This window comes from Haloterrigena gelatinilytica (assembly GCF_013342145.1).
GTDB lineage: Archaea > Halobacteriota > Halobacteria > Halobacteriales > Natrialbaceae > Haloterrigena > Haloterrigena gelatinilytica.
This window is the reverse complement of the sequence record NZ_JABUQZ010000001.1, coordinates 1,778,243-1,996,807: the sequence shown is the minus strand read 5'-3', so window position 1 is coordinate 1,996,807 and position 218,565 is coordinate 1,778,243. Positions and strand designations below refer to the sequence as shown.

233 protein-coding genes, 1 tRNA gene, 1 other RNA gene and 6 pseudogenes (1 of these 241 running past the window's edge) are annotated in these 218,565 nt (G+C 64.0%); 107 read left to right on the top strand and 134 right to left on the bottom strand.

Translation table 11 applies throughout. From position 1 onward, the window contains the following. The 7 genes and pseudogenes from sppA to HTZ84_RS10130 form a co-directional block, all read left to right on the top strand. On the top strand, positions 1 to 181 hold the final stretch of the coding sequence (gene sppA / locus HTZ84_RS10155) for a signal peptide peptidase SppA (protein ID WP_174680567.1). It extends 815 nt beyond the left edge of the window; the window shows 181 of its 996 coding nt (coding positions 816-996); the start codon falls outside the window, past its left edge; the stop codon is at positions 179 to 181. A 96-nt stretch (positions 182 to 277) separates the two neighbouring features. Then, entirely contained in the window at positions 278 to 1,615 is a 1,338-nt protein-coding gene (locus tag HTZ84_RS10150; RefSeq protein WP_174680566.1) for a DUF373 family protein, read from the top strand. 55 nt (positions 1,616 to 1,670) lie between these two features. Beyond that, entirely contained in the window at positions 1,671 to 2,396 is a 726-nt protein-coding gene (locus HTZ84_RS10145; RefSeq protein ID WP_174680565.1) for a diphthine--ammonia ligase, read from the top strand. Positions 2,397 to 2,556: 160 nt separating this feature from the next. Further along, positions 2,557 to 2,679 (top strand): annotated as a pseudogene (locus HTZ84_RS22830) (diphthine--ammonia ligase); the annotation flags it as partial. Between the two features lie 42 nt (positions 2,680 to 2,721). After that, the gene (locus HTZ84_RS10140) at positions 2,722 to 4,359 is read left to right on the top strand and encodes an FGGY-family carbohydrate kinase (RefSeq protein WP_309138866.1); all 1,638 of its coding nucleotides are present in this window, start codon (positions 2,722 to 2,724) and stop codon (positions 4,357 to 4,359) included. Then, positions 4,356 to 4,820: a YciE/YciF ferroxidase family protein gene (locus HTZ84_RS10135; protein WP_174680564.1), complete on the top strand. Its 465-nt coding sequence runs from the start codon at positions 4,356 to 4,358 to the stop codon at positions 4,818 to 4,820. Before HTZ84_RS10140 ends, HTZ84_RS10135 begins: the two co-directional genes overlap by 4 nt. Before the next feature lie 217 nt (positions 4,821 to 5,037). Beyond that, positions 5,038 to 5,955 (top strand): hypothetical protein, encoded by a 918-nt coding sequence (locus HTZ84_RS10130; protein WP_217468212.1) that lies wholly within the window; start codon positions 5,038 to 5,040, stop codon positions 5,953 to 5,955. A gap of 143 nt (positions 5,956 to 6,098) precedes the next feature. Here HTZ84_RS10130 and HTZ84_RS10125 read toward each other — a convergent pair whose 3' ends face one another. Beyond that, positions 6,099 to 6,824: a hypothetical protein gene (locus tag HTZ84_RS10125; RefSeq protein ID WP_174680563.1), complete on the bottom strand. Its 726-nt coding sequence runs from the start codon at positions 6,822 to 6,824 to the stop codon at positions 6,099 to 6,101. Between the two features lie 130 nt (positions 6,825 to 6,954). After that, complete coding sequence (locus HTZ84_RS10120) at positions 6,955 to 7,929, bottom strand: sugar phosphate nucleotidyltransferase (RefSeq protein WP_174680562.1); 975 nt, start codon at positions 7,927 to 7,929, stop codon at positions 6,955 to 6,957. Between the two features lie 142 nt (positions 7,930 to 8,071). Between HTZ84_RS10120 and HTZ84_RS10115 the strand changes: the two genes are divergently transcribed. Together HTZ84_RS10115 and HTZ84_RS10110 are read left to right on the top strand one after the other, a co-directional pair. Next, positions 8,072 to 8,368 (top strand): transcriptional regulator, encoded by a 297-nt coding sequence (locus tag HTZ84_RS10115; protein ID WP_174680561.1) that lies wholly within the window; start codon positions 8,072 to 8,074, stop codon positions 8,366 to 8,368. Positions 8,369 to 8,571: 203 nt separating this feature from the next. Further along, entirely contained in the window at positions 8,572 to 8,934 is a 363-nt protein-coding gene (locus HTZ84_RS10110; RefSeq protein ID WP_008896608.1) for a DUF7344 domain-containing protein, read from the top strand. A gap of 42 nt (positions 8,935 to 8,976) precedes the next feature. Here HTZ84_RS10110 and HTZ84_RS10105 read toward each other — a convergent pair whose 3' ends face one another. Then, positions 8,977 to 9,426 carry a Rieske (2Fe-2S) protein gene (locus tag HTZ84_RS10105; protein WP_174680560.1) on the bottom strand — a complete coding sequence of 150 codons (450 nt, stop codon included), beginning with the start codon at positions 9,424 to 9,426 and terminating at the stop codon, positions 8,977 to 8,979. A gap of 91 nt (positions 9,427 to 9,517) precedes the next feature. Here HTZ84_RS10105 and HTZ84_RS10100 point away from each other — a divergent pair, with 91 nt between their 5' ends. Then, a complete protein-coding gene (locus tag HTZ84_RS10100; protein ID WP_174680559.1) occupies positions 9,518 to 10,648 on the top strand; it encodes a saccharopine dehydrogenase family protein in 1,131 nt (376 codons plus the stop codon). 28 nt (positions 10,649 to 10,676) lie between these two features. Here the strand turns inward: HTZ84_RS10100 and HTZ84_RS10095 are convergent, their stop codons facing one another. Further along, on the bottom strand, positions 10,677 to 11,990 hold the full coding sequence (locus HTZ84_RS10095; RefSeq protein WP_217468336.1) for an MATE family efflux transporter: 1,314 nt from the start codon (positions 11,988 to 11,990) through the stop codon (positions 10,677 to 10,679). 215 nt (positions 11,991 to 12,205) lie between these two features. Here HTZ84_RS10095 and HTZ84_RS10090 point away from each other — a divergent pair, with 215 nt between their 5' ends. Continuing rightward, positions 12,206 to 12,394 (top strand): hypothetical protein, encoded by a 189-nt coding sequence (locus HTZ84_RS10090; protein ID WP_254611731.1) that lies wholly within the window; start codon positions 12,206 to 12,208, stop codon positions 12,392 to 12,394. 24 nt (positions 12,395 to 12,418) lie between these two features. On the opposite strand, the gene HTZ84_RS10085 is transcribed toward HTZ84_RS10090, so the two are convergent. The 5 genes and pseudogenes from HTZ84_RS10085 to HTZ84_RS10065 all read right to left on the bottom strand — a co-directional run bounded on the left by HTZ84_RS10085 (position 12,419) and on the right by HTZ84_RS10065 (position 17,416). Continuing rightward, the gene (locus tag HTZ84_RS10085; protein ID WP_174680558.1) at positions 12,419 to 13,318 is read right to left on the bottom strand and encodes an aminotransferase class IV; all 900 of its coding nucleotides are present in this window, start codon (positions 13,316 to 13,318) and stop codon (positions 12,419 to 12,421) included. Further along, complete coding sequence (locus tag HTZ84_RS10080; protein WP_345776210.1) at positions 13,311 to 14,015, bottom strand: anthranilate synthase component II; 705 nt, start codon at positions 14,013 to 14,015, stop codon at positions 13,311 to 13,313. The genes HTZ84_RS10085 and HTZ84_RS10080 overlap by 8 nt, the downstream gene beginning before the upstream one ends. Beyond that, positions 14,008 to 15,603 carry an aminodeoxychorismate synthase, component I gene (pabB, locus tag HTZ84_RS10075; RefSeq protein ID WP_174680557.1) on the bottom strand — a complete coding sequence of 532 codons (1,596 nt, stop codon included), beginning with the start codon at positions 15,601 to 15,603 and terminating at the stop codon, positions 14,008 to 14,010. The genes HTZ84_RS10080 and pabB overlap by 8 nt, the downstream gene beginning before the upstream one ends. Positions 15,604 to 15,732: 129 nt before the next feature. Further along, positions 15,733 to 16,527 (bottom strand): helix-hairpin-helix domain-containing protein, encoded by a 795-nt coding sequence (locus HTZ84_RS10070; RefSeq protein WP_174680556.1) that lies wholly within the window; start codon positions 16,525 to 16,527, stop codon positions 15,733 to 15,735. A gap of 80 nt (positions 16,528 to 16,607) precedes the next feature. After that, a pseudogene (locus HTZ84_RS10065) lies at positions 16,608 to 17,416 on the bottom strand (shikimate dehydrogenase). A 164-nt stretch (positions 17,417 to 17,580) separates the two neighbouring features. Between HTZ84_RS10065 and HTZ84_RS10060 the strand changes: the two are divergent. After that, positions 17,581 to 18,528: a calcium/sodium antiporter gene (locus tag HTZ84_RS10060; protein ID WP_174680555.1), complete on the top strand. Its 948-nt coding sequence runs from the start codon at positions 17,581 to 17,583 to the stop codon at positions 18,526 to 18,528. 41 nt (positions 18,529 to 18,569) lie between these two features. On the opposite strand, the gene HTZ84_RS10055 is transcribed toward HTZ84_RS10060, so the two are convergent. Both HTZ84_RS10055 and HTZ84_RS10050 read right to left on the bottom strand, forming a co-directional pair. After that, positions 18,570 to 19,829: a DUF7344 domain-containing protein gene (locus tag HTZ84_RS10055; RefSeq protein ID WP_174680554.1), complete on the bottom strand. Its 1,260-nt coding sequence runs from the start codon at positions 19,827 to 19,829 to the stop codon at positions 18,570 to 18,572. A gap of 82 nt (positions 19,830 to 19,911) precedes the next feature. Further along, complete coding sequence (locus HTZ84_RS10050) at positions 19,912 to 22,401, bottom strand: PAS domain S-box protein (RefSeq protein WP_174680553.1); 2,490 nt, start codon at positions 22,399 to 22,401, stop codon at positions 19,912 to 19,914. A 376-nt stretch (positions 22,402 to 22,777) separates the two neighbouring features. Between HTZ84_RS10050 and HTZ84_RS10045 the strand changes: the two genes are divergently transcribed. Then, positions 22,778 to 24,106 carry a D-aminoacyl-tRNA deacylase gene (locus HTZ84_RS10045; protein ID WP_174680552.1) on the top strand — a complete coding sequence of 443 codons (1,329 nt, stop codon included), beginning with the start codon at positions 22,778 to 22,780 and terminating at the stop codon, positions 24,104 to 24,106. Positions 24,107 to 24,263: 157 nt separating this feature from the next. Further along, a complete protein-coding gene (gene ftsZ / locus HTZ84_RS10040) occupies positions 24,264 to 25,439 on the top strand; it encodes a cell division protein FtsZ (RefSeq protein WP_174680551.1) in 1,176 nt (391 codons plus the stop codon). A 170-nt stretch (positions 25,440 to 25,609) separates the two neighbouring features. Here the strand turns inward: ftsZ and HTZ84_RS10035 are convergent, their stop codons facing one another. Continuing rightward, positions 25,610 to 26,242 carry a ferritin family protein gene (locus tag HTZ84_RS10035; protein WP_174680550.1) on the bottom strand — a complete coding sequence of 211 codons (633 nt, stop codon included), beginning with the start codon at positions 26,240 to 26,242 and terminating at the stop codon, positions 25,610 to 25,612. Between the two features lie 114 nt (positions 26,243 to 26,356). On the opposite strand from HTZ84_RS10035, the gene HTZ84_RS10030 reads away from it, so the two are divergent. Beyond that, entirely contained in the window at positions 26,357 to 27,535 is a 1,179-nt protein-coding gene (locus tag HTZ84_RS10030) for an MBL fold metallo-hydrolase (RefSeq protein WP_174680549.1), read from the top strand. A 55-nt stretch (positions 27,536 to 27,590) separates the two neighbouring features. Here the strand turns inward: HTZ84_RS10030 and HTZ84_RS10025 are convergent, their stop codons facing one another. Continuing rightward, positions 27,591 to 27,926: a 2Fe-2S iron-sulfur cluster-binding protein gene (locus tag HTZ84_RS10025; protein ID WP_174680548.1), complete on the bottom strand. Its 336-nt coding sequence runs from the start codon at positions 27,924 to 27,926 to the stop codon at positions 27,591 to 27,593. A gap of 216 nt (positions 27,927 to 28,142) precedes the next feature. Here HTZ84_RS10025 and HTZ84_RS10020 point away from each other — a divergent pair, with 216 nt between their 5' ends. Then, entirely contained in the window at positions 28,143 to 29,546 is a 1,404-nt protein-coding gene (locus HTZ84_RS10020) for a geranylgeranyl reductase family protein (protein ID WP_174680547.1), read from the top strand. A 361-nt stretch (positions 29,547 to 29,907) separates the two neighbouring features. Continuing rightward, positions 29,908 to 30,726 (top strand): DUF4397 domain-containing protein, encoded by an 819-nt coding sequence (locus tag HTZ84_RS10015; protein ID WP_174680546.1) that lies wholly within the window; start codon positions 29,908 to 29,910, stop codon positions 30,724 to 30,726. A gap of 78 nt (positions 30,727 to 30,804) precedes the next feature. Here the strand turns inward: HTZ84_RS10015 and HTZ84_RS10010 are convergent, their stop codons facing one another. The 3 genes from HTZ84_RS10010 to HTZ84_RS10000 form a co-directional block, all read right to left on the bottom strand. Beyond that, complete coding sequence (locus tag HTZ84_RS10010; protein WP_174680545.1) at positions 30,805 to 32,088, bottom strand: amidohydrolase; 1,284 nt, start codon at positions 32,086 to 32,088, stop codon at positions 30,805 to 30,807. 110 nt (positions 32,089 to 32,198) lie between these two features. Beyond that, positions 32,199 to 32,780 carry a DUF302 domain-containing protein gene (locus tag HTZ84_RS10005; RefSeq protein WP_174680544.1) on the bottom strand — a complete coding sequence of 194 codons (582 nt, stop codon included), beginning with the start codon at positions 32,778 to 32,780 and terminating at the stop codon, positions 32,199 to 32,201. 133 nt (positions 32,781 to 32,913) lie between these two features. Then, the gene (locus tag HTZ84_RS10000) at positions 32,914 to 33,249 is read right to left on the bottom strand and encodes an uS10/mL48 family ribosomal protein (RefSeq protein WP_174680543.1); all 336 of its coding nucleotides are present in this window, start codon (positions 33,247 to 33,249) and stop codon (positions 32,914 to 32,916) included. 227 nt (positions 33,250 to 33,476) lie between these two features. Here HTZ84_RS10000 and HTZ84_RS09995 point away from each other — a divergent pair, with 227 nt between their 5' ends. The 3 genes from HTZ84_RS09995 to HTZ84_RS09985 all read left to right on the top strand — a co-directional run bounded on the left by HTZ84_RS09995 (position 33,477) and on the right by HTZ84_RS09985 (position 35,620). Beyond that, a complete protein-coding gene (locus HTZ84_RS09995) occupies positions 33,477 to 33,911 on the top strand; it encodes a bis(5'-nucleosyl)-tetraphosphatase (protein ID WP_012942575.1) in 435 nt (144 codons plus the stop codon). 54 nt (positions 33,912 to 33,965) lie between these two features. Next, positions 33,966 to 35,024, top strand: a complete 1,059-nt coding sequence (locus tag HTZ84_RS09990; RefSeq protein ID WP_174680542.1) for a DUF5787 family protein — start codon at positions 33,966 to 33,968, stop codon at positions 35,022 to 35,024. A 125-nt stretch (positions 35,025 to 35,149) separates the two neighbouring features. After that, positions 35,150 to 35,620, top strand: a complete 471-nt coding sequence (locus HTZ84_RS09985) for a hypothetical protein (RefSeq protein WP_174680541.1) — start codon at positions 35,150 to 35,152, stop codon at positions 35,618 to 35,620. Between the two features lie 39 nt (positions 35,621 to 35,659). Here HTZ84_RS09985 and HTZ84_RS09980 read toward each other — a convergent pair whose 3' ends face one another. From HTZ84_RS09980 to HTZ84_RS09965, 4 genes are all read right to left on the bottom strand, one after another. Further along, complete coding sequence (locus HTZ84_RS09980; RefSeq protein ID WP_174680540.1) at positions 35,660 to 36,163, bottom strand: DUF5797 family protein; 504 nt, start codon at positions 36,161 to 36,163, stop codon at positions 35,660 to 35,662. A gap of 75 nt (positions 36,164 to 36,238) precedes the next feature. Beyond that, positions 36,239 to 37,528: an MFS transporter gene (locus HTZ84_RS09975; protein WP_174680539.1), complete on the bottom strand. Its 1,290-nt coding sequence runs from the start codon at positions 37,526 to 37,528 to the stop codon at positions 36,239 to 36,241. Between the two features lie 100 nt (positions 37,529 to 37,628). Beyond that, positions 37,629 to 38,660 carry a phosphate uptake regulator PhoU gene (locus tag HTZ84_RS09970; protein ID WP_174680538.1) on the bottom strand — a complete coding sequence of 344 codons (1,032 nt, stop codon included), beginning with the start codon at positions 38,658 to 38,660 and terminating at the stop codon, positions 37,629 to 37,631. Between the two features lie 119 nt (positions 38,661 to 38,779). Beyond that, on the bottom strand, positions 38,780 to 39,940 hold the full coding sequence (locus tag HTZ84_RS09965; RefSeq protein ID WP_174680537.1) for an ATP-NAD kinase family protein: 1,161 nt from the start codon (positions 39,938 to 39,940) through the stop codon (positions 38,780 to 38,782). A gap of 189 nt (positions 39,941 to 40,129) precedes the next feature. On the opposite strand from HTZ84_RS09965, the gene HTZ84_RS23035 reads away from it, so the two are divergent. After that, positions 40,130 to 40,255, top strand: a complete 126-nt coding sequence (locus HTZ84_RS23035; RefSeq protein ID WP_256402464.1) for a hypothetical protein — start codon at positions 40,130 to 40,132, stop codon at positions 40,253 to 40,255. Positions 40,256 to 40,289: 34 nt separating this feature from the next. Here the strand turns inward: HTZ84_RS23035 and HTZ84_RS09960 are convergent, their stop codons facing one another. Continuing rightward, on the bottom strand, positions 40,290 to 40,976 hold the full coding sequence (locus tag HTZ84_RS09960; protein ID WP_174680536.1) for a competence/damage-inducible protein A: 687 nt from the start codon (positions 40,974 to 40,976) through the stop codon (positions 40,290 to 40,292). A 168-nt stretch (positions 40,977 to 41,144) separates the two neighbouring features. Between HTZ84_RS09960 and HTZ84_RS09955 the strand changes: the two genes are divergently transcribed. From HTZ84_RS09955 to HTZ84_RS09930, 6 genes are all read left to right on the top strand, one after another. Further along, on the top strand, positions 41,145 to 41,501 hold the full coding sequence (locus HTZ84_RS09955) for a winged helix-turn-helix domain-containing protein (RefSeq protein WP_174680535.1): 357 nt from the start codon (positions 41,145 to 41,147) through the stop codon (positions 41,499 to 41,501). 188 nt (positions 41,502 to 41,689) lie between these two features. Continuing rightward, a complete protein-coding gene (locus tag HTZ84_RS09950; protein ID WP_174680534.1) occupies positions 41,690 to 42,208 on the top strand; it encodes a 6-pyruvoyl trahydropterin synthase family protein in 519 nt (172 codons plus the stop codon). A 1-nt stretch (position 42,209) separates the two neighbouring features. Beyond that, on the top strand, positions 42,210 to 43,034 hold the full coding sequence (locus HTZ84_RS09945; RefSeq protein ID WP_174680533.1) for a 7-carboxy-7-deazaguanine synthase QueE: 825 nt from the start codon (positions 42,210 to 42,212) through the stop codon (positions 43,032 to 43,034). Between the two features lie 32 nt (positions 43,035 to 43,066). Then, positions 43,067 to 43,798, top strand: coding sequence for a 7-cyano-7-deazaguanine synthase QueC (queC, locus tag HTZ84_RS09940; RefSeq protein ID WP_174680532.1), 732 nt, complete (start codon positions 43,067 to 43,069; stop codon positions 43,796 to 43,798). 86 nt (positions 43,799 to 43,884) lie between these two features. Next, positions 43,885 to 46,251 carry an MEDS domain-containing protein gene (locus tag HTZ84_RS09935; RefSeq protein ID WP_174680531.1) on the top strand — a complete coding sequence of 789 codons (2,367 nt, stop codon included), beginning with the start codon at positions 43,885 to 43,887 and terminating at the stop codon, positions 46,249 to 46,251. A gap of 104 nt (positions 46,252 to 46,355) precedes the next feature. Further along, positions 46,356 to 46,868: a hypothetical protein gene (locus HTZ84_RS09930; protein WP_174680530.1), complete on the top strand. Its 513-nt coding sequence runs from the start codon at positions 46,356 to 46,358 to the stop codon at positions 46,866 to 46,868. Between the two features lie 44 nt (positions 46,869 to 46,912). On the opposite strand, the gene HTZ84_RS09925 is transcribed toward HTZ84_RS09930, so the two are convergent. Further along, complete coding sequence (locus HTZ84_RS09925; protein ID WP_174680529.1) at positions 46,913 to 48,142, bottom strand: iron-containing alcohol dehydrogenase family protein; 1,230 nt, start codon at positions 48,140 to 48,142, stop codon at positions 46,913 to 46,915. A 233-nt stretch (positions 48,143 to 48,375) separates the two neighbouring features. On the opposite strand from HTZ84_RS09925, the gene HTZ84_RS09920 reads away from it, so the two are divergent. Then, positions 48,376 to 49,464 carry a TrmB family transcriptional regulator gene (locus HTZ84_RS09920; RefSeq protein WP_174680528.1) on the top strand — a complete coding sequence of 363 codons (1,089 nt, stop codon included), beginning with the start codon at positions 48,376 to 48,378 and terminating at the stop codon, positions 49,462 to 49,464. Here the strand turns inward: HTZ84_RS09920 and HTZ84_RS09915 are convergent. The 6 genes from HTZ84_RS09915 to HTZ84_RS09890 all read right to left on the bottom strand — a co-directional run bounded on the left by HTZ84_RS09915 (position 49,461) and on the right by HTZ84_RS09890 (position 56,062). Then, entirely contained in the window at positions 49,461 to 50,672 is a 1,212-nt protein-coding gene (locus HTZ84_RS09915; protein WP_174680527.1) for an MFS transporter, read from the bottom strand. The genes HTZ84_RS09920 and HTZ84_RS09915 overlap by 4 nt on opposite strands. Before the next feature lie 511 nt (positions 50,673 to 51,183). Then, positions 51,184 to 51,822, bottom strand: coding sequence for a 30S ribosomal protein S3ae (locus HTZ84_RS09910; RefSeq protein ID WP_008896649.1), 639 nt, complete (start codon positions 51,820 to 51,822; stop codon positions 51,184 to 51,186). Next, on the bottom strand, positions 51,819 to 52,139 hold the full coding sequence (locus HTZ84_RS09905; RefSeq protein WP_174680526.1) for a KEOPS complex subunit Pcc1: 321 nt from the start codon (positions 52,137 to 52,139) through the stop codon (positions 51,819 to 51,821). Before HTZ84_RS09905 ends, HTZ84_RS09910 begins: the two co-directional genes overlap by 4 nt. Continuing rightward, the gene (locus HTZ84_RS09900; RefSeq protein ID WP_174680525.1) at positions 52,136 to 53,329 is read right to left on the bottom strand and encodes a serine/threonine-protein kinase; all 1,194 of its coding nucleotides are present in this window, start codon (positions 53,327 to 53,329) and stop codon (positions 52,136 to 52,138) included. The genes HTZ84_RS09905 and HTZ84_RS09900 overlap by 4 nt, the downstream gene beginning before the upstream one ends. A 15-nt stretch (positions 53,330 to 53,344) precedes the next feature. Continuing rightward, positions 53,345 to 53,815 carry a 30S ribosomal protein S15 gene (locus HTZ84_RS09895; RefSeq protein WP_174680524.1) on the bottom strand — a complete coding sequence of 157 codons (471 nt, stop codon included), beginning with the start codon at positions 53,813 to 53,815 and terminating at the stop codon, positions 53,345 to 53,347. A 606-nt stretch (positions 53,816 to 54,421) separates the two neighbouring features. Next, positions 54,422 to 56,062 carry a long-chain-fatty-acid--CoA ligase gene (locus HTZ84_RS09890; protein WP_174680523.1) on the bottom strand — a complete coding sequence of 547 codons (1,641 nt, stop codon included), beginning with the start codon at positions 56,060 to 56,062 and terminating at the stop codon, positions 54,422 to 54,424. A 151-nt stretch (positions 56,063 to 56,213) separates the two neighbouring features. On the opposite strand from HTZ84_RS09890, the gene HTZ84_RS09885 reads away from it, so the two are divergent. Continuing rightward, positions 56,214 to 56,285: transfer RNA gene (locus tag HTZ84_RS09885), tRNA-Ala, on the top strand. Positions 56,286 to 56,553: 268 nt separating this feature from the next. Here the strand turns inward: HTZ84_RS09885 and HTZ84_RS09880 are convergent. The 3 genes from HTZ84_RS09880 to HTZ84_RS09870 form a co-directional block, all read right to left on the bottom strand. After that, entirely contained in the window at positions 56,554 to 56,793 is a 240-nt protein-coding gene (locus HTZ84_RS09880) for a hypothetical protein (protein ID WP_174680522.1), read from the bottom strand. A gap of 84 nt (positions 56,794 to 56,877) precedes the next feature. Beyond that, positions 56,878 to 57,168, bottom strand: a complete 291-nt coding sequence (locus HTZ84_RS09875) for a HalOD1 output domain-containing protein (RefSeq protein ID WP_174680521.1) — start codon at positions 57,166 to 57,168, stop codon at positions 56,878 to 56,880. A gap of 125 nt (positions 57,169 to 57,293) precedes the next feature. Further along, the gene (locus HTZ84_RS09870) at positions 57,294 to 57,944 is read right to left on the bottom strand and encodes a helix-turn-helix domain-containing protein (RefSeq protein WP_174680520.1); all 651 of its coding nucleotides are present in this window, start codon (positions 57,942 to 57,944) and stop codon (positions 57,294 to 57,296) included. 86 nt (positions 57,945 to 58,030) lie between these two features. Here HTZ84_RS09870 and HTZ84_RS09865 point away from each other — a divergent pair, with 86 nt between their 5' ends. Next, positions 58,031 to 58,519: an Lrp/AsnC family transcriptional regulator gene (locus HTZ84_RS09865; RefSeq protein WP_174680519.1), complete on the top strand. Its 489-nt coding sequence runs from the start codon at positions 58,031 to 58,033 to the stop codon at positions 58,517 to 58,519. Positions 58,520 to 58,658: 139 nt separating this feature from the next. Then, positions 58,659 to 59,036, top strand: a complete 378-nt coding sequence (locus HTZ84_RS09860; RefSeq protein ID WP_217468211.1) for a helix-turn-helix domain-containing protein — start codon at positions 58,659 to 58,661, stop codon at positions 59,034 to 59,036. 44 nt (positions 59,037 to 59,080) lie between these two features. Here HTZ84_RS09860 and HTZ84_RS09855 read toward each other — a convergent pair whose 3' ends face one another. From HTZ84_RS09855 to HTZ84_RS09750, 22 genes are all read right to left on the bottom strand, one after another. Then, complete coding sequence (locus HTZ84_RS09855) at positions 59,081 to 59,272, bottom strand: hypothetical protein (RefSeq protein ID WP_174680518.1); 192 nt, start codon at positions 59,270 to 59,272, stop codon at positions 59,081 to 59,083. 124 nt (positions 59,273 to 59,396) lie between these two features. Beyond that, positions 59,397 to 60,179 (bottom strand): hypothetical protein, encoded by a 783-nt coding sequence (locus tag HTZ84_RS09850; protein ID WP_217468210.1) that lies wholly within the window; start codon positions 60,177 to 60,179, stop codon positions 59,397 to 59,399. A 10-nt stretch (positions 60,180 to 60,189) separates the two neighbouring features. After that, positions 60,190 to 61,044: a DUF6610 family protein gene (locus HTZ84_RS09845; RefSeq protein ID WP_174680517.1), complete on the bottom strand. Its 855-nt coding sequence runs from the start codon at positions 61,042 to 61,044 to the stop codon at positions 60,190 to 60,192. Between the two features lie 91 nt (positions 61,045 to 61,135). Beyond that, positions 61,136 to 61,366 (bottom strand): hypothetical protein, encoded by a 231-nt coding sequence (locus HTZ84_RS09840; RefSeq protein ID WP_174680516.1) that lies wholly within the window; start codon positions 61,364 to 61,366, stop codon positions 61,136 to 61,138. Beyond that, complete coding sequence (locus tag HTZ84_RS09835) at positions 61,366 to 63,849, bottom strand: DNA-directed DNA polymerase (RefSeq protein ID WP_174680515.1); 2,484 nt, start codon at positions 63,847 to 63,849, stop codon at positions 61,366 to 61,368. Before HTZ84_RS09835 ends, HTZ84_RS09840 begins: the two co-directional genes overlap by 1 nt. Before the next feature lie 18 nt (positions 63,850 to 63,867). After that, positions 63,868 to 64,302, bottom strand: coding sequence for a hypothetical protein (locus HTZ84_RS09830; RefSeq protein WP_174680514.1), 435 nt, complete (start codon positions 64,300 to 64,302; stop codon positions 63,868 to 63,870). Between the two features lie 73 nt (positions 64,303 to 64,375). Further along, positions 64,376 to 65,344, bottom strand: a complete 969-nt coding sequence (locus tag HTZ84_RS09825; RefSeq protein WP_174680513.1) for a RecB family exonuclease — start codon at positions 65,342 to 65,344, stop codon at positions 64,376 to 64,378. Continuing rightward, complete coding sequence (locus HTZ84_RS09820; RefSeq protein WP_174680512.1) at positions 65,328 to 65,582, bottom strand: hypothetical protein; 255 nt, start codon at positions 65,580 to 65,582, stop codon at positions 65,328 to 65,330. Before HTZ84_RS09820 ends, HTZ84_RS09825 begins: the two co-directional genes overlap by 17 nt. A gap of 1 nt (position 65,583) precedes the next feature. Continuing rightward, positions 65,584 to 65,733 carry a hypothetical protein gene (locus HTZ84_RS09815; RefSeq protein ID WP_174680511.1) on the bottom strand — a complete coding sequence of 50 codons (150 nt, stop codon included), beginning with the start codon at positions 65,731 to 65,733 and terminating at the stop codon, positions 65,584 to 65,586. After that, positions 65,730 to 66,089, bottom strand: coding sequence for a DUF6378 domain-containing protein (locus tag HTZ84_RS09810; protein WP_174680510.1), 360 nt, complete (start codon positions 66,087 to 66,089; stop codon positions 65,730 to 65,732). Before HTZ84_RS09810 ends, HTZ84_RS09815 begins: the two co-directional genes overlap by 4 nt. 11 nt (positions 66,090 to 66,100) lie before the next feature. Beyond that, positions 66,101 to 66,430 (bottom strand): hypothetical protein, encoded by a 330-nt coding sequence (locus HTZ84_RS09805; RefSeq protein ID WP_174680509.1) that lies wholly within the window; start codon positions 66,428 to 66,430, stop codon positions 66,101 to 66,103. Continuing rightward, positions 66,396 to 66,800 (bottom strand): capsular biosynthesis protein, encoded by a 405-nt coding sequence (locus HTZ84_RS09800; protein WP_174680508.1) that lies wholly within the window; start codon positions 66,798 to 66,800, stop codon positions 66,396 to 66,398. The genes HTZ84_RS09805 and HTZ84_RS09800 overlap by 35 nt, the downstream gene beginning before the upstream one ends. Beyond that, the gene (locus HTZ84_RS09795) at positions 66,797 to 66,979 is read right to left on the bottom strand and encodes a XapX domain-containing protein (protein ID WP_174680507.1); all 183 of its coding nucleotides are present in this window, start codon (positions 66,977 to 66,979) and stop codon (positions 66,797 to 66,799) included. The genes HTZ84_RS09800 and HTZ84_RS09795 overlap by 4 nt, the downstream gene beginning before the upstream one ends. Before the next feature lies 1 nt (position 66,980). Continuing rightward, positions 66,981 to 67,193 (bottom strand): hypothetical protein, encoded by a 213-nt coding sequence (locus tag HTZ84_RS09790; protein ID WP_174680506.1) that lies wholly within the window; start codon positions 67,191 to 67,193, stop codon positions 66,981 to 66,983. A gap of 354 nt (positions 67,194 to 67,547) precedes the next feature. Continuing rightward, positions 67,548 to 67,760, bottom strand: coding sequence for a hypothetical protein (locus HTZ84_RS09785; protein ID WP_174680505.1), 213 nt, complete (start codon positions 67,758 to 67,760; stop codon positions 67,548 to 67,550). Positions 67,761 to 67,865: 105 nt separating this feature from the next. Then, positions 67,866 to 68,207 (bottom strand): hypothetical protein, encoded by a 342-nt coding sequence (locus HTZ84_RS09780; RefSeq protein WP_174680504.1) that lies wholly within the window; start codon positions 68,205 to 68,207, stop codon positions 67,866 to 67,868. A gap of 298 nt (positions 68,208 to 68,505) precedes the next feature. Further along, a complete protein-coding gene (locus HTZ84_RS09775; protein WP_174680503.1) occupies positions 68,506 to 69,714 on the bottom strand; it encodes a hypothetical protein in 1,209 nt (402 codons plus the stop codon). Between the two features lie 226 nt (positions 69,715 to 69,940). Further along, the gene (locus HTZ84_RS09770; RefSeq protein WP_174680502.1) at positions 69,941 to 71,212 is read right to left on the bottom strand and encodes a hypothetical protein; all 1,272 of its coding nucleotides are present in this window, start codon (positions 71,210 to 71,212) and stop codon (positions 69,941 to 69,943) included. A gap of 7 nt (positions 71,213 to 71,219) precedes the next feature. Then, a complete protein-coding gene (locus tag HTZ84_RS09765; RefSeq protein WP_174680501.1) occupies positions 71,220 to 72,776 on the bottom strand; it encodes a hypothetical protein in 1,557 nt (518 codons plus the stop codon). A gap of 99 nt (positions 72,777 to 72,875) precedes the next feature. Further along, the gene (locus HTZ84_RS09760) at positions 72,876 to 73,088 is read right to left on the bottom strand and encodes a hypothetical protein (RefSeq protein WP_174680500.1); all 213 of its coding nucleotides are present in this window, start codon (positions 73,086 to 73,088) and stop codon (positions 72,876 to 72,878) included. A gap of 57 nt (positions 73,089 to 73,145) precedes the next feature. Beyond that, a complete protein-coding gene (locus HTZ84_RS09755; protein WP_174680499.1) occupies positions 73,146 to 74,144 on the bottom strand; it encodes a hypothetical protein in 999 nt (332 codons plus the stop codon). An 811-nt stretch (positions 74,145 to 74,955) separates the two neighbouring features. Next, positions 74,956 to 75,453, bottom strand: coding sequence for a hypothetical protein (locus HTZ84_RS09750; RefSeq protein ID WP_174680498.1), 498 nt, complete (start codon positions 75,451 to 75,453; stop codon positions 74,956 to 74,958). Positions 75,454 to 75,805: 352 nt separating this feature from the next. Here HTZ84_RS09750 and HTZ84_RS09745 point away from each other — a divergent pair, with 352 nt between their 5' ends. From HTZ84_RS09745 to HTZ84_RS09735, 3 genes are all read left to right on the top strand, one after another. Continuing rightward, on the top strand, positions 75,806 to 76,327 hold the full coding sequence (locus HTZ84_RS09745) for a hypothetical protein (RefSeq protein WP_174680497.1): 522 nt from the start codon (positions 75,806 to 75,808) through the stop codon (positions 76,325 to 76,327). Between the two features lies 1 nt (position 76,328). After that, a complete protein-coding gene (locus HTZ84_RS09740) occupies positions 76,329 to 76,802 on the top strand; it encodes an ERCC4 domain-containing protein (RefSeq protein WP_174680496.1) in 474 nt (157 codons plus the stop codon). 103 nt (positions 76,803 to 76,905) lie between these two features. Next, complete coding sequence (locus HTZ84_RS09735; RefSeq protein ID WP_174680495.1) at positions 76,906 to 77,679, top strand: NAD(P)-binding domain-containing protein; 774 nt, start codon at positions 76,906 to 76,908, stop codon at positions 77,677 to 77,679. Between the two features lie 353 nt (positions 77,680 to 78,032). On the opposite strand, the gene HTZ84_RS09730 is transcribed toward HTZ84_RS09735, so the two are convergent. The 8 genes from HTZ84_RS09730 to HTZ84_RS09695 form a co-directional block, all read right to left on the bottom strand. Beyond that, a complete protein-coding gene (locus HTZ84_RS09730; RefSeq protein WP_174680494.1) occupies positions 78,033 to 79,367 on the bottom strand; it encodes a hypothetical protein in 1,335 nt (444 codons plus the stop codon). Between the two features lie 3 nt (positions 79,368 to 79,370). Continuing rightward, positions 79,371 to 79,712, bottom strand: coding sequence for a hypothetical protein (locus HTZ84_RS09725; RefSeq protein ID WP_174680493.1), 342 nt, complete (start codon positions 79,710 to 79,712; stop codon positions 79,371 to 79,373). A gap of 336 nt (positions 79,713 to 80,048) precedes the next feature. Next, positions 80,049 to 81,569, bottom strand: coding sequence for a sensor histidine kinase (locus HTZ84_RS09720; protein WP_174680492.1), 1,521 nt, complete (start codon positions 81,567 to 81,569; stop codon positions 80,049 to 80,051). Positions 81,570 to 81,880: 311 nt separating this feature from the next. Continuing rightward, a complete protein-coding gene (locus HTZ84_RS09715) occupies positions 81,881 to 82,246 on the bottom strand; it encodes a hypothetical protein (protein ID WP_174680491.1) in 366 nt (121 codons plus the stop codon). 178 nt (positions 82,247 to 82,424) lie between these two features. Then, positions 82,425 to 82,742 carry a hypothetical protein gene (locus tag HTZ84_RS09710; RefSeq protein WP_174680490.1) on the bottom strand — a complete coding sequence of 106 codons (318 nt, stop codon included), beginning with the start codon at positions 82,740 to 82,742 and terminating at the stop codon, positions 82,425 to 82,427. Continuing rightward, complete coding sequence (locus HTZ84_RS09705) at positions 82,742 to 82,981, bottom strand: hypothetical protein (protein ID WP_174680489.1); 240 nt, start codon at positions 82,979 to 82,981, stop codon at positions 82,742 to 82,744. The genes HTZ84_RS09710 and HTZ84_RS09705 overlap by 1 nt, the downstream gene beginning before the upstream one ends. 115 nt (positions 82,982 to 83,096) lie before the next feature. After that, complete coding sequence (locus tag HTZ84_RS09700; protein ID WP_174680488.1) at positions 83,097 to 83,279, bottom strand: hypothetical protein; 183 nt, start codon at positions 83,277 to 83,279, stop codon at positions 83,097 to 83,099. After that, entirely contained in the window at positions 83,279 to 83,452 is a 174-nt protein-coding gene (locus HTZ84_RS09695) for a hypothetical protein (protein ID WP_174680487.1), read from the bottom strand. The genes HTZ84_RS09700 and HTZ84_RS09695 overlap by 1 nt, the downstream gene beginning before the upstream one ends. Between HTZ84_RS09695 and HTZ84_RS09690 the strand changes: the two genes are divergently transcribed. Continuing rightward, a complete protein-coding gene (locus HTZ84_RS09690; protein ID WP_174680486.1) occupies positions 83,441 to 83,731 on the top strand; it encodes a hypothetical protein in 291 nt (96 codons plus the stop codon). The genes HTZ84_RS09695 and HTZ84_RS09690 overlap by 12 nt on opposite strands. A gap of 8 nt (positions 83,732 to 83,739) precedes the next feature. Here the strand turns inward: HTZ84_RS09690 and HTZ84_RS09685 are convergent, their stop codons facing one another. The 18 genes from HTZ84_RS09685 to HTZ84_RS09605 all read right to left on the bottom strand — a co-directional run bounded on the left by HTZ84_RS09685 (position 83,740) and on the right by HTZ84_RS09605 (position 91,868). Further along, positions 83,740 to 84,060, bottom strand: coding sequence for a hypothetical protein (locus HTZ84_RS09685; protein WP_174680485.1), 321 nt, complete (start codon positions 84,058 to 84,060; stop codon positions 83,740 to 83,742). Positions 84,061 to 84,189: 129 nt separating this feature from the next. Continuing rightward, a complete protein-coding gene (locus HTZ84_RS09680; RefSeq protein WP_174680484.1) occupies positions 84,190 to 84,354 on the bottom strand; it encodes a hypothetical protein in 165 nt (54 codons plus the stop codon). 100 nt (positions 84,355 to 84,454) lie between these two features. Further along, on the bottom strand, positions 84,455 to 84,811 hold the full coding sequence (locus HTZ84_RS09675; RefSeq protein WP_174680483.1) for a hypothetical protein: 357 nt from the start codon (positions 84,809 to 84,811) through the stop codon (positions 84,455 to 84,457). Between the two features lie 20 nt (positions 84,812 to 84,831). Beyond that, on the bottom strand, positions 84,832 to 85,167 hold the full coding sequence (locus HTZ84_RS09670; protein WP_174680482.1) for a hypothetical protein: 336 nt from the start codon (positions 85,165 to 85,167) through the stop codon (positions 84,832 to 84,834). After that, positions 85,164 to 85,706 (bottom strand): SprT-like domain-containing protein, encoded by a 543-nt coding sequence (locus tag HTZ84_RS09665; protein ID WP_174680481.1) that lies wholly within the window; start codon positions 85,704 to 85,706, stop codon positions 85,164 to 85,166. Before HTZ84_RS09665 ends, HTZ84_RS09670 begins: the two co-directional genes overlap by 4 nt. 22 nt (positions 85,707 to 85,728) lie before the next feature. Next, positions 85,729 to 85,794, bottom strand: an RNA gene (locus tag HTZ84_RS09660) — hammerhead ribozyme type II. Further along, positions 85,795 to 85,926, bottom strand: coding sequence for a hypothetical protein (locus HTZ84_RS23030; protein ID WP_256402452.1), 132 nt, complete (start codon positions 85,924 to 85,926; stop codon positions 85,795 to 85,797). After that, positions 85,919 to 86,068, bottom strand: coding sequence for a hypothetical protein (locus HTZ84_RS09655; RefSeq protein ID WP_174680480.1), 150 nt, complete (start codon positions 86,066 to 86,068; stop codon positions 85,919 to 85,921). The genes HTZ84_RS23030 and HTZ84_RS09655 overlap by 8 nt, the downstream gene beginning before the upstream one ends. Before the next feature lie 146 nt (positions 86,069 to 86,214). Further along, entirely contained in the window at positions 86,215 to 86,808 is a 594-nt protein-coding gene (locus HTZ84_RS09650; protein WP_174680479.1) for a hypothetical protein, read from the bottom strand. 126 nt (positions 86,809 to 86,934) lie between these two features. Further along, complete coding sequence (locus HTZ84_RS09645) at positions 86,935 to 87,084, bottom strand: hypothetical protein (protein ID WP_174680478.1); 150 nt, start codon at positions 87,082 to 87,084, stop codon at positions 86,935 to 86,937. A 184-nt stretch (positions 87,085 to 87,268) separates the two neighbouring features. Continuing rightward, on the bottom strand, positions 87,269 to 87,412 hold the full coding sequence (locus HTZ84_RS09640) for a hypothetical protein (RefSeq protein ID WP_174680477.1): 144 nt from the start codon (positions 87,410 to 87,412) through the stop codon (positions 87,269 to 87,271). A 394-nt stretch (positions 87,413 to 87,806) separates the two neighbouring features. Beyond that, a complete protein-coding gene (locus HTZ84_RS09635; protein WP_174680476.1) occupies positions 87,807 to 87,953 on the bottom strand; it encodes a hypothetical protein in 147 nt (48 codons plus the stop codon). A gap of 7 nt (positions 87,954 to 87,960) precedes the next feature. Further along, the gene (locus HTZ84_RS09630) at positions 87,961 to 88,176 is read right to left on the bottom strand and encodes a hypothetical protein (RefSeq protein WP_174680475.1); all 216 of its coding nucleotides are present in this window, start codon (positions 88,174 to 88,176) and stop codon (positions 87,961 to 87,963) included. 4 nt (positions 88,177 to 88,180) lie between these two features. Continuing rightward, positions 88,181 to 88,351 (bottom strand): hypothetical protein, encoded by a 171-nt coding sequence (locus HTZ84_RS09625; RefSeq protein WP_174680474.1) that lies wholly within the window; start codon positions 88,349 to 88,351, stop codon positions 88,181 to 88,183. A gap of 120 nt (positions 88,352 to 88,471) precedes the next feature. Next, positions 88,472 to 88,621 (bottom strand): hypothetical protein, encoded by a 150-nt coding sequence (locus HTZ84_RS09620; protein ID WP_174680473.1) that lies wholly within the window; start codon positions 88,619 to 88,621, stop codon positions 88,472 to 88,474. Between the two features lie 45 nt (positions 88,622 to 88,666). Beyond that, positions 88,667 to 89,284, bottom strand: coding sequence for a hypothetical protein (locus tag HTZ84_RS09615; RefSeq protein ID WP_174678790.1), 618 nt, complete (start codon positions 89,282 to 89,284; stop codon positions 88,667 to 88,669). A gap of 1,722 nt (positions 89,285 to 91,006) precedes the next feature. Continuing rightward, positions 91,007 to 91,339 (bottom strand): DUF7344 domain-containing protein, encoded by a 333-nt coding sequence (locus tag HTZ84_RS09610; RefSeq protein WP_174680472.1) that lies wholly within the window; start codon positions 91,337 to 91,339, stop codon positions 91,007 to 91,009. 277 nt (positions 91,340 to 91,616) lie between these two features. Continuing rightward, on the bottom strand, positions 91,617 to 91,868 hold the full coding sequence (locus tag HTZ84_RS09605) for a HalOD1 output domain-containing protein (RefSeq protein ID WP_174680471.1): 252 nt from the start codon (positions 91,866 to 91,868) through the stop codon (positions 91,617 to 91,619). A 306-nt stretch (positions 91,869 to 92,174) separates the two neighbouring features. Here HTZ84_RS09605 and HTZ84_RS09600 point away from each other — a divergent pair, with 306 nt between their 5' ends. The 32 genes from HTZ84_RS09600 to HTZ84_RS09445 all read left to right on the top strand — a co-directional run bounded on the left by HTZ84_RS09600 (position 92,175) and on the right by HTZ84_RS09445 (position 118,344). Further along, entirely contained in the window at positions 92,175 to 92,465 is a 291-nt protein-coding gene (locus HTZ84_RS09600) for a hypothetical protein (protein ID WP_174680470.1), read from the top strand. Between the two features lie 489 nt (positions 92,466 to 92,954). Beyond that, positions 92,955 to 93,719 (top strand): hypothetical protein, encoded by a 765-nt coding sequence (locus HTZ84_RS09595; RefSeq protein WP_174680469.1) that lies wholly within the window; start codon positions 92,955 to 92,957, stop codon positions 93,717 to 93,719. Then, positions 93,716 to 94,009 carry a hypothetical protein gene (locus HTZ84_RS09590; RefSeq protein WP_174680468.1) on the top strand — a complete coding sequence of 98 codons (294 nt, stop codon included), beginning with the start codon at positions 93,716 to 93,718 and terminating at the stop codon, positions 94,007 to 94,009. The genes HTZ84_RS09595 and HTZ84_RS09590 overlap by 4 nt, the downstream gene beginning before the upstream one ends. Before the next feature lie 76 nt (positions 94,010 to 94,085). Then, positions 94,086 to 94,274 carry a hypothetical protein gene (locus tag HTZ84_RS09585; protein WP_174680467.1) on the top strand — a complete coding sequence of 63 codons (189 nt, stop codon included), beginning with the start codon at positions 94,086 to 94,088 and terminating at the stop codon, positions 94,272 to 94,274. Between the two features lie 3 nt (positions 94,275 to 94,277). Beyond that, positions 94,278 to 95,969 carry a terminase large subunit domain-containing protein gene (locus HTZ84_RS09580; RefSeq protein ID WP_174680466.1) on the top strand — a complete coding sequence of 564 codons (1,692 nt, stop codon included), beginning with the start codon at positions 94,278 to 94,280 and terminating at the stop codon, positions 95,967 to 95,969. Positions 95,970 to 95,984: 15 nt separating this feature from the next. Then, a complete protein-coding gene (locus HTZ84_RS09575) occupies positions 95,985 to 97,436 on the top strand; it encodes a phage portal protein (RefSeq protein WP_217468209.1) in 1,452 nt (483 codons plus the stop codon). Positions 97,437 to 97,442: 6 nt separating this feature from the next. Beyond that, positions 97,443 to 97,676 carry a hypothetical protein gene (locus tag HTZ84_RS09570; protein WP_174680465.1) on the top strand — a complete coding sequence of 78 codons (234 nt, stop codon included), beginning with the start codon at positions 97,443 to 97,445 and terminating at the stop codon, positions 97,674 to 97,676. Then, positions 97,673 to 98,329, top strand: coding sequence for a hypothetical protein (locus HTZ84_RS09565; RefSeq protein ID WP_174680464.1), 657 nt, complete (start codon positions 97,673 to 97,675; stop codon positions 98,327 to 98,329). The genes HTZ84_RS09570 and HTZ84_RS09565 overlap by 4 nt, the downstream gene beginning before the upstream one ends. Before the next feature lie 16 nt (positions 98,330 to 98,345). Beyond that, positions 98,346 to 98,801, top strand: coding sequence for a hypothetical protein (locus HTZ84_RS09560; RefSeq protein WP_174680463.1), 456 nt, complete (start codon positions 98,346 to 98,348; stop codon positions 98,799 to 98,801). Between the two features lie 30 nt (positions 98,802 to 98,831). Further along, on the top strand, positions 98,832 to 99,308 hold the full coding sequence (locus HTZ84_RS09555; protein ID WP_174680462.1) for a hypothetical protein: 477 nt from the start codon (positions 98,832 to 98,834) through the stop codon (positions 99,306 to 99,308). Between the two features lie 44 nt (positions 99,309 to 99,352). Continuing rightward, positions 99,353 to 100,321 carry a hypothetical protein gene (locus HTZ84_RS09550; protein ID WP_174680461.1) on the top strand — a complete coding sequence of 323 codons (969 nt, stop codon included), beginning with the start codon at positions 99,353 to 99,355 and terminating at the stop codon, positions 100,319 to 100,321. Between the two features lie 12 nt (positions 100,322 to 100,333). Continuing rightward, on the top strand, positions 100,334 to 100,735 hold the full coding sequence (locus HTZ84_RS09545) for a hypothetical protein (RefSeq protein ID WP_174680460.1): 402 nt from the start codon (positions 100,334 to 100,336) through the stop codon (positions 100,733 to 100,735). Further along, the gene (locus HTZ84_RS09540; protein ID WP_174680459.1) at positions 100,735 to 101,097 is read left to right on the top strand and encodes a hypothetical protein; all 363 of its coding nucleotides are present in this window, start codon (positions 100,735 to 100,737) and stop codon (positions 101,095 to 101,097) included. Before HTZ84_RS09545 ends, HTZ84_RS09540 begins: the two co-directional genes overlap by 1 nt. Before the next feature lie 15 nt (positions 101,098 to 101,112). Continuing rightward, positions 101,113 to 103,269 (top strand): hypothetical protein, encoded by a 2,157-nt coding sequence (locus HTZ84_RS09535; protein ID WP_174680458.1) that lies wholly within the window; start codon positions 101,113 to 101,115, stop codon positions 103,267 to 103,269. Beyond that, positions 103,266 to 103,577, top strand: coding sequence for a hypothetical protein (locus tag HTZ84_RS09530; protein WP_174680457.1), 312 nt, complete (start codon positions 103,266 to 103,268; stop codon positions 103,575 to 103,577). The genes HTZ84_RS09535 and HTZ84_RS09530 overlap by 4 nt, the downstream gene beginning before the upstream one ends. 19 nt (positions 103,578 to 103,596) lie before the next feature. After that, on the top strand, positions 103,597 to 103,776 hold the full coding sequence (locus HTZ84_RS09525) for a hypothetical protein (RefSeq protein ID WP_174680456.1): 180 nt from the start codon (positions 103,597 to 103,599) through the stop codon (positions 103,774 to 103,776). After that, positions 103,773 to 104,282: a hypothetical protein gene (locus HTZ84_RS09520; protein ID WP_174680455.1), complete on the top strand. Its 510-nt coding sequence runs from the start codon at positions 103,773 to 103,775 to the stop codon at positions 104,280 to 104,282. Before HTZ84_RS09525 ends, HTZ84_RS09520 begins: the two co-directional genes overlap by 4 nt. A 271-nt stretch (positions 104,283 to 104,553) precedes the next feature. Then, a complete protein-coding gene (locus tag HTZ84_RS09515) occupies positions 104,554 to 105,609 on the top strand; it encodes a hypothetical protein (protein ID WP_174680454.1) in 1,056 nt (351 codons plus the stop codon). 47 nt (positions 105,610 to 105,656) lie between these two features. Further along, entirely contained in the window at positions 105,657 to 106,109 is a 453-nt protein-coding gene (locus HTZ84_RS09510) for a hypothetical protein (protein ID WP_174680453.1), read from the top strand. Between the two features lie 41 nt (positions 106,110 to 106,150). Continuing rightward, complete coding sequence (locus HTZ84_RS09505; RefSeq protein WP_174680452.1) at positions 106,151 to 106,654, top strand: hypothetical protein; 504 nt, start codon at positions 106,151 to 106,153, stop codon at positions 106,652 to 106,654. A gap of 223 nt (positions 106,655 to 106,877) precedes the next feature. Continuing rightward, positions 106,878 to 108,836 carry a hypothetical protein gene (locus HTZ84_RS09500; RefSeq protein WP_174680451.1) on the top strand — a complete coding sequence of 653 codons (1,959 nt, stop codon included), beginning with the start codon at positions 106,878 to 106,880 and terminating at the stop codon, positions 108,834 to 108,836. Next, positions 108,833 to 109,258, top strand: a complete 426-nt coding sequence (locus HTZ84_RS09495) for a hypothetical protein (RefSeq protein ID WP_174680450.1) — start codon at positions 108,833 to 108,835, stop codon at positions 109,256 to 109,258. Before HTZ84_RS09500 ends, HTZ84_RS09495 begins: the two co-directional genes overlap by 4 nt. Next, entirely contained in the window at positions 109,258 to 110,607 is a 1,350-nt protein-coding gene (locus tag HTZ84_RS09490) for a hypothetical protein (RefSeq protein ID WP_174680449.1), read from the top strand. Before HTZ84_RS09495 ends, HTZ84_RS09490 begins: the two co-directional genes overlap by 1 nt. A 3-nt stretch (positions 110,608 to 110,610) precedes the next feature. Then, complete coding sequence (locus HTZ84_RS09485) at positions 110,611 to 111,201, top strand: hypothetical protein (protein WP_174680448.1); 591 nt, start codon at positions 110,611 to 110,613, stop codon at positions 111,199 to 111,201. 214 nt (positions 111,202 to 111,415) lie between these two features. After that, the gene (locus HTZ84_RS09480; protein WP_174680447.1) at positions 111,416 to 111,736 is read left to right on the top strand and encodes a hypothetical protein; all 321 of its coding nucleotides are present in this window, start codon (positions 111,416 to 111,418) and stop codon (positions 111,734 to 111,736) included. Continuing rightward, positions 111,736 to 112,965: a baseplate J/gp47 family protein gene (locus HTZ84_RS09475; RefSeq protein WP_174680446.1), complete on the top strand. Its 1,230-nt coding sequence runs from the start codon at positions 111,736 to 111,738 to the stop codon at positions 112,963 to 112,965. The genes HTZ84_RS09480 and HTZ84_RS09475 overlap by 1 nt, the downstream gene beginning before the upstream one ends. Positions 112,966 to 112,968: 3 nt before the next feature. Then, a complete protein-coding gene (locus HTZ84_RS09470; protein WP_174680445.1) occupies positions 112,969 to 113,625 on the top strand; it encodes a hypothetical protein in 657 nt (218 codons plus the stop codon). Next, the gene (locus HTZ84_RS09465) at positions 113,626 to 115,218 is read left to right on the top strand and encodes a hypothetical protein (protein WP_174680444.1); all 1,593 of its coding nucleotides are present in this window, start codon (positions 113,626 to 113,628) and stop codon (positions 115,216 to 115,218) included. It begins immediately after the preceding gene. Between the two features lie 3 nt (positions 115,219 to 115,221). Then, a complete protein-coding gene (locus HTZ84_RS09460) occupies positions 115,222 to 116,304 on the top strand; it encodes a hypothetical protein (RefSeq protein ID WP_174680443.1) in 1,083 nt (360 codons plus the stop codon). After that, complete coding sequence (locus HTZ84_RS09455) at positions 116,304 to 116,648, top strand: hypothetical protein (RefSeq protein ID WP_174680442.1); 345 nt, start codon at positions 116,304 to 116,306, stop codon at positions 116,646 to 116,648. Before HTZ84_RS09460 ends, HTZ84_RS09455 begins: the two co-directional genes overlap by 1 nt. A 20-nt stretch (positions 116,649 to 116,668) precedes the next feature. After that, the gene (locus HTZ84_RS09450; protein ID WP_174680441.1) at positions 116,669 to 117,163 is read left to right on the top strand and encodes a hypothetical protein; all 495 of its coding nucleotides are present in this window, start codon (positions 116,669 to 116,671) and stop codon (positions 117,161 to 117,163) included. A 308-nt stretch (positions 117,164 to 117,471) separates the two neighbouring features. Further along, complete coding sequence (locus tag HTZ84_RS09445) at positions 117,472 to 118,344, top strand: hypothetical protein (RefSeq protein ID WP_174680440.1); 873 nt, start codon at positions 117,472 to 117,474, stop codon at positions 118,342 to 118,344. A 4-nt stretch (positions 118,345 to 118,348) separates the two neighbouring features. On the opposite strand, the gene HTZ84_RS09440 is transcribed toward HTZ84_RS09445, so the two are convergent. Continuing rightward, the gene (locus tag HTZ84_RS09440) at positions 118,349 to 118,501 is read right to left on the bottom strand and encodes a hypothetical protein (RefSeq protein WP_174680439.1); all 153 of its coding nucleotides are present in this window, start codon (positions 118,499 to 118,501) and stop codon (positions 118,349 to 118,351) included. Positions 118,502 to 118,566: 65 nt separating this feature from the next. Next, the gene (locus tag HTZ84_RS09435; protein WP_174680438.1) at positions 118,567 to 119,592 is read right to left on the bottom strand and encodes a tyrosine-type recombinase/integrase; all 1,026 of its coding nucleotides are present in this window, start codon (positions 119,590 to 119,592) and stop codon (positions 118,567 to 118,569) included. 450 nt (positions 119,593 to 120,042) lie between these two features. Here HTZ84_RS09435 and HTZ84_RS09430 point away from each other — a divergent pair, with 450 nt between their 5' ends. The 5 genes from HTZ84_RS09430 (at position 120,043) to HTZ84_RS09410 (ending at position 122,756) form a co-directional block, all read left to right on the top strand. Further along, positions 120,043 to 120,354, top strand: coding sequence for a hypothetical protein (locus tag HTZ84_RS09430; protein WP_174680437.1), 312 nt, complete (start codon positions 120,043 to 120,045; stop codon positions 120,352 to 120,354). A gap of 118 nt (positions 120,355 to 120,472) precedes the next feature. Further along, a complete protein-coding gene (locus HTZ84_RS09425; protein ID WP_174680436.1) occupies positions 120,473 to 121,054 on the top strand; it encodes a hypothetical protein in 582 nt (193 codons plus the stop codon). A gap of 2 nt (positions 121,055 to 121,056) precedes the next feature. Beyond that, positions 121,057 to 121,467: a hypothetical protein gene (locus tag HTZ84_RS09420; protein ID WP_174680435.1), complete on the top strand. Its 411-nt coding sequence runs from the start codon at positions 121,057 to 121,059 to the stop codon at positions 121,465 to 121,467. A gap of 171 nt (positions 121,468 to 121,638) precedes the next feature. Further along, positions 121,639 to 122,307, top strand: a complete 669-nt coding sequence (locus HTZ84_RS09415) for a helix-turn-helix domain-containing protein (protein WP_174680434.1) — start codon at positions 121,639 to 121,641, stop codon at positions 122,305 to 122,307. 89 nt (positions 122,308 to 122,396) lie between these two features. Then, on the top strand, positions 122,397 to 122,756 hold the full coding sequence (locus HTZ84_RS09410) for a DUF7344 domain-containing protein (protein WP_174680433.1): 360 nt from the start codon (positions 122,397 to 122,399) through the stop codon (positions 122,754 to 122,756). 230 nt (positions 122,757 to 122,986) lie between these two features. Here the strand turns inward: HTZ84_RS09410 and HTZ84_RS09405 are convergent, their stop codons facing one another. From HTZ84_RS09405 to HTZ84_RS09390, 4 genes are all read right to left on the bottom strand, one after another. Then, positions 122,987 to 123,469 (bottom strand): hypothetical protein, encoded by a 483-nt coding sequence (locus tag HTZ84_RS09405; RefSeq protein WP_174680432.1) that lies wholly within the window; start codon positions 123,467 to 123,469, stop codon positions 122,987 to 122,989. 1,179 nt (positions 123,470 to 124,648) lie between these two features. Further along, a complete protein-coding gene (locus tag HTZ84_RS09400) occupies positions 124,649 to 124,933 on the bottom strand; it encodes a hypothetical protein (protein WP_174680431.1) in 285 nt (94 codons plus the stop codon). 245 nt (positions 124,934 to 125,178) lie between these two features. After that, complete coding sequence (locus HTZ84_RS09395; RefSeq protein ID WP_174680430.1) at positions 125,179 to 125,331, bottom strand: hypothetical protein; 153 nt, start codon at positions 125,329 to 125,331, stop codon at positions 125,179 to 125,181. Positions 125,332 to 125,398: 67 nt separating this feature from the next. Beyond that, the gene (locus HTZ84_RS09390; protein ID WP_174680429.1) at positions 125,399 to 126,415 is read right to left on the bottom strand and encodes a tyrosine-type recombinase/integrase; all 1,017 of its coding nucleotides are present in this window, start codon (positions 126,413 to 126,415) and stop codon (positions 125,399 to 125,401) included. A gap of 1,139 nt (positions 126,416 to 127,554) precedes the next feature. Between HTZ84_RS09390 and HTZ84_RS09385 the strand changes: the two genes are divergently transcribed. Further along, positions 127,555 to 128,193 (top strand): hypothetical protein, encoded by a 639-nt coding sequence (locus HTZ84_RS09385; RefSeq protein ID WP_174680428.1) that lies wholly within the window; start codon positions 127,555 to 127,557, stop codon positions 128,191 to 128,193. On the opposite strand, the gene HTZ84_RS09380 is transcribed toward HTZ84_RS09385, so the two are convergent. After that, entirely contained in the window at positions 128,190 to 129,092 is a 903-nt protein-coding gene (locus HTZ84_RS09380) for a hypothetical protein (protein ID WP_174680427.1), read from the bottom strand. The two genes, HTZ84_RS09385 and HTZ84_RS09380, sit on opposite strands and share 4 nt — an antisense overlap. Positions 129,093 to 129,392: 300 nt before the next feature. Here HTZ84_RS09380 and HTZ84_RS09375 point away from each other — a divergent pair, with 300 nt between their 5' ends. Further along, on the top strand, positions 129,393 to 129,746 hold the full coding sequence (locus tag HTZ84_RS09375; protein ID WP_174680426.1) for a hypothetical protein: 354 nt from the start codon (positions 129,393 to 129,395) through the stop codon (positions 129,744 to 129,746). Here the strand turns inward: HTZ84_RS09375 and HTZ84_RS09370 are convergent. Beyond that, the gene (locus HTZ84_RS09370; protein ID WP_174680425.1) at positions 129,743 to 130,426 is read right to left on the bottom strand and encodes a hypothetical protein; all 684 of its coding nucleotides are present in this window, start codon (positions 130,424 to 130,426) and stop codon (positions 129,743 to 129,745) included. The two genes, HTZ84_RS09375 and HTZ84_RS09370, sit on opposite strands and share 4 nt — an antisense overlap. 317 nt (positions 130,427 to 130,743) lie before the next feature. Next, entirely contained in the window at positions 130,744 to 130,968 is a 225-nt protein-coding gene (locus tag HTZ84_RS22825) for a hypothetical protein (RefSeq protein ID WP_254611729.1), read from the bottom strand. 319 nt (positions 130,969 to 131,287) lie between these two features. Here HTZ84_RS22825 and HTZ84_RS09360 point away from each other — a divergent pair, with 319 nt between their 5' ends. The 3 genes from HTZ84_RS09360 (at position 131,288) to HTZ84_RS09350 (ending at position 133,565) form a co-directional block, all read left to right on the top strand. Further along, positions 131,288 to 131,968 carry a curlin gene (locus HTZ84_RS09360; protein WP_174680424.1) on the top strand — a complete coding sequence of 227 codons (681 nt, stop codon included), beginning with the start codon at positions 131,288 to 131,290 and terminating at the stop codon, positions 131,966 to 131,968. Positions 131,969 to 132,136: 168 nt separating this feature from the next. Next, positions 132,137 to 132,841, top strand: coding sequence for a hypothetical protein (locus HTZ84_RS09355; protein WP_254611728.1), 705 nt, complete (start codon positions 132,137 to 132,139; stop codon positions 132,839 to 132,841). A 184-nt stretch (positions 132,842 to 133,025) separates the two neighbouring features. Next, positions 133,026 to 133,565, top strand: coding sequence for a hypothetical protein (locus HTZ84_RS09350; protein ID WP_174680422.1), 540 nt, complete (start codon positions 133,026 to 133,028; stop codon positions 133,563 to 133,565). A 99-nt stretch (positions 133,566 to 133,664) separates the two neighbouring features. On the opposite strand, the gene HTZ84_RS09345 is transcribed toward HTZ84_RS09350, so the two are convergent. Continuing rightward, positions 133,665 to 135,557, bottom strand: coding sequence for an ABC transporter substrate-binding protein (locus HTZ84_RS09345; protein WP_174680421.1), 1,893 nt, complete (start codon positions 135,555 to 135,557; stop codon positions 133,665 to 133,667). A gap of 35 nt (positions 135,558 to 135,592) precedes the next feature. Continuing rightward, positions 135,593 to 137,317 carry a sensor histidine kinase gene (locus HTZ84_RS09340; protein ID WP_174680420.1) on the bottom strand — a complete coding sequence of 575 codons (1,725 nt, stop codon included), beginning with the start codon at positions 137,315 to 137,317 and terminating at the stop codon, positions 135,593 to 135,595. 141 nt (positions 137,318 to 137,458) lie between these two features. On the opposite strand from HTZ84_RS09340, the gene HTZ84_RS09335 reads away from it, so the two are divergent. Continuing rightward, positions 137,459 to 138,031, top strand: a complete 573-nt coding sequence (locus HTZ84_RS09335; protein ID WP_174680419.1) for a response regulator — start codon at positions 137,459 to 137,461, stop codon at positions 138,029 to 138,031. A 16-nt stretch (positions 138,032 to 138,047) separates the two neighbouring features. On the opposite strand, the gene HTZ84_RS09330 is transcribed toward HTZ84_RS09335, so the two are convergent. The 3 genes from HTZ84_RS09330 to HTZ84_RS09320 form a co-directional block, all read right to left on the bottom strand. Continuing rightward, complete coding sequence (locus HTZ84_RS09330) at positions 138,048 to 139,226, bottom strand: sensor histidine kinase (RefSeq protein ID WP_174680418.1); 1,179 nt, start codon at positions 139,224 to 139,226, stop codon at positions 138,048 to 138,050. Then, positions 139,223 to 140,824, bottom strand: coding sequence for a bacterio-opsin activator domain-containing protein (locus HTZ84_RS09325; RefSeq protein ID WP_174680417.1), 1,602 nt, complete (start codon positions 140,822 to 140,824; stop codon positions 139,223 to 139,225). The genes HTZ84_RS09330 and HTZ84_RS09325 overlap by 4 nt, the downstream gene beginning before the upstream one ends. A gap of 219 nt (positions 140,825 to 141,043) precedes the next feature. Further along, a complete protein-coding gene (locus HTZ84_RS09320; protein WP_174680416.1) occupies positions 141,044 to 141,304 on the bottom strand; it encodes a DUF7123 family protein in 261 nt (86 codons plus the stop codon). Between the two features lie 196 nt (positions 141,305 to 141,500). Between HTZ84_RS09320 and HTZ84_RS09315 the strand changes: the two genes are divergently transcribed. Continuing rightward, positions 141,501 to 141,665, top strand: a complete 165-nt coding sequence (locus tag HTZ84_RS09315) for a DUF7331 family protein (protein WP_174680415.1) — start codon at positions 141,501 to 141,503, stop codon at positions 141,663 to 141,665. Positions 141,666 to 141,917: 252 nt separating this feature from the next. Here HTZ84_RS09315 and HTZ84_RS09310 read toward each other — a convergent pair whose 3' ends face one another. Continuing rightward, positions 141,918 to 142,094: a DUF7331 family protein gene (locus HTZ84_RS09310; RefSeq protein ID WP_174680414.1), complete on the bottom strand. Its 177-nt coding sequence runs from the start codon at positions 142,092 to 142,094 to the stop codon at positions 141,918 to 141,920. Between the two features lie 356 nt (positions 142,095 to 142,450). On the opposite strand from HTZ84_RS09310, the gene HTZ84_RS09305 reads away from it, so the two are divergent. Then, positions 142,451 to 144,085 (top strand): choice-of-anchor D domain-containing protein, encoded by a 1,635-nt coding sequence (locus HTZ84_RS09305; protein ID WP_174680413.1) that lies wholly within the window; start codon positions 142,451 to 142,453, stop codon positions 144,083 to 144,085. A 211-nt stretch (positions 144,086 to 144,296) separates the two neighbouring features. On the opposite strand, the gene HTZ84_RS09300 is transcribed toward HTZ84_RS09305, so the two are convergent. The 12 genes from HTZ84_RS09300 to HTZ84_RS09245 all read right to left on the bottom strand — a co-directional run bounded on the left by HTZ84_RS09300 (position 144,297) and on the right by HTZ84_RS09245 (position 158,102). After that, positions 144,297 to 144,530, bottom strand: coding sequence for a hypothetical protein (locus HTZ84_RS09300; protein ID WP_174680412.1), 234 nt, complete (start codon positions 144,528 to 144,530; stop codon positions 144,297 to 144,299). A 468-nt stretch (positions 144,531 to 144,998) separates the two neighbouring features. Then, a complete protein-coding gene (locus HTZ84_RS09295) occupies positions 144,999 to 145,784 on the bottom strand; it encodes a lamin tail domain-containing protein (RefSeq protein WP_174680411.1) in 786 nt (261 codons plus the stop codon). Positions 145,785 to 146,495: 711 nt separating this feature from the next. Continuing rightward, positions 146,496 to 147,044 carry a hypothetical protein gene (locus HTZ84_RS09290; protein WP_174680410.1) on the bottom strand — a complete coding sequence of 183 codons (549 nt, stop codon included), beginning with the start codon at positions 147,042 to 147,044 and terminating at the stop codon, positions 146,496 to 146,498. A gap of 270 nt (positions 147,045 to 147,314) precedes the next feature. Further along, the gene (locus tag HTZ84_RS09285; RefSeq protein ID WP_174680409.1) at positions 147,315 to 148,685 is read right to left on the bottom strand and encodes a hemolysin family protein; all 1,371 of its coding nucleotides are present in this window, start codon (positions 148,683 to 148,685) and stop codon (positions 147,315 to 147,317) included. Between the two features lie 5 nt (positions 148,686 to 148,690). Further along, positions 148,691 to 150,796 carry a dipeptide ABC transporter ATP-binding protein gene (locus tag HTZ84_RS09280; RefSeq protein WP_174680408.1) on the bottom strand — a complete coding sequence of 702 codons (2,106 nt, stop codon included), beginning with the start codon at positions 150,794 to 150,796 and terminating at the stop codon, positions 148,691 to 148,693. Beyond that, positions 150,793 to 151,713, bottom strand: coding sequence for an ABC transporter permease (locus tag HTZ84_RS09275; protein WP_174680407.1), 921 nt, complete (start codon positions 151,711 to 151,713; stop codon positions 150,793 to 150,795). The genes HTZ84_RS09280 and HTZ84_RS09275 overlap by 4 nt, the downstream gene beginning before the upstream one ends. Further along, a complete protein-coding gene (locus tag HTZ84_RS09270; RefSeq protein WP_174680406.1) occupies positions 151,710 to 152,705 on the bottom strand; it encodes an ABC transporter permease in 996 nt (331 codons plus the stop codon). Before HTZ84_RS09270 ends, HTZ84_RS09275 begins: the two co-directional genes overlap by 4 nt. 187 nt (positions 152,706 to 152,892) lie before the next feature. Next, positions 152,893 to 154,800, bottom strand: a complete 1,908-nt coding sequence (locus HTZ84_RS09265) for an ABC transporter substrate-binding protein (RefSeq protein WP_174680405.1) — start codon at positions 154,798 to 154,800, stop codon at positions 152,893 to 152,895. A 124-nt stretch (positions 154,801 to 154,924) separates the two neighbouring features. Continuing rightward, complete coding sequence (locus HTZ84_RS09260) at positions 154,925 to 155,575, bottom strand: helix-turn-helix domain-containing protein (protein WP_174680404.1); 651 nt, start codon at positions 155,573 to 155,575, stop codon at positions 154,925 to 154,927. Between the two features lie 107 nt (positions 155,576 to 155,682). Next, positions 155,683 to 157,146 carry an SLC13 family permease gene (locus HTZ84_RS09255; protein WP_174680403.1) on the bottom strand — a complete coding sequence of 488 codons (1,464 nt, stop codon included), beginning with the start codon at positions 157,144 to 157,146 and terminating at the stop codon, positions 155,683 to 155,685. Positions 157,147 to 157,306: 160 nt separating this feature from the next. Next, the gene (locus HTZ84_RS09250; protein ID WP_174680402.1) at positions 157,307 to 157,699 is read right to left on the bottom strand and encodes a hypothetical protein; all 393 of its coding nucleotides are present in this window, start codon (positions 157,697 to 157,699) and stop codon (positions 157,307 to 157,309) included. Positions 157,700 to 157,910: 211 nt separating this feature from the next. Further along, a complete protein-coding gene (locus tag HTZ84_RS09245; protein ID WP_174680401.1) occupies positions 157,911 to 158,102 on the bottom strand; it encodes a hypothetical protein in 192 nt (63 codons plus the stop codon). A gap of 645 nt (positions 158,103 to 158,747) precedes the next feature. Between HTZ84_RS09245 and HTZ84_RS09240 the strand changes: the two genes are divergently transcribed. Further along, positions 158,748 to 159,068 (top strand): HalOD1 output domain-containing protein, encoded by a 321-nt coding sequence (locus HTZ84_RS09240; RefSeq protein WP_174680400.1) that lies wholly within the window; start codon positions 158,748 to 158,750, stop codon positions 159,066 to 159,068. Positions 159,069 to 159,131: 63 nt separating this feature from the next. Here HTZ84_RS09240 and HTZ84_RS09235 read toward each other — a convergent pair whose 3' ends face one another. From HTZ84_RS09235 to surE, 3 genes are all read right to left on the bottom strand, one after another. Next, a complete protein-coding gene (locus tag HTZ84_RS09235) occupies positions 159,132 to 159,278 on the bottom strand; it encodes a DUF1328 family protein (protein WP_174680399.1) in 147 nt (48 codons plus the stop codon). Between the two features lie 311 nt (positions 159,279 to 159,589). Then, positions 159,590 to 159,976 (bottom strand): helix-turn-helix transcriptional regulator, encoded by a 387-nt coding sequence (locus tag HTZ84_RS09230; protein WP_174680398.1) that lies wholly within the window; start codon positions 159,974 to 159,976, stop codon positions 159,590 to 159,592. A 403-nt stretch (positions 159,977 to 160,379) separates the two neighbouring features. Beyond that, entirely contained in the window at positions 160,380 to 161,186 is an 807-nt protein-coding gene (surE, locus tag HTZ84_RS09225; RefSeq protein ID WP_174680397.1) for a 5'/3'-nucleotidase SurE, read from the bottom strand. A 269-nt stretch (positions 161,187 to 161,455) separates the two neighbouring features. On the opposite strand from surE, the gene HTZ84_RS09220 reads away from it, so the two are divergent. Next, positions 161,456 to 162,610, top strand: a complete 1,155-nt coding sequence (locus tag HTZ84_RS09220) for an ABC transporter substrate-binding protein (protein ID WP_174680396.1) — start codon at positions 161,456 to 161,458, stop codon at positions 162,608 to 162,610. 68 nt (positions 162,611 to 162,678) lie between these two features. On the opposite strand, the gene HTZ84_RS23255 is transcribed toward HTZ84_RS09220, so the two are convergent. From HTZ84_RS23255 to HTZ84_RS09210, 3 genes are all read right to left on the bottom strand, one after another. Further along, positions 162,679 to 162,852, bottom strand: a complete 174-nt coding sequence (locus HTZ84_RS23255; protein ID WP_455429267.1) for a hypothetical protein — start codon at positions 162,850 to 162,852, stop codon at positions 162,679 to 162,681. 212 nt (positions 162,853 to 163,064) lie between these two features. Next, positions 163,065 to 164,657 carry a small ribosomal subunit Rsm22 family protein gene (locus HTZ84_RS09215; protein WP_174680395.1) on the bottom strand — a complete coding sequence of 531 codons (1,593 nt, stop codon included), beginning with the start codon at positions 164,655 to 164,657 and terminating at the stop codon, positions 163,065 to 163,067. Further along, a complete protein-coding gene (locus HTZ84_RS09210) occupies positions 164,654 to 165,490 on the bottom strand; it encodes a prephenate dehydrogenase/arogenate dehydrogenase family protein (RefSeq protein ID WP_174680394.1) in 837 nt (278 codons plus the stop codon). The genes HTZ84_RS09215 and HTZ84_RS09210 overlap by 4 nt, the downstream gene beginning before the upstream one ends. Positions 165,491 to 165,695: 205 nt before the next feature. On the opposite strand from HTZ84_RS09210, the gene HTZ84_RS09205 reads away from it, so the two are divergent. From HTZ84_RS09205 to HTZ84_RS09195, 3 genes are all read left to right on the top strand, one after another. Further along, positions 165,696 to 166,427 carry a GNAT family N-acetyltransferase gene (locus HTZ84_RS09205; RefSeq protein WP_174680393.1) on the top strand — a complete coding sequence of 244 codons (732 nt, stop codon included), beginning with the start codon at positions 165,696 to 165,698 and terminating at the stop codon, positions 166,425 to 166,427. 251 nt (positions 166,428 to 166,678) lie between these two features. Next, positions 166,679 to 168,613 (top strand): rhomboid family intramembrane serine protease, encoded by a 1,935-nt coding sequence (locus HTZ84_RS09200; protein ID WP_174680392.1) that lies wholly within the window; start codon positions 166,679 to 166,681, stop codon positions 168,611 to 168,613. Between the two features lie 122 nt (positions 168,614 to 168,735). Further along, positions 168,736 to 169,809: an NAD(P)/FAD-dependent oxidoreductase gene (locus HTZ84_RS09195; protein WP_174680391.1), complete on the top strand. Its 1,074-nt coding sequence runs from the start codon at positions 168,736 to 168,738 to the stop codon at positions 169,807 to 169,809. 382 nt (positions 169,810 to 170,191) lie between these two features. Here HTZ84_RS09195 and HTZ84_RS09190 read toward each other — a convergent pair whose 3' ends face one another. Continuing rightward, the gene (locus HTZ84_RS09190; protein ID WP_174680390.1) at positions 170,192 to 171,379 is read right to left on the bottom strand and encodes a M24 family metallopeptidase; all 1,188 of its coding nucleotides are present in this window, start codon (positions 171,377 to 171,379) and stop codon (positions 170,192 to 170,194) included. A gap of 133 nt (positions 171,380 to 171,512) precedes the next feature. On the opposite strand from HTZ84_RS09190, the gene HTZ84_RS09185 reads away from it, so the two are divergent. After that, positions 171,513 to 172,661 carry a LolA family protein gene (locus HTZ84_RS09185; RefSeq protein ID WP_174680389.1) on the top strand — a complete coding sequence of 383 codons (1,149 nt, stop codon included), beginning with the start codon at positions 171,513 to 171,515 and terminating at the stop codon, positions 172,659 to 172,661. A 10-nt stretch (positions 172,662 to 172,671) separates the two neighbouring features. Here HTZ84_RS09185 and HTZ84_RS09180 read toward each other — a convergent pair whose 3' ends face one another. Beyond that, a complete protein-coding gene (locus tag HTZ84_RS09180) occupies positions 172,672 to 173,652 on the bottom strand; it encodes a calcium/sodium antiporter (RefSeq protein WP_174680388.1) in 981 nt (326 codons plus the stop codon). A 159-nt stretch (positions 173,653 to 173,811) separates the two neighbouring features. Here HTZ84_RS09180 and aroA point away from each other — a divergent pair, with 159 nt between their 5' ends. Together aroA and HTZ84_RS09170 are read left to right on the top strand one after the other, a co-directional pair. Beyond that, complete coding sequence (gene aroA, locus HTZ84_RS09175; protein ID WP_174680387.1) at positions 173,812 to 175,116, top strand: 3-phosphoshikimate 1-carboxyvinyltransferase; 1,305 nt, start codon at positions 173,812 to 173,814, stop codon at positions 175,114 to 175,116. A gap of 320 nt (positions 175,117 to 175,436) precedes the next feature. Next, positions 175,437 to 176,579 carry a thiolase family protein gene (locus HTZ84_RS09170; RefSeq protein WP_174680386.1) on the top strand — a complete coding sequence of 381 codons (1,143 nt, stop codon included), beginning with the start codon at positions 175,437 to 175,439 and terminating at the stop codon, positions 176,577 to 176,579. A 408-nt stretch (positions 176,580 to 176,987) separates the two neighbouring features. On the opposite strand, the gene HTZ84_RS09165 is transcribed toward HTZ84_RS09170, so the two are convergent. The 3 genes from HTZ84_RS09165 to HTZ84_RS09155 all read right to left on the bottom strand — a co-directional run bounded on the left by HTZ84_RS09165 (position 176,988) and on the right by HTZ84_RS09155 (position 179,473). After that, complete coding sequence (locus tag HTZ84_RS09165; protein ID WP_174680385.1) at positions 176,988 to 177,563, bottom strand: DoxX family membrane protein; 576 nt, start codon at positions 177,561 to 177,563, stop codon at positions 176,988 to 176,990. A 185-nt stretch (positions 177,564 to 177,748) separates the two neighbouring features. Further along, positions 177,749 to 178,921 (bottom strand): MFS transporter, encoded by a 1,173-nt coding sequence (locus HTZ84_RS09160; protein WP_174680384.1) that lies wholly within the window; start codon positions 178,919 to 178,921, stop codon positions 177,749 to 177,751. Between the two features lie 84 nt (positions 178,922 to 179,005). Beyond that, positions 179,006 to 179,473 (bottom strand): hypothetical protein, encoded by a 468-nt coding sequence (locus HTZ84_RS09155; RefSeq protein ID WP_174680383.1) that lies wholly within the window; start codon positions 179,471 to 179,473, stop codon positions 179,006 to 179,008. 231 nt (positions 179,474 to 179,704) lie between these two features. Here HTZ84_RS09155 and aroC point away from each other — a divergent pair, with 231 nt between their 5' ends. Together aroC and HTZ84_RS09145 are read left to right on the top strand one after the other, a co-directional pair. Then, positions 179,705 to 180,856, top strand: a complete 1,152-nt coding sequence (gene aroC / locus HTZ84_RS09150; protein WP_174680382.1) for a chorismate synthase — start codon at positions 179,705 to 179,707, stop codon at positions 180,854 to 180,856. Positions 180,857 to 180,946: 90 nt separating this feature from the next. After that, positions 180,947 to 181,456 (top strand): VOC family protein, encoded by a 510-nt coding sequence (locus HTZ84_RS09145; RefSeq protein ID WP_174680381.1) that lies wholly within the window; start codon positions 180,947 to 180,949, stop codon positions 181,454 to 181,456. A gap of 45 nt (positions 181,457 to 181,501) precedes the next feature. Here the strand turns inward: HTZ84_RS09145 and HTZ84_RS09140 are convergent, their stop codons facing one another. Next, positions 181,502 to 181,906, bottom strand: a complete 405-nt coding sequence (locus HTZ84_RS09140; RefSeq protein WP_174680380.1) for an OsmC family protein — start codon at positions 181,904 to 181,906, stop codon at positions 181,502 to 181,504. Next, entirely contained in the window at positions 181,903 to 182,031 is a 129-nt protein-coding gene (locus tag HTZ84_RS23025) for a hypothetical protein (RefSeq protein WP_256402415.1), read from the bottom strand. Before HTZ84_RS23025 ends, HTZ84_RS09140 begins: the two co-directional genes overlap by 4 nt. Positions 182,032 to 182,132: 101 nt before the next feature. On the opposite strand from HTZ84_RS23025, the gene HTZ84_RS09135 reads away from it, so the two are divergent. Genes HTZ84_RS09135 through HTZ84_RS09125 form a run of 3 tightly spaced genes read left to right on the top strand, consistent with a single transcriptional unit; the run spans position 182,133 to position 185,231 of the window. Continuing rightward, positions 182,133 to 183,179: a thiamine pyrophosphate-dependent dehydrogenase E1 component subunit alpha gene (locus tag HTZ84_RS09135; RefSeq protein WP_174680379.1), complete on the top strand. Its 1,047-nt coding sequence runs from the start codon at positions 182,133 to 182,135 to the stop codon at positions 183,177 to 183,179. Next, positions 183,176 to 184,183, top strand: coding sequence for an alpha-ketoacid dehydrogenase subunit beta (locus HTZ84_RS09130; RefSeq protein ID WP_174680378.1), 1,008 nt, complete (start codon positions 183,176 to 183,178; stop codon positions 184,181 to 184,183). The genes HTZ84_RS09135 and HTZ84_RS09130 overlap by 4 nt, the downstream gene beginning before the upstream one ends. A 28-nt stretch (positions 184,184 to 184,211) precedes the next feature. Beyond that, positions 184,212 to 185,231 carry an NAD(+)/NADH kinase gene (locus HTZ84_RS09125; RefSeq protein WP_174680377.1) on the top strand — a complete coding sequence of 340 codons (1,020 nt, stop codon included), beginning with the start codon at positions 184,212 to 184,214 and terminating at the stop codon, positions 185,229 to 185,231. A 12-nt stretch (positions 185,232 to 185,243) separates the two neighbouring features. Here the strand turns inward: HTZ84_RS09125 and HTZ84_RS09120 are convergent, their stop codons facing one another. The 3 genes from HTZ84_RS09120 to HTZ84_RS09115 all read right to left on the bottom strand — a co-directional run bounded on the left by HTZ84_RS09120 (position 185,244) and on the right by HTZ84_RS09115 (position 187,749). After that, positions 185,244 to 186,236, bottom strand: coding sequence for an E3 binding domain-containing protein (locus HTZ84_RS09120; protein WP_309138865.1), 993 nt, complete (start codon positions 186,234 to 186,236; stop codon positions 185,244 to 185,246). After that, entirely contained in the window at positions 186,227 to 186,733 is a 507-nt protein-coding gene (locus HTZ84_RS22820) for a biotin/lipoyl-containing protein (RefSeq protein ID WP_254611726.1), read from the bottom strand. Before HTZ84_RS22820 ends, HTZ84_RS09120 begins: the two co-directional genes overlap by 10 nt. A gap of 77 nt (positions 186,734 to 186,810) precedes the next feature. After that, positions 186,811 to 187,749 (bottom strand): alpha/beta hydrolase, encoded by a 939-nt coding sequence (locus HTZ84_RS09115; RefSeq protein ID WP_174680376.1) that lies wholly within the window; start codon positions 187,747 to 187,749, stop codon positions 186,811 to 186,813. 299 nt (positions 187,750 to 188,048) lie between these two features. Between HTZ84_RS09115 and HTZ84_RS09110 the strand changes: the two are divergent. The 4 genes and pseudogenes from HTZ84_RS09110 (at position 188,049) to HTZ84_RS09095 (ending at position 191,099) form a co-directional block, all read left to right on the top strand. After that, positions 188,049 to 189,811, top strand: a pseudogene (locus HTZ84_RS09110) (2-oxoacid:acceptor oxidoreductase subunit alpha). Between the two features lie 3 nt (positions 189,812 to 189,814). Next, a complete protein-coding gene (locus tag HTZ84_RS09105) occupies positions 189,815 to 190,003 on the top strand; it encodes a hypothetical protein (RefSeq protein ID WP_394353263.1) in 189 nt (62 codons plus the stop codon). Next, a pseudogene (locus HTZ84_RS23250) lies at positions 189,979 to 190,164 on the top strand (hypothetical protein); the annotation flags it as partial. The gene HTZ84_RS09105 and the pseudogene HTZ84_RS23250, both read left to right, overlap by 25 nt. Positions 190,165 to 190,181: 17 nt before the next feature. After that, the gene (locus HTZ84_RS09095) at positions 190,182 to 191,099 is read left to right on the top strand and encodes a thiamine pyrophosphate-dependent enzyme (RefSeq protein ID WP_174682558.1); all 918 of its coding nucleotides are present in this window, start codon (positions 190,182 to 190,184) and stop codon (positions 191,097 to 191,099) included. Positions 191,100 to 191,178: 79 nt separating this feature from the next. On the opposite strand, the gene HTZ84_RS09090 is transcribed toward HTZ84_RS09095, so the two are convergent. Then, a complete protein-coding gene (locus HTZ84_RS09090; protein WP_174680375.1) occupies positions 191,179 to 192,339 on the bottom strand; it encodes a LolA family protein in 1,161 nt (386 codons plus the stop codon). A gap of 78 nt (positions 192,340 to 192,417) precedes the next feature. After that, positions 192,418 to 192,738, bottom strand: a complete 321-nt coding sequence (locus HTZ84_RS09085; RefSeq protein ID WP_174680374.1) for a hypothetical protein — start codon at positions 192,736 to 192,738, stop codon at positions 192,418 to 192,420. Positions 192,739 to 192,890: 152 nt separating this feature from the next. On the opposite strand from HTZ84_RS09085, the gene lrpA1 reads away from it, so the two are divergent. From lrpA1 to HTZ84_RS09070, 3 genes are all read left to right on the top strand, one after another. Next, the gene (gene lrpA1 / locus HTZ84_RS09080; RefSeq protein WP_174680373.1) at positions 192,891 to 193,319 is read left to right on the top strand and encodes an HTH-type transcriptional regulator LrpA1; all 429 of its coding nucleotides are present in this window, start codon (positions 192,891 to 192,893) and stop codon (positions 193,317 to 193,319) included. Between the two features lie 120 nt (positions 193,320 to 193,439). Further along, positions 193,440 to 193,937 (top strand): SRPBCC family protein, encoded by a 498-nt coding sequence (locus tag HTZ84_RS09075; protein ID WP_174680372.1) that lies wholly within the window; start codon positions 193,440 to 193,442, stop codon positions 193,935 to 193,937. Between the two features lie 160 nt (positions 193,938 to 194,097). Continuing rightward, the gene (locus HTZ84_RS09070) at positions 194,098 to 194,685 is read left to right on the top strand and encodes a nitrous oxide reductase accessory protein NosL (protein WP_174680371.1); all 588 of its coding nucleotides are present in this window, start codon (positions 194,098 to 194,100) and stop codon (positions 194,683 to 194,685) included. A gap of 24 nt (positions 194,686 to 194,709) precedes the next feature. Here the strand turns inward: HTZ84_RS09070 and HTZ84_RS09065 are convergent, their stop codons facing one another. Continuing rightward, positions 194,710 to 195,579, bottom strand: coding sequence for a DMT family transporter (locus tag HTZ84_RS09065; RefSeq protein WP_174680370.1), 870 nt, complete (start codon positions 195,577 to 195,579; stop codon positions 194,710 to 194,712). Positions 195,580 to 195,699: 120 nt separating this feature from the next. Here HTZ84_RS09065 and HTZ84_RS09060 point away from each other — a divergent pair, with 120 nt between their 5' ends. Continuing rightward, complete coding sequence (locus HTZ84_RS09060; RefSeq protein ID WP_174680369.1) at positions 195,700 to 196,608, top strand: DMT family transporter; 909 nt, start codon at positions 195,700 to 195,702, stop codon at positions 196,606 to 196,608. Between the two features lie 17 nt (positions 196,609 to 196,625). Here the strand turns inward: HTZ84_RS09060 and HTZ84_RS09055 are convergent, their stop codons facing one another. Continuing rightward, the gene (locus tag HTZ84_RS09055) at positions 196,626 to 196,841 is read right to left on the bottom strand and encodes a helix-turn-helix domain-containing protein (RefSeq protein ID WP_174680368.1); all 216 of its coding nucleotides are present in this window, start codon (positions 196,839 to 196,841) and stop codon (positions 196,626 to 196,628) included. A gap of 494 nt (positions 196,842 to 197,335) precedes the next feature. On the opposite strand from HTZ84_RS09055, the gene HTZ84_RS09050 reads away from it, so the two are divergent. Then, positions 197,336 to 198,433, top strand: coding sequence for a methyl-accepting chemotaxis protein (locus tag HTZ84_RS09050; RefSeq protein WP_174680367.1), 1,098 nt, complete (start codon positions 197,336 to 197,338; stop codon positions 198,431 to 198,433). 66 nt (positions 198,434 to 198,499) lie between these two features. Here HTZ84_RS09050 and HTZ84_RS09045 read toward each other — a convergent pair whose 3' ends face one another. Further along, on the bottom strand, positions 198,500 to 199,108 hold the full coding sequence (locus HTZ84_RS09045; protein WP_174680366.1) for a class I SAM-dependent methyltransferase: 609 nt from the start codon (positions 199,106 to 199,108) through the stop codon (positions 198,500 to 198,502). A 126-nt stretch (positions 199,109 to 199,234) separates the two neighbouring features. Here HTZ84_RS09045 and HTZ84_RS09040 point away from each other — a divergent pair, with 126 nt between their 5' ends. Next, entirely contained in the window at positions 199,235 to 199,870 is a 636-nt protein-coding gene (locus HTZ84_RS09040) for a TlpA family protein disulfide reductase (protein WP_174680365.1), read from the top strand. Between the two features lie 107 nt (positions 199,871 to 199,977). Then, positions 199,978 to 201,348, top strand: coding sequence for a Trk system potassium transporter TrkA (trkA, locus tag HTZ84_RS09035; RefSeq protein ID WP_309138886.1), 1,371 nt, complete (start codon positions 199,978 to 199,980; stop codon positions 201,346 to 201,348). An 85-nt stretch (positions 201,349 to 201,433) separates the two neighbouring features. On the opposite strand, the gene HTZ84_RS22815 is transcribed toward trkA, so the two are convergent. The 4 genes and pseudogenes from HTZ84_RS22815 to HTZ84_RS23195 all read right to left on the bottom strand — a co-directional run. Further along, positions 201,434 to 202,489: an outer membrane protein assembly factor BamB family protein gene (locus tag HTZ84_RS22815; RefSeq protein WP_254611725.1), complete on the bottom strand. Its 1,056-nt coding sequence runs from the start codon at positions 202,487 to 202,489 to the stop codon at positions 201,434 to 201,436. Continuing rightward, positions 202,486 to 204,264, bottom strand: a complete 1,779-nt coding sequence (locus HTZ84_RS22810; RefSeq protein ID WP_309138864.1) for a HEAT repeat domain-containing protein — start codon at positions 204,262 to 204,264, stop codon at positions 202,486 to 202,488. Before HTZ84_RS22810 ends, HTZ84_RS22815 begins: the two co-directional genes overlap by 4 nt. Beyond that, positions 204,180 to 204,668: a sister chromatid cohesion protein PDS5 gene (locus HTZ84_RS23200; protein ID WP_309138885.1), complete on the bottom strand. Its 489-nt coding sequence runs from the start codon at positions 204,666 to 204,668 to the stop codon at positions 204,180 to 204,182. Before HTZ84_RS23200 ends, HTZ84_RS22810 begins: the two co-directional genes overlap by 85 nt. 881 nt (positions 204,669 to 205,549) lie before the next feature. Next, positions 205,550 to 205,792: pseudogene (locus HTZ84_RS23195) on the bottom strand (hypothetical protein); the annotation flags it as partial. Positions 205,793 to 206,033: 241 nt separating this feature from the next. On the opposite strand from HTZ84_RS23195, the gene HTZ84_RS09025 reads away from it, so the two are divergent. After that, on the top strand, positions 206,034 to 207,629 hold the full coding sequence (locus HTZ84_RS09025; RefSeq protein ID WP_217468206.1) for an ABC transporter substrate-binding protein: 1,596 nt from the start codon (positions 206,034 to 206,036) through the stop codon (positions 207,627 to 207,629). Next, a complete protein-coding gene (locus HTZ84_RS09020) occupies positions 207,626 to 208,972 on the top strand; it encodes an APC family permease (protein ID WP_174680363.1) in 1,347 nt (448 codons plus the stop codon). The genes HTZ84_RS09025 and HTZ84_RS09020 overlap by 4 nt, the downstream gene beginning before the upstream one ends. Positions 208,973 to 208,974: 2 nt before the next feature. Here HTZ84_RS09020 and HTZ84_RS09015 read toward each other — a convergent pair whose 3' ends face one another. The 3 genes from HTZ84_RS09015 to HTZ84_RS09005 all read right to left on the bottom strand — a co-directional run bounded on the left by HTZ84_RS09015 (position 208,975) and on the right by HTZ84_RS09005 (position 216,602). Next, on the bottom strand, positions 208,975 to 211,458 hold the full coding sequence (locus HTZ84_RS09015) for a DNA topoisomerase I (RefSeq protein ID WP_174680362.1): 2,484 nt from the start codon (positions 211,456 to 211,458) through the stop codon (positions 208,975 to 208,977). A 198-nt stretch (positions 211,459 to 211,656) separates the two neighbouring features. After that, entirely contained in the window at positions 211,657 to 212,562 is a 906-nt protein-coding gene (locus HTZ84_RS09010) for an FkbM family methyltransferase (RefSeq protein WP_174680361.1), read from the bottom strand. Between the two features lie 218 nt (positions 212,563 to 212,780). After that, the gene (locus tag HTZ84_RS09005; RefSeq protein WP_174680360.1) at positions 212,781 to 216,602 is read right to left on the bottom strand and encodes a glycoside hydrolase family 97 catalytic domain-containing protein; all 3,822 of its coding nucleotides are present in this window, start codon (positions 216,600 to 216,602) and stop codon (positions 212,781 to 212,783) included. Positions 216,603 to 216,837: 235 nt separating this feature from the next. On the opposite strand from HTZ84_RS09005, the pseudogene HTZ84_RS09000 reads away from it, so the two are divergent. Next, a pseudogene (locus HTZ84_RS09000) lies at positions 216,838 to 218,288 on the top strand (MATE family efflux transporter). Positions 218,289 to 218,565 lie beyond the last annotated feature (277 nt).

Below are 218,565 nucleotides of genomic sequence, written 5' to 3'. Positions count from 1 at the left end.
CCGGGAGATCGAGGACGAACTGGCCGACCGCCTCGAGCGCGACGAGATCAGCGTCGAGGAGTTCGAACCCGAACGGCCGCTGATGGCCCGCATCGGCACCGGCGCACAGCGAGTAGCCTACGCCTTCGGGGCCGGTATCTCGGGTCTCGCCGAGGACCGGGAGTTCCGCCTGCGGACCTGATCGAACGCGCGCGGGCCGTTCTCGTCGATCGCTCGGCGCCTCGATCGCGTCGAACGAGTAAGTGGTTTTATCGTCACACGGAATGCATCGCCTACCGTGACAACGCTGGTCGTCTGTCTCGACCGGACCGACGACGTCGGTCGCAAGACCGGACTGCGCTCTCCAGTCGTGGGCTGGGAGGCGGTCCGCGCGCTCGTGACCGACGTCGGACTGGCGGATCCGGAGGATTCGGGGGTCAACTCCCTGCTCGAGACGTTGCGCGTCGCCCAGAACCTCCGCGACGAGAACGAGGAGGTCGTCGTCGCGGTCGTCTCGGGCGACCGGGAGTCGATGGTCTCGGCGGACAGAGCCGTCGCGACGCAACTGGACGAGCTCGTCGCCGAGTACGATCCCGACTCCGCGGTCGTCGTCATCGACAGCGCGGAGGACGAGCGACTGGTGCCGATCGTCGAGAGCCGCGTCCGGGTCGATTCGGTCGACCGCGTCGTCGTCCGTCAGGCCCGAGACATCGAGTCGACCTACTACCTGCTCAAGCAGTTCCTCGCCGACGAGGAACTGCGCCAGACCGTCCTCGTGCCGATCGGGCTGACGCTGCTGGTCTTCCCGATGCTCGCGAGTTTCGTCGGTCCCGCGGAGGGCGCCGCCGCGATCACGACCGTCATCGGCGTCTTCCTGCTCTACAAGGGATTCAATATCGACGAGCGGGTGACGAGAGTCGCCCACCAGGTGCGCGAATCGCTGTACTCCGGCCAGGTCTCGGTCGTCACCTACGTCGTCGCCGCGGGGCTGACCCTCGTGGGCGTCTTCGCCGGCGCGTTAGGCGTCTCGACGCTCGAGGACACCCCCGGCGTCGTGGTGCCGGCGATGCAGTTCGCCTTCGACAGCGTCCCCTGGCTCGCGATGGCCGCGCTGACGGCGAGCGCCGGCCGCCTGCTCGACGAGGCCATCGGTGACGGGCCGATCCGCAGTTCGTACCTCAACCTGCCCTTTATCGTTATCGCGGTCGGGCTGGTCGTCCGGGGGTTCTCGGCGTACTTCCTCGAGCAACAGCGCGTGATCGATCCGTTCGTGGTACCGGCCTACGAGTTCGGCGTCATCTCGAACGAACAGTTCGCGGTGTCGGCCGGCGAACGGCTCGCGCTGTTCGTCGTGAGCGGGATCGTGGTCAGTCTCGTCGGCGCGCACCTCGCGTCGTACTTCAGCACCAGTCGAGAGGAAGGCGAACTCGCCGACGGCGGCCCCGAGGCCCTACCGACGGGCGAGACGGTGTCGGAGCCGTCCGCGAGCGCCGAATCGACGTCCGAACGCACCGACGGCGGGCCGCCGACGTCCCCGACGGACGCCGCCGACACCGATCGTGGTGCGGCGCCCCGATCGGGATCGGAGTCGGCGTCCGATTCGACCTCGAGTACCGACGCCGATTCGGCCGAGTGAGCCGTCGGCGGCCGGACTCGTCACCCATATACTCCTCTGGCGCAACGGGTCTCCCATGAGCGACGCAGACGGGACGTGGGTGAGCCTCTTCTCGGGTGGCAAGGACTCCTCGTGGGCGCTGTACCGGGCCCTCGAGACGGGACGCGACGTCTCCCACCTCGTGACGGTCCACCCGACGGGCGACTCGTACATGTATCACGTGCCCGCGACCGAACTGGCGGCCCTGGCCGCCGAGAGCATCGGCATTCCGCTGGTCGACGTCGAACCCGACGACTTCGAGGCCGCCGCCGCCGCGGACTCCGGCGCGCAGGGTGACGACGAGCTCGAGCCGCTCGAGGCCGCCGTGACCGACCTCGACGCGGACCTCGAGGGCGGCATCGCCGGCGTCACCGCGGGCGCCGTCGAGAGCGAGTACCAGACCAGCCGCATTCAGGGGATGTGCGACCGGCTGGGCTGTGAGCTGTTCGCCCCGCTCTGGCAGGAAGACCCCCGGGAGCTCGCCGACGCGATGCTCGAGGCCGGCTTCGAGATCGCGATCATCCAGGTCGCCGCCCACGGGCTCGACGAGTCGTGGCTCGGCCGGACGCTCGATTATGCGGCGCTCGAGGAACTCGAGGCGCTCAACGAGGAGTACGGCGTCCACGTCCTCGGGGAGGGCGGCGAGTTCGAGACGCTGGTCGTCGATGGACCGCACATGGATCGGCGGATCGACCTCGAGTACGAGAAAGAGTGGGAGGGAACGCGCGGACGGCTGCGGATTACGGATGCAGAGCTAGCGTAAGTACCGCGAGCGATGCGCGGTTCGGTGGTCGACGGCCGAGAACCGCGAGAACGCGAACGGGCGTGTAGCGCCCGTGAGCGAGCGAAGCGAGTGAGCGGCTTTTTGGTCCAGATTTTTTCGCGAGCGGTGAGGAGCGAAGCGACGAACCCGAGCGAAAAAAGGTGGTTCTGAGACGCTGGTCGTCGATGGACCACACATGGATCGGCGGATCGACCTCGAGTACGAGAACGAGTGGGACGGGACTCGCGGGCGATTGCGGATTACGGACGCCCGACTCGAGTAGCGACCCGTCGTGAGCGGCGGCGTTCGAGGGGAGGTTTCAAGAGTGTCTGACCGACTGGTTCCACCGATGAACGTCTTCCTCGGTATCGACGCGGGCACGCGGAACGTCAAGGTCGTCGCGTACGACCGCGAGGGGAATGCGGTAGCGACGGCGTCGGCGTCCCAGTCGGTCGTCACTCCGGAACCCGGCCGGGCCGAACAGGAGATGGACGCGGTGTGGTCGGTGACGGCCGAGACGATCCGGACGGCGGTGGACGAACTCGAGGCCCGCGAGGACGACGCGGAGATCGAGGCCGTCGGCCTCACGGGGCAGGGCGACGGCTGCTGGCTGATCGACGCCGACGGCGAGCCCGTCCGGAACGCCGTCCTCTGGTCGGACAGCCGCGCGGCCCCGATCGTCGAGGACTGGGCGCGCGACGGCACCCTCGAGACGCTGGCCGAGACCTGCGGCTCGCGGCCGTATCCGGGCATGAGTCTGCCGCTGTTGCGGTGGCTGGCCGACGAGGAGCCCGCGGCCCTCGAGCGGGCGACGACGGCGTTTTCCTGTACGGACTGGCTCGCGTACTCGCTGACCGGCGAGCGCGGCACCGACACCACCGAGGCGACGGTGCCGTTGCTCGACCGCGAGACGACCGCGTTCGAGCCGGCCGTCTTCGAGGCCGTCGGGCTCCCGGAACGGGCGTCGCTGCTCCCGGAGCTCCGCGCGCTGACGGACGTCGTCGGGACGGTCACGGAGACGGCCGCCGACGAAACCGGACTGCCCGCCGGGACGCCGGTCGTCGCCGGGGCTATCGACGTCGCCGCGTCGGCGGTCGGCAGCGGCGCCGTCCGGCCGGGCGACGGCGCCGCCTCGATCGGCACCTCGCTGTTCACGCAGGTGATCGGCGACGGCCCCGGCGCGGAGCCGACGGCCATCGGGATGGCGCTGGGAATCGACGACCGGTGGACCACCGCGATCGGCTCGAACGCCGGCACGCGGACCCTCGAGTGGGTCCGATCGGAGATCGCCGACGGCGCGTCGTTCGACGACCTCGAGGAGCTGGCTCGATCGGCCCCGGCGGGCAGCGACGGGCTGCTCTACCTGCCGTATCTGAGCGAGACCGGCGAGCGCGGACCGTTCACCGATCCCGACGCCCGGGCGGGGTTCCTCGGCCTCTCGCCGGCTCACGGGACCGCCCACCTCGTTCGGAGCGCCTACGAGGGGTTAGCGCTGGCCCTGCGGGACTGCGTGGACCACCTCCCCGCCGACCCCGACCGGATCGCCCTGAGCGGGGGCGGCACTCGATCGTCGCTGCTCTGCCAGCTCGTCGCCGACTGCACGGGGACCGAAATCGTCGTCCCGACGAACGACGAACCGGGGGCGACGGGCGCCGCGGCGTTCGCCGCCGTCGGCGTGGGCGCGTACCCGGACCTCGAGGCCGCGACCGACGCGCTCGCGGGCGATCGAACCCGGTACGCGCCGCGCTCGTCGACCGTCGGGACGTACGACGAGCTGTATGTCGCCTACCGCGACGCACGCACGGACATGGCGCCGATCTGGGACTCCCAGGCCGCCTTTCGGCTTCCGCGGGCGCGGCGGGGACGGAACCGACGGCCGACCCGGACGCGGAGTGAGTCCCACGGGTTTCACCTGACGGGCGAATTTCTTTGCGTCTCGTCGGTGACGTCGCTGACGGCATGATCGAATCCCAGCGCGACCTGTTCGTCCGCGAACTGCGCGAACTGTACCAGATCGAACGGGAACTCGAGGACCTCCAGTCGGAGCTGGCCGAGGCGGCGACCGACGAGGACCTCGAGGAGTACTACATGGCCCACAGCGAGACCACGTCCGAGCAGATCGGGCGGCTCGAAACGCTGTTCGACGCCGTACAGGAAGAGCCCGGCGCGCTCGAGAGCTCCTCGCTGGCGGGGCTGCGCGAGGACCGCGAGGAGATCGTTCGGGACGTCGAAGACCCGCACCTCGGCGATCTCGTCGAGACGGAACTCGGCCGCGGGATCGAGCGCCTCGAGATCACGAAACTCGAGACGCTGCTGACGCTGGCCGATCGGATGGATCTGCCCGACGAGGTCGTCGCCCCGCTCGAGCAGACGAAAGCCGAGGCCGAGAACGGGCTCGAGAACGTCCGGACGTTGACGGCCTGAGTCGCCGCCACGGACTCACCTGGGGACTGGCCGCCCGTCGGAGAGGATGCATCGGCACGGCAGAGAAGTGCGGAGACGGCACTGCCGTCAGATATCCTAGCACTTTTCGTGTAGCTAAACCGCCGCTCCAACCACGAGGACGGCGATACGGGCGTCTGGTCACGCGGTAGCTCACTGCCAGAACAATTTTATAGTTTTACTGACTTTCACGAATAGAATGCAATCGAGACGAGCGGTGCTTCGAGCGACGGCCGGGGGGACGAGCGTCGGGCTGCTGGCTGCGCTCGCCGGCTGTAGCGACGAAACCAGTACGGACGGAGAGAACGGGGACGAAGACGACGAAGCGGAAACCGACGGTGAGACCGAGACCGAGACCGACGTCCTCGAGTACACCGATTGGACCTACGATCCCAGCGAATTGTCCCGGGACTCGATCGTCGCCGTGGAGATGGATCTCAACGCGCTCCTCGAGGCGGAGCCGTCGTACGCGGAGGAGTTCCGTTCGGACCTGACGGAGCGCTACGACGAGAGCCTCGAAGCCGAGAATATCGACGCCGTCGTCAACGCGGGTAACGCCGAGATTCTCACCGGATCGTTCGATCCCGGGGCGATCATCGACGAAATGTCGGTGTCCGAGGCGGAGGGCTACGCGGGATTCGACCTCTACGACGAGGAGGAGTCGTCCGTCACCGTCGCGACCGACGGGGAGTATCTCATCAGATCGGAGCCGAGCGCTTACCAGTCGTTCGACGCCCGCGAGGAGATCGAACTCTTGATCGATACCAACGCCGGGGACGCGGCTCGACTCGCCGACGAGAGCGATCTCTTCGCGCAGCTCTCCGACGGGGACGCCGACGGCGACATGGAGTTCGTCCACGTACAGAGCGAGTCGTTCGCCGAAAGCGCGTCCGACGACGCGGTCGTCGCGAGACGCGAGACGGCAACGGTCGAGAGCACGGGGACGACCATCGAGCAACGCGATCTGTACAAGAGCGAAGCCGGGGTCGACCTCGACGAAATCGAATCGCAGTATCAGTCGGCGGACGTCGAGCTGGACGACATCTCTCGGGACGGTCGACTCGTGACGATCGTGTTTGAGATGTCGACCGACGAGTATCTGAACACCGGCAGCTAACGCGCTCGGTCCGATCCAGTCCGAACTCGAGGGGAGGAATTCTCTGTGTGAATCGTCGCGATACCGTTCTATTCCTATTCCGATTCCTATTCGCCCGGTAGTGTTCGTCCGGTCCGAGACGGTTAGCCGTCGCTCGAGCCCGTCTATTCGCAGTCGGTCACAGCGATGGCCGGCGAGCCGTGGACCTCGAGGACGGCCGCGCGCTCGTCGGCGTCCGTAGCCGTCCACCACGCGATTCGGTCGATCTCGAGCGCGGAGTACGACGACTCGAGGGCCAGCCACTCGCCGGACGCGATCGTCCGGAGATCGCTCGCGGTGTCCAGCGGCGACGACTCGAGGTCGTCGGCGACGGCGTCGATCAACCGGACGACGGTCGGATCCGCCCGGATCGTCTCGACGCCCGCGAGCTGGCGCAGGTACTGGAAGGTTGCGGGACCGACGCCGGCGATCGAACCGATCGGGTCCTCGTCGTAGCGGTAGTGGTCCGCCGTTTCCGCCCAGCCGATCAACGCCGAGCGATCGTCGGCCGCCGGCCGAGTCGCGAGCGCGGCCGCGGCTTCGAGCAGAACGCGTCGCTTGCGCTGGGCACCGACGGCCGCGACGAGGGCGTCGTCCTCGGGATCGACGGCGGCGAGGTCGGCCAGCGACTCGATTCGGCCGGTCGCGACGAACGCCTCGCGGAACCGCTCGACGGTCGGTTTGACGCCGGCGAGAAAGCGCTGGCCGGTCGTCGACGCGGCCGCCTCCGCGAGCAATAGCCGCGGATCGTCGCCGGTCCAGCGGCGGCGCTCGCGGAAGGCGGCTGCGAGTCGCTCGTCGGGAACGCCCTCGGCGTACCGGTCGAGAACCGACTGAACCGTCCGTGACATACGCTTCGTCGACACACGTCACACGGGAGACTGATAGCTGTATCGACCAGTTCACTCCGAAAACGAGGTGCGGTCGTCCGGGACCACCTATCCGGCGACCGGTTCGCCGTTCGGGCGGTCGGCGCGTCGGTTACTCTCCGGGGTGGTTCGTAATCGTCGTGTGGGCGCCGATGAGCGCGCCCGCGAGATCCAAGTCCTCGAGGTGGGTACCCTCGTCGATGATCGAGCGACGGATGTCGGCGTCCCGGACCGTCGCGTCGGGGAAGATCACGGCGTGGTCGAGATCGGTGTTCTCGAGGGTGACGTCGCCCATGACGTGGACGTTGTCACCGATCGAGGCGTCCTCGAGGGTCGCCGAGTCGGCGACAAGCGAGTCGCCGTCGAGGTGCCAGCCGACGGCGTCGAGGTAGCTCTCTGGGGTGCCGATGTCGAACCAGGCGCCGTCGAAGGTGTAGGCGTAGGTCGCCTCCCGGTTCTGGAGCCACTGGATGAACCAGCCCGGCTCGTCGGGGTTGTTCCCCTCCTCGAGGTACGTGGGAAACAGGGACAGCGAGTCCTGCGGGAACGCGTAACAGGCGATCGAGACGAGCGTGCTGTTGGGATCGTCGGGTTTCTCCTGGAAGTCGACGACGCGCTCGTCCTCGAGTTCGACCAGGCCGTAGGATTTGGCCTTCTCGCGAGAGCCGACGTCGTAGGCGGCCAGCGTCGGCGCACTGTGGTCCTCGAAGTAGTCCACGAAGTCCGCGACGTCGAAGCTGATCAGGTTGTCGCCGGCGATGACCAGCAGATCGTCGTCGACGTTCTCGCGGTCGATCAGCTGCGCGAGCGCGCCGACGACGCCGAACTTGTCGTCTTCCTCGGTCGTGTCCTCGACCGACAGCCGCGGCTTCTCGAACTCGCTGTCGGCGAGATGGGCTTCGAAATCGGGGGCGAACCGCTCGTTGGTGCTGACGAAGACCTCGTCGATCCGGTCGTCAGCCTCGAGTTCGGCGAAGATGCGATCGATGACAGTGGAGTCACCGATCGGGAGGAACATCTTGGGTCGATGTTTCGTGATCGGCCACATTCGAGTCGCGTACCCGCCGGCGAGGACCACGGCTTTCATGGCTCGTCATTCATCTGCCTGTGATAAGTGATTTGCCCTTTCAGCGATCGCCTCGCCGTCGTCGGATTCCGGCGTCGAACGCGGCCGTCGTTCGTGGTCGGCGACCGACAGGCTAACGGTCGGACGGCCGTTTTTCGGACGTATGCGCGAGGCCGACGAAACGACGCGACAGCGACTCGCCGACGCTCTCCGAGACGATCCCGCAACGCCCAGCGAACTCGCGGTCCGGCTCGATCTGACGCCGGAATCGGTGGTTCGCCACGCCGAACACGTCTCCCGATCGATCGGCGGGAACGACGCGGACGAACAGCTACTCGTCGCACCGCCGACGTGTCGGGACTGCGGCTTCGACGACTTCGACGACCTCCTGAACCTCCCCTCGCGGTGTCCCGGCTGCAAGAGCGAATCGGTCACCGAACCGACCCTGACGATCGAGTGATCGAGACAGTCTCGAGGCGGCGAGAGTCATCCCAGACGGGGCGTCTAGATCGGATTCGATACTAATATTTACTGTGCTCCCGAGAAATCGGTACACACCCTCGAGCGAACGGACGGTCGATCCGCTGTCCATCGGCGCCTGCGACCGTTCTCGTCTCTCCGATGCAGGCGTCCGTCCGTTTCGAGAGGCCATGGAGGCTACGAATGACTGCCACACCCAACTCCGAGTCCGACTGTGTCGACTTCGTGCTGGCAGTCCTCGACGAACTCGAGGGCTGTGACGCGTCAGCCGAGACGGTCGACGACGCGTTCGGACTACTGGCCGCCCAGCGCCGCCGACTGCTGCTGTCGGTGATGCGCACCTACGGCGAGTCGCTGACGCTGCCCGACGCCGCCGAGGAGGTCGCCGTCCGGGAAACCGGCTGCCAGGTTCCGAACATCTCCGCCGAGCGCGTCCACGAGATTTATCTCTCGCTGTATCACGACCACCTGCCGCGACTGGTCGACGCCGGCCTGCTCGAGTACGACCAGGAGCGCGACCTCGTCGTCCCGATCGGCCTCGAGTAGCCGCCGCTGTACCCGAGGATCCCCGGAGAGAGACGAGCAATCCTATATTTTGACGTTAGAACTCGAGGAGAGATCGTCGTCGTCGTCGACCGGTCCCGCGCCGACGTACTCGTAGTCGTCGTCGGTCAGGTAGACGTCGCCGTCGTCGACCGTCACCTCGAGATCGGTGAGGTAAGCGCCCTCGCAGGGGCCGTACGTACACACCCCGGAGTCGGCGTCGAAGTAGGCGCCGTGGTTGGCACAGACGAGTTCCCCGTTTCGCATCGGGGCGCCCGACCCCTTGTCGATCTTGATGTGGGTGAGATGCTGGCAGTAGTTCAGCCAGCAGGCGAGTCGGTCTTCCTCGGACTCGCCGTCGGTTCCGTCGTCGCCGTTCTCGGTGGCCACGAGAATCGCCTCCCGCTCGCCGTCGGAGCCGTCGGTCACCCGGAAGAGCACCGTCGAATCCGTCGGCACGTCCTCGAGCGCAGTGATCCGTTGGGACGCGTCCATCGCCCGCTCGGTTACGGGTCCGCCGTCGTGAACGTTTCGATCGCGCGAACGTCTGACGCAGATTTAACATCCCGAGTGCCAAACGACGGCTATGGACTCCCTTCTCATCTACGGCTCCTACGGCTACACCGGCCGACTGATCGCCCGCGAAGCCGTCTCTCGAGGAGGGTCCCCGGTCGTCGCCGGCCGCAACGGTCGCGCCGTCTCTCGGCAGGCGGACGAACTCGGCGTCGAAGGGCGAACCTTCGACCTGAGCGACGCCGCGGACGTCGCCGCCCACCTCCGGTCGTTCGACGCCGTGTTGAACTGCGCCGGACCGTTCGTGAACACGGTCGATCCCCTCGTCGACGCCTGTCTCGAGACCGACACCCACTATCTCGACATCAGCGGCGAGTTCCAGGCGTTCGAACGGCTCCGTCGCCGAGACGAGGCGGCCCGGGCGGCGGGAATCACGATCCTACCCGGCGTCGGCTTCGACGTCGTTCCCACCGACTGCTTGGCGTCGTTTCTCCACGCACAGCTGCCGGAGGCGACCGCCCTCTCGCTGGGGATCAAGGGCGGCGGCGGGCTCTCTCGTGGCACAGTCCGGACGCTCGTCGAACACCTCGGCGACGACGGCGTCGTCCGGCGCAACGGCCGACTCATCAAGGTCCCGATCGCCTACCGGAGCCGCGAGATCGACTTCGGCGACGGCCCCGAACACGCCGTCACGATTCCGTGGGGCGACGTCGTCACCGCCGCCCACAGTACGGGCATCGACTCGATCGAAGTCTACGCGGCCGCGCCGTCGTGGGCGACCCGCGCGCTCTCGGCCGTCGATTCGCTGGGCTGGCTGCTCGAGCGCCGGCCGGTCGAAGCCGCGCTCGAGCGCCTCGTCGACGCTCGAATCGACGGTCCGGACGCCGCGGCCCGCTCGGCCGGCGCCGCGACCGTCTGGGGCGAGGCCGTCGACGAGACGACCGGGCGTCGCGCCCGCGCCAGGCTCCGGACCCCGAACCCCTACGCGCTGACGGCCGAGGCCGCGGTGAGCGCCGCCGAACGCGTCATCGACGGGAGCGAGCGGGGCCGGAGCGGCCGCGGTCGCCTGCCGGCCGGCTTTCAGACGCCCTCCTCGGCGTTCGATTCCGAGTTCGTTCTCGAACTCTCCGGAACCGAGCGCGAACTCCTCGAGGCGCCGGCCGAGTCGGCCGAGCCCGAACGGTCCGCCCTCGAGTCCGACTGACGGGTTCCCCTCGAGTCCGCCGACTGGGTCAGTCCTCGCTCGGCGCGCTGCCGCGCTCGTTCATCATCGTTTGCGTTCGTTCGACCCAGCCGCCCCGATAGTAGCCGACGGCGACGTAGCCCATCGCCCAGACGTAGAAGACGACGATGGAGGCGTACACCGCCGACATCCCGTAGTCCAGATAGATCCCGCCGACGGCCGAGACGCCGAGCATGCCGACGGCCATTCCCGAGACGCGGGCGATAAAGGGCGTCCGCGTGTCGCTGCCGCTGGTGAGTGCCCCCGAGAGCACGACGTAGAGGACGGTGGCCGGCGCCGCGAGGGCGTACGCGCGAGCGAAGCCGGCCGCGTAGCCGATCGTCGACGGATCGTCGGTAAAGACGCCGACGATCCGTTCGGCGCCGACGAAAATCGCGCCGCCGAGCGAGCCGACGGTCAGGAGGCCGAGCGCGGCCGCGGCCCACCCGTTGTACCGCGCGCCCGCCGGATCTCCGTCGCCGAGGGTCTGCCCGACGACGATGCTCGTGCCGGTCCGATACCCCCGCGAGAGCGGACTGGTCAGTTGCTGATAGACCCGCCGGCCGATCTGGTAGGCCGCGTTGACGTCCGTCCCGAAGACCAGCAGGATCGAGTTGAACGGGAACTCGAGGACGGTCGTCACCAGCCCCTCCGCGATCCGCGGCGCGCTGATCGAGAGCAGTTGCTTCGTGACCGTCCACTGGCGGGGGCGGACGAAGTTCGCCGGCGTCCACGGCCCGCGGATCGCGGCGGCGAGCGCGAGCGCGGAGAAGACGTTGCCGAAGGCGGTCGCGACGCCGACGCCGAGGATGTGGAGCCGCGGTGCGGGCCCCAGTCCCAACCCGAGGACGAGCGTGCCGACGATGTTGAGGCCGTTCGAGACGACGTTGAGGTACATCGGCGTCCGCGTGTCGCCGGCCCCCTGAATCGACCGCGCGGCGACCAGCGCCACGTGGCGGGCGGGGCTGGTCGCGAAGATGATCGCGAGGTAGAGCCCGCCCATGCGGGCCACTTCGGGCTCGGCGCCCAGCACGGCGATCGCCCGCTCGCCGAAGAGAACGCCGAACAGCACGAACGGGAGCCCGGCGACCGCGCCGAGCAGTATCGCCTGCGTGATCGCCTCGTCCCGGTTACCCGTCGCGCCGCTGCCCGTGTCCTGACTCGAGAGAGCGATAACGCCGCTTCCCAGGCCCAGCCCGATCCGTAGCGGCAGGCGCGCGTAGAGGTCCGCCAGCCCGACGGCCGCGACCGCCGCGGGCGAGAACAGCCCGGTGACGACGACGTCGGTCGTCCGCATCATCGTCCGGAGGAACTGCTCGATCATCACCGGCCACGAGAGATCGAACACGCGCCGCCAGACGTCGAACAGACGCCGTCGTCCTCCGGAGAGCACGATCTGAATTCGGGGCGTCCGAGGCTTGAACTTGTTGCAATCGGAACTCGAGAGAACGTCCGCCCGCTCGAGACGGCGCGACGACGAGGCGGTTCGCGACACGCTTATCAGCTTGGTATCCGAAGTGATAGCCGAAAAATGAGCGAGTGGATCGTCCGGAACGTCGCGCTCTCGTTCGCGTTCTGAACGATCTCGCCTTCCTTCTCTTCGGCGGCCTCGAGGTCCTCGTCTTCGGTCGGTTCGAACTCCTCGGGTACGTCGGTCTCATGATCGGATCCGGAATCGGGTTGACGGTCGCTATTCCGCCGCTTCCGTTGCGGACCGCCGATGCGTGAGGCAGCCGCGATCGCCTCGCAGAGTTAGCTCGAGAAGTAACAGGATCGTTCGACGCGCTCGTCGTACAGCCGCGAGAGCCGCTCCGTAACGGGGCCGCCGCCGATCTCTCTGTCGTCTAACGTCGCGATCGGCCGGAGCTCCCAGGTCCGGTTCGTCAGAAACGCCTCGTCGGCCTCGAGCACGTCCGCGAGATCGTATTCGCCTTCTCGAGTCGGAATGCCCTCCTCGGCCGCCAGTTCGAGGACGATCTTACGAGTGATCCCGGGCAGCACGTCCCCCTCGGTCGTCGGCGTGTGGAGGATGCCGTCGCGGACGAAAAACAGGTTGCTCGTCGCGCCCTCCGCGACCGCTCCCTCGAGGTCGCACACGAGCGCTTCGTCCGCCTCAACTGACCCGTCGGCGTCCCGGAGTTCCGCGCGCGCGAGGATTCCGTTCAGGTAGTTGTGCGTCTTCGCCCCGGTCGGGATCGCCTCGTCGGGCACTCGGCGCGTCTCGACGGTCCGCGCGGTCGCGGGCTCGTCCCAGACCGAATCGCCCTCGAGCCCCCCGCGGGGCAACGGTTTCGCGTAGACGACCACCGTCGGATCGACCTCGGGTCGGGGCGTCAGCTTCCCCGGCTGGACGCCGCGCGTGATCGAGAGCCGGACGTAGGCGTCGGCGAGGTCGTTCGCGGCGAGGGTCTCGTCGATCCGCTCGCGGAGGTCGGCCCCGGTCAACCCGTGTGCGAGCGAGAGGGCGTCGCAAGTGGACTCGAGTCGCTCGACGTGGCGGTCCCACGCAAGGACCGTCCCGCCGTAGGCCCGCATGGTCTCGAAGGCGGCGTCGCCGTACCGGAAGCCCCGGTCGTCGACGCTGACGGTCGCCTCGCTCGCGGGGACGATCTCGCCGTCGACGTGGTAGTAGCGGTCGTCTTCGTCAGTCATCCCGCGTCTCCTCCGCTCCCGTCGCCGTCGCTTCCGCGGCGAACCGACAGAAGTTCGCGACCATGCGCTTCCCGACCCGCAGCGAGATGCCGTCGCCGTCGGCCGCGTCGTCGTGGCCCCGCGTCAGGATGCTCTCGGGGTGGAACTGGACGCCCACGTGGGGCTTCTCCCGGTGGCGGACCGCCATCAGCACGCCGCGCTCGTCGGTCGTCCGCGCCGTCTCGAGTAGGGTGTCGGGAAGGTCCGCGCGGTCGACCGCCAGCGAGTGATATCGGCCGACTTGAAAGGTCTCGGGCAGGCCGTCGAAGATTCCGTCCCCGTCGTGTTCGACCGTCGAGGGCTTGCCGTGGACGACGTGGGGCGCATGGACGACCGGTGCCCCGTTGGCCGCACAGAGGGCCTGGTGGCCGAGACAGACCCCCAGAATCGGGTAGTCAGTCTCGGCGAACAGCGGGATCGAGATGCCGGCCTCCTCCGGCGTTCCCGGCCCCGGTGAGACGACGATTCCGGTGGGATCGATCGACTCGAGATCGGCGAGATCGATCTCGTCGTTGCGCCGGACCACGACCTCGTCGGCGACCTCGCCGACGTACTGGACGAGGTTGTACGCGAACGAATCGTAGTTGTCGATCACCAGCAACCGTTTGCTGCGCTCGCTCGTGTCCGCTCGCTCCCGACTACCGCGTCCGTCACTCACGCTGCTCACCTCCGCGTTCGGCCTCGAGCGCCATCCCGGCCCGCTCGCCCAGCGCCTCGTCGACGGCCGCGATCAGCGCGCGGGCCTTGTCGAGGGTCTCGTCGTACTCGCGGTAGGGATCGGAGTCGTGGACGGTCCCGGCGCCGACCCGGAGGTGGTACTCCGCGGCGTGGCGGACGAGCGTCCGGATGACGATGTTCAGCGTCGCCCGCCCGTCGAAGCCGAAGATGCCGACGCTGCCCGTGTAGGGGCCCCGACGGGTCGCCTCGAGTTCGTCGATGATCTCCATCGTCCGCGGTTTCGGCGCGCCGGTGATCGTGCCGCCCGGGAAGACCGCCGCGATAGCGTCGGCCAGCGACTCGTCGTCGCGCAGTCGTCCGGTCACGTTCGAGACGAGGTGCATCACCTCCGAGTAGCGGTCGATCCGGCGGTACTCGTCGACCGCCACGGAGCCGTACTCGCAGACCTTCCCGAGGTCGTTGCGCTCTAAATCGACCAGCATCGCGTGTTCGGCCCGCTCCTTCTCGTCGCTCAGGAGGTCGTCCTCGAGTTCCCGATCGTCCGCCGCCGTCTCGCCGCGCGGACGCGTGCCCGCGATGGGCTCCGTCCGGACGAAGTCGCCGTCGCGCTCGAGCAGGAGTTCGGGACTCGCGCTCACCAGATCGGCCGCGCGGCCCTCGAGGAGCCCCGAGTACGGCGCGGGGTTGACCCGCCGGAGGGCGTCGTAGGCCGCCACGGGGTGGACCGCCGCGGGAGCGACCAGCCGCTGGGAGACGTTCGTCTGAAAGGTGTCGCCGTCCCGGACGTACTCCTTGACCCGGCGGACGCGCTCGGCGAACGCCTCGCGACCGCAGTCGCTCTCGAACGTCGCTTCGGACGTCGCCACCGGCGGCTCGTCGACCCCCGGATCGCCCTCGAGGGCGGCCCGCGCGAGTTCGAGCGCCCGGTCGCGACCGCGTTCGTAGGCCGCCTCGAGCGCCTCGTCGGAGCCGTCGTCGCCGGCGAGTCGCGGACAGGCCGTCACCCGCAGCGTCACCGCACCGTCGTCGGTCGGCGCTTCCCAGGCCGCCAGTCGGTCGTAGACGCCGACCTCGAGGCGCGGCAGTCCCCGGTCGTCGACGGCCGACTCGGGAAGGGACTCGAGTTCGCGGGCGACGTCGTAGGAGAGCCAGCCGATCGCCCCGCAGGGGTAGGGGACCGAACAGTCGCCGCGAACCAACCGGTCTCGCTCGAGGAGCCCCTCGAGGGCGGCCAGCGTCGGAGACTCCCCGTCGTCCGTTCGCGCGACCGCGTCCGGCCCGACCGTCAGCCGGTCGACGGGGTCGACGCCGAAGTAGCCCCAGCCGGGCTGGCCGCCGGTCGTCTCGAGGAAGGCGCCGCCCGCGTCGGAATCGCGCGCCCGCCGATAGGCGAGAAACGGATCGTCGACGGCGACGCGGACTTCGATCGGAATTCGAACGCCGGGCGCCCGTGGCGTCGCGTCGTCGGGTGGCGCGTCATCGGTCGGCGTGGCGTCGCCACCCTCGAGCCGTTCGCCGGCAGCGGCTCGAAACGACGCGAGCGAGGTGACGACGCGCGGATCGCTCATACCTCTCGGAAGGGGGCGAGAGCCTAATCCTCTTGCGGTTTCGAGAGCGGCGAAAAACGAGAGTGCCGAGAGCGGCCGTCGGGAGAGCGGGGTTTCGAACGGGCGAGTGCGGGGACGAGGGCTCGTCGACTAGCGGACGTCCGCTCTGTCGATCCAGCCCTGAATGCGCTTTTCGGAGATGTCGGTCTGCTCGGACAGGTCGGCGGCGTCGGCGGCGGCGAGGTCGCCGACCGTTTCGACGCCGGCGGCGGCGAGGCGGTCCGCGTAGGCCGGGCCAATTCCCTTGATCGAGTCGACCGGCTCCTGGTTGGTTTCGTCGTCGGCGTCGTCGGCCGCCTCCGTCGGTTCGGACGCCGCCTCAGCGTCCGTTTCCGCGGGTTCGTCGGCCGTCTCCGGTTCGGCGGGTTCCTCCTCGGGTTCCGCGGCGGCCGCCGGTTCCGGCTCCGCTTCCGGTTCGGTCGTCGCATCCGCGTCGGTCGATTCCTCGTCCGCCGCGTCGGTCGAGTCGTCCGGTTCCGCCTCCTTGATGGCGGCGTCCGCGGCGCTGTCGGGGAGATCCTCGACGTCCGCCGTTTCGTCTTCCGCGTCGGAGGCGGTCGCCTCTTCCACTCCGGAGTCGTCGGCCGACTCGGCGGCTGTCGATTCCTCGACGTCGACGGACGGTTCGTCGGACTCGACGGCCGGCTCCTCGGTTCCGGCGGCCGTTTCGTCCGCGCCGCTCGTCGAACTCGAGGGCGCCGGCGTTTCCGTTGCCGGTGCCGTCTCCGTTTCCGGTTCCGGTTCGGTCTCGGTCGGTTCGGCGTCGGCCTCGTCCTCCCGCGACCCTTCCCGTTCGACCGTTACCCCGACCTCTCGACCGCGTCCTCGCTCCGGGTCCGAATCGCCGAACCCGAGCAGCGACTTCAGCTTTTGGAGGATTGCCATTATGGCGATATAGTCGGCTCCCTCACTTAAATTCGCCTGATACTCGGATCTCGGAAGCCAATTCCGGCCGCGGACCCGGCTCAGAGCCGATCGCGAAGCGCCGCGTTCATCGCGTCGACCGGCGCCCCCCGTCCGGTCCAGCGCTCGAACGCTTCGACGCCCTGGTAGAGCAGCATCCACGCGCCGTCGACGGTCGTCGCCCCGACGGCGGCCGCGTCCCGCAGGAGTCGCGTCTCGAGCGGCCGGTACACCGCGTCCAGCACGGCCAGATCACCGTGGAGCGTGTCGGCCGGCACCGGCGTCTCGTCTTCCTCCATGCCGACGCTGGTGGCGTTGACGAGCACGTCGGCGTCGGCAAGCAGGTCGGCGAGCGCGTCGGCCTCGAGACCGTGGCCCGTCGCGCCCGGCACCTCGTCGGCGAGGTCGCGGGCCTTCGACGCGGTCCGGTTGGCGATCTCGACCGTCGCGCCCGCGTCCGCGAGACCGAAGGCGACGGCCCGGCCGCGCCGCCGGCGCCGACGACGACGGCGCGTGCGCCGTCGACCGTCACGCCGTGATCCCGCAGGGCGCGCAGGGCGCCGACCGCGTCGGTGTTGTGGCCCGTCGGCGCGCCCTCGCCGGTGAAATCGATCGTGTTGACGGCGCCGATCCGGGTCGCCAGATCGTCCGCCTCGACGCAGTCGAGGACGTCCTGCTTGAAGGGGATCGTCACGTTCAGCCCCGCGATACCCAGCGCTTCGGCGCCGTCGATCGCGTCCTCGATCTCCGAGGGCTCGGGCTCGAAGGTGACGTAGCGAGCCTCGAGGCCGAGTTCCTCGTACGCGGCGTCGTGCATCGGCGGCGACAGCGAGTGTCCGACCGGGTTGCCGAGCAACCCGAAGACGTCCATAGCCATACTCCACAGTCGCGCGGAGGGGACTATAATCGGTGCGACTTCGCCGCCTCGAGTCCGCCGCTCGGATCGGGTGCCGCCGTTCGCGCGGCGATCGGTCACCGCCCCACGCGCCGCTCGCTTCCGGATCGTTTTTGAACGGGTCGCGAGTAGCCGCCGCTATGCTTTCCGGAATCCCGCTCTATCTCGCGCTCCTCGCGGCCGGTGTCGTCGCGCTCTACGGCGGCGCGGAACTGCTCGTCGCGGGCGCCGGCCGACTCGCGCTCGGAATCGGCCTCCGGGCGGCGACCGTCGGCGTGACGGTGGTCGCCTTCGCGACGACCGCGCCGGAACTGTTCGTCTCGACGATCGGCGCGCTGAACGTCTCGACTGACATCGGTCTCGGCGCGGTCATCGGCTCGAACATCGCCAACATCGGGCTGGTGCTCGGTATCTCCGCGCTCATCAAACCCCTGCAGGTCAGTTCGATCGTCATGCGCCGGCACGTCCCGTTCATGGTGTTCGCGGCGATACTGCTGGTCGCCCTCGGCGCCAACGGGACGATCGGCCGCCTCGAGGGCGCGGTCTTCCTGCTGGTGCTGGCCGGCTTCACCGGCTATCTGCTCTACTACGTCAACGCCGATCCGGCGCCAATGATGGACGATCCGGACGCCGGAGACGGGATCTCGCCCCGTGACGTCGCGCTCGTCGCCGGCGGACTGATCGCGCTCGTCGCCGGATCGCGGTGGCTGGTCTCCGGCGGCACCGGGCTGCTGTCGGCGCTCGGCTTCTCGGACCTCTTCATCGGCCTGACGGTGCTCGCGCTCGGCACCTCGCTGCCGGAACTGGCGGCGTCGGTCGTCAGCGCCGTCCGCGGCGAGACCGCGTTCTCCATCGGCAACGTCGTCGGCTCGAACATCTACAACATCCTCGCGGTGCTGGGGATCGTCGCCCTGATCACGCCGATCGAGATCGCCTCGAGCACGCTCCGGCTCGAGCTCCCGTTCCTGATCGTCTTCACGGTCCTGCTGGTCGCGATGATGGGATACGGGCGGCGGCTCACGCGACTCGACGGCGCCGCGCTCGTCGTCGGATACGGCGCGTTCATCTACCTGCTCTTTCCGTCGTAGACGAACGCGTTACGGGAGAACGGTGAGGGTTGGAAGCGGCGTTAGAGCGGGAGCGGCGTCGACTCCGGCCCCCCGGCGTCGGCATACTGGGATTGCAATCGGTCCAGCCGCGGCCCGACGTGTTCGCGGACGAGCCGTACCAGCGCGTTCTCCGAACCGTCGCCGGTGATGGCGGCCGTCCCCGCCGGCGCCGACGGCTCGTCGGCGCGTGTGACGAGCAGCACGCGCTCGCGGTCGGCGAAGACGACGTGTCCGTGGTTGATCCGTCCGGCGGGGAAGTTCAGCCAGTCGCACTGGGGCTCGCAGATGGTCGCCCCGGGAACGGCCGACCTGACGGTGTCTCGAACGCGGGGCGACCGCGAGCCGACGTAGACGTCGACCCCGCGGTCGGCGGCGGCCCGCCAGCGCTCGAGACAGCGCCGCCCGAGCAGCCCCGCGTCGGGCACCGTCACGACCAGTTCCTCCTCGGCGCTGTCCGCGAGCTCGCAGCTCTTGGCGACGACGGTTTCGGTCCCCTCGAGCGTCCGGCAGGCGCCCTCGCTCGGCGAACCGTCGGCAGGTTCGCTCTCCCCGTCGCCGCCGTCTCTCTCCGACCGGTCCCCGCACAGGAGGGAGCACACGTCCGCGAGCGGCCCCGCGGCCAGCCACTCGGCTCGCCACTGAGCCGCGTCGGTCTCGATCGAGGCGGTTCCGTCCGCCCGATCGTACGCGACGAGACCGGCGTTCTCGAGCGCGGGTAGATCGTCGTGAGCGAGTCGCGTCTCGACCGGCGCCCGCGCGGATTCGTCGACGTCGACGAGCCGCGTCTCCTCGCTGCGCGCCGCGAGGATCGCGGCGAGGTCCGCGACGGCGAGCCCGTCGGGCTGTCTCGCGAGGACGCGACAGACCTCGCGGCGGCGGACGGGACCCAGCGTCTCGAGCGTTCGGTTCACCTGCTGTTCGTCCCAGTCCGGACCCCCGGTCGGGTTCTCGAGCAGGAACGCCACCCAGTCGGCGTCGAACAGCGACCGCTCGGCGAGGGCGATCCGGCGCGTTCCGTCGGTGGCCGGTTCCTCGACCAGCAACTCGGCCTCGAGCAGTCGGGGGACGTGGTTGTGAACGAGTTCGATGTGCGCGGTCCGGACCTGCTCGTCGGTGACGATCGGCGAAGCGTGTTCGCGGACGGCCACTTCCGTCGCGAGCGTTTCCAGCGACGTGGGCTCCTGCCGGTCGTAGAGGACCGAAAGGAGATACCGCCGTCGGGGGGCGGAGAGACCATCGAACGCGGCGGTTGTTCCTTCGAGAGCAGCGCGGGTATTCATTGAACGATAAAGACAGTCGACGCTGGAAAGGACTGTACCAGCGTGCTCTGGTATGACCGAGAGATACCGCGACGGAATCCGCTCACTCTCCCCGTAGAGGGCCGTTCCCGCCCTCGAAGTACGCCGTGAGTAACTTCGCCTGAGCGACCCGGAGGTGCTGGTGGAACGTCTGGCGGGCGATCCCGAGTCGATCGGCGATCTCGCCGGCGTCGCTGCTTCGCGTCGGCCACTCGAAGTAGCCGCCGTAGAAGGCCACTTCGAGGGCCGTCCGCTGTTTCTCGGTCAACTCCTCGGCGACCCGCCGGCGGAAGTCACCGCCGGTCTCGACGGGCCGCTCGACGGTCCGTTTCGACACGAACTCCGTCTCGGGGTAGGCCGCGGTGACGGCGTCGACGAGGTCGCGGATCTCGACGTCGGGACTGGTCTGGACGACGGTCGTCGAGACGCCGCGGTCGGCGACTCTCGAGCGCACTCGAGCCCCGTAATCCGCGAGCAAGCCGGTGATCGTCGGTCCGGCGACGACGACCTCCCAGTGGCTTTCGTCCCCGTCGGTATCCACCGACCGGAGTTCCTCGACCGCGTCGTAGTCGGTCACGACCGACCGGATCCTGTCGGGAGCGGCGCCGGCGACGGTCACGTAGTGGACGAACTGCTCGTCGGTCAGCGGCAACACGTGATCGATCGAGAGCCGGCAGTCGAGGCGGGCCGAGCAGTCGACGTAGACGTCCCGCCGGTCGGTGGACTCGAACTCGAGTTCGACGACGGTGTCCTGATAGAGGAGTCGCCGGACCGCCATCGCGTTGATCGCGTGGCCGATCGTGCCGCCGAACTCCTGGAGGACCTTCCGTTCGCGGTCGGTAAACGCCGCGGACTCGGCGGCGCCGACGACGAGCAGTCCGTAGGTGCGACCGCTCGCGGTGATCGGGACGACCGCGACCGCGCCGTAGTCGCGCTCGCGAGCGTCGCGGCGCCAGTCGTCGACGTCGCTCTCGCGGAGGCCGTGATAACACCGCACGGACTCCGTCTCGAGCGCCGATTCGCGCGACTCGCCCGAGGGCTCGACGAACGACGGAAGGACGGTCTCGACCGCGCTCGCGTCGATCCCGTCCCACGTCTGGGGCTCCCAGAGCTGCCGGTCGCTCGTCGCGACCCGATCGACGCGACCGATGGCGGCGAAGCGGTAGGCCGCCGCGTCGGCGAACGTCTCGACGATCGCGGATTCGATCTCGTCGCGGGTCTCGGCGGTGACCATCGCCTCGTCGATCGCCCTGATCGTCGCGTTGAGCCGCTCCAACCGCTCGAGTTCCCGTTCGCGGGCCTTGCGGCCGGTGATGTCGCGGCCGACGCCGGTAAAGCCCAGGACGGAGCCGGTGTCGTCGGTGATCCGTGCGCTGTTGAACTCGTAGGGAACGATCTCGCCGTCGTTCGTCAGTATCCCTCCCTCTGCCGTGACGCGGTCGCCGTCCTCGAGGATTCGCTCGATGGCGTCGGCGATGTGGTCGCGGTCGGACGGGGCGATGAACTCGAGCGGGTGCATGCCCTCGAGTTCGCTGGGGTCGTAGCCCGTCGCCTGTTCGAACCGATCGTTCCAGTGGATCAGGTTCTGCTCGGTGTCGTAGGCGTAGAGCATGTCCGGCTGCGCCTCGAAGATGCTCTCGGTGAGCGCCTTCTCCTCGCGGAGTTCCCGCTCGCGGGCCTCGCGTTCGCTGACGTCGCGGCCGACGCCGGTAAAGCCCAGGACGGAGCCGGTGTCGTCGGTGATTCGGGACGTGTTGAACTCGTAGGGGATCCGACGGCCGTCTTTCGTGAGGAGATCCGCCTCGACGGAGACGTACGCCGCTTCCTCGAGGATCCGCTGGATCGACTCCGCGATCCGCTCGCGGTGTTCCGGCACGACGAACTCGAGGGGGTCCATCTCGGCCAGTTCCGACTCCGCGTATCCCGTCACCTCCGGAACGCGGTCGTTCCACTCGAGGAAGTTCCCCTCCGCGTCGAAGGCGTAGACGACGTCCGGCTGGGCCTCGAAGATGCTCTCCGCGAACGCCTTCTCCTCGCGGAGGGTCCGTTCGCGTTCGTACTCGTCGGTCCGGTCCTGAAGGAAGCTCGCGTAGGCCACGACGTCGCCGGCCGACTCGTCCGCGCCGCGCGAGGTCACGTCGGGGTCGAACGTCCCCGAGTCGGCGATCTCGTTCTCGCGGACCGGTACGATCACCTCGCGAGCCCGAAACCGGCTGCCGTCGCTCCGGCAGCGCCAGCCCTCGTCTTCGACGCGCCCCTCGGCGCGTGCGCGCTCGAGTATCTGTGCCGGCCGACCGGTCGTGCGCTCTTCGGGCGGGAAGAAGATCCGGTAGTGTCGACCCGCGACCTCGGCTTCCTCGTATCCCGTGAGCGCTCGGACGCTCTCGTTCCACGTGGCGACGCGACCGTCCGCGTCGAGTATCGAAACGGCGTAGTCGGGGAGACGCGTCGCCAGCCGGCGAACGTCGAGGGTGAACTCGGGACAGTCGTCGTCGTTTGGTCCGGTCGTCGTTCCGTTCGCCTCGCCGTCGCATTCCGGAGGTGAGTCTGTCATTGGTTGGCTGGTGTGTTCAGAACACGTTCGGTCCGGCCGTGTTCGGCCCAGTGGTTCCCGTTACCAGTTACCATTCGGAACGCGGAAAAACCGACGGGGACCTGTGCCACGTGTTTATATTTATTTTTGATTATGGTTGTGGGGGCCGGTATCGGAACGAGAATCGGCGACGGTACCGGGTCGCGGCCGGTCGACCGAGTGAGCTCCCGTCGGCTCCGGTATTCGCCGAACCGGTCGCACGCCCAGACGAACCGTCCGGCCAGAAACGACGACTCGCACCTCGAGTGGGGAAAACGCTCTCAGAATCGACGACCGGACCCCGCGGATCCGCTTCGAAAACGCAGGCTATTCCTCCGCTCGGTACCGACGCTCTCGCGTGATCGCTATCGTCGAGAGCCGGGCCGACCGCGCGTCGGTCCACGTCTGCGACCAGCTCCGCGACCTCGCCGATTGGGAGGCCCTCGAGGACGGCTCCCGACCCGACGCCGACGGCGGCGGAACCTACTACCGACTCGAGGGCGCCGAACTCCGGTCGTTCGAGGACTTCCACCTCGAACTCGAGTCGCCCGTCGACGCCTTCGACTGCGACCCCGACCTGCTGGTCTTCGCCTCGCGCCACTCCGGCGACACGGGACCGCTGTTGACGGGCCACTTCACGGGGAACTTCGGTCCCGCGGAGTTCGGCGGCGAGCCCGACGCCGTCGCCGACGCGTGTCCGAACGCGCTGGCGCACCTGCTCGAGGCCTTCGACGAGCACGCCCCCGAGGGGTACGACGTGGGCATGGAGTGTACTCACCACGGCCCGACGGCGGTCGGCTGCCCGTCGCTGTTCGCGGAACTGGGCAGCGGCGACGAGCAGTGGGACGACCCCGCGGGCGCCGAGGCGGTCGCCCGCGCGATTCTCGACCTTCGAGGCGTCGACCCCCACCGCCATAGGCAGATCGTCGGCTTCGGCGGCAACCACTACGCGCCGCGGTTCGAGCGCGTCGTCCGCGAAACCGAGTGGGCGGTCGGCCACGTCGCGGCCGACTGGGCCCTCGAGGCGATGGACCACCCGACGACCCACCGCGACGTGCTCGACGCCGCGTTCGCGGCCAGCGAGACGGAGGTAGCCCTCGTCGACGGCGAGTGGCCGGTCCTCGAAGAGACGCTCGAGGATCTGGGCTACCGGCTCGTCAGCGAGACCTGGCTCCGCGAGGTGGACGATCGCCCGCTCGAGTTGGTCGACGCCGTCGAGGCGGATCTCGGGCGCATCGACGACGGGATCCGGTTCGGCGACCGACGCGCGGACGCGTTCGACGTCGTCGACCTGCCGGCCGAACTGGTCGCCGCCGCACAGGGGATCGATCCCGACCGCGTGCGAGAGATCGTCGCATCGAACGCCGTCGCCTTCGCGACCGAGAACGGGGGCAGTCGCGTCGGGTCGCGCGCCGCGGTTCCGACCGCGGACGAGGCGGCCGCCCGCGAGACGATCGTCGCGGCGCTCGCGACCGTCCTCGAGGAGAAGTACGACGACGTGACCGTCGCGGACGACGCGGTCGTCGCCGAGCGGACGGCGTTCGATCCCGAACTCGCGCGCGAGATCGGCGTTCCCGAGGGGCCGAAGTTCGGCGCGCTCGCCGACGGCGAGCCCGTCACCGTCGACGGTGAAACGATCAGTCCGCAGAGGGTTCGACGTCAGCAAACCGATCGGTTCCCGAAGTAACCGGACAGAACGAACGCAGTAAGCGCCGGTTACTGCATCCGGGGGCGGGATTCGTGGAATCGGGTAGGTGATAGATACTCTCCCCGGATTGTGTCAGACATGCGTCTGACGTGTAGGGGAAAGGTAATTATGCTCCATCTTCTAGACAGTGCCAAGAATGGACTCCATCATCGACGATGCGATCGACGAGGCCGAAACCGGGGAGCAGTCCGAGGTCCCCGACGACGCTCCGCCCCGGGACGACCAGTCCGCGGGCGACGCGTCGGACGGCCACCGGACAGGGACGATGACCGACGACGAACTCGAGGACGTTCTCCAGGATCTCCAGACCGATATCACCGTCGTCGGCTGCGGCGGCGCCGGCGGGAACACGGTCAACCGCATGCACGAGGAGGGCATCCACGGCGCGAAACTCGTCGCCGCCAACACCGACGTCCAGCACCTCGTAGAGATCGAGGCCGACACCAAGATCCTCATGGGCGAGGAGAAGACCGGCGGCCGCGGCGCCGGCTCGCTCCCGCAGGTCGGCGAGGAGGCCGCACTCGAGAGCCAGCAGGACATCTACGACGCCATCGACGGCTCCGACATGGTCTTCGTCACGGCGGGACTGGGCGGCGGGACCGGGACCGGTTCCGCGCCCGTCGTCGCCAAGGCCGCCCGCGAGGCCGGCGCCCTGACGATTTCGATCGTCACGACGCCGTTTACCGCGGAAGGCGAGGTCCGACGGACGAACGCCGAAGCGGGCCTCGAGCGCCTGCGCGACGTCTCGGACACCGTCATCGTCGTCCCCAACGACCGCCTGCTCGACTCGGTCGGCAAACTGCCCGTCCGCCAGGCGTTCAAGGTCTCTGACGAGGTGCTGATGCGTTCGGTCAAGGGCATCACGGAACTGATCACCAAGCCCGGCCTCGTCAACCTGGACTTCGCCGACGTTCGCACCGTCATGGAACGCGGCGGCGTCGCCATGATCGGTCTCGGGGAATCCGACTCCGAGGCGAAAGCCGAGGACTCGGTCAAGACCGCGCTGCGCTCCCCGCTGCTGGACGTCGACATCTCCGGCGCGAGCTCCGCGCTGGTCAACGTTACCGGCGGCAACGACATGGCCATCGAGGAGGCAGAGGGCGTCGTCGAGGAGATCTACGACCGGATCGACCCCGACGCGCGCATCATCTGGGGGACCTCGATCGACGAGAGCCTCGAGGGCAGCATGCGGACGATGATCGTCGTCACCGGCGTCGAATCGCCCCAGATCTACGGCCGGCCCGACGAGGAGACCGTCCAGCCGGAGATGACCGGCCAGGCGGGCGGCGACGACATCGACTTCGTCGACTGACCGCGATCGCGAGCCGTTCGACCGCAGAGAGGATCGGGAGGGAGTCCATCTTCACCACTTCTAGCCGTTTGGACTCGCGGTTCGGGACCGTGGGCTGTGAGTGAGAACTGTGACAACTCCGTCCGAACGGAGCACGTCGTCGGACTCGAGGAACACTCGCCGCGCTCGCCTCAGCAGATCGGTTTCGGGTCGATTCCCATCTCGTCCAGCGAGCCCGCGTACGCGTCGTACGCGATCTCGATAACCTCCTCGGTCGCGTCTCGAGCGCGGTCCCAGTCTCCGTCCTCGTCGCAGACGTCCTCGAGTAGCTCGAGCGCCCGGTCGCCCTGCGCCGCCGTCTCGCTTCGCAGCTCCCGGAACTGCTCGGCTCGGCGTTCGTCGCCCTCGTTGACGAAGAAGCTCACGACCTGCAGGTGCGTCCGCTCGCCGACCATCGATCGTCCGACGAGTCCGCCGAGGCGGGCGGTCGCGTCCTCGAGCGATCGGAGGGCCTCGTGCATCGGTCCGCCGGTCGCGTCGGCGTCGCCCTCGCCCTCGAGCAGGTCAGCGACCCGTTCGTAGTGCTCGCGCTCCTGCTCGCGGAACTCGGCGAACAGTTCTTGTGCATCTTCGTGGCCCTCGTCGTCGGCCCAGCCCTCGAAGGTCTCCATCGCGGCGCGTTCGCCGTCGGCGACCGTCCGGAGGACCGTTTCGGCCGTCAGATCGGCGTCGGTGAGCGCGACGAGCAGTTTGGACGACCCGAGTCGCTCGAGTTCGCTGTCCATCGAGTCCTCGACCGCGTCCCGGAATCCGTCGGCGTCCATACCCCTTCGACACCGCGGATCGTGTTGAACGTTGGTGACGGCTCGGCGGGCTGACGGGACGGGCGACCCCACCTCGAGCCACGACTTAACCGTCGCGGCGGCGTACCGACGCCCATGACCGACGGGAACGAGCCTGCGGAGCCGACGGCCGAACGCGAACAGGCCTCGATCGAACCCGAGGCGTTGGCCGACCGGCTGCGGTCCGGCGACGGGTTTACCGTCCTCGACGTCCGCGACCGGGACGAGTTCGAGCGCTGGCACCTCGAGGGCGCGGGCGTCGAGGCCGTCCAGATTCCCCACATGAAGTTCATCCAGGCCCAGGCGACCGGCGGCGTGACCGACCTCGTCGACGACCTCGAGGAGCCGATCGTCGCGGTCTGCGGGCGCGGGGCGGCCAGCGCGCACGCCGTCGACCTCCTCCGGGACGCCGGTCTCGACGCCGGCAACCTCGCCGGCGGGATGGACGCCTGGGCCGACCTGTACGTCGCCCGCGAACTCGCGGTCGACGCGCCCGCGACGGTCGTCCAGTACGACCGGCCCTCGAGCGGCTGTCTCGCCTACGCGATCTACAGCGACGGCGAGGCGGCGGTGATCGACCCGCTCCGCGCGTTCGCCGATCGATACGTCGACGACGCTGCGGACCGGGGCGCGGAGCTCCGGTACGCCGTCGACACCCACGTCCACGCCGACCACGTCAGCGGCGTCCGCGCCCTCGCCGAGCGGACCGACGCGGAGCCGATCGTGCCCGAGGGCGCGACGGATCGCGGCCTCGCGTTCGACGCGACGACCCTCTCCGCTGCTGACGAACTCGAGATCGGTTCGGCGACGCTAACCGCGCTTTCGACACCGGGCCACACGACCGAGTCGCTCTCCTACCGGCTCGGCGACGTCCTCTTTACCGGCGACACGCTCTTCCTCGAGGGCGTCGGGCGGCCGGACCTCGAACGCGGCGACGACGGAGCGTCCGAAGCCGCCCGACGACTATACGAGACGCTGCACGAGCGACTCGAGGAGATCCCGGACGAGACGACGATCGCCCCGGGCCACTACAGCGACGTCGCGGACCCGCGGGACGACGGAACCTACACCGCTCGTCTCGGCTCGCTGCGCGACCGACTCGCGGCGTTCTCGATGGACGAAGCCGCCTTCGTCGAGCACGCCACGAGCGACCTCCCGCCGCGGCCGTCCAACCACGAGCGCATCGTCGCGGCGAATCTCGGCCGCGAGGACGTCGACGCCGAGACGGCGTTCGAACTCGAGCTCGGGCCGAACAACTGCGCGGTCGCCGAGTGAGCGGAACGCTCGTCGGGCGACCGCGCGAGAAGGAACGAGTGTTAGTCGCGAACGGTCAGTCGTCCGCGGTCGCGCCGGCGTTCGAGCCGTCGGCCTCGAGGTCGCTCTCGATGCTCGGCGGGTACTCGCCGCGGTCGAGTTTGAGATCCGACTGCGGGCGCGCCATGCAGGTGAGCGCGTAGTTCTCGGCCTCTTCCTCGGTCAGTCCGCGGGCCGCGGGCTGGGTGACCTCGCCCTCGACGATCTCCGCCGAGCAGGCCAGACACATCCCGACGCGACACGAGTACTCCTGGGCGATGCCCTCCTCGAGACACCGGCTCAGGATCGTCTCCGTGTCCGAACAGGTGATCGTCTCACCCGTCCCGACGAATTCGACCGTATACTCAGTCATAGCAACCGATACGGACGACCTCACTAAAACTCTTTATTCACATCTGTGTCGTGATAGGAGCAAGGAGACTCGCACGGCGGAACCAGTTCGGACCGTCGATGCCGTCTCGCGACCGAACGGCGACGGACACCGGGCCGTCGGCTCCCGCTTTTGGCCTCGCGATGCCGACAAATAACACATAAAACGTTTTCTCCCCGTGGTGTAGACACTGTTAGTATGAGTACGCAGGAGCAGTCGACGACCGCCGCGTCCGAGACCCACTCGCCGGACGTGGTCGTCGTCGGCGCGGGGACCGCAGGGTGTTACGCCGCAGCGACCGTCGCACGCGAGGGGTACGACGTCGTCGTCCTCGAGCGCAAGACCGAGGACGAGGCCGGCCACATCGCCTGCGGGGACGCCCTGAAGGGCGCGGACGCCTTCCCCGAATCGATCCCGAAATCGCAGATCGAACCCGCCTTCACCAACACGGGCGTCGACCACGGCCGCTTCGAGATCCCCCAGGAAGACACCGTCCTCGAGATCCCGATCCCCGGCGAGTTAGCGGTCATCGACCGCTGGGAGTACGGCCGCCTGATCATCGAGGGTGCAGCGGACGCGGGCGCCGACTTCCACTACGATACGGTCGTGAAGAACGTCACGCAGGCCGACGACGGGCAGGTCACCGGCGTGGAAGCGATCCGGAAGGGCGAGCCCCGAACCTACGAGGCCGACGTCGTCATCGACGCCGCGGGCTCGCTGTCGGTCCTACAGGACCACGTCGACTTCTCGACGTCGACGTTCGACACGAACGTCAACTACAGCCACTTCTGTTCGGCCTACCGCGAGATCGTCCGCGTCGACGATCCCGTCGAGTGGGACGACGCGCTCGTGTTCAAGCCGACCGAGCGCGCCGCGGGCTACCTCTGGTACTTCCCGCGAACCGACACCGAGATCAACGCCGGACTGGGCTTCCAGATGACCGAGGAGCCGATGAAACTCGTCGACGACCTCAAGCGCGACCTCGAGAACCGCTCCGAGTTCCGCGGCGCCGAGGTCGAGGACAAACTCGGCGCGGCCCTCCCCACTCGCCGGCCCTACGACTCGGCCGTCCACCCGGGCTACATGGCCGTCGGCGACGCCGCGGGTCACGTCAACCCCACCACCGGCGGCGGCATCGCCGGCGCCGCTTACGCCGGCAAGTACGCCGCCGAGGCCGCGGTCGAGGGCCTCGAGACCGGCGACCTCAGCGAGAAGGCCCTCTGGGAGTACAACGAGCGCGTCATGGACCACTTCGGCGCCCGCTACGCCGCGCTGGACGTCTACAACATCCTCTCGACGGCCGTCGACGTCGACGACCTGATGGGGCTGCTCGCCGCGATGCCCGGCGAGAAACTCGCCGAAGCGCTGTACTCCGGCAGCACGAGCATCGGTCCGAAGCTCGCCGCAGAGAGCCTGTACAAGAGCCGCGAGCACTGGGACACGATCTGGAACCTCTTCCGAACGAAGCGCCGCGCCGACGACCTGCTCGAACTCTACGAGGAGTACCCCCACCACCCCGCCGCCCTCGAGCACTGGCAGCAACGGCGCGACGACCTGATGGAGTCCGTCTACGAGACGACCGGGGCCGATCCTAAATACTAACAAACTTTTGCTCTGCGGGTGCGCCTGCGGCGCACCCTCGGCAAAACTTTGATGAAAAGCACTCCTCCTTCCCCTTCAGCCGCGCACAGCGCGCTTCCGGGTCAGTCGTCGGCCCGCTCGCTCGGCCTGCGGCCTCGCTCACGGTCGCTACCGGGCGACGGCCTGCCCTTCCCCGGATCGCGGACTCCTCGCGGTGCTCGGAGGCCGCTCCCGGCCAGATAACTCGAGCCGATTCATGGTTCATTTCTGCTATACCGGATTGCTCGAGGACGTTCTTACCTTCGTGACGGAAACGAGTTCTGGCCAAAACCCTTCACTGTTAGGGAAACTCGTGATTCACGGCTGTCTGATACGTCGTATCGTGACACGAAATCACACGCGCCGACGCGCACTGTCACTGATCGGCTCCACCGGCATCGTCGCGATCGCCGGTTGCACGGGTGGCGGCGACGATTCGGAGGACGAGGAGATGTCCGACGACGGGGCGAACGGCGACGACATGGAGAACGGAGCCGAAGACATGAACAACGAGTCCGAGAGCGACGACATGGACGAAGCGATGGGGAACGTCCGCGTCGCCCACCTCTCCCCGGACGCGCCGAACGTCGACGTCTGGGTCGACGGCGACGCCGTCCTCGAGGACGTCCCCTACCGGGCCGTCAGCGACTACCTCCCACTCGAGCCCGGGACCTACGCGGTCGAGATCACGGCCGCCGGGGATCCCGACACGGTCGTCTTCGACGACGACCTCGAGGTCGGCGAGGGGGACTACACCGTCGCCGCGGTGGGCGAACTCGAAGGGGACGATCAGCCGTTCGAGGTGATGGTTTACGAGGACGACCTGAGCGATCCCGGCGATCAGGCCCGCATTCGTCTCGTCCACGCCTCGCCGGACGCCCCCGCGGTCGACGTCACCGCCGGCGACGGCGAGACGGTGCTGTTCGAGGGCGCCGCCTTCGGCGACGCGGCCGCCGTCGAGGTCCCCGGGGATATGTACACCCTCGAGGTCCGACCCGCGACCGACGCCAACGACGGCGACGCCGTCGCGACGTTCGACGTCGAACCCGACGCCGGGACCGTCTCCTCGGCCTTCGCGGTCGGCTACCTCGAGCCCGAATCGGCCCCGGCCGACGAGCCGTTCGACCTCGAGGTCGTCGTCGATCACGACGGCGACCACTGATCCGACGACGGCAGCGGCGCCGAGCCGCCCATCGTCGATCGAAGCCGTTCGATCCGTTTGTTCACCGCCGGAACGCCTTCAGGGCCGTCCGCGGCCGAGTCGCTCGATCGCACCGGAGACGACGTCGACGCCGTGGGCGATGCTCGCCTCGTCGACGTCGAACGTCGCGCTGTGGTGGCCGCCGGGGTGGTCGGTCCCGATGCCGACGTAACACGCCTCGCCGCCGTTCTCCTGGACGGCCTGCATGAGGTACGTCGCGTCCTCGCTGCCGCCGAGGTCGTCGCGCTCGAGGACGTTCTCGACGCCCGCGGTCTCGCCGGCGACGTCGGCGACGACGTCGACGAGTCGCTGGTCGCTTGTCGCGCTCGGGGCCTCCGCCCCGAGGCCGAACGAGACCTCGCACTCGTGCATCTCGGCGGCCGATCGGATCACGTGGCGGGCCTTCCGGTCCATGTACTCCATCAGGTCGGTCGTCTCGCCCCGGACCTCCGCGAGGATGCGCGCCTCGTCCGGAATGATGTTGGCGGCGCTGCCGCCCTCGACGACGCCGGCGTTGATCCGGGTCTTGCCGTCGTTGTGCCGCGGGATCCCGTAGAGATTTTGCACTGCGGTCGCCATCGCCTGGACGGCGTTGCGCCCCTGTTCGGGGTGGCCGCCGGCGTGGGCCGACTCGCCGGCGAACTCGGCCTCGAGGTGGCGCACGGCGAGGAAGCCGTCGATGCCGGCGACGATCTCGCCGGTCGGGTGGTCGAGCCCGATGTGGATCGCGAGCAGTCGGTCGACGTCCGCGATGTGCTCGCTCTTCGCCATCGACTTGCCGCCGCCGACGACCTCCTCGGCGGGCTGGAAGAACACCTTCAGCGTCCCCGAGAAGTCGTCGCTCGCGGCGATCCGCTCTGCGACGCCGATCCCGATGGTCGCGTGGGCGTCGTGGCCGCAGGCGTGCATCGCGCCCTCGTGTTCCGAGCGGAACCCCGCCGCGGCGGGAGCGTGGTCGGGAGCGTCGCTCTCCTCGCGCGGGAGCCCGTCGATGTCGACGCGCAGGCCCACCGTCGGTCCCTCGCCGCGCTCTAAGACGGCGACGGCGCCCGTGTAGCCGCCCGCGAGGGACTCGAGGACCTCCTCGTCGGCGCCGGCCTCGCGGGCCCGGTCGAGCCAGCGGGTCAGTTCCGCCTCGTCGGGGACGGCCATCCGGTGGTCGCCCGCGATGGCGTCGGGGCCGACGTGGAGTTCGTCGAGGTCGTCGCCCAGTCTGGACTCGAGTTCGTCGACGAGTCGTGCGGTGGTGTAGAACTCGCACCAGGCCGGTTCGGGTCGCCGGTGGAGGTCTCGACGCAGCGAGACGAGGTCGTCCGTGCTCATACCCGTGTCTCGTCGTGACGGGTCAAAAGTACTGCACCTCTTCGCACGGTTCGTGGGCGACGAGCACGTCACGACCGACCGCTCGAGACGAGCGGCGCGGCGTCGATCGGTCAGTCCTCGCCGGCGTCGGGTTCGGTACCGGCGACCGCACTGGCGAGGTCGGCCAGCGCGTCGGCGACGCCCGTCAGCTGCTGGTCGACACCCTCGAGGTCGTGCCGGCGAGCCAGATACCGCGGATCGTTGTAGGTCACGAACACCTGCCCGTCGGCCTCCCAGACGAGCAGTTTCTGCGGGAGGTCGATCGCGACCGAGCGACTCGCCCGCATCAGCGGCGTCCCGGCCGCGGGATTACCGAAGAGGAACAGCGTCGTCGGCGGGAGGTCCATATCGGCCGACTCGGCGTTTTCCGCGTGGTCGATCGTCGCGACGAGCAGCAGGTCTCGCACCTCGAGGGCCGGTTCGACGCGCGCGACGGTCGTCTCGAAGTCGGCGTCGCTCTCCGCGGTTATCAGTCCCGGATCGTCGAGCGCCGCCTCCGGATCGTCGTCACCGGCCGTGACCGTCGGCGTCGCAGATTTGTCGCCGTCGCCACTGGCCGTGGCCGTCGTCGATGCACCGATACCCAGCGCCGTTCCAGCGCCGAGCACCTGCAAGAAGCGTCGTCGCGCCGTGTCGGATCGATCGTCCGTCATCGTCCCGACGATCCGGCGAGCCGGTGGTAGTTATGCGGACGTATGCTCGGCTAACGGAACGTTTGGCGGTGAAACGATCGCAAACGGGGTCGAGAGAGACTCGAGATCGAAACCGCAGTCGCGTCGTTGGCGCTCAGTTGCTCTGCCCGGCGCCGCGGATCTGCTCGACCTCGGCCTCGATGTGGACCGAGTCGGGGAAGTTCTGCGAGGCGATGTTGCGCGCGAGGTTGTCGTGACCGTGAATCTCGAGTTCGCGGGTGAAGACGGTGTAGCTCCACGAGGAGAATCGCCGCTCGTCGTCGGCGTGGAGCCGGCAGTGCTGGGGCACGGAGTGTTTCTCCGGGGGGTGAGAGTGGGGGCCTTTCAGCGCGGCGCCCTTGCGTTCGGCGGTCGATTTGATGTCGTCGACGATGGCGTCGAGCGCGGCGCGATCGCCGCTCTGGAGCGTCAGACGGGTCACGAAGGTCATGGCTGGTCGTCCATTCGTCAACGGCCGGGGCGTAAAAGCTTGCTGAGATGGCGCGCGGGCGCCGCTCGAGTCGGGCGCGCTGATGGGCGAACGATTCGTGAACCGGGACGAACGCCCCGAAAACGGCGAGCGTTCGGCCGCGATGGCCGCCGAATTGGCACGGCAAACCGTATACGCTGGACGAACAGTCCGATATTCTCTTAACGTCGCACCTGTTAGCCCAGTTAATGGCAGTCGAAGCTACGAGCGCAGGCGCGATCCTCTTCCGCGATACGCGGGGCCGGCGCGAGTATCTTCTACTCAAGAGCCGCCCAGGCGATTGGGAGTTTCCCAAGGGCGGTGTCGAAGGAGATGAAGAGCTACAGCAGACGGCGATCCGCGAAGTAAAGGAAGAGGCAGGTATCGAGCAGTTCCGGCTCCTCGACGGTTTTCGCGAGGACTACGACTACGTCTTCGAGGCGAACGGCAAGACGATCCACAAGACCGTTCACCTCTTCGTGGCGAAGTCCTTCGAGGCGAGCGCGGAACTTTCGAACGAACATCGCGACCTCCAGTGGCGCGATTACGAACAGGCGGTAAACACCGTCACGCAGGACGGTCCGCGGGAGATCTTGGAGCAGGCCCACGATTTCCTCGACGAACGGGAGGAAGACGAGGAGTAGGTCGACGGCGTTCTATCGAGTAGCGCTTTTGCTCGCGCGGTCCGAAGTCGGGGCGTGGATCGGTACACGACCGAGTTCGCGTTCGAACTCCGGACCTGCCGTTGGGCGGAACGCGCCTGGCCGCCCGACGAGTCCGCCAGTGACGACCACGCGGTCGTCGTCGCCCGACAACTCGGGACGAAACGCCGCCGCTGGGACACCATCGTTCTCGAGTGCGATCCCGAAGCGCTCCGCGAGCGAGCGAAATTCGGGTCCGAACGCCTCGATAGCGACCTCCTGCACGTCGTCCGCAACGCCCCCGCCGAGTGGACCTACTACCGCGACTGTCTCCCCCATCCCGGCTATCCGTGGCGCTACGTCCGCGAGGCCATCCACCGGGCCGACGACCGCGGCATCCTCGAGACGCGCAAGAACGGGAACCGCATCGAGATCCGCCGGAAGTGGCCGTATCCCGACGACTGGGTCCGGCGAATCGTCGCGATCGAGAACAAGCCCGATCTGGACGCCAGCGCCGCCCGCGCGCTGGGCTCGCAACTCGAGTACGACGTCGCCGTCGGGCTGGCCGACGAGGTCTGGGTCGCCACGCGGCGGACGGGAGACCTCGTCGAGCGCGCGCTGTTCGAGGACCTGCCCGTCGAGGCGGGCATCCTCGCGCTCGAGCCCGAGACGCTCGCCGCCGAGGTCGCGTGGTTCCCCCGTTCGCTGGCCGTCGACGACCCCGGCACGCGGATCCTCGAGCGTCCCGACGGCGGTCGCCGGGACGGCTCCGCGGCGCGGTTCGAGTACGTCGATCCGGACGCGAAGCGAGCGACGCGCCTCGAGATCGCCGAACGCGCCTACGAGCGCGGCTGGCGCTCGTTCGCCGACACCATGCGCCCCGACTGTCGGCACTTCGAGTTGCGCTCACGGGACGGCCTGCAACTCGAGCCCTACTGCGCCGCGAAGGGGCGGAGCCAGACGGCGGCGGAGTGTGCCGGCGGCTGTGCCGACTTCGAGCCCGAGCCGCCCGTCTGGCGAACGCGCGACTGGCCGATCGAGGGCGGTCCCGGAAAACGGTGCAAACGGTTGCTCGAGGACCGGCGGCGACGGCATCGACCGGGATTGCAGCAGTAGATCGGCGCGCGATTTCGTATTCAGAGTTCTGCCCGAAATCGAGTCGGACAATTCCCCAGGTACATGCGCGTATCGAACGCTACCCGTCCCGAAAACACTTATAATACACATCGGTAGGAGGAGATATGAAACGGCGGACATTTCTCGCAGCTATTCCGAGTACAGTCCTCATCGCTGGCTGTGTCACGAACGACGCGGAGCCGACAAATGATATCGATGATGAGAATAGGGACCCATACAATCAGCCCGCACAGTACGATGAAGTAAAACATCTGACCGTACAGAATAGCCTGAACGAAAGTATAAACGCCACGATCGTAGTTAGGGACCTTGACACTGGGACTGTCCTTTCGGAGACGAATATCACAACCCCCGAACCTCGAGAAGACGAGCGGGCTGTACGAGCAGAAAAAAGCGTACCAACGGCCGATGAGAGCGGAAACTACACGGCAGCGATTACGATCGAGGGCCGGGGAACCGTAACTACTGAGTTCGATCTTCGAACCCCTGTCAGTGACCCTGTTCTATACATCGGCCTCGCTCCCGATGACGGCGAACCGTTCGGTGCTGGTGTAGATGGTGCCCCCGCTGTCTGATCGCTCGCTATTACGGTACGCCGGCGCGAGAAACTGGTCTTATTCGGACGCTTCGACCTCGAGGTCCTCGCGGTCGACGGTCAGGCGGAACGTGGGGACGGTGCGGTACTCGACCTCGACGACGCCCTTTCGGCGCAGGCTCTGGAGCCCCGAGCGGACGTCCTCGGCCTCGGGGTCGACGTCGAACTCATCGCGCAGTTTGTGAAGGACCGAAACGACGCTTTCGGACTCCTCCTCGGGGCCGGCCAGCACGGCGACGATCTGCGTCTGGAGCTCCGGCACCCGGATCCTGGAGGGAACGCCCTCGTCCTCGGGGTCGCTCTCGATGCCGGGTTCGACGTCGACGAGGTCGTTCGCTTCCGCCGTCGCGCGGATCAGGCTGTTGTCGTCCCGGAAGTAGTAGTCGCCCAGTTCGTTCTCGAGGTACTGGTGGACCTCGCTGCCGCTCTCCATGTCCCACCGCTCTTGCAGTTCCGAGTTCTTCGTCGGCTGTAGCTCCACCACGTCCGCCAACCGTTCTGTGGCCTCCTCCGAGAGCGTCATCGTCGCATCGTATGCGGATCCGCTACTTTTGCGTTGCGTCCCGCGGTGTGATCGCGGTCCCGCGGTCGACCGGGCTCAATCGTCGCCGACGACCGGCACGGACCGCGTCGACTCGAGGGTCTCCTCGACCTGCGTGTAGACGAGGATCGCCCCGAGGGCGGCCAGCGCGGTCCCGAAGAGAAACGGCGTCTCGAACCCGTAGCCGATCAGCGCGCCGGAGGTCAGCGGCCCGACGGCGATTCCGTAGCCGAAGGCCATGGTGAGAATCGAGAGCTTCGATCCGGACTCGCCCTCGGGAGCGAGGTCGCCGGCCAGCGCGAGCGCGGGCGCGAACACCATCGCGGCGGCGACGCCCTGACCGAGACGGGCGAGGAACATCACCACGGAGGACGCGATGAAGCCCTGGACGAACGTCGTCGGGATCAGGAAGAGCATCCCGGCGAGGATGAACGGCCGGCGGCCGTACCGGTCGCAGGCCCGGCCGATCGGCGTCTGCAGGGCGACCTGCGCGAGGATGAACGCCGCGAACTGGAGGCCGAACCACGTCGACCCCTGCTCGAGGCGGGCGTTGACCTGCGGCTGGATCGTCGCGAACAGCGCGATCGCCGCGGCCATGAACAGGGAGACGACCCCGAGGGTGAAGATCGGATCGAGCAGGTGCTCGCCCGACGGATCCCGGATGTCGATCGAGAGGTCGGCGCCGGCGTTCGCTTTCGTCGCCTCGGGGTCGGCGACGAGCAGCGTCACCAGCCCGTAGCTGATCAGTGCCGTCGTCGTCGCGAGGTAAAAGGCCGCGTCGAAGCCGCTGAGCGTCACGTCCGCGGGGAGCCGGTAGGGGCCCAGGTTGACGAGCGCGCCGGCCGCGATGGGACCGGAGCCGAACCCGACGAGCCGGAACGTGTTGTAGACGCCCATGTTGCCGCCGCGGTCCTGACTCGTCGCGAGTTCGTTGACCAGCGCGATCGACGCCGGGATGATGAAGGCGACGCTGACCCCCTGGAGCCCGCGAACGACGAGCAGCGAGAGGTACGTGTCCGCGAACACGTAGGAGATGTTCGTCGCCGCGAGGCCGGCGAGCCCGATCAGGATGAACGACTTGCGCCGTCCCGACCGATCCGAGAGCCGACCCGTCAGCGGCTGGAAACTGCTGTTGAGAAAGCCGAACAGCGAGAGGATGACGCCGATGAGCATCGACTCGCCCAGCCCGAACGTCGCCCCGCCGACGACGTCGCTGGCCACGTACAGCGGAATGACGATGATGAGAAACGAGTTGCCGATGCCGTCGGCCATCCGGGCGAAGGCCAGCGCGAGGACGCGGCGATCGACGGCGAACTGGGCGACGATTCGGCGACGAAGCTCCCGCATCGACACTACGTGCGATATCGCGTCCGATTAGCGTTTCGAACCGAAACCCGCTCGAGACGGGAGACGAGAGAGGAGAGGAGAGGAGAGAAGAGACGCGTCGTCAGTTGATCGTCGTGTGCTCGGACTCCTCGTTGAGCGCGAGGTTGGCCGCGATTTCGGCGTTTCGCATGGCGTACTGGGCCGTCTGCTGGAGGCTGACGAGCACCTCGCGGACCCGCAGCAGGTCCTCGTTGGACATCTCCGGAAGCTCGTCGAGGATCTCCTGTTCCTTACTGGAGACGTCGTGGAACATTTTCCGAACCCGGTTGGACTTGTCGTAATCGCGCTCGACGGCCGCCTCGACGGCGATCGAGGTGATCTCGTCGACCAGATCGTTCAGTTCGCGGATGTCCCGCATCACCGAGCTATCGACGTTCAGGCTGTGGCCCTCGGTCTCGATGACGATCTCGGCGATGTCCTCGGCGTTGTCCGCCGTCAGCTCCAAGTTCTTCGCGATCGAGCGGTAGCCGATCAGCGGGAAGCCGCTGTTGAGCCCGACCGCGCGGGCGAGGTTCGGGTTCTGGTAGGCGGTGAAGATCAGGCGCAACAGGAGGACGAAGATCTTGTTGGCCTGTCGCTCCCGGTTGAGGGCCCGCTGGGCCAGGTCGGGGTTGCCGTGGGCCAGCGCCTTGATCCCCTCGCCGCGCATCGTCTGGCCGGTCCGCTCGAGGCGCTCGAGGAGGTTGTTCAGCGTGAAGTCCTCCGGGTCGACCGAGCAGCGGATCGAGATGCTCTCGGGCGTCTCCTCGATGACGCCCAGCCCCATCAGCTGGGTCTCGGCCTGGTAGACGGCGTTGATGTGGTCGGACTCGAGGGCGCCGTCCTCGGTGTCGATGCGGATGACGCGCCGCCCGAGGACGTACTGGGCGACGATCGCGCGCTCGACGGCGTCGGCGTCCAGATCGTCGGCGTGGATGATCGCTTCCGTCTCCTCGGAGCTGGCGGATTCGGGCATGACGGTCAGCGTCCCTTTGCCGCTGGTTCGGAGGGATACCTCGTCGCCCTTCTCGACGGCGTGTTCGGACGCCCATTCGGCGGGGAGCGTCATCGCGAGCGTCGACGGCCCGAGTCGTTGCACTTTCCGCGTTTCCATATGACATCCTAAGGAAAGACACGACCTTAATCTTGACTATATTCACCTTATATCCGGGTCGGATAGTTATATGGATGATTGTGTAGGACGGAATCGCACGTACCTTAAACAACTAGCCTTCAGACGACCTTCACGAGCCGCGTCGTGAACCGGCCGGTCCGCACCCGCAGCCACCCCCGCAGCTCCTCGTCGATCGCCTCGTCGTCCGTGTCGACGTGCAACGCGTCGATTCCGTCGAGTTTCGCTCCCGACGCGACGACCTCGATCTCGTCCGCGCGCTCGATGACCGCCGGCGAAATCTGGTGGTTGCCGCGTCCGAAGACGAACCCCTGGCCGCCGATCGGCGAGACGACGATCGTCGCCGGCTCCTCGAGGACGGCCAGAATATCGCTCTCGGCCGCGTCGCGGGCCAGCACCTCGCCGTCGCGCCAGACGTCGACGCCCAGCGGCGACGGGTCGATCTCCAGTTCTCGTTCGATCGCGCCCACGGTGCTGCCGGGGCCGAAGACGTACGTGCGCTCGGGGTCGACCTCGCGGGCGAAGCCAGCGGCCAGCGAGTCGACGCTGCCGCTCGAGACCTGTTTGCTCGACTGGACGTCCGGCGCGACGGGGACGGGGACGATGGCCTCGAGTTGCGAGCGGACCTCGCCCTCGCGGTAGGCCTCCTCGTCGATGTCGTTGACCTCGCGGTCGGCCGCGCGGTCGAACTCGGCGGCGATCCGGCCCGCGTCCGCTGGCGTCACGGCGAACACCGACGAGTAGATCTTGACGCCGGCGGGGACGCCGAGCATCGGCGTCTCGTCGCCCGCCGTCGCCTCGAGCACGTCGGCGACGTCGACCGCGGTGCCGTCGCCCCCGACGAACAGGATCAGGTCGACGTCGCGCTCGAGGAAGGCCCGGACGGCGGCCCGCGTGTCGGCGGCGGTCGTCTCGGCAGTCGCCGGGTCGACCGGGGAGGACGCATCGCTCGGATCGGTATCGGCGTCCGCAGAAGCGGTCGCGTCGGCCGGGGCGGCGTCGTCGGCCGTCGGCTCGTAGACGACGATCGGTTCGTAGCCGGCGTCGCGGACCGCCCGCTCGCCCATGACCCCCGCCGCGGTGTAGACGGCGACGTCGGGCGCTCGTCGGTGCAGCGACCGCAGCGCCTCGCGCGCCCGTTCCGGCGCCCGCGGTTCGGCCCCGCGGCGGCGCGCTTCCTCGAGTTTGCCGTCGGTTCCCTTCAGTCCGACCCGACCGCCCATTCCCGCGATCGGATTCACGACCACGCCGAGCGAGTCCATGGCGGACGTAGGCGAAGCCGATCAATAAGCCGTATGGTGTTTCGAGCGCGCTTCCGGCGTCTGGCTCGGCTCGACACGCCCCGATGGGCGCGGCGGCGCGGCCCGCGCCCGCGGGCAGCGATCGAACGTCCGCCGAACGACGCGCCGATTTTCTGAAAGGTTAAGGGGGCTGGGGACGGACCGCGGAGCATGGACACACTCACGCAGGTCGTGCTCGCGGAAGGGACAGAGCTACCGATGGACGTCGTCGGCTGGGGTGCGCTGGTCCTCAGCCTCCTCGTAACGATCGTCTGGCTCGCGTACCTCTACCGATAACGCTCCCGGCGGCCACCGACGGCCGACCGCCTTCTCACTCGGCGAGTTCGACGCGTTCGCGGAGCCACGCGGCCGCCTCGGCGACCGTCTCCTCGTCGGCCCCCTGAACGACGAGTCGGACGGAATTGCCCGGATAGCTCCCGACGCTGACGTCGAACCGATCGCGAACGCCGGCGATCCGGTCGAGCAGCGCGCTCTCGGGTTCGTCGGCGACGACCTCCTCGCGGTAGGTCGGCGCGCCGGCGAACTCGGATTCGATCGACTCGAACATCCGCTTCATCTCCGCCGGTACGCCGGGGAGGACGTAGATGTCCTCGACGACCGCGCCCGGGGCGACCCCCTCGTCGTTGTGTACGGCTCGAGCGCCGGCCGGCAGGTCCGCCGTCCCCGCGGTCAGATCGTCCCGCGAGTAGCCCGATTCCTCGAGCCAGGCGAGCGCCTCGGCGTGTTCCTCGAGGTCGCGCCCGAGGGCGGCGGCGACGCCCTCCATGGTGACGTCGTCGTGGGTCGGCCCGAGACCGCCGGTGACGATGACCGCGTCGTACTCGGCGCGATACTCGTCGATGACGCGGGCGATCTCGCCGATTCGGTCCGGGACCGTGGTGACCCGTTCGACCGAGACGCCGCGCTCGTCGAGTCGTTCGCCGAGCCAGGCGGCGTTCGTGTTCGTCGTCTGCCCGGCGAGCAGTTCGTCCCCGACCGTGACGACCGCGACGTTCATACGTAATCGTTCGGGGCCCGGATTGAAACGAGTATCGAGGCGCCGGTCCCTAGTCGGCTCTCGAGATCCCTCGTCGAGGCGCAATCAGTTGCTTTTCGGACTGGTATATAACTGGACCGGTCAGATAACCACAAGATTCAATCTCGATAATTCAGTAGAGAGTGAACGATGTCTCAGAGTCGGACGGATGGAGCCGAGGTGGATTCGAGCGCGATCCTCTCGGCGCTCGGGAACAAGTACAGCGCAGAGATCCTCTGCGCCGCGGGAACACCGAAGTCGGCACAGGCCTTGAGCGAGGACATCGAGATTCCGATCGCGACGTGCTATCGGCGCATCGAGGAACTCGTCAACGCCGGACTGTTGACCTGCGAGGGGCGACAGCTCTCCGAAGAGGGACGACGCACGAATATCTACCGGCGAACCTTGGACGAGATCGACGTCGACTTCTCGAAGGATCGCCCGCAGCTCTCTCAAAAGCGTCGAACGGAGGCCAAGAACAGACTGCAAGACCAGCTCAGGGACTAGCCGAACCGTTTCGAGCGACCGAGGATCGACGAATCGAACCAGGGATGGGAGACGTCGGTCGGACTCGACCGACGAGTCGAACGTTCGTTTTACTCCGTGACTCGAGTCGACGTCAGTAGACGGTCGTCCGAACGGATCGCCGTCGACGGTTCGGTCATCCTTAAGTAATCCCGCGGGAATACTGTGGTATGACCGAACCGTCCGACGGACCCGATCCAGCGGCCGCGACCGACGAGACCTCGGCGGGAGCGAGCGGCGACGCCGCGAGCCGCGAGCAGGACCCCGTCGCCGGCACCGAACGCGTCCTCCGGGTCGGCCACGACCGACCGATCAGGATCAGTACCGGCCACCGGATCCGCCACCACGACGGCAAGTGCGCGCGCCCGCACGGCCACAACTACGAGGTCGCCGTCACCGTCGTCGGCGAGCTCGCCGCGGAAGGCTGGGTCGCCGACAAGGGAGATATTACCGACGTCATCGACGAGTGGGATCACCGGTTCCTCCTCGAGGCGGGCGATCCGCTGATCGAGGCCTTCGAGGCCTCGGGCGACGGCGACGCGGTCGTCGTCCTCGAGCACCCGCCGACGGCGGAGGTGATGAGCGTGCTCCTGGAACGGAAACTCGTGGCTGCGCTCCCCGAGAACGTCTCGGACGTCCGGGTGCAGGTCAACGAGACCAGCGAACTCTGCGGGGGCGGCCGGTTCTGAGATGCCGGTCTCCGACTCCGTCGACCGGGACGGCGAGGACGAGGGTGCCGACGCTCGAGACGGTGCGGGAACCCGCGGTGAGCGTCCCGACGACGGCCTCCCGATCAACGAACTGTTCTACTCGCTGCAGGGCGAGGGCACCCTCGCCGGCGTCCCGTCGGTGTTCGTCCGCACGAGCGGCTGTAACCTCCGGTGTTGGTTCTGCGACTCCTACCACACCTCCTGGGAGCCGACCCACGCGTGGCTCGGCCTCGAGGAGATCCTCGCCGAGATCGAGTCCCACGACGCCGACCACGTCGTGCTCACGGGCGGCGAGCCCCTGATCCACGAGGAGAGCGTCGCGCTGCTCGAGGCGCTCGACGATCGGGGGTACCACACCACCGTCGAGACCAACGGGACGATCCACCGCGACGCGCCGATCGACCTCGCCTCGATCAGCCCGAAGCTCGAGAGCAGCACGCCGACGCCGGAGCGCGCGCCCGCCGACGCCGACGAGGCCGACGCGGAGCGGTGGGCCGAGCGCCACGAGCGCGACCGGATCGACCTCGAGACGCTGGCCGGGCTCGTCGAGGACTACGAGTTCCAGTTGAAGTTCGTCGTCACCGACGGCGACGATATGCCGGAGATCCTCGACCTGCTCGCGGAGCTCCGGGACGTCGCGGACGTGCCGATCCGCGACGACGACGTCCTCCTGATGCCCGAGGGAGCGACTCGAGAGCGCCTCGCGGAGACCCGCACCCGCGTCGCCGACCTCGCGATGGAGCACGGCTTCCGGTACACCCCGCGGCTCCACGTCGACCTCTGGAACGACGCGCCCGAGACGTAGCGACCGACGACCGTTCGACCACGAGCACTACGATGACCGACGCGACCACCGCAACCGACGGAGACGAATCGACCGAGAAACGCGCCGCCGTCCTCCTTTCGGGAGGGATGGACAGCGCTACCGCCGCCTACGAGGCCCGCGACCGGGGCTACGAGATCTACGCCCTGCACACCTCCTACGGCCAGCGCACCGAGGACCGCGAACTCGAGTGCGCCCGCCGACTGGCCGACGAACTCGACGCCGCGGACTTCCTGCGGATCGAGACCGGTCACCTCTCGGCGATCGGCGCCTCGAGCCTGACCGACGACGAAATGGCCGTCGAAGACGCCGACATGGAGAGCGACGAGATTCCCACGTCGTACGTTCCCTTCCGGAACGCGAACCTGCTCGCGATGGCGGTCTCCTACGCCGAGGCCAACGACTGCGACGCGGTCTTCATCGGCGCCCACAGCGAGGACTTCTCGGGGTATCCGGACTGTCGTCCCGAGTTCTTCGAGGCCTTCGAGAACGTGGTCGACGTCGGGACCAAACCCGAGACCGACATCTCGATCGAAGCGCCGTTCGTCGAGTGGTCGAAAACGGATATCGCCGAGCGCGGCGTCGACCTCGAGGTCCCCTACGAACACACCTGGAGCTGTTACCGCGAGAACGAGCCGGCCTGTGGCACCTGCGACGCCTGCGCGTTCCGCCTGCAGGCGTTCCGGAACATCGGCGTTCGCGATCCGATCGAGTACGCCGAGCGCCCGTCGTACGTGGACGAGTGAACGGTTTCCGCGGGCGTTACTGAACGATAGTTCACTTCGAAACGCGCCCCTCATATTTTATGGGCGACCGCGAGTAGTAGGTACCAATGAACCAGCGGGCGAATCGCGACGACCGCCAGCGATCGCCGGCGCTCGGAATCGGTTCCGATCTCGAGTCTTCCCGGGAGAATCCGGCGTTTCACGGGCGGGTCGAGTCCCCTGACGAGTCCGATCACGATCACGACGATTCGACCGATCACGTCGCGCTCCTCTACGAGGACCGCGACGAGCAGTTCAGCGCCGTGATTCCCTTCGTCCGCCGCGGGCTCGAGCGCGGCGAGCGCTGTCTCTATATCGCCGACGAGAACGACAGGGCCGACGTCCTGTCGGCGATGCGGGAGTACGGCATCGACGTCGACGACGCCCTCGAGTCGGGCGCGCTCTCGGTGGTGACGCCCGCGGACACCTACCGTCGGACCGGCGAGTTCGACCGCAACGCGATGGTGCGGTTCTGGGAGGAGTCGCTCGCGGAGGCGACCGAGGAAGACGACTTCACGGGTATCCGGGCGACCGCCGAGATGACGTGGGCCCTGAACGACGGCGATACCGACCTCGATCACCTCGTCGAGTACGAGGCGATTCTCAACTCGATCTACGAGGGCGAGCCGTACGCCGTCTGCTGTCAGTACAACCGCGAGCGATTCCCCGCCGACGTCGTCCACGAGGTGATCCGCACGCACCCGCTGCTCGTCCACGACGGCGTCGTCTCACGGAACGTCTACTACACGCCTCCGGCGGAGTTCTTCGGCCCGGATCGCCCCGCTCGCGAGGTCGAACGGATGACGACCACGTTGCGCGAGCGGACGGTCGGGAACGCGGCCCTCGAGCGCGCGACCGAGCGGTTCCGGAAGATCTTCGAGCACAGCCAGGACGCGATCTTCATCAACGACCCGTACGCCGACGAGATCCTCGAGGCCAACCCGGCGGGCTGTGAGATGCTGGGCTACTCCCGCGAGGAACTGCTCGAGCTCGGGCCGTCGGCCTGCCATCCCCACGAGATGGAGGCGTTCCGCGAGTTCGTCGACACCGTCTTCGAGGAGGGGGCCGGCTGGACGGACGAGCTGAGCTGTCTCCCGAAGGAGGGCGAGCCGATTCCGGCGGAGCTCTCGGCGTCGAAGATCACGGTCGACGGCCGACCGTGCATGCTCGCGATCGTCCGCGACATCAGCGAGCGCAAGGAACGCGAGCGCGCCCAGCGCCGCCTGTATGAGATCGCGTCCGATCCCGACCGGTCGTTCGACGAGAAGCTCCAGTCCGTCTTCGAACTCGGCTGCGACCGGTTCGACCTCGAGCTCGGCGGGCTGGCCCGGATCGACCCCGAGACCGACCGGTTCGTCGTCGAGGCCGTCAGCGGCGACCACGAGCACCTCCGACCGGGCGCCGAGGTTTCCCTCTCGGAGACCTACTGTCGCGTGTTCGCCGACGAGACGGACGCGACCGGGGACGACGCGGCGACCGACACCGCGTCGATCACCGATCCCGAAGCCACCGGGTTCGAGGGGACGGCGGCCTACGAGGAGTTCGGCGTCGAGTCATACCTCGGCACGCGGCTCTCGATCGCGGACGACCTCGACAGGACGTTCTTCTTCGTCTCGACTGCGCCCCGGGAGGAGCCCTTCACCGAGTCCGAGCGGACGTTCCTCGACCTGATGGGGCAGTGGGTCCGGTACGAACTCGAGCGCAAGCGCTACGAAGTGACCTTGGAGGAGACGATCGAGCGCCTCGAGCAGTCCAACGAGCGGTTAGAGCAGTTCGCCTACGCGGCCAGCCACGACCTCCAGGAGCCCCTGCGGATGGTCTCGAGCTACCTGCAACTGATCGAGAACCGGTACGCCGACCGACTCGACGACGACGGCGAGGAGTTCCTCGAGTTCGCGGTCGACGGCGCCGAGCGGATGAAGGCCATGATCGAGGCCCTGCTCGCGTACTCCCGGATCGAGACGCGGGGCGAGCCGTTCGAACCGGTCGATCTCGAGGCCGTGATCGACGACGTCCTGACGGATCTCCGACTCCGGATCGCGGAGTCCGACGCCGAGATCGACGTCGGCGACCTGCCGACCGTCGCCGGCGACCGAAACCAGCTCCACCAGCTGTTTCAGAACCTGCTGACGAACGCCCTCGAGTACAGCGGCGACGAGCCGCCGCGGGTCGAGATCACGGCCCGACGGGACGGGCGGCAGTGGATCGTCTCGGTCAGCGACGAGGGGATCGGCATCGAGCCCGGGGAACGGGAGCGGATCTTCGAGGTGTTCGAACGGCTGCACAGCCGCGAGGAGTACGACGGGACCGGCATCGGGCTGGCGCTCTGTCAGCGGATCGTCGAGCGCCACGGCGGCGACATCTGGGTCGATTCCGAGCCCGGCGAGGGATCGACCTTCTTCGCGGCGTTCCCCGACCCGGTCGTTCGGGAGTGAGCGGCTCCGGGGTCGCTATTCGGGGCCGAACTCGGTCGGTACCTCGAGAACCGACCGATCGTTAGATTAGTAACACGACGGCTCGAACGTCGATAGCGAGACCGATGCTCTCGCTCCGCGAGTGGTTCCGCGACGAGGACGGGTGGACGACGCCGGACGGTCGCCGCGGCGAACTCGTCGAACTCGTCGTCGCCCTTCCGGTATTCGCTTTCTTCGCGACCCGGGAGACCGGCGTTCCGTTACCGACGGCGCACCCGGCCGCCGTCGTCCTCGGCGCGCTCTGTGGGTTCTGCTACGCCGTCTACTGGCGCGAGCGGGTCCTCTCGCTGATTCCCGAGCAACTGCGCACCGTCGCCGTGAGCACTTTTCTCGGCGGCGGGGTCGGCCTCTCCGTGCTCCGGATCGTCCACCTCGCGGCGCCGGCGGTCCTGTTCGTCGTCGCGGCGGGGACGACGATCGCGGCGATCTACGCGGCGTGGCTCTGCTCGCCGCTCGAGGACGGGCTGCGACCGCCGCGTCGGGGCGTCGAACCGCCGTCGTCGCTCGAATCGTCCGAGTCGCCCGAGTCGTCGGCACCGGCGGCCTCGAATCCGTCAGCATCGGAACCGAACGCCTGACGCCCGCTCGTTCGAACGCCCGGCCGGCACCGACGAACCGGCGTCTACCACGCCGACTCGAGGATCCTCTCGATCTCCTCGACCGACGGCTCGAGTCCCGGCGGCGCGTTCGCCATGAACGCGTCGTCGAGGATCGCCTCCGCGACGGCGGCGAACTCCTCGGGACGGGGGCCGTCGACCTCGCGCAACTGCGCGGGGAGGTCGAGCCCGTCCCGAATCTCCGCGACCGCCTCGACGACCGCCGCACCGCGGTCCGCGGCGTCGCCGACGCCGAGCGCGTTCGCGAGCATTCCCGCCCGTGCGTCCACGTCATCCCGTTCGAAGAGATACTCGAGGACGTGCGGGACGACGATCCCGTGGGCGGCCCCCTGCTGGACGTCGTAGCCGGCCGTCAGCCCGTGGCCGAAGGCGTGGACGATCGAGAGCGTCGTTTCGCCGGGTCGGGAGATGCCGTACTGGACGAGGACGAGCCCCTCGAGGAGCGTCTCGAAGGTCCCCGCGTCGCGGTCGCCGTCGCCGAACGCCCGGAGGCCGTCCTCGAGTTTCTCGAGGCCGTGTCTGGCCGTCGCGTCGGTCACGGGCGTCGCGTTGGCGGCGTAGAGCGTCTCGATACCCTTGTCGAAGCCGTTCATCGCCGAGCCGGCGAGGACCGAGTCCGGCGTGGTCGCGACCAGTTCGGGATCGTAGACCGCCGCCGCGGGCATCAGGTCGGGGTGGGAGACGCCGCCGCTGACCGGCTCGTCGACGGGTCCCTCGTCGGGATCGGCGGCGATGCCGGCGACGGTCGAGAGGTCGGCGCCCGCGAGCGTCGTCGGCACCGCGACGATCGGCACCAGCCCCTCGTCGGGGATCGGAAGCGTCCCCGTCTCGGCGAGTTCCCGGCCGGCGGCCGCCGGGCCGTAGCCGTTGGCCGCGAGGACGCTGATGACCGTCGCGACGTCGAGGCTGCTGCCGCCGCCGACGCTCACGATCGCGTCGGCGTCCTCGGCCTCGAGGCGGTCGCGCCCCGCCAGCGCCGTCGAGAGCCGCTTCGCCGCCGACGTCTCGTCGAACACGCCGGCCAGCCGGTCTCCCAGCCCCGATTTCACCGGCTCGATCACTGTCGGCGTCTCCCCCACCGTCGAGCCGCAGACGACCAGCGCGCGCTCTGCACCCTGAGCCTCGAGTTCGGCCTCGAGATCGTCGACGCTACCGGCGCCGAAGCGGATCGTCGCCGGGTCGTAGTCGAAACGGACGGACGGATCGCGGTCGCTTTCGCTCGAGCGAGAACTCATGGGCGGCCGTACGGGACGCGGACTGTTAAAAGCGAGAGCAGCGGTGAACCGTTCGGCAGCGGTCGAGCGAGTAACGGAACGGACAGCGACCGCGCGATCGCCGTCGCGACGAATACGCTGAATACGAACGGCCGCCGGATCGGTACCGCCCGATTCAGGTCGCGGCGGATACGTCGGGTAGCGAGACGGATCGTCTCAAGAGTTAGGCACCTGGACGACGGAGTATTCCGCGAATGGAGTCAGACGAGCTTCGCACGATACTGAACGAAGCCGGGTTTTCGCCGTACGAGGCCGACGCGTACATCTCGCTACTGGAAACCGGGCCGTCGTCAGCGAGCGAACTCGCGACGGCCAGCGCCGTGCCGCGAGCGCGTATCTACGACGTTCTGCGATCCCTCGAAGACGAGGGCTACGTGACGCTCTACGACCGAGACACCCTCACCGCTCACCCCGTCGATCCGAGCGACGCGCTCTCCTCGCTTCGGTCGACCGTCAGCCGGTTCGAGAACGCGATCAACGCCATCGAGGATCGCTACGAAGCTCCCGACGAACTGGGAGGCGAGGTGAGCGTCGTTCGGCGATTTCGCACCGTCTTCGACCACGCCCGAACGGTCGTCTCGAACGCCGAGAACCACCTTCAACTCGCCGCGACGGACACGCAGGTCGAGCGCCTCCGCTCCGCGCTTCGAGCGGCCTACGAGCGCGGCGTTCGAATCCATCTGTCCCTGTTCGTTCCACCCGAGGAGACGCCGCCGGCTTCCGAGGAGCTTCGGGGGATCAGTCACGAGGTCCGGCGACGGACACTTCCGGGCCCGTTTCTCCTATTGGCGGACCGGCAGCAAGCGTGTTACGCGACTCGCGGCCGTCGGACGAACGAATACGGAGTCCTCGTCGACGACTACGCGACAGCTTACGCGTTCCACTGGTACTTCCTCACTCGGCTCCGCGAGGTCTACGACGTCGTCCACGATGCGCGCAGTGCTGAGGCCCCGTTCACGTTCGTCGAAATAACCGACTGCGTGCGCGGCATCGAACTCGCCCTCGACGCCGGCGCGACGATCCGGGGCCGCGTAATCGGGAGGTCGAGAGCGGACGGGCGGCGACTCTCACTCTCCGGCGAGTTCGTCGCCGTCGAGTACACGGGTACACGCGACGAAACTCCCGCGACGCTGCTCGAACTCGCGGCGAAGGCCACCGTCGTCTTCGAAGCCGACGACACACGATACACCGTCGGGGGGCCCGGCGCGGCAATCGAGGATATCGCGGCCGACCGTATCGTCGTCGAAGAACTCTCCGAGGCGACGGATATCCGTCCCGTCTAGTCCGAGCGTACTGCTGGGGATGATCCGCCTCTCCCGGGGAGCGTGAACGTCAGTGTCGCGATGACGGCGGCAACGCCGATCGCCGGGAGGAAGGCGATTCGGAGCGAGGTGGCGTCCGCCAGTAGCCCGATTGCGACCGGGCCGACTGCGAAGCCGGCGTAGCTCGAGGTCGAGACGGCGGCGACAGCTGATTCCGAGGATCGCTCGAGGTCGGCCCGGCCGACGAGACTGAGGTTGACCGGGGCGACGCCGCCGATCCCGAAGCCGAGGATCCCGAAACCGAGAAGCGCGACGGGTGGGATCGGGACGAGCGTGACGATGACTCCGAGGGCGGAGATAGCTACCGTCAGCCGAATGAACCGCCGGGGGCCGATCGCATCGACGGCGCGGTCGGCGGCGAACCGACCGAGCGTCATCGCCAGCGCGAACGCGGCGAATCCGAGCGCCGCGACCGCCGGACGTGCGCCGGCCGCCCCCTCCAAAAAGACGGCACTCCAGTCGTTCGCGATCCCCTCGACGAGCAGCGCGCAGAACCCGATGAGGCAGAATCCGAGTATCTCTCTGGAGGGAAGTGCGAATTCGGTATCCGTCTCGTCGGCGTCGTCTTCGTCCGGAGGGAGGAGCCAGACGCTCGCAGCGAGGCCGATCGCGAGGAAGGTCGCCGCGAGGACGAGAAAGTGAGCCCGTGCGCTCAGCCCGAGGCCGGTGAAGAGGGCACCGACGAGCGAACCGAGGAGTGCGCCGGCGCTGTAGAGCGCGTGGAAGCCGCCCATGATCTGTCGGGGGTAGACCCGTTCGATGTGAAGCGCTTGCGTGTTTGCGGCGACGTCGAGGAGGCCCTTTCCGAACCCGAACCCGGCCAGAACGGCGAGGAGGGAGTACAGACCTCCCGAAAGGGGGATGACCGGGAGGAGGAGACAGTAGGTGACGATCGCGAGGCGGACGACCGCTTTGGCACCGTAACGGGCGACGAGAACGCCGCTGGCGATGAGGCCCAGAACGCTTCCGACGGCGAGTCCGAGGAGCGCGATACCGATGTCTGCCTTACTGAGGCGGAGGAGCGTTTCGATGGCCGGGATTCGGACCGCCCACGTCGCGAAGATCGCACCGAGGATGACGAACGCGATACCGTTTGCGACGCGTGCCGTCCGGACTGTACGCGGGACGTCGTCGGCGGATTGAAAAAGATTCGACAGTCGGTCGTTCACAGCAAGACCGGAACGATCCGCTTGCATATAACAGTTTGTTGATATAGTTACAACGGGTGTTGTGGCAACCGCGCACACCGAACGTGTCTCCGACTGGCGCACCGCTCAGCGCGATGCCTTTCGGAGTTCAGACGAAGGCGAAGCGAGCGATTCGCCCGCGACGAATCCGAGGCCGAAACCGTTCGCATTTCGAATGACCGAATCGTCGTCCGCTTCCTCGAGGAAAGTCCGACTGGCCGCGCTAGTGCCGGCGCAGTCGGTGTCGGAGAGCGGCCACGCGTATTCGATCGACGGCCCGTCGAACTCGGGCACCTGCGCCTGGATTTGCTCGCGCTCATCCTCGGGCTACTCGAGCAGGATCAGACTCGAACCCAGTCGCTCGTAGGACTCCACGGGTATCTCGACGACGGCGAAAAAATCGATCTCGATTCTCGGTTCTCGGTTTGCGGTTCGACGGGCGAACCTCGAGATTCGCGGCGAAACTCGAGTCCGGATACGAATCCGGGGCCGCTTATTCGGCCGCGACGTCGTCTTCGTCGACGTCGACCGCGGTCGCTTCCTCTTCGGCGACTTCCTCGGGGTGGGCCTCGAGGGTGGCCTTCTGGATCTCGACGCGGCGCAGCGGGTAGATCGTCTTGGCTTCGCCGTAGATCCCCGAGGAGAGTCGACCCTCGACGACGCTGTCGATGAGTTCCTCGAAGGAGCGCTCGGCGGCGGCCTCCTCGATCATCTCGACCATCTGGTTGCGGATGGCCTTCTCCTGGCTCGCGTCGGCCTTCTTGGTCGTGAAGGCGACGGGCTGGATCTGGACGCGGTAGTCGTCCGTCGTGAGGACGGTGACGTACGCCTCGACCTTCGAGGCGCCCCGTCGGACCAGCGAACGCAGGTAGTCCCGGGTCAGGGAGTGCTCGACGAACTCCGTGTACGCCGAGTCGCTGCCGACGTCGGTGATCTTGAAGGTCAGCTTGGTGTTGTTCTCGCTGGCGTTGTTGTTGAGTTCGCCCAGCGTCGTTTCGATGGTTCGGTCGTAGACCTTTTCCGGTTCGTCAGCGGGGGTTTCGCCGAGTTCCTGGCGGTCGAACTGTTCGGGTGCCAGGACGGTGTACCACCGCTTCTCCTGTTTCGCGCGTGAAACTGATCGTTCACTCATGATGTATCTGTAGTGTCGCTGTCCGCATCGGACGCGCTCCCCGCGTCCGCTGGTTGCTCGCGCTGTTCCCGTCGGTCCCGTCCGGAGCGGGCCACGTCGATCGCCACCTCGAGATTGACCGCGTAGTCGTCGACGTTCGAGTGGAGGCCGCCGGTCGTCTCGCGTTCGATGTGCGTGACGACGGCGCCCTCGGTCTCGGTCTCGTTGCCGTCGCGCTCGACGACCGTCTCCATCTCGTCGGTGTTGTCCGGGCGAAGCGCCCGCGCGACGAGTTCGGGGTCGTCGTGGCGCGTTCGGATGGTCGCGCGCCGACTCATCGTCGGTCCCTCACGATCTGGATGAGCGTCGACTCGTCCACGGCGGGATCGTACCGCAGGTAGCCGCGGCGGCGGCCGCCGTCGTAGGCGACCCCCTCGATCCCGACTTCCTCGAGTTCGCGCGCGACCGCCTCGACGGTCGCCCCCAGCGGCTCGCCGCCGCGGGTGGCGATCGCCGCCTCGCCGTCGTCGACGGCGAGGACGGTCGATTCCGGCGACCGGTAGGCCGCGGCGATCCGGGCGACCGCTTCGACGGGGCCGTCGTCGACGCCGACGACGAACAGCCCGTCGTAGCGTCCCGTCGAGCCGGCCTCGAGGGCCGCGTGGGCGCGTCGGCCGTGCTCGCGCCAGGCGTCCAGCGCCGGCTCGCGGGCGTCGTGGCCCATCGCGAGCGCGGCGCCGGTGCCCGGTTCGGTGCGGGCGGTCGCCTCGAGGACGTCCGCGTAGCCGCCGACGGTCGCGAACGGAGCGTCGGGCGTCGCGTACGGCCGGAGCACGCGCTGGACCGTCTCGGCCGCGGCCGGTACCGCCTCGTCGTCGCCGACGATATCGAGGGCGACGGCGGAGCCGATCGTCCGGCGTGCGTCCGCGTCGAACTCCTCCGGCGCGGCGAGGTCGACGCCGAGCTCCTCGAGCGCTGTCCGCGTCGCGCTCAGGTCGCCCGACCAGGGCGCGCGAAGGCGCGTCGAGTGGGCGAGGCCGTCGACCGGATCGGTCGTCGGCCCCGCGACGCCCGGCCGGCGATCGACCAGGCCCTGCGATCGGGCGGTCTCGAGAACCCACTCGCTCTCGCCGGCGCCGGGTTCGACGCCGGCGGCCACGAGCCCCGCGAGCGCGAGGACGTGATCAGGCGACGCCTCGAGACCGCGGACGGCCTCGAGCGCCGCGAGCGTGGCGGGTCGGTCGTCGGCGTCGAGCCGCGTCGCGTCCGCGTCGATTGCGCCGATCGCGACGGTGACGTCGTCGGCCGCCGCCTGTCGGTCGCGAACGCGCTCGGTTCGGTCGGCGACCGTGGGGCCGACGCTCACCTGGAACGGCGTCCCGCGGTCGGCCAGGGCCCGCGCGAGCAGGCCGCTGGCCGCCAGCGCGTCGCCGTCGGCGCGCGCGACGAGGTGGACGAAGCCGGCGCTCCCGATCGCCTCCGCGGCGGGGGCAGACGGCGGCTCGGCGGACCGACTATCGGTGGCCATCTGGATCCGGTGGGGTTACTCCTCGTCGAGGAGCTCTTTCGCGACGTCGTAGGAGTACGTGAAGTCCGGCTCGACTTCGTCGCCGCGGTAGTAGTCGACGAGGCGTCGAACCTTCGACTCCGTGTTCTGCAGGGCGCGCTTGTTCTGGTAGTCCTGCGGGTTCTCCTGGACGTGCTCGCGCAGGCGCACGGCGCGCTCCATCAGGTTGTAGAGGTCCTCGGGGAACTCGGATCGCGCGTCGTTCTCCTCGAGGATCTCGGTGATCTTCTTCCCGGTCGCCAGCTTGACGTCCGGGACGGGCGTGCCGGTGACGCCTTCGTCGCGCAGCTTCATCCCGATCTGACTGGGATCGTAGCCCTGCTCTGCCAGTTCGACGACGCGGGATTCGATATCGTCCGCGTCGACGTCGCTCCACTCCGGCGGGTCGTCTGCCGTCGGCTTGTCCGATCCGGACGAGCCGCGACGGCGGGTGTGCATTCGTGCCATTGGTGAGGATAGGAACCGCACTGACCGCTGATGTTGTGTGACAGTCGCCGCTGCGACCGTCAGTGCACTTCCGCAATCCCAAGCCGTCCGAAAGAGTGGACGGCGCAGTCAGATTTGCGGCCGTGCGCTTCCCACCAGTGTCTTCGCTCGGACGGACTAAAGGGTTTCTAGACTGGCTCCCTCGAGTCGTATTTGGAGAGGGTTCGGACGTCAATCGGTGTCCTTGCAGACACTACGAAAGCCCCTCCCTCGCTCGACCGGCTGCGACTCGTTGCGGTCCTCGGACTTCGTCCTGCGGTCCTTACGTCGTCGTTCGAGAGAGCTTCGCTCTCTCGTGATCGCGAAAGACGCGGGGCGTCTTTCGAACGATCTCACCGGGTCGAGCGAGGCAGCCCCTTTCATTCCCACCCGTGCCGGCTGATCGGTCATGCCACCGCGGGTGGGAATGAAAGGGGCTGACGGGATCGATCCGTCCCGGACGAAGTAAGCACCGAACGCAGTGAGGCGCGCAGCGAGTTCCGGATGGTCGATCCCGTCAGGGGCTTTCGTAGTGGTCTCGAGCGATCCAGTAGCGAAATCAGGGACGATTCCGTTCCCGTTCGTCGATTATTGTTGTCCCACGCGCGTCTCCGCTTCGCCCCAGTACTCCTCGCGGAGTTCGTACTTCTGGACCTTGCCGGTCGCGGTCTCGGGGAGATCCTCGACGAAGTCGACGCTCGAGGGCTTCTTGTAGCCCGCGAGGTGTTCGCCGACGAACTCGAGGATCTCGTCCTCGGTCGGTTCGGCGCCGCTGCGCGGGACGACCAGCGCCTTCGGCGTCTCGCCCCACTCCTCGCTCGGGACGGGGATGACCGCGGCCTTCCCGACGTCGGGGTGGTCGTAGAGGACGTCCTCGACCTCGATGCTCGAGATGTTCTCGCCGCCGGAGATGATGATGTCCTTCTTGCGGTCCTGGATCGCGACCATGCCGTCCTCGTCGATCGTCGCGAGGTCGCCGGTGTGGAAGTAGCCCTCGAGGCGCTCGGAGAAGGCTTTCTCGGTGGCGTCGGGCTTGTTGAGATACCGGTCCATCACCTGGTTGCCGCGGACGACGATCTCGCCGATGGTCTCGCCGTCGCGGGGGACCTCCGCGCCGTCCTCGTCGACGACCCGGACGTCGGTACAGAGCGTCTGGCTGCCCTGCTTGACCTTGAGTTCGCGGCCGCGCTCGGCGAGTCGGCGCGGCGAGTTGCTCGTCGTGATAATCGGCGCGGTCTCGGTGAGCCCGTAGATGTGGATGATCCGCCAGCCGAACTCGTCCTCGACGGTCTCGATGGTGGCCGTGGCAGGCGCCGAGCCGGCGGTCGCGATCCGAACGTCGCGGTCGCCGGTGGTCTCGAGCGTTCCGGCGGTTTCACCGCCTTCACCTCGCTGCCCCTCCGGCGCAGCGCGCTCCTCGTGGTACTGAATCAGGTTGTTCAGCACCGTCGGCGCGCCGCACATGAACGAGACGTCGTACTCGCGTACGCGCTCGAAGACCCCCTCGGCGTCGAAGGTGCGCTGGCAGACGTGGGTCCCGCCGGTGCCCGTGATCGCGTAGGTGTGGCCCCAGCCGTTGCAGTGGAACATCGGCAGCGTCCAGAGGTAGGTGTCGTCGTCTCTGATCTCCATGTGTTGGTTGAGCACCAGCGCGTGCCAGTGTTCGGTGCGGTGGGTGCGGACGACGCCCTTCGGATCGCCCGTCGTCCCCGAGGTGTAGTTGATGCTGGCGTCGTCGTCCTCGCTGATGTCTGGCCGGTCGGGTTCCTCGGTGGGCTGGCCCTCGAGGAGGTCCTCGTAGTCGGTCCACTCTCCCTCGATCTCGTCGGCCCGATAGCCCACGAACGTCTCCGCCGGGATCGTGTCGCGGACCGCCTCGATCTTCTCCGCGTAGTCGTCGTCCGCGACGACCGTGCCCGCCGCGCAGTCCTCGAGGATGTACTGGTACTCGCCCGCGGCCAACCGGTAATTCAGCGGGACGAACACCGCACCGAGCTTGTTCGTCGCGTACAGCGTCTCGATGAAGTAGTGCGTGTTCGGCGCGAGCAGGGCGACGCGGTCCCCCCGTTCGACGCCGCGCTCCTCGAGGGCGTGTGCGAGTCGATTTACGCGATCGTTGACCTCCGCGTAGGTGTACTCGGTCCCGTCGTGGGCGACGACGCCGGTGACGTCGCCGTAGCTGTCGACCGCCCGCTCGAGGAAGTCCGTGGTGAGCATCTCCTGTCTCATTTCGTGTCACCCGTTACCACCGACCACGCTATAGGTCAAATGTTTACCCCCGCCTCCCAGCGAGTGCCGGGGTGGTGTGCTAATACGTGGGATGGCTCGAGCGTTTCGAGGGGTTTATCTATTCCCGCGGAAAACGAAGAGATGCGTACGAGGGCTCGTAGATCAGAGGTAGATCACTCCCTTGGCATGGGAGAGGCCCCGGGTTCAAATCCCGGCGAGTCCATACCGCTCCTGCGTCGCGGTAAATTGGACAGACGGCGCAGGGTTCTTTTTGAACTACCCCCCGAAGTCACCCCCCTTCAGAGAGGGGTTTGAACTCAATTTCGGGTGTACCGTGACGGTGGTACGGGTCGCCCCGTGTGCGGATTGTATTGATTGTGTTATGCTGTCTGATATTAGCTCTTAGGGTCTCGATTGACAGCCGTATGAAGAGATCGTTGACGGCAGGAAGGTGCGCCCCGTGTTCTCCCATCTATTCTTGAATCGCGTTTTTATTCCGTCTCTTCGATAAACTCACCAAGTGTATCGGTCAGTTCGTCTACCTGTTCTCCGTCATCATTGGTGGAGTAGCGCACGATGATGACATCCTTCTGATCCGTGTTCCGCGCGTTGTCAACTTGTTTCACACCTCTCCAGATTCCAGTCACCTCGACTGATCCGTACTCTTCATGATCGTAGGTCTCGTCTCGTTCGACGACGCGATCCCCCTCGGGGCCGGGAAGATCATCCATATGGTGTGCTGCTATTTATCATTCTATTAGTAGTCGAATTATTTGAAATGTTCAACAGTTTCCGTATTAGGTCACCAGCATTGGTTACGTGTTCTCCACAGAGTTGACCTTGATAACGCCCTCACTGAATACAGTCACTTCATACCCCTCATACGAAAAGGAGATGTGACCATTTCTCTGTCCTCCACTGGTTGTCGCCGAGAACAGTTCATTGAGTGCCCCCGTGTCAATCACATTATGGAGTGGGTTCATTTCCACGGGATCACTATTGTCAACAGCCGCCACAGCTGCAACGACTGCCAGACTCGGCTGGTCACGAGTGCTATCGTACTCCGCTTGGTAGATCCCGTCCTCGACGACTTCGACGGTGTTCATTGAATCAATGGTTTCGACAACACGGCTTGCCTCTTTGGAGGAATGCATCACTGGATTAGATGGCCTATGACGGGTTGAGAGTGATTTTTGCTCGAGCAACTCTCCTTTAGGAGGGATTATAATAGTCACTCAGGGGACGTTATCAGCGTACTTGCTACAAGCCGTCGAAGACCGCGCTGCAAACGCGATGAAACCGCCTGTCGGCTGATATCAAGTTCATCAGCGAGATCGTCTTGCGTGGCTCCCCGAGGCGAGTCAAAGTACCCGCGAGAGTACGCCAATACCAATGCTTCCTGTTGTCCATCTGTCAAGTCATAATCTTTATCAGATTCTAATGGGGAGAGCGCATGAAGCTGTGTGAGCTGGACCGGTATGTCATTTTCTCGGCAGTACGATTGAAATTCGGAAAGCGTCTCTTGATCGCTACTTCTGACCTCGAACGTCCAGTTCTCGTTGTCACCTAATCCAGAAAGGAGGGTGACATCGGTGTTGATAATTGCGGTAAGGACGCTTTCGTGGTCAAGGTTCCAGTCCACTCGAACGAACATCTGTTCCTCCAACTCGTCGATCACGGTGGAATCGTCCACCCCTTCATCCTCTTTTAGATTTGTTGTAAGGTCACCGACATCGTCAGCATAAATCCAGAAGTAAGGGATAGCTGCGTCGTTCGTTGGAACGACGCGATCCAGTTCAATGGTGGCATCGGGTACTTCCTCGAAAACAATATTCAAAGGAAATTCGGGCTGGTCAATGGTGAAAGAGGCTTCAATTGCCATATCCCCGAGTAACGGGCTGCCCCCTTTTGCGTTTCTCGTTGCGTTGTCCGGGAAACGCTCTTCGGTCACAGAACACACCAGCAACTATGACCGGAATTGAACTTGACGAGGTTGATCGGACGATTCTTCACGCACTCCAAGAGGATGCACGTCGGACTACTGCCGAGGAGATGGGTGAGGAAGCGGGCGTCTCCGCCAGCACCGTTCGGAATCGTATTGAGAAGTTAGAGGATGCGGGGGTGATTGAGGGATATCACCCCCATATCGACTACGAATCGGCGAGCTATCAACTACATATGTTCATTATATGTCGAACACCACCTGACGAGCGTTCGGAAATTGCTAAAGAAGCATTGGAAATCGTCGGCACGGTTACTGTCCGTGAGATGCTAACAGGAGCGAACAACCTTCACATTGAGGCCATCGCCGAAGATTCCGACGCGGTAGATAACGTGACTGGAAAAATATCAGATCTCGGCATCGAAATCGTGAGTACTGAGATTGTTAAAGAAGAACACGTTCAACCGTTCAATCATTTCGGTCCGGCTCCCAGCACTGACAAGGACGAAAAGTAATCCTCACCTCGACTGATCTCCGATCAGTGGGGGATCAACTGTTGAAACCAGAGCTTTTCTGCCATTAGCTGTGGAAAGAACAACCTCTTGAGTTAGGGTAGCCCCAATATGCTTTTCCAGACGACCCCTTATTGTATATGTGACTACGAATTCCCCAACCGAGCAAGATAGCGAAGATTTTCGTTCGGAAGGCCTGTCGCCCGATGTAGTCTTTACTCTACTTTCTCACCCAAAGCGTCGTGCAGTCGTCCGGTTACTCCTCAATCAGGATCGAGCGTTGACTCTCCGCGATCTCCGCAACGAGATCGTCGAAAGGGAAGAAGGAATAGAGATAACGGAAGCCGACGAATCCCAGACCAGACAAACTCTGGTCTCACTCCACCACGCACATATCCCAAAATTGACCGAGGCAGGAGTCGTCACCTACGATAAAGACAGGCAAATTGTGGAACCGACGGAGAAGATCGGCCAGTTGGAGTCCTTCCTTTCTTGTGTTGATAATATTCCTACTGACTGAATACAGATCTACTACCCGTATCTTAGCGAAGTGGAGCAATTGAGTTACAGGGCCACGCGCTCTATCGTTGCTGGCATCTTCGACTCGAGATGGGCGGTCTCCGAGATCGGGAATTCCATCCAGAGCGTCAGTTCAAGACAGGTGAACCAGTTGAGTCCGTAGCGGTCTGCATACGGCGGGAAGCCACTGTATTCAACGGTCACGTACACCTCGGGGTTAGGGAGTTCTTGAGTCATGTTTGGGGGTCAACGGGGTCAGGGCCGATTGGTCGTCCGGGACGGTACGGCTTCGGAGCCGGAACCGGCGTTGGGCCGGGTAACGGCGGTAGAATCTGTGCCATATACTGAATACTGCATACGATTATTCGGGGGGCAGGTTCCGCGAGCCGCGCTTGTGTTGCCACATTTCGTTCCGGTAGGCGGACTCTCGACCGCTTAGAATCGTCTTCGTCTTCTGGATCTCAGCCTGCTCCTCGTCATCCATCTCCTTCACGACCGCGTCCGAGATGATGCCGTCCCGCTTGAACGGGATAGCCTGAATCAGCGGGGTTCCCGCCGGAATCACGCCCGAGAACTCGGGGGCAGACCAGACGCATGGGAAGTTGACGTAGTTGTAATAGGAGTCGCAGTCCACCACACCGGAGAAGACCTGAAAGCGGTTCTCCACCCGGTTGAGGGGCTTTGTGAACAACACAGAATACCCGTCAGGGACGTTGATGGCCCAGAAGTTGTGGAACTTTATGATGGGGAACGGAGCCAGCGGGAACTCCTCGCCCCCGACTTGGTCCGGGCTGTGGTTACTGACGAGTTCCCGGTCGAATCCCCACTCGTAGTTGACGAACTCTTCTGATTGAGCGTTGAACTCGACTTCCCCAGCGAGGGGGATAATCCAGCCCATCGAGAGGGCGTCGAGGAAGGGCGCACACCGCTTGACGGTGGACTGATTCAGGCCCTCGCCCATCCTCCCTTCGAGGTGCCGGTACCACTCGGGGAGAACCTTGTTCGCCGGAATCGGCTCGGGGATCACCCCGTAGAGTTCCGGCTCAGTGGCGAACTCGATTATGGAGTCTTCTTCGTCGGTCTTCAGCGTCTTCAGGGAAGCCGCGTCTTTCACTCGCTCTACAGTATCGTTGAGGTCAAACATTTGGATCTGGTTAGTCAGCGTATATTTCGTACATCCGAGAGGGGGCGTCGTCGCCCGGCCCCCAACAGTCCGCGTCGGGGTGGGTCTCGAACAACTCCTCTTCGTAGTCGTGCTGTGCGTTCCGAGGGCGGAGCGACCGTACATCTCGGTCGGGGTTCAGCCCGTGCCGGAGGTTCTTATACGACCGCCGGACACACTCGTAGAAGTCAGAACGGCCCTTCGGGAGTTTCGTCCAGCCGGTGCCGTCGAAGTAGCCCTGCCACCGGGCCGCCGTAAGGGGACTTGTGGTGTCGGCGCTCTCGACGGGGACTCCGTACTTCCGGGCCTTCACCTGCTTCACGGGGGAGCCGCCGAGTAAGTGGACTTCCGGGCAGTCCCGGTAGGCCGTCCACGGGTGAGGCGACGGGCCATACCGCTCTTGGCAAGGAAGGCCGACCCGGTAGCGGGCCGGAACGTCTCGGGGGTGGACGATCTTCGGGACGACGATCACGGTCTCCGCATACCGCTCGAGATCGGCAGCCCGGTCGAGAACCCACTCCCAGTCGCCGGTAATCTCGTCGGCGTCTGGGGCGACCGCATAGCGGGGCCGCTCCCCACGTACCGCCTTCAGGTGTTCTCGCCAAGCTCCGTCAACGTCTGGAACCGCCTGCTTCTTCAGTTTCGAGAAGGGCCAGTCCACGAAGTCCACGTCGAACCGCTCTGGGGGCCGGTAGTTCATCGACTCGTAGCCGATCAACGTGCCGACCCGCCACGCCGCTTCCGAGGCGTCTTCCGATCCTCGGGCCGTAAAGACAACGTCGCGTTCCCGCTGGTTACTGGTCGGTACAGATGTATCTCCGGTTGGAAGCGTCTGCTGGATACTCATTTGGGGTCTGGTTGGCCGCCGGGGCGGTGGTTAGTCGCCCCGTCTGTACCCCCCATTTACACCGCTCAGGGGAGCTTAAGGTTGTCGCTGGTCAGAGGAAGTCCGCAAGTCCGGTCTGCCCGGACAGTGGTTCAGGTTCGGGTTCGGTGACGACGACCGAGCCGGGTGGGCCGGTCGCATCGGGGCCGTGTAGCCGCTTCCGAAGGTACGGCCAACGGTGGTCCCAGCACAGCCACTCTTCGCCGCCCGGCTCGCCCCGCCCGAACAGGGCGAACCGCGTGACGTTCTCCTTCTCGCTGCACCGTTCGCAGGCGCGGCCCATCAGAAGAACGCCCCCAGTCCGGTCTGTAACTGCCCTTCTACGGCAGCCTCCACGTCGATCCCGACCGCGTCGAGGACGGGGCCGAGCGGGTTGACGAGGAGCGTCTGGGTCATGCGGCCTACGTCCGGGGTGATCCCGGTGTCGGCCATCTGCTCGGCGTCTTCGTAGGCGATACGGTCGATCTTCTCGCCCACCTCATCGAAGTACGTGGGCATGATGTAGCACCGCATCGGCTTCGAGGCTTTCCCGAACTCGGTGCCGAGGATCGCGTTCGAGTTCATCGCGGCCTCGACGTGGGCCGTCGGGCTGTCGTACTCGTGGAACTCCTTGCCGATCCCACCGGGAATACCGATGTTCTCCCAGTCGGGGTCGTCGGGGTCGAGCGAGGTTCCCGCCTCGTAGACGTAGTTCGCAATCTCGTTCTGGGGAGCGTCGTTGAGGATGGCCTTGATGACCTTCTTCTCGGTGTCCCGAGTCAGGCGGGAAGCGTCCGACCGTTTCGCGGCAGACCCCTTGATCGAGATTTCCGGCTCGTCCAGCGACTCGGTGAACGAGTCCATGCTGTCCTTCCACGAGGCCGCGTAGGCGTACTTCTTCTTGCGACCCCACTGGAAGAACCGGGGGGCGAACATCTCGATCTCGATCTCCCACTCGTTGTCCTCGGCGGGGACGCCCATCGACTCCGCGAGGGCCGGGTAGACAACCGAGTTGAGGTGGTCGCAAATCTCCTGCGCCGCTTCGAGGCATCGCTGCTGACCCCAGTCGTCGGGGAACTTGATGTAGTTCGAGTCCGTGTCGCCATATATCACATTGGCGATGGTTTCGTCGTTGATGTACTCGGCAGTCCGCTTGAGAACGGCCTGTCCGGCGAGGGTGATTGCCTCCGCCGTCTTGCGGTCGTACAGGAAGAACTTAGACCACCCACAAACGCCATATATAGAGTTAGTGATAGTTTTTGATACTTGATACATCTCCTCGTATTTTTCCTCTTCAGCGGAGCCGGGTTCGGCCTGTCGCTTGAGACGCTTGTACGTCATCTTCAACGCGAGGGCGTCGTCAACGATCTGTCGGAAGAGGCCATCCTGCTCCAGCGAGAACGCCTGTCCGTTCGGGGCGACGGCCACCTTTCCGAGAACCGGCTCGGTCGCATCGAGCTTGACCTCGGGGGAGGTGTTCAGCATCCGCATCGTCATCGGGTAGAGGCTCGCCAAGTCGATCCCGACGACGTTGTGAGCGACGCCCGAGAAGGGGTCTACCACGAATCCGCCTTCGTACTCTTCGGCCATCTGACCGGACTTCGTCGGCCCGACCTCGCTGCGCTCCTTCAACTTCCGGCGGACCATCATCTCGATGAACTGGAAGTTCTCTCGGGTGTCCTCGAAGTCCACGCCGATCATCTTCCGCAGGTTGTCTCGGAAGGAAACGACGCCCGCCTTCTCGTCGATCTCAGCGGTGAGGCGAACGTCCCGAGCGTTGTAGTTCATCAACTTCTCGGGGTTGTCCCGCCACATCTCGAAGTACCCTTCATCGTGGGCGATTTTCGACGCGCCCAGTTCCTCGCCAGCCACGTAGTCCAGTGAGTAGGAGCGTAGTTCGCCCCACGAGTTCTTCTTGTAGGCGTGGAGCAGGTCGTAGACCGTCCGGCCCAGAATCTTCGGGTCACCGCGTCGGGTGACGTGGGAGTTCCCCTCGGGGGAGAGACGAGCCGGGTGAGCTGATACACGCTTCATCCGCTCGATGATGTACGGCCCGTCGAAAGGGGAGTTCCACGCGGTCAGCAGGTCGGGATCTCGCTCCTCAACCCACTCCCCGAAGGCGATCAACATGACCCGCTCGTCGGGGTAGTAGTGGAGTTTGTCGCACTCCTCGGGCTTGCCGTTCGGGAAGCAGGTGCCGACAGGCCGCCCGGCGGTGTCGAAGAAGCCGTGGTACTCCCGTTCGTAGGAGTCGTAGGCGACGATTGAGGTGATGCGCTTCTCGCCGGGTTCGGGGAACGCGCCCCGGTCGTCGGTCTCAATGTCGAACACGACCGCTCGAGGCCGGGGATCGTCGTCAACGGGTGCCTCGATGGATTCAATCTCGTCCAGCGTGCAGGATGCGGCGGGAACACGAATCCACGACTTCACATCCCGGTCGATCCGCACCCGGTGGGTCGGCCCCACGTCGGCCTCGAACGTCTGTCCGTTGAACGCCTTTTTCGCGTCCCGAACGTCGCCGGGCTGGGTGACGTAGACTCGGGTGACCTCTTCCCCGAAGAAGCCCACCATATCCACGTCGAAGTCGAAGCCTCGGATGCCGTGTTCTCCGAGCAGTTCGTTCTTCCGGCTCCGCGCCTCAGCGGCCTCGACGTAGAAGTACGGGCGGAAGTCCGTGACGGTCACCGTGTGCCGCTCCTCGTCGGCGTCTCGCCCGTAGAGGCGGAGCGTGAAGGAGTCGTCGTCGTTCTCGGTGCAGGACGTGTTAGTAACGAGTATTTCGAGCATTTGGGTCTGGTTGGGTAGTTAGTTGAACGAGCCGAGCGCGGTCTGTCCGCCCGGTAGTGTCGGGGTCTCCCCGGTCATGTAGCGCCGGAGGGAGATCCCGTAGTCGAGGCCGATGTTGCGCCACTCTTCGTGGGCCAGTTTACTCGGCCCCTCGGAGACGACGCTGAACTCCTTGACTACGTGGGGGTCGAACGCGGTGAACGTCTCCCCGTCGTTGTTGAAAAAGACGAGCGGGTACTCGGCCCGTGCCGCACCCTTGACGACCTTCCACATGAACGACGCAAGCCCCTTGTACGCATACTCTTTCGAGACGACGACGTACCGCTGCCCCGTCGAAGGGTCCACGAAAACGGTCGCGTGAACGCCGTGTGCGTCTTTCAGGGACGATATCTGCTGAAGGCCGTATTGGTTCGTCAGGATCTCAGCCGACTTGGTTATGATTTTCTCGGGCATTTGGGTCTGGTTCTCTATGGTTTACGCCTCGCTTCTCGCCACTTTCATGCATTTTCAGACTCGAGAAGGGCCGTTACAGATTGAGCTTCCGTATCGCGTAGCCGACGTAGTTCGACTTCGTACCGAGTTCAACGGAAATCTCGTGTGGGGACATACCCGCGTCCAGCATTTCCCGTAGCTGGTCGTCGTGTTTCAGGGCCTCTCCCCAGACGGACGAACAGATATCGTAGTACGAACACTGCTCGTCCTTCCCCGGCCCCCACTTGCACAGCGGGGTCTCGTTGATCGGCCAGTGGGGATCACCGGATTCCATCATCTCCAGCATCTCCTCGATGGTCTCGAAGATGAACTCCCGGCGAGACTCCTTGAGGGGGCTGATAATCAGGTCGTCCCCCTTGGGGTAGTACCCGGCAACAGCGGTCACGTCCCACTCTTGCTCGAACAGGACGGCGTAATACTCGCCCTCGAGATATATCCCCTCGTCACGGTACTGCTTCTTAGGGGTCTTCCCCGTCTTGAAGTCCGTAATGACCACGCCGCCCGCCGGTTCGACGCCGGGAACGGAGCGGTCGTCGTAGATCGCGTCGGCGTACCCCATCCACGGGGGCTGCCGTCCCTCGAATCCCTCGATGGGGTCTTCCAACCACGACTCCGCCTCGATCCCGACCGGGAGCCACGTCTCGGGATCGGGCGAGACCTCCATCCGGGCGTACTCGAAGTTGATGAAGTTCGTGATGTAAGGCTCGCTGTAGTCGGCCCAGCGGTCCCACTCCGGCAGGAAGGCGACGAGGTCTTCGGGGAACTCCCCGGTGTCCTCGACGTAGGCCTCGACGGCGTAGTAGTAGTCCTCGATGACCTCGTGGATGATCGTCCCGCGTCGGGTGTAGATCGTCCCCGGTTCCTTCAACCCCTGAACGTAGGAGTAGCGGAACTGCTCAGGGCACTTCACGTACTTCGTCAGCCGGGACTTGCTGATGTAGGGTAGTTCGCCCTTCGGCGTGCTGTCCCGTAACTGGGTCAGGCGGTCACTCTGAGTCGGCATCTTCTTCCTCGTTTTCGTCCAGCAGATCGGACACCGCCTCCAGCACCGCGACGTGCTGGGTGATATCCTGTATGTTTATCCGCCCACTCTCGGTTAGCTCGAACTCGATCACGCAGTTCCCGCTCTCGTGGACCGCCCGGTTCGCGTGGCCGAGAATCTCGAGCGCCGTCCGCAGGCCGGGAACCGAGTCGATCTCCTGTTCGGTCGCCGCGTCGAAGGCCACTTCTTCGTCGCTCATATCACCACATCCCCGGCCCGAGGCTCGGGTCGCCGGTCTCGAAGGACAGTTGTAGTCGGGCCGCTCGTCGGGCCTTCCGGTCTTGCTCGACCTCCCGAAGCGCCCGGCGGCTTTCCTCGACGGTGTCTCGAGTAGGCAGTTTGAACGTCACTCTTGGGCCTCCGCCGCGTTGTCGGCTCCTTCGGGGACGTAGAGGGACGCGATGGCCGCGTAACCAATGCTATCTCGGTAGTGATCGAGGTCCATACCGCCGACGTGCTTCCTGCTGAGTTTGAGCAGAATCATCATGTCGGCCACCTCGTCGCCCCGGATCGGACGGCGGAGGACTCGCTCGGAACCGTTCTGGGAGCCGGTTCGGACGCCGAGATAGGCGTTCCAGAGGTCCGCGATGTGGTCGTGGTTCTCGACCGGGTCGCCGTGGGTGCCGTTCCGGTTGGCGATGACCGAGCCGACTTCCGAGGCGAGGTTTCCGGCGCTCTGTACGTTGCTGTTGTCGTTGGTACTCATTTGGGTCTGGTCTATAGGTCCGCTCGCTTCAGGCGCTTCAGACGCCCGTACTGTTCTCGCTCGACGCCGTCGTAGGTGAACCGGATCACGTCACCGGCCCCCGACGGGTAGGTCATGATCGGGGCCTCAACCGGGTCAACGGTCAGCATCCCCTCTCCGGTGTCGAGCCACATCTTCCAAGTGCCCTTCCAGACACCGAAGATACGGCCATCGACCATCTCACCCTCTCCGCCGAGATCGACAACTTGGGTTCGCCCTTCGGTCACCTCGGCAGCGTCGGCGGTGTTAGGGTACTTCTGGTCGCCGTCAGGCGTCAGAAGGATTATGTCTCTGTTCTTCAAGTTCCTCTTCGTACTCTCCAAGGACGTGCTGGTCTGGGTCTTGGCTGTCATGGTCTGCAAGGCCGAACACGCGGTCTTCCCAGTTGGGGTCGTTGTGGTTGACTGCTCGGTCGTCAACGTAGACGTGAGCGCCCCCCTTCTCGCACTTGAGACCGTTGTAGGGAACGCCCCACATCGTCAGAAGGCCCGCTATGTGGCCCGCGTGCTTCCACGGGCGAGCTGTCCAGACGATGATATCGTACTGCTTGTCCTCTTTCAGAGAACGGACGAACTCGACCATCTCCTCGTCCGGCTCTTCGCCCCCTGCTTTGTAGGGGTCGCCGGAGTCACGGGTTAGGGTCTTATCGAAGTCTATGGCGATGAGAGTCATGTCAGGTAGGTAGTTATCAGCGCGTAGCCGAGGAAGATCCCACAGACGGAGCCGGAGACGGCGAGAACGCCAGCGAAAGATCCGGGTGCCGGGCTGGGCAGTCCAAGGAACCCGTAGAGAGAACCGAGGACGAGACCGGCGATGAGGGCCGCACCGAACGCGACCGTGAGGTTGACCATCTCAGCACCCCACCACTTCGACTTCGTCCTCGTGGACCAACTCGGAGCGGAAGTAGCCGAGGTGGTGCGGGTCGTAGGCGACCACCAGATGGCCGCCCGGAACGACGCCGTCCTCTCGGAAGGTCTCGCCTTCCCGCCGGAACACGAACCCCGTGACGCCCCACATCTCGTGGTGAGGATCGGTGATTCGGACGGCTGTGTGAGAGGGGAGCATCAGTCGGCCCTCATCTCAGTCAACGCTTCGGAGTCAGCCGTCACGTTCCCCGAGTCACCCCGGAGCCGGTACAGCCGAGCGCCGAGGGGGAACCGGGTCATTGCTCATCCTCGTGTTGCCAGCAGAAGTCGCCGGGGGAGTCAACGGTGCGGGAACACTTGCCGCCCTTTCCGGCACACGTCACTCCTTCGGTATCGTCCGCAAACTCGGTGGAGATATCTTGCTGGTCTTCAACTTCCACCAGCAGATACGAACCCCGTGTAGGGTCAGTCGAAGTAGGGGCCACATGAACGACACGACCGTCGATATCGAATCCGCCTTCATCGTCGGGGCGAGCGTGCTGCCATTGGTATCTCATGGCTGCCGGACGCGGTTCGCGTCTCCTCCCTCAATCCGGTCGGCCACGGTCAACAGGTGCCGGGCGACCTCTTTCAGTTCAGCGGCCCCCTCCTCGTCCTCGGTCGCTTCGAGGACGGCGGCTCGAGCGGTCACGTCGGCGAACGCTCGGTGGCTCCACGTTTTCATCGCGTCGATCTGGTTGTGGAACTGCTGGGCTTGCTGGATCATCTGTTCAACTTCGGGGTCTGCCTCAGTCTCGGTGTCAAAGAGATCGTCCGAAACCGGAGGCTCAACTTCTCGCGGCATTTGGGTCAGGTTAGTGGTTGTGTTCGACTACTGTACGTCAGGCTCCGTCGGCTGGGCTTCCATGATGGCGGGAACGCCGATCCCCCCATCACCGCCGCACCGACCGTCGAAGCTATCTTCGGGAAGGAGCGCGGGGCGGTCACCAGAGATGACCACGCCGCAGGTGTCGTCGTCGCAGATTACCTGCCCAGAGTCGTCGTAGCGGCCTTCCGTGCCGCACTCCGGGCATCCCATCGTGAAGTGGAAGACCTCTTTCACGAGCGTCTGTGGGCCGTAGACGCCGGGGTACATCTCCCACGCCCACTCGTCCACATCACAGAGGGGACAGACGACGGCAACATCGCCGTCTCCGTCGTGGGCTGGTTTCATGTGTTCTTCCAGTTCGCGGTCGCATTGCCACGACGCCGTGTGATAGTCGAACACGGGTCGGGACTTCAGGCCGGTAATCTCAAACGAATCTGCTCGGACTCCTTCTTTGCTGGCGGACATTTACTACAGATGTGTCTCAATTGATGCTTGTGAGGCGAGAGACAAGCGAGTCGCTAACGGCGGCTGCGGGTGCTTCAGGCTTCAAGAGGGAGCATCGTCCCCGTAGTAGGCAGTTTCCTTAGAGCCTACCTGATATATAAACTTTCAGGTAAGCACTACTATCCTCAAGGAAGGACAGTCAACGGAAGTAGACTGGCTTCATCCACGCCATCGGTTCGTCGTCGGAGACGCCGTGGATAATGCCAGCCGGTCGGGAAGACGCAATCCCGAGGCCTTCTGTGTAATCTCCCTGATCCTGAAGCGTGCCGCCCATAACAACGGGACGACCCGCAACCGGCTCAATCTTCATCTCGTGGAAGTGGCCCCGGTAAGCCACGTCGAAGCCGTTGTCGATGAGCCACGAACTCCAGCGGGCCTTCGGGGAGTTGGTGCCGATGTGGTTCAGACACCCCTTCTCGTGGCCGTGTCGGATGTGGCCCCGGTGGCCGCGCATCTCGAAGTTCGTGAAGTACGTCGCGTCGTTCTGGATGAACGTGACGTTCTCGAGGCCTGACTGCCTCACCGCGAGATCGAGCATCGAGTAGACAATGTCGTCGGCGTTGGCCGCCGAGGTTTGTCCGCCAGTGCGGAGTTCGCCGTGGTTCCCGTGCTGGGTAACGACCTGAACGGTCGGGAACTCTTCGGCGAGCCGCCTGATGACCTCGGTGTAGACCGTAGAGGCCCGCTCGATCTGCCCCTGAAGGTGGAGATCAATCGAGTGCGGCTGGGCCGCATAGATCGTCTCGTTCGTGATGATATCGCCACCGAGCAAGAGGTGAGCGGTGTCGAACTCGACGCCAGCCGCTTCCCGTCGGGCCTTCTCCGCGAGGCCTTCCTCGATGTACTGCCAAACACGGTCTTCGGCGATATCGGAGTTGAACGTCTCCTCGCCGTACTCGTTGTGTTCGGTCTGCCCGAAGTGGTCGTCGGTGCGGAAGAAGACAATATCCTCGTTCCCATCTTCGGCGAGAAGGCCGCCGTCCGCTCGGGCGGGGGCGTACTGTTGGAGCCGGGCCTTGAGATCGAGTTCGAGTTCAGAGAGGAAGTCGGTCGCTTTCCGGCTCACCGACTGCTTCGTGGTCGTCGGCGTTCGGAGGACGCGAACCTGTCCGGGGGTCTCGTCTTCCTCGATCTCGGGGGCCACGAAGCCCTCGATCCGGTAGATCCCCCCTTCCGGTTCGGGGATACGGACGCCAGCCTGCCGGAGCCGTCGAATCATATCATAGGCCCCGGAAGTGGTCTTGTATCCGAGTGAGTCAGCGATCTCGGCGGCGGTCGCGCCGTCGTTCGCGCTGATGGTTTCTGCTGCGATTCGCTGGTTGGTGGTCAAGTTGTCGAAATACTGCATTTGGGTTTCGCAGAATCCTTGCCCTCGGCTACTTTCAGGTGAGGGCGTCAGTCGCAGGAAGAGGGAACGGCAAACTACTGCGGTATATACGGCAGACTATGCTTGCTATGCCTCTGTCGAGTGGCTGGAGGATTCGGGTGGTTGGTGGTTGGTCACTTCGCGGTTCAGGAGAACAGCCCGTAACTGTCCGCCATCATAACCGGGCACGATAGCTTAAAGATTTCGGTCAAGTCTGTTTTGCTTGACCTTTCTCGGCGGACCAGATTCCACATGAGTCCTGTAAACAGAAGGTAGGAGCCTTCTGCCATACTTTCTCGCACTTCATCGGGGAATAGCCGAGTGAGATGTACGTCTCAACCCGCTCACAGGTGTACTCTTCATCGAAGCCCGGAAGACCCCTAAAGGCCTCAACCATCGTACCGCCGACAACTTCGACGGTCTCCTTACCGTGGGCGTTCTTAGACACCTCGATCTCGATGGGCACCTTATGGCGCATCATGTGGGTGATAGCGAACATCTCCATGTAGTGGGACGCCGCCCGATACCGGAAGGCGTCTTCTCGCTCGAAGAACTCCGCGATACACGGTCTGTCCGTCAGGACGAACTCGAGTGAGTCCACCGTGATCTTGTCGTTCTGATCCGCAACGTAGGCCTTGAGCCGAGCCGGATCGTTCGTCGCCCCGCCCCCGCTGGTCCGGCGGGACGAAGAAGGGGCGTTCCGAATCCGCTGGGTCAAAACCTCAGCGGCCTTGTCGTTCGGGGTTGGCTTGAAGCGGGAGTCCACTTCTCGCCGCGAGCGGGTCAACTCGATGTAGTCCGCCGGGCGCATCTCGGCAAGCTCCTCGAGCGTCACCGGAACGCAGAAGCGGTCTTCCCCGAACGCCTGACTCGCTCCGAGGTGCTTCGTGTTTGGTACTCGACGGAGCCGCCCGAGATCGGATGAGTCCACGTCGATGTAGACCTCGAGATCGTCGAGGCCGGTTGCTTCGATGATGTATTGCTTCAGGGACTCGGCGTACCCGTTGATCCCGTTGAGGAACTGTGACTGGTCGCCGTTCGAGGTCGGGATCGGCGGGAACGCCAAGTCGAGGTGGATGCCCTTGTGGCCCGATAAGACCGCCTGCCACGATTCCGGGGAAGAGGTCTTCAACAGGAACCGGGCCACCTTCCGGGCGCGGACGAGCAACTTGCTCATGTCCTTCACCCACCTTGCCGTCGGGTCACCCCGATCACCGCCCCGGTAGTCCCCGTCGTCGGGAACGTCGAAGTCGATGAACAGCCGGTCGATCCGGGGAACATTGCCGTCCTTGGTGTGTCCTTCGGGAAAGGAGTACACCGAGATAAACGGCCAGTTCTGGGGGTCGTCTTCGGCGTCGAGGACGAGTTCGGCGGCTTCCTCGGGAGAGGTCGCCCACCGCTGGAACTTGGTCACTCGACGCGGCCACGAGTCCGCCCAGTACGTCAGTCCGTCAATTACGAGTTCAGTTTCGTTCTTCATATCTCTCCTACTCAAGCGTCCCGCCGGTCTCGGTCAGCGAGGTCTGGGCTTCTTCGTCCTTCGCCTTCTGGGCGTGCATCGGCTCTTCCTCGAAGATCGAGGCCATCTCCTCGTCAATCTCTTCGCCCTTCACGATGGCCTTCGTCTTCTTCGAGGCCTCGCTGGTCATCTCCCCGAGGCTGTCGTCCTCGGTGATATCGACGGCTTCTCCCGTGAACGGATGGACCGCAATGGTGCCGGAACCCTCGCAGTAGCGCCGGACGTACTCGTCAGCGACCTCCGGCTCGATCCCTTGGATGTTCCGTACCTCGTCGGCGGCAGCCTCAACGATGGCGTTGTAGTCGAGGCTGACGTTCACGTCGGTCACCGAAGCGAAATCGGAGATCGAGTACGTAAGGGGGCTTCCCGAGTGTTCGGTGATGTAACCCGACTCCCGCATTGAGTCGAGCGCCCGCTTCACGTCGCTGTCTCGGATGTTGTGGCCGAGGCGACGAAGTTCCTGCTGAATATCCTTCCGGGCTGGGGCGTAGTCGAGATCGTTCAGCAGTTGCAGGATGGCTTGGTCCTCGTCGGTCAGGTTAAGCGCCGACATGACCATGTTGTTCCCCATAATCTGCATCGTGTACCAGTAGTCCACGGGAGCAGAGAGTAGGAGAAGGCCCCTTCCGGTATCCACCGTCATGCGGTCGGCGTGGTGGATCAGGGCCATGTTCCCCATCATCGAGGCGAGCCGGTCGAAGTCGAACCGGGCCTCGTTGAACTCAGTCGGCATCATGCGGCCCTCCTCGATGGTCTGCCGGGCGATCTCGACCATACCCGGCTTCGAGACCTTGTTGTTCACGTTGTCGGTGAACGTGTCTACCGGGATGGACTCGAAATACTCTCGAATCTTGGCCCGCTCGACGGGGTCAACCTGAAGGACGGTCTGACCGGCGTGTTCCTCGGCCTTCCGCTTGATGACGCGCTCGGTCTGTTCCTTCGTGGTGTCCACGGACTGCATGAACGCCCGCTTCAGGAGTTCGGGAAAGTCGTTCATGTCCGCGTTCCGGTTGTCCGTCGCCATCGTGGCGAAGACGATCCGGGGACACTCGAGGATCATCGTCTTGGTGCGGTCGTCGTCGTCTTCGGACATGGTAATGTCCGTGACCTTCCGCTCCGAGTCGTTGCCCTCTCCCCAGTCCTTCAGCATCTTCTCGGTGCCTTCCGAGACGCGGGCAAGGTCACCGACGATGTGGATATCGTATTTGTTCGCTTCCTTCGCCGAGTAGTACCGGGCGGTCTCGGACTCGTCTGTCGGGTGTTCGTAGACCGTACCGGGGCCGTAGATGGCCTCCAGCGTCTTCCGAAGGGTAAAGTCCTTCCCGCCACGCGCTGGGCTGTAGAGGACGAACAGGCCGCCCCCGTCTTCGAGGCCGCCATTGATCGACGCCGTGGCGACGGTCAGGCAGGTGTCTTCTTCGCCGACCACACCGAGGTCGCGGGTGACCTGAAGGATCGTGTGGAGTTCGGGAACTTCCCAGTCGATACCGCTCGTCGTGTCGTACAGTTGTGCTTCTACGCTCATTTGGGTCTGGTTGGTTGGTCTCTATCGGTTCGCCTCACAGAGCCGCCGCTATTTCATACACCTATTTCATGAGCTAATGCGGCGGAAAAGAGGGTTATTCTACTCGCGCTCTTCGCGCTTCTTAGTGGCGACGCGCCGGGCGAGTTCGCGCTCGACGCTGTCTTGCAGATCGCCTGCCACCTCGGCGTACACCTCGTCGGGGTCGTCTCCGTCTTCAAGGCTCACGGTAGCGGTCGCGCCGAACGTGATCGGCTCGAATTGATCAAGTTGCACTTTGCGGTCGTAGTAAACTTCGATGGTATCGATGTTCATTAGGGTCTGGTTGGTTGTTCTAAGTGAAGGAGGGCCGCGTCAGCGAGAGTTACGCGCCTACTGGAAGACGCGGGCCACGACGGCGTCCTCGCCGCCGAACTCTTCGACCATGTTCTCCGTCAGGTCGTTCCCGGCGTCTTCAACGAGGTCGGCGAGCAGGGTCTCGGCCTTCTCCTCGTCGTCGTACCCGAGGGTCTGACAGGTGGAGATGAAGTCCTCGATGGCGGGCGGGACTTCAGAGGCCATCGCGGGGCCGCCGTCGGCCACGGCCTCCGGCTCCGCCTCGGTCTCTTCCTCTTCGGCGGGCGCGTTCCCGCCGCCGAGGGTGCCCTGCTGGCCGTCGTTCGCGTTCTGCACCGTCACGTCAACGCCGGTCTCGGCGTCCTTGACGATGGGGTGGTGGTACTTGCGGTCGGACTGGTTCGACTGCTTCTTCACCTCGAAGAAGCCGAAGCGCCGTCCCTGAAGGTCAGGCCGGAGGACGTTCTCGCCGCTGGTGTCGGCCAGCCAGTTGTGGATATCGCTGTCGTCCACGACCATCTCACGCCCGTAGGTCGTCAGGATCTTCGCCAGCGTCTTGGACGCCGACTTGGGGCCGAAGCGGTCGGAGCCGCCGTACCACATGATCGTGTTGCCGATGGAGACCGGGTCGTCGTCGTTCGCCATGACGACGGCCTCAACGAGTTCGTACCGCTTCTCGGTGCCGCCGTAGTTCTTCACGAGGAACTGGTTGGCGTCGTCCGCCGAGACTTCGGGGGCGTCGGGGGTCGCCGGGTCGATCCCGACTACCTCGCGCCACGAGAAGACCTTGAACTTGCCCTTCTCGGGGTCGTGGTACAGGCAGCCGTCCACGAGTTCGACGTTCTCCATCGCCACGCCGAGGCTCTGTCCCCAGTTGTTCGAGTTACCGAAGACGCGGGTGATTTCGCCCTCGACAGGGGCGTAGGGCGTGATGGTCAGGTTCTTGTCCGGCTCGTTCGAGCCACCGGAGCTGTCGGAGTCGGAGCCGCTGTTGTTGTTGCCGCTGTCCTGCTCGTAGGAGTTGTAGTCGTACATTTTGGGTCTGGTTGGTGGTTGGTCGTCCGGGCTGTCCCACTCTACAGGTAGCATAGGTTGTGCGCTACCCGAAATACCGGAGCCGGGAGTCGAACCCAGCAGGAACGCTCCCTGCCGAATCAGGGAACTCCGGTTTGGCCGCTCATAGAGACCAATACAGAGAGTAGAGAGTTCTGTCGGGGGAGGCGTTTCCCCGAGGACCACGTCGGGGAATCGAACCCCGTCTCAGCGCCAGCCGTGGTCGTCGCTCTTAAGGTAGCAAACTCCGAAGCGCGTGGCTCCGGCAAACCGCATCAGATAGAAGGGGCGAGTGCCGTCTTCAGCCCCCATCTTATTCTCAGGGGTCAATATAACTGTATCGTTTGAGGCACTCTAAGCGGACGAGCGCCCCTATACGGACCACTCTCCCCGCTATCCTCCCTCCAGATCGGGTGGTTCGTATTAAGCGTATCGGTGGAATCGGGGAAGGGGCCTTGCCAGTAGTCAGTAATTCGGTTCCTTTATCCAGAAACCTCAATTCAGAGGCAGTACTGAACGCACTGTTAGTGATGAAGAACCGGCGGTCATCGAACCGTCTCGTGGTTGGGACAGTGAAACGGTTGATGACCGCCACTCTATGGAAGGGGCTGGAGCCGGTTGTGAAGAAGTGTTGCGCACACCTCATATTTATACCGCTATTGGAATTCGACCGCTCCAAACGGTTAGTGAACAATGGATTCATTCAGAATCGAGACGATAGATAGTGGCAGAACGATAACTGTCTAACCTGCGTGTTTCGCGGGTGACCCTGAAGCCGTGATATTCTCTACTGTTACAAGTCCACGCCGAGATCGCCGGCCACAGTCTCCGCATCGTACTTCTTGTGCGAGCCGCCCCGCTGGAAGCCCTCTTCTTGGACTCGGTCGAGCATCGACGCGACCTCGACCATGCCCTCAGCCTCCCGGTGGCGGCCCTCGTCGAGCGCGGGGAACACGTCTTCCAGCAGGATTTGGGCCTGCTCGTGACGGGCAGCCAAGAACGGGAAGACCACTTCCAGAACTTCCCGTACCTCATCCCGCCGAGTGAGCCGGACGACGTACTGGTCGCCGCCCTCTCGCTCGTCCACCGACGCTTTCGGATTCAGGCCCATGTCGGTGAAGAACTCGTCCAGCAGCCCGACTGCCTCCATGCTTGACTTCTTGAACGTGATCTCGAACAAGACCTCGTAGCCATGCTTGGAAGACCCCTTCTTGCGGAGGGAGGCCTTTAAGTGGCCACCCCAGTCGAGGGCACCCGCCGCATACACCGCTCTCCAGTCGTTCTCGGGCATCTCTACACCACTCTCGGTCACCGATACGCTTAATACTGTCTGTGTCATCATGATGGGGGAAACAGGGTGGAGTCACCCGGTTTCGGTTCTCTTCCCGGTCTGCCCAGAGAGGGGAGACTATAGAGGGGAGAGTCCTATTCGGTATTCTCCTATTTGGGAGAGTCCTATTCGGGAGTCCTAACTAGACTTCTCCTATTTGGACTACCCCTATCCAGAGAGTCCTATTCCTGCTGGATTGGGGTAACCCGAATAGGAGAATACCGAGTATAGCTGCTACACGTCGGTATGTGAAGCAGTTAGCACACCGTCTCCGGCTCCTCCTGCTCCTCACCAGACCCAGATGTGAGACCATATGGCATACGATGAAGAAGAAGCGGAGCCGATCACTGAACCCGATACTCTCAACGCGACCAAGTTCTACGGATTCGACGCTTCTGCTAACTACGACACCAAGCACCGACTCGATGGCACTGAACGACTCTCCGACTTCTACTCCCGGCTCGCTGCGTACAACACAGGTGTTCGCAACGGGAAGTGGGGCGACCAAGAGCTGATCCGACAACAGGACAACCTCGCCCTGTTCGACGCTATCGCATCGCAACTCGAACTGACTCGCTACCAGCACACTCGAGGCCGCCAAGCCTTCTCCGAATTGGACCTCTCTCAACTCTCGTCGCCGAGGGGTATCGACGCGACTCTCTGTGCGGTCATGGTGGCCGCTGTGGTGGCTCGGGAGGACGGGAGGATCTATCACCCATCCCGCCCCGAAAACGCCAACGACGGCCTGTTTACGGCCCTCCTCGGCGATCTCGACTATTCCGACCGTCTCGTCCACAAGTGCTACGGGAAAATTCTGAACCGAGTGAGGCTCTGACATGATTATTCTTATTGATGAGCGAGAGAAGAAGCCGTACTCGTTCCCCGGTATGGAGACCGAGACGGCCCTTCTCAATTACGGCGACTACGCCGTGAAGGGGATGGGGTACTATGACGTGAATCCGAATACCGGGAAAGAAGAGTTCTACCCGGAGTTCGCCGTCGAGCGGAAGTCGCTTGACGATCTCGCCCGGTCGGTCGGGACCGACCGCGACCGATTTGAGCGAGAGATCGACCGCGCCCAGCAGGCAGACAACTTCGCCGTCGTGATCGAAGCGACGATGACTGATGCCTACAAGGGGCGTTACTACTCGAAGATTCACCCGAACGCCGTCGTCGGTACTGTGAAGAAGTGGCCTTTCAAGTATGGGACACTCGACTTCGAGTGGGCCGAAGACCGCGAGGGCGGAAAACAGGAAACGCTACGATTACTCGACAGGTGGTACATCCACTCTGCAACTGACCTCTTCTAATAGTGGATCGTCCGGCTCACTTCCACTCTCGGTAGTAGCAACCAGACTCCTAACTTGGTAGCTTTTCACGTTCCCACTCATAGGCTGGAACGGGAGACCATTGATGAAAATCGGAATCATTGGCGCAGGAGATGTCGGAAGTACAGCTGCCCAACACTTTGCTGAAGCAGGCCATGAGGTTATGATCAGTAATTCTCGGGGACCAGAAACACTCACTGACCTCGTTGACGATCTGGGAGGCAACGCTCATGCGGGGACCGTCTCTGAGGCAGCCGATTTCGGCGAAGTCGTCATGGAGGCGATTCCGTTCAATGCATACGAATCTCTCCCTGCGGACTCCCTCCGTGATAAGATCGTTATCAGTGCCTCAAATTACTACCCAATGCGTGATGGATTTATTGACATAGGGAAGACACATACGGACCTCATTGCAGATCATCTCGAAGATTCGAGAGTCGTCAAGGCATTCAATGCTACATATTGGAAGACCCTCCGAGATGGTCAACGGCTAGAGGCCGATCCGGATGATCGTCTTGCGATATTTATCGCTGGGGATGATGATGAGGCGAAAAGTGTAGTTTCGAGTCTCATCGAAGATATTGGGTTCACTCCTGTGGATACAGGTCCACTCACTGAGGGAGGTCGTCACATACAACCGGGGTCACCGATCTATACCGCCTCATTGACCGCGAGCGAGGCACGTACACGGTTAGCAGCACTCAAAACGACCGTGGCTGCATATGAACTTGGATATTACGACTCTTCGAGGGAAGTCACGATCCAAGAATTAGCCGATGAACTGGATATGAATGAAGAATCGATTTCAGAACATCTTCAGCAAGGGACGGAGCAACTCATTAGTCAATATCTTGATTGAGAACACCAGTTGCAGCTACCAACAGTCAGTGAATATCCAAATATAACAACTATTATATAAGTGGATGGTTGCTCCGGTAACGCCTCCACCTGTACTGAACGTTGGTTGCTCGTTACTGGGCTTGCAGGCCGTTCTCATCCGCTCGTTTTAATCGCTCGGGCGCTCTAAGATCAATGGGAACTTCGTGGCCGCAATCCTCGCAGATCCACACTTCGTAGGAACCGTAGTGGGTCTCTGTTTCGGAGTAATAGCCACCCCCGGTATGTTGGCAAGGGTAATTCTGCATGGGTCTGGTTGCCCTCTCGGGACTTTCATCTATCTTTCAGACTTCGAGAAAGCTTAAAGATTCGGGCTTATCGTGTCTTCTCGACCTTCACTTTGCATCCTCCGGTGTTCATGAGTCGGGCCTCAACGCGGTACGGGCCGACCACGGAGACACCTTTAGTGAACCCCGCTGCCTCCGTGACGTTCAGGTTGTTGCTGGGGAAGACCGCTTCCGGGCCGCTCTCGCCGTGGACGACGGCCAAGGCCCCTTCGTCGGCTCCGCTCAGGGCGTCGTGGGCCATAAGGGGGCTTTCGGCGTCTACCCAGCCCCGGCCAGCGAGGTCGCCGTAGTCGGCTCGCTCCATCTCATTCACGTCGAAGTCGGGAACCGGAGCGGATTTCTGTTCGTCCTTCTCAGCGTGGAGATCGCCCTCCATAACGCGGAACTCCCCTTCCTCGTCGGTCGGCTCAAAGGTCTCGGCGAACTCCTTGATCTCCTCCTTGGACGATTCCAACTCTTCTACGACGGCGTCGGCGTCGATATCGAGATCGCGGTACTCAGGGAGCAATTCGCCGTCTTCATCGAAGGCCTCTTGCTCGCTGTACGGCGTCGGCTTGTCGGCCTTGACGATATCGAGGTCGCCGGTCGCCTCGTAGTCTTGGATGTACTTCGGCACCTCACCATCTTCGTCCTCGGTGTAGACGACTCGAGTGAGGTAGGTGTAGCCGATCACGCCGGGGGTCTGCATCCGGCGCTCCACGGTGACCTCTACGTCGCCCTCACAGGCCTCGTAGGCCAGCGCGTCGTCCTCGACCGGCTCGCCCTTCACCTTGATAATGGTGTCCCGGCTACGGTCCACCTCGCTCGCCGTCGTCTCGATCTCCTTCGTCGTCTTGACGGCGTTCGGGTGGATCAGGAACAGCCGGGTTCGGCAGGGGTTCACTTGGGGCGGCGCGTTCCCGCTGGTAACGGAGATCGCCTTCGAGACCCCGTTAATTCGAGCCTCGTCAATGAACTCCTGTGCCGTCGGGTAATGGGACTTCCCGACCGAGAGGAGCAGGTCGTGGCTCTCAAACTCGACCATCTCCCCAGCGTGGGTTCCGGTCGGGCGGTCCTTCTGAAGCCGCTCAATGTGACGGGAAGCCTCGCCAGCCGGGACGGTCTCGGTCATGCCGCCCGGCCCAGTCACCGCCAACTCGAACTGGAGGCCGGGGAAGAACGTGTAAGACCGCTTCCGGTCTTCCTTAAAGGGAATCGGCTCAGCGAACTCGACGAACGCCGGAAGCTCGCCGCCGGGGCCTACGTCCGACCGGAGGTACGCCTTACCCTCCTTGAGATAACCGCAGCCGCGCTCGGGGTTGTCGATGGTCTCGGTCTCGGTGCTGGGGCTGTCGCTCTGGGTCTGGGTGGTCTCGATGGACATGGTTTATATCTCCTCGATGGTTGCTCGGCAGGCTCGGCACTCCACGAATCCGACACCCGCAAGGGTGTGGTAGGAAAAGTCGGCGCGGTCATATCCGCAGACTTCGCAGTCTTCCTCCACGATCTTCGTGAAGGAGCCTTGGTCGCCTTCGCAGGGATCGGCCCGGAAGGACGACCGGATCAGGACAGGGAGTTCCTGCCCCGGAAGGTCGTCCCCGATTCGAGCGCGGCGCTCGGCCCGGCTCATCTCGGGGAGTTCCGTAACAGGGGTCTTGTTGTCTGGGTGGCGGTCAACGTCCACTTCGTCGCCCGTAAACGGGTCTATGATGTTGATTTTATCTTCCATTTTGGGTCTGGTTGGCTGCCTCTTCCACCGCTTTCATGCATATTTCAAACTCGGAAGGGGGGTTACTGGCTCTGCTAAAACTATACTTTCAGGATTTATAGGTGCGGAATAGCCGCACACTACAGATGCGAACTGATCGCTGATTGTTCTATCAATTTATATAGGTGTTGGAGACAGGTGCTGAATACACGGCGCTTCTTAATCGAGATCCGTGTCAGCCGGTAACCGCATGGTCCAAAGCCAGAACCGCTCTAACCCCTGTATCATGTCGATAACCTTGTTAGGATCGACCGGCTTCGTCAGGTACCCGCTCGCACACAGTTCGTAGGACCATGTTCACTGGTCCTGTTCATTCTCCGCTGGGAGGGTAAATGAGAACGTCGCTCCATTGCCCGGCTCAGACTCGACCCAGATTTCGCCACCGTGACGTTCGACGATCCGCTCACAGAGAGCCAGACCAATACCCGATCCCCCGTAATCGTTCTGGGATTGAAGTCGCTCGAAGACCTCAAAGATACGATCTTGTTGGTCCGGCTCAATCCCAATCCCCTCGTCCCGAACCGATACTTCCCACATGGAACTGTTCTGGGTAGCGGAAATATACACCTGTGGCGGCTCGTTTCCACTATACTCAATTGCGTTGCTCAATAAGTTCTGGAATACCTGCCGTAACTGATGTTCATCTCCCTCCACACGAGGCAGTTCCTCGGCGTCTACGTCAGCATCACTTTCAGTTATACGCACCTCGAGGTCGTCACGCACGTCTCTAACCACTTCGTTGAGGTCAACCGGTTTGAACGACTCCCCTCGGGTCTCCACACGCGAATACGCCAGTAACCCGTCGATCATGTCACGCATGCGGTCGGCTCCGTCCACAGCGAACTCGAGGAACTCTTCGGTTTCCTCGGTCAGTTCCTCATCGGCTCGGTTCTCGATCAACCGCAGATAGCTTGACACCATCCGAAGCGGTTCCTGAAGGTCGTGGGAGGCAGCGTAGGCGAACTGTTCGAGCCGCTTATTGGACTCTTCGAGTCGCTGTTCGCGCTCAACCCGGTCCGAAACGTCACGCCCGATGCCAGCCAGAACAACGTCTCCGGACGTGTTCTCGAGGGTAGATCCGACAAACTCGAAGGGGACGGTATCGCCGTCCTTAGTGCGTAGCTCGAGTTCTACATCCACTGAGCCACTCTCGAAGCCGTTGCGGACCGCAGCCACGGCTTTCTCACGGTTTTCGTCTCGGTAGAAGTCGGCTGCGGTCATTGATGATATTTCCTCGTCCGTATAGCCAGAAATCTCCGAGAGGCTTTGATTCCACCGTTTGAGCGATCCATTTTCGTCTAACACATAGAATACGTCATCGATTGCGTCGAGAATATCGTCGATGTACTGCTGGTGTCGTTCAAGGCGCTCGTTCGAGGTTTCCAGTTGATCGACCGTTTCTTGGAGTTCGAGCTGCCGTGTTTTGGCCCGCGCATCGTACATACCTGCGCCGAAGCCCGCGAGACTGCCCAGTGCCGTGAGCAAGAGTATATTTCCGACGATATTTGGATTGTCACTGGCAAGAGCGATAGGAAGCAGGATAGCGAGACCTACCACGATGCCGCGGAGACACCACTTGCCGATGGTTGGATAGAGTTCAGAGCGGATGTCTGTTTGAGGCAACCGATAGCCTCCGTACAACAGGACAAGACCGGGGATACCAACTAAGATACCGAGTACGACCCAGAGTTCGGATGACCCATCGTTGACGATGGGAAGGTACGGATAGCTGACTACGAGTGCGACGAAGATCCCACCGAGGGCTACAATAAATTTCCTCCCAGAAACGTCGGAATATCTCCGATTCCTAAAGCCCATTACCCGTAATCTGTAAGGAGGCTCCTATAACGTTGCTATACAGAATCCGATAAGATGGTCTATCTCTACTTGCGTCAGCCTGATAATGACTTACCAGCCGCACTCTGACAATATTCCGAGAGACAGAATCCTACTCTCGATAACTGTACTACCTGTACTTATCGCCAAGGGATTCAACAGAGTTGGTCTACTCTGACTTCTCTTTCAGTGCATCCGTCACACAGCTCAGGCAGTGGCGTCGTCGTCATAGGTGAGACCAACACAGGCCCCGCCGTGACGCTTCGCGGACTTCCCGCACTCACGGCAAGGCATCAGTACGCTTCGATCTCGACCGTCGCCATCAGGTCGTCGTCAATCGAGACGTGGATGAAAAACTGAACGCCCACGTCCTCGGTGATGACTTCGGGCGGGTTGATCGGGCCGTAGCCCCGGTTCGGGCCAGCCGGGATACGCCCGACCGCCTCGACCGTCTTGAAGTACCCTTCTACGATGAACTCGCCGTCGTCGGTCACCTCGACGTTGTTCACGTTCTTCAGGCAGACCCCTTCCCAGAGGTCTTCTTGGTCGATGCCGTCGGAGACGTGGAAGTTCCACTCGCCGTCAAGATTAGCCGCGATAATGCCGGTCTCAGCGAGCGCCACTTCTTCCGCCGTCCAGTTGTCGTCGTTGTAGTTCATTTGGGTCTGGTTGGTTATTGGTTAACGCTCTGTGCATCCGCCCGTCGAGCCGGGCCGTCGAGAACATCGAACCAGCAGTTCGTGCAGACCGCCGACCGTCCGACGGGGTTGCCTCGATCCCATCCCCGAACGAATCGGGGCCGGGTACAGACACAGCACGGTCCGATGTAGCTCCCCTTCACGCTTCCACCTGACCAGCCTTCACGGCCATCTCACGGGGTGGAGCGCACCCGTACTTGTTCTCGTCCATCCAATCCCGCGCCGCCACCAGAGCGATCATACGGCCCTTGTGGCCGCCGCCGCAGTTGCCCCGGATTCGGAACGACGCGCCGCCGTACCACGAGGTGAACAGGGCCTCGAAGTGGCCCCGGTCGTTCAGGTGGACGACCACCCGGTACGGGCTGTCACCGTACTGGAACTTGACGAACTCCGGGTAGTCCGCTATCTTGTGCCACCCCATCTCGCCGGTTGGTCGGACGTGTTCTCCGTGTTTCATCAGAAGTGCCCCCGTTCATCGAAGAACCGCTCGCGGCGTCGGTCGAGTTCGGCCTCGTAGGCTATCTCGGCTCGCGCTTCCTCTTCGTGGTAGAACTCTTCCAGTCGCTCCTCGAGTTCCTTCGTCGCCCTGTAGAGGGCGTGGGTCTCGGCGTTGGGGTCTTCGGTCTCCTCAAGGAGAACGTTGAGTTCGTACAAGGCCAGTTCCGCAGTGTCCGTCGTGATGGTTAGTTCACTCATAGGTCGAACCTCTTAGCAAGCCGCTGAAGCCCCGACTGGAACTCGTGTCCGCAGTCTCGGCAGCGGGTTTTCTCAAGCGATGCCTCTATCCTGTCGCTGTCACATTTGGGGCAGGTCATAGGTCGTGGCCTCGGCCTCGAGCGCGGCTCGCGTCGAGGCAGTCGTCACAGATCCGGTTGTTCGACTCCGGGTGGCCCGGAGGGAAATTGCCACAGTCGGCGTAGTTGATGCAGGCCCCTTCTGGGCGGGAAGGCTCCGTGTCCTCGGGGGAGCAGATCGTCGCTTGTTCGGTTGCCATCATGCCCGGCCCTCGAGTTGGGCGACCGTCGGGTACATCCGGCTCGGTCTCTGGGCGTTAATCCGCCGCTCCCCGAAGGTCAGCAGCAGGATCTTCTTGTTGTTGAGATCGGCTCGGGTGAAGGCGTCGTATAGATCGCCTTCCCACAGGGCCTCGAAGAAGTGGCCGCCCATCGGAACGAACTCGTCGGGGTTGCCGTTGAGATCGCCCCACTTGACGTACTTCTGGACTTCCTCGCGGGCGCTGTTTCGCTCGACCGTCGAGGGCAGGTCGTCGTCGGTCTTCTCGATGATCTCGAGGAACGCCGGGCTGGCTCCCGCTTTGAACAGGAAGTCGAGGTGGTCTTGGGTCAGTTCGGTCTCGGAAGTGGTCTTGTCGCTGATTTGGATCTGGTTGGTTGGTGGTCGTCGGTCGATGCGCCCCGTCTTTTCATGACATATTTCAAACTATGACGGGCAAGTCAGCCGAGGAAGTAGACGAACGTGGATTCGTCGTCCAGTGGGCTGAACACGGTCGTCCCAGTAGCGTAGAAGGGGAGTTCCACGTCGTTGTGTTCCCCGAGGCCGTACACTCGCTCCTCGATGGAGAACTCGTTGCCCTCACCGGGGCCAGACGACTTCTCCTCGTTGGGGACGAGGTAGGACACGGCTACCGACTGACTGAACGGGGTCAGTGGCCGGATGCTGATTCCCTTAGAGTGGTAGGGGATCGTAATGAGGTCTCCAACGGTTCCGGTCTGGGTCTCGATTCGGTAACTCTGTGGTTCTACTGTTAGGGTCATGATTGGATTCTCTGGATCTGGTTAGTCCCAATAGGAGAGTCGGGACTTCCTGCTGGATTGGGGAGGCCGAATAGGGGAAACCCAAATAGGGAATACCGAATAGGACTCCCCCCTATAGTCCCCCCTCTGCTACTCGATTGTCACGATGAAGTCGGGGTTCGGATCGTAGGTCAACTCCGAGTCGGAGATGAATCCCTCTGCGAGTACATCCCCGTCGCGGTTCTTAACCACGAGTCGCATTACGCCCTTCAGGCTATTCCCGCCGTGGTGGCCGCTCTCGGGCTTAACGCCCATCAGCACTTACTCCATCCGCAAATGAGGCAGATAGGACAGCCTCCGTCGAGTTGAACACGGCTCCCTCGGCAGTCGGGACAGGTGATTTCTTGTTTCATAATTAGGCGAACGCAGTTGCTACGTCGGTGATCTCGAACGCCACGGACTCTTCATCGAGGCCCGCTTTGATCTCGCGGGCGATCTGGGAAAGCTCGTCAAGGCCGCCGTCCACTCCGAAGCAATCGACGACCGCCACTTCTTCAAGGACAAGCTCGCCGTCGTTCATCACGTAAGCCCCCTTCGCCGGGAGCCGAGTCGCCCCGCCGAATCGGCGAGCGAGTTTCGTGATGACGGTTTCGACCATCTCCTCGGCACCGTCTTTCTCGGTCGGGATATAGAATCGAACCTTCTTCGTCCGGCTCGTAATCAGGCGTTCGGTAGCGTCGGCGCTCTGGGTCTCTGGGTTGGTCGTACTCATTTGGGTCTGGTTGGTGGTGGTTAATGCTGGAACTGGAACACGGTCACAGCGGCGTGTTTCGCCTCTTCGTAGAAGAGAGCGCGGCGAGATAATTCGACCACGAGGATGTAGGTCTGGAGCGTCGTCGGGTGCTGCCAGTGGAACTTGTAGCGATTGTCGCCTTCGGCTTCGTACAAGTCCCCTTCCTCGATGCACCCCCGGATCACGTCGCCCCCGATTCGGCGGGAACGGCGCTCGGTGCAGAAGTGATCGGTTGGGCGGTACTGGTCAGGCTTTCGAGGCACTGATTCGAGTGGAAAATCGTGCCGGTAGACAGAGGCGTAATCGTCCCACTCCTTATGGGTGATTACGCTCATGCCGTCTCGACCTCGATCTGCTCGTTGCAGCACTTCGTTCGGTATCGGTGGGGATTCTCGATCACCTTCGACCGGCGGAAGCGCGGCGTCTTCTTACCGCAGTTGGAGCAGACGAGGAACCATTTGGCTTCGTCACTGGCAAACGACTTGCAGTGGCGGGGAGCGTCGAGTTCGCGGGCCTTCCGCTTGAAATTGCGACCGTGACCCCCCTTCCCGAAGGTCTCGTACTCCCAGATATGGATTAGCTCGTGGCGAATTACCGCCTCGAAGTCGTCGCCCCAGCCCCACGTCTGGTAGGCCTTCCACGCGAACCGCATCTTGAGTTGGCCGTTCTTCCGAATCGCCTTCCCGGCAGTTCGCTTGAGCTGCTTCGATATCTCGATCTCGACTTCCTCGAGTGGCACGTCGATCTCGACGGTCTCGGCGTACTCCCGAATCGCCCGCTTCAATTCGACCGGGGATAGGTCGTCGCCGGGCCGCTCGAAGCCGTCGTCACTCGAGGCTCCGGTGCTGTCGCTGTCTGGTAATCTAAAGGTCATTTGGGTCTGGTTGGTTACTGACGGTCGGTTGCCATCGTCAGGCCACGAGTTCCACTCGTGACGACGCCCGAGAAGGGGCGTTTCGGCTTTAGCGGTCGGCTACTTTCAGGAGTTCGAGCGCCTGCTGGCTCTTTTCGTGAGCGGCCTCGCAGTAATAGGCGTCAGCAAGTTCTTTCGCGGATTCCAGCAGGTCGATGGCCTCCTCGACGGCGTCACTCATCGTCGTCCCCCATCAGGTGGCCGTACTTCGTCTTCGCTCGGCGCTTCTTTCGGGCCGCTCGCTCTTTCTCCGCCTTCGATTTCTCGGTGGCTTCGTTCAGTTCGTCCTTTACGTCGTCGGGAAGGGTGTCTTCGAGGTTCATGGGTCTGATTGGTTAGTTGTCGGTTGTCGGCCATCGGTTAGCGAGCCGGTGACCACACTCGGGGCAAGTGTCGCTTGATACCGGAAACTCGATGTTCTCGCCGTCGTAACTGTCGCAGTTCGGACAAATGGTTTGGTAGTCGTCGTTCATCGGTCGAGGTCTCCGGGGAAGTGTCGGTAGCATAGGTCGGCCCACTCGGTCGGGGCAAGGAACGACTTTTGCTCGAAGTCGGGGCTGTTGAAGCCCCCTTCCAGATACCAGCAGAGGCCGGTCTGTCCGACGACTTCCTGAAGGGTGAGCCGGTGGGTCGGCTCGGGGTACCACTTCTTCATGTGGTGCCACTTCTGGAACTCCCCCCAGAAGGTGAAGTCGCAGCCGTTCTTGTAATGGCCCCAGTAGTCGTGAACGGCGCGGTTCTTGAGGTTCTCCTCCTTGGTCATGTGGTCGGGATGGGTGCCGCCGGAGAAGATTCGGAGAATCCCGTTGTACTCGATCTCGACGCACATTTCCTCGAAGGACTCGTAGGGGTCTTCCTCGGTGAACTCGACGGTGATGCCTTCGGCCTCGATCGCGTCGAAAAGGTAGTCGTTCATCTTCGAGAGAAGCCGGGCTGCCTCTTTTACTTCGGCGGGAACGTCGCCGTAGGTCTCGGTCTCGTGGTATTCGCGTCCAATTCGCTCCGCAATCTGTCGTTCGCCCAGCCGGAAATTGGTGGGCGTAACGGTCATGTGGTTCAGCATTTGGGTGGTCTCCGTGTTCCTCGGGCTGGTTAGGCCGTCATCGGAAGCCCCGCCGGGGAATTGAACCCCGGAGTCGCCAGTCAGGGCTGCCCCTTAATGGGGCGCGAGTTGGTTACCGGACTCGCATTACAGCCGCTCAATCACGTTCGCTCGGTCGTATTCGGCGGTCTCGCCGTTCTCGAAATCCACGATCAGGGTGAGCTTGTCGTATGTCCACGTCTCGACGTTCTCGAGGACTTCGTCGCCGTCGGGGCTGGCGATTTTAACGGTCGTCATCGCCAGTCCTCCAGCCACTCGAACGTTTCCGCCTCAATCCATCCGTTGCCGTCGGTCAATCGAACTGCGCCGCTCTCGGTTAGTTGTAACTCGGGGGTCATTTGGGTCTGGTTAGGAGTACCGGCGTTCCCGCCGGATTGGGTAGCCCCCATCCTAATCTCATGGGGGACGATAACTCTATCGGTCAGGTAGATTTTCGGCGGTCTCGTTCCGCTAAGGCCCGAGCCGCTTGTTCGTCCATCCCGTTTCGGACGTACATCTTGATGTGCTTCATGAGGTAGTCGTCGTTCAGCGCCCGAAGGAACTCGATGTGGTCTTCTCGATTCATCACAGCTCACACTCCGAGCAGATGAAGTAGCCGAGGCCGTAGTCGAATAGGAAGGTCGTCGCAGCGTCGCAGCGGGGACAGTATTCGCGCTTCGCGTTTCGTCGTCGGGGAACTTCGTCGTACATTTTGGGTCTGGTTGGGTGGTTATTGGACTTCGCCGCAACCCTCGCACCATTGAAGGCAGACGCGGGGATTGACGGGGTCTGCGGTCTGATTCAGGTTCTCACTCCCGCAGTCGAGGCAGGTCACCGACTCGAACTTGGGCTTCATAATGCGTCGGAGAAGCCGCACTTCTCGCAGCCGAAGGCCGTAATGGTCTCACCGCCGAAGTGGCTCGGTTCGTCTTCCCAGTAATCTCTCTCGTCGCCGTCGCAATCGTCGGTGAAAATGCACATCAGAGTTCACCCGCTTTGCGGTATTCCTGAAGGATGGAGTGAGCTTCCTGAAGAACGCGGGTTTCGTCGTCGGTTGTTTCCACGTCGTCGCGGGCTGTTTCGAGAACGAGCAGGGCGTTGATGTATTCGTCGTTGGTAACGGTCATGGCTGGTTTAGAACTTTTGTCGGGCGCGGTCTTCGGCGGTCTCGATTTGCTCCTTGGTCGGGATATCCGTGTGCCGGTCAAGGCCCATTTTTCCGAGTTCGATTTCAACGAGCCGGGAGAACCGACGCTCGTCAAGAACGCGGCGGTCGTGTCGGGCTTTGATTTCGGGATCGGCGTAGTAGCCGGGTGGTACGTCTTTCCAGTCGTTGTTGTAGATGCTCATGGTTTTACTCGAATAGGTCGTTCATCGTCTCGCCGTGCTGGCGGTCTTCGCGGTTCTGCGAGAACTCGTCGCGGTCTCGGTCGGCGGTGATGAATAAATCGTCAGGGCTTGGGTCACAAGCGCCGCCGTAGGTTTTGTACGATTCTCGGTCGCCGTCGTCGTCGTAGCCACTCATGGGTCTGGTTGGATTTTGGCACAAGGCCAAATGGCCGAGCCGGGATTTGAACCCGATTAGAAGTCCGTCACTCTCAGCAAGCCGCCATCATAACCCCGTAAGGGGTCTTAACCGTGCCGGTCAGAAGGGCAAGGGATCGTCGGCGGGATCGGGGAGATCGAAGCCGATCCCGAAGGCCAATTCGTCTTCAACCTCGAACTCAGGGCTGTTGTCGTCGCGGTCGTCGTAAGCGTTCGGCTCGGTGTGGTCGGGGTCGTTATCGGTAAACATGGGTCTGATTGGTTGGTTTTGATTGGTCTCGCGGTTCCTGTTGATTTAGGCCCAGACGACCTTCATCCCGGCCTTCTTCAGAAGTTCGAGGGCTTCTTCAGCTCGGGCTTCGCCGACTCCGCTAACACCCTCAAGGGTGCCGGTAACGGCGTCATCGTCCACTTCTTCGCCTTCTTCGGCGTACCACACTTCTTCCGGGGCGTCGTATTCGACTGGGACGAAAATGGGATCTTCGTCGTCGCCGAACTCATCGGCGGGAAGGCCGAAGTCCTCGGCGTTATCCTTCGTGATTACGTCGAACTCCCCTTTCGGCTCGCCGAACTCGTCTTTGTAGGTCGGAAGGTTGCCGTCGAGTTCGTCGCACACGTCCTTAAGGCCGGTTTCGTCGTCGGTGCCGTAGGCGATTCCGGCGAAGTGGCCGTAGTGGTCGGCCCACGGGGAGCGGCCCTGATCCTTCACCTTTGCGACACCGAGGGCCTTGCACGACTTCTTAAGAAGTCGGACCATCGAGATCGCTTTCCAGTAGTCTTCGTATTCTTCAACCCGCTCGCCGCCGAAGACGGTCTCGGTTTCGGTTTCGGTCTCGGTTTCGGTTTCGGTCTCGGTTTCGGTTTCGGTCTCGGTTTCGGTGCTAACGTCGTCGCTGGGGAGGCTAAATGCCATGATTGAATTTGGGTCTGGTTGGGTCGTTGCACGCCCCGAAGGGGCGGAGCCAAGGTCATCGTCAATGGGTCGGTAGGCTAATTTCCGACCGACACGGGGTTTCGCTCCCGTGTTTCGACCGTTTGCTATTCTCCCCGAAGGGAGCTTTAGGAAAGTTGGTTTCGTCGGCGGTTTCGTTCGCTTGTCCGGCCCTGTTGGGCCGGGTTTCGGCGGTTTCACGCCGCCAAAATCAAATCCACTTCGTTACGCGCTTTCCCCGAGGGGATCGGTCGGATACGTCCCTTCCCTTCTTACCCTATCCCGCCGACTTCCCACGGCCCCGGAAGGGGCCGGAATAGTCGGGATATTCATGCCCGGAAGGGCATGGGGCGAAGGTACTACGGATAAGTTGACCTAACGCGCTGGGTTACGTGATTTTGGCGTTTTAACGTGTCTCGGTCGGTTACTCCCGATCCCGATTCACGTTCGCATAGGTACGCCCCGTCGGTCTCTCTCCCGTGCTACAAGCCTTCAACAGTCCCCGACGGGGCGGATTGAAGGGGCGAATACGGCGATTCTTAGTCGTCGCGTTACGCACTCTCGCGGGCGGGAGAGGGGCTTAACGCCCCGCTTGTTAACAGCGGGGCCGTCTTTGGCTCCCCGACGGGAGCCGGGATTCTCCGGGTTTGGGCTACGTTGTATTTTTCCAGTGATTGACGCCTATCAGCGGCAGGCCGCACCTGCATGAATCGGAAGCGCCGTGATTGGCCGCTTATACGACCGCACACATACCCTTAGACGGTCTCAAACCGTCAGTCCGACCCTTTCGGGCCGTTAAGGGGGCCGTCTTTCCCGCCTATCGCCGTTTGGCTGTTAGCGGGAGACCGGGAGCGCATACCACGCTTGCCCGGCCCCTAACCGGAGAACCCCACAACGCCGCGCTCCCCGGCGGGGCCGAGAACGGCCATGTCGCCACGGGAGCGGGGCGTACATCGCAAAAACCTCCAGCCCCGAGGGGCCTTCATCGGCGAACTCCCGTAAGAGTGAGGAGTATATAAGGCTGTCGTGTACCCCTATCTCGGCTGTTTGTGGAGGTTTCAGACCTTCTAACTCAAGACTAACCTAACGTCATGTCATCTAACCAGTTAGCATACCATGTAGAACCATGTAAGAAGGGTAGAAGGCTGGAGAAGGCCGTAGACGGCAGTCTCAAGCTTCGAGTATGTAGGTATATCGTTGCAGGCAAGCGTGGCGGTCGTGGCGGGCCAAGCGCGGCAGTCGTGTTCCCGCAGTAGAAGGCTGCTGTGTGCGGTCTGCGGCGTTTTAGGCTTCCCGTGTACGGTGTCGTGTCAAGCGCCGTGTACGACCGTCGCGCCGTGTAGGACTAAAGTGCCGTATTCTTACCCGTCGGCCCTTCTCGGCGGCCTTTATCGACCTTGCCCAGACGGCCCCCTTAGACGATGCGGCGCAGTAATATTTCGCTTCTCCTATCTAAGCCTATCGACGGTCTCGAGCGATCCAGAACCAGTGATATCACTCAGTGGTAAGCGGATGTACGCTTAGTGGTACTACTCAGTGTTGGAGTCGTGATCGGGGCCGGTGTTGAGGGGCGGGCCGTGTAAGGCCCCTTGAGGGAGCCATGTACGGCCCTTAAGGGCGGTTATTACACCGTTCGGGCCGGATGCGGCGGAAAAGTACGTTAGTCGCCTCGAAAATATGCTGATTTTGGGTATATAAAGGGTCTTAAAGAAGAGATTGAAGCCGGTCGGCGTCAAATTTCGGGATAACTGTATCCCGATCTTGATTGTACTCAACGAAATTCTCATCTTCCAGTTTCGGAATATGTGCGTGGTAGAGCATCATGTAGATATTCTTCACCTTCTCCGGTGAGATATCAGTAATTTTGGTGTCTTCCTCCCGTATTGCCACCTCTTCTGCAAGGTCAGCCAGCGCAATTGGATTTTGATGCTTAGAAAGAACGGAGAGAGCATACCGCCGCCGTTGATTCGCAAGTAGATTAAAAAGGCTATCAGTGTTCAAGTTCGCACTGCCTTCCTCGTTGATGGATTCTATCATCTAAGAGAAGATAGTGTTCTAATCCGGAAGAGGACTGTCCCTTAGCAGTTTGGCTGCAACGGAGAGAATATTATTTGAAATCCTGAACAAAAAGGCCACATCGAACGGTAATACACGAAACTTATGCCGTCGCCACCCAAAACACCGCTGGTCGCTTAATGGCGACCGTTCAAGGGGCCAGCCGCTTGCCTACCACGGGGTGGCCCCTTTACTGAAGTCGCCACAGAGATATTGGCTTTACTTAATATAAGGTCTTATCCTTACAGGTCAGCCTCTATCAGCGGGAAGTCTGCGAGCCGGACTGCGAGACCTCGATTGAGTCGGAGTCGGAGTCGGAGACCGTCACATCGTAGCCTATGTAGGAGAACTGCACTCGGATATCTGAGTGGGAGTTCTCAAAAAGAGCTTCCAGAGATTCGACATCAACAGTATCGTATAGGGGAGGTAGCTCGACTGGATCAACATTCTCGTGTTCGGCTACTTGTTCAACTATCTCGTTAGTGAGTGAAAACGCCGATGACTGCTTCATTGGCCCTGCTAACAGATTTTAGTTTAAAAATCCGCTGGAAGGGGAAGCGTTCCTGCCGCTATCGAGTATTGAAGTTTGAAAGGGCGTTCCCGGTAACCAGCCGGGTGAAGACGTGCCCAGACGCCTTCCAGTTGACCTTGGTGGGCCAACCAGACCCAAATGCTGGGCGAATCCCGACCAAAGGATTCCCCGAGCGGAAGGAGGCGACAGGGCGCTAAAAGGGTTTCGTGGAATCCGCAGAAGGGGCCTTGTTCGAGGATTCGTCACCCTACAAAACTTATAAGGATTCAATAACATTGTCAAGGTATGTCGAGACTCACATCCGCACAAAAGACGCTGTTCAACCTCCCCGAGATCACCGAGGCGAACCTCGACCGCCTCGCAGACGATATCTTAGGAGCGATTGAAAACCTCCAGAGCGAAGCATCCCACTCTGGAGGTATCGACCGGCTCGATGAACTCCACGAGGAACTCGAGACAGCAATTGACGAAGGTAGCCTCACTCCCAGCGAGTTACAATCCATCGCCAAAGAGTCGAAATCCATCTCCAAACGAATCCGTGGCCCCGGATTCGACTATGACGTTATAATGCAGTAAATCGTCCCCGGCTTCGCGCATAGGGGAGAATACCGAGCGCCCAGCCGCTTGCCTACTACGGGAGGGGCGCTCAAAATTCTCCCATCATCGTCTAATGCGCCCGAACGGGTACATTTTCAAGTAAGTGGCAATCCTTTCTGGTACTTTGAGTGCTACCACCGAGAGAACTGACACCTTCTCCGAGAGATCACGTATAAACCCCCGACCCCCTATATAAAAGGATGTATATTAATAGGAGTGAGAACAACTGGCTTCAGTCGGACTGGTTGGGTCTGGTTCCTTCTGTATTCAGTTTCTACTGTGACCGCTCATAGGGGCCAGTCGTTCTCGGTTCTACCCTTCTAACCTAATTCGGGGAAGGGAGACTCCTAATCAGGGAGCTTGACTTCCCGCAGAATTGGACTAAACCGGAGTGGTCACATCTGGTTGGTTTCTCTGGGGGCACTCTACTTTGGCCCCGATCTACTCTCCCTCTTTCAGTACACTAACATGGCAACGCAGTCCGTCAGTGGTAAGACGAAGATGGAACTCGCAGAAATCCGAAAGGAGTTCGAGGCGAGTCCCCGCTCCAATCACTACGATTTTGAGGACTGCTACTGCCTCGCCAAGATCCCCCGGCAACCCGAGGGATACGATGGCCCGGCTCGGTACTGTGTGAAGCGCCACCTCGATCCCGACAGCAAGAGGTGCAAGTTCCACGGAGGAGTCGGACACGGCAACCCGGAATCGCTCGACAAATACGCGAATCTCAAACACGGCATGAAGGCAACACGCAAGGCGCTACTCGACACGATGACCCGCGAGGGGAACGAGTGGCAGGTCGAACTCTACGAGTGGGTCACTGAGGAGTGGCCTGAGGCCTATGACGTAGACACCTCCACCGATCCGAACGCGGAATACGAGTTCCACGCCCTTGCCCTCGAGATTATTCGCGCAGAGCGAGCCGAGGGATGGATTTTCAAAGAAGGCGAGAAGGGGCAGAAGCGCGTCTTCAGCCCCTCTGGGGAGATGTATTTCGATGATATCCCCCACTACCTCGCCGACATGATGCAGCGCCAACGGAAGCTCATCATGCGGATGGAGGACAATCTTGGAATCTCCAGAAAAGCCCGCCTCAAGGCGGACGAGACTAACGAAGCCGCCGATCTCATCAAGTCGTTTGCGGAGGTCGGCGCATCCCTTATCACGAAGTCCGACAGAGCCTACGATCCCGACGAGTTCGAGGGGCCGCCGTCGGACGAATCGGATTCATGACCTACCTACAATCGTTCAGCAGCGGATACCTCATCGCCCCCGAGGTTGATGTGCGACCCTTCAGCGGCAGGAACGCCGCCGTCGCCCATGACCTCTACGACGACCTCGAAGACGTAGTCGGAAGCCCCGTCTACGTTGCCGTCTCGGGTGTCCGATATCGGGTCCGGCCCGAATACGGTATCCCCGCTGACACGGTGGCTCTCCCCCATCACAAGTTCCCCTTCCCCCACAAGGAAGGCGACACCCTTCTGGTTGAGCGGGATGGGGCGGTCGGGGGTCGATTCGGGTGAGCGCGTTCCCGCAGTTATGCGCTCCACCGAGAACGGCGACTCCCCATAACGGGAACCTACGGTTGCGAATACGCTGATGGCGGCTTTCTCCCATGCAGGCCCCGGAGAGGGGCTTGACAAGCCGGAGGAGGTCATCGTTGAGAAGCACGAGGAGTTCAACCGAGAACGGCTCTTCGTCGGCTGGCGTGGCAATGGGTACGCCGAAGACACCTGCTGGCTTCTCGCTGACCTCGACATTGTCTGTAAACTGTCTTCTTGGGAATAAGTCATGCAAGACGCAGAAGATATCCTCACAGCCTTCGCTGACCAACTCGGCGTTGAGCCGGAGGTCGTGGAGGAACGCTGGGACGGTCGCCCTGACCGGCTCATGGAAGATATCTTCCGCATCCGCGATATGGACACGGGCGAGGTCCGAGACCTCGAACTGTTCGATACCCAGCGGAAGGCCGTTATGGCCTACTTCTACGGCGACGCCGACACGATTAACAACTACAAGGGTCGCCGGATCGGGTACTCGTTCATCTACGGCCTCTGCTTTCTGGTAGAGGGGATTCTCGTCCCTAACTCGTTCTATCCCGTGGTTTCACGGAAGTACGAGCAGGCCGAGAACCGGATCGAGGATATCGAGAACCTGATCGACAACGCCAAGGTCGAGATCCCGACCAATTTCGTAAACAAAGGCGAGATCGAGCTGTGGAACGGCTCGGGCTACAAGGCCTATTCCGGCGACCCGGACGCCTCTCGTGGTGACAAGTCTGCTCGAGCGGTCCTGTTGGACGAGATGGCCTTCATTGAGGATCAGAAGAAGGTCAAGCGGGCGTTCGGGGCTTTCCTCTCTCTGGGGAAGAACCGGAAGATGGTGCAGGTCTCGACGCCGAACGTCAAGAACGACCTGTTCATGACGACCCACAATCGGGGAACCGAGAGTGGGTACGACGACGACGGCCAGCGAGTCGGCGTCATCGCCATCAAGCAGCCGTCGTTCTACAACGCCGACGAGATCGACATTAACACCCCGCTCTACGATCAGGACGTTCAGCCGGTTCGCCCGGATATGAACATCGAGATGATCGAGGACGAGCGGGCGTCTGATCCGCTCGGTTTCGGTCAGGAATACCTCTGTCGGCCCATCGTTGACGAGTACCGCTTCTTCTCGGAAGAGGCGATTGACGAGGCGATGAAACGCGGCGAGAACGTGCTGACGGGACTCGAACTCCCCAGTGCGGACTTTCGCGTGATCGGCGTCGATATCGGCATCTCGAAGGACGACACCGTTGTTCAGGTGTTCGATCACGACGGCTCCCGGCGGGTCCACCGCTACATGGAGATCATCACCGACGAGGTGCTGGCCGAACACGGCTTCGGGTCGCCTGATCGGGGGAACGCCCGACAGGTCGCCACCCGGATCGCGTACCTCTTCCGTGAGTTGGACGCCGATCTCGTCGTTCTCGACAAGACGGGGCCGGGCGAGACCTTCGACCGGCAGATCACGGAGAAGTTGGGAAGGGCCGTTATCGGCTTCAACTTCTCGGATAAGCGGCGCGTCGAGGAGATGATGGGTGACTTCAACAATTCCCTACGGAACGGGAAGGTCACTCTGATTCCCGACGACCGCTTCCGCGACGAACTCGAGTCGGTTGTGAAGATCAAGAAGGAGGACTGGTCGGTGCCGAAGTTCTCCGGCAAGGACAACTCGGAGACGGGCAAGGACGATACGGCAATGGCCGCTGTCCTCGCCGCGTTCCCGCCGGGTTACGCAGTCCAGCCGGGACGGCAGGCCGACCAGCGAATTGTGGAAGACGAGTTCCACGAAATGGGGACCGTTGAGTCTCCTCAGAAGCGTAACGTAGCGAGAGAGGCTGCCCAGACGGACACTGGTGCGTTCGGGTCAGCCACGATAAGCAGGAGCAGAGGCGGATACGGTTCGCGGCGCTCCTATTCTGCAAGACACCGACGATAATTACTCTATTCACCGATGGGAAACGTTAAAAACGAAATTCTCCGCCGAGCGGCGGCTGGCGAACTCGATGGCGTAAGCCGCGAGCAGGCCACCTTCGCACTCGATGCCCCGAAGGCCGTTATCAAGCAACGGCAGGGGTCGGGTAGCGAGCCGCGCCCGTCAGAGCCGCCGACGGCGAAGATTCAGGAAAACCGCCTCGTGGCGGATACTGACCCTCACATCAAGGAGGGCATCGAGACTTTCGTTGACTATCTCATCGGCTCCGGCTGGAACATCGAGCCGTTCAACGTGATCGGCGTCGATGAAGAGCAGACCGACGAGGACACCGAGGTCTCCGATCTCCGACTCCTCTTCGCCATGTCCCCGACGTGGGAGGACGCCTACGATATGTGGGTGAAACACGCTCTCATCGACGGGACGGCCTTCATGGAACTCGTTGTCGAGAACGACGTATTCCGCCCGAAGATTCTCCCAACCGAGATGGTCTCTATCCAGACCGACGAGTTTGGGAAGGAGACCGGGTACATCCTCGAGACAGAGGACGGCGACGAGATCGAGTTCGAGGCTTACGACCTTGCGGTGCTTCGGTTCCACCGACACCCCGGCGAGGACTTCGGACGCTCGCTCATTGAGGCGTGTGAAGAGCAGGCCGATATGCTCCGTGACATGGAGATCGACATGGCCCGGTTCATTGCCACGAAGGCTTACCCGCCGATTCTGTGGCAACTCGGGTCGGAAGATCGTCCGTGGTCACAGGACCAGATCGACACTTGGCTCAACACGATTCAGGATATCGAGCCGGAGTCGATGCTGGCAGTCGGCCACGATGTTGACCACTCGGTCGTCGGGGTCACCTCGACCTCGTCCGACCAAGGGGCCATGAAACTGGAAGGCACCTTCCAGCATCTCCTGAAGCGCATCTACACGGCGCTCGGCCTTCCTGCCTTCCTCGGGAACATCGACTCCGATGGTGGCCGGAACGAGGCCGTCGCCATGATGCCGAAGTTCGACCGCCGCATCCAGCGGTATCGGTCGAAGATTCGGGACGCTGTCCGGCACCAGATTTTCGTCTCGATCCTCGCTGGTGACAGTGAACCGGGAGAGGCGGGAGTCCTGCCCCCAGAGTTCGAGTTCGGCCAGCACTCCAGCGAGGAAGAGCGGCTGGACGCGGACATGGCGATCAAACTTGTCAACAATGGCTTACTCTCTCGTGAAGCCGCCGCCAAGCGCGTAGGCATCGACCCTGAAACCGAGATGCCCCAAGACGGGGAACTGGACGAACACATCGACATTATTCAGCAACTCGCTGGTAAGGGCGACGACGTTCAGAACTCCGCAGGCGGTCGCCCATCCGATACGGGTGGCGGTGCGCGTTCGAGCGGCGAAGAGGTCAAGACTCGACAGAACCCCGAACGGGACTCTTCCGGCGGGAACTCTCGCCCGAAGCAGGATATCTCGAACGACTAATGAATCATGGACGACCGCGAGCGTGACGAAATCCTGTGGCGGCTCGACGAGCGGACGGAGCGCATGGACGCTCGCGTAGAACGAATTGATGGCCGGGTAGAATCCCAAGACGAGGTTATTGACGACCTCGATCAGCGGGTAACCCGGAACACTACCGTTCTCGCGGGAATAACGTTCGGCCTCTCTTCGTTTATCGTTGCTGTCCTCGGGAAAATCCACGCAATATTTCACTTCAAATGAGTACCGCACAAGACGCCCCACAAGACGGTGACGAGGGCTACGGCTGGAATATCCAGTTCAGCGCCCCGTCTGTCATCGTTAGCGAGGAAGACGACTTCAACGAATACGGCGTCCGAGAACACGACGATGGCTCCATCGACGTAATCTTTGCAGCGATGGAACCCGGCGAGCGTAAGGGCATCCGTGTGACCGACTCGTTCCTGCGGCGTGTAGCCTCTCACCAGTACGGTGATCGGCTACCGCTTCAGTACGACCACTCCCACTCCCAGCGGGCTAACGTCGGCTGGATCGAGCCGGAGAACATCAAGTTCAGCGATGGCTTCCTGCGCGTTATGGCTCACATCCCGAATACGGGGAGCCAAATCCGCACGGACACCATTGCTGACTTCACCCACGACCCGCCCGCGATCTCGGACGGATCGGTCGGGTTCGACTTCCGTTCCATCAAGGTGGAGCGGTCGAATGACCCGGACGACAAGCCCGAGTTCAAAGACGCTCGGCTTCAGGAGTTCTCCCTGACGCCGTTCCCGGCAGGCTACGACAACGGCGGCCTGTCCCCGCAGTTCAGCCGGTCTGTTGACGACTTTATGACCCCCGATGAGTCCAACTGGGGAGAGAGTTGTCTGCTCACCCGGCCCTACCGAATCGACTAAATCTCTCTAATCTATCATGCACGAGTTCAGTCTCACCAAGGATATCGAGGACATGGACGAGGGCGAACTTCGCTCCACCCTCGATGAGTTCATGGAGAAGCACGCGGAGAACATCACGGCCTACGGCGACCTCGAAGACGACGTTGCCGAATACAGCGAGAAGGTCGAGGCCCTTGAGGGCGATCTCGAGACGGCCCAGACCTACTTCGCCGAGAAGGCCAGCGACTACACCCACCTCGAAACGGAGGTCATCGTTGAGCGGTTCTCGCTCGTGGAGACCATCGAGATGGCTGGCGAGGCCGAGGAGGCCGAGTTCAGCGAGCCGGAGGCCGACGAGGTCGAAGGCGAGGACGAGGACGACGAGACCCGCTTCTCGGAGCGCCCCGAGAAGGGCCGCGTCCCCAGCGACTCTGACAAGAGCGCCTTCTCCGCACAGGCGGAGGACGACGTTTCCCGACTGCTCGGACTCTGAGCAGACTTCTAACACTTTCTCTCTCTACTAATGGTTCACGCACGTATTGCTACTGGTGCCGAACAGCCTATCAACCGCGATGGTGGTCTCGCACAGGCCATCGTTGAAGAGGCCGACCTCGTCGGTCTCAACTCGGACGGTGACGTTGTTACCGCCGACGCTGACTCCGCAGACCCCGTCTCGGCTGTCGGCATCGCTGCTGCCCCAACCGACGATCTCTCGAACTACGACAGCGCCCCCGACACCGTTCGCTCGGTTGTCGAGAGCGAGCGCAGTCTGGTTGGCCGCGACCGCATCGCGTTCATCAACCACGGCGTTATCGTTGAGAACGCCGACGAGGACTGGGACTTCACCCCCGGAGAACCCGTCTTCCTCGGCGTCGGCGGCGGCTACACGCAGGACGAGCCTGCGGACGCCTCGGGCGAACTCCGGCAGGTCGTCGGTGTCGCCATCGAGGACGGCAACGCCCTCTTCCTGAACATCAACTACGACTACACGGTCGCCTGATCGGGGCTGCGTAGTCTTCTCTAAAATCTTATAGGTATTCTAAAATGGTTAACCCCTCCCGACAACGCGAACTGACGACCAAGGACGACGTTCCCCTATCTGACCTTCTCGGCTACGGCCTCGAGCTGATCGAGACCTACCGCGAGGCCCCCCGCTCTTTCCTGTCTAACTTCACGCAGGAGGTCTCGAGCCGCACGTTCATGACCCGCACTGGGGACATGACGTGGAAGGAGGCCGCCGAGATGGAACACGCCCGAACGGGCACCCTCTCGAGCGAACAGATGGCCTTCTCGGTCAAGTCCTACGAACGCTCGCTCGGCTACTCCCGCGAGTTCATCGAGGACAACCCCAGCGAAATCCTCCGCGCCGAGTTCCAAGAACTCGTCAAGGGCGCTGACAACAAGGAGTTCGAGGTTCTGTTCGAGGTGCTGAAGAACGGCATCGCGGACGGCACCAAGCTCTGGTACACCCCGCAGCCCTACGCGGGCCAGTCCTTCTCGGACACCCACAACCACACGTTCGAGTCCACCGAAGCCCTCTTCGGCGACACGGACGCCCACACCGTCGCGGAACACATCCGCGAGATCAACAAGACCCTCCGCGAACACGGCTACCGCCCGTCGGTCGCCCTCGTCTCCCACGAGGTCGCTGGCGAGATGGTCGGCGAGCGCAAGGACGGGATGAACTACCACATCCCCGAAGCCGAGGGTCTGCGCGAGGGTGCCCTCCCCGAGACCACGCTGGTCGAGGACGGCGTTCGCTTTGTCCAGACGGCGTGGCTGAACGGCGACGAGGAGATGGACGTTTACGTCCTCCCCGACGACCAGCCCATCAAGACGAACTACGTCCGCCCCGTCGAACTGACGGACAACACGGGCGCACCCATCGGCGGTGCTGGCGGCTCCTTCGGTGACCCGGCGGCCCTCCTCGGTGCCTACGGCTCGATGCGCTTCGGCGCGAAGATGGCCGACCCGCTCTCGGGCGCGAAGGTCACCATCGACAACCTCGCCTGATCGGAGGTTTAGATGGCCGTCGATGACGAGACCTTAGCGGCTGAAGTCCGTGTTCTGACGGACTACGATGCGGGACTCATCGCTGACGGCGACCTCCTTTCGATTATCGAGTTGGCGAAGACGGAACTCCGCGCTCAAGTCGGGCAATCTGATATCGACTTTTACGGCGGGAACCTCGACGCCGAACGGGCGCTCTTCTGGTTGACGTGTCTCTTTCTGAAGGCCAAGATCGGAGAGCTTGACGCTCCCAACTTCTCGATTTCCGAACTGCAAGTCAGCCATCAGGCGATGGACGAGCAGGCCGGGTTCTGGTTGAACAACCTCGACCGGCGGCTCGACGCTCTGCGCGGAACGTCCCTTATCGGACACGTCCGCATCCAGCGAGCAGACCGCACCTACAACTTCGAGAACTGATGATTCTACCGGCACAGCGACGACAAGCCCGGCTCGCCATCCACAGGCTCGGCACTTCCTGCACGATCAAGGAACCCGGAGTACAGATCCGCAACGGCTACGGAAAGCTCGAGGAGCCTGTCGGCTGGAACGCGGTGGCCGAAGAGCGAGTCGTCCGTACCTACACCCGAAGCGACCGCCCGAGTCAGGCGCGTCACTCCGGGGGCCGGTACCGAACAGAGTCCCCGATGCTGACGCTACGGGACGACTCGGCTGTAGAAGAGGGCTTCCGGGTAGAGTTCCCCGACGGATCACTCTACGAGGTGGACGCTATCACGGTGTATCCCACCCATCTGGAGGCCTCAACCACGGTCGTAAACTGACCTCTCCTTCCGTAAATGGGCAAGATCCGCGTTAGAGTGGGCGTTGACGATAACGGCGTCCCCAAAGATATCCGTAAAGCGATAAACCGCGGATCTCGGAAAGCCGCGAAGAAGCTCGCCAAGCGCCTCAGGGAAGAGGCCCAAGAAGAGATAATCCGCAAGGACGCTTCTGACAGCTACGGTATCTGGGAAGGAGACCTCGTCGGGGGCTTCAAGACGAAGTCCGACGGGGACACCGCTCGCGTCTGGAACGATGACGAGGCAGCAGGGCCGATGGAAACGGGGGTCGCCCCCGGAGCCTTCGGCGCTCGCGGCCCGCCCATCGACAACCTGCTTCCGTGGGTACGCGATCACTTCACGCCGGACACGGAGTTCGATCCGTGGGAGATCGGCGGCGGTGAGAACTTCGTACTCCCCGGAGACTACGACGGCTACGACAAGCACCACGGGGCCACGAGCGGCACTGGGAAGCGTTTTGCCACCCCCGAGGGTGATAGGACGCAAGCCAGTGCCGACGCGATTTCGGGTGAATCTGGTGGCTCTGGTGGGATCACACGCCGGTCGCCCGATGATATCAAACCCGGCGAGTCCTTCTTCGCTCGGAGTAACCGAGCTTGGGACTACGCCGAGTTCGAGAAGTTCGATGAATACGACGAATACTTCATCGACGTTTACGGGCGGCGGTACCACCCGGACGACTTCGGGGGCTTCGCTCCCGACGACCTTGATCCCGACGACCCCGATCTCTCCAACCTCAAGAAAGGAGACACCGTTGAGTGGGTCTTCGGCGACGACACCTACACGGGCGTCGTTTCCGATCCCCTCCACGGCGACGATCACATTGAGGTCGATTACGACGACGATCTGCACTTCATCGAGCGGGAACTCGTCGTTGACTGGGAGCCGAAGCCGCTCCCCAACTTCGTTGAGGATTCGTGGTTCAAGATCAACGAGGACGACCCGTTCGATATTCGCCGGACGTTCTACGGCCAGCGAGTGGCCGTCTGGGACGTTAACCACGGCGAGTACCGGGAAGCCACCGTTGACGACTTCAAGTACGACCGCGTCCACGTCACGTTCACCGGCCTCAATGGAGGCTCGGGGTGGATCTACGCTAACCAGCGACGGAACAACCGGCTCGTCGCCGGGGAACGCTGGAAGAACCTGTCTCGAGGCGAGCAGATGCAGTCCATTGAGGACTACTGGGACAACCGGATCACCCAGCGGGCGAACCTCACCCAAGCCCGGTTGGACTGGGCGAAGGATTACTACTTCAACGAGATGTTCCCCCGGTCGAAAGACCTGACGCTCGAGAAGGATACGCTCTTGATGCTCGGTTCGATCAAGGCCGTACAGAACCCCATCGAGCGAAACGCCAGTGGGCGGGCGGTCGCCTTCCGGTTAGGGTCGATTGAGCCGAAAGACTACGGCCAGTGGGACTTGGCGATTCTCGAGGAAAGCGATCTCAAGCAGGTCAAATCCGAGATCACCAAGACGCTCAAGCCCTACAAGGACACCCTCTCACACGAGTTCGCCCACGCGGTCCTCCACTCTCGGCAGTACGAGATGGGACCACGGGCCTACTCGGCGGGGACGGAGACCGCGTTCGGTCGGAAGGCTGCGGAGTACATCGTGATCGAGGACTACGACTTCGGTAGAAGTGGTCTTCAACAGGAAGCATCCGCGAAGGTTCCCCACGCGGCGCAGATGGTCTTCGGTGACGCTTCATCGGGAAGTCGTGGCGCTCCCATCGGGTTCACCCGGTGGAACGAATACACCTACGACGAGATTCACGGCGGCGCTGGTAACTTCCCCGGCTGGGAGACCAGTTCGGCGGGAACGACTGACCGGCTCGTGGAGGCCGTCAACCGGGCGTGGTGGAAGCAGACGGTCTGGGCGCAAGAAGAGTACCGGAGTTCGGGGAGCCGGATTCCCGAGAACCACCTTCGGTTCATGGAACGGGCCTACTCGGTGAAGTACGGCCACGAAACGATTTCGACTATCACCCAGTTGTTGATGACCGACGACCCGACGCACTCGAGCTACAAGTTCGAGGCCCGGCTTCGATCCCTCGATCAGCACTACCCGTGGTTGCTCGAGGAGTGGCTCGAACACTGGGAGCCGATTCCCGAAGCGGCTAACATCTTACGCGGACTTGGGTACAACGTATGACATGGACTCTCCGCCTGTACGACGCTGATGGCGACGAGATCGGGTGGGCAACGTGTGACCCGCTCGATTACTGGGTGGACGAGTCTCACCCCGATGCGGTCTTCATCGACGCCATGATCGACATGGAGGCGACGGAGGTATCGGAAAGCGCCCCGACGCGGTGGGTCGCCGAAGACGGGGCGGTCTACCCGACGATGGATACGGTCATCGAACCGAACGAGACCCCACACGAAGATCGGCTCGAGCAGGCCGGGGTGTCCTGTGTCCGCGAGGGCTGGGCCGACCGATACGAACTGAACGACGAATAACCCCCCTTCTACTCTCCCGATGGCAGACCTCGATCAGTGGCATCCAACTTACGTCTATCTCGCGTTCTGGTTACAGGACAAGATCAAGCGGGAAGGGCTTGAGGGGATTGGCTACATGGAACACGCCCAGCGGTGGGCAGAACGCAACGCCGACGACGAGACGGCGGACTCTATCTCTTCGGAGCTACGACGACTGTGAACGAACAAGAAGTCATACAGCAGTTTTTGTCCGACCTGAACGCTGCGCTTCCTGCCGATGTGGGGGCGCGGACTGACGGTGGGGACGAAAACAGCAAGCCCCCTTACGTGATCGTCCGCTGGCGGTCTTCCCGTCTTCAGGACGAAAACGGCGCGAACCCGTTTGCTGATTTCATCCGTGACTCCGACGGCACTGCCACCGGACGAGAGTTCCATCAGTACAACGAGTTCGTTGCCGACTGCGTTGTCCGAAGCTACGAGGAAAGTGAACGCGATTCGCTCCTCGGCGCGATAGACGACGCCTTCCTGCCGTATGAATACGATTCCGACCTCTTCCACGCCGACACCGCCGAGTGGCGAGTCGGTGGGGCCGAACCCCGGTCGAACCCGGTGGTCGAGCCGGACTGGTACGAGGGCGGGAAGGTCATCCGCTTCAAGTATCTCAAGCGGGTGACGCGGGACGCGGATTCGCTGGGTACGGCCCAGCAAAACATCGACGCGGAGTAAGGCCCCTTCTCGGGACGCTTCGCCCCCCTAACAGATTTCTCTCTACTCTAACATGGTTCAGATTGGCAATTCTACCCTACCCGGAGTCTCTACTTCGGTTGAATCGGCTACCAGTGCAGGTATCAACGTTGGCGCTTCCGCCCAGATCAGTCTGGTCGGACAGGCCGACCTCACCAGCGGCACCGCATCGGCGAACACGGTCCACTCGGTTCGGACGCCGGTAAAGGCCCGCGAACTCTTCGGTGCTGGCTCTCCCCTTGCGGAGAACATCGTGGACGCGCTCACCGAGGGCGCGTATCCCGTCTACGCCGTCGCCGCCGAGGGCGCGGAGGTCATTGACGAGGACGTGTCGGCCCAGACCGGCACCCTCGCCAGCACCCCCGTCTCGGAGGACGCCGACGAGGTGACCTTCGAGATCGACGGCGAGGCTCAGGAGACCGTTCGTGTCTTCACCGACCCCGCCGACGCCGATCTCGACGCTGGGCAGACCGCGTACAACCCCGTTACCGGGGACTACGCACACGACGCTGTCCCGACCAGCGGGAACGCGACGTACTCCCACTACGACTACGCCTCGGCGGTTGCGACCATCGAGGCCGACCGCGCCGAGGTTGTGGACTTCATCGGTATCCTGACGGAGACCGACGCGGTCGTTCAGGCGGCCCATGACGCGGCCCTGCGGATGGCGGCCAACTACAACTTCGCCGTCGCGGTCGCAGGTGCGGCCTCCCACATCACGGACAAGGGCGGGTTCACCAACTCCTACGATTCCAGCCGCATCCAGTTGCTCTACCCGAGCCGGAACGCGGCTGGCGAGTCGATTGTTGGCTCCTACCTCGGCCTCCGTGCCGCGCTGGGCATCAACAACAGCCCGATGTTCAAGCGCCTCCAGACGCAGAACCGCCTCTCGGAGACGCTGGCGAAGTCCGAGCAGGAATCGCTCATCGTCAAGAAGGTCGTCCCGGTGGCGAACGACAGCCGGGGCGCTCGCATTGTTGAAGACCTGACCTGCGTTGCCGACGACAACACCGAGGAAGACGCCATGCGGCAGGTGCTTCACCGGCTCATCATCGACTATGTCACCGAGATCACGAACGAGGTCTCGGAGAAGTACATCGGTGAACTGCACACGCAGGCGGCCCGCAACTCTCTCCGCTCGAACATCGTGGCCCGGCTGGGCGGCCTGATGGACATGAACGCCATCACCGCCTACGTCGTCACCGTCGAGCCGGTTGATGCGATGACCGCGTCCGTGGACGTGGGAGTCTCCACCATCAACCCGCTCCGCAACATCAACGCGACGGTCACCGCTGGGGCTGTCGCGTAAGGCCCCTTCTGCGACTCTCGCTCGCTGATTAATTTCTCTCTCTTAACATGGTTTCTCGCAAAGAAAGCGCCGCTGACATTGTTGTGTCGGTCGGTGAGGACTTCCCTGAAGTCGTTGTTGAATCGCTGTCCGTCACGAAGAACGTCGATATCGAGACTATCTACGGGTCCGGTCAGACCCTCCCCGATGGCTACGCCATCAATCAGGTCTCGTATGAAGGCTCTATGTCCTGCAAGGGCAACCGGCAGGACTTGGACACCGCCTTCTTCGATGATAACGGTATCCCGCAGGTTCTCGGCTCCATCACCATCACCCACCTCGACGGCGGGGAGACGGCCTTCTACGATATCCTCGTCACGAGCGAGGGCTACGAGGTCAACTCCGGTGAAACGGTCGAGACCTCCTACGAGTTCATCGCCATGAGCAAGTCGATTGGCGGGGACAAGGACGCCGATCCTTCGGACGCGACCGAAGACGGCGACGCTGAAGCCGCCGAGTAGCACCGCCCCAGAACACCCCTTACAATTTCACCTAATTACCTATGAGCGAATCTGACAAGCCTACTTCCAAGTTATTCGATATGTGCGTTCGCGGCGACCGATACCGCGAGGACTACGACTTCGAGATGTTCGGCGAGGACGTTACTGCTGTTCTTCGCCCGATGAAGGACGAGGAGTTCCTGCCGATTGCGGCGTTCCTGAAGGCCCACCTCAACATGGACGAGGAAGACGCTATCGACGCCGTTGAGGAGGCTAAGGAGGCCGCCGAAGAGGCAGGCGAGGACTCCATCGACATTTCCCAGATGGACGGGGCCTTCGTTGCGACGATGCAGAAGGCCGCGATCAACGCCCTCGTCGGCTCCTACGACGGCGACGGCGAGTTCATCGAACACGACCGCGACGAGGCCGAGCAGATGGTCTCCATGATGGTCGGTGGCTACTCGGTCGAACTCGGCGGGAAGGCGCTCGAAATTGCGGGTGATGTGCGAGACGCGACCAAGTTTCGTGGAAGCCGGGGCGGCCAGCGGCGTGCTGGCTCTCAGTAGCGAGGCCGGAATCCCCCTCGCTCCGACACAGGCCGATCTGACTCCCTTCCAGCGGATGGTTCTCTTGAAAGAAATAGAGCGTCAGCACGAGGAAGCGAATAGTCCGGACGGCGCTGGGCAGGTTGACACCGGCCCGGTGAATCAGATGAAGGCTCCACGCGGCGGCGGTCGCGGCGAAACGGTAGTCTACACAAACGAACACAAAGACGACTGACAGTTCTAAATGGCAAGTTCAGACCCGGTAGAGGTTGCTGTCGAGATAATCGACCAGTTCAGTGACGACCTCAAGAAACTCGAAAAGCAACTCGACCGAATCGACGGCAAGAAACTGTCGGTCACACTCGACATTGACGACGGTGGCGATATCGAGGAGGTCAAGGCTCAACTCGAAGCCCTCGAGAAGAAGATCAAGACGACCCTCGATATCAACGTCAAAGGACACAAAAAGGCCTTCGCGCTGAAGGCTGGGCTGTCCAAGGACACACAATCCGTACACCGGATTCTCACGAAGAACGAGAACGTCCCCGGCGTCGGGGGCGGCGGTGGCGGGGGCAGTGCATTAGACGCGCTGAAACCGACGCCTCATAACGGGCGACTCGACGTTACTCGCACGGTCAACGAGATCGTTGACCAGCAGTTAAAGCGGCTCTCCCTCGACGGCAACCCCGCGTGGCACACGGACTTCACGATGGGGCGGGAAGGCCACCTCTTCGGCGAGGACGGTCGGCCCATCGAACTCTCGAACCCCGAGACCGACTTCATGCGGCGCATCAAGAAGGGTACTGACGTAGCGACTGGGCGCGGCCCGGACGTTCCGAACGGTCCGATGCCCGACCGACCCGGACTGACCCGAAGCGAACTCGACAAGCAGATCCGCTGGTCGGCTCGCCGGAACATGGTCGGCAACCTCGGTCGGAACGTCGGGAAGGGCGTCCGTGGCTCTCTCCGAACGACCCGGAAGGGGGCTTCCTTCTTCAGTGGCGCAATGCGTAACCGAGCGAGTTCCATCCCCGACATGGACCTGATCGGGGGCTTCGGTCGGAAGTTGGCCGCGATGCGCCCGACGATGCACAAGTGGATGAACCTCGTGGCTCTCCTCATCCCGATGCTGATTACCCTTGCTGGGGCAGTTATCGGGGTTGCAGCGGCGTTCGGTGGCCTCGCGGTCGCCGGAGGCGCTGTCCTCGGACTCGGTCTCCTCGGCTACGGTACCAGCATCGAGGAGTCGATGAAGAACGCGGGTATCCGAATTAAGGAGCTGAAGGAGGAACTCTTCGGGGTATTCCAGCCCGTTGCACAGTCCTTCCAGCCGATTACTGAAGACTTCCTCGACGCTGTCCCGCACGCTATCAAGCCGATTGCGGATGCGATGGAAGGCCTTGATGCCTTCGAGGGGATGTTCACCCGCGCCCTCTACGGAGGCGCGAACTGGGTGGCTGACCTGATTACGGCTATCATAGACCTTCAGGAACCCATCGAGCGCATTACGATGCTCGTGGGCGGCGCTCTCGGTGACGCGCTCCTAAACGTCTTCAAGTGGGGCGTGAAGGAAGTTGACGAGAACTGGACGGCGTTCGCCGATCTCGCAGGTATCTTCGTTGACCTCATCGTTGTCCTCTACAACGTCTCGAAGGCGGCCTCGTTCGTCATCACGATCTTCAGGCCTCTCTTCGACCTCTTCGCTTGGTTCAGTGATTTCCTGAACAACGACTTCATCTTGGGACTGCTCCGGTTGATTGCCACATACTACCTGCTCAGGACCGCCATTATCGGCGCTGGGCGGGCGTGGGTGTGGTTCACCGGACTCAGTTTCACCAAGTGGGCTGTTTATCTCGGGAAGGTCATCTGGGCCTCCATCGGCCACATCTACTCGTGGATCACAGCGGTAAACGGCGCGAAGATGGCGTGGAGGGCCTTCCTCGCCTCGACGGGCCTTGGACTGGTTCTCGTGGCGGGCGGGTTCCTCGCTGAAGGCGCGATGAAGGCAGTCAGCAATGTCGGGAAGACCGGCCCGGCTCCCTCTGTCGGCGGCAGCGACACCTACGCGATGGGTGGCGGCGGAGGCGGAACACAAATCAACATCTACGGAAACGTCGGCAACTCCGAGTACCAGAAGCTCAAGGACGAGTTCCCGTCGCTCTACCGTGAACAGACGACGATTGAAGAGGAAACCGAGAAATGAGCGCGTTAGACAAGGAGGACTTCTATATCACCTCTTCTGGTCTCACGTTCGCTCCTACCTACGTTCCCACACGTATCTCGATCTCGAAGTCGCGTAACCTGAACCGGGAAGACAACTTCTGTGGCACAGAGGACGTGTCTGACCTCGGCTCGAAGAACCGCGAGGTTCACGTCTCGGGCGTTCTCCGTGAGTCGGAGATCCCGTCGTTCGGCAACCTGCTGAACGCCAACTACCCGTTGACGATCATCTCACCCGGATGGAGCGGCGAGATCCGCGTCATGGACGGGGAGTGCGAAGGCCCTCGGGCGTTCGATCCTCGTAACCGAGAACCGCTCTACAAGTACAGTCTGAACGTTCTCTCGACCGGCAAGAACGAGGGAGACGGTCACGGCGAAGACGATCACGACGACCACGAACACTAATGACCTGTGAACACGGCGGCGCGACAGTCCACTTCTTAGTATCTGGGCTGGAGTTTGATGTTTTCGACCTCTCGACGGAGTCGGAGAAGACCCGTTACAGCCACGCTCGGCTCACCATCCCAGATGAGGGAGGAAAGGAGATCGCCCGCAACGCCAAGGACGCCGAGCCGGTCGAGATCCGCATTTCGGGCACTGTCCAGAATCGGTATCTCTACCCGGAAGAGTCGCTGGAGATTAACCGGGAGAACGCACGGCTCCGGTTGTATGACGCCCGCAAGATCCTCGAGCGCGGTGTCTTGAGCGAACACTTCGGGGAGGTCAACGTCGGGGAGGTGACCGACTACATCTTCGAGAACCGGGACGACCCCTACGACGTGCTGACCGGGATCAAGGCCGTGAACAACGCCCTCCTCGAAGAAGAGAAGCAGGACGCACAGGAGGACATTGTCGAAGCCATCAGCGGTTCCGGCTCCGACGCAGCCCGAAGCGGCTGGAAGGGGGCTATCAATGACGGTCTCGCCATTACGGCGGACTTCCTTGGACGAGCCGGGAAACACGCCGGTATGCCCCATAACACGTACAAGGGGCTGGAGTTCGATGATATCTCTCCGAACTCCGCCCTGAAGATGGTCGAGGACGAGTTCGGTTTCTCCTCGTGGGTGGACAACGACGGCGTTCTCTGGTTAGGTCTCCCCGCGATGAAGCCGAAGAATCGCCACGCCGTAAGCGGTCTTCCGACCGACAAGGCGTACTGTATGAAGGAGTACAACGTCGTCCGACTGAAAAACCACCCAGTCTCGGTTGTGAAGGTGAACGGTGAGACCCACTGGTTCGGCGGGAACACCGACGGGAAAATCTGGAACGGGGGAGATCCATCACAGGAACTCTACCCGATGGCTGAAGCGTGGATCGAGGACGAAGACGGTGAGGTGGCCCCCGGTAAGATCATCACCACCGATGAACCCCTGAAAATCTGGGACTTGGATTCGCTCGAGGATGCGGCCCGGAATATGCTTATCTCGGAGTCGGCGAACCACCGCAACGGGAATATCATCTTCAATGGGATGGCCTCGGAGCAGAAGAAGAAGTTGGCCCAGATGAGCGTGGGCGATATCATCATGGTCGCGGACTACATCGAGGACCACTGTAACAACGCCGCTAACGGCGGCTCCTATATCGTCACGAGTGTCCAGCACAGTTTCTCGATAACTCGGGGGTGGATCATCACCGTCGAGGTTAGCTCGATCCCGAAGAGCCTCAAGACGATGGCTGTCTACTACAGCCCGACCAGCGACGAGGGCTACAAGAGCCTCAAATCCTACCGCCGCGCTCGACGTGGGGAGGACTGATTTATGGCTAAATTTGGACGTGTCTCCTCTGTATTTATTGGCGAGGCTGGCGGTCGCGTTCTCGTGAACGTGGTCACCGGCCCGAACCGCGAGCCGTTAGAAATGCCGTTCCTGACTTTCCAGAAGGGGGCTTACGCCGTGCCCGAAGAGGGCGATACGGTGCAGGTCTCGGAGGTCAACGGCGAACGGATCGCCCACACGCCGATCTCGGTTCCGGCGTTCGAGTTCCCGACTGATCTCTCACAAGGGGACTTCTGCTTCAAGTTCAACGAGGACACCGAACTACACTTCTCGATGCAGGCAGACGGGACGATGAACGTCGAACTGTCCGCCGATGGGGACGTGTCGATCACGACCACAAACGGCGGGAACGTGAGCGTCGAATCCGATGGAGACACCACGGTTGAGTCCTCCGGGGACGTGACCGTGAACGGGTCTTCCATCACTCTCGGAGCTGATGGCGGAGCAGAGTCCTTAGCGGTTCAGTCCCACACCCACCCAGTTGAGTACAGTTGGGGTTCCGAATCCGGTTCCGCTACAGTCGATTCCGGCGAACCCAACGAAGACGGTACCCAGAAGACCAAAGCAGAGTAGAGAGTCCTATCTGGGGAGCCGGGGTTCCCGCAGGATTGGGGAACCCAGACGAGGTATATTAAAGGGTGTATATTATTAGGAGTAGTGAATCCCGTGTTCAGACTTCCGTTTAGAGCCTGAACGTCTTTCCTCCGCCCTACCTTTGGTAGCCAACCTAATAAATCTCACGTATAGTCTGTACTAAGAATATAAGCGACACGCATTAGCATACTCTATGGATATCGGTCTAAACTCTAACTTTGATATCGAACTCGACCACCGGAACGACCTTCCTGTGGTCCGAGGCCGAGAGGCGTTCGAGCAGCGGCTCAGACTTCGGCTCACGGCGTATTACACAGAACTCATCGGGCAGAACTTGGACGTGAATATCGCGCCACTACTGAAGCTTGAGGCCGAGCAGGTCGCCAACGATATCGAGGAGATCGACTCGCTGGCGAAAATTCTCATCACACCAAACCCGGACACGCCAAACTCACTTGACGTTCGGATCATCTACGCGACCGGCGAGGACTTCTTCACTACTCTATCTGAATAATGACAATTAACGACGAAGGCTCCTTCGACCCGGACACGAAGGCCATTATCCTCGACGCGATGATGGCCGACGCGAAGACCCGGTTCGGGGACGATCTAAACGACTCAGAACTCGCTGTCATCCGGTTATACTATGACCCGATAGCAGAACGTCTCGCGGAAGCACAGATCGACCTCGCGGCGATCCTCGACGCCTCACAGATCGAGAACGCCTCCGGGGCCGCACTCGAACGAGTCGTGGAGCAGGTCGGTATTACTCGGAAGCCCGCGATCAGAGCGACCGGGCAGGCTCGGTTCTCCCGAGAGGAAGCCGCCAGCGTGGACTACACGATCCCAGAGGGGACAGTGATCCAGACGGATAGCTACGACCCCATCGAGTTCGAGACCACAGTTCGAGCGACACTTCCTGCCGGGGAGACGACCGTTGACGTGAACATCAGGGCCGTCGGGGGCGGCTCGAGGCCGAATCTCGGGGCGAATACGATCACCCGGATGAAGACCCCGGTAACGGGTCTCCATGAAGTCACGAATCCGGTTGAGACGACGGGCGGCAAGAACGAAGAGACCGATCCCGAACTCCGCGAGCGGGCCAAGACCGAATTGGGTGTAGGGAGCCGGGCATCGGCCCCCGCGCTTGTAAGGGGCCTTCAGCGGGTCGAGGGCGTCAAGTCTGTCTCCATTTTCATCAACGACGATGCAGAGCCGGACCTCGACGGTCGTGACCCAAACTCCTTCGAGTTGGTCGTGGAGGGTGGCGAGCCGCAGGATATCGCTGACCAGATCATGGAACTCAAGGCCGCTGGTGACGGCACCGTAGGCGGCGTTGCCGGAACGCTCCGAACGGGCGACGGGTCACTCCCGAACGGGCAGACCCACCCGGTGGCGTGGAGCGAGCCGACCGAGGTTCAGGTCTATGTGGATATGACGATCACGACCACAGAGGACTACGAAGGCGACACCGCCGTTCGTGACTCCATCGTCAAGTATATCGGCGGTATGCGCTCTTCGGGCACTCTTACTCCGGGTAAGCTCAAGGGCGGCGACGATGTGCTGTATGGCGAAGTTGAGTTCTCTATCCGGCAGATCCCCGGTGTGTACGACGTGACCGACCTCAAGGTGGGTCTGTCGGCGAACCCGACTGAGTCCTCGAACGTGGAGATCAGCGGGCAGGAAGTCGCCACCGCAAACGCGACCGACGACTCACTGACGATCACCCGGAACCCCCTCTAAACCATGAGTGACGGACACGAACACGACAACGAAACCATCGAGGAACTGGTAACGGCCCTTCCGGCTTTCATGCCGAGGGACGAGGAATCCGGTAACTACGATCTCCTCTGGGCTGCCGCCGAGGCCATCAACCGGCTCGACGAAGATATCGAGACCGTCGAGAAGGCGATGACGCTTCAGGAGGCGGAGGACGCCGCTTCCATCGACCGGATAGCCGACGTGGTTGGCGCTTCCCGCCGAGATGGGGAGAGCCTCGAAAAGTACCGTGCGCGGGTTCTGATGGAGTTCCAGTCGCTCACAGCGGAAGGGACGGTGGGTGATATCTTCACCTTACTCGCTTCCGTTCTGCGGTGCGAGGTTGACGAACTCTGGTATCAGGACTGGAGACTTCTTTACGATGAACCCTCGAGCGTTGCGTTCCTCGTTCCCTATCAACGGGTTGTTGACTCCGTTCTCAGCGCCGCCGACGTTCGGGATATCGCGGACAAACTGAATCCCGCTGGGAAGCAGGTCAAACTTCAGTACAACGGTTCGTTCCGGCCTGTATCCGTCGAGGAATACGAGAACGAGGACCACAACCCTAATCGGGGCTTCGGAACGCTCGATGAAAACGGCGACCCCGCTCCCTCCGGCGGGACTTTCGGAGGACTGATTCAATAAATGGCATACGAGACACTTCTCAAAGACTGGGGAAACTCTGGTGTTGAGTGGAAGGACGGTTGGGCCTTCTCGAAGGACGAGCCGCTTCCTGCCGAGTGGGGGAACTTCCTCATGGATAACCTCATCACCGACGTACAGCACCTCATTGACCTAACGAACGCCATCGACCCCAACAACGACGGACAGGTCGATGACGCCTACACCCTCCGGGGGAAGACCCCTGACGAGCTTGGTGGCTTCAAGTACGTTCAGACGGAGACCCCCAACGATGCAGGAAGAGGGGCTTCGTGGTATAAGGACTCGAACGGCCTGATGCTCGTCCACGACGGGACGCAGTTCGGTGCCCAACCCGAGGTAGGCTACGACGAGACCGACACCCTCGACACCGACGGGTTCTCGGTCACCCACGAGACCCCGACCCGGACGAAGTTGGTTGATGGCTCCATCCTGCTCATCAACGAGCAGGTCGTGGCGGACTTCGAGAACGGGAACATCGACCCCGAGCATGGGGCGTGGTCGTGGACAGCCGGTACGGGCCACCTGTCGGTGCAGTCCTCGCAGGTCATCTCCGGCACACAGTCGCTCGAGATGGAGTCCGCTGGAACTGACGCGATCTCGACGCTGACCCGCGACCTCCCCATCGTTCAGGACTGGGAGTTCGCTATCCAGATCGGGAGCGACACCTCGAACATCAACGACCGCTCTCGATTCAGCGCCTACGACGAGACCGGGAACCGGCTCGCGGCGATCACGTTCAACGACGGGGCCGGAAACGTCGTCCTCACCCACGGGAACGGGGACACCGAGATCAGCGGCGGTTGGGCCGCTGACCGGACGTACTCGTTCGAGTTCGACTGGGACTTCCCGAACAACGAGTTCGATCTCTACATGGACGGTGTCCTTGAGGGGACGTTCGCCACTGAGGCCATCGCGTCGAACTTCAAGGAGTTCGAGATCGAGAACAACACTCTGAACTCGGGAGCGACCCGCAGCGTCTTCGCTGACGACTTCCACTCGGGCGCTCGGGAGTACGGCGAGGCCGTCATCACCTGCCCCGAGCCGGACGAGCGGATTATCAGTTGGGACGTGCTTCGGTTCACCCGGACGCTGGCTGGTGAGTCCGTCGTTGTGGACGTGGAAGACGAGGACGGAACGGTTCTTGTCTCGGATATCTCCTCAAACGATGATCTCTCGGTGGTTGATGCCGCCACGAATCCCCGGATTCGGGTTCGGTTGAGTCGGACGGACACAGCTAACCACCCGTCGTTCGATTCGCTTTACCGGCGCTGGACGATGCGGCCCGGTGACACCGGCAAGAGTCCGGCTGAGTGGGAGGGCGTCTACAACGATCTCCTCGAACGCTCCGGTGACTCCATGATCGGTCCCCTCACTCTTGGTGAAGACCTCTACGCGACCGACGGCGAGACGATTTGGGACGAAACAGCGAGCCACATCCCACAAGAGCGGATTGAGCAGGGTTCCGGCTCGGGCCTCGACTCTGACACACTCGATGGCGACGAGTTAGAGCTTATCGAACGACGGAACCGGAAAAATCGGTTCATCCACGGCCTTCTGATTAACAGGAATAACTAATACATGGCTATTGACTACGGAAGCGGCGAACTTGGCGATGTAACGCTTGATTCAAACACCACAATTACCGCTATTCGAGAGTACGAGAATCTCACTATTAACAGCGGCACGACCGTCACTATTCCCAATGGTGGAGTCCTTCAGGTCGCAGATACGTTCACCCTGAACGGCACCCTGAAAGTCGAATCCCGAGTTGGTTCCGGTGGTAGCGGCGCAAATGCCAATAACAGCAATGCCCCGAACGGAGGCGAAGCCGGTGGAGCAGCCATCGTCATCGCTAAACACATCCAAGGTTCAGGAGCAATCCGAGCGGACGGCGTCAACGGCGCGAACGGGAACAACGCCACCTCGAGCAACGCAAACGCGAGTGCCGGCCTCCCGCCGGATATCCCCGGTAAAACTCCGTCTCTCATTGAAACTGGTTCCCGTGGTGGTAATGGCTCAAACGGGAATACTGGTGGAAGTGGCGGCAACGGGGGAAGTCCCTCTGTCACCGTTATGGAAAAGGACATGGTGAGCATTTGGCTCGACCAGTGGGTTATTCCCGCAATTCATGTCTCGTCCTTCCCGACGGCGAAAATCCTCGCTGGTGGCGGCGGTGGTGCTGGTACTGGTGGTAACTCCAGCAACGGCAACAATCAGTATAGCGGCGGCGGTGGCGGTGGCGGTGCTGGTGGTTCGTGTGCTGGTCGCGGCGGGAGTGGAGGAAACGGCGGCTCTTCGAGTAATAGCAACAACATCTCACAGAACGCCGGGCAGTCCGGTGGTTCTGGTGGTGGTGCTGGTGGTGTCCTTCTCCTCATCACTGAATCCGTCCCCTCGAACATCAACGCAAACGCCATCGGCGGAGACGGCGGAAACGGTGCGAACGCCAACGACAGCAACGATGGTGGCGGTGGCGGCGGCGGCGGCGGCGGTGGTGGTATCGTCTTCGTCTTCACTGACGGCGACGTACCGAGCTACGATACGTCCGGTGGCTCTGCTGGTTCGGGTGGTACCTCGAACAACAGCTCCTACACAGGAAATGCCGGAAACAGCGGTGAAAGTGGTATCTTCAAAAACATTTCCCTCTCGGTGATTAACTGATGAAAGAAAAAGTCCTCGTGATTCCCCCCGGATATGATGGCCCTATCGACCCGGCAGTTGACCGCGTCGAGACTGACCCCCGCGCAAACGGGCCGTCTGTCAAGGAGGTTCACGTTTCGGATGCCGGTGAATCGGTTATTGACCGTCAGGCAATCAGCGGGGAAAGCCACGGCCACATCAGAAAGGCGCTTCGTGCCTATGACGCCGCGAACGACCCGGAAGAAGAGGTCAAGTACCTTCGGACAGTCGTGTTCAGTCTCCTCGAGATCGTGACGGGTAACGACCCCTACGAGGAGATACTGAACAATCCCGACAGAGACGACCCTTCCGGGGACACCCTGTAAGGCCCCTTCTTTCTTCTCTCATGTTCCCACGCTTCCTGCTGGATAGTGACGACGATTGGATTGAGAACACCCGGAGGCGGCTGTATCCCCGACTCCACCCCTTCCTCGAACGGTTCGGGGGGTATGCTGTTGGCGGCGTCGGATTCAACCAGTACGTCGGTACCTTCGATGAAGACGAGGAGGATATCGAAGAGGAACTGGCCGACGCTGGCGCTCGCCGGAACCCCATTGCGTGCCTGAAGAACCTGCCCGATGGGCGGCTCTCTGAAGGGTCGTGGGTGTTCCTGCCGCACGAGGAGCCGTCCGGCTTCATCGAGCCGGGTATGCAGGTTCACATCACGATGTTCGAGCGAGCCGATGGCGAGCCGGGCCGTGAACTGTACGCCCACTACGAAGACGACTGGCGGGTCGCTCCCGGCCCCCACCTACGCGGCGAGAACTTCGACGCTCTCCTCGGCGTCGAGCTTGCGACTGAACTGATTGACGACCACACCTTCCTGATTCGACTCCCATGAACCTCCCTGAAGTCATCGTTATTGGCGACATAGAAATGCTCTTCCTCGGTATGGCCTTCGCGGCTGGTATGCCCCGTATGGCACGCCACGCCCTCGCCCGTCGGTACGGGACCGACGAGAAGTGCGATGACTGCCCAAACCTTGACGACTGCGCAGCTCTTGGTTGTTGCCGAAAAAACGAATAATGACGTGACTGGACTGTCTGTAGCTGACTCCTGTTACACTCTAAGATGAGCATCTTGACTATGATTAAGCCATAACAGAATCACAAGAAATGTTTTAAATATATGGAATTATTTCCTATAGTGATGGCTGAAAATGGGTTTGAGGCGGAGGAATTTCTTAAGAAGAATTACGATCTATTCGCTATAATGGGAGTCTTCGGAGCAGTGGCTATCTACCTAATTCGACTGTCTAATCAGGTTAGTCAAATCCCACAAGAAGCTATCCAGATGGGCGTAGTTGGATCATTTCTCATATTCTTTTTCGTTCTATATTCCATAATAAGAAAACTATTACACAGAAGAGGAAAGGAAACCTTTATGAATTTATTCAAATTTCAAATGGACCGCCATGATACAGAATTTCTTTTTCTATTATCTCCGCTTTCACTCATAGGCTTATCATTTATTTTGATACTTTCATCATACTACACTATAACTAATATACTTCCTCTTGGATTATTTGCGCTGGTGGGCTGGACGGGTTTTGGAATGATCCTCAGGAACTACAACAATTACCCTGAGAACAAATCTGAAAACTTAGAATGGGGAGATGATGTTAGCTATATCGAACATATTCGGATCATAGATACCTCTATAGGTGGCATCAGCCTTCTCCCATCATTTATCATACTATTTATTTCCCTTCATGTCTTCGCATCTATGTTTGGCATGTTACCTATAGAGATGCCAAGATTAACAGTATCATCGTTCTATATGGCGGTGATAGCTGGTTCTATAGTAGGAGCCACTGGCGCAATATTCGTATATTCTCTTTCGTATTTAATTTATTCCGCTATGATAAGGTTCAAGATAGAACCAGAATCAATTCTAATGGTGGCATTTGCGTTGATTGTCTTAGTGGGAATATATCTATTCATGAAAGATCCACTAATCGAAACAATTGCAATTATTATATTCACAGTAGCCGGTGTCAAGCTACTGCATATTGTTGATTGATAATTTAGATACTAACGCCGACCAGATATAGATCGATATCGTTACAGAAATCCTGCATTAGCTCTTCTTCGTACTGACCGAGATCCCCTTTCTTGATGGATTCGACCACGGCCTCCTGAACCAGTACGGCCTGCATCGGAGAAGGCTTGAGTGCCATACTGTTCTTGAGGGGAGGCACCCCCATATACCTTTCAAATATCTTATGGAAGGCCCCTTCTGGGCTTAGAGTTTATCCGCCCACTCCATCTGACGATCTCTCTTTTCCTGCGGTGTTGGGGTATCGTAGTGGAGTCGGAGAACTTCTGCCGTCGCGTCTACCCGGTCACCGATGGTATCGAAGTCGGCTCCCTTGTTCCGCATCCGAGTCACGAACCCGGCTCGAACCGCGTGCGGCGAGACCGAGTTCGGGCACTTCGAGGACTGGTTGTAGGAAGTCCACTCGCACTCGTCTGGGTCTTTCTCTTCCGGGCAGTCCATACCGATGTAGCAGGGTCGGGTCATCCCGTAGATGTTCCGCTGGATAGTGGTCTTCTGGGGTCGCCCCTGCTTCGTTGTGAGGAGCGGCTTCCTGCCGTGTTCGTCCCTTGAGTCGTGGCGGGTGTCGTTGATGTAGTCCTGTAGGAGTTCGCCGGTCTCCTTTGAGACGGGAACCTCGCGCTCTCCCCATCGGTCATTTTTGAGGGGCGTCCCGGTTTCGGGGCGGTGTTTGAACTCGATGACGGGCCGCTTGTACTTCTCAGGGTAGAAGTCCTTGAGATCGAGCGCCCGGATACCGCCGCACCGAGCGCCGGTTTTCCAGAAGAGCGTGAAGAGGACGTGGCCGAACGAGGCGTATTCGTACTTGGCGAGGTACTTCTCTATCTCATGGGCGTGCTGTGGGTCGATCTTGATCTTGTTCGCCTTCTCGGCCTTCCGGGCCGTCGGAACTTTCACCTTCTTCGAGAGGCCGTCTACGACCGCGTCTACGGCTTCCCACTCCTCGACGGCGAGCCGGAAGGTCCGCATCTCGTTCTCGAGGGTGGTGGGGGCGATCTCCGATTGACGGTGTTCCAGATACTTGCCGCACTTCCTGCTGTTTAGGTCGTTGAGGTTGTCGAGTTCGACTTGGTCGCACCACTCGAGAAACCGATTGAGGCGCGTCGTATGCTCGTATTTCGTTGACTGGCTGATCTCAGAGGCACGTCGGCTGATGTAGGTCTGTACCCCTTCTTCGGGCGTCATCGGCTCGAGGCCGTGGATTCCGGTCATGGTGTTTACCACAACCCGCGTAAGGGGGCTTCCGTAGACGACCAGTATCACGGGTTCGTCCGTTGGCTGACCTGCCGGGAGCATTACGCCCGGAGCGTTCAGCGAACGCGGAGGGCGGGTTCAAAATCCCGGCGAGTCCATCCCCCGAACGCCGCCGACCCAATTTGGCAGACGGCGGCGGGACTTTATACGTTCTTACCCGGATTCCAACCCCCTCAAGAGGGGCATTTTCTCAGCCTTGTACACAATGGGGACGCCACCCGTTACGGGTGACCATCCGACCCCGTGGTGCGAATACACCCATATTGTCGGTTCGTGAGTATTAGTAGGTATCGCCGAATGTGACAGTCAGTAGTCGGGTGTCGTGTAGGGGCTGTTGTCGGCCCGTCGAATGCGGCGGGAACCCGCGCTCCCCGAGACAGGTATATACCCCGCTCACCGAGTCGGTATATGGCGTGGCGACTCCGGCTCCTTGATGACGCGGGCGACGTTGTGGGATGGGCGACGATCGACCCACTCGACTACTGGGTTGACGACGCCCATCCGCACGCGGACTTTTTGGGAGCCATGCTCGATCAGCAGGCGGGTGAGATTACAGTGAGCGCCCCTGTGGACTGGGTCACCAGAGACGGCGAGACCTATCCCCGGATGAGTACTGTTATCAGCGAAAACGATACGCCGCCCCGCGAACGGCTCGAAGCAACTGGGTCGACATGTGTCCATGAAGGTTGGGTGGCCGATTACGAACTCGTCGAAGAATAGCCGACATGTCTGGGTCGGCGCTGCGTTCCTGCCGCGTAGGATTTTCTCAATCGCAGGTCACTTCGTCGAGGTAATCATACTACCGGGATTAATGTAGTTTCTCTTGAAACTACCAGATATGACGAATAAACCGTACACCGATGACGGCGAACAGCCTGTCGACCGCGACCTGATGAACGCGCTGGCGACGGACGCGCTCTCGGTGTTTCGGATTGACTTGTTTGTGGTCACCTTGTATGCGTCCATACTGGCACTGGTTTTCCGAGAGGGGTCAGAGACGTTCATCCTGCGAATCGCGGGGTCACTCTACACCAACTTCGGATTCCAGTTCCTGCTCGGTTCGATGCTGGCAGCGGTGCTGTTGTATGTGCAGATTCGGTTAGTTGCCACGAGAGACACCTACCGAAACCGAGGTATAGTGAACGACGAGAAGATGATGACATACTCCCTTGGGGCGACGGCTCTTGGGTCAGTATTGGCGGTTTTCCTCTTGTTAGCAGGCGTTTTAGATGGACTCAGTGGGGGTGGCGTTCCAGCGATTCAAGTTACGGCGTTGTTCTTCCAGTTATGGTTGATTGTTGTATTGTTCGACTTGTTGGCGCTCCCGGTGTTAGTGCGACGGTGGGGGCGACAGGCGCGGGAGTATATGGCGGCGTGGCGAAGTTCGGAGACTGATGAGATTAACATGGAGGACGATTGAGTATGGTGCTCCCCTCGCTCATGGACGTGGTACACCAGATTGACACGATGCTCCCTACGTTCAATCCTACAGTGACCGCCATGTTGCACTTATTGGCGTTGGCGGGACTGGCGTTTGCATTCGACCCTGATATCGTGAGTTTCAAAGGGAATCGCGTTCGGGTACTCGGGTCATATGTGAAGGACTGGCAAGCCGCACTCGGAGTGCTGGTACTCCTCGGTGTGCTGGCGTTCTACAATAGATGGATTGAATTGTTGTACGGAATGACAATTCTGAACGGACAGGGGGCACTTGGGGTGCTGGTCGCTGAAGTCCCGCTGATAATCCTCCGTAAGTCACAACGGCGGATGAACCTGTTTTGGGGTGGGCTGATTGCGCTTGGCGGATTTCTGGTATATCTCTCGTTCGTGTAACGACTGGTGGTTGGGTAGTTCTAAACAGTAGATAGTAGTACGGTTTCTTTATTCAGGATTGTCCGTGAAACTCGCGGTAAGTATAGGTAATGGACTGAACACTCAAGCTAAATAGCACAGGAATCCCAGATTCTGACTGCGACTTATTGTGCTTGACCACCAACCAGCGGTATGAGCATTATCGCCGAATTTTCCGTCAAATCGGATGATCTTGCGTTGAACCACGCACTCACAGCGGCTCCGCAGATGATCGTCGAGATCGAGCAGGTTGTGGCGACGATGGAAGATCGAATTATGCCGTATTTCTGGGTGAGTGGCGGTGATCAGGACGAATTTGAAGATGCGTTTGAGGAGGATGAAACCGTGACAAACACCGCTGTTATCGACGAAGTAGAGGGGGCGAGATTGTATCGTGCCGAGTGGACGGATAACGTCGAGACCATCATCTACGCATATGTTGAACTCGGAGCAACGCTCATGCAAGCAATCGGCAAAGAGAACGACTGGGAATTACGAATGCGATTTGACAGCCATGACTCGCTCTCCGAATTCCAAGACTATTGTGATAGAAATGGAATTTCGATCGAACTGCATCGAACCCAAGAGCAAGAGCAACCGATGGCGAGTGCCCAGTACGATCTCACGCCTACGCAACGGGAGACGCTGGTAACTGCGCTTGAAGCGGGCTACTATGATGTTCCACGGGCAGTAACAATGAGGGAGCTGGCGGAACAAATGGGGGTTGCCCAACAGACACTTTCAAACCGATTTCGCGCTGCATACAAGAATCTCGTGACGAGTACGTTGACGATCAGCCATCCCGATGAGGACGAAGAATAATTCACTATGTACAGAGTGTCAGGCCAGTACCCCCAAAGTAGTACTATACAGCCCTCCGCCTCTTCCGCAAGGGGAGGGTTTATCCATATATGGTTGGGACTTCCACCGAGTTTAATACGCTTCTCGAACTGTGTCAAGAACACCACCGCCGTATCATCCTCGCAGTACTCGCAACTGAGAAGCGGTCGCTAACGGTGAACGATCTCACGAAGGCAATCGTCAAACACAATCATCACACACCTCTTCTAGAGGTTTCCGAAGAAGAATCACGGCAGATTCGAATCTCTCTGCACCACATGCATATTCCGAAGTTAGAAGACCTGTCGCTTATCGAGTACGATCAGGAACGCCAACTGGTGGAACCAACCCCCCAGTTCGATCAGTTGCAACCCCAACTTTCAGCCGTCATCGACGCTGATCCTGAGCTTGAAGCGCCAGTTACACTGTGAAAACGGTCAGAACCGTCTTTGAGCGCCGTGGTGCATTAATTGTATTCTTCGAGGTATAGAGCGTAGCCGACGGTCAGTATGCACACGTAGTTACCGAATCGCCTGTTTCAGTTTCAGGTGCGAGACTGAATAAAGAAATCGCGCTACTATCTACTGTAAACGTGCCTGCAAGAGATTCGACCGGGTGAGATTCATGCAGTAGTCGTTTGCGGCGGGAACACGCTTCACACCTACGGCTCCGAATCTGCGAGTACCCAGTCCCGGTAGTACCCTTCCACGTCCTCGAAGACCTCGATGAAGTCCTCGAGCCACGGCGCTCCTATCTCGACTCGGCTCTCAACCTTTCCCGCGTCTCGTGTCCCGAGTTCGTACACGCCCGCTTCTACGAACTCCATGTAGTATTCGACGCCGATGTGTTCGTCAAACGGGTTCAGAACACGCTCCCATTCTCGATCGTTCTGCTCATCCCACGGGAGGTCTTGGCCCTTCTCGGTGTGATAGGCGGCCTGTTTGAACGTCAGGACGTAGGCGCCCAGCAAGTAGGGTTCCAGCACGAGGGAGTCAAGCCGTCGATCGTCCTTGTCGTGGGCTTCGAGAAACAGCCCGTCAGTCTCCTCAACGAGGATAACCCGCCACCCGAGTACGCCGTTCTCGTCGTCTGGCTCGACTATCTGCCACTCTTCTCGGTTGTCCTCGTTGAGGCCCCCGCTCATGGGTTTCCCTTTCCCAATGCGGCGCTATCAGGTTATCGCCGATTGCGGCGGGAACGCGATATTGTCCCACTTGTCGCGCCGATCTCCACCCTCATACAGCCACCGAACCGACCGACTCGCATTTTACCGCGAGTCCGGGCTTCCGAGTGCGACAGGTGGCCCAGAGCCGGGGTGTCTCTTAACCGGGAGGAAATTACGGCAATTTCCATCGTTCTGTACCCGGCTCGCTGACTCGGTGTGTTATCTATGTACCATGCTATCTACGTCACCTACCGACCTATACTCGGGTAGCCGGGTAGAGCCGTATTAGGTATCCTATCCGGAATCTCCCAATCGGACTCCTCAATAGATCTCCAAACCGGGGTAATCCTAATTGGAGTTACCCCTATCAGGGAGTCACCGTTCCTGCCGCATTTAGGAAGCCCGGTTAGGAGTAGTCCAATTGGGAGTACCTGAGTGTGGTCGCTACACGTCGGTATGTGAAATAGTTAACACACCCGGATAACACCTGAAAGCCTCAATTATGCTGATCTCATCGAACAACCCAGAAACGCTCTGGAGCCGTTTTTCGCTCCAGATGTGGAATCATATTCAAAAGTAAAAGAAATGCAACAGGGGCGAATCTGGGGCGTCTGGTGAGCCATAGGAGGGTGGTCACCGGGGAGTAATTACACGGTTCAATTCGAGAAAGCCGATTCGCTACGTTACCCGCCTCGAAAATTTCCAAGTTTTCCGGACGCGTAAGAGTCGAAGTCTGGTTCTGCACAATTCGCCCGCATATACGATTACTCTGAGTTATATGCTTGCCATACATGCTATCTGTCATTTGCGCGCGTGTGAACCTGATATTCTAATAGAATATCACATGTATGCGGTTTCTTATTCCCAGCGTCACCATTTAACGCATATTGGTGCATAGGATAGGTGCCAGTCATGACGGATTTTCCGAGAAGTCATATATAAACCCCCGACCCCCTACTTGAGAGGGCGTCTATTATTAGGAATAAGGGGGAAGCCGAAAAGGGAGTGAAGTCAACGGAGTCCTAAACGGGTAATCCGGAGACTCCAACTCAGCGGGAACATCCTGACCCCAACCAGAGCCGAAACACACCGAATCAGAGAGCCGCAGTTCCCGCAGAGTTGGGGTTCTGTCTTGGACAGGGTTCCCGCTGTATTCGGCTATCCTTCCTCGTAGAGTAGGAAACTGGGATATCTGTGGAGCTGTTCGACCCTTAATCTGTCTCCCTCTTTGACGGCTTGAGTGAGGCTTTCGAGGAGATCTTCTAACTCCTGCCGAGTCAGTATCAACTCGTTCGGCTCCAGTTCGGGGGCCTTCCAGACGGTCTCGGCCAGCACTTCCGTCTCAATGTCCCGCCGTTCTCGCCGGGTACTGGCCTCCCGGTACTCTTTCATCAGTTCCAATATGCACCCTTCATCGAATCCGATTCTATCTTCGTCTGTCATCTTTTAATCTGGTGTCGTCCTTCTGCTGTTCGTGTAGAAAGGCCGTTCCCGGTAACCAACCGGGTGAGCCGCCGATCGGCGACTGTGGCCGAGCCAACCAGACCCGAGACCTAAATGCAGCCTACTACGGGCAGTAGCCCGCACTCTTCCAGAGGGGACGCGTCAATATAACAGTTTCCCGAAATGTCTGGAAGGGGTCTTCCGCGTTTCATCCCGATTCGGAAGGCCCCTTCTGAGAAACCGCACTACAGACTAACGCCGACGAGATAGAGATCGATATCGTTGCAGAAGTCCTGCAAGAGGTCTTCTTCGTACTGGTTCAGGTCGCCACTCTTGATGGACTCGACGACGGCTTCCTGCACGAGAACTGCCTGCATCGGGGAGGGTTTCAGACCCATACACTCTACACGTTCCGGGCCGCTATAAAACCATCAAATAGGATATAGAAGGAGTCTTATGGCTACCTCAGAAGTCGTCCAGCATTCCCCGTCGCTGGCGGCGCTTCTCGGTCTTCGACTGCCGCTCGTAGTGTTCCCGCAAGACCTCTTCCGACATATCCAGTTTGTCGCCGACCATCGTTCGAGAGTGGCCGAGGTTTCGGTAGTGGGTCGCCGAGCCGCGCCGGATAGCGTGGGGCGAGACTGAGTCCGGACACTTGGAAGCGGTGTTGTAGTCGGACGCCTCGCACTCGTCGGGTTCCCGCCCGTGCGGGCAGTCCATACCGATGTGGCACGGCCGGGTCACCGAGTAGACGTTCCGCTGGATAGTAGTCTTGTAGACGCGACCGTATGAGGTGGCGAAGAGGGGGTGCCGGTCGAAGTCGTCGGTCACATCGGGGCGTTTCTCGTTGATGTAGGCCTGTAGCAGGCGAGCCAGTTTGTCGCTGATGTTGATTTCCCGCTCGCTGTATTCGTCCTTCTTCAGTGGCGTCCCGCTCTCGGGCCTGTGAACGGCGTCGAGGTAGGGGCCATCCGGGTCGTTCGGGTAGAAGTCTCGCAGGTCGAACGACCGGAGCGTGCTGGTGCGGATGCCGGTCTCCCAGAGCGTCTGGAACATGACGTGACGGAGCGAGGCGTAGTTCCACCGCTCGAGGTAGTCGAGGATGGCCTTCGCGTGGTCGGGTTCGATCTTCACGTCTCGGCTCTTCTCTTTCCGACTCGGCTTCGGGATGGAGACGCCGTTTGCGACCCCGTCCATGACTCCGTCGATGCTCTCGCAGAACGCGACCATGAGCCGGAACGTTCGCATCTCGTGTTCGAGGGTCGTGATGGCGACGCGCTCCGCTCGGTAGTTCTTGAACTCTTGTGCCTTCCTGCCGTCGAGGTCGTTCATGTCGTCAAGCCCGACCTCGTCACACCAGTTGAGGAACCGCTTGAGGCGGCTTCGGTGTTCGTGAAGGGTGCCTTTGGTGACCTCCGGCTCTCGGTCTTTCAGATATTCGTGTACGGCCTTCTTCGGCGGGAGTGGTTGTAGTAGTCCCATGTGCGATTTCACCGTTGTCGGTGTATTCGCACCGGACGACGCCGAGTAGTGGCCCGTTCGTGGGGCGTCCATAGACGGCCTGTATCACGGGCCACGTCCATTGGCTGACCCTGCCGGGAGCGGGAGTCCCTGAACGCGCCAGAGGCGCGTGAGGGGGTGGACTCGCCCCCGGAGCGCCCAGCGGGCGCGTAGGGTCGCCGAAGCGTGAGCGGAGGCGAGGTTCAAATCCCGGCGAGTCCATTTCCTTCCGCTCACTTCGTTCTCTCCAGTCAATGGACTCTCCGTAGTCACACTCGCTTCGCTCGCGTGACTCCCGGCGAGTCCACCCGAACTTTGGATTTTCGAGCTTTCTTCGTGCTATTTCCGGGACTTCAAGACTATTCGCACAGCTGTCAAAAGTCGAATGTGTGTGGTTTCAGGCGGTAGTATCATGGCACTGTCTCTGTTATGGATCTTCGATAAAGTCGCGCTGCTGTTCCATCCTCTCGCGGTCGTAGTGTCGCTCGGGGACGTCCAAGGACACGTCGCATCGGTCGCGGACGATTTTCTTGGGGATGCCTTCGTGGACTAATAGGTGATCTCCCCGCGCCTGATTGTGTGCAGTGAGAGGCTACTGGGACAGTTGTAGTAATGCCCGTACTCGGTCGCTTCGCAGTCCGCCGGCTCGCGGTCGTGCTCGTCAACGATGTCGTTCTGATGCTGAAAATGAGATCTATCTGAACGGAAACGGTTCGAGAGACGGCCCAACTGCGAGTGAATCGATGGAAACGTAACGGACCGAAAGTCGCCCGCTAGATGTGTACGCTTGACGAGCGGATCCTCGAGTATCTGGCAGAGGATTCGTGGTCGACACCACGGCAGATATCTCGAGTTGTGAAGCTCACGGCTTCACGCGGGCGGGTTGAGGAACGGTGTCTGATGCTTTCTCAAGTAGGACTAATTGCTCCGATCTTTGAGGGAAGCAATATGTATGAAGTCACGTCCGAAGGAATGGAATATCTTGATGGCGAACTTGATGTCGAAAATCGGCTAACGCTATCATTACCGTTCTCCCACAGATAATGTATACCCGGTTTTAGACGAATTTCGAAGCACGGAAAAACAATATATTATTCTATCTTCAAGTCAGCATATGATATATGGATATGGAATTAGACAGGACTTCTGTATTCACGGGTATTCTTGTTACGCTTTTAGTTTTCCCTCTTTTGGCGGTATTATATTTTGGGATTGAGGACTTGTATAGAGGAAAAGTGAATTCAGCAAGTGATTATGCATCCTTTGCATCTGGCCTAGCAACAGTGATACTTGTGGTTATAACTGGGTTCTATGCGGTGCAAACAAAGAAACAAGCCAATTCTGCGGAGAGGGCCAGAGAACAACGAAACTATCAACAAAAAATGGACCGGTTTAGGAAGAAACAAAGTTTGAGAAAAGCAATAAAAGAAGAAATAGACCGTACAGCAAATATCGACGGAGATGGATCCGAAGATTTGATAGCAGGAATGCGACATCCTGTTCCAAGAAATATCTATAACGAAAATACTGACAGCATAGGTCTACTTTCTGACGAGGAAGTCGAAGCTATAGTCGAATATTATAACGTAGCATCTACTATCGAAGAGATCTCTCATATGCATAGGAACACTGACGAAGATTATACCCCTGCATTATCAAACCTATTATTATTACTTAAAGAAAAGCAAGATGAAGCCAGCAGCATACTCGAAGATCAGATTGAAAATGCTGTACCACCTGAAAATCCCATAGAAGACTAGCGTGTCCTAAGATGTCGTAGATAACGACTGCGTACCTCATTCATCAAACGCTGTCCCTTTTCATACTCACCTACACCTTCTATTTTTGCATAACCCATCGTACCTGTCCCAGCGACAGCAACTTCAAAAATCGAATCTTCAAAGTCGATAGTAGTGGTGAGACCTTTGATAATATAGTCATCCTCGAGTCGTTCCTCAATTAATGGATGTCCAGCGATATTCTGACCTTCAAGATCGATTTTCTTGACCTCATTCTCTGAATCACCGTGTGGGTTATATAATTGCACAACATCTGTGCCAAGAACCTTAGGCTCATCAGGGTCACCATCTTGATCAGCGAAAGATGACCTAAATGTATCCATCATTTCTGGGGCATCCTCATATACTGCAGTAATATCCCCACAGACAACAATATCCATATTTGTATTCTTATTGAACGCAGATTTGGTCTTCTGAACATCAATAACGGATGTTGTTTCAACAATGAGGAGATTCAGATGGGGTATAATTCGGAAAGGGATGGAACCCTCGCTAACTAGCCGTTCTACTTGACCATTCGGAGTGATATCACGTTGAACATCTGTGTATACGTACCTACCCGTTATCGTATCTCCATCGACCTCATAATCAAAACCATGTCTTGCATCACTTACAGCACTTCTCCCAGGTTGTTCAGTATTTAGTTGCGTGAGGTCAACATCTGCAAGTTCAGAGACTTCATCACTGAGCGAAAGCCCATTTTGTTCTCCCAAGAGATTTCTATCTAATTCAGATGTGATTCCATCTAATGTAGTTATTTCTGTTATGTCAAAGTATGACTCAGGTATACGTGTTACACCTTCATCAACAACTTCTTTGCAACAACTGCGTTTGCAGCAGTGTTTTGTACCTGTTTCCATTGGCTAAATGAGTAGGATTCTTCGGTAAAAATCTCAAAAATTCGTTCTGCGCCTGCTAATGGCACTTCTCCACGGACATAGTTCTCAATAACATCTAGAACATTTACCGTATGGTTTACTTCCCGTCCCTGTGACATTGATATGTTTGATTAATATCCAATATATAAAAAGCTTAGTGGTCGCGGAATGATTTCACATCAAATATATATGGAACGAACGAAAGCAAAAGACAGATAGTCATCAAAAGAGTTAAGAAGAGTTGGGACTCGGTTTGAACTTAGCTGTGCCCTCATGTCGATGATGGGAAAAATCGAATCATCAACAACGAGCCGGGAAATCATCGTCAAAAGAGGGATCCACGGCGCTCAATCGCGCCTCAAATTAATAAATGAATCAAATGAGGTCATCGATTCAGAAGATATACTCATCACTATTGACTCTCCAGAGGGCATCTTTGTAGAAATTGGCCAATCAATCGAAATTGACTCCGGGGTTTTTCAACCTACATTAGATATAGGTAGGGGTCGTACACTAAATCTCCCAATTATAATTGAAGTTGGGATTGGAAGAGACATAGATCACGAAGAAATTGATATCACAGTGCATCTTGATGATAAAGATGTGGCTGAAGACAGAATACGGATTACCGCTTAGTTTTTCGCCTCTGCGTGTGGAATTGCTTTACTTGCAATGTACTCTGCAAATTCTTCAGGTTCATAGTTACTGGGAGTGTAGATCTCGATATAGCCACTCTGGGTAATCATCATCTTGATACCATCTCCCTCAGAGGTATATGAGAGACCTAATTGGTTTTTGTCGGTTTCATCCAATGTTTCCCCAAATCCACCGTCACTGGTAACATCATTACCATATACAACACCGTTTTGAGTCTGGGATCCAAGACCTTTGAACCCTAACTTCCATACATTCGGGTTGTAATCACGCATAGCTGCATAGAATTGTTGGAGGTCTATTTCCGCTCGAGAGATTAAACAGTCAGCCTGCCTACCGATAAGATCGAAAGCAAAGGACCCAGATCCGCTGTCAACAACTACGAAATCACCAGGAATGGCTACAAATTCCGTGTATTTGGTCGATGTTTCAGAGGTTTCTTTGAAACCAATGCGAGATTCATTGATAGATATTTCATCTTTCGTGATTACCTCTTCAATTCCTGCTCGACCAATAAGTACTGGCTGTCCATTCGAAAGCGTACCAGATCGTACTATATCGATACCTCTCTTTAACTTAAATCCGTTCTGTTCAGTAGTCTCACGGAACGTATCTAAGCTGCTGAAGTCACCATTAACCAAACCGATTATCCCGCGTTGCATATATCCGCCGACACAATAATGACTAATAAAAGCAATGTCTATAACTTCAGTCAATTAGATTGACGGGAAAGGTGGTGAGGTTGTCTTAGCAGAATCATTATTCCTACCTTCTAAATATTGGACTTTTCTTCTTTCTCGGCGGATTGCCTCTGGGGAGAACTTACCAAGGTAGTGCTTCCGGATGTCTCTCAGTCGTCCCAGCCGCCCCAATCCATCACGACTGATGGGAACACACCCTGTTCGAGCAGATTCGTCCCCCAGATCCGTCGGAGATTGTGGACATCGAGAAACGACCAGCCACGGTCACCGGTTTCAGCCTAGAGCCGTTCGGCAGCTCGACGGGCCCAGCGGTACACTGTCTTATCGGTGACGTTGACGATCGGCTCGCCGGGCCCGATCCCGGCCGCGTCGGTATGGGTGTCGATGTACGTCACCAACTGCTCGGGAACCGGCGGCTCGCGATAGTGCTCCTGCTTCGCGCCGTCTTCCCAGACGCACAAGTGCGTTCCGGTCAGTGTGTTGACGACGTCGGCGGACGTCACCTGGACGATCTCGCAACGGCGCAGTCCGCAACGCTCTGCTCGCTCCACCGGTGAGTAGTACGCTCGCTTTCCTGAGTACGTTCCGTCTGGATGCCGAATTGTCTGTCAGGCATTCGTTCAGCGCTCTGCTCCACCGTGACCAAGGGACCATTCCGTTCGAGGAACGCGGCTCTCAATACCACAACCGGCGCTCGAGATGACGATGCTCAGTATCTAGGGGTACCCGCACGACCGTCGCTTCGACTATTGAGAGCCCGGTTCTTCGAACGATGCGGGTCTGGATCCACGTGGAGTTCGACGGAACTCCGAAGAGACGACCATGAAACGAACCCTACGCATTACGGTTGCACTGGTGTTCGCCGTGGCACTCGTCGGTGCCCTGGCGAGCGGCAGTGCGCTCGCAACCCCGAGCGATTGTACGTACACCGACTACTGTAACGACGCCGACGTCGATCAGTCCAACGCGGCCGACGTCTTCCAGAACGGTTTCGGGAACGACGCTGACGTCGACCAGCGAAACAAAGCAGGCGTCTTCCAGGACGGCAAGTACAACGACGCCGATGTCGACCAGCGAAACAAAGCAGGTGTCTTCCAGGACGGTAAGTACAACGACGCCGATGTCGACCAGCGAAACAAAGCAGGCGTCTTCCAGGACAGCAAGAACAACGACGCCGACGTCGACCAGCGCAACAAAGCAGGCGTCTTCCAAGACGGCAAGAACAACGACGCCGACGTCGACCAGCGCAACAAGGCGCTCGTCGATCAGGACGGCAAGAACAACAACGCTGACGTGACCCAGCGCAACGAGGCGCTCGTCGATCAGGACGGCAAGAATAACGACGCCGACGTCGACCAGCGCAACAAGGCGATCGTCGACCAGGACGGTAAGAACAACGACGCCAGCGTCGACCAGCGCAACACCGCCACCGTCGATCAGGACGGCAAGCACAACAGCGCCGACGTCAATCAGGAGAACACCGCCGTCATCGATCAGCGCTAATCCGATAGCCGACGCTCCCCGTAGCGAACTCGCGAAGCGCCGCGACCGAGAGCCCGTCTCGAGGGGAGCGTCCGGACTATCGACCGAGAGACCCCGATGACGAAGAAGACGAAAGCGACAGCGACCGAAGACGAGCCGACTCGCATCGGTGATTCGATTCGTCGTCTGATGCCCGGAGCCACAGCCGTCCTGCTGCTACTCGCCGTCGCAGGAGGAACCGTGCTGGGGCTGCCGGCAGCGGGGACCGGTCCCGCGGACGACCCGACGAGCGGCGCGACGGACGCGGAGGCTGCTGACGACGCGAACGTGACCGTCGAGATCGACTGCGACGAGAGCGACGTGCTGGTTACCGCACCCGACGACGACGAGTACGGACTCAGCGTCGTGAACGTGGGTCCGTCGGGAACCAGCACGAGCACCTCGAGACGGGCCCCGCTCGCGGGGAACGCGACGGTTACGGTAGGCGACGCCGACATCGTATACGCGTTCGTCACCGACGCGTCGACCGAGGAGCCGATCACGTCGGCCGTCGAACAGTGCGTCGAAGAACCGCGAACGGAGACGACCGACGGGCCGTCGATAGCCGTCGACTGCAACGAGAGCGCCGTCCGGTTTACGGCACCCGACGCCGTCGCGTACACGGCTCGGGTGTCGTCCGTCGACGTCTCGCCGACGGGTGCGTCGACCAGCACCGTGAGCGGAACCGTGACGGGGAACGCGACGGTACCGATCGGAGACGACTTGATCGTCGCGCTCGCGTCGACCGACGACGCCGACGACCCGATCGTGGCGATCCGAGACTGCGGTCGGACCGCAGGCGACGAGCGCTCGCCGGCAGCGGAGCCGTGCTCGAGCGACTCGTCGGACTCGTGAGCGACCGGTCGGCATCCCGCCGCGCACGCGGTGCGATCCCAACGGCGCTCTCTCCCCAGGTAGCGCTTCGGCCCCGAAAATTCGCATTTTTCAGGGCGATCGTTCTCGAGGCACCCGCTATCGCTCCCCGCTGAAAGCGCGAACAGTCGCCCGCCGACGACCGGCGACTGATGACCGACGACCAATGTTCGAACACGACACGTCCGATTCGGTTTCGAAACGCAGCGTCCTCAAGGCAGTCGCGACGCTCCTTAGCGGGCCGACGCTGCTCACCGCACGAACCAGCGCCTGGACCGGGGAGCGATTCGACTTCGAGATCACGGAGCTGACCGCGGAGACAGTCACCGCTCGCGTGCGCGTCTCGGCGGCGCTCGCGACCCACCTCCGGGAGGTGCCGAGTCAGATCGTTCTCGGACACCGCGACCAGTTCGGTCTCTCGGAAACGGACTCGGCCGCTATCGGCGATGCGGCCGTCGAACGAACGTCCGAGGACGGCGTCGCCACGCCAGACGTAATGGCCAGCTTCGAACGCACGGACGTGAACGCGAACGCGAATCGGTACGTCGTTACGATGCAGTTTCGCACTCGAGAGATCGATTTCTCCGAGGCCGAGATCGAGGACGGGATGCTGACGATGGGGCTGTTCGTTCCCCGGCTCGGGTCGGAAACGGAATCGGTCGTGGTCACGGACGAGATCGAGAGCGGTTCGGTCGACCTCGAGTAGACCTCCGTCTCCGCGACGACGTCCGCCGCGATTTCGACGCGGACTCGAGTGCTGCGGTTCCGGACCTCGCGTCGACGGCCTCGCGTTCGATCGCGACCGCTACGCGGGCTCGTACTCGTACCCGGAGGCCGTGTGTTCCGCGAGCAACCCGCGGGCCCGGTCCTTGTCGTGCGACTCGTCGACCCCGAACGGCGTGATCTGCGAGTCGTCGTACCAACTCGACCACCGCGGCTGAAACGTGTGGGTCCACTCGGCGAGTCCGCGAAACGCGTTCTCGGTGATCGCCGGTTTCTCGACGGCCATGGAGAGGGCCTGTCGGACCTCGCGGGTCCGCAGTTCCGCCCACCCATTTGCGCGTTGATTGTACGCGACGATCGTCAGGAACGGCTGCGGTATCTCGTAGATCTCGACGGCCTCAGTCCCTCGAATATCCGCGTGGCGCTCCGGCGGGATCGACGTCGCCGTGAGTTCCCCGTCAGCGAGCGCCTCGAGGCGGTCCGATCGGTCCCCGATCACTCGGTAGCTGTAGCGTTCGAAATACGGCGCGTCGCGCCACGCGTCGTCCACGTCGTCGTCGGCAGCGTGTTCGCGCATGTAGTACTCCTCGTTGCGCGCGGCGACGAACTCCCGCGTGCGATCCCATCGCTCGAGCGTGTACGGGCCGAGGTTCCCCGTGAAGCTGAGCTCGGCGAACGCGTCGCTCGCGCGGAGCGCGTCGGCGTCGGGAACGTGCGCCTCGTAGAGTTCCTTCGGCGCGCAGTACGATCCCCAGAGAACCGGTTCCAGCGGAAAGTCGGGGTTGACCGACTCGAGTTCGAGCTGGAACTCGGACTCGCTCGTTCGCTCGACGTTTTCGACCGCCGCCCAATCGTCGATCCGGTTCGAGGGCGGGGTGGGCTCGTTCCAGGGGTGGTCACGCCCGCCGTCGATGGTGTGGACGTTCTCGATCTGATACACCCAGTCCTCGGCGGTCATCCGGCCGTAGTCGTCGCCCCATCGGAGGGTGTCCCGGAGTTCGCAGACGTATACCTGTCCGCTGCCGGCGTCGGTGATGTCCATCCACAGCGGTCGGACGGTACCGTTTTCGTCGACGTCGTAGGCCCCGTCCAAGGTCAGGTCGATCCGCGCGGTGGCCCTGCTGTCGGTGCGCTCGGGAAAGTACAACCCCTCGGCCTCACCTTCCACGCCCCAGACCCACTCGTCGGAGGCGGTGGGTCCGCTTTCGTTTCCGTTCCCGTCATCGTCCACGTACCAGGTCGCGCTGTCCCAGTTCCCCCCGTAGGCTTCGACCGGACCGCGAACCGAGCGTCGGTACCCGATAACGTCGTCCGACATCGCGAGGAAATTCACCGGCTGCTCCTCGCTCAACGCGCCGAGGACCTCGGCGATCGGCGCTCGCCGCTCGTCCGGATCGGTCGTCGTGCGGAACGCTTCGAGCCGCGACTCGATGTCGGTCTCGGGAACGTACCCGTAGTAGTTAGTTGGCGCCCGCTCGAGCCAGAACGCGTCGATCGCGGCGGGCGTTCGCGGATACGTGTTGAACGCGACCCCGAACATGAGGTCCCAGGCCGATTCGCTCGCGGTTTCCTCGCGCGGACCGGCGTTGTTCGGCCCCGCAGTCCACTCGGGGTCGCCGTCTCCGAGGTACCGGTTTCGCACGTATTGCCGGAGGAGCCGATCGTAGCTGACGCGCTCGAGGGAGACCGCGACGCCGAGATCCGCGACCTCCGCCGCGATGATCTCGGCGGCCGTCTCCACCGCGTCGTTCCCCTCGATACACGCGAGTAGCAGTTCCACTTGCGTTCCGTCGGGTCCGATCAACTCCGCGTCGCCGCTGTCGTCTCCGTCTTCGTCCTCGTCACCGCCGTCGCGCCCGCAACCGGCGATGCCGACCGTCGTTCCGACCCCGACCGCCTTCAGAAGCCGTCGTCTGGCCACTGCGTCGCCGCCGGGATCGAACCCGTCCCCGCCGACCCTGGTATCCAGTGGCATAGCTAGAGGTAGGGAACGGAGCGTGAAAGTCATTATCAGGGCCGGTCGTCGACGCGGTTCGACGGGTCCGGTGCGTTCGCGTCGCCGCGTCGGGGCGCCGCTCGCGGGAGGTCGATGATCACGATCGACCCGCGCGGGTCGTTGTCGGCGAACCGGAGCGTTCCGCCGGAGTTGTCGACCACCCAGTAGGTCAGCCAGAGGCCGAGCCCGCTCCCGTGCTCGAGCGCCGTCTCGCGCCCCTCGTCGATCGCGGCGCGATCCTGTTCCGGAATGCCAGGGCCGTTGTCCGCCACCTCGATGCGAACTCGCCCGCCGTTTTCGTCGGCCGGATCGCGGTCGACGTCCGGTTCGGTGCCCGTCGCGGTCACCGCTATTTCGACGCGCGGGTCGTCGCTGTCGTTGTGTTCGCAGGCGTTCCCGCAGACGTTCTCGACTGCCAGCCGCACCGAGGGAAGCGCCATCGCCCACGCCTCGTCCGGTAGCGACGCGGTCACGGTAACGTCGGGGTATTCCTCGCGAAGCTCCGCGACCGCGTCGGCCGCGAGCGAGGCCACGTCGACGGGCCTCCGATCGGGATCGGCCTCGAGCGCGTTTTTCATCTGTTGCGCCTTCCGGCTCAAGCCCGTGATGTCTCGCCCGGCCCGGTGGATCGTCTCCGCCGCGCCGACGACCGTTTCGTCCGCGGCCTCGTCGGCGATGAGATCCGCGTAGTTCAGAACGATGCTCATTCGGTTGCGGATGTTGTGCTGCAACACGCGATAGAGGACGTCGAGGCGCTGCCGGCGCTCCCGGAGTTCCGACTCGCGCGCTCGCAGCGTCGCCGCCAACTCGTTGAAGCCGTCGCTCATCCGTTCCCACTCGGCGCCGCCGCGCAGCGACACCGTACTATCGTAGTCGCCCTCGCCGAGTCGGTCGAATCCGTCGAGCAACCGCTCGGTTTGGCGGAGGCTCACGGCGTACTGCCAGTACCCGAACCCGACCATGACGAGCACCACGACGACCAGCACCAGCGTCTGGAGCGCGGCTAACCGATCCAATCGGTCCTCCAGCAGCGTCCGATCTCGAGTGACCGTGACCTCCCACCCGGTCGACTCGACGGTCGAGGAGCTTTCGATCCCCTCATTGAACGTCCGCTCGTTCTCGTTGAGAACGATCCCGTCTCCGACGATAGTGACCGTCTGCGAACTCGTCTCGAGCGGCGGGATCGCGTCGAAGATCGTCTGCCGGTCGAGGTACATGGCACCCACAAGGACGCCCCGAACACCCGAGCCGTCCAGTATGGGCGCGCTGAATACGAGAACGGGCCTGTCGGCTCGCTCGGCGTATTCGACGTCGCTCACGTACGTTTCGCCCCGAAGCGCCCGCTCCACGTACGGCGTTCCGCTTCGGTCGGATCCGATCGCCGAGCGTCTCGTCCCTGCCGTAACGGAGCCGCGGAAATCGACGACCGTTCCGTTGGCGTCGACGAGTTGCGCCGAGTAGAAGCGAGAGTTGTCGAGAAACGCGTCGAGGAACGGACCGCTCCGATCGAACTGCCGAGCCTCGGGCCGCGACGCGACCAACCCGATCCGATCTCGGTGCTCCCAGATCGTTTCGTCGATCTGCTCGGCGACCAACGAGGCCGTCTCGTCGGTTCGCCGTTGTTCGTCGTCGACGACGTCGCGTTTGTACGACTCGAGCGTCCAGTGAACCGTCCCGCTCAGCACGAGCGTGATCGCGACGAGGATGACGACGAATTTCGTTCGTAATCGGACTTCCATCACTGGTTTGTGGTAACAACCATCATAGTACTCGGTGCGCGCACTTAAGGGCACGCAACGAACGCGTCGGACATCCGCGACCGGCCGCGCACGAAAGCTATAACTCGGTCACGGGCGAACTCCTCTAGGATATTCGTTAGCATGTACCACGATCAGAGCCCGACACTGCTCGTCGTCGACGACGAGCGCGAGGTGGCGGACGCGTACGCGCTCCGTCTTCGGCGGCGGTACGACGACGTCCGGACGGCGTACGGGGGCGAGGAGTGCCTCCAGGAGATGGACGACACCGTCGACGTGGTACTGCTGGATCGACGGATGCCGTTCTCCGGCGACAAGGTGTTAACGGAGATCCGCGATCGGGGACACGACTGCCAGGTCATCATGGTAACGGCCGTGAATCCCGGATTCGATATCGTCGATATGCCGTTCGACGACTACCTGTGTAAGCCGATCGAGAAGGACGATCTCTTCGCGGCAGTCGAACAACAGGCGACCGCCGCGTCTTACGACGATCCGCTCTCGGAGTTCTTCAGCCTCACGGCGAAACTCTCGGTACTCGAGGCCGAACACACGCCCGAACAGCTCGAGGAGTCGAGCGAGTACGTCCGCATGCAACGTCGGGTCGCGAAACTTCGCGAGGGACTGGAGGTGCCGCGGGATGATTTCGATCGAATGGTCGAGACGTTCACCGCGATCAATCGGGGCGAAGGGTAGCCGTCACGGCAGCCGCCTATGGCGCTCTCTCATCGGTCTCGACCCCGCGGAACTCGAAGCGCGCGCCCCCGGCGTCGCCGGCCGTGAGCGTCACGTTCCAGCCGTGGTCTTCGACGAGTTGGCGGGCGATAGCCAGTCCCAATCCGGTGGTACCGTCTCCGCTCGAGTAACCGGGTTCGAACACTCGCTCGCGCTCCGCGGGGGGAACGCCCGGCCCGTCGTCGGCGACGTAGAACCCGCCGTCCAGGCCGCCGACCGTCACGGTCGCGTCCCGACCGCCGTGTTCGACCGCGTTTCGGAATACGTTCTCGAAGACCTGCTGGAGCCTCTCGGCGTCGGCCTCGACCGTCGGGAGGTCGGCCTCGAGAACGAGCGCGGCATCGGCCGTTTCGACGGTCTCCCACGCCGTTTCGGCGATATCGCCGACGGCAACGCTACCGCTCGGTTCGACCTCCGTCCCGCCGACCGAGAGCGCGTCCCGAATCAGCCGCTCGATCCGATCGAGCGCGCCCTCGACTTTCTCGAAGTGAACGTCCTCGCCCGTATCGCGAGCTGCCTCGAGGCGGATTTTCGCGACCTCCAGCGGGTTTCTGAGATCGTGCGCCGCGACGTTGACGACTCGCTCGAGCCGGTCGGCGCGCGTCGTCACGCGGTCGACGCGCCGGCGTAACTCCGTCACGGTCGTGTAGACGACGTAGCCGCCGGCGTCCCCACCACCGTCTCCGTCCTCGTCCGGAGACGGGATGGCCTCGAGACGGAAGTACCGCCGCTCGTCGTCGGCTCCGCGGCGAATCCCGACGGTCACTCGTTCGCCCGCATCGAGTTGTTCGAGGATCGCCGCTCCGGTCGCGCCTGCGTCCGGCTCGTCTCCCTCGGACGGTCGCGTCGCGTTCCCCGCGGCGGTCGCCAGTTCCCAGCGCGGACCGGAGTCACGGTCAGTCGGTCGGGGAAGCAGGCGTTCGCGGAGGGGAGCGTCCCTGATCGACGCTTCGCCGACCTCGAAGGCCGTCTCGAACGCGGGATTGACCGCGCGCACTACGGCGGTTCCGCCTTCGACCTCGTAGTAGAGGAGCGGGTCGGGGAAACGCCGAAAGAGGCGTCGCGTCGGTCCGCCGTCGGCGACGAGCGGGGCGGGCAGGTCGTCGCGTCGCCGTTCGAAGGGGGCCCCGTCCCGCCGGTTGCTGCGACCGGTCATTCGTTTCGCCTCGATTGGCGGTCGTCGACCGCAACCGGCCGTTCGTACTCCGCGTCGTCGTCGAAGAAGGCGTCGAGGAGTTTCCGCTGCCCCGCTCGGAGATGATGGTGAAGCGTCGGCGAACTGATTCCGAGCGTCTCGGCGAGTTCCTCGGCGGTGCTGTCTCGCGGCGATTCGAAGTACCCGCCGTAGTACGCCATCTGGAGGGCGTTTCGCTGGCGGTCGGTCAGGCGTTCGTGGAGCCCGCTCCGGAACTCCTGTACCGTTTCGATCGGTCGTTCGCGGTCGAGTTTCGACAGTAATTCCGATCTGGGAAACCGCTCGCCGACGGCCTCGACGACTTCTCGAATGTCGCTGCTGGGCGCCACTTCCGCGACGATCAGGCCGGTTCCGCGATCGAACTCCGCCGTTCTGACGGTTGCGCCGTACGTGGCTAACGTGACGATCGGCGACCGTCCGGACACCGTAACCTCGGCGAATCCGCCGGTCTCGGTAGCGGACTCGTGGATCACGCGACCGGCGTCGACGTCGGATCGATCGTCGGCCAGTTCGAGGAGCACATCGGGTTCGGCACCGTCGACGCGAACGTAGCAGAGTAACGACGCAGCGTCTAACGGGACGATGCCTTCGACCGCGAGTTCGCAATCGAGTTGCGCGGACGCCGTCGCGAAGAAGGCGTCGGTGATACGGAACGCGAGTTCGATGACCGTATCCGAGAGCAACAGGTTGCGCTGGCGAGTCGCGTTGATGACGAACCCGGTGGTTACGCCGAGCGTTTCCAGGCTCTCCCGTTCGCGCTCGCTGAAGGCGTCCGGATCGAGTGCATAGACGCTCAACACCCCGTAGGTGGTGTTCCCGTACCGGAGCGGGACGACGATGCTCGACTGCAATCCGCGAGCGAACGCTTCTCGGCGGACCGGTTCGGGAACCGACTCGTCGTCCACGAGATGGCGGACGACTCGCGTTTCCCCGGTCTCCATCGTCGCGAACTCCGGTCCCCTCGAGCCGTCGGCGTCGGCACCGCTCTCGACGATGAGGTCGAGAATCCCGTCGTGCTCGCCGGCCGCCGTTCGACAGACGATCTGTTCACCCGTCATCTCTCGCTCGCCGATCACCGTAAACTCGTACAGGTCGGTTTCCGCGAGCCGCTTACAGACCAGTTCCTCGACTTCCTCTCGGGTCGTAGCCCCGACGAGGTCCCGAATGATCTTCTGGACGATGTTGTTGATCCGCTCGAGGCGGGCCAGTTCCGCCTCCCGATCCTCGAGGTCGCCCTCGAGGGCTTTCCGGTCGGTCACGTCTCGGTAGTAGACCGCGAACCGCTCTCCGATCGTCGTCGTCCGAACGCGAAGCCAGACGTCTAGCTCCGGGAAGTACTCCTCGAAGGTGATCTCGGTCGGCTCCGGATCGTCGCCGCCGAAGTGCTCGTGAAACGTCGCCGCGAACGATCGCGGGAACACGTCCCTGATATCGGCCCCGACGAGGGTGTCGCGCTCTCGCTCGAGCAGGTCCGCCGCGACAGCGTTAGCCGTCGTAATCCGCCAGTCGGTGTCGACGACGAGCACGCCGTCGGTGACCCCGTCGAGGACCCCCTCCATGCTAGTCGATAGCGCACTATTGTACGTGAATCTTTCCACGCTGGCGGTGGGAGAGGGGGCGAACGGACGCCTCGAGTCGACGGGGACGTTCGCCGGGAGCCGGTCGTCAAACGGGACGGCTCGTCGCCACTGTCCGCTGGGCGCAACCGATACGGGCCCAGATGGATCGGTCGTCGAGAGAAACGAGGGTGCGCGTTGCCGGAGCGTCGTGCGATGCGGTCAGTTCGTCACCTTCCACGTCGTCGAACTGGAGTAGCCCCACTTCTCGACGGTCACGTCGAACTCGCCGTCGACGAGCGCCGGCATGTTCACGCCGACTTCCTTGGCGCTCATACCCAAGTCGTCGCCGATGAGACGGGACTTGAAGTAGGTGTTCGTCTGGCTCTGCCCGCGGAGGTACCGAAGGATGCGACGCTGCTTGTCGCTCAGCGCGGCCGCGGTCCGGGTCGCGGTCGAATCGGACGTGTCGGATTCGCTCATGGTCTCGGTTCACCCGTTTGCGTACGATCGGACGGCTGGCGTCTCCGAAGGAACCCCTCCTTAGTATTCCAATCGCCGCTCGCCGCTCCACGCTCAATAGCTAGGGGTCCGGATGCGACCGTTGGTTTGGATACTAAGCGGCTGATTCCTCGAGGCTCCACTCCGTAGCACCACGTGTAGTTACGAGGGACCACCGATGACCGAACACGATTCGACCGCTTCGGCCGCGGAGCACGACCCCTTCGAACAGTACCGCTACATCGAGTACACGATGGATGACGAATCGGTGTCCGTCATCCAGGACAGGGAGAACGACCAGGCGTGGATCCAGTCGACGCACGCCGTCCCGGCCTCTCGGTAATCGGCATCTTTCGCGGCGAATCGGCGATCGATTGTAACGTCCGAAACCGCCGGTATTCCGGTCGCACGATACCACGGAGAGCCTGGCGAACGCCGATGTTGCTCACGCTCGGTCCTGCTGGCCCTCGAGACTATTCACGTGATGCGTAGACTGCCGACAATGTCGGTTTCTCCGACCGACGCCGTGCCAATCGGTGCCGAGAAGGCGCCGCTCAGGTGCGGGGAGGCCGATGTCGTTCGCCGGCGTCGGTTCTCACCGGAACTCCTTCAGGGAGATGCTCTCCGTCGACTGCACCCACCGGTCGGGGTCGTTACGATCGTAGACGAGCATCTCGTCGCGAAACTCGATCGCATCGTGCGTCGCCGGGATCGACGATACTGGCTCGATCTCGAATTCGTCGGGGTCGCGGGTGTCGGTGGTGTCGGTCATTGTCGTTCTCCAATTGGACGATGGACCTCCGTTACCGAAGCGTACCTAGCTAAATAGCCGAGTGCGCGATCTCGCGACCCGCTCTAGACAGCTAGCACTACCGGCTCGGCCGCACGTTTTTGCCTGAGACATTGCTGCGCGGAGCCGTCTCTGGCCACGGTGCACGCCTCGAGACGCCGATAGCAACCTAGCAGCGTCCACGACCGATCCCGTCTCTCGCCAATACTATCACCGAGATACTGAATTGTAATCGCTCGAGCACACCCGTCCATCTAATAACCGGCTGATCGTAGCTCCATTCGAGAGACATGTTAACATTGAGCACGACCATCGGGAACCGTTCGAGGAGGCTGTTGGTGTGTCTCACCGTCCTTTCGGTGACGGGTGCGTTGACCGGCGGCGTCGTCTGGGCGGCCGACGGTGCAGCCGGTGCCGCGCCGAGCGAACCGTCGATCGAAAGCGCACAGAAGCAGTGTGCGTGCGATTCCGATGCCGCTCGAGTCGATGGCGCCGACGAAGCGAACGCACTCGAACCGGGTTCGAACGCTGCACGCGTCGCGTTCGGTACCGCCCAGACGGCGGATTTCGGCCGGACCGCAGTCGGATCGAACGCGACTCGCGAAGTGCCAATCCTCAATATCGGGCCGGATCCCGTGACGGTGACCGACGCCACGATCGAGGGGGACGATGCTGACGCCTTCACCGTTACCGACGGTCCCGTCTCGTCGATCGAACCCGGCGAAACGGAGCACGTAACGGTCGTCTTCAGCCCCGACCGCGACGGCACTCATCGCGCGACGCTTCGGCTCGAGCGAGCTACCGGACCGCTCGCGACCGCTGATCTGACCGGGACTGGCGTCACACCGGACATCGAAGTCGACCGGGAGCAACTCCAGTTCGCGAACGTGACAGACCAGACGGTTGCGGAGACGTTCACCCTCACGAACAACGGGACTGCACCGCTGACCGTCGACGCGTTGCGAATCGTCGGTCCCGATCGAGCCGCCTTCGAACCGGCGGCTAGCGGTCCGTTCACGATCGAACCGGGACAGAGTCGGGAGGTTCCCGTGCGATTTACGCAGTCGGAACCGGCGGCGCGGTTCGCGACGATGCACATCCTGAGCGACGACCCCGAGCAGCCACAGCGGAACCTGTGGCTCACTAACACGCCGACGGTGGCCCGCGTCTCGCCGTCGCACATCAAAACGGACCGGACGCACGTGAACGCATCCGTCGTCGACGCGGAGCCGAACGCGACGCAGTCGCTCAACATCTCGTGGCCGGCCACTCGAGACGATACCGTCGCGATCGACGCACTCTCGTACACCCCTGAGCGGGGCGGGGAGTTCTCGATCAACGTCACGAAACGGGACGCGCAGTTCGAAGGGGCGCCTGCGTTCGAACCCGCCGACGGAACCGAGGAGGTGGCGTTCGTCTCGATGGACAGCACCATCGCGAACGAGGACCTTCGGGACGTCACCATCACCTTCCGCGTGAGGCAGGATCAACTGGCCGGAGACGAGGCTCCGGACGACGTGGCCCTGTACACGCATCAAAACGGCCAGTGGATCGAGCTTCCGACGACGCTCGTGGACGAGAGTCGGACGCACTACTTCTTCGAAACGGAGTCGCCGGGACTGTTGGACTTCGCGACCGGAATCAAACAGGCGAACTTCCGCATCGACGACGCGGCCGTGAGCGTCACGGAGATCAGCGCCGGCGAAAGCGTCGACGTCGTGGTACGCGTCACCAACGTCGGCGGCGCTGACGGCACGTACACCGTGCGGCTCATCCGTGACGATACCGTCGTCGACCAGCGGGAACTGTCGATCGCGGCAACCGGAAGCCGCCAAACGATCCTCACGGAGTCGTTCGACAACCCCGGGACCTACGAGTTGTACGTTAACGATCACTTAGTCGGAAATATCACGGTCCACGGATCTGCGGATGGGCTGATCGATCTGGCGTTCACGGCGCGCTCACCCGCCTGAATCACCGCTGCGTTACGCCCCGATATTCCCTCGACGGCCAGCGGATGTCCCGTGTGCGGAACTACATTCTGTAGATCCGTTTATCGAGGCGTTCCATCTCGACGGGTTTGGCGAGTCCCCAGTGTCCTCGAGGAGCCACACGGAGTCCTCGCGAACGATGACGCCGAAGTCAATGAAGGTGCCGTCGAGGAGGACCTCGGGGTCCGCTGGGTCAGTACGTGACCCCGGATACAGGACGCGCTCCGGGATCGATGACCTCCTCGTTTGCGTCTTCGATCTCGAATTGGGGTTCTGGCTCTGACTCAGTCTCGAATTGAGGTTCTGGTTCCGCCTCAGTCTCAGCGACCCCAGACCCAGCGAACGTTGTCGTCCCGGCGAGCAGCCCCCCGGTTGCTTTGAGTCCATTCCGTCTCGACATCGCATCGGTAGCGTTGTAGTCGGCCATTGGTGGATCCTCCGTGTTCCATTTCGACCAATGACCCCTCTCACCGAAGAACCAGACTCTCAATAGTACGATCGACGGTCGCCGAGGAGGACTAATTATTTAGCGTCCCGTCCGGGCCTCCGACACCGAACGGTCTCGGACAGGGAATGGATTGAACGCTCTGTCAGTACGGGCATCGGCTCCGATCTCGAGGAGAATTGTCCGCGAAAACCGGGCTTGCGGACACTTCTTGTCTGACTTTCCCGGTATTATCGGATACAACACATCTGGTGAGGAGACACGTGAACTGAATACCTGACCCCTGTGAGTTGACGATAGTCTAATTTGTGCTGTGCTGAATACAGGGCGCGAACGCAACAGAGCCGAAACCGTGAATATCTCGGTGATTGATCCACGGCCTCGGACGTCAACTGAGACAAGATGGTATCTTCGACCTGATCCGAGAAAGAAGATCGCTTACTTGGCGGCTTAGTACGCGCGAGTGGTGACCGTCTCGCCGTCAGCGCTCGTCACGGTTACCGTATCACCGTCGTTATTCCAGACCGCACTACTTTGACCCCAGTAGAGTTCTGAATCCGTGTCCGATCCACTACCGGTATAGATGGTCACCGATTCGCCCGCACCCAACTCAAATCCAGCCGGGAAGTAGTAGGTATGACCAGCTGCATCAGAGAACGTCCAACCCGTCATATCGACGGCTGTACTCCTCTCGTTCGTTACTTCGATATACTCGTCGTTCAGATTGGAGTTATCACTCCCTGCGGCATCGGCGTGGATAGTCGAGATCGAAAGATCATCGGTGAAATCTCCTGTCGCATAGTCCCAAACACCGATACCGTCGTTGCGTGCCTCGGACTCCGCTGCCTGATACGCTGATCGTTTCGTGAACTGACTGTCGTACATTCGCGCATACCCGTTCTCGAGAAGCCGCATATTGAACGATTTCGAGGATGATTTGGACTGATACGCGTACACGAGCAGCCGATCGTACGTGCCGCGTCGATCGGCTTCCGGATCGCCTTCGATGTATATTTCTTCGCCGGCAAGCCGTTCTTCTGCGTAGTCACTCGCGTGACCGCCCCACTGTTCCAGCCATTCCCGACCGTCGGAGCTCTCAGGGATACTGTCCCATTCAGACGGCTCCGTATTCCAGCTACTGGTCTCGGGCGTATCGACACCGAGCAGTCGAATCGTCTCGGTGCTCCCGTCCGGCATTCTCACGTCCATCGTATCACCATCAGTGACGGAGGTCACCGTGACCGTCCACGACGTCTGTTGGCCGTCCGCCTGTTGACTGACGGTCGTTGCTTGCGCTCCGGCAACCGGAGTAACAAGTGATCCCAGAACCACTCCAACGAGAAGCAGTCCAATGGCCGCTCTCCGCCTCGATACACTGCCCTGCGCTGCTTCACTGCGTCGTGAAGGTCGAACCATACAACGTCCGCATCGAGAATATCGGATAAGATGATTGCTAGTCTATATAATTACGTATATTTATCACATTGTTTTTTCAGCGTAAATAGAGAGCTACTCGGCTGGATCGGACTATCGTTCACCGAATCCGTAATCAACGGGAAGAACAGTAGGATTCCCAAGATTCTCGGTCGCTAATTTAAAAGAAATCAAACACTACCTCGATAACTGCCCCACCAGTAGTGGACGCTACTCCACGGTCGTCTGCCCGATCTTCGTGTCGGGATCGGACATCGTACTCAACTCGTCCGCTCTTATTCAGCGACAGAGTCTCTTTCCTGCCCTCGATTCTCAGTTTTGTACCAATCCGAGCACCCGAAGTTCGCTTTTCGGGAGTACAAACCGTCCGACGTACGACCAACTTGCATCGACCGACGGATCGGCATGGCTACGTTCTGAACTGGTACTGAATCTGTTCAGACAGTAGTCCCAGACTATGCTATTCCCGACCGCTATCTCCTGCCCTCGAGTGTTATGGCCTCTCGAGGAGTCTTATCGCCCAACCTCCAAGTCGAACTCGACAGTAACGACATCGTTGCTAAAATTAGTTGGTGGGGCCGCCTCTCCGAGATTCGAATTGTCCAGTATCAGTCGGTAGGATCCCTCTGTGACCGTGCCACTGACTGTTGTTCCAGCGCTCTCGAACGCACTGAGTGCCGACTTATACGAGAACCGGCCCTCGTTAGTAAAGTACGTGTACTCGGATTCGTCCATGAAAATAACGTCGATCTCCGGCCCCTCGCGAACGATGAAATCGTACTCGATGAACCCGCTGCCATCAAAATCGAACTCGTAATAGATCCATTCGTCTTCCTCGATTTTTCGGGTATCCGACTTCGTTTCTTTTTGACTCAAGTCGGGGTCGTTGGGATAGTCATCGTTTGCATCTAGAATACCGTCGTTATCGGCATCGGAATTTGACGACCCGCTAGTTTCATCGGTTCCATTACTATCAGCGGTCTCGTCGCTACTGAGACATCCCGCGACCCCGCTGAGACCGATAGCGCTCATCCCTAATACCTTCCTTCGTGAATAGTCCATATTCATGCGGAGAAGTAGGTAGTAATGTGTTTTGTGAAATAATTCACCACTCAATCGATACTATGTATAATTAAGACATGCAGCAGTAGAATATAACCGAGTGCGATACTGGAAGGTTGTCAGAGTAGCTGGGGTTCAATTCCGAGCGAAGAGTATCGTCCGCCGTCGACAGACGGTCGTTTTCCGTGAGACGTCTCGGTCGGTTGCGCTCGTCTCGTCCGGTGCGATCGAATAGAGTGCCCGCCTCATGGTGCCGGAGAAAATCGACCGTTAGCTCGAGGCCACAACACCGGAACCGTCCGCCGCTGAAGGATCCGACTCGCTGATTCGCACCCGCCTGATGCGCGTGTCGTCGACGCGCTCGACGGTCAGTTCGGCGCCGTCGTAGGCGAACGTCTCGCCGGGCTCGACCAGTCGGCCGGCGCGGTTGAAGACGAAGCCGGCGATCGTCTCGAACTCCTCGCCCTCCGGGAACTCGACGCCGGTGACGTCGTTGACGGCCTCGAGGGTCACCTCGCCGTCGACTCTGACCGTCCGCTCGTCGACGGTTTCGATCGGTTCCGCCTCTTGGGTGTCGAGGATCTCGCCGACGACCGCCTCGACGATGTCCTCGGTGGTGACGATCCCCTCCGTCGTTCCGAACTCGTCGATGACGACGACCTGCTCGACCCGCTGCTGGCGCATCTCGCGGAACAGTTCGTCGATCTGCTTGCTCTCCGGGACGTGCAGCGTCTCCTCGACGTGGGCCTCGAGCGAGCCGCCGTCGGGCGACTCGCGACCACCGACGAGGTCGCCGAGCGCGACGACGCCGACGACGGTGTCGAGGTCGCCGTCGTAGACCGGCAGGCGAGTGTGGCCGCTCTCGACGCACTTCGCGACGGCTTCGTCGACGGTCGCCTCGCGAGCGACGGCGGTGACGTCGAGTCGCGGCGTCAGCACCTCCTTCGCGATGGTGTCGTTGAACCGGAACACGCGCTGGAGCATCTCGCGTTCGTCGGCCTCGATGACCCCTTCGCTCTCGCCGGTCCGGATCAGCTCCCGGATCTCCTCGCGGGTGACGTACGACTCCTCGACGGCCGTGCCGCCGGTCAGCCGGTTGAGTACCCGTGTCAGCGCGTCGAACGTGACCACGAGCGGGAACAGCGCGTACTCCGAGAATTTGAGCGGGCGAGCGACCGACAGTGCCCACGATTCGGTGTTCTCGATGGCGTAGGACTTGGGCGCGCTCTCGCCGAACAGCAGGACGACGGCCGTCACGCCGAACGTCGCCGCCAGCATCGCCCGCCCCTGGCTCGTGTACATCGCGAACAGGCCCGTCGCGATCGAGGACATCGCGATGTTGACGAGGTTGTTCCCGACGAGGATCGTCACCAGCAGGCGGTGGGGGTCGTCCTTCAGCGCCTGGACGGTCTCGGCGCCGGGCGCGCCGTCCTCGACGAGCGCCTCGATGCGGTGGTGGGCCAGCGAGAACATCGCGATTTCCGCCGAGGAGAAAAACCCCGACAGGACCAGTAACGCCAGCAGCGCCGCGACGCCGGCGGCGGCCACGAGGGTCGTCGACGGCTCGAAACCGACGGCTCCCGATACGGTTACCGGGCGAGCGACATCGGCCAGCATCGCGGTCGCCTCGAGGCCGGGCATATCACTCAATCACCCACCGAGTCGGTGTTCGCCGAGGCCGGGAACTCGTCGTCGTCCAGCGCGGGCGCTTCCGACGCGGTCGCCCCGTCCTCGCTCTCCGGGAAGTAACACGCCGCCCGGTGGGTCTCGTCGCCGGTCTCGTCGATGGCCGGTTCGGCCTCCCGGCACGACTCCTGGGCCTTCGGACAGCGCGGAGCGAACGCGCAGCCGGAGGGGAGGTCGACCGGGTCCGGCGGCTCGCCGTCGAGCAGGACGCGAGTCCGCTCCGCGGTCGGGTCCTTCTCGGGCGCGGCCGACAGCAGCGACGCGGTGTACGGATGCTCGGGGTGGGCCGCGATGCGATCGACGTCGCCCTCTTCGATGACCCGCCCGAGGTACATGATGGCCAGCCGATCCGAGACCTGCATCAGGCTCGCGAGGTCGTGGGAGATGTAGACGATCCCGATGTCCTCGGCGTCGGCCAGCCCGCGCAGCAGGTTCAGCAGGTTGACCTTCAGCGAGACGTCCAGCATCGACGCCGGCTCGTCGCAGATCAGGAAGTCCGGATCGAGGACGAGCGCCTTGGCGACCGCCACGCGCTGGCGCTGCCCGCCGGAGAGCTCGTGAGGGTACTTGTCGAGGAACGTTTCGGCGGGGGTCAGCCCCACCTTCTCGAGCGTCTCGACGATAGCCCGCTCTTTCTCGTCGGTGCGGTAGTCGTGGATCGTCAGCGGCTCGCCGACGAGCTTGCGGACGGTCTGGCGCGGATTCAGCGAGTCGAAGGGGTCCTGGAAGACGATCTGGACCTTCCGCCGGAACTCCGTGAGGTTGCCGTCCCGGTAGTACTCGTAGGGTTCCCCGTCGAACGTCAGGTCGCCGCCGGTCGGCTCCTCGAGGAGGGCCATCGTCTCGCCGAGCGTCGACTTCCCGCAGCCGGACTCGCCGGCGACGCCGAGCACCTCCGAGCGCCGGACCGACAGCGAGACGCCGTCGACCGCCTTCACGCGGTCGGGGTCGGCGCCGCGGAACTTGTCCAGCAGCGGCTGGCTCTGCTCGTAGTGTTTCTCGAGGGCGTCGGTCTCGAGGATGACTTCGCCGCGCTCGGAGTCGGCGTCGACGTCGTCGGGGATGCCCCACGTCTCCGGCTCGTCGGCCGACTGCCGCATCTGTGCGGCCTCCTTGACGCGATGGCAGGCCGAGCGGTGGTTCCGGTTGGGAAGCTCGACCAAATCGGGATGGGACTCCTCGCACTCGTCGGTGGCGAACGGACACCGGTCCCGAAACACGCAGGCCGTCGGCTCCCGGTTCAGGTTCGGCGGCGAGCCGGGGATCGCGACGGGGTCCTCGTCCCCCTCGTCGATCTCCGGGAAGGAGTTCTTCAGCCCCATCGTGTAGGGGTTGGTGGGGTTGACCAGCACGTTGTCGACGCTGCCCTGTTCCATCACCTTCCCGCCGTAGAGGATCGACAGCTCGTCGCAGGTCTCGGCGATGACGCCGATCTCGTGGGTGATCAGGAGCAGCGAGCTGTCCATCCGCTCTTGGATCTCGAGGATCTTGTCGATGATCTTGTCCTGGACGATGACGTCCAGCCCGGTCGTCGGCTCGTCGGCGATGATGAGGTCGGGCTCGAGGGCCAGGGCCATCGCGATGGTGACCCGCTGGCGCATCCCGCCGGAGAACTCGTGGGGGTAGTCGTCGATCCGGTCGGGATCGAGGCCGACGATCTCGAACAGTTCGCGGACGCGGTCGCGGGCTTTCGCGTCCGTGACGTTGCGATGCGTGTGGATCGCCTGGGCGATCTGGTCGCCGGTCGACATCACGGGATCGAGCGAGTCCATCGCGCTCTGGGGGATGTAGGCGATGTCCTCCCAGAGGATATCCCGCCGTTGGGCGTCCGAGAGGGACGTGAGGTCCGTCCCCTTGAACTCGATCGTCCCGCTCTCGACGGTGCCGTTGCCGGGGAGCAGCCCCAGCAGCGCCTCCGCGGCGGTGGACTTCCCGGAGCCGGACTCGCCGGCGAGGCCGTAGTTGACGCCCTCGTCGATGGTGAACGAGACGTCGTTGACGGCGTGGACTGGTTCGTCGTCGGTCGCGTACGTGACTGTCAGGTTTTCGACGTTGAGTAGCGTCATTGGTCGGTCTGGATTTCGGGGTTGATGACTTCCTCGTAGGCGCGGCCGATGAGGAACACCGAGGTCGTGATCGCGGCGATACCGATGGCCGGCGGGAGCACCCACCACCACGCGACGCGCATGTTGCCCGACGCGAACACCTGCCGGAGCATCCGGCCCCAGCTGGTCATCGTCGGATCGCCGAAGCCGAGGAAGGCGAGGCTCGCCTGCGCGGCGATCGCCCAGGCGACGCCGTAGGCGGTGTAGAGAAAGCCGATCGGCAGGACGTTCGGCGCGACGTGGTACAGCATCGTCCGCAGGTCGCTCGCGCCGCTGGCGCGCGCGGACTTGACGAACGTCCGCTCGCGGACCGAGAGCACCTCCGAGCGGACGACCCGCGCCGGCATCTTCCAGAGGAAGGCGGCGATGATCGCCGTGATCAGCCAGATGTTCGGCGTCATGAACGTCAACAGCAGCAACGCCATCGGCATGAACGGCAGCGAGAACGTCAGGTCGGTCAGGCGCATCAGGAGCTCGTCGACCCAGCCGCCGTAGTAGCCGCTGACGACGCCGACGGTGAAGCCGAGCGCGCCCGTGCCCAGTCCGCCGAACAGGCCGACGATGAGCGTCGGCCGCGCGCCGGCGAGGAACTGGCTCAGCACGTCCTTCCCGTACGCCGTCGTCCCGAAGAACGCGTCAGCGCTCGGGGCGGCGAGCCGGAGCACGGAGCCGCCGTCGCCGCGAACGGTGTGTTCGATCGGATCGTGCGGGGCCAGGTACGGCCCGAACAGCCCGAGGAAGACGAACGCCGCGACGACGAGCATGCCGGCGAAGGCCATCGGGTCCCGTCGCAGGAACGCGAACTGGTCGCGGACGGTCGTCCACAGTGCGTCGACGCGCTCGTACAACTCCGCCGTGGGTTTCGTTTCGGTGCTCATGCGGATCCACCTCCGCTCGTCGAGACGGTCGGATCGAAGTACGCGTAGAGGACGTCTGCAAGCAGATTCGCCAGGATAACCGCCAGCGCCATGATGAAGACCGCGGCCTGGACCAGCGGGTAGTCCTGTTGCTGGATGGCCAGGACGAGTTCGCGGCCGATACCGGGCCAGCTGAAGACCACCTCGAGCAGGATCAGTCCCTGGAAGATCATCCCCAGCCGCAGCGTGAAGTAGGTCAGGATGGGTAGCATCGAATTGCGACCCGCGCGGGCCAGTTGCTCCATCTCAGTGAGCCCCTTCGCTCGGTGGAGCTTGAGGAACTCCGAGCCGCGCTTCTCGACGACGCCGTTGCGGGCCAGCAGCAGGAAGTCGCCGCTGTAGTAGAGGACGGCGACGGTAAACGGAAGGATGTAGTGGTGGAGGAAGTCGAGCGAGGCGAACGTCTCGACGTAGCCGTCCGGCGTCGCCCGGATCGATCGCATCCCGAGCGCGGGCACGATCTCGAGGTTGTAGGCGAAGACGATGATGAAGAAGATCGCCGTGATGAACACCGGCGTCGAGCGCAGCAGCGTCGTCGAGACGATGCTGAACTTCTCGAGGCGGCTCCCGCGGTTCCAGCCGGCGTACATCCCCAGGATCGAACTCAGGATCGCCGTCGTCACCAGCGCGGGCACCAGCAGGATCAGCGAGTTGATCAGCCGCGGCTCGAGGACGTCCCAGACCGGCTGGCTCCGCAGGATGGAGTAGCCGAACTGGAAGGTCAGCAGGCTCCCGAGGTAGTTGACGTACTGGACCCAGATCGACTGGTCGAGTCCGTACATCGCCCGGATCTCGTCGATCTGTTCCTGATTGAGGTTCCCCGAGGTGACGAGCGCCTCGAAGGGGCTCCCCGGCAGCAGCCGGAGGACGACGAAGATGACCGAGACCGCGACCAGCGTCAGCAGGACGGAGATCGCGAGTCGCTTGAGCAGGAACCGCTGGAATTTGCTCATCGGCTCTCACCCGCGGTATCGCGCTCGGTCGCCGGCCGCTTTCTCGCGCCGGCGACGCCCCAGTCGAGGGACGTGCGCTCGACTCGAGCGGCGGCGCGGTCGGGGTGTCGGTTCGCCTCGAATCGGGTCCGTTCCCGCGACGGTCGCGGGAAACGATCGGTGGTGTGGTACATTGGGTTCTGGCTGCTCATGAGAAGTCAGGCTGGTCGAGTTCCGAGCGGCGCTCGTTGGTGTTCTCGGGCTGAATGCGCTCGACGAACGCACCCCACGCCTCGCCGTTGGGGAAGCGCAGGTTGCCGTCGTCGTCCCAGGTGTAGCCCGCTCGCTCGAGGACGGTTCGCGCTTCGTCGACGTCGTAGCTGTAGTCGGTCGTGTCGGGGTTGTGCCACTGGGTAAGCGACGAGATCAGGTTCTCTCCGGACGGGACCGTCGCCTGCCCGTGGAGGAAGTCCTCGACGAACCCCTCCGAGTCGACCGTCTTCGCCAGCGCGACGCGGAACTCCTTGTCTCGGATCGGCGGACAGGAGAACATGAGCTTCGCGTTCAGCGGCGCGTAACTACCGACGGACATCTTCTCGATCCCGTCGGTGTTGGCCGCGCGGTCGGCCTGCAGGGTCGAGAGCGTCGTCCCGATGGCGTCGATCGACCCGCTCTGGAGCGAGCCGATCAGCGCGTCGACGTTGCTCACGTTGATCCAGATGACGCTTTCGACGCCGGGCCCGCGTTCGGCCTGATCGCCGAGCGCGTCGACCCGCCAGTCGTCGTCGAACATCCAGTGGCCCTCGTTGCGCGTGGCCTCGAACCGGGTCCCCTGCTCCCAGTCTTCGAACTGGAAGGGGCCGGTGCCGACGGGGGCGTCCGGGTTGTGCTGGGACGGGTTGTCGACGTCCTCCCACCGGTGTTCGGGGAGGATCACGCTCCGGACGACTCGCTGGGTCATGAACGAGGCGTCGGGGTTCGACAGGTTGAACCGGACCTCGTGATCGCCGAGTACCTCGACGGACTCGATCGGGTCGTAGAACGGCACCTGGCTCGTAGAGGAGTACTCCTCGTAGAGTTCGACGGTGAACTTCACGTCCTCGGCGGTGAACGACTCGCCGTCGTGCCACTCGACGCCCTCGCGCAGCGTGAGTTCGACGGTCGTATCGTCGACGAAATCGCCGCCGGTCGCCAGTGCGGGGACCACGTCCAAATCGGGCGTCGCGTCGAACAATCCGTCGTAGATGAACGTGAGTCGATTGGCCTCCGCGCCGCCGGCGGCCCACGGCAGGTTCAGCGAGTTCATCGACGTGGTGACGCCCTTGACGTAGGTCCGGTTGTCCGTCTCGGGCTGGAGGTTGACCTCCGTCCAGACGAACGAGTCCATCGTCGGACCGTTACCCGGGGTCTCCACGTAGCCGCTCCACCGCTCCGTGTTCACCGCCGTGATGATGTTCGGGTACAGCGTGATGAGCGCCCCGACGTCTTCGGCGAACAGTTCCTGCGCGCGGTCGACGAGTTCCTCGCGCTTCTCTCGATCGGTCGTCCGGGCCTGTTCCGTGAGAACCTCCTGTAATTCGGGATTGTAGTAATTGTCGTAGTTCGAAAGCGATCCCTCGGTCGCGCGCATCAACAGGGGGTTCGGATCGAGTCCCCGCTGCGGGTCGGGCCCGTGCGTGCTCATCGAGATTATCGCCTCGAGTCCGCGCGTTTCCCAGCTCTGGGCGTACAGCTGGTTCAACGGACGGTCGTTGAGTTCGACGGCGATGCCCAGATCGTCGAGCCCTCGCTTGACCATCAACGCGTGTTCGCGCATCCACGGATCGTCCTCGCTCGAGAACTCGACGGGGAACCGATCGAGTACCGCGCCGGCCGTCGCGCTGTACTCGAGCGGCGGCGAGTCGGCGTCGATCGTCTCCCACTCGCGCCAGTACTTCGTTTCGACGGTCTCCGGCACCCCGTCGGGCACGTTCGGCTCGAGGCTGGTGCCGCGACTGCCGCTGCAGCCCGCCAGCACGCTCGTCCCGAGCGCCGCGGCGGCCGTGGCGACGTAGCCGCGTCGCGTGAGTCGGCCGCCGCCCGCGGAGCCCGATCTATCATGATTTTCTTCGGTCATCCACCCCCACGTTACGGAGTGACTAGGTTTGCTTTACTCCCTATCGGCGACGATAGCTATCGTTCTTTAAGATACGGGTGATATTTCGACGCATCTTATCAGTCCGGAGACACCAGCGTCGCCCTCACTCCCGCGGACCGTAGATGAGTTCGAGGAGGGTTCGCTCCGCGGTCCGCAGTCGTTCGCTCGCCGTCGACTGTGCGATCTCGAGTTCGTCGGCGAGTTCCGTCGCCGACGTCTCTCGCGGGATGTCGAAGTAGCCGTTCTCGTAGGCCGTCTCGAGGACCGCCAACTGCTCGTCGGTGAGCTTCGAGACGAGGACTTCGGTCAACCGTCCGCTGTCGAGGGGTTCGCCGGGATCTTCGTTCTGTGTAACTGACAGCAGTTCGAACTCGCCGAGCGTCTCCTGAACTTCGTCGGCCATCGAGCGGAACTGGTCCCAGTCGCGGGTCGTCACCACGGCCTCGAAATCGTCGTTCTGGAGGACGATCCGGTTCGGAATCGCCTCCTGTCGCAGGACGAGACTCAGGATGAACGGGTACGATTCGTTGGCCAGGATCGTCAGCCGGCGAATCTCGAGGTCGTCCGACGCGGTCGGGATCTCGCTGTCGTAGAACAGCGACACGCCGGAGATCTCCTCGACGACGGCTTTCGGATCGAATGCAGCGTTCGACGTGACGGTCAGGGACTCGATCCACGTCCCGTCTTCGACGTAGAACGCGTTGTCGAGCTCGATGCTCCGGACGTCGTCCAGCTCTCGCCGGAGCTTTGCCATCACGCCCGTCGGCGCCGTCGTGAACTCGATGCGTAGAATTGGCGACCCTCCCTACGGGGAAGAGTCCGACCCGGTCATATATACCTCACGCTTATCGCGATCGGTTGTCAGCCCACTAACGGCCAGTAGACGAGCCACGACGCGGCGGCGACACCGACGGCGAGCACCATCGTCACGAGGCCAAAGGAGGCGACGTCGCGGTGCGACAGCGGTCCGCGATCCATCGACACCAGCACCGCGGTCGTGTTGAACGGGAGAATCGTCGTCGAGCCGACGACCAGCAACACGGTCAGCGCCAGATACAGCCGGTTGACGTCGAAGACGGACGCGAGTTCGAGGACGATCGGGAGCGCGACCACGATCGCCGCCGAGCCGGTCGAGAACAGGATCCGAATCCCGACGGCGAGGCCGAGCAACGCCGCGACGAGCTGCCACTGGGCGAGCGCCGCGAACGGGATCCACCGCGCGAGGGCGTCGACGATCGCCACGATGGCGCCGGTCGTCTCCAGCGCGTCGAGGATCGACAACATCGCGCCGACGAGGAAGATGATCCCCCAGTTCACCCCGGCGATATCGTCGGCCGTGATGACGCCGACCTGGGGCAGCGAGAGCGCGACGACCGCGGCGACCGCCGGGAGCACCGTGGGGATCCCGACGAACGAGCCGGCGATCCAGCCCGCGATGGCGCCCAGGAGGACGAGTCCGACGAGACGCTGGTCCCGAGTCAGCGAGGGCGGTTCGTCACCGTCGGCCTCGGGTGCGGGCCCCTCCCCGTCCGCCTCGAGTTGCGCCCCGGCGGGTGCGCCGAGCGTCGTCTCGCCGTCGACCGCCGCGAACAGACTCGCACAGAGCGTCGCCGCCGCGTACAGGGCGATCGTCGGCGGCAGCATCAACACGGCCCAGTCGACCCAGGTGATCGGCCGCACCGAGGTCGCGATAATCTCGGAGGTGACCAGCGCCATGCCGCCGCCGGTCATCAGCGCCATCGAGGCGATCGGGTTGACGTGACCGAGGACGAGAAACGCCCCCGTTTCGAAGCCGTCGTCGCCCGAGCCGAACGCGGCCGCGAGCCGCTTCACGATCGGGATGAACGTTACCGCGCGCGCCATCGCCGACGGCATCACCAGCGCCAGCGCGAGGACGCTCCCGGCGACCGAGCGCAGCGCGCGCCGCGGCGTGCTCTCCGCCGTCAGCAGTCGGCGCGCCAATCGCCGATCGAGACCGACGCTCGTCGTCGCGTCGCCGAGCAGCAACAGGAGAAGCAGGAAGAACACGAGCGTCGACGTAAAGCCCGTCGCGGCCGCGTCGAACGACTCGACCGCCCCCAGTGCGAACAGTAACGCGACGCTGAGGACGCTCGAGACGACGTACGGTACCGGCCGCGTCAGCCACAGGACGAGCGCCGACGCGAAGACCGCCAGCGCGCGTTGTCCCGCGACGGTCACCGCCGCCGCCGGCGGGGGAACCATCGTCCCGACCGCGAGGACGGTAGCGGCCGCGAGCAGCCCCAGGGATTGCCGCGATGGAAGCATCGTCTCCGTTTCTGCCCGCGCGCCGTCCCGATCAGCCATTACCGCCACCGTCGGTGTTCCCGATGAAGAATCTGGTGACAGCGCAGTCGAGAACGAGTGCAGGACAGTCGTCGATAGAAACGAGTCGTTACCGGGGCGGAGCGGATCCGATCACCGCGAGCGAGTCGCGGGGAGCCGCCCCCCGATCGCTACCGCGCCATCACGCCTCGTCTCGAGCGCGCTCGGCTTCCGCCCGCGCCTGCTCGATCTTCTCGTCTAGCTTCTTCGTGACGGTGTATTTGAACTCGTCGGGCATCTGGCCGTAGTTGATATCGACGGTCAGCATGGCGTCGCAGCCGTCGACGATCTCGGGCGCCCAGCTCCCCTGCGCGAGCTTCGACTCCTCGGTGACCACGGCCTCGCCGTCCTCGACGTCGATGAAGGCCGTCACCGTGTTCCAGATGGAGGGGTTGCTCGTGGTCGCCTCGTCGAACAGCCCCTCGAGTCGCGAGTCCCGGAGCTGTTCGGTCGCGATCTCCTCGCGCAACTCCTCGAGGGCGTCGGCCAGCGCCTCGTACTCCGCCGCCGGTCGCTCGGAATCGTCGAGGATCACCGTCCCCACCTCGCGTGGTCGTGTGAATGCATCTTGGCTAGGGTTGTGACTGGACGACCAAGTCTTCCACGTTACGCGGCTCGCGCCGGTCGGCGACGGCCGCGTCGACGGTGACGGACCAGCTGCGGTCTCCCACAACAGTATGCGGCCGATACGACGACTATCGGGCCCGATGACGGTTCGATCTGCGCCGCGCCCCCGCTCGCGGCCGTCAGTCGGTGCTGGGATCGGACGGCGACCCTCCCTCGGAGTCGTCGGCGACCTCGAAGCTCGTTGCGCCACAGGAGCACCCCTCTTGACCGATGACGCGAACCGTCCCGTCGGGCCACTCTCGGGCCGCGTAGACGGATCCGCACTCTTCGCACACTGCCATAACCCGCGTTACGTCGTCCTTGTGAGCCATCCCCGAAACGAGGGAACGGAGATCGGATGAATTAAACTTACTACTTGGAAAATCACAGCGAAATACAAGTAGTCTCGTCGGAATTCAACGGAGATTGTCGAACGAGTTATCCTGCGGTTTGTTTCTACGCGGTAGGAGAGAGAATAAGTTGATGTTGCCGTTCCGTTCGCTTCGAACGCGAACCTCGGCCGGCGGTCTCGTGGCGCCCGACAGCGGTTTGCCGCCACCGCGGCGCCGTCGCGATCGACGGTCGAACCGTCGGGTTTCGACACGTTATCGGACGACAGACGGTATCGAACGCCGATACTATCGGTGCAGCGATACGATCAGGACCGCCGTACAGCACTCCAGAAATCCGTTCTGTCGGATTTAGCGACAACCTATTTATTATCGGTCCGCTGGACGGACCACACGTGACGATGATCGACCAGTGGTGGGGTTCCACGCGGGTGGCGTACCGGGGATCGGCTATCGCAGCGTCGCGGTTCGGTCGACGCGGACGGAACGCACGGCAGTCTCTCGTACGCGACGCCTCGAGCCTCGACCGGCGATCCGTCCGTCGGGGTCGCCCAGTTCGACGCCCGTCGGCCGTCGGCGCGAGCATCGCCGCTCAGATGTGGGCGCGTTCAGAGCGGGGCGTCGACGATGGATAACCGCCGGTCGCGGTTCTACCGGGACTCGCCCTCCCGTCGAACGGAAGACGAGATCATCGTGGACGTCGTCCAGGCGCTGGCCACCGCGGATCGCCTCGATCTGGACGAAGTCGAGTACACGCTCTACGAGTACATCAACCCGGCCGTCCTGATCGAACTCGCCGCTCACGACGGCGGTCGCTGGGAGTTCACGTTCGAAATCGCCGACCACGAAGTGACGCTCACCAGCGACGGTCGGCTCTTCGTCGACGGCGTTCTCTGTCGGGACGATCTGGCGCTTCGGCGTTCCTCGTCGACGCCGGCCTACGGATAAGCGTCGATCGCCCGCAACCGGCCGGCGCGCCGGTCGCGATCGATTCCCCTGTTACCCCCGCGGTCACAGCAACAGCGAGACGACCGCGAGGACGACGAACACTAACACGAGCCACTTCGCGATGGCCATCGACAGTCCCGCGACGCCGCCCGCACCGAGCGCACCGGCGATGATCGCGATCACGAAGAACAGCAGTGCGAGTTCTAACATGACTCTAGAGACGACTGTCAGACGGATACGGATTCGGCCTTCATACGCCGTCCACACCGGGGTCGCGCCGTCGCGGCGAATCTCCTGTCGACAGCCGCAACCGTCCGGGCGACTCGACTTACAGGCGGATCCGACTCGAGTCGACCGTTCCGAGTGGAGGGCGACGCGACTAGTGCCGGCGCCGCGACACCGACGCTCGAGTCGGGAACGCAGACACAACAGTGGAAAATCAGTCTTCGAAAACGCGAATACCGTCGACCTCGGCTCCGTCGAAATCGCCCCGGCGTCCCGAACGCGTCCGCATCGACCCGTTACTCGTTGAGGTGGGAGCGATACCCCTTCGGTTCGAACCCGCGCCGGCAGACGACCCGCTTGCGACCGACGGTGATCGCGCTGACTTGCCCCTCGTCCTCCATGCGGTCGATGACCTCCTCGAGGCGGTCTTCCGACCAGCCGGTCTCCTGGCGGACGGTCGATCGATCGACGCGACCGCCGCGTTTGACGAGCAGTCTGAGGATTTTGTCCTCGTCGGGGAGGTCGTGTTCGTCGACCCCGTACTCGATCTCCTCGGCGTAGCTCAGTGTTTCGTCCTCGCTGTCGTCCGATTCCTCGCCCGTCGTCTCGCCGTCTTCCGTCTCGTCCGTCGAACCGCTCGACCAGAGCGACGAAAGCCGGGTCCAGAGTGCGTTGAATACCATCCGTGATCACCCTCCGTGGTCGCTAGTTGTGTCCGTTGGATACCGATCTACCTTGCTTTTGTGTTTCATTTGGTACCTATCTCTGTAGCTGCTAATTATGGTCTGACTATCGTAACGCTGCGGTCGGCGAATAGCACGGGCCTTGCGACCCGCAAGTCGATTATCTCGTCACCGAGTAGACACGCGGTCTCGCCGCGACGCGACGTCACAGCGGATCACGCGCGCAGTGGCCGTTTCGGGCACGCTCGAGGGTCACAGTCGGCATTCGGCGTTCGATCTCGACCCTCGCCATGGCTGTTCGTTCACCGTGCCGATACAAATCAGTTCGGTAGCGGTCGGCGCGTCGCCGGGTCGTCTCATCGGTCTGGGGGGCCATATCGATCACACCTCGGTTTCGGGTCGATTATCGCTCCGTCGAGTCGACGGATCCCGGGTACGCGTCGGCCAGCGCCGACAGGCCGTCGTGGCCGTTCGTCGAGTGCGGGGCGGTCAGCGGCGAGACGCTGATCCGACCCTCGACGACCGCGCGGCGGTCCGTCCCCTCGGGGTCGGGCAACGTCTCGGGATCCATGCGCTCCCAGACGCGGTCTTGGAGGTGGACGCGGTCGCCGTCGCGCTCGGCGTCCATCTCGTAGCGCTTCGAGGGGCGGGTGACCTCGAGCGGCGCCGGGTCGCCGTCGGGCAGCGGGACGTTGACGTTGAGGTAGGCCGCGTGCTCGAAGACGCCCGCCTCGAGTGCGTTCTCGACCAGGTAGGAGGTCACGCGCGTCGCCTCGGCGAAGTCCTCGGGCCGCAGGTCGATCTCGCTCAGCGGCCCCCGTTCGGGCGGGACGTACATCGACGTCGCGATGGCGGGGACGTCGAAGAACGCGGCCTCGACGGCGGCGCTGATCGTTCCCGAGCGCCCGAGAACGTACTCGCCCAAGTTCGCGCCCTCGTTACAGCCGGCGACGACGATGTCGGGGTACGGGCCGAGTTCGGCCAGCCCGGCGACGACGCAGTCCGAGGGCGTGCCGTGGACGGCGTACCCCAGCTCGCGGTCGTCGACGTCGACCTCGTGGGACATCGAGCGGCCGCAGGCGCTCTGGTCGGTCGCGGGGGCGACGACGGTCACGTTGCCCAGCTCCGAGAGGGCGTCGTACAGCGCCCGGATGCCGGTGCTGTCGATCCCGTCGTCGTTGGTCAACAGGATCTCGAGGGGGTCGCTCATATCGGTGGCCTCGGAGGCCGGCGCGAAAAGCCCACCGCTTTGGCAGGTCGGGTGGCGGGTCGGTTCCGCGGCCGATCGCTCGAGTGACGCCGACGACCGATCGCTCGTCGCCCGCTCGAGGGCGGCTGTGGCCACCACGCTACTTTAAGCGCCCTCGCGAGTCGGGCGACAATTGTGCCGAATGCAGCGCACGAACCACGCATAGTGCCAATTGATTAGGCTCGCCTAAAACCGAATCGTATTAGACCTTTTAGGCCAGCCGAAACCACATGGCAACCGACGCCAACGGAGACGAGGCACTGACGCGGCGGAACTACATGAGGTACGGCGGCGCGGTCGTCGGCGGAGGCCTGCTCGCGGGTTGTATCGGCGACGGCGACGGAACAGCCGCATCCGATGGCTCCTACACGGTGACGATGGATCCGATGGGCGAGGTCGCCTTCGACGAGGCTCCGGAGACCTGGATGTCGTTCCTCAGCACGTACGGTGACATGGGAATTGCACTCGGCAAGGCCGACGGGTTACGGGGACTCTGGGACCCGTCGAACTACCCCGAGTTCGTCTACGACTACTTGCCGGGCGTCGACGTCTCCCTCGACGTCCCGAAGATCGCGGGCGACAGCGGGTTCGACAAGGAGGTCTTCTACGAACTCGAGTGTGACCTCCACCTGGTCGATCCGAACTGGCTCGGCGTTCTTTCCGACGACTGGACGGACGAGGACATCGACGAGATCAGTAGTCAAGTCGCCCCCTTCCTGGGGAACTACATCCGGCGACGCGGCGACGAGTGGCACGACTACCGCTACTACTCGCTCTACGAGGCGTTCGAGATCGTGGCCGACGCGTTCCGCGAATCGGAACGGTACGATGCGTACCGAACGGTCCACGACGAGATGCAGTCGACGATCCAGTCGACGCTGCCGCCGACCGACGAACGGCCCACAGTCGGCCTCCTCTCGGCCAACTCCGACTTCGAGAAGGGGTCGTTCTACGCCTACCCGCTCCAGTCGGGCAACAATCACAAACAGTACCGGGACCTCGAGATGCGGGGTGCCTTCGACGACCACATCGACGGGAGTTACGCCAACTGGGACTACGAACAGCTGCTGGAGGTCGACCCCGACGCGATCGTGTTCCAGTACGGGCTTACGCACGTCTCGACCGAGGAGTTCGAGGCCCGAACGGAGACGATGCGCGAAGATCCGACCGGAAAACAGTTGAGCGCCGTGCAGAACGACCGACTCTATCGCGGCGGCGGCTCTTACCAGGGACCGATCGTCAACCTCTTCCAGACCGAGGCCGCGGCGCGACAGTTCTACCCCGATTCGTTCGGCGAGTGGAACGGACTCGAGACGCTGAGAGACGAGTCGCTAACGCTGTTCGACCGCCAGCGTATCGCGGACATCGTCAACGGCGAGATCTAACGGAGACGTCGCCGATGCTCGCGTTCACTTCGCGTGCGAACTGAACGATCGGTAGAAGGAGAGGAGGGTTAGCAGTAGTAGACCCAGAAGGTATGTTCGTTTGAACATTTGCGTTCCGTATGATCACCGAACGCGGCGACGTACGGGCTAACTTTCAGTTCTACGTCTCGTTCTGGGACGGGTACGCTACTGTTCTCTCCGCATTTCGGACACGCGACTTCCCGAGTTTCTTGGATTTGCATCGGCACTAATCATGTACTCTACGTCACGAATGATAATGAATGACCCTCCGTCTTCGCTTGATAGATTCCTGACTACCATGTTCCCCCGACTGAACGCGAGTTTCGCGGTTTGATATGGATAAAGAAACCGTGCTACCAGCTACGAATACGTAGATCACGTACCGAATCGGGAACGCCCGATTCGGATCTTCGTCTCAATATATTAAGGCCGCTCAGCCGATGCGGTCGACGATCGTCTCCTCGTCGACGACCAGGTTGTACGCCTCCTCGTCGTCGTTCCAGAGCGCGAGGATCCGTTCGAACGAGCAGACCTCGCCGTAGTCGGCCTCGAGCAGCGGCCGGTTGAGCGAGCTCTCGGACGTGACGACGGCGTAGTGGTCGATCGACTCGCTGCCGTCGCTGATCTTGAACAGCGGGTTGGAGCGGCCGCCGTGGTCGCCGCCGTCGCGGTCGGCGTCGCTCAGCGAGCGGCTGAGTTTCGCCGCGGCGAGGTCGATCCGGTTCGGCACGTGCCGGTCCATCTCGGCCATCTTCGCCCAGTCGCTGGTCTCGAGCGCGAGGGCGATCCGCCGCTTTCCGTCGAGGCGCAACAGCGAGGTCGAGAACTGGACGTCGACGTTGACGAACTCGCCGGGGGCGTGCTCGGCGTCGTCGGCCGGCGTCGCCTCGTCGAGTTTCCGCTGGAAGGAGGGAACGGCGAGGTCGGGCCTGACGTCGAACGTCCAGCCCCGGTCCGTCGGGCGCTCGCCCGGCCAGAGGCGGACGGTGGGGCCGTAGACCGTCACCCGGCCGCGGCGGGCAGCGGCGTCATCCGCTCCGGCCGCCTCGGCCCCTTCAACTTCCCCGTCGGAATCGGTCTCGTCGAAGCCCATCTCCGCGGGCGTCCACAGCCGCTCGTCCTCGAGTTCCCGCTCGAGTTCGCGCAGTCGGACGCTGGTGTTCTTGTCCGCCGGCGCCATCGCCAGCAGCGTCCCGTCGGGCGCGAGCGTCTCGAGGGCCGACCGCAGGACGGCCGCCGGCTCCTCGAGTTCGCTCAGGACGTTGCAGGCGAGGACGAGGTCGAAGCCGTCGTCGGGAGCGGTGGGATCGAACGCGGCGCCGCCGTCCGAACCGACCTCCGCGGGATCGAACGCCTCGACGGTCGTCCGGTGGATCGTCGGGTGGACGTTCGGCCCGGTCTCCTCGAGCAGTTCCTCGAGCACGTCGGCGGCCGCGCTCGGTTCGACGGCGTGGTAGTCGAGCAGGGCGTCGTCGGGGAGGTAGTCACAGAGCCCCAGCGCGGGGCCGCCGACGCCGGCGCCGATGTCGAGGACGCGGAGCGACCGCCCCAGCAGGCCGCGCTCGGCGAGGTCGTCGAGCGCGTACTGGACGGCCGCGTAGTAGCCCGGCAGGTGGTAGATCGCGTAGCCGGCGGCGACGTCGTCGTCGTACTCGACCGGCCGGCGCTCGAGGTAGCGGCGCTTGAACCGCCGGATCGTCGACCGCAGGAGTTCGCCCGTGGCGTCCTCGTGCCAGTCGACGCCGTAGCGCTCGACGAGCAGGTCCTCGAGGCGCTGTTCGTACGCCGCGGGGAAGCGCTCGACGGGGCCGCGGTTCGGCGCCACGGGATCGTCCCCGACGGGGACGAAGGTGCCGTCGTCGCGCTCGACCAACTCGAGTTCCGGCGCCAGTTCGCGGAGGTGTTGGCGAACGACCGCCGGGTGCGGGTTCCCCTCGACGTACTCGCAGATCTCGTCGGGGTCGATCGGGCGGACGTTCTGCAGGTACTTCGCGTTCGACCGGACTGACTCGCGCTGGTCGCTCATTGGATGGATCCTCCGTTCGTCTCGCTGTTCTGTTGTCCGTTCATTTCGCTCTCCGTCCGGCCGTTCGGGTCGTCGGAATCGGCCGTCGCGTTCGGCTGCCACCGGTCGGCCGCCTCCCGGTAGAGGGACTCGAGTTCCTCGCGGTCGGCGTCGGCGACCGTCGCGGCGGCGTCGGCGATCGCGTCGGCGCCGTCGAAGGCCTCCTGAATGTCGGCGTAGACGCGAGGGGTTCCCTCGGTCATCTGCTCGGCCAGGGTCCCCAGCCCCTCGTAGATCGGCGTCTCGAAGCCGTCGGGGACCGGTTCCGCGGCCAGCGCGAACGACAGGACGGCGGCGTGGGTCGCCGCCTGGACCGTCTCCATCGCGTCGTCGTGTTCCGTCGCCGTCGTCTCGACGAGGTCGTTGCCCCGCGCCGCGAGCGCGTCGAGGAGCGTTTCGATCGTCGGTCCGGCGGCGTCGCGGACGACGGCGATCGAACCGGGCGCTCGCTCGGGCGCGAACAGCGGGTGGAGGCTCGCCCGCTCGAGATCGGGCGCGTGCGTCGCCATCGCCTCGAGGGGCGGCCCCATCACGCCGGAGACGTCGACGATCGCACCCTCGGCCCGGTCGGCGTGGTCGGCGACGGCCTCGACGGCGTGGGTCATCGGGACGGCGATACAGACCACGTCGTAGCTGTCGGTCCCCTCGAGCGCCGCGGTGTCGGCGTCGTCCCCGACCGCGTCGGCGGCGGCGGCCGCGGCGTCGGCGTCGACGTCGGCGAACGTCACCGACGCGTCTACGGCGCGGCCGAGCCACGTCCCCATCGCCCCCGCGCCGACGATCAGTACGTCCATCGGCCCCTGCTACCGTCCGGCGTCGCAAAAGCGGTTCGATCGATCGGCTCCCGTGACCGTCCGCTCGCTCGAGGCGCCCTCATCGGCCGCCGGTCGGTTCGCTGGCCATCCGTCGATTCGTCGAGCGTCCCGTTCCGAATGGCTATTTCCATGACGTGTGTTATCTACTCCCAAATGTTAAATCACCGCTCTCCGTACTGGCCGTATGGGCGTGATAGAGCGGCCGACGTTTTCGTCCGACGCCAGCAGACGGATCTACGAGTACGTCGAACGCAACGGCACCGTCGCGCGACACAAGGTGATGGACGTGGTGTCGCTGCCGTCCGCGGAGTTCGAGTCCCACCTAGAGTCGCTGAAGGCCGACGGCTATCTCGAGGAGGACGGCGGCACGCTGCAGATCGCCGTCGAGTTCGGCGCGGTCGCCGAACACGAGACCGACGACCGTACGTTCGTCGTCCGGCCGGGACGTCAGTCCGACTTCGACGGGCTCATCGAGACGATCAGGGACGTCACGGCCGAGGAGACCTACGTCGTCGCCGAGGCCATCGCCGAGGAACTCCTCTACGAGGACGCCGTCACCAGGCACAACACCGTCAAATCCCGGATGTTCTTCGTCGCGACGATCGACGGCGACGTCGTCGGCTGGACCCACCTCGACCTCCCGCAGGTCGACCAGCTTCGGGGGACCGCCCAGCAGACCGTCGGCGTCCGCGAGGCCCACCAGGGACACGGGATCGGAAGCAAACTCCTCCAGCGGGGCCTCGAGTGGGCCGAGGCCAACGGCTACCGGAAGGTGTACAACAGCGTTCCCATCACCAACGACCGCGCCCTCGAGTTCCTCACCGAACACGGCTGGGACACCGAGGCGATCCGCCGGGACCACTACGAGATCGACGGCGAACCCGTCGACGAGGTGATGATGGCCCGCGAACTATAGCTCGCTCGGGCCGATAGCGCGCTCGAGTCGCCGACGTGCCGTTCGAAATTCTGACGGCGCGGCCCGACGGCAGCGACTGTACGCGACCCGTGTCGACGATCGGTACCTCCGGCGGTCGCGTCTCCCGCCGTCGCCGAAGCCGTTCGATCGTTCGGCCGGCGCGGGCGTTCGCTCGACCGTCCCGTCGGAATCGGTGACAGTCGGCGATTTCCGACTCAATCTTTGTACCGGTTCGCGTCGAAGAACACGCGATGCCGGTCACACCGACGCAGGCCGTTCTGGTGGTAACGGTACTCGTCGCGCTGGGATTCGTCTGGTACACGGAGGGGCGCGGTCGCTGGCGATCGCTCGCCGCGGACCGGTTCGTCTACGGCGTGCCGTGGGGCACCGTCGTCACGGTCGCGATCGTCGTCACGTTCTACGTGCTGGTCCAGAGCGACGTCCGTCACGTGAGCGATCCGGTGACGCTGCCGTTCATCACGTGGTCGTACTTCTATCCGATGGGACTTCTCACGGCCGGAATCGCTCACGGCTCGCCCGGTCACATCGCAGCGAATATGGCCGGGACGCTCGCGTTCGGGCCGATCGTCGAGTACGCGTGGGGGCACTATCCGCCGTCGGAGCGCCCCCGTGCGGAGGACACGGCCACCGGGGAGACCGACGGCGGATTGCTCGCTCGCCCGCCGGTCCGCGCTCTGGTCGCGTTTCCGATCACACTGCTCGCAGCCGCGTTCCTGACGTCCGTGTTCGCGCTCGGACCCGGACTGGGATTCTCCGGCGCCGTGTTCGCGATCGCCGGCGTCGCCGTCGTGACGTATCCGATCGCGACGATCGTCGCGGCGATCGCCGCGAACGCGATCCAGACGCTGTATCTGGCACTGAGCCAGCCGGTCGTCCGCGAGACGTTCGGTTCGGGAACGCCCGGACCGCCGACGTGGGCGGGAATCGGCTTTCAGGCTCACCTGCTCGGATTTCTGATCGGCGTGCTCTGCGGAGCGTCGCTGTTACGCCGGCGGGGCCGACGACCGGCGACCGAGCGCCTGTTCTTCGCGACGCTCGCGCTCGGACTGGTTCAGGCGCTCTGGCTCCTCGTCTGGTCCGGCGACGACGCGTTCGTCCTCTACCGCGGCGCCGGCGTCGTTCTCGTCGTCCTCCTAACGCTGCTGATCACCGCGGCGATCACGGGCAGCGCTCGCCCGCTGCCGCGGCCGCTCTCCGTCCTCCCCGGCGTACCGACGCGTCGCCGACTCGCGATCGGCTGGCTCGCGCTGCTCGCGATCGCTCTCGTGGCCGCCATCGTCGCGACGGTAACCGTCGGTGAGGCACCGCTCGGCCCGACGATCGGGCTGCTTCTCGTCGGCGGGTTCGTGCTCGCACTCCCGGCGCTCCCGCCGGTCGTCCCCGATCGAGTGTACGCGGGCCCGGTGACGCGTCGAGGGGTCGCGGTCGCGACGCTGGTCGCCGTGACGGTGCTGATCGCCGCCCCGAGCGTCCCGTTCAACCTGCTCGTCGTCGGGGACGACACCGTCCCGGGTGACGGCGGCGTCGAAGTCGGGGACTACACGGTGACGTACGAGCGGAACGTGACCCCCGGTCAGCAACTGCTCGTCGGTCCGGACCCCGAGGACGTCGACGAGGAAGCCGTCCCCCTCGAGAACCGACAGAGCGGGCTGATCGTGGTCAACGCGGATCGCGAGATCTGGGCCGTCGTGGAACACACAGCGGTCATCGCACACGAGGGTAACGCGACGATCGAGATCGGCGGCTTCGGTTGGCGGGAGACGGTCCGCGCGGAGCGAACCGGTTGGGACGTCGTCGGTAACGAGAGCGCCTACGCCGTCGATCTCACCGTCGACGGCGAAACGACTCGCTCGTTCGCGTCGGACTCCGTCCGGGCGAGCGCGACGATCGACGGGCGGGCGATCGAGCTCGACCCGACCGACGACGCGTTCCTGCTCCGCGTCACGGACGACGGAGACGCGATCGGTGAGGCCGAAGTTCCCGACGTGAACGAGACGACGTCGATCGGTGACGTCGAATTCTCGACGGCGGTCGTCGAGAGCGACGACGCCGACGATAGTGATGGCACCGATACCGAGGCCGAGAGCGTGCGATTGTTCGCGTCGGTCGACGACACCGAGGTACTCGTCGCGGAACGGGAATCGTACGCCGACTCGACGGCGTGATCGGCCGCCGAGCGGTCGCCCCGTGCGATCGAGGAACCGTCCCTCGATCCCGGTCCGCGCTGTTAGCGTTAGCGGTAGTGGTAGTCCGCAGGTTCTTGAGTCACGGGACTCGAACGTCGATTATGACGCGCATCGGAATCGTCGGCGCCGGCGCGGCCGCCGCGGCCGCGGCGTACGCGATCGACCGGACGACGACGAAGCGAGACGCGAGCGACGACGTTTCGGTAACGGTCCTCGAGAAGTCCGGCGGCCTCTGCGGGCGCGCGGCCACCCGCCGGCGAGCGGACGTGACCTACGACTACGGCGCGAACTACGTCAAATCCGACGACGAGCGGGTCGTCGACCTGCTCACGGAGACCCTCGAGACTGACGGGCTGGTCGACGTCACCGACCCGGTCTGGACCTTCGATAGCGGTGGTGAGATCGCCGAGGGTCGGGACGCCGACGACCACAAGTGGACCTACGAGGCTGGGCTGACCCAGATCGCCAAACGCCTGTTCGCGCGCACCGACGCGACGATCCACCGCAACACGCGCGTCCAGACGATTTCTCGAGAGTCGGCCGCGGGAACGTGGCGACTCGAGGACGACGCGGGCGACCAGTGGGGGCCGTTCGACGTCCTCCTGTTGAATCCGCCGGCGCCACAGACCGCCGATCTGCTGCGGTCGGCCGAGTGGGACGCCGATCCCGACGTTCGGCGACGGCTCGCCGACGCGGCCGAGGCCGTCCCCTACCGGACGATCTGGACGGGCGTCTTCCACTACCCGTTCGAACTCGATCTCCCCTACTACGCGCTCGTGAACACGGACAAGGAGCACGAAATCGGGTGGATCGGCCGCGAGGAGTGCAAGCCGGGACACATCCCCGACGGCGAGTCGCTGCTCGTCGTCCAGGCCAACCACGAGTGGTCCGTCGACCGCTACGACGACGACCCCGACGCGACCCTCGAGGCCCTCGCCGAACTGACCGCCGATCTGCTGGGCGACGAGCGCCTGCTCGAGCCCGACTGGACTGACCACCAGGGCTGGCGCTACGCGCTGCCCGAGGACGGCGTCGCTCTCGAGCCGGTCCGGGCCGCCGAGGACGCGGGGCTGTACTGTCTCGGCGACTGGGTCGCCGGCGAGGGGCGACTCCACGCCGCGTTGCGCAACGGGCTCGAGACCGGCGAGCGTATCGCGGAGAACGTATCGAACTGAGCGACCGGCTTCGCAGTGGCGCGCGCCGGGACGGGGTGAGTTTTACGAACCACGTCCCGAAGCCGCGCGAGGGATGAGCGATCGAACAGAGTGAGTGAGCGAATCGGCTGGGGAGGATGTGGAAATCCCCGTTGCCACGATAGTAGTGTGGCCGAGTACGAAGCGTCCTGCGTACCGTGGCGGCGCGGAATTGCCACGCCCTCCCCAGCCGATTCGCTCGTTCGCTTTGCTCACTCGCTCATCCCTCGCGCAGTGTCGGGACGCAGTTCGCTTCCCTGAGGTCGTCACTTCGTTCGACCTCGATATCGCTCACTACGTCCCGGTGCGCGCTACCGAAGGAGAACGAATCCGAGCCGCACCGAATTCCGGATCGAGAGGCCGGTTACTCGGCTCTGGGCTCGAGTCCCACCCGATAGTCGGTCAGGTTCTCGTAGCCGTCCTCGGTGACGACGATCAGATCCTCGATGCGGACCCCACCCACGGCGGGGTCGTAGATACCGGGCTCGATCGATATCACGTGGCCGGGCTCGAGGTCGCCGCCGGCGGGCGAGACGCTGGGCTGTTCGTGGATGTCCAGCCCGACGCCGTGGCCGGTGCTGTGGATGAAGCCCGTCTCGGTGTCCGGATCGCTCCGGAGGGTGTCGTAGCCGGCGTCCTCGATGACGTCGCAGGCCGCGCCGTGGACCTCGGCCCCCGTCACACCCGCTTCGACGGCCTCGAGGGCGGCCTCGTAGGCCTCTCGCGTGACCTCGTACCGCCGGCGGGCTTCCTCGCCCGGATCGCCGCGAGCGAAGGTGCGGGTCATGTCGGCGAAGTAGCCGGTCTCCTTGTCCCGCGGGAAGATGTCGATCACGATCAGTTCGTCGGCCGCGAGCGGACCGCTGCCGCGGTCGTGCGGGTCGGCCGCGTCGGCGCCGCAGGCGACGATCGTCTCGTCGAGCGCGCAGCCGTGGCCCAACAGCGTGATCTCGATCGCCTCCGTGACGCGCTCGCTGGTCAGCGGCTCGCCGTCCCGCACCAGACGGCCGTCCTCGATATCGGCGGTCGCGATCAGCTCTTCGGCGCGGGCCATCGCGGCCTCGTTGGCCCGCTGGCTCGAGCGAATCTGTTCGATTTCCCAGTCGGTCTTCGTCGCGCGGATGGTCTCGACGATCCCCTCGGGCTCGACCGTCACCGAGAGTCCCCGCTCGCGGAGGCCGTCCGCGGTCCCCGTCGGGAAGTTCTGCGGGACGGCGATCGATTCGACGCCGTGGTCCTCGAGAAACGCCGCGATCGCGCGGTTCTTGGCCTCGTAGGCGCCGTGCTCGCCGACCAGCTCCTGGTAGTCGTAGGTCGACAGCCGCGATACGGAGTCGGCGCTCGAGTCCGCCGTCGCGCGGCCGTACTCGAGTCCCGAGACGAGCAGGTGGGTGCCGTCGTCGGCGACCAGCGTCTGGTAGGGATCAGGCGCCGTGAAGCCTGAGACGTACCGCTGGTCGGCGTCCGAGGCGTCGTCGTCGATCAGGTAGCCGTCCAGCCCGTCGGTCTCGAGGTGCTCGCGCAACGGGGCGAGGTCGACGTCGAGTTCCATAGCGGGTGTGGAACGGGCGTCCACATAATCCCGGCGAGTCCGCACCCCCTTCGCGTTGCTCGTTCGGCCGTGGACTCGAGGGCAGCACCGGCCGACCCACAAACTTACAAATTTCGACGACAGTCTTCCGTGCATGAAGCGTCGACGGTTTCTGGCGGTCGGTGCCGGCGCCGGCGTCTCGCTCGCCGGCTGCGTGAGCTATCCGTCCGCCGACGACGGGCCCTCGAGCGAGGCGCTGCTCCGCGACGCGATCGAGACGCGTCGCCACCTGAACGATCTCAGGGCGCGCCGAACGCTGTCGGTCGAGACGCCGTCCGACGCCGTCGAACGAACGGAACGCGTCGTCCGCAAACCGCCGGCCAAGCAGCGCCTCGAGGTCCTCGAGTCGACCGATCCGGACGCGCCGGTCGGATCGGTCACCGTCACCAACCGCGAGATGACGTGGGAATACAACCCCGAGGAGGAGCTCGTCGATATCCAGTTTCACGGCACCAAGGTCGACGCCGACCGGACGCTGCGGGTCCTCGAGAGCCTGCTCGAGAACTACCGGCTCGGCTACGAGGGGACGACGACCGTCGACGGCCGGGAGGCCCACGTCGTCGAGACGCGGCCGCCGATCGAGGAGACCGGGCGGCGGCTCAATCTCGTCGTCGGGGATACGACCTACGCCATTCCGCTGTCGACCGACGATCTCGAGGACCTCGCGGTCACCCGGACGATCTGTATCGACGACGAGTACCGGTATCCGGTCAGGGAGCGCAACGAGGTCCGCGACGGCGACGAGATCCGCTACCGGCTGACCGTCACCTACGAGGACCTCGCGATCGACGAGGGCGTCGAGTCGGAGACGTTCACCTACCAGCCGCCGGCGGACGCGACGGTCGTCACGGACGGAACGGAACCGGAGGGGATCTTCGACTCGATCGACGAGGCCGAGGGGGCCGTCCCCTACGAGCTGCCGGAGGCGGCGATCCCCGACGCCTACCTCCTCGATCGCATCACCGTCGTCGAGCGGGCCGAGAAGTACGGCGGGGTGACGACGACGCTGTGGTACAACGATCCGAACGTCGTCGCGCGCGAACTCTACGTCGTCGTCCGCGAGCGGGGCCGGTTCGATCCGGACGTCCTCGAGGAGATCGAGATCGACGGCCGGACGGCCTACTACCGGGACGGCCGGATACAGAGCATCTTCTGGGACTGCGACGACCTGAGCTACGAGGTCTCGAGTCTGGTCGACGGCGAGCCGATCCGAGAGATCGCAGCCTCGATCGGCTGTCCGTAGGCGCTCGCGCTCAGCCGAAGATCCGCAACAGGCCGAGCGTCCAGCGGACGAGTTCGGAGACGACGAGGAGCGCGCCCTCGGGACGGGACAGTCGACGGCCCGACCAGAGCGCGCCGACCGTCGCCGCCGTGATCGCCGTGAGCCACCAGAGGGTCTCTATCGCGGCGTCGCCGACGGCGAGCGGCCCGAGCAGCGACGCGAGCCCGAGAATACCGAGCACGTTGAAGATGTTGCTGCCGAGCGCGTTGCCGACCGACATGCCGATGTGACCGCGGCGCATCGCGACGAACGAGACCGCGAGCTCCGGCGTCGACGTCCCCGCCGCGACGACCGTCCCGCCGATGACCCACTCCGAGACGCCCGCCGTCCGCGCGATCGACGACGCGGCTTCGACCATGAAGTGACCGCTGAGGAGGACGAGGGCCAGTCCGCCCGCGAGCGCGAGCGCGTCGCGAGCGCGGAACGAGTCGGCGGGCGCGTCCGCCGTCGAGACTCGAGCCCCGGGGTACTCGGTGTCGATCGACGCGTCCGTTCGTTCGTCCCGCAGGACGTAGAGCGTGTAGCCGACGAACAGCGCCCCGAGGAGGAGGCCCTCGCCTCGCGTCACGGTCCGATCGAACAGCGCGCCGAACGCGACCAGCGTCGCGAGGAGCGCCGCGATCCCGTCCCGGTGGACGAGCGAGCGCTCGACGGGGACGACCCGGAGGAGCGACGCGGCGCCGAGGACGACCGCGAGATTGTACACGTTCGATCCGACGACGTTGCCGACGGCGATCTCGCCGTTGCCCGCGAGCGCGGCGTCGGCCGACACGACCAGTTCCGGCGTCGACGTCCCCATCGCGACGATCGTCAGTCCGATCGTGAGTTCGGGGACGCCGAACCGGCGTGCCAACCGGACGACCGCGTCGACGAGCGTCCGGGCACCGAGCCACAGTCCGAGTACGGTTCCGACGACGATCGCGACCTGGACGACCGGTCCTCCCTGAACCATGCGCCCGCATAGTTTCGGAAGGGGCGACTTAAATCTCGAGTCGGCGGACCGCTTCCGCCGAGCGAAACTCGCTACCCGCCGGACGGGGCGACCGCCACACCGTCCGCGGCGACTGCACGGATCGGTATCGGTAAGGCGGGGCCACTCCACAGGGCGACCATGAACGTCACTATCACGCCCTCGAGCGTCGAGGGGACGGCACGGGCTCCGCCCTCGAAGAGCTACACGCACCGAGCGATCCTCGCCGCGGGTTACGCCGACGAGGCGACGGTCCGGGACGCGCTCTGGAGCGCGGACACGCAGGCGACCGCGCGGGCGGTGGACCTCTTCGGCGGCGACGTCACCCGAGACGGGAACGCGACCCTCGAGATCGACGGCTTCGACGGCCGGCCCGACGTTCCGGCGGACGTCATCGACTGCGCGAACAGCGGGACGACGACGCGGCTCGTCACGGCCGCGGCGGCGCTGGCCGACGGGACGACCGTCCTGACCGGCGACGAATCGCTGCGCTCGCGACCCCAGGGACCGCTGCTCGAGGCGCTCTCCGCGCTCGGCGCCGAGGCGTACAGCACGCGGGGCAACGGGCTGGCGCCGCTGGTCGTCACCGGACCGCTCTCGGGCGGTTCGGTCTCGATCCCGGGCGACGTCTCCTCGCAGTACATCACCGCCCTGCTGATGGCCGGCGCCGTCACCGACGAGGGGATCGAGATCGACCTCGAGACCGAACTCAAGTCCGCGCCCTACGTCGACATCACGCTCGAGGTGCTCGCGGACTTCGGCGTCGACGCCCGCCACACCGACGACGGCTTCGCGGTCGACGGCGGCCAGACGTACAGCCCTGCAGGCGGCGAATACGCAGTCCCCGGCGACTTCTCGTCGATCTCCTACCCCCTCGCGGCGGGGGCGATCGCCGGCGACGAGGGCGACGGCGTCCGCATCGAGGGCGCCAACCCGAGCGCGCAGGGCGACACCGCCATCGTCGAGATCGTCGAACGCATGGGTGCCGACGTCGACTGGGACCGCGAGGAAGGCGTCATCGAGGTCTCGAGCGCGCCGCTGTCGGGAGTCGAGGTCGACGTCGAGGACACGCCCGATCTGCTGCCGACGATCGCGACGCTGGGCGCCGTCGCCGACGGCGACACGCGCATTACGAACGCCGAGCACGTCCGCTACAAGGAGACCGACCGCGTGAGCGCGATGGCCGAGGAACTGGGCGAGATGGGCGTCGAAACCACCGAGGAGCGCGACTCGCTGACGGTCCACGGCGGCGACTCCCGGCTCGAGGGTGCTACCGTTTCCGGGCGCGACGATCACCGGATCATCATGGCGCTGGCGCTCGCCGGCCTGGTCGCCGACGGCGAGACGACCGTCGAGGGCGCCGACCACGTCGACGTCTCGTTCCCCGGCTTCTTCGACGTGCTCGAGGGGTTAGGCGTCGCCCTGGAGCGCGACGACGGGCAGTAGCGACGGCTCTTGCTCGGGAATCTCGAAGCGCTCGAGTAGGATGTGGTGCGCTCGCTCCGGTCCTCGCCACGAGACGGCGAGGTACTCGCCGGGATCGGCGCTCGAGTTCGTCGACTGATCGTCGTCGGTTTCGTCGGAGGGGTCGTCGCTCAGACAGCCCGCAACACCGGTCGCTCCGGCGGCGAGCGTCGCTTTCGGGTGGCGCGGCTCGAGGGCCGTGAATCTCGACGTTCGGTGGCACCGCTCCAGCGGCCGGGCGGATCGGCCGTCGCTTTCCGGAGAAGTTAACTATTTACAATTACGGAGGATTGTGCTATACAATGTCAGACACCACACCGGTGATCGTTAGCGCTGTAAGGACCGCACAGGGCAAAGAGGACGGCGCGCTCGCGGACGTCCGCAGCGAGGATCTCTCGATTCCGCTGGTCGACGAGATGCTCGCGGAGACCGGGCTCTCGGGCGAGGACGTCGACGACCTGATGTGGGGCTGCGCCCAGCAGCGCGAGGAACAGCGAACGAACATCGCCCGCCAGATCGCGCTGTTCTCGGATCTGGGCGAGGAGGTCCCGGCGACCACCGTCGACCGGCAGTGCGCTTCCTCGGCGCAGGCGATCATCAGCGCCGCGGACTCGATCGCCGCGGGCCGCCACGACGCGGTCGTCGCCGGCGGCGTCGAGAGCATGAGCCGCGTGAAGATGGGCGCCGCCGAGAGCGGCGAGCTGTACCCCGAACTCGACGAGGCCTACGGGATGGAGAACCTCCGGATGGGGATGACCGCCGAGAAGGTCGCCGAGGAGTTCGACATCAGCCGCGAGGAGCAAGACGAGTACGGCGCCCGCAGCCAGCAGCGAGCCGTCGAGGCCACCGAGTCGGGCCGCTTCGACGACGAGATCGTCCCCATCGAGACGGGGGACGGCGTCCACGACGAGGACGAGGGGCTCCGGCCCGGCACGACGGCTGAAAAGCTCGCCGAACTGCCGACCGTCTTCACGGACGACGGCACCGTCACGCCGGGCAACGCCTCGCAGATCGCCGACGGCGCCGCCGGCGTCATGCTGACCAGCCGCGAACTCGCCGAGGAACGGGGCCTCGAGATCCTCGCCGAGGTCGGCACCAGCTACGTCGCGGGCGTCGACCCGACGATCATGGGGGTCGGCCCCGTCCCCGCGACGGAGGGGCTGCTCGAGCGCGCCGGGCGCGAGATCGACGACTACGGGCTGGTCGAAATCAACGAGGCCTTCGCCAGTCAGACGCTCTACTCCGCGCGAGAGTTGGGGATTCCGATGGACCGACTGAACGTCAACGGCGGTGCGATCGCCATCGGCCATCCGCTGGGCTGTTCCGGAGCGCGCCTGCCCGTGACCCTGATCCACGAGATGAACCGCGAGGGCGTCGACCGTGGCATCGCGACGGAGTGCGTCGGCTTCGGGCAGGGCGCGGCGATCGAGTTCGAACTGCCCTGACGTAGCGGCGCTATTTCTCCTGGTAGCCACTCATTCGTTAAAGAATCGCAGTCTAACCGCTGGATTGGATTCAGGTTTCAGTATCTGAGCTTGATCCCACAGCCCGGACAATACTCGGCGCTATCGAACCGTTCGCCACAGTTCCGACACTGGTACTCCCCGCCTGAGCCCTTGTTTCCCCAAGCTTCGATCAGTGCGACGAGTACGATACAGGAGAAAAACATTGCCATAATGATCACGATCACATCCATGTTTCTCTGTCACCCCTCTGCAGGTGCGTCAATTTCATATCGTATCAGCAGAAATACCGTTATGACTTAATAATTACTCAAGTGGAAGAGCCGCCGGAGAAGGGAGAGGGCAGTTTTCGTACGAGAGAGAATAGACGACAGTCAGAGTGGAGACCGCTTAGCCGAGGATGTACTCGAGGCGCGGGTAGCGCTCGAGCAACGTCTCCCCACCGAGGTCGTAGTTCTCGATCCGGGCGTCGAGGCCGAGGATTCGGCCGGCGCCGAACGCGGCGACCGCGAGGAAGACGAGCATGTACGCGAAGTCGCCGTTGATGACGCCGTGGGCGACGTCCCAGTTTCCGAAGTAGAACATGAGCATCATGAGCGCGCCGAAGAACGCCGCGAGGCGGACGAGCGCGCCGACGAGCAGTCCGAGGCCGATGAGGAGTTCGCCCCACGGGACGGCGACGTTCGCGAACTCGACGAACCACGGCGTCGAGCCCATCCAGGCGAAGACGTCCGCGAGCGGGTTACCGTTGGCCGCCGCGACGTTGGTCAGGTAGCCGCCGGCGCTGAACGGTTCGGCCGCGACAATCTTCGTGAAGCCGGAGTAGGCGAACGCCCAGCCCATCATGAGCCGGAGCGAGAGGACGAACCAGGCCGACAGGCTGTGTGCGCGGCCGCCGACCGTGTAGCCGCCGACGGTGCTTTCGAACGTGTTGCGAGCGTCTGGAGCGATGGTGGATGCAGTCATGGTAGCGGAAGAAAACTTCCTACTCCCTAGAAGGACCGCTATGCATATATAATAATATGTATACGTGTTAGCATAGTTATCCGTAAGTTATACCGCTCCAACAACGGCGCGAGCCGGACGAGTGAGACGGCCGTCTCGAGAGTCCGAGACCGATCGCGTGTCCGCGACCCTGCGTCCTCGTGCGATCAGTAGCCGAGACCGAACGTCCGGTTCGCGGCGAGCGCGAGGAACGTGACCGAGAACAGGGCGGCGAGAATGAGAAACGCCGTCGCCCACCCGAACAGGTCGGCGAACAGGCCGACGCCGACCGATCCGGCGGCGCCGACGACGGTGTAGACCGTCCGGACGAGCCCGAACCCGGCGCCGCGCTCGGCGGTCTCGAACTGGTCGAGGAATCGCGGATCCAGCGCCGCGAAGAAACTCGAGCCCGCGCCGACCAGCACCACGGCGGCGGCCAGCGTCGCGCGCGTCTGCCCGACCACCAACCCGAAGAGGCCGATCGCTCCCGCGAACATCGACCCGCCGATGGCGAGGTCGCGCCCGATCCGATCGGAGAGGTCGCCGAGGAAGAACTGGCCGACGGTTCGCACGACGAAGAACCCGGAGAAGGCCGTCCCGGCGAGCGTCGCCGAGTAGCCGTGGTGGGCGACGAAGAACGTCGGGAGGAACGTGAGCAGCCCCTGGACGATGAACGTGCCGAGCATGGCGACCGCGAGCGTGAAGACGATCGCCGGCCGCGAGAGCAGGTCGACCAGCGCGTCGAGTTCGAACCGGTCGCGCATTGGTTGTTCCGGCCGTCGCGGCTCGGTCGGGCGGATCCGCCACGCGAACAGCGCGAAGACCGGGAGGCCGACGCCGAGGGCGAGCGCGAGCGCCGGCCGCCAACCGAACCGTTCGCCGACCCACGCCGCCGCCACGGGCGCGACCAGCCCGGCGAGCGGGCCGCCGACGGAGTGGATTCCCACCGCGCGCCCGAGTTCGTCGTACGTCCGCGAGAGCAGGGTCGTCGCGACGGCGTAGTGGAGGCCGGCGACGGCTCCGAGCAGAACGGCGAGGACGACGAACGCGGGAAACGCCGGCGCGAGGGCGAGCAGGAGGCTCGCGATCGACGTCCCGCCGACGGCGACGAGGATGACCCGCTTCTCCCCGTAGCGGTCGCTGAGGACGCCGCTGGGGAACTGCGAGAGGCCGTAGGCGAGCCACATCCCCGACAGGGCGAAGCCGATCTGCGTGTTGGACACGGCGAAGTCGTCGACGATGAACGGAATGACCGGACTGATCGCCATCCGGGCGAAGTAGGTGACGAAGAACGCGAGCAGGCAGAGGACGAGCACTGTCGACCGATACTGCCAGCGCATGAATTCCGTCCGCCGGTTTCGGAGAGACGAGGATAAGGCCATCGAGACGCGCCTCCGACGGCGGACGACCGCGAGTCCTCGAGGCTAGCAGTGGTCGGACTCGGGTTCGAACGTCGACTCGAACTCGCCGTCCTCGAGGACGAACAGCTCCGTCGCCGGACAGGGCCCGTCGAACGACTCTTCCTCGAGGGTCGTCGATTCGACCTCGTCGCCGTCGACGGTCACGGTCACGGCGTACTCGGCCTGGTCGTGGAGAAAGATGACCACGTGCGCGTCGGGTTCGAGGTCGTAGTCCCCCTCGAAAGTGGCCGACTCGGCCTCGAGGTCCAGTCCGATCGACCGCTGTTCGTCGGTTCGGTTCCACAGACGGACGCGGTGGGGCGAGTCGTCGTCCGTCGGGGAACCGATCGTCGCGCGAGCGATCGGGTCGTCGGGATCCGACGGGACCTCCGGGGTCGTCGACTCCTGAAAAACCGTCGCCTCGATCGAGGCGCAGCCCGCGATCGCGGTGCCCGAGGCGGCGACGCCGGCGAGCAGCGAACGGCGGTTCATAGTGTGATGGTACTTACATCACGCGGCGAAAAGACATTTTGGGTGGGTTGAGGCGGCTGAATTCAGGATTTCGGGAGAGTCCGTCCGTCGGTCATTTCGTCGCAGCGCTGGGACGGACGCTCGCCTCGAGCGCCGCGTTCGGTCGAGTCGCTCGGAACGGAATCGATTCGGCGGCGACCGGCCGTCGGAGATCCTGCACCGCTAAGTGGCCCCGTCTCCCAGGAAGCCGTAATGAACGGCAACCGCTTCGGTCGCCTCTTCCAGGTGACCACGTTCGGCGAGAGCCACGGGGAGGCGATGGGCTGTACCATCTCGGGCTGTCCCGCCGGCCTCGAGCTCTCGGAGGAGGACATTCAGGAGGACCTCGACCGGCGAAAGCCGGGCCAGTCGATGATCACGACCAGCCGCGGCGAACCCGACGACGTCTCGATCAAGTCGGGGATTCAGGACGGGTACACGACCGGGACGCCGATTGGACTGGTCATCCAGAACAAGGACGCTCGCTCGGGCAAGTACGAGCCGTTCATCACGGCGCCCCGTCCGTCCCACGGCGACTTCACCTACTCGGCGAAGTTCGGCACTCGCAACTGGGGCGGCGGCGGCCGCTCGTCGGCCCGCGAGACCGTCAACTGGGTCGCCGCGGGCGCCATCGCGAAGAAGCTCCTCGCGCGCGAGGGCATCGAACTCAAGGCTCACGTCAACCAGATCGGCGACGTCGAGGCCCCCGAGGTGAGCTTCGAGGAGATCAAGGAACACTCCGAAGAGAACGACGTTCGGTGTGCCCACCCCGAGACCGCCGCGGAGATGCAGGAGCTGATCGAGGAGTACCAGGAGGAAGGCGACTCCATCGGCGGCAGCATCTACTTCGAGGCCCAGGGCGTCCCCGTCGGCCTCGGCGCGCCGCGGTTCGATTCGCTGTCCGCGCGGCTCGGCCAGGCCATGATGGCGGTGCCGGCGACGACGGGCTTCGAGTTCGGCCTCGGCCGCGAGGCCCGCGAGTGGACCGGCAAGGAGCGCAACGACGACTGGGAGTTCGATTCCGAGGGGAATCCGACGCCCGTCGAGAACGACCACGGCGGCATCCAGGGCGGCATCTCGAGCGGCGAACCGATCTACGGCGAGGTCACGCTGCACGCGCCCACGTCGATCCCCAAGTCCCAGCAGACCGCCGACTGGGAGACGGGCGAGATCAAGGAGGAGAAGGTTATCGGCCGCCACGACCCCGTCCTCCCGCCGCGGGGCGTCCCGGTCGTCGAGGCGATGCTCGCGCTGACGCTCGTTGACTTCATGCTGCTGTCGGGCCGGCTCAACCCCGACCGCGTCGACGACCGGCCCGGCGAGTACGATACCGACTACCACCCGAGTAACCCGAACAACGAGTGACCGGGTAGCCGATCGAGGCGCCGATCGGTCGTTTTCTCAAGCGTGTACATCAGTACCAAACGGTAACTCGTTCCGCGTCGACGCCTGTGTATGGGTGTTGACAACATCACACAACTTGACATCGAGATACCGGAACTCTCACAGGTCGCGTTCGTGGTGGAGGACCTCGAGGACGGTATGGACCGGTTCGAGGGGCTCCTCGGCATCGGCCCGTGGGAGATCCACCGGTTCGAACCGCCCGCGCTGACCGATCGGATCTACCGCGGCGAACCCCACGAGTACTCGATGCGCCTCGCGCTCGCGCAACTCGGCGGGACGATGATCGAACTGATCGAACCGCTCGAGGGACCGAGCATTTACACGGAGCATCTGGAGGAACACGGCGAAGGCCTCCACCACGTCGCCTGTTTCGCGTTCGACGATCCTCACGCGGTCGTCGAGGAGTTCGAGACCGCGGGGCTGTCCGTGCTCCAGAGCGGTGACTACGGCGGCACCGAGTTCTGGTACTTCGACACCGCAGACGAACTCAACGGCGCGATCTTCGAGACCGCGGCGAACGTGGAGTCGATGCCGGAAGCGGACGCGACCTATCCCGAGTAGCGCGGTCGCGCAGTCGCGACGTTCCCGCCGGGCGACCGCCGACGGCTACAGCCGTTCCCACGCGACGTCCATCGGCGTCTCGTCCCCGACGAGCTGCGAGACGTGACAGCCCCGCTCGCCGAAGTCGACGAGGCGATCGACCGTCTCGTCGTCGGCGTCGGTCTCGAGTCGGATCGTCGCCTCGAGGCGGTCGACGGAGCCGTGTTCGGGTTCGGCCTCGGTCGTGACCTCGATGGTCTCGACCGGCGTGTCGCGCTTGTTCGCCTGGAAGCGAACGCTCAGGGAGAGACAGGAGGCCAGCGCGCCGAGGAAGACGTCGACCGGCGTCGGCCCCGTCTCCGAGCCGCCGGCCGACTCGGGTTCGTCGAACCGCCACTCGAACGAGCCGGCCTCGATGGTCCCGCCCATCCCCTCCGGGTTCCGGGCGGTGACGGTTCGCTCGGGCATCATTCGCGGATCACCTCGATCGACGTCGGCGTCGATGCTGGCGTCGGCGACCGCAGTTCCGATTCCGCGTCGTGATCGACGGACCGCGAGCGGTCGAGGTCCCGTCTTCGGTGTGCTGGTACGCGCATGTCGTTCGATCCTCTCCGTTCGAACTAATAAACGACCGCCTACGGGCATCGATTTTGGTCACCGTTAGCGTTATACATTGATCCATGGTACCGTGTGTCGCATGGCCGACTACACACTAGAAACGGAGGAGGGGCGACGGGAGGCGCTCCGTCGAATGCTGACGATCCGCGAGTTCGATTCGACGGCCGGCGACTACTTCGCCGACGGAGAGATTCCCGGCTTCGTCCACCTGTACATCGGGGAAGAGGCAGTCGGCGTCGGCGCGTGCGCCGCGCTCGAGCCCGACGACTACATCGCGAGCACGCACCGGGGCCACGGGCACTGCATCGCGAAGGGGTTGGACCCGCAGCTGATGATGGCCGAACTGTTCGGCAAGCAGGACGGCTACTGCAACGGGAAGGGCGGTTCGATGCACATCGCCGACGTCGACGCCGGGATGCTCGGCGCGAACGGCATCGTCGGTGCGGGTCCGCCGCTGGCGACCGGCGCCGCGCTGTCGATCGATTACGACGACCGCGAGCAGGTGGCCGTCGGCTTCCTCGGCGACGGCGCCGTCGCGCAGGGACAGGTACACGAGGCGATCAACCTCGCGGCGACCTGGGACCTGCCGGCGGTCTTCGTCGTCGAGAACAACCGCTACGGTGAGGGGACGCCCGTCGAGGAGCAGCACAACGTCGACGACCTGAGCGACACCGCCGGCGCCTACGACATCCCCGGCGTCACCGTCGACGGGATGGACGTCACCGCCGTCGCCGAGGCCGTCGAGGAGGCGCGCAAGCGCGCTCGATCCGGCGACGGACCGACGATCGTCGAGGCCGAGACCTACCGCTACCGCGGCCATTACGAGGGCGACGAGCAGCCCTACCGTGACGAGGACGAGATCGAGAAGTGGAAGGAACAGGACCCGATCGATCGGTTCTCGGACCTGTTGATCGACCGCGGTGAGCTGACCGAGGAGGAACTCGAGGAGATGCGGTCCGAGATCGAGGCGGAGATCGAGGAGGCGATCGAGTACGCTCAGGACGCTCCGCTCCCGGACCCGAGCGAAGCCTACGAGGACATGTTCGCCGAGATGCCACCCGAGATCGAACGGTTCGCCAGTCAGGCCCGCGCGGACGGCGGCTCGCTCGGAGGTGATCGCCGATGACGGCCCAGGCCGAGATCGAGCGCGCCGAGGAGACCGAGACGATGACCGTCCGCGAGGCGATCAGGATGGCCTTACGCGAGGAACTGCAGCGCGACGAGGACGTCTACCTCATGGGCGAGGACGTCGGGAAGTTCGGCGGCGTCCTCGAGGTGACCGGCGGCCTCTGGGAGGAGTTCGGCGACGAACGCGTCCGCGACACGCCGATCAGCGAGGCCGGTTTCATCGGCGCCGCGACGGGTGCCGCCGCGACCGGCACTCGACCCGTCGCCGAGCTCATGTTCTCGGACTTCATGGGCGTCTCGATGGAGCAGATCATGAACCAGATGGCGAAGATGCGCTACATGTTCGGCGGGAAGACGGGGATGCCCGTCACCGTCCGGACGACCGAGGGCGGCGGCATGGGCGCCGCGAGTCAGCACTCCGGGACGGTCCACGCCTGGATCGCTCACTTCCCCGGCCTAAAAGCGGTCGCGCCGGGGACGGCCGCTGCGGCGAAGGGACTGACGAAAGCCGCCGTCCGGTCGAACGATCCCGTGTTCGTCTTCGAGAACAAGATGATCTACGAGCAGCAGGGCGAGGTCCCCACCGACGAGGAGTTCACCGTACCCCTCGGCGAGGCCGCGGTCGAACGCGAGGGCGAGGACGTCACCGTCGTGGCGACCCAGCGGCTCGTCGGCGAGAGCCTGCAGACCGCCGACAGCCTGTCCGACGACGTCAGCGTCGAAGTCATCGACGTCCGCTCGCTGTACCCGCTGGACACGGAGACCATCGCCGACAGCGTCCGGAAGACCGGCCGGCTGGTGGTCGCCGACGAGAGTCCCCTCTCCTACGGCGTCCACGCCGAGATCGTCAGCCGCGTCCAGGAGGAGGCGTTCTTCAGCCTCGACGCGCCGATCCAGCGGATCGGCACACCGGACACCCACATGCCGTTCAGCCCCCCGCTCGAGCAGGAGGTCCTCCCCGACGGCGACGACGTCCGGGAGGCGATCGAGTTGATCACGTAGCGATGGCAGCGAGCCACGGAGCCGACGCGTGACCCGCGTCGGACTCATCGCGAATCCCGCGGCCGGCCGCGACATCCGTCGGCTCACCGGCGGCGCGAGCGTCGTCGACAACTACGCCAAGCGCCGGGTCGCCGAGTGCGTCCTCGAGGGGCTGGCGGTCGTCGCCGAGCCGCCGGATGTCGCGGTCATGCCCGATCGGAGCGGCATCGCCGACCACGCCGTTTCCGAGGCGCCCGACGACCTCGCGGTCGAACGCGTGGAGATGCCGGTCGAGGAGTCGGCCGCGGACACGCGGCGAGCGGCCGCGCGCTTCCGCGAGCACGCCGACGCGGTCGTCGTCCTCGGCGGCGACGGCACCACCCGCGACGTCGCGCTCGAGGTCGGCGACGTTCCGGTCGTCTCCGTTTCGACGGGGACGAACAACGTCGTGCCGACGCCGGTCGACGGAACCGTCGCCGGAGCGGCCGCGGCCGCGGTCGCGACCGGCGCCGCGGACGCCGACACCGTAACCGATCGCCACGGCCGGATCGACGTTCGAGCGGACGACGTCAACGGCGAGAAACGGCTCACCGGACTGGCGGCGGTCGAGATCACGGACCGATCGTTCGTCGGCACGCGGGCCGTCATCGACCCGTCCGAACTGGTCGGGGGCGTCGTCTCGCGGGCGCACCCGAGCGACATCGGCCTCGGGAGCGTCGCCGGCTGTCTCGAGCCGCTGGCCCCCGACGCGCCCGGCGGCGTCGCGCTCCGCCTCGACGACCCAGAAGCGACGCCACGGTCGGTCTCGGCGATCGTCGCGCCCGGGATGACGGCGACGATCGGAATCGAGGAGCGCGACCGGCTGGAGTGGGACGAGCCGGCGACGTTCGACGTGTCTGACGGCGTCGTCGGCGCGGACGGCGAGCGCGAACTCGAGGTCGTGGACGCGACGGTCGAGATGACGCCGACCGCCGACGGGCCGCGACTCGTGGACGCCGACGCCGCGCTCGGCGCCGCCGTCGAGGCGGGCGCGCTGGTCCGCGAGGGTCCGCTGCTCGAGGAGCGGTAGCGATCTCCGTTTTCACTCACGACCGCGGTACGACCCGAGGACGAGTTCCGACGCCCGCTCGGCCCGCTCGAACAGTCGCTCGAGGAACGCGGCCGCCTCGTTGCCGCCGATCGCTCGCGCGTCGTAGGTCAGCGTCGCGACCACGAGCGGCCGGAGGCGCACGTCGTCGCCGTTCGGAACGGCCCGCTGGCCGGTCGGATCGACCTCGAGAGTCGCGACGGACGGCGGATTAACGAGTCGCCCGTCCGCCTCGGTCTCGGCGGCGTTCGCGACGGTGAACGTGGCCCGCTCCGTTTCGGCGGCGTCCGCGTCGTCGCCGTCGACCGTCCGCCGCGCCTCGACGATCTCCGTCAGCGAGCGGTTTCGAGCGTCCGGAACGACGACGGAGGCCGGCCCGTCGTCGCTCCCGGCGACGAGCGCGACGTTTTGCGTCGCTCGGACCTGATGGGTCGACTCCGCGTACGTTCCGTTCAGCACCGGGTGGTCGGCGAGCGTCGCCGAGGCGAGAACGACCAGCAAGTCGGTCATCGTGACCTCGTCCTCGAAGGCCGTCCGCACCGCTTCGGTCGCCTCGAACAGCGCGTTCGCGGCCGCCGGCGCGGCGACGGCCGTCGTCCGATGGTACCGATCCGTCAGCGGATCACCGGGTTCGATTCGGCGGACGCCGGCGACGTCGGTCGGTTCCACCGAAATCTCGATATCGGTCTCGCGTTCGGCTTCGGAGCGGGCTGTTCCGGGCTCCGGCGCCGACTCGGCCGCGTCTTCCACGTCGGCTTCGGTGATCGATCCCATCGGCCCGGTCCCCTCGACCGTCGTCAGATCGACCTCGAGTTCTTCCGCCCGTTTCCTCGCGCGGGGCGAGGCCGTGATCTCCTCGCCGTCCGTCGCGTCGGCCGCAGTCGGCTCCGCATCCGTCGCTTCGGCGGCCGATTCGGCCGCGGCCTCCACGTCCGCCTCGGTGATCGACCCCATCGGTCCGGTCCCCTCGACCGCTGTCAGGTCCACCTCGAGTTCCTCGGCGCGCTTTCGCGCGCGCGGAGACGCCTTGAGGTCCTCGGGCGCCCCGTCCGACCCGCCGCTGGAGGGCTGCGCGGCGGCCGCGTCGCCGCCGTCGGCGCCGTTCGCCTCGGGCGTCGCGTCCGCGTCTCCCGCTGTGGCGCGTCCGACGCCGCGCCGGCGTCCGGACCGGCGGCCGCCGCGACCTCGGGCGCTTCCGCCTCGAGTTCGGCCTCGGCGTCGGCCCGCAGGTCCGAGATGTCGGCGTCCGGCGCCGCCAGGATGCCGATCGGCGTCCCGGGCGGTACCTCCTCGCCCTCTTCGACGTAGACGTGCCGGAGGGCCCCGTCCTCGCGGGCGTCGACCTCGCCGATGCTCTTCTCCGACTCGACCTCGACGAGGACGTCCCCTTCGTCGACGGTCTCCCCTTCGTCGACGGTCCACTCGAGGACGATCCCGCGTTCCATCTCGAGTCCCAGCTTCGGCATCTTGATAACGTATCCCATGATACCGGTACGCATCACATCCCGTTACTAAAGCGTATCTCCCGTCCCGCGGTTTCGGGCGGCGAGGGAATCGGCCGTCAGCGGATCGCGCCCCGGACTGCCGCGCCGACCTCGTCGATTGCTTCCCGCGCGCGGTCGAGTTCTGGATCGTCGAGCATCGGCAGAAATCCGTGGATCATCTCGTCGTACTCGAGGTGTCGAGCGGAAACGCCGGCGTCCGCCAGCCGGTCAGCGAACGCGCGGCCGTCGTCTCGGACCGGATCGAAGCCGGCGGTCACGACCAGCGACGACGGCATCCCCTCGAGGTCCGCCCGGAGCGGCGACGCGTAGGGGTGGCGCCCGTCCAGTTCGCTCCGGAGGTAGCCCCGCCAGAACCGCTTCATGTCCTCGCGGGTGAGGAAGTACCCTTGCGCGTTCTCCTCGTAGGAGTCCGTGTCGAACGCGTAGTTCGTGGGCGGATAGAGAAGCGTCTGGTGGTCGATCACCGGGCCGTCTCGGTCGCGGGCGAGCAGCGCCACGCCCGCGGCGAGCGTGCCGCCCGCGCTCTCGCCGCAGGTGGCGAGTCCCTCCGTCGTCGCGTCGATCGCCGTCCGGTTGTTCGCGACCCACCGCGTCGCTGCGTAACAGTCCTCGAGCGCCGCCGGAAACCGGTGTTCGGGTGCGAGTCGGTAGTCGACGGCGACCACGACGCAGTCCGTCGCGTTCGTGAGCGCTCGACAGAGTCCGTCGTGGGTCTCGAGATCGCCGAGGATCCACCCCCCTCCGTGGTAGAACACCAGCGGCGGAAACGGCCCGTCGCCCGACGGCGCGTAGATCCGAATCGGAATCTCGCCGGCCGGGCCGGGCACCGTCCGGTCGGTTACCGAGCCGACGGCGTCGACGAATTCGTCGGAGACGGTGAGTTCGCGGTACGTCTCCCGCGCTTCCTCGAGCGAGAGGCGATAGAGCGGCGGGAGTCCCCGGTCCGACAGTTCGTGGAGGAACGCTTCCACCTGGGAATCGAGCGATACTGGCATGGTATCGCACACCAATCACTCGCGTCCGTATAATTCCACCTCCAGTTCTACGCGAACCGCCTGTTACTGAGTTTGACAGCAAGCGCGTTAATATCCTATATTCTAAGTTCTAAATTAAGTTTAAAATTATTAATCATGCCTAATTTTGGCGGATTTCCCAGAGGAATCGAGTAGGGCAATGAGGTAAAATGGATGGTTGTTCATTCCTCACGATAGATCTATGGCAATCTATAGCAAAGGCTTTAGGTCACGTAGAGCAAAATCCAGGCACGGTCGGCCCACCGGCCACTGATTTCACTATGAGCGACGAACTTATCTGGCGAATCGCGGGCGGTTCCGGCGACGGAATCGACTCGACGAGCCAGAACTTTGCCAAGGCGCTAATGCGCTCGGGGCTCGACGTATTCACGCATCGCCACTATCCGTCGCGAATCCGCGGCGGCCACACCTACGTCGAGATCCGAGCCGCGGATCGGGAGGTACAGTCTCGGGGAGACGGGTACAACTTCCTGCTGTCACTGGGCGACTCGTTCGCTCGCAACCCGCAGGAGGAGGCCTACTACGGCAACGAGGAGATCAAGCCCCTCTCGGAGAACCTAGACGACCTCCGCGAAGGCGGCATCATCGTCTACGACGAGGGGCTGATCAGCGAGGAGGACGTCGAGGACGTCAACCTCCACGAGCGCGCGGAGGAGAACGACTGGCACGTCTTCCCGGTTGATCTGCGAGGACTCGCCAAGGAGCACGGCCGCGAGGTCATGCGCAACACCGCCGGCGTGGGTGTGACGGCGGCGCTGCTGGACATGGACCTCGAGCACATCGAGGACCTGATGTCCGACGCGATGGGCGGGGACATCCTCGAGGCGAACCTCGAGATCCTCCACGAGGCCTACGAGATGACTCGGGAGGAACACGACTTCGAACACGACCTGCGCGTGCCCGAGGGCTCCCACGAGAGCGAGCAGGCCCTGCTGTCGGGCTCGAACGCGATCGCCTACGGTGCCATCGACGCCGGCTGTCGGTTCATCGCCGGCTACCCGATGACGCCGTGGACGGACGTGTTCACCATCCTCAGCCAGAACTTCCCCGACATGGGCGGGGTCTCCGAGCAGGTCGAGGACGAGATCGCCGCGGCCGCGCTCGCGGTCGGCGCGAGCCACGCCGGCGTCAAGGCCATGTCCGGGTCCTCCGGCGGCGGCTTCGCGCTGATGAGCGAACCGCTGGGGCTCGCGGAGATGACCGAGACGCCCCTCGTCCTGATCGAGGCGATGCGCGCGGGTCCCTCGACGGGGATGCCGACCAAGCCCGAACAGGCCGACCTGGAGCACGTCCTCTACACGAGCCAGGGCGACTCCCAGCGCGTCGTCTTCGCGCCCGGGAACATCGAGGAGGCCTACGAGCAGACGCGACTGGCCTTCGAGATCGCCTGGGACTACCAGATCCCGGCGATCATCATCTACGACCAGAAGCTCTCCGGCGAGAACACCAACGTCGACGTCGAGTTCTTCGACCGCGATCCCCAGCCGGATCTCGGCTCGACGCTGACCGAGGAGGAACTCCGCGAGGCCGCCCACGACAACTCCGGGAAATTCAAGCGGTTCAACCACGAGGACGCCGAGAACGGCGTCGCGCCGCGGTCGATCCCCGGCCAGAAGGGCGGACGCTACCTCGCGACGGGTAACGAGCACAGCCCCGTCGGGCACATCAGCGAGGACCCCGACAACCGCGTCGCCCAGATGGAGCGTCGCCTCGAGAAACTCGAGTCGATCCGCGCGGAACTCGACGAGGAGCGGGACTCGACCCAGACCTACTACGGTCCGGAAGACGCCGACTACGGCATCATCCTGGGGTCCTGGTCGTCGAGATGAACGCCACCGCGCAGTTCCGCGGCCTGATCCAGAAGGAACTGGGCCGCTTCGGCGACAAGATGACCAGCCTGCTGAAGTTCAACGGCAACCCCTTCGAGCCCGCCGAGATCGTCGAGGGCTACGAGGTTAACCTCGCCGATGAGGACCGTCAGCCAACCGCACAGGTACGAATCGAACCCGCTGCAGGTGACTAACCAATGAGTGCATTCAACGCGATCGGTGAGGAACGCGAGATCGACCGGGACGAGTTCACGCCCGGTGTCGAACCGCAGCCGACCTGGTGTCCGGGCTGTGGCGACTTCGGCGTCCTGAAGTCGCTGAAACAGGCGCTTCCCGAAGCCGGGAAGACCCCCGAAGAGGTGCCACCGCGCAGTTCCGCGGCCTGATCCAGAAGGAACTGGGCCGCTTCGGCGACAAGATGACCAGCCTGCTGAAGTTCAGCAGCAACCTTCGAGCCCGGATCGTCGAGGGCTACGAGGTTAACCTCGCCGATGAGGACCGTCAGCCAACCGCACAGGTACGAATCGAACCCGCTGCAGGTGACTAACCAATGAGTGCAACGCGATCGGTGAGGAACGCGAGATCGACCAGGACGAGTTCACGCCCGGTGTCGAACCGCAGCCGACCTGGTGTCCGGGCTGTGGCGACTTCGGCGTCCTGAAGTCGCTGAAACAGGCGCTTCCCGAAGCCGGGAAGACCCCCGAAGAGGTGCTGACCGTCACCGGGATCGGCTGTTCCGGCAAGCTGAACAGCTACCTGGACACGTACGGTTTCCACACGATCCACGGCCGCTCGCTGCCCGTCGCACGGGCCGCGAAGCTCGCCAACCCCGAACTCGAGGTCATCGCCGCGGGCGGCGACGGCGACGGCTACGGGATCGGCGGGAACCACTTCATCCACACGGCCCGCGAGAACCACGACATGACGTACATCGTGTTCAACAACGAGATCTTCGGGCTGACCAAGGGCCAGACCTCGCCCACCAGTCCGAAGGGCCACAAGTCCAAGACCCAGCCGTCGGGCAGCGCGAAGACGCCGCTGCGACCGCTGTCGACGTCGCTGAACGCCGGCGCGAGCTACATCGCTCGCACCGCCGCGGTCAACCCGAACCAGGCCAAGGAGATCATCAAGGAAGCCATCGAACACGACGGCTTCGCGCACGTGGACTTCCTGACGCAGTGTCCGACCTGGAACAAGGACGCACGCCAGTACGTCCCGTACGTCGACGTCCAGGAGTCCGACGACTACGACTTCGACGTCAACGACCGCGCGGAAGCCGCCGAGATGATGCGCGAGACCGAGGACGTCCTCAACGAGGGCACCGTCCTGACGGGTCGGTACTACGTCGACGATGACCGACCCTCCTACTCCCAGGAGAAACACGCCGTCGGCGAGATGCCCGACCAGCCGCTGGCCGAGCGCTACTTCGACGACGACGCCGAGTGGGAGCGCAGCTACGACCTGCTCGACCGTCACACGTAACGGCCGTTCCCGCGGTCGGGAACGCCGTTCGGAACAATTCGCTGTTTTTTCGCGGTCCGACTCAGCGTCTCAACGATCGCTAGTCGCAATCGTCGACCGACTCGGCGACCGACAGCGCCGTCTCGCGATCGACCGACGCGGTCGCGAAGACGACGTACGTCCGCTCGCCGCAGGGCCACTCGACGGTCGTCCCGAGATCGCTCTCGGCGACGGTCCCGGACGCGCCGTCGACGGAGACCGTCTCGCCGTCGACGTCGAACGGGCGGGGGCCGTTACAGGCGCCGACCCGGATCGACTCGCCGACGCTCTCGTCGCCGGCGTACCTGACCGAGACCTCCCACAGGTCGTCCGCGTACGGGTAGTCGGCGACGGCGGCCGTCGCGCGAGTGAACCGGTCCGGCAGGCGAGTCGGTTCCGTCATCGCGACCCCTGCGTCGGCTTCCGCGTCCTCGAGCGCGTCGTACCGGTCGAGGTAGGGGAAGACGTGTTCTTCGACGAGAGCGTCCTCAGGCGGGTCAAACGCGAACGGGTCGTCCGCGACCGGTTCGTTCAGCGAGAGCGACGTGTAGATCGCGTCGTAATCGACGGCGTTCGTTTCGACGATCTGTTTGACCGGGAACAGCGTCTCCCGATCGAACCAGACGTCGATCCGCTCGACGGTCTCCTGTAGCTCCGTCGTCTCGCGCTCTTCCGTCTCGAGCGGGATCACGAACTCCGTGTCGCCGACGAGGACGCTGATCGAACGCTCGACGACCTCGTCCGGCGGCGGAGCGAACCGGACCAGGTAGACGTCTCTGCCGTCGAGCGTCGTCTCCTCGCGCACCGTCGCATCGAGTTGATCGAAGTACGTCGTCGTCTCGCCGTAGCTGTAATCGATGTGGCTCTCGCCGCTCATCTCGGAGCCCAGCACCGCGATGCGGTTTCGCTCGAGGTCGTGAAACCAGGCCCGCTCCCCGTCGTCGACGTTCCGAAAGGTGGCGTCGTCGGTGGTCCCTTCGACGTACGTCTCGCCGCCGGCGCGGGCCGTGATCTCGTCTACGGTGACGGTCGTCGCCCCATCGCGGTCGAACGTCGTCTCGACGGTGCCGATCATCGTCTCCGGACGGTCGAGGTCGCCCAGTCGGCGTTCGAGCTCCGCGGCCGTCGTCGCGTCGGCGCCGCGAGGGCGGAGACAGCCCGCCGTCGCGACCGGTATCGCACCGACCCCGAGCGCGACGAACCCCCGACGTGTCTGTCGCATATATCATTCCCACCACCGATCTGTTAAATCAATTGTTGTTCGACCGATACGCCGGCGAGGACGACTCGAGCGGTGGACTCAGTCTCGACTCCGCGCACCGAACCCGCCGGCGAACAGTTTCGAGAGGTAGCTCAGGCCGAGCAGCGCGACGAGGAGGCCGCCGAGCGCGTACGGATGGAAGCCGTAGAGAAGTTCCCGAATCGCGTAGGCGACGACCAGCAGGCCCATGACCAGGGCCGTCCCGCCGGCCCACCGGGAGGCGTAGGCCGGATCGACCGACTCGTCGTAGTTGGCGTGGAGGTCGGCCCGGCCGCGGACGGCGATCAGATAGCCGAGAAACAGAATTGCGAGGCCACAGAGCAGCCAGACCGCGCCGCTGACGTGATTGGCGTCGACCATGACGGGATACCGACACTCCGACCACGTGGCGAATAAGTCCGGCGGTCCGGCCGTCGGACGCCCGAAACGTCCGTCTCGAGCGTGTTTTCCCCTGCGTACCGGTCGTTTTCGTATACAAAAGATATTTTTCCGTCGGAGCAAAAGAGACTATCATGAGTACACAGGCTACGGAAGATCGCATCCTCGAGGTGTTAGAGGAGGATGCCCAGGCGTCCTACGCCGAGATCGCCGAGCGGGCGGACGTCTCGAAACCGACCGTTCGAAAGTACATCAACCAGCTCGAGGAGGAAGGCGTCATCGTCGGCTACTCGGCCGACATCGACCCGAAAAAGCTCTCGAGCAAGACGATCGCGATGGTGGGGATCGACGTCTCGAGCGAGCGCTACGTCGAGGCGACGAAGGCGCTGAAGGACTTAGACGAGGTCGAGGCGCTGTACAGCTCCAGCGGCGACCACATGTTGATGGCCGAGGTCCGGGCCGCGGACGGCGACGCGCTGGGCGAGATCATCTCCGACCAGCTACTCGAGATCGACGGCGTCACGGCGGCACATCCCTCTTTCCTCCAGGAACGACTGAAGTAGTCCGTCCGAACGGCGTCCCCCTCCGACGCCCGAGCGGACGATGTGGGTGGGGTACGTTCTGTCCGTCCGGACGGTCGTTTGGCCGTCCCGTTTTCCCGTCGGCCGGCGTAGTCGGGAGCGATGGCGACCTACGAACGCCGGACGACGATCGACGCGCCGCTCGCGGACGTCTGGGCGTTTCACTCGCGCGTCGAGGGCCTCGAAGCGGTGACGCCCGACTGGATGCACCTGCGCGTCGAGGCGGTCCTCGGCCCCGACGGCGAGCGCGATCCGGACGTACTCGAGACCGGGACCGAACTCGCGCTGTCGATACGGCCCCTCGGCGTCGGGCCGCGCCAGCACTGGACGTCGCTGATCACGGATCGCGAGCGCAGTGACGGCAGCGCCTCCTTCCGCGACGAGATGATCCGCGGTCCGTTCGACCGCTGGGAGCACACCCACTCGTTTTTCGCCGACGGCGAGCGGACGGTGCTCCGGGATCGCGTCGCGTACGAACTCCCGGGCAGCGACGTCGCCGGCGTCGGCCGTCTCACCGACGTCGCCACGCCGTTCTCGACGGTCGGCTTCGAGGCCATGTTCCGCGAACGGCATCGATTGACGAAGGCGCGCCTCGAGTGAGAGACCGACGACGATCTCCCTCGAGTGAGAGACGACACGGGTTCGAGTAAGGTGGATGCAATCCGGTCTCTCCGCATCGACGCTCCGGTTTCGCGGATCCGATTCGATAGTTCGGCGATCGAACCACGCTCGTTTTGGCCGTCGCGGCGGTAGTCGGTGTATGAACGGACCGAACGGTCGGCCCCTCGAGCGACGGCGGCTACTCGGCTTCCTCGGGACCGGCCTCCTCGCGGGGAGCGCCGGCTGTCTGGGCGGGGACGAGGGTGAGGCCGACGAGGAGGACGACGAGCGGACGGTCGATCCGACCCTCGAACATCCGGGCGACGAACCCGTCGCGTTCACCGACGAGCAGAACTGCCCGATCTGCAATATGACGCCGGCGGACTACCCCAACTGGCACGGACAGGTCGCCCACGAGGACGGGACGGGGGCCGCCTTCGATACGCCGGGCTGTCTGTTCGCCTATCTCGTCATCACGACGTCCGACTCGCCCGTCGCCGGCGCCTGGATTGCCGACTACGAAACGGGCGACCTCGTCGACGCGACCGAGGCGCACTTCGCGCTCATTACCGACGAGACCGCGGTCGACGATCCGATGAAGATCAACCCGCGGTCGTTCGCCGACAGAGACGACGCCGTCGCCTTCCTCGAGGCGTACGACGCCGAAGACCTGACCGAGGAGGATATCATCGAGTTCGACGAGATCGACCGCGAGACGGCCGAGATCTATCGCAGCAACCGCATGTGATCGACGGACTCGCCGCCCGTTCCGTTAGCTCCGCCGCTGGATCACGACGACGCCGCCGACGACCAGCACGCCGCCCAGCACCGTCGTCGCCGTCACCGGTTCGTCGAGCACCGCGGCGCCGAGGACGACGGCGACCGCCGGTTCGACCGTGCTGAGGATGCTCGCCCTGCTCGCGCCGATCCTCGACAGGCCGGCGTAGAGCAGGCTGATCGGGATCGCCGTCGAGACCAGACCGAGCGCGACCAACACGACCCACGCGGTCGTCTCGGTCGCCGCCGGCACCGCGAACGTCCCCCGCGCCGCGCCGATCGCGAGAAACAGGAGCCCCGACGCCGGCAACACGTGGGCCGTCAGCGCCTGCGGATCGACCGACTCGAGGACGCGCTCGCTGCCCAGCATGTAGCCGGCGTAGCAGACGGCCGAGCAGAGCACGATGATCACGCCCCGCGGATCGGCGCCGGCGGGGTCCGCACCGACGATCAGCGCCACGCCGCCGAGCGAGAGACAGAGCGCCGCGACGAGGGGTCCGCTGATCCGGCCGGGCGACGTAACGAGCGTGACGGCGACGACGATCGCCGGAAACGTGAAGAGGACGATCGCGACCAGTCCCGCGGTGAGATGCTCGAGCCCCCAGAAGTAGAAGCCGCTCATGCCGCCGTAGCCGCCGATTCCGAGGAGGGCCGCCCAACCGAGCAATCGTCCGCCGAGGAGGTTCTGTCGACCCTGCACGGCCAGCAGGCTCCAGAGGATCGCCGACGCGATAGCGAACCGAAACGCGAGAATCGTCGGAATCGAGAGGCCGACGTCGCCCCCGAGCGTCCCGAAGATCCCGACGGTGCCGAACCCGACGGCCGACGCGAGCACGTAGCAGATTCCGACTGTCCGCTCGTCCATATCCCCACGAGACGTACTCGAACGTATAGCGTCGGCGATTCGGGCCGTCTACGGGGTGTGATTATCGCTCACGCGGGCGGTTTCGGAACGCGTTTGAAAGCCCGCGTGAATTCACCCGACGTGAACCGATCGGAACTCGAGGCGACGCCGACGGTCGCGCTGGCGTTCGCGGTGTTCGCGGCCAGTACCAGCGCCGTGCTGGTCCGCTGGAGCGCGGCGCCGAGTTCGGTGGTGGCCTTCTACCGGGTCCTGTTCACGACGGCGATGGTCGCCCCCGTCGCGCTGGTGCGCTCCCGCGAGGAGTTCGGGCGGCTCTCGCGGCGCGACCTCGTTGCGGCGACCGCCGCCGGCGTCGCACTCGCCGCCCACTTCGCGGCGTGGTTCGAGAGCTTGAACCACACGAGCGTCGCGGCCAGCGTCACGATCGTCCAGACGCAGCCGGTCTTCGTGGCGCTGGGCGCCGCGCTCGTGCTCGGCGAACGGCTCGATCGCGCCACCGCCGCGGGCATCGCGGTCGCCGTCGTCGGCGCCGCCGCGATGTCGTTTGGCGGTGCCGGCGAGGCGCCGGTCTCCGACGCGACGCCGTACGGGAACGCCCTCGCGCTGCTGGGGGCGATCACCGTCGCCGCCTACGTGCTCGCCGGGCGGTCGATCCGGCAGCGCGTCTCGCTGTTCCCGTACGTCACCGTCGTCTACGCCGCCTGCGCGCTGACGCTCGGCGTCCTCGTCGGCGCGCAGGGCCACGACTACGTCGCCTACCCGGCCCGGGAGTGGCTGCTCTTTCTCGGCATGGCCGTCGGTCCCGGCGTCTTCGGTCACACCGTCGTCAACTGGACGCTAAAACACCTCGAGTCGGTCGTCGTCAGCGTCGCCTGGCTGGGCGAGCCGGTCGGCTCGACGGTCCTCGCGGTCCTGTTGCTCGCCGAGGTACCCGACGCCGTGACGATCGCCGGCGGCGCCGTCGTTCTCGCGGGGATCTATCTGACGACCGTCGGGCGGGACAGCCGCGGCGCTACGGATCGGGCGTAGCGGCGTCCGGGAAAACGTCACTCCGAGAGCGTCGTGAGATACCGTCGGCCGTCCTCGGTGATCGTGTAGACGCCCCCCGAGACCTGTCGCACGTGGCCGTCCGACTGGAGGTCGTAACACACCTGCGTCACCGTCACCGGATGCTCGTCAAGCGTGGCCGCTAGCGTCCCCACTTCGACCGCGCCGCGCTCGTCGAGCACCCGTAAGAGCCCTCGACTCGAGCAGTTGGTCATCGTATAACCACGTATAACGGAGATATATAAAATAGTAGTTTCGGTACTGGATACGAGGAATATAATATCAATAAGGATGATAAACCGTCGGCCCGACGGATGCGCCGTCGAGAGCCGTGACGACGTCGTCGTTCGAGTTGGAACGGTCAATACGCGAGCGTTCCGTGTCCTATTGGACGGCGAAGCCTCGCGGCCCGGTCGTTCGGCGACGCGAACTACACGATTGACCAATTGTCGGTCGCTCTCCGCGAGGGCGCGCTGTCAATACCGGCCGTGCCCTCGAGACCGACGCACCGGCCCCCTCGAGCGCGGTCGACGGCCATCCCACCGGCGCGGGCGACATTATAGGGTGTCGCAGTGCCTTCATTTAGTACCAATATTCCGAGTAGTAACGATTGAGTTCAGATAACGACCGCTTTCGTGCGATTTCCGATCCGCTGAGCGGCCACAGTTTATAAACGGTATCGAGATATGTTCTCCAAACGAGAATCACCATGGCGATTGAGACAGGAACTCCCCCCAGCATCGAACCCGGAGCGGACGACGACGCGGCCGCCTTCTGGCGAGGCGCGTTCACCGGCCTTATCGACGTGTTTCCGGAGCCGGCGTTCGCCGTCGACGGCTCCGGCTACATCACCCGGTGGAACGACGGCGTCGAGGAAATCACCGGCTATCCGGCCGGCGACGTCGTGGGGAAACACGCGTACGATGTCTTCGGGACCGAAGGCGAGGACGAGACCCTCGCCGAGGAGGTCATCCGGACCGGACGCCCGATCCGGGAGGAATCGATCCGGGCGGCCGAGAGCGCCGACGGCGAGACGGTACACGCCCGCGCGCTCGGCGTCCCGATCACGAGCGAGGACGGCGACGTCGTCGGCGCCGTCGAGGTCCTCACTCGCGTGACGACGCTGATCGAACAGCGAGAGCGGATCACGCAGCTTCAAGAACAGATGAGCGACGAGGTCGAGGGCGCCGTCGCGGAACTGCGGGACGCGGCGACGAACATGGCCGAGAACTCCCAGGAGATCAGCGAGTCCGCCGAGGAGCAGTCCGACAGCCTCTCCGAGGTGCAAGGGGAGTGTCACATCGCCGACCAGACGAACCTGCTCGCGCTCAACGCCAACATCGAGGCGGCCCGCGCCGACGGCTCCGGGAACGGCTTCGCCGTCGTGGCCAACGAGATCAAGGGCCTGGCGGAGCAGTCCAAAGAGCGCGCCGACGAGATCGAAGCCATCGTCGCCGAGATCCGCGAGACGGCCCTGGACACGGTCGACAGCGTCGAGACGACCAACGAGGAGATCGCCACCGTCGTGACGGAGATCGAGGGCGTCGTCGAGAACCAGGAAACCATCCGCAGCGCGATCCAGGAGACCAACGAGGGGATCACGGACATCGCCGCCGCGACGGACCAACAGGCCGCGAGTTCGGAGGAGATCACCGGCATGATCGACTCGGTCGCCGAACAGAGCGACGAGGTCACGGCCGCGGTACAGAGCATCGCGGCCGCCACCGAGGAGCAGACGATGATGGTCGAGAACATCGAAGACAGTATCGAGGCCCTCGAGCGAGACATCGAGGACGTTCTCGACTGACCGGACCGCTCGCGGTTCGCGGTCGACGCGCCGCCGGTCGGACGGACAACCCCCGACGACTGCCCGTTACTCCTCGAGCATCGGATACGACTGGGTGCCGCCCCGGGAGTTGCGCGCGACCAGCGTCGCCACCGCGGCCGTCCCGCCCGCGACGGGCCGCCGCCGCTCCGCGTAGGAGAGGATCGTCAGGTCGAGACACGCCCGCAGGAGGTCGTTCGAGCGGTACCGGAAACGCTCGCTCGAGGGGCCGACCTCGACGGGATCGCTCGAGCGAAGGTGGTGTTCGTAGACGAGGACGCCGCCGGGCGCCAGCGCGTCCTTGCAATCGGGCAGGTGCTCGAGCGCGGCGAAGAAGCTCACGGTGAGCACGTCGTACTCGTCGGTCGGGAGTTCGACGTCGGCCAGGTCGGCTCGCCGCCAGTTCACCTCGAGGCCGCGCTCGTCGGCTCGGTCTCGCGCCCGCTCGATCGCCGCGTCGGAGATATCGATCGCGTCGACGTCGTAGCCGCGCTCGGCGAGAAAGAGGGCGTTGCGACCGGTGCCGGTCGCGACGTCGAGCGCGCGCCCGTCCGGTAGCGTCTCGATCCGCCGCTCGAGTTCGGGGATCGGTTCGTCGGGGAGTTCGAACTCGACGTCGCCGTACCGGTCGTTCCACCGCTCGCGCTCGTCGGTCATGGCTTCTACGACGGGCCTGGGGCAGTTGTCTGTGGCGGTCTCGAGAGTTCGTCGCCGGCAGCGAACTCTTGTTTCGTCGCTCCGTACGGCCGGCCATACGGTCCCCGTCGCACGGGGAGTGAGTCGATGAACAGGCGCGAACTCCTCGCCGGTCTCGGAAGCGCGGGCGCCCTCGCCGGCGCCGGGTCCCTGCTGCGAGTCGGGCCGCCGTCGTTCGGCGCCGACGGTCCGGAGATGAGCGACGGCGACGAGTCCCTCGAGGTGGAGACGATCGACGCGCGCGGGAGCGAGGCGGGGACGGTCCGCGTTCCGACCGACGCGGTCGCGCTCGTCACGTTTTTCGTCACCGGCTGCGGCAACTGTCGGGCGCAGATCCCTGAACTCGCCGCCGCCCGCGATCGGCTCCGCGAGCGACGCGGCGACGCCGTCCGATTCGTCGCGGCCACCTACCAGCGCCCCGAGACGCTGTCGCCGGCCGCGCTCCGCGAGTGGTGGGCGACCCACGGCGGCGACTGGGCCGTCGGCTACGATGCCGGACTGGCCGAGGCCTACGGCGTCGTCGGCTACCCGACAACGATCCTCGTCGATCCGAACGGCGAGAAACGGTGGCACGAGACTGCCGTCCTCGATCGCGAAACGATCGTCCGGGACGTCGACGCCGAACTCGAGGTCGAGGATTCCGACGGTGACCGTGGGGAAGGACCGTCCGACGAAACGACCGGCGGGTCGACGGCGTCGCGCATCGGCGGCTCGAGGCCGTAACGACGGCTACTGGCGTGGCTCTCCGACGATCAACCGCGACCGTCGCACACGGTACGGCGGATCGTTCCCGATCTCGCCGGTATTGTCTCTTCCAGTGACAGGCAAAGATTTACGACTGCTTCCGACTCAGTAATACGGGATCACAGATGATTCTCATCATCGGTGCCGGGAGCGTCGGATCGAATTTGGCCGCTGACCTCGCGGAATCCAATGATGTGGTCGTCATCGACCGAAACGCGGATCTGGTCGATGAGCTTCGTTCACGACACGACGTGACCGGGGTCGTCGGCGACGGTCGCTCGGCGTCGACGCTCCGGGAGGCGGGCATCGATCGGGCGGAGATCGTCGTCGCGAGCACCGACAGCGACGCGGCGAACGTCATGGTCTGCAACGCGGCCAAGCAGGCCGGCGATCCGCGCACCATCGCCCGCGTCAAGGAAGTCGGGTTGTTCGAGACCTGGCAGTCGCTCGACGAGGGACTCGGCGTCGACACGATGCTGTGTATCGATAAGCTCGCGGCCGAAGCCGTCGTTCGGACGATCGCGCTTCCGGGCGCCCACGCCGTCGACACCTTCGCCGACGACCAAGTGGAGGTCGCCGAGTTCGAAATCGGAGAGGACACGCCGATAACCGGCCAGCGCGTCGCGGAGGCGGATCGCTACGCGTCGGCGACGTTCGCGGCGATCCTCCGGGACGACGACGTCATCATCCCGACCGGGGAGACCGTGATCCGGTCGGGGGACTGCGTCGTCGTGATCGGCAGTCTCGCCAGCATCAGCCGCTTCGCGGCGGACGTTTCCGCTCAGCCGCCGTTGAAATCCGAAGACGACATCGTGGTCGTCGGCGGCGACGTGCTGGGCTACCAGATCGCACAGCAGTTCGAGGCCCGGGGCTGGACGCCGGAAATCGTCGAGCGCGATCCGGAGCAGGCGACGCAGTTGACGACCCGACTCCGACGTTCGTCGGTCGCGGAGACCGACGTGACGAACATCGGCGGCTTCAACCCCAACGTGTTAACCGGCGCCGATCTGGTCGTCGGCACGGTCGACGATAACACGAACTACCTCCTGGCGCAGTTGGCCAGGGAGTTCGACGTCGCCAGAACCGCGGCCGTCGTCGACAACCCCGAGGTCGTCGACCTCTTCGAGGAAACCGGCCTCGACGTGATCGTCCACCCCGAAGACATCATCGTCAGCGAGATCCTCCGGACCATTTACGAGCCGGGACCGAAGGAAGTCAGCGTCCTTGGACACGACGACGCCGAAGTGCTCGAGGTCGTCGTCGACTCGGAGAGCGCTCTCGCCGGGAAAGCCCTCCGGGACGTTACCGACCAGCTTCCGTCCGGGATCGTGATCGGCGCGATCGTCCGCAACGAGCAGCTGCAGATCCCGCGGGGCAACAAGATCATCCAAACCGGCGACCGGGTCATCGCGTTCGTCGACGCTTCCGTCGCCGCCGAGGTCGCCGAACTGATCTGACCGGATAAACCGTCTCCGTTCGCGACGCCCACGTCAGCAACGACGTGTGCGATTCAGCGCTATTTCGCACCCGCTGCTGGCGAGCTTAGGAGTCGCCGCCGAATCGAGTGAACAGCCCGGAGAGCGACTCCGTCAGGGACGAGCGACCGCCACCGAGCGCCGCGATACCGTCGTCGATAAGCCACAGCGTCGCGCTCGAGGCGATCATCGCCGCGGGAGTCGACTCGCGTTCGAGTCGCCAGCGCCGGCGTCCGTCGCCGGCCGTCAGCGCGAGCAGCCGCCCGTCCTCGGTCGCCAGATAGACCGCCTCGCCGACGACCGCGGGCCCCGTCGCCGCCGTCCCGACGTCGACCCGCCAGCGCGCGGTGCCGCGGGCCGTCTCGACGGCGTAGAGGCTCCCGTCGGAACTGGTCGCGTAGACGGTGCCGTCGGCGCTCGAGACCGCCGGCGGCGTCTCGATCCGCGCCCCGGTGTCGAACCGGAACCGCCGCGAGCCGTCGGCGCTCGACAGCGCCAGCAGCGTCTCGCCGCTGGCGACGTAGACCGTGCCATCGGCGACCGCCGGCGGCGCGCCGATGGGGGCCTCGAAGGTGCGTTCCCAGCGTCGGCCCCCGTCGGCCGTCGCGAGCGAGTGCAGTCGATCGCCGGTGGCGACGTAGACCGCATCGTCGGCGACCGTCGGCCCGGAGCACTCGCCCTCGAGGGCGGCCGTCCAGACCGGGCGACCGTTCTCGGCGTCGATCGCGTGGAGGTCGTCGCTACAGGCGTAGACGACGCCGTCGGCGACGACCGGCGACGTCTCGACGCGACCGTCGGTCTGGTAGCGCCACGCGCGCTCGCCGCTCTCGGCGTCGATCGCGTAGACGGCGCCGTCGGCGCTGCCGACGACGACCCTCTCGTCGGCGACCGCGGGCGCGGCCCTGACCGGGCCGCCGGTTTCGAACCGCCAGCGCTCGCGCCCGTCCTCGAGGGCCAGCGCGGCGACGCTGCCGTCGTCGAGACCGACGGCGACCGTCTCGCCGACGACCGCCGGCGCGGCTTCGATCGCGGCGTCTTCGGGATCGTCGCGCCAGCGTTCGGTCGGGCGCGGCCCAGCGGTCGGCCGCCGACCGCGCGACCGGTTCGCGCCGGCCCGCGTCATCGGCCAGCTGGCGGCGTCGCCGCGTCGGAATCGGGGGGCGCGTCGGTGGCGTCCGCGAGCCGCGTCACCGCGTCGTCGGCTGCGGTCGCGACGGCCGGGACTGGGTCGTCGGTCAGCGACTCGATCGCGGGTCGCGTCTCGGCCGCCTCGAGCGCCGCCAGCGTCCGGACGGCTCGAGCGCGCACCCGGCCGTCGCGATCGGCGAGGCGCGACTCGAGGACCGGGACGGGGTTCCGACCGGCGTCCTCGAACGGCGATTCATCGTCCGACTGGGCACACGCGGCCAGCGCGCCGGCGGCCGCCGCCCGGACGTCGGCATCGGAGTCCTCGAGGGCCGCGAGCAGCGCCGGCACCGCGTCCGCGAAGCCGGACGGATCGTCGTCGGCCATCGTCTCGAGGACCCGACCGGCGGCGACCCGGACGACGGGACCGTCGGCCTCGAGTCCGCCGGCGATTTTCTCGATCCCGGTCGGCCGGAGCGTCGCCGACTCGTCGGCCAGCACGGCCAGCGCGAGGGCGGCGAGGCCGGCGACCCACGGCTCCGCGTCCAGCCGGTCGCCCATCCCCGAGAGCTGGGTGTTGATCCCGTCGGTGTGGGTCGGTGTCTCGCCGCCGGCCGCCAGCGAGGCGGCGTCGAGCAGCCGGTCGTCGACCGCCTCGAGCTCGGATTCCAGCGCGCTTCCGTCGTCGCGACCGGTGACCGCGAGGGTGCCGAGCGCGAGCGCGGCGTAGCCCCGGACCGCCTCGTCGTCGGCCTCCCCGTCCCCGTTCCGTCCGGCGCTTCCCGCCCGCTCCGCGAGCAGGTCGGCCAGTCGGTCTCGCTCGGCGGCCGCGTCGTCGGGCGCCGTCGCCGCGAGCCGGGCGATCTCCCCGGCGATCGCGCGTCGGTCCCCGTCGGCGTCGAGCCGATCGACGAGCGCCCCGGTGACGGTGCTGGCGTCGCCGTCGTCCGCCGCGTCGACCGTCGTCAGCGCGCGCAGGAGCGCCGGCGCGTCGGCTCCGCCCGGTGCGAGCCGCTCGAGCAGCGACGGGGCGGCCGCGGCGATAGGCTCCGAGTTGATCCGGGCGATGTCCCCGAGCGCGGCGGCGACGGCGGCCGACCGGTCGTCATCGCCCGACAGCAGTTCGAGGACGACGTCGGTCGGCGTCGGCTCGACGTCGGCGTCCTCCGCGAGCGTCGTCTCGAGGGTGTCCAGCGCCGCGGCGCGAACGGCCGGCGTCGGATCGACCAGCAGTTCGGCGAGCGCCTCGACGACGGCCTCGGCCTCCGCCCCGGACTCGAGGCCGAGCGTGGCGATGGCCTCGCAGGCGGCGACGCGGACCCGCTCCGCTTCGGCCGTCGTCTCCGCGACGGCCAGCGACAGTGTCGGCCGACAGTCGTCGCCGGTGTCGGGTGCGATCTCGCCGAGCGTCCGGCGAACGGTCCGGCGAACGGAACGATCCGGGTCGTCCAGCGCCGCCAGCAACGAGACCACCACGTCGTCCTCGCGGAGATCGTCGGGGGCCGACGCCGCGACCCGCGAGAGGACGATCGCCGCGTTGTTCCGAACCGTCGCGTCCTCGTCTCCCAACGGCTCGGCCAGCGGGCCGACGGCGCCGCGAACCGCCAGCGGGCGCTCGGCCGCGACGGTCACGAGATCGCGCGTCGCGGCCTGCCGAACGGCGGCCGCGTCGTCGTCGAGCCGCCGGGTCAGCGACCGACCGCCGGGTGGGCGTCGGCGGTCGCCGACCGCGCGACGTCGGCGAGGCCGCGGGCCGCGTACCCCTGAATCCACTCGTCGTCCGCGTCCGAGGCGTTCTCCGCCTCGCCCTCGAGGGCCTCGAGGAGCGCGGGAACGTCCGTCCCCGCGGCGGGCGTCTCGCGTGCCAGCGCGGCCAGCGCGTCGACTGCGGGCCGGCGGACCGGTTCGTGGGGGTCGTCGACCCGTTCGGCGAGAGCGGGGACGACCGGTCGGATCGCGTCGGGCGAGGACGACGCTACGGCGGCGATCGCCCGGACCGCGTCGAGGCGAACGCGCTCGTCGTCGGCGTCGGCGACGGCGGCCAGTTCGGTGACGACGGGTTCGACCGCGGCCGGCCGCTCGTCGGCGACGGCCGCGATCGCCGTGACGCCGTGGCTCCGAACCGCCTCGACGTCCGTCTCCAGCCGTCGGGCCAGCGGGCGGACGGCCTCGGCGATCGCGGTCGGGCGCTCCGCCGCGACCGATGCGAGCGTCCCGGCGGCGTCCGTCCGAACGCCTCGAGCGGGTCGTCGAGTCGGTCGACGAGAGCGGCGGTCGCCGACGCGACGCCGCCGGGTTCGGCTGCCGCGACTCGCGCAGCGCGCCGGCGCACTTCGCGGCGGATCGCCGCCGCGTCGTCGAGTCGGTCCGCGAGTCGATCGACGGCCTCGGTGACCGCCTCGGGCCGGGCGGCTGCGATCGACGCGAGGGCGATGGCGGCGTCGTGACGGACCCCTTCTCGGTCGTCCGCGAAGCGGGCTGCGATCGGATCGACCGCGTCCGCGACGGCCGCCGGCGAGTCGTCGGCGATCGCTCGAAGCGCTTCCATCGCGTGGCCGCCGATCGCTCCGGCCTCGGCGGACGCGGTCGCGCCGTCCGGGTCGTCCGCCTCGTCCTCGAGCCGATCGACCAGGGCCGGGACGGCCTCGAGGACCGCGTCGGGAGCGGCCGCCGCGACCGCCGCGAGGACCGCCGTCGCGTTCTCGCGGACGGCGGCCGTCTCGTCGTCGGCCGTGGCGGCGACGTCGTCGACGACGGCGACGGCCCGTTCGGGCTGGGCGTCGGCGACGGCCGCGAGCGCGTCGGTCGTCCGAACCCTGACCCGCTCGTTCCCGTCGGTCGCGTAGCGCCCGAGCGCCTCGATCGAGTCGGCGACTGCTGCGGGATCTGCGGCCGCGACGGCCGCGAGCGCGTCGGCCGCGTCCGCGCGGACGGTCGCACTCGCGGCTTCGCCGCTCGTACTCGAGGCGCTCCGCGCCTCGCCCTCCAGCCGGTCGGTCAGCGCGGGGATCGACTCGCGAACGGCGCCGGGGTGGTCGGCCGCGACGGCGGACAGCGCGGCGGCGGCGTGGGACCTGATCGACGGCTCGTCCTCGAGGCGGTCGGTCAGCGACGGGACGGCCGAGCGAACGTCGTCGGGCCGCTCGGCGGCCTTCGTCGCGAGCGTTCGCGCAGCGTACTCCCGAACGTCGGGATCGTCGGCCGTGAGGAAGGCTTCGAGTCGATCGATCCCGACGGTGACTTCGATCCCGTCGCCCCCTCCGATTCCCGGTCCGTCCGCGATTTTGTCGGGTCCAGACATGCTGTGAGGTGCGACGCCCGACGGCGTCGCGAGGGTGATACTGACATATGCGAACACTCAGTTAATTCTACTCCCGGAAGAGTCCGATTCAACCGCTGGCGATCGCACCGTTGACCCGGCGAACGCGTCCCATCAGGTGCAGGCATGCCGCACTCGTCGGTCGTCGCAATAGAGTCTATAACGGCCGAGTACGCGACGGCTCGACGAACCTGCCGACGACGACTGACGCACACGAGTTCCGATGACTGATCAGGGTGAGAACCGAACAGGCGGAGTGGCGCGACGCGACCTGCTCGTCGCTCTCGGCGGGGCGAGCACGGCAACGATGGCGGGCTGTTCGACGACGCTTGGAACGGACGCGGGCTCGACGCTCCGCGTGGGAACGCTCCGGCCGCCGCTCTCTCTCGATCCGATCACCGCGCGAGCGATCGGTTCGGAGCAGGCGATCGATCGGATCTTCGAGGGGCTCTACGGCTACGGCGAGGGTACCGATATCGTTCCCGCGATCGCGGCCGGCGATCCGGAACTCGATAACGGCGGCCGGGAGATCGTCGTCGAACTCGACGAGGGCGCGCGGTTTCAGAACGACCGGGCGGTGACCGCCGAGGACGTGGTCTACTCGTACACCGCGCCGCTCGAGGAAGACGCGCCGACGGAATGGCTGGTGAGCCCGTTCGAATCGGTCGAGGCCGACGGCGAGCACACCGTTCGGTTCACGCTGACGGAACCGTACCCGGCGCTCGAGCACGCGCTCACGCATCCGATCGTGCCCCGACAGGAGCGCGAGGACGACAGGGAGGCGTTCGCCACGGATCCGATCGGCGCCGGCCCGTTCGAGGTGGCGTCGTTCAGCGCGGAGAAGAAGACCACGCTCCGCCGCTGGGACGACTACTGGGGCGAGACCCCGCCCGCGATCGATCGGCTCACGATGGTCTACGTCGAGTTCCCGGTGACCCAGCTGACCAGCCTCCGGACGAATCGAAACGATCTGATCGAGCCGGTCTCGCCGCTGATCGTCGATCACGTCAGTGACGTCGCGAACGCGTCGGTAAAGCGCCGGCAGGGGTACACGTCGTTTTACTTCGGCTTCAACTGCAACGAGGGGCCGACGACCGACCCGCGAGTGCGAGAGGCGATCAGCTACTGCATCGACCTCGAGAAGGCGGTCTCCGAGTTCGTCGAGCCGATGGGCCAGCGCCAGTACGGCCCGCTACCGCCGCGGGTCGCCGAGGAGTGGGACATGCCGACCGACGAGTGGGCGAAGCTCGCGAACGAGAAGAACCCCGAACGCGCCCGCGACCTCTTTCGCGAGGCCGACGCGGCCAGCGGGCAGCTTCGCATCCTGACCTCGACGGATCCCAAACACAAGGAGTTCGGCGAGGCGCTCGCCGGCGGCCTCCGGGACGCCAGCCGCGGCGCGCTCACGATTTCGGTATCCGAGACGAAATTCCTCGAGCGGCACGTCTCCGGCTCCGAGCGCGACTACTCGGTGTTCGTCGGGGAGATCACGGGCACGCCCGACCCGGACACCCATCTCTACCCGACGTTCCACGAGAACATGACCGGCGTGACGAACGGGACTTTCTACCGCGAGGACGCGGTCATGGAACGGCTCGCGACGGCGCGAACGACGACGGATCGCGAGCAGCGGCGCCGCCTCTACGAGACGGCGATCACCCGGTTGCTCGAGGATCGCGTCTGCCTGCCGATCTGCTCGTTCGAGAACAGCTTCGCGGCGGACGCGGGCGTCGAGAACTTCCGCGTTCACCCGATCGCACGGGTCAATCCGCGGCTCGTGTGGGAAAACGGCGTCGTAACGGTGGGGTCGGGATCGTGAGCGAAGACGGTGGCGGCGGGTCGGAGGACGACGGCGGCGGCTTCGGGGTCGGAACGGCCGTCGCGCTGGGCGTCGGCGGCATCGTCGGCGGCGGGATCTACGCGGCGATCGGCATCGTCGTCGCCGCCGCCGGCGTCCTGACCTGGTTCGCCTACGGCCTCGCGACCGTCGTCGTCTGCTGCTGTGCGTACTCGTACGTCAAGCTCAACGACGCGACCGACAGCAACGGCGGCTCGGTCACCTACATCGAGGAACTGACGGGGAGATCGACGACCGCGGGCGTCGTCGGCTGGACGCTCGTCGTCGGCTACATCGGGACGATGGCGATGTACGCCTACGCGTTCGGCATGTACGGCCAGATGCTGATCGGGTTCGAGTACGTCTGGGGGCTGCCGGTCCGGCAGTTCCTCTCTGTCGGCGTGCTCGCGGTCTTCGTCGGGTTGAACCTCCTCGGCGCGAGCTCGTCGGCGGCGGTCGAGCGCTACCTCGTGTTCGTCCAGGCGGGGATCATCGCCGTCTTCGGCCTCGTCGGCCTCTGGTACGGCGCGGCGCACTTCCAGTTGCGGACCGGCTTCTCGCAACTCGGTCTCAATCCCGTAATCGCCGCCTCGGTCGGGTTCGTCTCCTTCGAGGGCTGGCAGCTGCTGTTCTACGATCAGGAGCAGTTCGACAATCCCGACGAGACGCTCGCGAAGGGCGTGGCCATCTCGATTCCGATCGCGGCCGCGATCTACATCCTCGTCGGGTTCGTCATCACGACGCTGTTGCCCGAAGAGGTCGTCACCGCCCAGCCCGAGCCGGCGCTGCTCTACGGCGCCCTCCTCATCTCGAAGTGGCTCGCGCTCGCGGTCGGGCTCGCCGGCCTCATCTCGACCGCCAGCGCGATCAACTCGACGCTGTTCAGCGAGGCCATCTTCGCCAAGAACCTGATCGACGACGACATCCTGCCCCACGAGATGGGCGATCCGGACGCCGACGCCGCGCCCAAGCGGACCGTGCTCGTAATCGGCGTCCTGACGGCCGCCTTCGCCGTCCTCGGGAGCCTCGAGGCCGTCGTCGAGTTCGCCTCGCTGGCCTTTATCGTCGTCTTCGGCACGATGTGCGCGCTCGCGCTGACGGTGCGCGATTCCGACGACGTCGACGTCAATCCGATCCCGCCGCTGGTCGGTGCGATCGGCTCGGCCGCCTTCTTCGTCATGCTGACGTGGTACCTCTACTCGCAGCTCCCCGCGGTCTTCTGGCTGGTCGTCGTCATCGCCGCGGCGGTCTTCGCGGTCGAGGCGCTGTACTTCAAGCGGGAGACGCTCTCGGAAGGGGTCCAGACGGTCGAAAAACGGATCTGATCTTACGCCTTCGCCTGCCAGGTTCGGACCCGATCGGCGCTGACGCCGTCGACGTCCTCGGCGACCGCGTCCGGATCGGCCTCGGTCAGATCGTCCAGGCTCTCGATGCCCGCGTCGGCGAGCTTCTCGACGGTCTTGGCGCCGACGCCGTCCAGCGCCTCGAGGTCGGAGCCGGAGTCGCTCTCGCGGGCCTGGAACTCCTGGTAGTTACAGATCGGACAGCCCAGCTCCCAGGGGTCGTCGCCGCTGTGGACGACGAGTTCGGGCAGGTCGTGTTCGTCGCAGCGCTCGTCGGTGACCTCGATCTCGCCGCGCCGCGGCAGCGGTAGCGAGTACTCGCAGTCGGGGTAGCGCGTACAGCCCACCAGTCGGGAACCGCTCTCGAGAGTTTTGACGGCGAGTTCGCCGTCGTGTTCGTCTCCGCAGTCCGGACAGGTGCCCAGCACGGGCCCTTCGCCGGCGTCCTCGGCCTTACAGAGCGGGCAGCCGTGGACGAACGTCTGGCGGCCGGCGAGCATCTTGACCTCGTTCAAGCCGTGGTCCTCGCACTCGCTCTCGAGGATCAGCGGCTTGCCGGTCGAGGGCAGCGGCAGCGTGTTCTCGCAGTCCGGATAGCCGTCGCAGCCGACGAAGTAGGAGCCGTGGCGGCTGCGTCGGACGAGCAGGTCCTCGCCGCACTCGGGGCAGGGCCCCAGCCGCTTGTCGTCCTTGAGCGACTTGCGGAGGTGGTCGCCGATCTCGTCGCGCGAGTCGGCGAGGTTGGCGAAGATCTCCTCTAACATCTCGCGGGACTCGTCGGTGACGTCGTCCAGCGACGCCTCGCCGCTGGCGATGGCGTCCATGTCCTGTTCGAGCTGGGCCGTCATCTCCTCGCTGACGACGCGGTCGGCGTAGTTCTCGGCCGCGTCGACGACGGCCATCGCGAGCTTGGTCGGCCGCGGCGGATCGCTCTCGATGTAGCCCCGATCGTACAGTTTCTCTAAGGTGTTGTGTCGGGTCGACTTCGTCCCGATCCCCATGTCCTCCATGGTCTCGATGAGCCGCGACTGGCCGTAGCGGCGGGGCGGCTGGGTCTCCTTCTCCTCGAGTTCGACGTCGGTCAGCGCGAGCTCCTCGCCCTCGGCGACGTCGGGGACGTAGTTCTCGGACGTGCTGAAGTACGGGTAGACGTCGTGGTAGCCGGGCTCGACGAGGCGCTTGCCGTTGGACTTCATGCGGTAGTCGTCGACCTCGGTGACGACCTTGAGGTGTTCCCAGACGGCCGCGTCGGCGACGGTCGCGTAGAACCGCCGGACGACGAGTTCGTAGACCTCCCACTCGTCGTCGCTCACGTCGCCGCCGCGCGAGGGGATCTCGCCGGTCGGATGAATGGGCGGGTGATCGGTCGTCTCCTCGTCGCCCTCGGTGGGGACGATCTCGTCGGTCTCGAGGAGGTCCTCGGCCGAGTCGCCGAGCGTCGGGTGGCCGACGAAGTCGTCGAGCAGTTCCTCGGGATCCAGGTCGTCGGGGTAGACGGTGTTGTCCGTCCGCGGGTAGGTGATGTAGCCGGCGGTGTAGAGGTCCTCGGCGATGGACATCGCCCGCTTGGCGGAGTAGCCGAGGGCGCCGGCCGCGCGGATGAACTGGGTCGTGTTGAACGGCTCGGGCGGCGTGTCCGTCCGCGTCCGGCGGTTGACGTCGACGACGGTCGCCGAGTCGCGCTCGGCCAGCGTCTCGTAGACCTCGTCGGCGACGGCCTCCTCCCAGACGCGCTCGGCCTCGTTGTCGTCCTCGTCGCGGTAGAAGTACTGGGCCTCGAACGTGGTCTCGTCCTTCGTCAGATCGCCGAACAGCTCCCAGTAGGTCTCGGGATCGAACGCCTGAATCTCGCGCTCGCGGTCGACGATCAGCTTCAGCGTCGGCGACTGCACTCGCCCGACCGAGATGAAGTCGTTGCCGAGCTGGCCCGCCGACAGCGAGAGGAAGCGGGTCAGCGCGGCGCCCCAGATCAGGTCGATGATCTGGCGGGCCTCGCCCGCGGCCGCCAGATCGAAGTCGAGGTCGTCCGGATCGTCGAAGGCGCTCTGGACCTCGTTTTCCGTGATCGAGGAGAACCGCACGCGGCGGATGGGGACCTCCTCGTCGACGTCGCGGACGATGTCGTAGGCCTCCTTGCCGATGAGTTCGCCCTCGCGGTCGTAGTCGGTCGCGATGGCGACGCGGGTGGCCTTGCGCGCGAGGATGCGCAGCGTCGCGACGATGTTCTCCTTCGTTGCCGTCTTCTCGACGTCGGCGTCGATGAGTTCGACGGGCTCGACGTCCCGCCAGTCCGAGTACTCGTCCGGGAAGTCGACGCCGACGACGTGGCCCGACAGCCCCACGCAGCGCTTTCCGCCCCACTCGTAGACGTTGACGCCGTTCTCGCGGCTCGAGTCGTAGGTGCCGCCGGAGAGGATGTCGGCGATCCGTCGCGCGGCGTTGTCCTTCTCCGTGATTATCAGCTCCACGACGGCTCACCTCCTCGAGCGATCGGTTCCGGTACGGACGGGCGAGTGTCCTGCATCGTCGCTCGCTACGACCGAGGATCTGATAACGCTTTCGCCGAAAACCGACCGACAGCGCGGGTGTGCGTGCGGTGTGCGCGGTCGTGCGATCGCGTGTGCGCGAGGACCGTGCCGCGGGTGCCGCGGTGACTCGGTCCGCGGTCAGGACGGCCGCGGTTCCTCGCCGCCCCGACCGAGCAGTCGCGAGACGCGCCCCGTCGATCCCGTCGAGCCCTGCCGGGCCACGAGGATCGGGTTCCTGTTCGACCGATGCCGACCGAGATACTCGCGGGCGACCGAGAAGCCGAACTCGGTGAGCGTCGACTCGAGTTCGTCGGTGTTCCCGTGGGGCTCGACGTAGACCCGGCGGACGGCGCCGTTCGACAGCGTCGACTCGAGGCCCGCGAGCACCGCCGGGCCGGCGCCCTCGGCGTCGATCTTCAGCACGGTCGGCTCGGGCAGCGTTCCGTCGTCGACGAGGGTGTCGCCGCGACGGACGGGGACCGTCACCGTGTCGACGACGTCTGCGGACTCGCGACGCTCGGGCGTCAGCGTGTGCTCCTGCGAGCCGGGTTCGTCGTCGTAGCGCACCGCCAGTTCGGTCGTCCCGTCGGCGTCCCCGAGCGCGAACGGGGCGACGGTCGCGTCGACGCCGTTCCGCCGGAGATTTCGCCGCAACAGGTCTACGGTCGGCGGATACGGCTCGAACGAGACCGCGGCGCCGTCACCCGCGAGCCGCGAGCCGACGAGACAGCTGTAGGTGCCGGCGTTGGCGCCGACGTCCCAGAAGACGTCGTCCGGGCGGACGCGCTCGAGGAGGTCCCGGTAGATCGGCTTCTCGACCGTCTCCGCGACGCTCAGGACGCCGAGCGTCGACCGCGTCGGGACGGCGAACGTCGCCGTTTCGCCGTCGATACGGAGCGTCTTTTCGCCGCCGTTGATCGTCCGGTAGCCCGCCCAGAGTCCCCACTCGAGGAGTTCGTTGATCCCCGTCGCGTGCGCCGCTCGCTTGATCGGCCCCCTGTAAACCGTCTGGAAAAGCCGTTCGATGGAGTCGATCGCCGCCATACGCTACTCACGCCGACGAGAGCCATAAGTAATAGCCACGAATATCACATATCGATCGAGAACGGATACAGTCGCCAGTTCGTGACGGTTTCGCGGAAAACGGGCCGGAGCGGCGGAGAACTCGAGGACGGTCGTCGCCTCGAGTGTTCGTCGTCGGACCGAATTCCGGTTCCGGTTCCGGTTCCGGTTCGGTAGCGCTCCGAATCAGGAGCGAGCGATCACAGTTCGACGAACGGGAGCGTCGCCAGCGAGTCCGCGTCGTACGCGAGCGCCTCGGACTGGTCGACGTCCGGCGGCGTCAGGAGGTCGACGATTCGCGGCGCGTTCTCGACCGCGTCTTCGCGCGCGCCGCCGAAGACGTAGCCCTCGGCCTCGACGCCGACGTCGCGGAACGTCCCGCGGTCCTCGGAGCCGACCACGGGGACGACTTCGGCGTTCGCGATGTCGACGCCGAGCGCGTCCTTCTCGACGGAGAGAACGGCCGTATCGCTCTCGAAGTCGACGATGATCGACGGCGATCCGAGGTCGGTCCCGGCCGCGTCGACGACGCTCGAGCCGAAGCCGCTGGCGGCGACGCGGTAGTGCCAGTCGGCGTCGAAGGCAGCGGTGACCTCGAGGTCGCCGAGTTCGGTGGACCGACCGCCGTCCAGGGACGGATCGCGGAGATAGACCGCGAAGTAGTGGGGCGAGAACTCTCCGCCGAAGGTGTCGTAGAGCTCTTCGACTTCGAAGGCGAACCGATACGCGTCGTCGGCCTCGTAGACGGCGAACGAGCGCAGGTCGAACGCGCCCTCCCGGAAGTCGTCGCTGGTCGGGTAGGTGTACTCGCCGGGACCGCGGTCGTCGCCGGCCGGGTCGTCGAACTCGGCGACGAGGTCGCCGGGGGCGACGGTGACCGTTTCGGACGCGAGGGCGGTCCCGTCGTCCGGATCGCGTAGGACGACGTCGTACGTGCCGATCGACGTGATCGCGTAGCCGAGAGCGACGGTCTCGTCGGTCGCTCCGGGCGAGAGCCGGACGTTGTCGACGGTCTCGCGCTCGCCGTCGACCTCGATCGCGACCGTAGTCCCGCCGACGAAATCGCCGTCGTTCGAGCCGGTCGCCGTAATGAACGGATCGTCGAGTCCCGCTCGATCGTCGATCTCGTAGCGCACGTCCTGGGTGGGCCGCTCGTAGGTCGGGAGCTCCTCGCGTTCCTCGCCCGTCGCGGGACGGAGTCGGATCGCCGTCCCGCCGCTGCGGGCCATCGAGGCGAGGATCGTCGCGCTCGGATCGACGACGGCCTCGTCGATCCTGACGGCCTCGGGGTCGGACTCGTAGCCGCCGCCGAGGCCGTCGGAGTAGATCTCGGCGACGTACTTGGGGCCCTCGGGACCGTTTCCGTTCCCCTTGCCGCCGGACTTTCCGGGCGCGAGGAACTCGAGCGGCACGTCGACGGCGCGGCCGCCCTCGTCGGTCATCGCGCCGACGTACCACTCCTCGCCCTTCCGGCGGGCGGTGACGACGTAGTCGCCGATCTCGCTATCGACGACGTGCGTCTCGTCCCAGCCGGCCGCGGGAACCGACTCGATGAACTCGAATGCGGGTTTCGCGTCGAAGTTCTCGTTCTCGGGCGTGTACCCCTCGTACTCGGCCGGGACCGGAGACGGCGCGTCGGGTTCGCTGACCCCGATCGTGTTGAGGTTGAAGCCGCCGACGTCGCCCTCGAACGCCTCGCCCGACTCGTCGTAGTGTAGTTCGATCGCGATCTCGTTGTCGCCGTCCTCGAGGTCGATTTCCGTCGTGAAGACCGCCCACTGGTCCCAGTAGCCGGTGAAGTCGGGGTTGATGGTCGTCGTCTCGCCGTTGACGCGTAGCGTCGCCCGGGTTTCGCCGGCCTCGACGACTCGCCGGGCGTTGTCCTCGGGGGCCGCCGCGTACCGGAGGTGGAGTTCGTGCGTGCCCGCCTCGGCGTCTTCGACGGTGAAGGAGACGGACGACCCCGACGGAACGCGGTTCGGGTCGACCGCGACGTAGTTCGTGCCGAAGGCGTTTCGCCACTCGTCCAGCGTGACGAAGCCGTCGATGTCGCCGGAGGCCGCCTGCAGGCACTCGCCGACGACGAGTGTCTCGTCGACGTAGGCCTCGACGCGGTCGGCGACCATCTGCAGCCCGCTCAGGTAGTTGGGATAGAGGGCGAGCTGTTTCGCTCGCGTCGTCTGTATCTGCCCGCCCCGATCGTCGTTAAACGTGATGTCGAAGATACCCGGCTGGTAGCTGACCGGCCCGGCCAGATTCCGGGTGAACGGGAGCGTGACGTGGTGGTCCGGAGCGACGTCGGCGCTCAACTGCTCGAAGCCGTCGTACTCCTGGGCCTTGACGACCTCGCGGTTGGCGACGTTGGGGTAGGTCCGGATCTCCCCGGTCGGCTTGATCCCCTCGTGGATCTCGAGCATCTGGCGGTTCGCCGCGGCGGCCTCGATGACCAGCCGGTGGTGGTTGACCGCGAGCTGGTTGTGCTGGTTGTGCGTCGGCTCGGCGCCGTCGCCCTCGATACCCAGCCCTGGGTCGGAGACGTAGCCGTTCTTGATCGAGTGAATGCCGACGTCCTCGTACTGCTGGAAGATGTCGTCGTTCAGAATCTGGTCCTCGTAGTGGGGCAGCGCGCCAGCGGTCTCGTTGTGGATCGTCATCTCCGCGTCGGACTCGAGCGAGCGCCCGAAGTCGGTCACCTCGCGAACGTCGAAGTCCGGATAGGAGTCGTCGACGCCGAACTCGAGTCCGGTGCCGTCGCCGGGATAGGTGTCCCAGCCCTCGTTCCACCCCTCGACGAGGACGCTGTCGAGACCGTTCTCCGCCGCGAAGTTCATGTAGCGCTTCATCCGTTCGGTCCGGGCGCCGTGGACGTATCCCGCCGCGTCCTCGGGACTGTCGAAGGAGTCGTCCGGCCGGTACTCCCAGTTGGCGGAGCCGGCGATCATCGTCCACCAGATGCCGACGTACTTGCGCGGCTCGATCCAGTCGGTGTCGGGCTCGCCGTCGACCGTCGGCATGGCCGACTCCTTCAGTTCGGAGCTCAACAGCGGGATCAGCTCCGACTCGATCAGGTCGCCCGGCCGGCGGCCGATCTGGATCGTCCGCCACGGCGTCGCGTTCGGGAGTTCCAGCGACGCCTTCGTTCCGTCCGGCAGCGGCGTGAGCTCCGTGACGAGCTCCGTTCCGCCCTCGTCGGACCGCGGCGCGAGCGTCGCGGCCGCGTAGTCCTCGAGGTCCGCCTCGTGAACGCTCAGGTAGACGTCACCGTCGCCTGTCTCGACGGTCAGCGGCGTGTGCGCGCCGTTTCGCATCGGCGTCCCCGTGGGTCGGGTCTCCCGCCGACCGCCGGGGATTTCGCTGAGCGGCGTCTCCTCGTACTCCTGTTCGAACCGGGGGTTGGTGACCTCGTTTCGGATCCACCAGGCGGTGTCGTCGTCGGCGAACGCGAACGCGGTGTTCTCCGACGTGACGACGGCCCGTCCGCTGTTGCTCGCGAAACTGTCGCCGAAAACGACCCGGAGGCCGACGCCGTCGTCGAAGACGCGGACCTCGAGGTTCGCCGACCGGCCCGGTTCGGCCGTCTCCTCGAGTCCGACCACGAGCGCGTTGTACTCGGCGCTCACGCTATCGTACGCGCCCCAGACGGGCTCCCAGACCTCCGTTTCCGACGCGCGTTCGCTCCCGGTGACCGCGACGTCGGAACCGGTCGTGCCGTCCGCGCTCGCCCCGAACGAGGGCTGGTTCCGGAAGTCGAAGCCGATCGGTGACGGCTCGAGAGGGGTCGTGCCGTCGACCGCCACCGCGTAGCGCGGGGTCCCGTCGGAGACGTCGACGGTCACCTCGACGGTACCGTCCGGCGAACTGACGCACTGGACGGCGCGGTCGTCGCCGTTCGCGACTCGCGCCGCCGCGTCTTCGGGGACGGCTCGCGTGTACGCTGCCGCGGCCGCGAGTCCCGTTACACCGCCGAGGAACCGGCGGCGACTCGAATGAGAGAACGATTGTTGTAAATGTTCTTCAGACATCCAGGTAGTGCCTGTCACACCCTCGCACATAAATGTACGGGACGTTCACAACAACCGTACTCCTTCTTTCGGCCCGCGAATCCGAACCGTTTCGAACCGCGGACGCTCGAGTTCCGGCCTCGTAGAGTCGGCAATCCGTTCGCGGGAGGCGAGCCCTTTTCACTCGAGCGAGCGAGACTCGGACGGAAAGACAGTGGTAGAGACGGACTCGCAACCGGAGCGAAAGCGCGTCGACATGACGACGGGGGCGATTCCCCCGAAGCTCGCCCGCCTCGCGTGGCCGCTGGTCCTGGGGAACCTCCTCCAGACCGTCTACAACCTCGCGGACATGTTCTGGGTCGGCCGCGTCAGCAGCGACGCCGTCGCCGCCGTCTCGCTGATGTTTCCCCTCTCGTGGCTGTTCGTCTCGACGGCGATCGGGATCACGGCGGCGACCATCGCCCTGGTCTCCCAGTACGTCGGCTCCGGGAACGACCGGATGGCCGATCGCGTGGTCGCCCAGACGGTCCTGCTGACGCTGGCGGTCTCGGGCGTCCTCGCCGCGGCCGGTCTGGTCTTTCGCCGCCCGCTGCTCGAGCTGATCGGCGCCCGCGGGCCGGTGTTCGCCGAGGCGCTGGCGTACATCGAGGTCATCTTCCTCGCCTTACCGCTAACCTTTCTCTTCTTCGCGTTCCGGTCGTCGCTGCAGGGCGCGGGTGACACGAAGACGGCGATGTGGCTCGTCGTCGTCTCGGCCGGCGTCAACGTCGTCCTCGACCCGTTCCTCATCCTCGGCTGGGGCCGTTCCCGGCCTGGGGGACCCGCGGCGCCGGCGTCGCGACGTTCTGCTCCCGCGGGCTGGCCGCCGCCGCGGGGATCTACATCCTGCTCGACGGGAGCTTCGGCGTTCGCCTCCGACTCGAGGATCTCACGCCCGACGTCGACGTTCTGAGACGGCTCGTCGACGTCGGCTATCCGTCGACGATCGACGGCTGGGCGCGCAGTTTCGCCTCGGTCGCGATGGCCGGACTGGTCGCCCGCTTCGGCGCGACGCCGACCGCAGCCTACGGGATCGGCGTCCGGCTGATGTCCGTGACGTGGGCGGTCGCCGGCGCCGTCGGCAACGCGACCGCGACCGGCGTCGGCCAGAACCTCGGCGCGGAGACGCCCGAGCGAGCGGCGGCCGTCGCGCGGACCGCGACCGCGGGGACGATGGTCGTGATCGGCGCCGTCGCCGCGGTCCTGATCGCGTTTCCGGCCCAGGCCATGCGGCTCTTCGTCGCCGACCCCGACGTGATCGCCGAGGGCGTCGTCTTCCTGCGAATCATGGCGCCGTTCTGGACGCTGTTCGCGGGCGTCATGGTCGTTCAGGGCGCCTTCCGCGGCGCCGGCAACACCCGCGAGGCGATGGTGCTCTCGTTCCTCTCGCGGTGGATCTTCCGGGTCCCCGTCGCGCTCGTGCTGGCGTTCGCGTGGACGGTGACCGTTCCCGTCCTCGGCCTCGAGATCGGCGGGCTCGACTGGGGCATCGAGGGGATCTGGTGGGCGTACTCGTTCGGCATGGCCGTCTCGTTCGTCGTCGCCGTCGCCTGGTTCCGGCTGGGAACGTGGCGCGAGGGCGTCATCGACGAGGAAGACGGAGACGAGGCCGCGACTCGAGACGAGCCGGCGACGGGCGAGAGCGATCCGGAGCTGACCGACGACTGAGACCGCTCGAGACGAACGCGGAGCGTCAGGGAGCCACCACCCTGTCGCACGCATCTCCCGCTACTGGAAGAAACGTGTGTCCTACCTGGAGACGATCCGGAGCGAGGTACCTCGAGAGCTACTGGCCGAGTGCGGAACCGAGCTGCTCACCTCGAAGAAGTCAGGACGTCCCGTAGACGACACGGGACGGCCATTGAGAGGAGAGCGCGACTATCCTCCGTACCCCCACCGGCCGTCAGCGTTCGGGTGAACTGAGGCGACGATAGACTCGATAGCC

What these genes read in the sequence shown, in the direction of transcription:
- HTZ84_RS10145 (WP_174680565.1), top strand. Translation starts at nt 1,671, where the DNA reads ATGAGCGACGCAGACGGGACGTGGGTGAGCCTCTTCTCGGGTGGCAAG.
- HTZ84_RS10135 (WP_174680564.1), top strand. Translation starts at nt 4,356, where the DNA reads ATGATCGAATCCCAGCGCGACCTGTTCGTCCGCGAACTGCGCGAACTG.
- HTZ84_RS10130 (WP_217468212.1), top strand. Translation starts at nt 5,038, where the DNA reads ATGCAATCGAGACGAGCGGTGCTTCGAGCGACGGCCGGGGGGACGAGC.
- HTZ84_RS10125 (WP_174680563.1), bottom strand. Translation starts at nt 6,824, where the DNA reads ATGTCACGGACGGTTCAGTCGGTTCTCGACCGGTACGCCGAGGGCGTT.
- HTZ84_RS10120 (WP_174680562.1), bottom strand. Translation starts at nt 7,929, where the DNA reads ATGAAAGCCGTGGTCCTCGCCGGCGGGTACGCGACTCGAATGTGGCCG.
- HTZ84_RS10115 (WP_174680561.1), top strand. Translation starts at nt 8,072, where the DNA reads ATGCGCGAGGCCGACGAAACGACGCGACAGCGACTCGCCGACGCTCTC.
- HTZ84_RS10110 (WP_008896608.1), top strand. Translation starts at nt 8,572, where the DNA reads ATGACTGCCACACCCAACTCCGAGTCCGACTGTGTCGACTTCGTGCTG.
- HTZ84_RS10105 (WP_174680560.1), bottom strand. Translation starts at nt 9,426, where the DNA reads ATGGACGCGTCCCAACGGATCACTGCGCTCGAGGACGTGCCGACGGAT.
- HTZ84_RS10100 (WP_174680559.1), top strand. Translation starts at nt 9,518, where the DNA reads ATGGACTCCCTTCTCATCTACGGCTCCTACGGCTACACCGGCCGACTG.
- HTZ84_RS10095 (WP_217468336.1), bottom strand. Translation starts at nt 11,990, where the DNA reads ATGATCGAGCAGTTCCTCCGGACGATGATGCGGACGACCGACGTCGTC.
- HTZ84_RS10085 (WP_174680558.1), bottom strand. Translation starts at nt 13,318, where the DNA reads ATGACTGACGAAGACGACCGCTACTACCACGTCGACGGCGAGATCGTC.
- pabB (WP_174680557.1), bottom strand. Translation starts at nt 15,603, where the DNA reads ATGAGCGATCCGCGCGTCGTCACCTCGCTCGCGTCGTTTCGAGCCGCT.
- HTZ84_RS10070 (WP_174680556.1), bottom strand. Translation starts at nt 16,527, where the DNA reads ATGGCAATCCTCCAAAAGCTGAAGTCGCTGCTCGGGTTCGGCGATTCG.
- HTZ84_RS10060 (WP_174680555.1), top strand. Translation starts at nt 17,581, where the DNA reads ATGCTTTCCGGAATCCCGCTCTATCTCGCGCTCCTCGCGGCCGGTGTC.
- HTZ84_RS10055 (WP_174680554.1), bottom strand. Translation starts at nt 19,829, where the DNA reads ATGAATACCCGCGCTGCTCTCGAAGGAACAACCGCCGCGTTCGATGGT.
- HTZ84_RS10050 (WP_174680553.1), bottom strand. Translation starts at nt 22,401, where the DNA reads ATGACAGACTCACCTCCGGAATGCGACGGCGAGGCGAACGGAACGACG.
- ftsZ (WP_174680551.1), top strand. Translation starts at nt 24,264, where the DNA reads ATGGACTCCATCATCGACGATGCGATCGACGAGGCCGAAACCGGGGAG.
- HTZ84_RS10035 (WP_174680550.1), bottom strand. Translation starts at nt 26,242, where the DNA reads ATGGACGCCGACGGATTCCGGGACGCGGTCGAGGACTCGATGGACAGC.
- HTZ84_RS10030 (WP_174680549.1), top strand. Translation starts at nt 26,357, where the DNA reads ATGACCGACGGGAACGAGCCTGCGGAGCCGACGGCCGAACGCGAACAG.
- HTZ84_RS10025 (WP_174680548.1), bottom strand. Translation starts at nt 27,926, where the DNA reads ATGACTGAGTATACGGTCGAATTCGTCGGGACGGGTGAGACGATCACC.
- HTZ84_RS10020 (WP_174680547.1), top strand. Translation starts at nt 28,143, where the DNA reads ATGAGTACGCAGGAGCAGTCGACGACCGCCGCGTCCGAGACCCACTCG.
- HTZ84_RS10010 (WP_174680545.1), bottom strand. Translation starts at nt 32,088, where the DNA reads ATGAGCACGGACGACCTCGTCTCGCTGCGTCGAGACCTCCACCGGCGA.
- HTZ84_RS10005 (WP_174680544.1), bottom strand. Translation starts at nt 32,780, where the DNA reads ATGACGGACGATCGATCCGACACGGCGCGACGACGCTTCTTGCAGGTG.
- HTZ84_RS10000 (WP_174680543.1), bottom strand. Translation starts at nt 33,249, where the DNA reads ATGACCTTCGTGACCCGTCTGACGCTCCAGAGCGGCGATCGCGCCGCG.
- HTZ84_RS09995 (WP_012942575.1), top strand. Translation starts at nt 33,477, where the DNA reads ATGGCAGTCGAAGCTACGAGCGCAGGCGCGATCCTCTTCCGCGATACG.
- HTZ84_RS09985 (WP_174680541.1), top strand. Translation starts at nt 35,150, where the DNA reads ATGAAACGGCGGACATTTCTCGCAGCTATTCCGAGTACAGTCCTCATC.
- HTZ84_RS09980 (WP_174680540.1), bottom strand. Translation starts at nt 36,163, where the DNA reads ATGACGCTCTCGGAGGAGGCCACAGAACGGTTGGCGGACGTGGTGGAG.
- HTZ84_RS09975 (WP_174680539.1), bottom strand. Translation starts at nt 37,528, where the DNA reads ATGCGGGAGCTTCGTCGCCGAATCGTCGCCCAGTTCGCCGTCGATCGC.
- HTZ84_RS09970 (WP_174680538.1), bottom strand. Translation starts at nt 38,660, where the DNA reads ATGGAAACGCGGAAAGTGCAACGACTCGGGCCGTCGACGCTCGCGATG.
- HTZ84_RS09965 (WP_174680537.1), bottom strand. Translation starts at nt 39,940, where the DNA reads ATGGACTCGCTCGGCGTGGTCGTGAATCCGATCGCGGGAATGGGCGGT.
- HTZ84_RS23035 (WP_256402464.1), top strand. Translation starts at nt 40,130, where the DNA reads ATGGACACACTCACGCAGGTCGTGCTCGCGGAAGGGACAGAGCTACCG.
- HTZ84_RS09960 (WP_174680536.1), bottom strand. Translation starts at nt 40,976, where the DNA reads ATGAACGTCGCGGTCGTCACGGTCGGGGACGAACTGCTCGCCGGGCAG.
- HTZ84_RS09955 (WP_174680535.1), top strand. Translation starts at nt 41,145, where the DNA reads ATGTCTCAGAGTCGGACGGATGGAGCCGAGGTGGATTCGAGCGCGATC.
- HTZ84_RS09950 (WP_174680534.1), top strand. Translation starts at nt 41,690, where the DNA reads ATGACCGAACCGTCCGACGGACCCGATCCAGCGGCCGCGACCGACGAG.
- HTZ84_RS09945 (WP_174680533.1), top strand. Translation starts at nt 42,210, where the DNA reads ATGCCGGTCTCCGACTCCGTCGACCGGGACGGCGAGGACGAGGGTGCC.
- queC (WP_174680532.1), top strand. Translation starts at nt 43,067, where the DNA reads ATGACCGACGCGACCACCGCAACCGACGGAGACGAATCGACCGAGAAA.
- HTZ84_RS09935 (WP_174680531.1), top strand. Translation starts at nt 43,885, where the DNA reads ATGAACCAGCGGGCGAATCGCGACGACCGCCAGCGATCGCCGGCGCTC.
- HTZ84_RS09930 (WP_174680530.1), top strand. Translation starts at nt 46,356, where the DNA reads ATGCTCTCGCTCCGCGAGTGGTTCCGCGACGAGGACGGGTGGACGACG.
- HTZ84_RS09925 (WP_174680529.1), bottom strand. Translation starts at nt 48,142, where the DNA reads ATGAGTTCTCGCTCGAGCGAAAGCGACCGCGATCCGTCCGTCCGTTTC.
- HTZ84_RS09920 (WP_174680528.1), top strand. Translation starts at nt 48,376, where the DNA reads ATGGAGTCAGACGAGCTTCGCACGATACTGAACGAAGCCGGGTTTTCG.
- HTZ84_RS09910 (WP_008896649.1), bottom strand. Translation starts at nt 51,822, where the DNA reads ATGAGTGAACGATCAGTTTCACGCGCGAAACAGGAGAAGCGGTGGTAC.
- HTZ84_RS09905 (WP_174680526.1), bottom strand. Translation starts at nt 52,139, where the DNA reads ATGAGTCGGCGCGCGACCATCCGAACGCGCCACGACGACCCCGAACTC.
- HTZ84_RS09900 (WP_174680525.1), bottom strand. Translation starts at nt 53,329, where the DNA reads ATGGCCACCGATAGTCGGTCCGCCGAGCCGCCGTCTGCCCCCGCCGCG.
- HTZ84_RS09895 (WP_174680524.1), bottom strand. Translation starts at nt 53,815, where the DNA reads ATGGCACGAATGCACACCCGCCGTCGCGGCTCGTCCGGATCGGACAAG.
- HTZ84_RS09890 (WP_174680523.1), bottom strand. Translation starts at nt 56,062, where the DNA reads ATGAGACAGGAGATGCTCACCACGGACTTCCTCGAGCGGGCGGTCGAC.
- HTZ84_RS09880 (WP_174680522.1), bottom strand. Translation starts at nt 56,793, where the DNA reads ATGGATGATCTTCCCGGCCCCGAGGGGGATCGCGTCGTCGAACGAGAC.
- HTZ84_RS09875 (WP_174680521.1), bottom strand. Translation starts at nt 57,168, where the DNA reads ATGAACACCGTCGAAGTCGTCGAGGACGGGATCTACCAAGCGGAGTAC.
- HTZ84_RS09870 (WP_174680520.1), bottom strand. Translation starts at nt 57,944, where the DNA reads ATGGCAATTGAAGCCTCTTTCACCATTGACCAGCCCGAATTTCCTTTG.
- HTZ84_RS09865 (WP_174680519.1), top strand. Translation starts at nt 58,031, where the DNA reads ATGACCGGAATTGAACTTGACGAGGTTGATCGGACGATTCTTCACGCA.
- HTZ84_RS09855 (WP_174680518.1), bottom strand. Translation starts at nt 59,272, where the DNA reads ATGACTCAAGAACTCCCTAACCCCGAGGTGTACGTGACCGTTGAATAC.
- HTZ84_RS09850 (WP_217468210.1), bottom strand. Translation starts at nt 60,179, where the DNA reads ATGTTTGACCTCAACGATACTGTAGAGCGAGTGAAAGACGCGGCTTCC.
- HTZ84_RS09845 (WP_174680517.1), bottom strand. Translation starts at nt 61,044, where the DNA reads ATGAGTATCCAGCAGACGCTTCCAACCGGAGATACATCTGTACCGACC.
- HTZ84_RS09840 (WP_174680516.1), bottom strand. Translation starts at nt 61,366, where the DNA reads ATGGGCCGCGCCTGCGAACGGTGCAGCGAGAAGGAGAACGTCACGCGG.
- HTZ84_RS09835 (WP_174680515.1), bottom strand. Translation starts at nt 63,849, where the DNA reads ATGCTCGAAATACTCGTTACTAACACGTCCTGCACCGAGAACGACGAC.
- HTZ84_RS09830 (WP_174680514.1), bottom strand. Translation starts at nt 64,302, where the DNA reads ATGCCCGAGAAAATCATAACCAAGTCGGCTGAGATCCTGACGAACCAA.
- HTZ84_RS09825 (WP_174680513.1), bottom strand. Translation starts at nt 65,344, where the DNA reads ATGCCGACTCAGAGTGACCGCCTGACCCAGTTACGGGACAGCACGCCG.
- HTZ84_RS09820 (WP_174680512.1), bottom strand. Translation starts at nt 65,582, where the DNA reads ATGAGCGACGAAGAAGTGGCCTTCGACGCGGCGACCGAACAGGAGATC.
- HTZ84_RS09810 (WP_174680510.1), bottom strand. Translation starts at nt 66,089, where the DNA reads ATGAGTACCAACGACAACAGCAACGTACAGAGCGCCGGAAACCTCGCC.
- HTZ84_RS09800 (WP_174680508.1), bottom strand. Translation starts at nt 66,800, where the DNA reads ATGACTCTCATCGCCATAGACTTCGATAAGACCCTAACCCGTGACTCC.
- HTZ84_RS09795 (WP_174680507.1), bottom strand. Translation starts at nt 66,979, where the DNA reads ATGGTCAACCTCACGGTCGCGTTCGGTGCGGCCCTCATCGCCGGTCTC.
- HTZ84_RS09790 (WP_174680506.1), bottom strand. Translation starts at nt 67,193, where the DNA reads ATGCTCCCCTCTCACACAGCCGTCCGAATCACCGATCCTCACCACGAG.
- HTZ84_RS09785 (WP_174680505.1), bottom strand. Translation starts at nt 67,760, where the DNA reads ATGATCCAGCAAGCCCAGCAGTTCCACAACCAGATCGACGCGATGAAA.
- HTZ84_RS09780 (WP_174680504.1), bottom strand. Translation starts at nt 68,207, where the DNA reads ATGAAACCAGCCCACGACGGAGACGGCGATGTTGCCGTCGTCTGTCCC.
- HTZ84_RS09775 (WP_174680503.1), bottom strand. Translation starts at nt 69,714, where the DNA reads ATGCAGTATTTCGACAACTTGACCACCAACCAGCGAATCGCAGCAGAA.
- HTZ84_RS09770 (WP_174680502.1), bottom strand. Translation starts at nt 71,212, where the DNA reads ATGAAGAACGAAACTGAACTCGTAATTGACGGACTGACGTACTGGGCG.
- HTZ84_RS09765 (WP_174680501.1), bottom strand. Translation starts at nt 72,776, where the DNA reads ATGAGCGTAGAAGCACAACTGTACGACACGACGAGCGGTATCGACTGG.
- HTZ84_RS09760 (WP_174680500.1), bottom strand. Translation starts at nt 73,088, where the DNA reads ATGAACATCGATACCATCGAAGTTTACTACGACCGCAAAGTGCAACTT.
- HTZ84_RS09755 (WP_174680499.1), bottom strand. Translation starts at nt 74,144, where the DNA reads ATGTACGACTACAACTCCTACGAGCAGGACAGCGGCAACAACAACAGC.
- HTZ84_RS09750 (WP_174680498.1), bottom strand. Translation starts at nt 75,453, where the DNA reads ATGCCCGAGAACGACTGGAGAGCGGTGTATGCGGCGGGTGCCCTCGAC.
- HTZ84_RS09745 (WP_174680497.1), top strand. Translation starts at nt 75,806, where the DNA reads ATGGCATACGATGAAGAAGAAGCGGAGCCGATCACTGAACCCGATACT.
- HTZ84_RS09740 (WP_174680496.1), top strand. Translation starts at nt 76,329, where the DNA reads ATGATTATTCTTATTGATGAGCGAGAGAAGAAGCCGTACTCGTTCCCC.
- HTZ84_RS09735 (WP_174680495.1), top strand. Translation starts at nt 76,906, where the DNA reads ATGAAAATCGGAATCATTGGCGCAGGAGATGTCGGAAGTACAGCTGCC.
- HTZ84_RS09730 (WP_174680494.1), bottom strand. Translation starts at nt 79,367, where the DNA reads ATGTCCATCGAGACCACCCAGACCCAGAGCGACAGCCCCAGCACCGAG.
- HTZ84_RS09725 (WP_174680493.1), bottom strand. Translation starts at nt 79,712, where the DNA reads ATGGAAGATAAAATCAACATCATAGACCCGTTTACGGGCGACGAAGTG.
- HTZ84_RS09720 (WP_174680492.1), bottom strand. Translation starts at nt 81,569, where the DNA reads ATGGGCTTTAGGAATCGGAGATATTCCGACGTTTCTGGGAGGAAATTT.
- HTZ84_RS09715 (WP_174680491.1), bottom strand. Translation starts at nt 82,246, where the DNA reads ATGAACTACAACGACGACAACTGGACGGCGGAAGAAGTGGCGCTCGCT.
- HTZ84_RS09710 (WP_174680490.1), bottom strand. Translation starts at nt 82,742, where the DNA reads ATGAAACACGGAGAACACGTCCGACCAACCGGCGAGATGGGGTGGCAC.
- HTZ84_RS09705 (WP_174680489.1), bottom strand. Translation starts at nt 82,981, where the DNA reads ATGAGTGAACTAACCATCACGACGGACACTGCGGAACTGGCCTTGTAC.
- HTZ84_RS09700 (WP_174680488.1), bottom strand. Translation starts at nt 83,279, where the DNA reads ATGGCAACCGAACAAGCGACGATCTGCTCCCCCGAGGACACGGAGCCT.
- HTZ84_RS09695 (WP_174680487.1), bottom strand. Translation starts at nt 83,452, where the DNA reads ATGGGCGGCCACTTCTTCGAGGCCCTGTGGGAAGGCGATCTATACGAC.
- HTZ84_RS09685 (WP_174680485.1), bottom strand. Translation starts at nt 84,060, where the DNA reads ATGACCCTAACAGTAGAACCACAGAGTTACCGAATCGAGACCCAGACC.
- HTZ84_RS09680 (WP_174680484.1), bottom strand. Translation starts at nt 84,354, where the DNA reads ATGGGCGTTAAGCCCGAGAGCGGCCACCACGGCGGGAATAGCCTGAAG.
- HTZ84_RS09675 (WP_174680483.1), bottom strand. Translation starts at nt 84,811, where the DNA reads ATGAGTACGACCAACCCAGAGACCCAGAGCGCCGACGCTACCGAACGC.
- HTZ84_RS09670 (WP_174680482.1), bottom strand. Translation starts at nt 85,167, where the DNA reads ATGAGCGTAATCACCCATAAGGAGTGGGACGATTACGCCTCTGTCTAC.
- HTZ84_RS09665 (WP_174680481.1), bottom strand. Translation starts at nt 85,706, where the DNA reads ATGACCTTTAGATTACCAGACAGCGACAGCACCGGAGCCTCGAGTGAC.
- HTZ84_RS23030 (WP_256402452.1), bottom strand. Translation starts at nt 85,926, where the DNA reads ATGAGTGACGCCGTCGAGGAGGCCATCGACCTGCTGGAATCCGCGAAA.
- HTZ84_RS09655 (WP_174680480.1), bottom strand. Translation starts at nt 86,068, where the DNA reads ATGAACCTCGAAGACACCCTTCCCGACGACGTAAAGGACGAACTGAAC.
- HTZ84_RS09650 (WP_174680479.1), bottom strand. Translation starts at nt 86,808, where the DNA reads ATGCTGAACCACATGACCGTTACGCCCACCAATTTCCGGCTGGGCGAA.
- HTZ84_RS09645 (WP_174680478.1), bottom strand. Translation starts at nt 87,084, where the DNA reads ATGACGACCGTTAAAATCGCCAGCCCCGACGGCGACGAAGTCCTCGAG.
- HTZ84_RS09640 (WP_174680477.1), bottom strand. Translation starts at nt 87,412, where the DNA reads ATGAATCGAGAAGACCACATCGAGTTCCTTCGGGCGCTGAACGACGAC.
- HTZ84_RS09635 (WP_174680476.1), bottom strand. Translation starts at nt 87,953, where the DNA reads ATGACCGTTACCAACGACGAATACATCAACGCCCTGCTCGTTCTCGAA.
- HTZ84_RS09630 (WP_174680475.1), bottom strand. Translation starts at nt 88,176, where the DNA reads ATGAGCATCTACAACAACGACTGGAAAGACGTACCACCCGGCTACTAC.
- HTZ84_RS09625 (WP_174680474.1), bottom strand. Translation starts at nt 88,351, where the DNA reads ATGAGTGGCTACGACGACGACGGCGACCGAGAATCGTACAAAACCTAC.
- HTZ84_RS09620 (WP_174680473.1), bottom strand. Translation starts at nt 88,621, where the DNA reads ATGTTTACCGATAACGACCCCGACCACACCGAGCCGAACGCTTACGAC.
- HTZ84_RS09615 (WP_174678790.1), bottom strand. Translation starts at nt 89,284, where the DNA reads ATGGCATTTAGCCTCCCCAGCGACGACGTTAGCACCGAAACCGAGACC.
- HTZ84_RS09610 (WP_174680472.1), bottom strand. Translation starts at nt 91,339, where the DNA reads ATGATAGAATCCATCAACGAGGAAGGCAGTGCGAACTTGAACACTGAT.
- HTZ84_RS09605 (WP_174680471.1), bottom strand. Translation starts at nt 91,868, where the DNA reads ATGAAGCAGTCATCGGCGTTTTCACTCACTAACGAGATAGTTGAACAA.
- HTZ84_RS09600 (WP_174680470.1), top strand. Translation starts at nt 92,175, where the DNA reads ATGTCGAGACTCACATCCGCACAAAAGACGCTGTTCAACCTCCCCGAG.
- HTZ84_RS09595 (WP_174680469.1), top strand. Translation starts at nt 92,955, where the DNA reads ATGGCAACGCAGTCCGTCAGTGGTAAGACGAAGATGGAACTCGCAGAA.
- HTZ84_RS09590 (WP_174680468.1), top strand. Translation starts at nt 93,716, where the DNA reads ATGACCTACCTACAATCGTTCAGCAGCGGATACCTCATCGCCCCCGAG.
- HTZ84_RS09585 (WP_174680467.1), top strand. Translation starts at nt 94,086, where the DNA reads ATGGCGGCTTTCTCCCATGCAGGCCCCGGAGAGGGGCTTGACAAGCCG.
- HTZ84_RS09580 (WP_174680466.1), top strand. Translation starts at nt 94,278, where the DNA reads ATGCAAGACGCAGAAGATATCCTCACAGCCTTCGCTGACCAACTCGGC.
- HTZ84_RS09575 (WP_217468209.1), top strand. Translation starts at nt 95,985, where the DNA reads ATGGGAAACGTTAAAAACGAAATTCTCCGCCGAGCGGCGGCTGGCGAA.
- HTZ84_RS09570 (WP_174680465.1), top strand. Translation starts at nt 97,443, where the DNA reads ATGGACGACCGCGAGCGTGACGAAATCCTGTGGCGGCTCGACGAGCGG.
- HTZ84_RS09565 (WP_174680464.1), top strand. Translation starts at nt 97,673, where the DNA reads ATGAGTACCGCACAAGACGCCCCACAAGACGGTGACGAGGGCTACGGC.
- HTZ84_RS09560 (WP_174680463.1), top strand. Translation starts at nt 98,346, where the DNA reads ATGCACGAGTTCAGTCTCACCAAGGATATCGAGGACATGGACGAGGGC.
- HTZ84_RS09555 (WP_174680462.1), top strand. Translation starts at nt 98,832, where the DNA reads ATGGTTCACGCACGTATTGCTACTGGTGCCGAACAGCCTATCAACCGC.
- HTZ84_RS09550 (WP_174680461.1), top strand. Translation starts at nt 99,353, where the DNA reads ATGGTTAACCCCTCCCGACAACGCGAACTGACGACCAAGGACGACGTT.
- HTZ84_RS09545 (WP_174680460.1), top strand. Translation starts at nt 100,334, where the DNA reads ATGGCCGTCGATGACGAGACCTTAGCGGCTGAAGTCCGTGTTCTGACG.
- HTZ84_RS09540 (WP_174680459.1), top strand. Translation starts at nt 100,735, where the DNA reads ATGATTCTACCGGCACAGCGACGACAAGCCCGGCTCGCCATCCACAGG.
- HTZ84_RS09535 (WP_174680458.1), top strand. Translation starts at nt 101,113, where the DNA reads ATGGGCAAGATCCGCGTTAGAGTGGGCGTTGACGATAACGGCGTCCCC.
- HTZ84_RS09530 (WP_174680457.1), top strand. Translation starts at nt 103,266, where the DNA reads ATGACATGGACTCTCCGCCTGTACGACGCTGATGGCGACGAGATCGGG.
- HTZ84_RS09525 (WP_174680456.1), top strand. Translation starts at nt 103,597, where the DNA reads ATGGCAGACCTCGATCAGTGGCATCCAACTTACGTCTATCTCGCGTTC.
- HTZ84_RS09510 (WP_174680453.1), top strand. Translation starts at nt 105,657, where the DNA reads ATGGTTTCTCGCAAAGAAAGCGCCGCTGACATTGTTGTGTCGGTCGGT.
- HTZ84_RS09505 (WP_174680452.1), top strand. Translation starts at nt 106,151, where the DNA reads ATGAGCGAATCTGACAAGCCTACTTCCAAGTTATTCGATATGTGCGTT.
- HTZ84_RS09500 (WP_174680451.1), top strand. Translation starts at nt 106,878, where the DNA reads ATGGCAAGTTCAGACCCGGTAGAGGTTGCTGTCGAGATAATCGACCAG.
- HTZ84_RS09495 (WP_174680450.1), top strand. Translation starts at nt 108,833, where the DNA reads ATGAGCGCGTTAGACAAGGAGGACTTCTATATCACCTCTTCTGGTCTC.
- HTZ84_RS09490 (WP_174680449.1), top strand. Translation starts at nt 109,258, where the DNA reads ATGACCTGTGAACACGGCGGCGCGACAGTCCACTTCTTAGTATCTGGG.
- HTZ84_RS09485 (WP_174680448.1), top strand. Translation starts at nt 110,611, where the DNA reads ATGGCTAAATTTGGACGTGTCTCCTCTGTATTTATTGGCGAGGCTGGC.
- HTZ84_RS09480 (WP_174680447.1), top strand. Translation starts at nt 111,416, where the DNA reads ATGGATATCGGTCTAAACTCTAACTTTGATATCGAACTCGACCACCGG.
- HTZ84_RS09475 (WP_174680446.1), top strand. Translation starts at nt 111,736, where the DNA reads ATGACAATTAACGACGAAGGCTCCTTCGACCCGGACACGAAGGCCATT.
- HTZ84_RS09470 (WP_174680445.1), top strand. Translation starts at nt 112,969, where the DNA reads ATGAGTGACGGACACGAACACGACAACGAAACCATCGAGGAACTGGTA.
- HTZ84_RS09465 (WP_174680444.1), top strand. Translation starts at nt 113,626, where the DNA reads ATGGCATACGAGACACTTCTCAAAGACTGGGGAAACTCTGGTGTTGAG.
- HTZ84_RS09460 (WP_174680443.1), top strand. Translation starts at nt 115,222, where the DNA reads ATGGCTATTGACTACGGAAGCGGCGAACTTGGCGATGTAACGCTTGAT.
- HTZ84_RS09455 (WP_174680442.1), top strand. Translation starts at nt 116,304, where the DNA reads ATGAAAGAAAAAGTCCTCGTGATTCCCCCCGGATATGATGGCCCTATC.
- HTZ84_RS09450 (WP_174680441.1), top strand. Translation starts at nt 116,669, where the DNA reads ATGTTCCCACGCTTCCTGCTGGATAGTGACGACGATTGGATTGAGAAC.
- HTZ84_RS09445 (WP_174680440.1), top strand. Translation starts at nt 117,472, where the DNA reads ATGGCTGAAAATGGGTTTGAGGCGGAGGAATTTCTTAAGAAGAATTAC.
- HTZ84_RS09440 (WP_174680439.1), bottom strand. Translation starts at nt 118,501, where the DNA reads ATGGCACTCAAGCCTTCTCCGATGCAGGCCGTACTGGTTCAGGAGGCC.
- HTZ84_RS09435 (WP_174680438.1), bottom strand. Translation starts at nt 119,592, where the DNA reads ATGACCGGAATCCACGGCCTCGAGCCGATGACGCCCGAAGAAGGGGTA.
- HTZ84_RS09430 (WP_174680437.1), top strand. Translation starts at nt 120,043, where the DNA reads ATGGCGTGGCGACTCCGGCTCCTTGATGACGCGGGCGACGTTGTGGGA.
- HTZ84_RS09425 (WP_174680436.1), top strand. Translation starts at nt 120,473, where the DNA reads ATGACGAATAAACCGTACACCGATGACGGCGAACAGCCTGTCGACCGC.
- HTZ84_RS09420 (WP_174680435.1), top strand. Translation starts at nt 121,057, where the DNA reads ATGGTGCTCCCCTCGCTCATGGACGTGGTACACCAGATTGACACGATG.
- HTZ84_RS09415 (WP_174680434.1), top strand. Translation starts at nt 121,639, where the DNA reads ATGAGCATTATCGCCGAATTTTCCGTCAAATCGGATGATCTTGCGTTG.
- HTZ84_RS09410 (WP_174680433.1), top strand. Translation starts at nt 122,397, where the DNA reads ATGGTTGGGACTTCCACCGAGTTTAATACGCTTCTCGAACTGTGTCAA.
- HTZ84_RS09405 (WP_174680432.1), bottom strand. Translation starts at nt 123,469, where the DNA reads ATGAGCGGGGGCCTCAACGAGGACAACCGAGAAGAGTGGCAGATAGTC.
- HTZ84_RS09400 (WP_174680431.1), bottom strand. Translation starts at nt 124,933, where the DNA reads ATGACAGACGAAGATAGAATCGGATTCGATGAAGGGTGCATATTGGAA.
- HTZ84_RS09395 (WP_174680430.1), bottom strand. Translation starts at nt 125,331, where the DNA reads ATGGGTCTGAAACCCTCCCCGATGCAGGCAGTTCTCGTGCAGGAAGCC.
- HTZ84_RS09390 (WP_174680429.1), bottom strand. Translation starts at nt 126,415, where the DNA reads ATGGGACTACTACAACCACTCCCGCCGAAGAAGGCCGTACACGAATAT.
- HTZ84_RS09385 (WP_174680428.1), top strand. Translation starts at nt 127,555, where the DNA reads ATGGATATGGAATTAGACAGGACTTCTGTATTCACGGGTATTCTTGTT.
- HTZ84_RS09380 (WP_174680427.1), bottom strand. Translation starts at nt 129,092, where the DNA reads ATGGAAACAGGTACAAAACACTGCTGCAAACGCAGTTGTTGCAAAGAA.
- HTZ84_RS09375 (WP_174680426.1), top strand. Translation starts at nt 129,393, where the DNA reads ATGGGAAAAATCGAATCATCAACAACGAGCCGGGAAATCATCGTCAAA.
- HTZ84_RS09370 (WP_174680425.1), bottom strand. Translation starts at nt 130,426, where the DNA reads ATGCAACGCGGGATAATCGGTTTGGTTAATGGTGACTTCAGCAGCTTA.
- HTZ84_RS09360 (WP_174680424.1), top strand. Translation starts at nt 131,288, where the DNA reads ATGAAACGAACCCTACGCATTACGGTTGCACTGGTGTTCGCCGTGGCA.
- HTZ84_RS09355 (WP_254611728.1), top strand. Translation starts at nt 132,137, where the DNA reads ATGCCCGGAGCCACAGCCGTCCTGCTGCTACTCGCCGTCGCAGGAGGA.
- HTZ84_RS09350 (WP_174680422.1), top strand. Translation starts at nt 133,026, where the DNA reads ATGTTCGAACACGACACGTCCGATTCGGTTTCGAAACGCAGCGTCCTC.
- HTZ84_RS09345 (WP_174680421.1), bottom strand. Translation starts at nt 135,557, where the DNA reads ATGCCACTGGATACCAGGGTCGGCGGGGACGGGTTCGATCCCGGCGGC.
- HTZ84_RS09340 (WP_174680420.1), bottom strand. Translation starts at nt 137,317, where the DNA reads ATGGAAGTCCGATTACGAACGAAATTCGTCGTCATCCTCGTCGCGATC.
- HTZ84_RS09335 (WP_174680419.1), top strand. Translation starts at nt 137,459, where the DNA reads ATGTACCACGATCAGAGCCCGACACTGCTCGTCGTCGACGACGAGCGC.
- HTZ84_RS09330 (WP_174680418.1), bottom strand. Translation starts at nt 139,226, where the DNA reads ATGACCGGTCGCAGCAACCGGCGGGACGGGGCCCCCTTCGAACGGCGA.
- HTZ84_RS09325 (WP_174680417.1), bottom strand. Translation starts at nt 140,824, where the DNA reads ATGGAGGGGGTCCTCGACGGGGTCACCGACGGCGTGCTCGTCGTCGAC.
- HTZ84_RS09320 (WP_174680416.1), bottom strand. Translation starts at nt 141,304, where the DNA reads ATGAGCGAATCCGACACGTCCGATTCGACCGCGACCCGGACCGCGGCC.
- HTZ84_RS09315 (WP_174680415.1), top strand. Translation starts at nt 141,501, where the DNA reads ATGACCGAACACGATTCGACCGCTTCGGCCGCGGAGCACGACCCCTTC.
- HTZ84_RS09310 (WP_174680414.1), bottom strand. Translation starts at nt 142,094, where the DNA reads ATGACCGACACCACCGACACCCGCGACCCCGACGAATTCGAGATCGAG.
- HTZ84_RS09300 (WP_174680412.1), bottom strand. Translation starts at nt 144,530, where the DNA reads ATGGCCGACTACAACGCTACCGATGCGATGTCGAGACGGAATGGACTC.
- HTZ84_RS09290 (WP_174680410.1), bottom strand. Translation starts at nt 147,044, where the DNA reads ATGGACTATTCACGAAGGAAGGTATTAGGGATGAGCGCTATCGGTCTC.
- HTZ84_RS09285 (WP_174680409.1), bottom strand. Translation starts at nt 148,685, where the DNA reads ATGCCCGGCCTCGAGGCGACCGCGATGCTGGCCGATGTCGCTCGCCCG.
- HTZ84_RS09280 (WP_174680408.1), bottom strand. Translation starts at nt 150,796, where the DNA reads ATGACGCTACTCAACGTCGAAAACCTGACAGTCACGTACGCGACCGAC.
- HTZ84_RS09275 (WP_174680407.1), bottom strand. Translation starts at nt 151,713, where the DNA reads ATGAGCACCGAAACGAAACCCACGGCGGAGTTGTACGAGCGCGTCGAC.
- HTZ84_RS09270 (WP_174680406.1), bottom strand. Translation starts at nt 152,705, where the DNA reads ATGAGCAAATTCCAGCGGTTCCTGCTCAAGCGACTCGCGATCTCCGTC.
- HTZ84_RS09265 (WP_174680405.1), bottom strand. Translation starts at nt 154,800, where the DNA reads ATGACCGAAGAAAATCATGATAGATCGGGCTCCGCGGGCGGCGGCCGA.
- HTZ84_RS09260 (WP_174680404.1), bottom strand. Translation starts at nt 155,575, where the DNA reads ATGGCAAAGCTCCGGCGAGAGCTGGACGACGTCCGGAGCATCGAGCTC.
- HTZ84_RS09255 (WP_174680403.1), bottom strand. Translation starts at nt 157,146, where the DNA reads ATGGCTGATCGGGACGGCGCGCGGGCAGAAACGGAGACGATGCTTCCA.
- HTZ84_RS09245 (WP_174680401.1), bottom strand. Translation starts at nt 158,102, where the DNA reads ATGGCTCACAAGGACGACGTAACGCGGGTTATGGCAGTGTGCGAAGAG.
- HTZ84_RS09240 (WP_174680400.1), top strand. Translation starts at nt 158,748, where the DNA reads ATGGATAACCGCCGGTCGCGGTTCTACCGGGACTCGCCCTCCCGTCGA.
- HTZ84_RS09235 (WP_174680399.1), bottom strand. Translation starts at nt 159,278, where the DNA reads ATGTTAGAACTCGCACTGCTGTTCTTCGTGATCGCGATCATCGCCGGT.
- HTZ84_RS09230 (WP_174680398.1), bottom strand. Translation starts at nt 159,976, where the DNA reads ATGGTATTCAACGCACTCTGGACCCGGCTTTCGTCGCTCTGGTCGAGC.
- surE (WP_174680397.1), bottom strand. Translation starts at nt 161,186, where the DNA reads ATGAGCGACCCCCTCGAGATCCTGTTGACCAACGACGACGGGATCGAC.
- HTZ84_RS09220 (WP_174680396.1), top strand. Translation starts at nt 161,456, where the DNA reads ATGGCAACCGACGCCAACGGAGACGAGGCACTGACGCGGCGGAACTAC.
- HTZ84_RS23255 (WP_455429267.1), bottom strand. Translation starts at nt 162,852, where the DNA reads ATGCAAATCCAAGAAACTCGGGAAGTCGCGTGTCCGAAATGCGGAGAG.
- HTZ84_RS09215 (WP_174680395.1), bottom strand. Translation starts at nt 164,657, where the DNA reads ATGAGCGACCAGCGCGAGTCAGTCCGGTCGAACGCGAAGTACCTGCAG.
- HTZ84_RS09210 (WP_174680394.1), bottom strand. Translation starts at nt 165,490, where the DNA reads ATGGACGTACTGATCGTCGGCGCGGGGGCGATGGGGACGTGGCTCGGC.
- HTZ84_RS09205 (WP_174680393.1), top strand. Translation starts at nt 165,696, where the DNA reads ATGGGCGTGATAGAGCGGCCGACGTTTTCGTCCGACGCCAGCAGACGG.
- HTZ84_RS09200 (WP_174680392.1), top strand. Translation starts at nt 166,679, where the DNA reads ATGCCGGTCACACCGACGCAGGCCGTTCTGGTGGTAACGGTACTCGTC.
- HTZ84_RS09195 (WP_174680391.1), top strand. Translation starts at nt 168,736, where the DNA reads ATGACGCGCATCGGAATCGTCGGCGCCGGCGCGGCCGCCGCGGCCGCG.
- HTZ84_RS09190 (WP_174680390.1), bottom strand. Translation starts at nt 171,379, where the DNA reads ATGGAACTCGACGTCGACCTCGCCCCGTTGCGCGAGCACCTCGAGACC.
- HTZ84_RS09185 (WP_174680389.1), top strand. Translation starts at nt 171,513, where the DNA reads ATGAAGCGTCGACGGTTTCTGGCGGTCGGTGCCGGCGCCGGCGTCTCG.
- HTZ84_RS09180 (WP_174680388.1), bottom strand. Translation starts at nt 173,652, where the DNA reads ATGGTTCAGGGAGGACCGGTCGTCCAGGTCGCGATCGTCGTCGGAACC.
- aroA (WP_174680387.1), top strand. Translation starts at nt 173,812, where the DNA reads ATGAACGTCACTATCACGCCCTCGAGCGTCGAGGGGACGGCACGGGCT.
- HTZ84_RS09170 (WP_174680386.1), top strand. Translation starts at nt 175,437, where the DNA reads ATGTCAGACACCACACCGGTGATCGTTAGCGCTGTAAGGACCGCACAG.
- HTZ84_RS09165 (WP_174680385.1), bottom strand. Translation starts at nt 177,563, where the DNA reads ATGACTGCATCCACCATCGCTCCAGACGCTCGCAACACGTTCGAAAGC.
- HTZ84_RS09160 (WP_174680384.1), bottom strand. Translation starts at nt 178,921, where the DNA reads ATGCGCTGGCAGTATCGGTCGACAGTGCTCGTCCTCTGCCTGCTCGCG.
- HTZ84_RS09155 (WP_174680383.1), bottom strand. Translation starts at nt 179,473, where the DNA reads ATGAACCGCCGTTCGCTGCTCGCCGGCGTCGCCGCCTCGGGCACCGCG.
- aroC (WP_174680382.1), top strand. Translation starts at nt 179,705, where the DNA reads ATGAACGGCAACCGCTTCGGTCGCCTCTTCCAGGTGACCACGTTCGGC.
- HTZ84_RS09145 (WP_174680381.1), top strand. Translation starts at nt 180,947, where the DNA reads ATGGGTGTTGACAACATCACACAACTTGACATCGAGATACCGGAACTC.
- HTZ84_RS09140 (WP_174680380.1), bottom strand. Translation starts at nt 181,906, where the DNA reads ATGATGCCCGAGCGAACCGTCACCGCCCGGAACCCGGAGGGGATGGGC.
- HTZ84_RS23025 (WP_256402415.1), bottom strand. Translation starts at nt 182,031, where the DNA reads ATGCGCGTACCAGCACACCGAAGACGGGACCTCGACCGCTCGCGGTCC.
- HTZ84_RS09135 (WP_174680379.1), top strand. Translation starts at nt 182,133, where the DNA reads ATGGCCGACTACACACTAGAAACGGAGGAGGGGCGACGGGAGGCGCTC.
- HTZ84_RS09130 (WP_174680378.1), top strand. Translation starts at nt 183,176, where the DNA reads ATGACGGCCCAGGCCGAGATCGAGCGCGCCGAGGAGACCGAGACGATG.
- HTZ84_RS22820 (WP_254611726.1), bottom strand. Translation starts at nt 186,733, where the DNA reads ATGGGATACGTTATCAAGATGCCGAAGCTGGGACTCGAGATGGAACGC.
- HTZ84_RS09115 (WP_174680376.1), bottom strand. Translation starts at nt 187,749, where the DNA reads ATGCCAGTATCGCTCGATTCCCAGGTGGAAGCGTTCCTCCACGAACTG.
- HTZ84_RS09105 (WP_394353263.1), top strand. Translation starts at nt 189,815, where the DNA reads ATGAGTGCATTCAACGCGATCGGTGAGGAACGCGAGATCGACCGGGAC.
- HTZ84_RS09090 (WP_174680375.1), bottom strand. Translation starts at nt 192,339, where the DNA reads ATGCGACAGACACGTCGGGGGTTCGTCGCGCTCGGGGTCGGTGCGATA.
- HTZ84_RS09085 (WP_174680374.1), bottom strand. Translation starts at nt 192,738, where the DNA reads ATGGTCGACGCCAATCACGTCAGCGGCGCGGTCTGGCTGCTCTGTGGC.
- lrpA1 (WP_174680373.1), top strand. Translation starts at nt 192,891, where the DNA reads ATGAGTACACAGGCTACGGAAGATCGCATCCTCGAGGTGTTAGAGGAG.
- HTZ84_RS09075 (WP_174680372.1), top strand. Translation starts at nt 193,440, where the DNA reads ATGGCGACCTACGAACGCCGGACGACGATCGACGCGCCGCTCGCGGAC.
- HTZ84_RS09070 (WP_174680371.1), top strand. Translation starts at nt 194,098, where the DNA reads ATGAACGGACCGAACGGTCGGCCCCTCGAGCGACGGCGGCTACTCGGC.
- HTZ84_RS09065 (WP_174680370.1), bottom strand. Translation starts at nt 195,579, where the DNA reads ATGGACGAGCGGACAGTCGGAATCTGCTACGTGCTCGCGTCGGCCGTC.
- HTZ84_RS09055 (WP_174680368.1), bottom strand. Translation starts at nt 196,841, where the DNA reads ATGACCAACTGCTCGAGTCGAGGGCTCTTACGGGTGCTCGACGAGCGC.
- HTZ84_RS09050 (WP_174680367.1), top strand. Translation starts at nt 197,336, where the DNA reads ATGGCGATTGAGACAGGAACTCCCCCCAGCATCGAACCCGGAGCGGAC.
- HTZ84_RS09045 (WP_174680366.1), bottom strand. Translation starts at nt 199,108, where the DNA reads ATGACCGACGAGCGCGAGCGGTGGAACGACCGGTACGGCGACGTCGAG.
- HTZ84_RS09040 (WP_174680365.1), top strand. Translation starts at nt 199,235, where the DNA reads ATGAACAGGCGCGAACTCCTCGCCGGTCTCGGAAGCGCGGGCGCCCTC.
- HTZ84_RS22815 (WP_254611725.1), bottom strand. Translation starts at nt 202,489, where the DNA reads ATGACGCGGGCCGGCGCGAACCGGTCGCGCGGTCGGCGGCCGACCGCT.
- HTZ84_RS09025 (WP_217468206.1), top strand. Translation starts at nt 206,034, where the DNA reads ATGACTGATCAGGGTGAGAACCGAACAGGCGGAGTGGCGCGACGCGAC.
- HTZ84_RS09010 (WP_174680361.1), bottom strand. Translation starts at nt 212,562, where the DNA reads ATGGCGGCGATCGACTCCATCGAACGGCTTTTCCAGACGGTTTACAGG.
- HTZ84_RS09005 (WP_174680360.1), bottom strand. Translation starts at nt 216,602, where the DNA reads ATGTCTGAAGAACATTTACAACAATCGTTCTCTCATTCGAGTCGCCGC.